The 230,686-nt window shown below is 68.7% G+C and carries 167 protein-coding genes, 1 tRNA gene and 1 pseudogene (1 of these 169 cut by a window edge); 69 read left to right on the forward strand and 100 right to left on the reverse strand.

Features of this window, described 5'->3' with window-relative positions:
• From AC5Y5E_RS04935 to AC5Y5E_RS04990, 12 genes are all read right to left on the reverse strand, one after another.
• Positions 1-786: PE family protein (locus tag AC5Y5E_RS04935; RefSeq protein WP_499901885.1), on the reverse strand; the 786-nt coding region annotated here is incomplete at its 3' end.
• 659 nt (positions 787-1,445) lie between these two features.
• A complete protein-coding gene (locus AC5Y5E_RS04940; RefSeq protein ID WP_499901886.1) occupies positions 1,446-1,688 on the reverse strand; it encodes a hypothetical protein in 243 nt (80 codons plus the stop codon).
• Positions 1,689-1,811: 123 nt separating this feature from the next.
• Positions 1,812-1,958, reverse strand: a complete 147-nt coding sequence (locus AC5Y5E_RS04945) for a hypothetical protein (RefSeq protein WP_499901887.1) — start codon at positions 1,956-1,958, stop codon at positions 1,812-1,814.
• Positions 1,959-2,140: 182 nt separating this feature from the next.
• Positions 2,141-3,172, reverse strand: a complete 1,032-nt coding sequence (locus AC5Y5E_RS04950) for a PE family protein (RefSeq protein ID WP_499901888.1) — start codon at positions 3,170-3,172, stop codon at positions 2,141-2,143.
• 282 nt (positions 3,173-3,454) lie between these two features.
• Positions 3,455-4,990, reverse strand: coding sequence for a PE family protein (locus AC5Y5E_RS04955; protein ID WP_499901889.1), 1,536 nt, complete (start codon positions 4,988-4,990; stop codon positions 3,455-3,457).
• A gap of 310 nt (positions 4,991-5,300) precedes the next feature.
• The gene (locus AC5Y5E_RS04960) at positions 5,301-6,818 is read right to left on the reverse strand and encodes a PE family protein (RefSeq protein ID WP_499901890.1); all 1,518 of its coding nucleotides are present in this window, start codon (positions 6,816-6,818) and stop codon (positions 5,301-5,303) included.
• A 294-nt stretch (positions 6,819-7,112) separates the two neighbouring features.
• Positions 7,113-8,504 (reverse strand): PE family protein, encoded by a 1,392-nt coding sequence (locus tag AC5Y5E_RS04965; RefSeq protein WP_499901891.1) that lies wholly within the window; start codon positions 8,502-8,504, stop codon positions 7,113-7,115.
• A gap of 136 nt (positions 8,505-8,640) precedes the next feature.
• On the reverse strand, positions 8,641-11,127 hold the full coding sequence (gene pheT, locus AC5Y5E_RS04970) for a phenylalanine--tRNA ligase subunit beta (protein WP_499901892.1): 2,487 nt from the start codon (positions 11,125-11,127) through the stop codon (positions 8,641-8,643).
• Positions 11,127-12,170 (reverse strand): phenylalanine--tRNA ligase subunit alpha, encoded by a 1,044-nt coding sequence (gene pheS, locus AC5Y5E_RS04975; protein ID WP_499901893.1) that lies wholly within the window; start codon positions 12,168-12,170, stop codon positions 11,127-11,129. Before pheS ends, pheT begins: the two co-directional genes overlap by 1 nt.
• A gap of 124 nt (positions 12,171-12,294) precedes the next feature.
• On the reverse strand, positions 12,295-13,104 hold the full coding sequence (locus AC5Y5E_RS04980; protein ID WP_499901894.1) for a rhomboid-like protein: 810 nt from the start codon (positions 13,102-13,104) through the stop codon (positions 12,295-12,297).
• 18 nt (positions 13,105-13,122) lie between these two features.
• Positions 13,123-13,974 carry an adenylate/guanylate cyclase domain-containing protein gene (locus AC5Y5E_RS04985; RefSeq protein WP_499902602.1) on the reverse strand — a complete coding sequence of 284 codons (852 nt, stop codon included), beginning with the start codon at positions 13,972-13,974 and terminating at the stop codon, positions 13,123-13,125.
• A gap of 203 nt (positions 13,975-14,177) precedes the next feature.
• Positions 14,178-15,065 (reverse strand): PE family protein, encoded by an 888-nt coding sequence (locus AC5Y5E_RS04990; RefSeq protein ID WP_499901895.1) that lies wholly within the window; start codon positions 15,063-15,065, stop codon positions 14,178-14,180.
• Positions 15,066-15,332: 267 nt separating this feature from the next.
• On the opposite strand from AC5Y5E_RS04990, the gene AC5Y5E_RS04995 reads away from it, so the two are divergent.
• Positions 15,333-16,379 (forward strand): oxygenase MpaB family protein, encoded by a 1,047-nt coding sequence (locus tag AC5Y5E_RS04995; protein WP_499901896.1) that lies wholly within the window; start codon positions 15,333-15,335, stop codon positions 16,377-16,379.
• A 4-nt stretch (positions 16,380-16,383) separates the two neighbouring features.
• On the opposite strand, the gene AC5Y5E_RS05000 is transcribed toward AC5Y5E_RS04995, so the two are convergent.
• The 5 genes from AC5Y5E_RS05000 to infC form a co-directional block, all read right to left on the reverse strand.
• Positions 16,384-17,073 (reverse strand): PE family protein, encoded by a 690-nt coding sequence (locus tag AC5Y5E_RS05000; RefSeq protein WP_499901897.1) that lies wholly within the window; start codon positions 17,071-17,073, stop codon positions 16,384-16,386.
• Between the two features lie 155 nt (positions 17,074-17,228).
• Positions 17,229-18,014: a TrmH family RNA methyltransferase gene (locus AC5Y5E_RS05005; RefSeq protein ID WP_499901898.1), complete on the reverse strand. Its 786-nt coding sequence runs from the start codon at positions 18,012-18,014 to the stop codon at positions 17,229-17,231.
• 9 nt (positions 18,015-18,023) lie between these two features.
• Positions 18,024-18,419, reverse strand: coding sequence for a 50S ribosomal protein L20 (gene rplT / locus AC5Y5E_RS05010; RefSeq protein ID WP_067012100.1), 396 nt, complete (start codon positions 18,417-18,419; stop codon positions 18,024-18,026).
• Positions 18,420-18,474: 55 nt separating this feature from the next.
• Positions 18,475-18,669: a 50S ribosomal protein L35 gene (rpmI, locus tag AC5Y5E_RS05015; protein WP_067012098.1), complete on the reverse strand. Its 195-nt coding sequence runs from the start codon at positions 18,667-18,669 to the stop codon at positions 18,475-18,477.
• Positions 18,670-18,742: 73 nt separating this feature from the next.
• Positions 18,743-19,351 carry a translation initiation factor IF-3 gene (infC, locus tag AC5Y5E_RS05020; protein ID WP_499902603.1) on the reverse strand — a complete coding sequence of 203 codons (609 nt, stop codon included), beginning with the start codon at positions 19,349-19,351 and terminating at the stop codon, positions 18,743-18,745.
• A gap of 414 nt (positions 19,352-19,765) precedes the next feature.
• Here infC and lysX point away from each other — a divergent pair, with 414 nt between their 5' ends.
• The 5 genes from lysX (at position 19,766) to AC5Y5E_RS05045 (ending at position 29,659) form a co-directional block, all read left to right on the forward strand.
• Entirely contained in the window at positions 19,766-23,104 is a 3,339-nt protein-coding gene (gene lysX, locus AC5Y5E_RS05025) for a bifunctional lysylphosphatidylglycerol synthetase/lysine--tRNA ligase LysX (RefSeq protein WP_499901899.1), read from the forward strand.
• Positions 23,105-23,246: 142 nt separating this feature from the next.
• A complete protein-coding gene (locus AC5Y5E_RS05030; protein ID WP_499902604.1) occupies positions 23,247-24,665 on the forward strand; it encodes an alpha/beta hydrolase in 1,419 nt (472 codons plus the stop codon).
• Positions 24,666-24,836: 171 nt separating this feature from the next.
• On the forward strand, positions 24,837-25,499 hold the full coding sequence (locus tag AC5Y5E_RS05035) for a TetR/AcrR family transcriptional regulator (protein ID WP_499901900.1): 663 nt from the start codon (positions 24,837-24,839) through the stop codon (positions 25,497-25,499).
• Between the two features lie 103 nt (positions 25,500-25,602).
• The gene (locus AC5Y5E_RS05040) at positions 25,603-27,729 is read left to right on the forward strand and encodes an Rv1355c family protein (protein WP_499901901.1); all 2,127 of its coding nucleotides are present in this window, start codon (positions 25,603-25,605) and stop codon (positions 27,727-27,729) included.
• A 67-nt stretch (positions 27,730-27,796) separates the two neighbouring features.
• Complete coding sequence (locus AC5Y5E_RS05045) at positions 27,797-29,659, forward strand: putative bifunctional diguanylate cyclase/phosphodiesterase (RefSeq protein WP_499901902.1); 1,863 nt, start codon at positions 27,797-27,799, stop codon at positions 29,657-29,659.
• Here the strand turns inward: AC5Y5E_RS05045 and AC5Y5E_RS05050 are convergent.
• The 3 genes from AC5Y5E_RS05050 to AC5Y5E_RS05060 form a co-directional block, all read right to left on the reverse strand.
• The gene (locus AC5Y5E_RS05050; protein ID WP_499901903.1) at positions 29,656-30,255 is read right to left on the reverse strand and encodes a class I SAM-dependent methyltransferase; all 600 of its coding nucleotides are present in this window, start codon (positions 30,253-30,255) and stop codon (positions 29,656-29,658) included. The genes AC5Y5E_RS05045 and AC5Y5E_RS05050 overlap by 4 nt on opposite strands.
• Positions 30,256-30,321: 66 nt before the next feature.
• Entirely contained in the window at positions 30,322-31,695 is a 1,374-nt protein-coding gene (locus tag AC5Y5E_RS05055) for a cytochrome P450 (RefSeq protein ID WP_499901904.1), read from the reverse strand.
• A gap of 165 nt (positions 31,696-31,860) precedes the next feature.
• Complete coding sequence (locus AC5Y5E_RS05060) at positions 31,861-32,577, reverse strand: hypothetical protein (protein ID WP_499901905.1); 717 nt, start codon at positions 32,575-32,577, stop codon at positions 31,861-31,863.
• A gap of 618 nt (positions 32,578-33,195) precedes the next feature.
• Here AC5Y5E_RS05060 and AC5Y5E_RS05065 point away from each other — a divergent pair.
• The 3 genes from AC5Y5E_RS05065 to AC5Y5E_RS05075 are packed head-to-tail and all read left to right on the forward strand — an operon-like array spanning position 33,196 to position 35,065.
• Positions 33,196-33,624, forward strand: a complete 429-nt coding sequence (locus AC5Y5E_RS05065; RefSeq protein ID WP_499901906.1) for a DUF6653 family protein — start codon at positions 33,196-33,198, stop codon at positions 33,622-33,624.
• Between the two features lie 9 nt (positions 33,625-33,633).
• On the forward strand, positions 33,634-33,873 hold the full coding sequence (locus AC5Y5E_RS05070) for a hypothetical protein (protein ID WP_499901907.1): 240 nt from the start codon (positions 33,634-33,636) through the stop codon (positions 33,871-33,873).
• A 1-nt stretch (position 33,874) separates the two neighbouring features.
• Positions 33,875-35,065, forward strand: a complete 1,191-nt coding sequence (locus AC5Y5E_RS05075; protein WP_499901908.1) for a winged helix DNA-binding domain-containing protein — start codon at positions 33,875-33,877, stop codon at positions 35,063-35,065.
• Positions 35,066-35,119: 54 nt separating this feature from the next.
• Here the strand turns inward: AC5Y5E_RS05075 and uvrA are convergent, their stop codons facing one another.
• A complete protein-coding gene (gene uvrA, locus AC5Y5E_RS05080) occupies positions 35,120-38,023 on the reverse strand; it encodes an excinuclease ABC subunit UvrA (protein WP_499901909.1) in 2,904 nt (967 codons plus the stop codon).
• Between the two features lie 120 nt (positions 38,024-38,143).
• Between uvrA and AC5Y5E_RS05085 the strand changes: the two genes are divergently transcribed.
• Entirely contained in the window at positions 38,144-38,830 is a 687-nt protein-coding gene (locus tag AC5Y5E_RS05085) for an MBL fold metallo-hydrolase (RefSeq protein ID WP_499901910.1), read from the forward strand.
• Positions 38,831-38,938: 108 nt separating this feature from the next.
• On the opposite strand, the gene AC5Y5E_RS05090 is transcribed toward AC5Y5E_RS05085, so the two are convergent.
• On the reverse strand, positions 38,939-39,379 hold the full coding sequence (locus tag AC5Y5E_RS05090; protein WP_068107190.1) for a universal stress protein: 441 nt from the start codon (positions 39,377-39,379) through the stop codon (positions 38,939-38,941).
• A 308-nt stretch (positions 39,380-39,687) separates the two neighbouring features.
• Here AC5Y5E_RS05090 and AC5Y5E_RS05095 point away from each other — a divergent pair, with 308 nt between their 5' ends.
• Together AC5Y5E_RS05095 and AC5Y5E_RS05100 are read left to right on the forward strand one after the other, a co-directional pair.
• Positions 39,688-41,271 (forward strand): mannosyltransferase, encoded by a 1,584-nt coding sequence (locus tag AC5Y5E_RS05095; protein ID WP_499901911.1) that lies wholly within the window; start codon positions 39,688-39,690, stop codon positions 41,269-41,271.
• Positions 41,272-41,310: 39 nt separating this feature from the next.
• Positions 41,311-42,030 carry an MgtC/SapB family protein gene (locus AC5Y5E_RS05100; RefSeq protein ID WP_499901912.1) on the forward strand — a complete coding sequence of 240 codons (720 nt, stop codon included), beginning with the start codon at positions 41,311-41,313 and terminating at the stop codon, positions 42,028-42,030.
• A 2-nt stretch (positions 42,031-42,032) separates the two neighbouring features.
• Here AC5Y5E_RS05100 and AC5Y5E_RS05105 read toward each other — a convergent pair whose 3' ends face one another.
• The 3 genes from AC5Y5E_RS05105 to AC5Y5E_RS05115 form a co-directional block, all read right to left on the reverse strand.
• The gene (locus AC5Y5E_RS05105; RefSeq protein ID WP_499901913.1) at positions 42,033-43,433 is read right to left on the reverse strand and encodes an MFS transporter; all 1,401 of its coding nucleotides are present in this window, start codon (positions 43,431-43,433) and stop codon (positions 42,033-42,035) included.
• Complete coding sequence (uvrB, locus tag AC5Y5E_RS05110) at positions 43,430-45,598, reverse strand: excinuclease ABC subunit UvrB (protein ID WP_499901914.1); 2,169 nt, start codon at positions 45,596-45,598, stop codon at positions 43,430-43,432. The genes AC5Y5E_RS05105 and uvrB overlap by 4 nt, the downstream gene beginning before the upstream one ends.
• 119 nt (positions 45,599-45,717) lie before the next feature.
• Positions 45,718-47,748 carry a serine/threonine-protein kinase gene (locus tag AC5Y5E_RS05115; RefSeq protein ID WP_499901915.1) on the reverse strand — a complete coding sequence of 677 codons (2,031 nt, stop codon included), beginning with the start codon at positions 47,746-47,748 and terminating at the stop codon, positions 45,718-45,720.
• A gap of 176 nt (positions 47,749-47,924) precedes the next feature.
• On the opposite strand from AC5Y5E_RS05115, the gene AC5Y5E_RS05120 reads away from it, so the two are divergent.
• Positions 47,925-50,588, forward strand: coding sequence for an ATP-binding cassette domain-containing protein (locus AC5Y5E_RS05120; RefSeq protein ID WP_499901916.1), 2,664 nt, complete (start codon positions 47,925-47,927; stop codon positions 50,586-50,588).
• 12 nt (positions 50,589-50,600) lie between these two features.
• Here AC5Y5E_RS05120 and AC5Y5E_RS05125 read toward each other — a convergent pair whose 3' ends face one another.
• A complete protein-coding gene (locus AC5Y5E_RS05125; protein ID WP_499901917.1) occupies positions 50,601-51,347 on the reverse strand; it encodes an SDR family oxidoreductase in 747 nt (248 codons plus the stop codon).
• A gap of 84 nt (positions 51,348-51,431) precedes the next feature.
• On the opposite strand from AC5Y5E_RS05125, the gene AC5Y5E_RS05130 reads away from it, so the two are divergent.
• The 6 genes and pseudogenes from AC5Y5E_RS05130 to AC5Y5E_RS05155 all read left to right on the forward strand — a co-directional run bounded on the left by AC5Y5E_RS05130 (position 51,432) and on the right by AC5Y5E_RS05155 (position 55,021).
• Positions 51,432-51,872, forward strand: a complete 441-nt coding sequence (locus AC5Y5E_RS05130; RefSeq protein ID WP_499901918.1) for a ribonuclease FAU-1 family protein — start codon at positions 51,432-51,434, stop codon at positions 51,870-51,872.
• A gap of 37 nt (positions 51,873-51,909) precedes the next feature.
• Complete coding sequence (locus AC5Y5E_RS05135) at positions 51,910-52,347, forward strand: DNA polymerase ligase N-terminal domain-containing protein (RefSeq protein WP_499901919.1); 438 nt, start codon at positions 51,910-51,912, stop codon at positions 52,345-52,347.
• Positions 52,344-53,342 (forward strand): non-homologous end-joining DNA ligase, encoded by a 999-nt coding sequence (ligD, locus tag AC5Y5E_RS05140; RefSeq protein ID WP_499901920.1) that lies wholly within the window; start codon positions 52,344-52,346, stop codon positions 53,340-53,342. Before AC5Y5E_RS05135 ends, ligD (AC5Y5E_RS05140) begins: the two co-directional genes overlap by 4 nt.
• Positions 53,342-54,232 carry a non-homologous end-joining DNA ligase gene (gene ligD, locus AC5Y5E_RS05145; protein WP_499901921.1) on the forward strand — a complete coding sequence of 297 codons (891 nt, stop codon included), beginning with the start codon at positions 53,342-53,344 and terminating at the stop codon, positions 54,230-54,232. Before ligD (AC5Y5E_RS05140) ends, ligD (AC5Y5E_RS05145) begins: the two co-directional genes overlap by 1 nt.
• A gap of 7 nt (positions 54,233-54,239) precedes the next feature.
• Positions 54,240-54,593, forward strand: a pseudogene (locus AC5Y5E_RS05150) (zinc finger domain-containing protein); the annotation flags it as partial.
• Positions 54,594-54,604: 11 nt separating this feature from the next.
• Positions 54,605-55,021, forward strand: coding sequence for a hypothetical protein (locus AC5Y5E_RS05155; protein WP_499901922.1), 417 nt, complete (start codon positions 54,605-54,607; stop codon positions 55,019-55,021).
• Here the strand turns inward: AC5Y5E_RS05155 and coaE are convergent.
• The 3 genes from coaE to polA form a co-directional block, all read right to left on the reverse strand.
• On the reverse strand, positions 55,018-56,196 hold the full coding sequence (gene coaE / locus AC5Y5E_RS05160; RefSeq protein WP_499901923.1) for a dephospho-CoA kinase: 1,179 nt from the start codon (positions 56,194-56,196) through the stop codon (positions 55,018-55,020). The two genes, AC5Y5E_RS05155 and coaE, sit on opposite strands and share 4 nt — an antisense overlap.
• 12 nt (positions 56,197-56,208) lie before the next feature.
• Positions 56,209-57,654, reverse strand: coding sequence for a 30S ribosomal protein S1 (rpsA, locus tag AC5Y5E_RS05165; RefSeq protein ID WP_499883469.1), 1,446 nt, complete (start codon positions 57,652-57,654; stop codon positions 56,209-56,211).
• A gap of 204 nt (positions 57,655-57,858) precedes the next feature.
• Entirely contained in the window at positions 57,859-60,522 is a 2,664-nt protein-coding gene (gene polA / locus AC5Y5E_RS05170) for a DNA polymerase I (protein ID WP_499902605.1), read from the reverse strand.
• 109 nt (positions 60,523-60,631) lie between these two features.
• Here polA and AC5Y5E_RS05175 point away from each other — a divergent pair, with 109 nt between their 5' ends.
• Both AC5Y5E_RS05175 and AC5Y5E_RS05180 read left to right on the forward strand, forming a co-directional pair.
• A complete protein-coding gene (locus tag AC5Y5E_RS05175; protein ID WP_499901924.1) occupies positions 60,632-61,075 on the forward strand; it encodes a Zn-ribbon domain-containing OB-fold protein in 444 nt (147 codons plus the stop codon).
• Complete coding sequence (locus AC5Y5E_RS05180; protein WP_499901925.1) at positions 61,072-62,274, forward strand: lipid-transfer protein; 1,203 nt, start codon at positions 61,072-61,074, stop codon at positions 62,272-62,274. The genes AC5Y5E_RS05175 and AC5Y5E_RS05180 overlap by 4 nt, the downstream gene beginning before the upstream one ends.
• Before the next feature lie 84 nt (positions 62,275-62,358).
• Here AC5Y5E_RS05180 and AC5Y5E_RS05185 read toward each other — a convergent pair whose 3' ends face one another.
• Positions 62,359-62,988 (reverse strand): ANTAR domain-containing response regulator, encoded by a 630-nt coding sequence (locus AC5Y5E_RS05185; protein ID WP_499901926.1) that lies wholly within the window; start codon positions 62,986-62,988, stop codon positions 62,359-62,361.
• Between the two features lie 94 nt (positions 62,989-63,082).
• Between AC5Y5E_RS05185 and AC5Y5E_RS05190 the strand changes: the two genes are divergently transcribed.
• From AC5Y5E_RS05190 to cydC, 8 genes are all read left to right on the forward strand, one after another.
• Positions 63,083-63,156, forward strand: a tRNA-Leu gene (locus AC5Y5E_RS05190).
• A 10-nt stretch (positions 63,157-63,166) separates the two neighbouring features.
• Positions 63,167-63,679 (forward strand): DUF488 domain-containing protein, encoded by a 513-nt coding sequence (locus tag AC5Y5E_RS05195; protein ID WP_499901927.1) that lies wholly within the window; start codon positions 63,167-63,169, stop codon positions 63,677-63,679.
• Positions 63,680-63,704: 25 nt separating this feature from the next.
• The gene (locus AC5Y5E_RS05200; protein WP_499901928.1) at positions 63,705-65,033 is read left to right on the forward strand and encodes an adenylate/guanylate cyclase domain-containing protein; all 1,329 of its coding nucleotides are present in this window, start codon (positions 63,705-63,707) and stop codon (positions 65,031-65,033) included.
• A 48-nt stretch (positions 65,034-65,081) separates the two neighbouring features.
• Positions 65,082-65,675, forward strand: a complete 594-nt coding sequence (locus tag AC5Y5E_RS05205; RefSeq protein ID WP_499901929.1) for an HdeD family acid-resistance protein — start codon at positions 65,082-65,084, stop codon at positions 65,673-65,675.
• A 44-nt stretch (positions 65,676-65,719) separates the two neighbouring features.
• Entirely contained in the window at positions 65,720-67,186 is a 1,467-nt protein-coding gene (locus tag AC5Y5E_RS05210) for a cytochrome ubiquinol oxidase subunit I (protein WP_499901930.1), read from the forward strand.
• An 11-nt stretch (positions 67,187-67,197) separates the two neighbouring features.
• Positions 67,198-68,238 (forward strand): cytochrome d ubiquinol oxidase subunit II, encoded by a 1,041-nt coding sequence (gene cydB / locus AC5Y5E_RS05215; protein WP_499901931.1) that lies wholly within the window; start codon positions 67,198-67,200, stop codon positions 68,236-68,238.
• 80 nt (positions 68,239-68,318) lie between these two features.
• Positions 68,319-69,908, forward strand: coding sequence for a thiol reductant ABC exporter subunit CydD (gene cydD, locus AC5Y5E_RS05220; RefSeq protein ID WP_499902606.1), 1,590 nt, complete (start codon positions 68,319-68,321; stop codon positions 69,906-69,908).
• A complete protein-coding gene (cydC, locus tag AC5Y5E_RS05225) occupies positions 69,895-71,574 on the forward strand; it encodes a thiol reductant ABC exporter subunit CydC (RefSeq protein WP_499901932.1) in 1,680 nt (559 codons plus the stop codon). Before cydD ends, cydC begins: the two co-directional genes overlap by 14 nt.
• On the opposite strand, the gene AC5Y5E_RS05230 is transcribed toward cydC, so the two are convergent.
• The 14 genes from AC5Y5E_RS05230 to AC5Y5E_RS05295 all read right to left on the reverse strand — a co-directional run bounded on the left by AC5Y5E_RS05230 (position 71,542) and on the right by AC5Y5E_RS05295 (position 87,135).
• Entirely contained in the window at positions 71,542-73,125 is a 1,584-nt protein-coding gene (locus tag AC5Y5E_RS05230; protein WP_499901933.1) for a phytoene desaturase family protein, read from the reverse strand. The genes cydC and AC5Y5E_RS05230 overlap by 33 nt on opposite strands.
• Positions 73,126-73,129: 4 nt before the next feature.
• Positions 73,130-74,203, reverse strand: coding sequence for a spirocyclase AveC family protein (locus AC5Y5E_RS05235; protein WP_499901934.1), 1,074 nt, complete (start codon positions 74,201-74,203; stop codon positions 73,130-73,132).
• A 173-nt stretch (positions 74,204-74,376) separates the two neighbouring features.
• A complete protein-coding gene (locus AC5Y5E_RS05240; protein WP_499901935.1) occupies positions 74,377-75,135 on the reverse strand; it encodes a maleylpyruvate isomerase N-terminal domain-containing protein in 759 nt (252 codons plus the stop codon).
• A gap of 66 nt (positions 75,136-75,201) precedes the next feature.
• Complete coding sequence (locus AC5Y5E_RS05245; protein ID WP_499901936.1) at positions 75,202-76,596, reverse strand: bifunctional lysylphosphatidylglycerol flippase/synthetase MprF; 1,395 nt, start codon at positions 76,594-76,596, stop codon at positions 75,202-75,204.
• 151 nt (positions 76,597-76,747) lie between these two features.
• Positions 76,748-77,629, reverse strand: coding sequence for an acyl-CoA thioesterase II (locus AC5Y5E_RS05250; protein WP_499901937.1), 882 nt, complete (start codon positions 77,627-77,629; stop codon positions 76,748-76,750).
• Positions 77,630-77,640: 11 nt separating this feature from the next.
• Entirely contained in the window at positions 77,641-79,059 is a 1,419-nt protein-coding gene (gene pyk, locus AC5Y5E_RS05255; RefSeq protein ID WP_499901938.1) for a pyruvate kinase, read from the reverse strand.
• A 63-nt stretch (positions 79,060-79,122) separates the two neighbouring features.
• Positions 79,123-79,551, reverse strand: coding sequence for a DUF2752 domain-containing protein (locus AC5Y5E_RS05260; protein ID WP_499901939.1), 429 nt, complete (start codon positions 79,549-79,551; stop codon positions 79,123-79,125).
• Positions 79,541-79,942: a TM2 domain-containing protein gene (locus AC5Y5E_RS05265; protein WP_499901940.1), complete on the reverse strand. Its 402-nt coding sequence runs from the start codon at positions 79,940-79,942 to the stop codon at positions 79,541-79,543. Before AC5Y5E_RS05265 ends, AC5Y5E_RS05260 begins: the two co-directional genes overlap by 11 nt.
• Positions 79,943-80,014: 72 nt before the next feature.
• On the reverse strand, positions 80,015-81,919 hold the full coding sequence (locus tag AC5Y5E_RS05270; RefSeq protein WP_499901941.1) for a prolipoprotein diacylglyceryl transferase: 1,905 nt from the start codon (positions 81,917-81,919) through the stop codon (positions 80,015-80,017).
• Positions 81,916-82,731: a tryptophan synthase subunit alpha gene (gene trpA, locus AC5Y5E_RS05275; RefSeq protein WP_499901942.1), complete on the reverse strand. Its 816-nt coding sequence runs from the start codon at positions 82,729-82,731 to the stop codon at positions 81,916-81,918. Before trpA ends, AC5Y5E_RS05270 begins: the two co-directional genes overlap by 4 nt.
• Positions 82,728-83,993 (reverse strand): tryptophan synthase subunit beta, encoded by a 1,266-nt coding sequence (trpB, locus tag AC5Y5E_RS05280; protein WP_499901943.1) that lies wholly within the window; start codon positions 83,991-83,993, stop codon positions 82,728-82,730. Before trpB ends, trpA begins: the two co-directional genes overlap by 4 nt.
• Positions 83,994-84,026: 33 nt before the next feature.
• Complete coding sequence (trpC, locus tag AC5Y5E_RS05285) at positions 84,027-84,845, reverse strand: indole-3-glycerol phosphate synthase TrpC (RefSeq protein WP_499882348.1); 819 nt, start codon at positions 84,843-84,845, stop codon at positions 84,027-84,029.
• Between the two features lie 99 nt (positions 84,846-84,944).
• A complete protein-coding gene (locus AC5Y5E_RS05290; RefSeq protein ID WP_499901944.1) occupies positions 84,945-85,604 on the reverse strand; it encodes a TIGR02234 family membrane protein in 660 nt (219 codons plus the stop codon).
• On the reverse strand, positions 85,597-87,135 hold the full coding sequence (locus AC5Y5E_RS05295) for an anthranilate synthase component I (RefSeq protein WP_499902607.1): 1,539 nt from the start codon (positions 87,133-87,135) through the stop codon (positions 85,597-85,599). The genes AC5Y5E_RS05290 and AC5Y5E_RS05295 overlap by 8 nt, the downstream gene beginning before the upstream one ends.
• A 53-nt stretch (positions 87,136-87,188) precedes the next feature.
• Between AC5Y5E_RS05295 and AC5Y5E_RS05300 the strand changes: the two genes are divergently transcribed.
• Entirely contained in the window at positions 87,189-87,653 is a 465-nt protein-coding gene (locus AC5Y5E_RS05300; RefSeq protein ID WP_499901945.1) for a peroxiredoxin, read from the forward strand.
• Between the two features lie 22 nt (positions 87,654-87,675).
• On the opposite strand, the gene AC5Y5E_RS05305 is transcribed toward AC5Y5E_RS05300, so the two are convergent.
• Positions 87,676-88,779 carry a calcium:cation antiporter gene (locus tag AC5Y5E_RS05305; RefSeq protein ID WP_499901946.1) on the reverse strand — a complete coding sequence of 368 codons (1,104 nt, stop codon included), beginning with the start codon at positions 88,777-88,779 and terminating at the stop codon, positions 87,676-87,678.
• Between the two features lie 122 nt (positions 88,780-88,901).
• Here AC5Y5E_RS05305 and AC5Y5E_RS05310 point away from each other — a divergent pair, with 122 nt between their 5' ends.
• On the forward strand, positions 88,902-90,437 hold the full coding sequence (locus AC5Y5E_RS05310) for a serine/threonine-protein kinase (RefSeq protein WP_499901947.1): 1,536 nt from the start codon (positions 88,902-88,904) through the stop codon (positions 90,435-90,437).
• On the opposite strand, the gene hisI is transcribed toward AC5Y5E_RS05310, so the two are convergent.
• The 8 genes from hisI to hisD form a co-directional block, all read right to left on the reverse strand.
• Entirely contained in the window at positions 90,434-90,781 is a 348-nt protein-coding gene (hisI, locus tag AC5Y5E_RS05315; protein WP_499901948.1) for a phosphoribosyl-AMP cyclohydrolase, read from the reverse strand. The genes AC5Y5E_RS05310 and hisI overlap by 4 nt on opposite strands.
• Positions 90,778-91,563, reverse strand: a complete 786-nt coding sequence (gene hisF, locus AC5Y5E_RS05320; RefSeq protein ID WP_499901949.1) for an imidazole glycerol phosphate synthase subunit HisF — start codon at positions 91,561-91,563, stop codon at positions 90,778-90,780. Before hisF ends, hisI begins: the two co-directional genes overlap by 4 nt.
• Before the next feature lies 1 nt (position 91,564).
• Positions 91,565-92,377 (reverse strand): inositol monophosphatase family protein, encoded by an 813-nt coding sequence (locus AC5Y5E_RS05325; protein WP_499901950.1) that lies wholly within the window; start codon positions 92,375-92,377, stop codon positions 91,565-91,567.
• Between the two features lie 4 nt (positions 92,378-92,381).
• Positions 92,382-93,125 carry a bifunctional 1-(5-phosphoribosyl)-5-((5-phosphoribosylamino)methylideneamino)imidazole-4-carboxamide isomerase/phosphoribosylanthranilate isomerase PriA gene (gene priA / locus AC5Y5E_RS05330; RefSeq protein WP_499901951.1) on the reverse strand — a complete coding sequence of 248 codons (744 nt, stop codon included), beginning with the start codon at positions 93,123-93,125 and terminating at the stop codon, positions 92,382-92,384.
• A gap of 82 nt (positions 93,126-93,207) precedes the next feature.
• Positions 93,208-93,825 (reverse strand): imidazole glycerol phosphate synthase subunit HisH, encoded by a 618-nt coding sequence (gene hisH, locus AC5Y5E_RS05335; protein WP_499901952.1) that lies wholly within the window; start codon positions 93,823-93,825, stop codon positions 93,208-93,210.
• On the reverse strand, positions 93,822-94,439 hold the full coding sequence (gene hisB / locus AC5Y5E_RS05340; protein ID WP_499901953.1) for an imidazoleglycerol-phosphate dehydratase HisB: 618 nt from the start codon (positions 94,437-94,439) through the stop codon (positions 93,822-93,824). The genes hisH and hisB overlap by 4 nt, the downstream gene beginning before the upstream one ends.
• A complete protein-coding gene (locus AC5Y5E_RS05345) occupies positions 94,436-95,572 on the reverse strand; it encodes a histidinol-phosphate transaminase (RefSeq protein ID WP_499901954.1) in 1,137 nt (378 codons plus the stop codon). Before AC5Y5E_RS05345 ends, hisB begins: the two co-directional genes overlap by 4 nt.
• Positions 95,569-96,894 carry a histidinol dehydrogenase gene (gene hisD, locus AC5Y5E_RS05350; RefSeq protein WP_499902608.1) on the reverse strand — a complete coding sequence of 442 codons (1,326 nt, stop codon included), beginning with the start codon at positions 96,892-96,894 and terminating at the stop codon, positions 95,569-95,571. The genes AC5Y5E_RS05345 and hisD overlap by 4 nt, the downstream gene beginning before the upstream one ends.
• Positions 96,895-97,153: 259 nt before the next feature.
• On the opposite strand from hisD, the gene AC5Y5E_RS05355 reads away from it, so the two are divergent.
• The gene (locus AC5Y5E_RS05355) at positions 97,154-99,865 is read left to right on the forward strand and encodes a winged helix-turn-helix domain-containing protein (RefSeq protein ID WP_499901955.1); all 2,712 of its coding nucleotides are present in this window, start codon (positions 97,154-97,156) and stop codon (positions 99,863-99,865) included.
• Between the two features lie 31 nt (positions 99,866-99,896).
• On the opposite strand, the gene AC5Y5E_RS05360 is transcribed toward AC5Y5E_RS05355, so the two are convergent.
• Positions 99,897-101,141 (reverse strand): sensor domain-containing phosphodiesterase, encoded by a 1,245-nt coding sequence (locus tag AC5Y5E_RS05360; protein ID WP_499901956.1) that lies wholly within the window; start codon positions 101,139-101,141, stop codon positions 99,897-99,899.
• Positions 101,142-101,369: 228 nt separating this feature from the next.
• Between AC5Y5E_RS05360 and AC5Y5E_RS05365 the strand changes: the two genes are divergently transcribed.
• Positions 101,370-101,783 carry a nitroreductase family deazaflavin-dependent oxidoreductase gene (locus tag AC5Y5E_RS05365; RefSeq protein WP_499901957.1) on the forward strand — a complete coding sequence of 138 codons (414 nt, stop codon included), beginning with the start codon at positions 101,370-101,372 and terminating at the stop codon, positions 101,781-101,783.
• Positions 101,784-101,821: 38 nt separating this feature from the next.
• On the opposite strand, the gene nadC is transcribed toward AC5Y5E_RS05365, so the two are convergent.
• From nadC to nadA, 3 genes are read right to left on the reverse strand one after another with little or no spacing between them, the layout of a single operon-like run.
• Positions 101,822-102,682 (reverse strand): carboxylating nicotinate-nucleotide diphosphorylase, encoded by an 861-nt coding sequence (gene nadC / locus AC5Y5E_RS05370; RefSeq protein ID WP_499901958.1) that lies wholly within the window; start codon positions 102,680-102,682, stop codon positions 101,822-101,824.
• Positions 102,679-104,262 carry an L-aspartate oxidase gene (locus AC5Y5E_RS05375; RefSeq protein WP_499901959.1) on the reverse strand — a complete coding sequence of 528 codons (1,584 nt, stop codon included), beginning with the start codon at positions 104,260-104,262 and terminating at the stop codon, positions 102,679-102,681. The genes nadC and AC5Y5E_RS05375 overlap by 4 nt, the downstream gene beginning before the upstream one ends.
• The gene (gene nadA / locus AC5Y5E_RS05380) at positions 104,259-105,290 is read right to left on the reverse strand and encodes a quinolinate synthase NadA (protein WP_499902609.1); all 1,032 of its coding nucleotides are present in this window, start codon (positions 105,288-105,290) and stop codon (positions 104,259-104,261) included. The genes AC5Y5E_RS05375 and nadA overlap by 4 nt, the downstream gene beginning before the upstream one ends.
• A gap of 64 nt (positions 105,291-105,354) precedes the next feature.
• Here nadA and AC5Y5E_RS05385 point away from each other — a divergent pair, with 64 nt between their 5' ends.
• Both AC5Y5E_RS05385 and AC5Y5E_RS05390 read left to right on the forward strand, forming a co-directional pair.
• Complete coding sequence (locus tag AC5Y5E_RS05385) at positions 105,355-106,065, forward strand: NUDIX hydrolase (protein WP_499901960.1); 711 nt, start codon at positions 105,355-105,357, stop codon at positions 106,063-106,065.
• Between the two features lie 155 nt (positions 106,066-106,220).
• Positions 106,221-107,561: a lipase family protein gene (locus tag AC5Y5E_RS05390; protein ID WP_499901961.1), complete on the forward strand. Its 1,341-nt coding sequence runs from the start codon at positions 106,221-106,223 to the stop codon at positions 107,559-107,561.
• Positions 107,562-107,566: 5 nt separating this feature from the next.
• On the opposite strand, the gene AC5Y5E_RS05395 is transcribed toward AC5Y5E_RS05390, so the two are convergent.
• The 3 genes from AC5Y5E_RS05395 to bioB are packed head-to-tail and all read right to left on the reverse strand — an operon-like array spanning position 107,567 to position 109,504.
• Entirely contained in the window at positions 107,567-108,199 is a 633-nt protein-coding gene (locus AC5Y5E_RS05395; RefSeq protein ID WP_499902610.1) for a DUF2567 domain-containing protein, read from the reverse strand.
• Positions 108,200-108,222: 23 nt separating this feature from the next.
• Positions 108,223-108,450: a biotin synthase auxiliary protein BsaP gene (bsaP, locus tag AC5Y5E_RS05400; RefSeq protein WP_499901962.1), complete on the reverse strand. Its 228-nt coding sequence runs from the start codon at positions 108,448-108,450 to the stop codon at positions 108,223-108,225.
• Between the two features lie 13 nt (positions 108,451-108,463).
• The gene (bioB, locus tag AC5Y5E_RS05405; RefSeq protein WP_499901963.1) at positions 108,464-109,504 is read right to left on the reverse strand and encodes a biotin synthase BioB; all 1,041 of its coding nucleotides are present in this window, start codon (positions 109,502-109,504) and stop codon (positions 108,464-108,466) included.
• A gap of 142 nt (positions 109,505-109,646) precedes the next feature.
• On the opposite strand from bioB, the gene AC5Y5E_RS05410 reads away from it, so the two are divergent.
• From AC5Y5E_RS05410 to AC5Y5E_RS05425, 4 genes are all read left to right on the forward strand, one after another.
• Positions 109,647-109,838 carry a hypothetical protein gene (locus AC5Y5E_RS05410; RefSeq protein WP_499902642.1) on the forward strand — a complete coding sequence of 64 codons (192 nt, stop codon included), beginning with the start codon at positions 109,647-109,649 and terminating at the stop codon, positions 109,836-109,838.
• Between the two features lie 78 nt (positions 109,839-109,916).
• Entirely contained in the window at positions 109,917-111,755 is a 1,839-nt protein-coding gene (locus AC5Y5E_RS05415; RefSeq protein WP_499901964.1) for a hypothetical protein, read from the forward strand.
• Positions 111,756-111,759: 4 nt separating this feature from the next.
• On the forward strand, positions 111,760-112,122 hold the full coding sequence (locus AC5Y5E_RS05420) for a hypothetical protein (RefSeq protein ID WP_499901965.1): 363 nt from the start codon (positions 111,760-111,762) through the stop codon (positions 112,120-112,122).
• On the forward strand, positions 112,119-113,483 hold the full coding sequence (locus AC5Y5E_RS05425; protein ID WP_499901966.1) for a hypothetical protein: 1,365 nt from the start codon (positions 112,119-112,121) through the stop codon (positions 113,481-113,483). Before AC5Y5E_RS05420 ends, AC5Y5E_RS05425 begins: the two co-directional genes overlap by 4 nt.
• On the opposite strand, the gene AC5Y5E_RS05430 is transcribed toward AC5Y5E_RS05425, so the two are convergent.
• The 4 genes from AC5Y5E_RS05430 to AC5Y5E_RS05445 are packed head-to-tail and all read right to left on the reverse strand — an operon-like array spanning position 113,480 to position 117,320.
• Positions 113,480-113,992 (reverse strand): 2'-5' RNA ligase family protein, encoded by a 513-nt coding sequence (locus tag AC5Y5E_RS05430; RefSeq protein ID WP_499901967.1) that lies wholly within the window; start codon positions 113,990-113,992, stop codon positions 113,480-113,482. The genes AC5Y5E_RS05425 and AC5Y5E_RS05430 overlap by 4 nt on opposite strands.
• Positions 113,992-114,666, reverse strand: a complete 675-nt coding sequence (bioD, locus tag AC5Y5E_RS05435; RefSeq protein WP_499901968.1) for a dethiobiotin synthase — start codon at positions 114,664-114,666, stop codon at positions 113,992-113,994. Before bioD ends, AC5Y5E_RS05430 begins: the two co-directional genes overlap by 1 nt.
• A 9-nt stretch (positions 114,667-114,675) precedes the next feature.
• Positions 114,676-115,833, reverse strand: coding sequence for an 8-amino-7-oxononanoate synthase (locus tag AC5Y5E_RS05440; protein WP_499901969.1), 1,158 nt, complete (start codon positions 115,831-115,833; stop codon positions 114,676-114,678).
• 38 nt (positions 115,834-115,871) lie between these two features.
• Positions 115,872-117,320 carry a PE family protein gene (locus tag AC5Y5E_RS05445; protein WP_499901970.1) on the reverse strand — a complete coding sequence of 483 codons (1,449 nt, stop codon included), beginning with the start codon at positions 117,318-117,320 and terminating at the stop codon, positions 115,872-115,874.
• A gap of 883 nt (positions 117,321-118,203) precedes the next feature.
• Between AC5Y5E_RS05445 and AC5Y5E_RS05450 the strand changes: the two genes are divergently transcribed.
• Entirely contained in the window at positions 118,204-118,485 is a 282-nt protein-coding gene (locus AC5Y5E_RS05450) for a hypothetical protein (protein WP_499901971.1), read from the forward strand.
• Positions 118,486-118,660: 175 nt separating this feature from the next.
• Positions 118,661-119,335 carry a methyltransferase family protein gene (locus AC5Y5E_RS05455; RefSeq protein WP_499901972.1) on the forward strand — a complete coding sequence of 225 codons (675 nt, stop codon included), beginning with the start codon at positions 118,661-118,663 and terminating at the stop codon, positions 119,333-119,335.
• Positions 119,336-119,347: 12 nt separating this feature from the next.
• On the opposite strand, the gene AC5Y5E_RS05460 is transcribed toward AC5Y5E_RS05455, so the two are convergent.
• Genes AC5Y5E_RS05460 through AC5Y5E_RS05470 form a run of 3 tightly spaced genes read right to left on the reverse strand, consistent with a single transcriptional unit; the run spans position 119,348 to position 136,732 of the window.
• Positions 119,348-131,953, reverse strand: a complete 12,606-nt coding sequence (locus AC5Y5E_RS05460) for a non-ribosomal peptide synthetase (RefSeq protein ID WP_499901973.1) — start codon at positions 131,951-131,953, stop codon at positions 119,348-119,350.
• On the reverse strand, positions 131,940-136,496 hold the full coding sequence (locus tag AC5Y5E_RS05465) for an amino acid adenylation domain-containing protein (protein WP_499901974.1): 4,557 nt from the start codon (positions 136,494-136,496) through the stop codon (positions 131,940-131,942). Before AC5Y5E_RS05465 ends, AC5Y5E_RS05460 begins: the two co-directional genes overlap by 14 nt.
• 5 nt (positions 136,497-136,501) lie before the next feature.
• The gene (locus tag AC5Y5E_RS05470) at positions 136,502-136,732 is read right to left on the reverse strand and encodes an MbtH family protein (protein WP_499882317.1); all 231 of its coding nucleotides are present in this window, start codon (positions 136,730-136,732) and stop codon (positions 136,502-136,504) included.
• Between the two features lie 820 nt (positions 136,733-137,552).
• Here AC5Y5E_RS05470 and AC5Y5E_RS05475 point away from each other — a divergent pair.
• The gene (locus AC5Y5E_RS05475; protein ID WP_499901975.1) at positions 137,553-138,293 is read left to right on the forward strand and encodes a class I SAM-dependent methyltransferase; all 741 of its coding nucleotides are present in this window, start codon (positions 137,553-137,555) and stop codon (positions 138,291-138,293) included.
• Positions 138,294-138,301: 8 nt separating this feature from the next.
• Here the strand turns inward: AC5Y5E_RS05475 and AC5Y5E_RS05480 are convergent, their stop codons facing one another.
• The 5 genes from AC5Y5E_RS05480 to AC5Y5E_RS05500 all read right to left on the reverse strand — a co-directional run bounded on the left by AC5Y5E_RS05480 (position 138,302) and on the right by AC5Y5E_RS05500 (position 154,342).
• A complete protein-coding gene (locus tag AC5Y5E_RS05480; RefSeq protein WP_499901976.1) occupies positions 138,302-139,264 on the reverse strand; it encodes a sulfotransferase in 963 nt (320 codons plus the stop codon).
• 112 nt (positions 139,265-139,376) lie between these two features.
• On the reverse strand, positions 139,377-150,386 hold the full coding sequence (locus tag AC5Y5E_RS05485; RefSeq protein WP_499901977.1) for a type I polyketide synthase: 11,010 nt from the start codon (positions 150,384-150,386) through the stop codon (positions 139,377-139,379).
• Between the two features lie 225 nt (positions 150,387-150,611).
• On the reverse strand, positions 150,612-151,847 hold the full coding sequence (locus AC5Y5E_RS05490) for a glycosyltransferase (RefSeq protein WP_499901978.1): 1,236 nt from the start codon (positions 151,845-151,847) through the stop codon (positions 150,612-150,614).
• Between the two features lie 88 nt (positions 151,848-151,935).
• Positions 151,936-153,204 carry a glycosyltransferase gene (locus AC5Y5E_RS05495; protein WP_499901979.1) on the reverse strand — a complete coding sequence of 423 codons (1,269 nt, stop codon included), beginning with the start codon at positions 153,202-153,204 and terminating at the stop codon, positions 151,936-151,938.
• A 16-nt stretch (positions 153,205-153,220) separates the two neighbouring features.
• Positions 153,221-154,342 carry a class I SAM-dependent methyltransferase gene (locus AC5Y5E_RS05500; protein WP_499901980.1) on the reverse strand — a complete coding sequence of 374 codons (1,122 nt, stop codon included), beginning with the start codon at positions 154,340-154,342 and terminating at the stop codon, positions 153,221-153,223.
• 239 nt (positions 154,343-154,581) lie between these two features.
• Between AC5Y5E_RS05500 and AC5Y5E_RS05505 the strand changes: the two genes are divergently transcribed.
• The 3 genes from AC5Y5E_RS05505 (at position 154,582) to AC5Y5E_RS05515 (ending at position 160,321) form a co-directional block, all read left to right on the forward strand.
• Positions 154,582-156,795, forward strand: a complete 2,214-nt coding sequence (locus AC5Y5E_RS05505) for an acyltransferase family protein (RefSeq protein ID WP_499901981.1) — start codon at positions 154,582-154,584, stop codon at positions 156,793-156,795.
• A gap of 133 nt (positions 156,796-156,928) precedes the next feature.
• Complete coding sequence (locus tag AC5Y5E_RS05510) at positions 156,929-157,978, forward strand: NAD-dependent epimerase/dehydratase family protein (protein WP_499901982.1); 1,050 nt, start codon at positions 156,929-156,931, stop codon at positions 157,976-157,978.
• A 141-nt stretch (positions 157,979-158,119) separates the two neighbouring features.
• Entirely contained in the window at positions 158,120-160,321 is a 2,202-nt protein-coding gene (locus AC5Y5E_RS05515; protein ID WP_499901983.1) for an acyltransferase family protein, read from the forward strand.
• 16 nt (positions 160,322-160,337) lie between these two features.
• Here AC5Y5E_RS05515 and AC5Y5E_RS05520 read toward each other — a convergent pair whose 3' ends face one another.
• Positions 160,338-161,606, reverse strand: coding sequence for a glycosyltransferase (locus AC5Y5E_RS05520; RefSeq protein ID WP_499901984.1), 1,269 nt, complete (start codon positions 161,604-161,606; stop codon positions 160,338-160,340).
• A gap of 150 nt (positions 161,607-161,756) precedes the next feature.
• On the opposite strand from AC5Y5E_RS05520, the gene AC5Y5E_RS05525 reads away from it, so the two are divergent.
• A complete protein-coding gene (locus AC5Y5E_RS05525; protein WP_499901985.1) occupies positions 161,757-163,988 on the forward strand; it encodes an acyltransferase family protein in 2,232 nt (743 codons plus the stop codon).
• A 13-nt stretch (positions 163,989-164,001) separates the two neighbouring features.
• Here AC5Y5E_RS05525 and AC5Y5E_RS05530 read toward each other — a convergent pair whose 3' ends face one another.
• Positions 164,002-164,997 carry an NAD-dependent epimerase/dehydratase family protein gene (locus AC5Y5E_RS05530; RefSeq protein ID WP_499901986.1) on the reverse strand — a complete coding sequence of 332 codons (996 nt, stop codon included), beginning with the start codon at positions 164,995-164,997 and terminating at the stop codon, positions 164,002-164,004.
• A gap of 48 nt (positions 164,998-165,045) precedes the next feature.
• On the reverse strand, positions 165,046-166,428 hold the full coding sequence (locus tag AC5Y5E_RS05535) for a nucleotide sugar dehydrogenase (protein ID WP_499901987.1): 1,383 nt from the start codon (positions 166,426-166,428) through the stop codon (positions 165,046-165,048).
• Positions 166,429-166,616: 188 nt separating this feature from the next.
• Here AC5Y5E_RS05535 and AC5Y5E_RS05540 point away from each other — a divergent pair, with 188 nt between their 5' ends.
• The gene (locus AC5Y5E_RS05540) at positions 166,617-167,432 is read left to right on the forward strand and encodes an alpha/beta fold hydrolase (protein WP_499901988.1); all 816 of its coding nucleotides are present in this window, start codon (positions 166,617-166,619) and stop codon (positions 167,430-167,432) included.
• 5 nt (positions 167,433-167,437) lie between these two features.
• Here the strand turns inward: AC5Y5E_RS05540 and AC5Y5E_RS05545 are convergent, their stop codons facing one another.
• Positions 167,438-168,439: a Gfo/Idh/MocA family protein gene (locus tag AC5Y5E_RS05545; RefSeq protein WP_499901989.1), complete on the reverse strand. Its 1,002-nt coding sequence runs from the start codon at positions 168,437-168,439 to the stop codon at positions 167,438-167,440.
• Positions 168,440-168,574: 135 nt separating this feature from the next.
• On the opposite strand from AC5Y5E_RS05545, the gene AC5Y5E_RS05550 reads away from it, so the two are divergent.
• Positions 168,575-170,215, forward strand: a complete 1,641-nt coding sequence (locus tag AC5Y5E_RS05550; RefSeq protein WP_499901990.1) for a GMC oxidoreductase — start codon at positions 168,575-168,577, stop codon at positions 170,213-170,215.
• Positions 170,216-170,234: 19 nt separating this feature from the next.
• Here the strand turns inward: AC5Y5E_RS05550 and AC5Y5E_RS05555 are convergent, their stop codons facing one another.
• The 8 genes from AC5Y5E_RS05555 to AC5Y5E_RS05590 form a co-directional block, all read right to left on the reverse strand.
• On the reverse strand, positions 170,235-172,394 hold the full coding sequence (locus tag AC5Y5E_RS05555; RefSeq protein ID WP_499901991.1) for an acyltransferase family protein: 2,160 nt from the start codon (positions 172,392-172,394) through the stop codon (positions 170,235-170,237).
• A 127-nt stretch (positions 172,395-172,521) separates the two neighbouring features.
• Positions 172,522-179,085, reverse strand: a complete 6,564-nt coding sequence (locus tag AC5Y5E_RS05560; protein ID WP_499901992.1) for a fatty-acid--AMP ligase — start codon at positions 179,083-179,085, stop codon at positions 172,522-172,524.
• 31 nt (positions 179,086-179,116) lie between these two features.
• Positions 179,117-180,391, reverse strand: coding sequence for a glycosyltransferase (locus tag AC5Y5E_RS05565; protein ID WP_499901993.1), 1,275 nt, complete (start codon positions 180,389-180,391; stop codon positions 179,117-179,119).
• 25 nt (positions 180,392-180,416) lie between these two features.
• On the reverse strand, positions 180,417-181,208 hold the full coding sequence (locus AC5Y5E_RS05570) for an ABC transporter permease (protein ID WP_499901994.1): 792 nt from the start codon (positions 181,206-181,208) through the stop codon (positions 180,417-180,419).
• Positions 181,205-181,966 carry an ABC transporter permease gene (locus tag AC5Y5E_RS05575; protein WP_499901995.1) on the reverse strand — a complete coding sequence of 254 codons (762 nt, stop codon included), beginning with the start codon at positions 181,964-181,966 and terminating at the stop codon, positions 181,205-181,207. The genes AC5Y5E_RS05570 and AC5Y5E_RS05575 overlap by 4 nt, the downstream gene beginning before the upstream one ends.
• Entirely contained in the window at positions 181,963-182,892 is a 930-nt protein-coding gene (locus AC5Y5E_RS05580; RefSeq protein WP_499901996.1) for an ATP-binding cassette domain-containing protein, read from the reverse strand. The genes AC5Y5E_RS05575 and AC5Y5E_RS05580 overlap by 4 nt, the downstream gene beginning before the upstream one ends.
• Positions 182,893-183,016: 124 nt before the next feature.
• Positions 183,017-186,478: a PE family protein gene (locus tag AC5Y5E_RS05585; RefSeq protein WP_499901997.1), complete on the reverse strand. Its 3,462-nt coding sequence runs from the start codon at positions 186,476-186,478 to the stop codon at positions 183,017-183,019.
• A 315-nt stretch (positions 186,479-186,793) separates the two neighbouring features.
• On the reverse strand, positions 186,794-187,789 hold the full coding sequence (locus AC5Y5E_RS05590; protein WP_499901998.1) for a Gfo/Idh/MocA family protein: 996 nt from the start codon (positions 187,787-187,789) through the stop codon (positions 186,794-186,796).
• Between the two features lie 178 nt (positions 187,790-187,967).
• On the opposite strand from AC5Y5E_RS05590, the gene AC5Y5E_RS05595 reads away from it, so the two are divergent.
• Complete coding sequence (locus AC5Y5E_RS05595; protein WP_499902611.1) at positions 187,968-189,092, forward strand: glycosyltransferase family 4 protein; 1,125 nt, start codon at positions 187,968-187,970, stop codon at positions 189,090-189,092.
• A 117-nt stretch (positions 189,093-189,209) separates the two neighbouring features.
• Positions 189,210-190,859, forward strand: a complete 1,650-nt coding sequence (locus tag AC5Y5E_RS05600; protein WP_499901999.1) for a GMC oxidoreductase — start codon at positions 189,210-189,212, stop codon at positions 190,857-190,859.
• Between the two features lie 46 nt (positions 190,860-190,905).
• On the opposite strand, the gene AC5Y5E_RS05605 is transcribed toward AC5Y5E_RS05600, so the two are convergent.
• The gene (locus tag AC5Y5E_RS05605) at positions 190,906-192,174 is read right to left on the reverse strand and encodes a glycosyltransferase (protein WP_499902000.1); all 1,269 of its coding nucleotides are present in this window, start codon (positions 192,172-192,174) and stop codon (positions 190,906-190,908) included.
• A 375-nt stretch (positions 192,175-192,549) separates the two neighbouring features.
• On the opposite strand from AC5Y5E_RS05605, the gene AC5Y5E_RS05610 reads away from it, so the two are divergent.
• The 4 genes from AC5Y5E_RS05610 (at position 192,550) to AC5Y5E_RS05625 (ending at position 200,624) form a co-directional block, all read left to right on the forward strand.
• Complete coding sequence (locus AC5Y5E_RS05610) at positions 192,550-193,962, forward strand: condensation domain-containing protein (protein WP_499902001.1); 1,413 nt, start codon at positions 192,550-192,552, stop codon at positions 193,960-193,962.
• Between the two features lie 320 nt (positions 193,963-194,282).
• Positions 194,283-194,699, forward strand: coding sequence for an MmpS family transport accessory protein (locus AC5Y5E_RS05615; RefSeq protein ID WP_499882354.1), 417 nt, complete (start codon positions 194,283-194,285; stop codon positions 194,697-194,699).
• Positions 194,696-197,566: an MMPL/RND family transporter gene (locus tag AC5Y5E_RS05620; RefSeq protein ID WP_499902002.1), complete on the forward strand. Its 2,871-nt coding sequence runs from the start codon at positions 194,696-194,698 to the stop codon at positions 197,564-197,566. Before AC5Y5E_RS05615 ends, AC5Y5E_RS05620 begins: the two co-directional genes overlap by 4 nt.
• A 142-nt stretch (positions 197,567-197,708) precedes the next feature.
• Complete coding sequence (locus tag AC5Y5E_RS05625; RefSeq protein WP_499902003.1) at positions 197,709-200,624, forward strand: MMPL/RND family transporter; 2,916 nt, start codon at positions 197,709-197,711, stop codon at positions 200,622-200,624.
• Between the two features lie 18 nt (positions 200,625-200,642).
• Here AC5Y5E_RS05625 and AC5Y5E_RS05630 read toward each other — a convergent pair whose 3' ends face one another.
• From AC5Y5E_RS05630 to AC5Y5E_RS05640, 3 genes are all read right to left on the reverse strand, one after another.
• Positions 200,643-201,200 carry a PE family protein gene (locus AC5Y5E_RS05630; protein ID WP_499902004.1) on the reverse strand — a complete coding sequence of 186 codons (558 nt, stop codon included), beginning with the start codon at positions 201,198-201,200 and terminating at the stop codon, positions 200,643-200,645.
• A gap of 336 nt (positions 201,201-201,536) precedes the next feature.
• Positions 201,537-202,004 (reverse strand): hypothetical protein, encoded by a 468-nt coding sequence (locus tag AC5Y5E_RS05635; protein WP_499902005.1) that lies wholly within the window; start codon positions 202,002-202,004, stop codon positions 201,537-201,539.
• Between the two features lie 114 nt (positions 202,005-202,118).
• The gene (locus tag AC5Y5E_RS05640) at positions 202,119-203,423 is read right to left on the reverse strand and encodes an adenosylmethionine--8-amino-7-oxononanoate transaminase (protein WP_499902006.1); all 1,305 of its coding nucleotides are present in this window, start codon (positions 203,421-203,423) and stop codon (positions 202,119-202,121) included.
• Between the two features lie 63 nt (positions 203,424-203,486).
• On the opposite strand from AC5Y5E_RS05640, the gene AC5Y5E_RS05645 reads away from it, so the two are divergent.
• On the forward strand, positions 203,487-203,933 hold the full coding sequence (locus AC5Y5E_RS05645) for a hypothetical protein (RefSeq protein ID WP_499902007.1): 447 nt from the start codon (positions 203,487-203,489) through the stop codon (positions 203,931-203,933).
• Between the two features lie 71 nt (positions 203,934-204,004).
• On the opposite strand, the gene AC5Y5E_RS05650 is transcribed toward AC5Y5E_RS05645, so the two are convergent.
• Positions 204,005-204,853, reverse strand: a complete 849-nt coding sequence (locus AC5Y5E_RS05650) for a type IV toxin-antitoxin system AbiEi family antitoxin (protein ID WP_499902008.1) — start codon at positions 204,851-204,853, stop codon at positions 204,005-204,007.
• 425 nt (positions 204,854-205,278) lie between these two features.
• On the opposite strand from AC5Y5E_RS05650, the gene ripD reads away from it, so the two are divergent.
• The 5 genes from ripD to treZ all read left to right on the forward strand — a co-directional run bounded on the left by ripD (position 205,279) and on the right by treZ (position 214,596).
• The gene (ripD, locus tag AC5Y5E_RS05655) at positions 205,279-206,052 is read left to right on the forward strand and encodes an NlpC/P60 family peptidoglycan-binding protein RipD (RefSeq protein WP_499902009.1); all 774 of its coding nucleotides are present in this window, start codon (positions 205,279-205,281) and stop codon (positions 206,050-206,052) included.
• 118 nt (positions 206,053-206,170) lie between these two features.
• Positions 206,171-208,333 (forward strand): acetyltransferase SucT, encoded by a 2,163-nt coding sequence (gene sucT / locus AC5Y5E_RS05660; RefSeq protein ID WP_499902010.1) that lies wholly within the window; start codon positions 206,171-206,173, stop codon positions 208,331-208,333.
• Between the two features lie 37 nt (positions 208,334-208,370).
• Complete coding sequence (gene glgX, locus AC5Y5E_RS05665; RefSeq protein WP_499902011.1) at positions 208,371-210,566, forward strand: glycogen debranching protein GlgX; 2,196 nt, start codon at positions 208,371-208,373, stop codon at positions 210,564-210,566.
• A 3-nt stretch (positions 210,567-210,569) separates the two neighbouring features.
• Positions 210,570-212,870, forward strand: coding sequence for a malto-oligosyltrehalose synthase (gene treY, locus AC5Y5E_RS05670; RefSeq protein WP_499902012.1), 2,301 nt, complete (start codon positions 210,570-210,572; stop codon positions 212,868-212,870).
• Positions 212,863-214,596: a malto-oligosyltrehalose trehalohydrolase gene (gene treZ / locus AC5Y5E_RS05675; RefSeq protein WP_499902013.1), complete on the forward strand. Its 1,734-nt coding sequence runs from the start codon at positions 212,863-212,865 to the stop codon at positions 214,594-214,596. The genes treY and treZ overlap by 8 nt, the downstream gene beginning before the upstream one ends.
• Before the next feature lie 6 nt (positions 214,597-214,602).
• Here treZ and vapC read toward each other — a convergent pair whose 3' ends face one another.
• The gene (gene vapC / locus AC5Y5E_RS05680; RefSeq protein WP_499902014.1) at positions 214,603-215,007 is read right to left on the reverse strand and encodes a type II toxin-antitoxin system VapC family toxin; all 405 of its coding nucleotides are present in this window, start codon (positions 215,005-215,007) and stop codon (positions 214,603-214,605) included.
• The gene (locus AC5Y5E_RS05685) at positions 215,007-215,216 is read right to left on the reverse strand and encodes a type II toxin-antitoxin system VapB family antitoxin (protein ID WP_197504313.1); all 210 of its coding nucleotides are present in this window, start codon (positions 215,214-215,216) and stop codon (positions 215,007-215,009) included. The genes vapC and AC5Y5E_RS05685 overlap by 1 nt, the downstream gene beginning before the upstream one ends.
• Before the next feature lie 124 nt (positions 215,217-215,340).
• Between AC5Y5E_RS05685 and AC5Y5E_RS05690 the strand changes: the two genes are divergently transcribed.
• The 4 genes from AC5Y5E_RS05690 to AC5Y5E_RS05705 all read left to right on the forward strand — a co-directional run bounded on the left by AC5Y5E_RS05690 (position 215,341) and on the right by AC5Y5E_RS05705 (position 217,945).
• A complete protein-coding gene (locus tag AC5Y5E_RS05690) occupies positions 215,341-215,586 on the forward strand; it encodes an AbrB/MazE/SpoVT family DNA-binding domain-containing protein (protein WP_499882277.1) in 246 nt (81 codons plus the stop codon).
• Positions 215,570-215,992 (forward strand): PIN domain-containing protein, encoded by a 423-nt coding sequence (locus tag AC5Y5E_RS05695; protein ID WP_499902015.1) that lies wholly within the window; start codon positions 215,570-215,572, stop codon positions 215,990-215,992. The genes AC5Y5E_RS05690 and AC5Y5E_RS05695 overlap by 17 nt, the downstream gene beginning before the upstream one ends.
• A gap of 66 nt (positions 215,993-216,058) precedes the next feature.
• A complete protein-coding gene (locus tag AC5Y5E_RS05700) occupies positions 216,059-217,354 on the forward strand; it encodes a DUF2786 domain-containing protein (RefSeq protein ID WP_499902016.1) in 1,296 nt (431 codons plus the stop codon).
• On the forward strand, positions 217,355-217,945 hold the full coding sequence (locus AC5Y5E_RS05705; RefSeq protein ID WP_499902017.1) for a mismatch-specific DNA-glycosylase: 591 nt from the start codon (positions 217,355-217,357) through the stop codon (positions 217,943-217,945).
• Here the strand turns inward: AC5Y5E_RS05705 and AC5Y5E_RS05710 are convergent.
• Positions 217,923-219,236: an aminotransferase class I/II-fold pyridoxal phosphate-dependent enzyme gene (locus AC5Y5E_RS05710; RefSeq protein WP_499902018.1), complete on the reverse strand. Its 1,314-nt coding sequence runs from the start codon at positions 219,234-219,236 to the stop codon at positions 217,923-217,925. The two genes, AC5Y5E_RS05705 and AC5Y5E_RS05710, sit on opposite strands and share 23 nt — an antisense overlap.
• A gap of 40 nt (positions 219,237-219,276) precedes the next feature.
• Between AC5Y5E_RS05710 and AC5Y5E_RS05715 the strand changes: the two genes are divergently transcribed.
• A complete protein-coding gene (locus AC5Y5E_RS05715; protein ID WP_499902019.1) occupies positions 219,277-219,936 on the forward strand; it encodes a pyridoxamine 5'-phosphate oxidase family protein in 660 nt (219 codons plus the stop codon).
• A 70-nt stretch (positions 219,937-220,006) separates the two neighbouring features.
• On the opposite strand, the gene ilvA is transcribed toward AC5Y5E_RS05715, so the two are convergent.
• Genes ilvA through AC5Y5E_RS05730 form a run of 3 tightly spaced genes read right to left on the reverse strand, consistent with a single transcriptional unit; the run spans position 220,007 to position 222,336 of the window.
• On the reverse strand, positions 220,007-221,290 hold the full coding sequence (gene ilvA / locus AC5Y5E_RS05720) for a threonine ammonia-lyase (protein ID WP_499902020.1): 1,284 nt from the start codon (positions 221,288-221,290) through the stop codon (positions 220,007-220,009).
• A 23-nt stretch (positions 221,291-221,313) separates the two neighbouring features.
• Entirely contained in the window at positions 221,314-221,751 is a 438-nt protein-coding gene (locus AC5Y5E_RS05725) for a nitroreductase family deazaflavin-dependent oxidoreductase (RefSeq protein ID WP_499902021.1), read from the reverse strand.
• Positions 221,752-221,778: 27 nt separating this feature from the next.
• Entirely contained in the window at positions 221,779-222,336 is a 558-nt protein-coding gene (locus tag AC5Y5E_RS05730; RefSeq protein WP_499902022.1) for a TetR/AcrR family transcriptional regulator, read from the reverse strand.
• A 92-nt stretch (positions 222,337-222,428) separates the two neighbouring features.
• Here AC5Y5E_RS05730 and AC5Y5E_RS05735 point away from each other — a divergent pair, with 92 nt between their 5' ends.
• Positions 222,429-222,836, forward strand: a complete 408-nt coding sequence (locus AC5Y5E_RS05735; RefSeq protein ID WP_499902023.1) for a hypothetical protein — start codon at positions 222,429-222,431, stop codon at positions 222,834-222,836.
• Entirely contained in the window at positions 222,833-224,302 is a 1,470-nt protein-coding gene (locus AC5Y5E_RS05740) for an FAD-dependent oxidoreductase (protein WP_499902024.1), read from the forward strand. Before AC5Y5E_RS05735 ends, AC5Y5E_RS05740 begins: the two co-directional genes overlap by 4 nt.
• Before the next feature lie 19 nt (positions 224,303-224,321).
• Here AC5Y5E_RS05740 and AC5Y5E_RS05745 read toward each other — a convergent pair whose 3' ends face one another.
• The 4 genes from AC5Y5E_RS05745 to AC5Y5E_RS05760 are packed head-to-tail and all read right to left on the reverse strand — an operon-like array spanning position 224,322 to position 228,984.
• The gene (locus AC5Y5E_RS05745) at positions 224,322-226,211 is read right to left on the reverse strand and encodes a lysophospholipid acyltransferase (RefSeq protein WP_499902612.1); all 1,890 of its coding nucleotides are present in this window, start codon (positions 226,209-226,211) and stop codon (positions 224,322-224,324) included.
• Positions 226,212-226,225: 14 nt separating this feature from the next.
• The gene (gene fadD11, locus AC5Y5E_RS05750; protein ID WP_499902025.1) at positions 226,226-228,052 is read right to left on the reverse strand and encodes a fatty acid--CoA ligase FadD11; all 1,827 of its coding nucleotides are present in this window, start codon (positions 228,050-228,052) and stop codon (positions 226,226-226,228) included.
• Between the two features lie 39 nt (positions 228,053-228,091).
• On the reverse strand, positions 228,092-228,565 hold the full coding sequence (locus AC5Y5E_RS05755) for a VOC family protein (RefSeq protein WP_499902026.1): 474 nt from the start codon (positions 228,563-228,565) through the stop codon (positions 228,092-228,094).
• A gap of 17 nt (positions 228,566-228,582) precedes the next feature.
• Positions 228,583-228,984, reverse strand: a complete 402-nt coding sequence (locus tag AC5Y5E_RS05760; protein ID WP_499902027.1) for a helix-turn-helix domain-containing protein — start codon at positions 228,982-228,984, stop codon at positions 228,583-228,585.
• A gap of 61 nt (positions 228,985-229,045) precedes the next feature.
• Here AC5Y5E_RS05760 and AC5Y5E_RS05765 point away from each other — a divergent pair, with 61 nt between their 5' ends.
• Both AC5Y5E_RS05765 and AC5Y5E_RS05770 read left to right on the forward strand, forming a co-directional pair.
• On the forward strand, positions 229,046-229,492 hold the full coding sequence (locus tag AC5Y5E_RS05765) for a PPOX class F420-dependent oxidoreductase (protein WP_499902028.1): 447 nt from the start codon (positions 229,046-229,048) through the stop codon (positions 229,490-229,492).
• On the forward strand, positions 229,489-230,436 hold the full coding sequence (locus AC5Y5E_RS05770; protein WP_499902029.1) for an MBL fold metallo-hydrolase: 948 nt from the start codon (positions 229,489-229,491) through the stop codon (positions 230,434-230,436). The genes AC5Y5E_RS05765 and AC5Y5E_RS05770 overlap by 4 nt, the downstream gene beginning before the upstream one ends.
• A gap of 43 nt (positions 230,437-230,479) precedes the next feature.
• Here the strand turns inward: AC5Y5E_RS05770 and AC5Y5E_RS05775 are convergent, their stop codons facing one another.
• On the reverse strand, positions 230,480-230,686 hold the final stretch of the coding sequence (locus AC5Y5E_RS05775) for an SMODS domain-containing nucleotidyltransferase (RefSeq protein ID WP_499902030.1). 1,182 nt of this gene lie beyond the right edge of the window; only the last 207 of its 1,389 coding nucleotides appear in the window; its start codon lies beyond the right edge, outside the window; its stop codon occupies positions 230,480-230,482.

The following is a 230,686-nucleotide window of genomic DNA, read 5'->3' on the forward strand; positions in this document are numbered from 1 at the left end:
GAGTGTCTCACCCGTCTGCAGCGCCGTGTTGAGGCCGGCCCCAAGGTTTCCGGCCAAGTTACCCAAGCCGCTCAGCCCCGCCTGGAGATTGGCCGCCAACCCACTCAGGCTGCCGCTCAGGCTCGCCGACAGCGCCGCGCTCAGGTCAAGACCGAAGTTGGCGTTAAGCAGCGCCTGGAGGGCAGCGTTGGCCTGAGCGATCAGCTGGGCACCCGTTGCCGACATTGCTGCGCCGGCATTTTCTAGGGCGAGCCCGGCCTGGACGATGGCGTTGCCTGTCTGGACCAGCCCATTGCCAAGGCCCGACAGGACAAATCCGCCGGTCTGGAAAGCGATTCCGCTGAGGCCGGCGCCGAAGAGCGTTTGCACCGTGCCGGCAAGCCCGGCCCCCAGGCTGCTGCTCAAGCCGCCGCCCAGGGAGCCGCTGAGCGCGGCGCCGAACCCGGAAATCGCGCCGCCGATTTCGGCCGCCAGGTTTCCCCCGCCCGAGAGCATCGCGGCGCTGTTGGCAACCTCGGTCGCCGCGTAGGCCGTGGCGCCGCCGCTCAATGTGTTGACGAAAGCATTGTGGAAGGCGGCCGCTTCAGCGCTGATCGCTTGGTACTCCTGGCCGAAGCTGCCGAAGAGCGCTGCGATCGCGGTCGATACCTCGTCGCCCGCCGCGGGCGCCAGCGTTGTGGTGGGGGCGATTATCGCCTGAGTGACCTCGTCCAGTGCCGAGCGAATGGCAGCAAGGTCTTGGGCTGCCACCTCGACGAGGTCGGGAACTGCGACGACGAAAGACATGTTCATCTCCCCACGCGAATGAACGACATATACGTTTATGAGCCCGAATGATCGAGGCAAGTTGAGCGTAATTGCGTGCCGCATAGGCACATTCGGAAATGATTGTTTTCAGGAGGGCAGGGCGCGTCTACTTTGGATTCCCGCAGGCCAAAGGTCTTCAGCGAGTGCACAGGAGTGACTTAGCTCACCAGGGCTCCTGGCCCCGATACCTAAGGAACAAAGTGGTTGCTATTGAACAACATTCAGTTCGCGGCCTCCTCGTCGTGGTAGGTTCCGCTGCGGACAGTCACATTTGGCATGTGCGCAACAGCGTATTTCCGCCGACGCGCGCTTTAAACATCCGGCCAGAGGAAATTATCCAGCGACGAAATTGGTATGACTGTACCGGAAATTTGGAAATGACAAGGCGTTTCCACGGGCCGCCATGGCGACAACCCAGGCCGATGTTTAGAAGGTCAGAAGGGGGGTATCGAATCAACGGCCGGGGTGATGCGGGCGCGCCGATCGCATGGGCGAGCTGTTGGGGCGCGCAGTTCACCAGGGACGGCAGCGGGCGGCTGAAGGGCGTCCCTCCGACACCCACGTTGATGACGAGCGGTAAGTACTCCATCCAGGGGAATGTTTCTCGACCACACTGACATTCACCAAACTCCCTAGGCTCACGCCGCGGGCGCGGGCAGGACAAGCTGAGCGCGTAGGGGTAAGTCGCTGGCCGTTGAGGAAGCCGTCGGCGATGACAGCTGGAGCACCGATGAAGCGAAGGCCGCTGTGCTGGAACCGGGCGCCTGCACTGTGTTGAGGATCGGCCCCATCAAGCTCGCGCTCGCCATCATCGGCAAGCCCACCATGTTGTCCAGCGTCAAGGTGGTGAGCAAGAGCGACGGGTCCCACACCCGGGTCATGCTCGTGTTAATAAGCGTTGCAATCAGATTGGAGGCATTGCGCGCGATATCGCCGGGTATGACCGAGATCGGCTGCAGGTCCCCGGTTTGCAGCGCCGTCGCAATGATCTGTCCGTAGCCGATCTAGTTGGCGGCAAATTGGCGCAGGAACGGGAAGGGGGCCGCCAACCCACCGGCCCCGAGGCGTTGCAGGTTGTTCCCCGTGTTGTAGACGAGCGCGTCGTATGGCCCAGCGATACCCGTGCAGGCGGGGCCCGCCAGCTTGCACATTGACTAAGGCCGCGAGCAGCGAGTTGCCTACACCCGTCAAGGAATTCTCGAGTCCCGCCAAGATGCCGGGTAGGCCCGGAAGGGTCCCTGACACAATTGAATTCAGCTCACTGCCAAGCGAACCCAGCCCGCCAAGGAGCCCCCCAGCCTCAGCCCCGACACCCCCTCAAGCCAGGGCCCAATTAGCCGCCGAATGCTGACGCAAGCAGTTGGGGCGTGTATTCCAGCAACGCCGGAATGATTCCCCCGACGGGCGGGCCGGTGATCGTGACCGGATTCCCGAACAGCGACGCCGTCGTCACGAAGGGTTGCGCGGGAACGAGAAGTCCGGAGAAGGGAATGTTCGCCGTCAGGCCCGGTACCGGCAGGGGCACGGATAACGTCTGCTGGCCGTTGAGGAAGGCGTTCGCGATGTTGGCGGGGGCGTCGACAAACGCGGTGAACGCCGCCACGGGGTCGCCCGTCCCCACGGCCTCGAGAAACGCTGCGCCACTTAATGATGCGGCGAGGCCCGCATTGACCGGTGCGCCCAGAGCATCGAAGGCCAGGAGCTCGGGCAGCCCGACGCCGACGGCAAACGACGGCGGGTTGACCGACGTTACGGACAACGTGGCCGGGACGGCCAGATCCTCGAATAGGTTGAAGGAGCCCAGGGCGAACTTTCCGCCCATGGACAGGATCGGCAGCGGGTTACCGGTCTGTAGCGCCGCCAGCACAAGTTGCGGGTTGGTGTACGTGGTGAACGCCTGGAGCGTGGCGGGTACCGTGACGCCGGCCCACGCATTGCGCATGGATTGCAGGTTGCCGACGGTGTTGGTCACCAGACCTTCGTAGGGTCCGGCGATTCCGGCGGTGCTGGTCGTCGCGGCGGCGGCTCCCCCGAGCAACCCCTGCATCGGAGCGTTCAGCGCGCTCGCCAGGGCCTGCTCCGCGTTGGCCGCCTCGGCGCTGAGGTAGGCACCCGAGCCGGCGTTCATCAGATTGACGAATTGCGCATGAAACGCTTGCGCTTGCGCGTTGATGGCTTGGTACTCCTGGCCGAAGTTGCCGAACAGCGCCGCGACCGCGGCCGACACCTCATCCCCGGCCGCCGCCACCACCCCGGTCGTCGGTCCGGCGGCAGCCGCGCTCGCCTCGCTCAGCACCGCGCGAATGCCCGCGAGGTTTTGGGCCGCCGCCTGCACCATTTCCGGCGCCACGAAGAGAAACGACACCGCCCATCTCCCATCGACTAAACGCGGAGGTCACCGGTGGTGGCCATGGTGAATATGAGGTTAATGGGACGGGTGTGTCGGTGGGGAAAATTGTGCGTTTCGTGACAAGAGTGTAGTCGCGAGGCGATCTCTAACGCGCCCCGCGATTCGCATTGATCGAGAACTCGGGTCACGGCGCCCCTTGACGCCGTGGTCCGACGACTACCCCGGTCGGAGCGATCGCCAGCGCGAGTTGGCGTGGCGTATTGACGGTGTGGACGGGCGGGCGGGCCCAGGGACTGCCTACGTCGGCGGCGTGATCGCCGCCGCGAGCTCAGACCCGAAGCTCAGCAAGCCCGGGATGAAGCCACCGATTTGCGTGCCCGGGAGTGGCCCCCCGCCCCCGCCAAGAACAATCGGGCTGAGCGGAGTGAGAAGTCCACCCAGGGGAATCTCGGCCACCGAGTTGAGGGTCAACAGCGGCTGGCCGGCCACCGTCACGGTCACCGGCAGCGTCGGCAGGCTGATAAACGTTTGGCCATTGAGGAAGCCGTTCGCGATGGCGGCTGGAGCATCGATGAGCGCCGCCGCGGCCCCCAACGGATCCCCAGTCTGCACCGCGGTGACAAACGCGAGCGCGCTGGAGTTCAGTGCGCTCAGTCCGTTGGCCGGCGCACCGATCGCGTCCAACAGGAACTGCAGAGGCAGGCCGAAGGTGATGCCGAGGTTCCCGGGATTAAAGGTCGCCCCGAAGTTGGTGAGCGTTTCGACGACGTTGGTGAAGTTCTGCGCCATCTGCGCGGGGATGGAGCCCGCCGGCAACAGGTTGGTGAAGTTCTGCGCCATCTGTCCCGGAATCGCGAGGATCGGCGCCAGGTCTCCCAGTGGGCCGAGCGGCGTGATGGGCAGCAGCGTCGCCGTGGGCGACCCCAGTTGGCTGATGTCAAAGCTGAGCGGCGCGAATCCGGGAAGAACGACATTTTCCAGGCCCTGCGCGATGGCGTTCACCGCGCCCTGGACGTCGCCCGCCGCGAGGGCCTGACCGGCCGCCTGGAAGCTGGCGGGCAATCCGCTCAACCCCGTGACGAGGTCGTTGCCGGCATTCTGCAGGCTCGTGACGACGGTCTGGGCGTATCCGACCTGGTTGTTGACGAACTGCTGCAGCAACGCGCCCGGGTTGAGCGTCGAAAGACCTTGCAGCCCAGCCTGAATGGTCGCGGGCAAGCTGGCGAGCTCGGCAGGCAGGTTCTGGGCGCCGGTCGCGATCGAAGAAGCGATGGTCTGCGCGTAACCGATCTGGTTGTTGGCTAGTTGGTGCAGGAAAGGGAACGGGTTAGCGCTGAAAGTGCCCCCGATGGCCTGCAGGTTGGTGACGGTGTTCGAGACCAGCGCCTGATACGGCGCGGCCACGGCGGCGCCGAACGAGTTCAGGCCGGTGATCGCCGCGGACGCGCCGCCCGTCGGGAGCGAACCCAGCGCGATGGGCGAGCTGGCGATCGCAGTCGACATCGCTTGCGCGCCGGACTGAATCTCACCACCGAGGACGGCCTGCGCGGCGTTGGCGGCCTCCGCACTCGCATAGGCGCCGGCCCCCGCGTTCATCAAGGAGACGAACTGCTGATGAAACGCCTGCGCCTGCGCGGTGACAGCCTGGAACTCCTGGCCGAAGTTGCCGAACAGCGACGCAATCGCGATCGACACCTCGTCCTGGGCCGCCGTCGCCAGCCCGGTCGTGGGACCGGCTGCGGAGGCTGTGGCCTCCGCCAGCGACGACCGGATACCCGCCAGGTCCTGGGCCGCACTCTCGACCAGGTCCGGCGTTGCGATCACAAACGACATCTGAGTCTCTCCTTGGCTCATCAAGCAGTGACCGGTGGTCACTCGTTATCCAGCAAGAAACCGACGGGGACCCCGTGCACACGCGTGCGTCGAGGCCCCCCGGCTCTTTCGCTACCGGTTACCGACCGGGAACTTACCCGGCGGTAACCAAGACAGACACGAGCCTAATAAGCCGCCTGGCCCAAAGAAAATGACAATTTGCGTTTTCACAGCCGTTCTTCAGCGGAAGGAACCCGCCGCCAAACCCACAGCTAGGGAGGACGCCGGCCAGCGCCGACGCCCTCCCCTCACGGACTGAGTAGCAGGCCGACTACGTAGCCGCGATGTCCGCCGCCAACTGAGCGGGGAAGCTAAGCAGCCCGGAAATCAGCCCACCGATCGGGGTTCCACCCGTGAGTTGGAGCTGCAACTGGAATCCATCCAGATCAACGAAGACCTCGGGGGTAGTGAGCGGAGCGAGAACCCCGCCGAGGGTCAAGTAGGTCGTTGACGGCAGAGAAAGGCCGAGCAGCGAGACGGTCGCCGGGGGCAACGTCACGACGGTCGTCCCGTTCAGGAAGGCGTCGGCGACGACGGCGGGGGCATCCAGGAAGGTGGCGGCAAACGCCGACGCGTTACCCGCCTGCGCCGCGCTGACCAGCGCCGCGCCGGTCGAGTTGAGCGCGCTGAGCGCATTCGCCGGCCCGCCGATCCCGTCCAAGATCAGCTGCAGCGGGATCCCGAAACTCAGCTCGGCCGTATTCGAGATGGTCAGCGTCGTCCCCAGGTTGGTGAAGGCGCTGATCAGATTCGTCGCGTGCTGTGCGATCTGCGCCGGGACCGTGCCGGCCGGGAACAGGTTCGCGACGTTCTGCGCCATCTGTCCGGGGATGGCCACGATGGGCGCCAGGTCCCCCAGCGGACCTATCGGCACGATATCGGTAACGAGCGTCGATCCGTCCGACGGCGCCTGAACGCCATTGAAGCCAGGGAGGAAAGCATTGATCAGCGTCCGGTTGATGGCGCCGTATGCGGCACCGTTGTCGCCCGCCAAGAGATCCTGGGCCGCCTCCAGGAAGCCTCCCGGCAGGGTCTGAACTCCGGTGACGAGGTCATGGGCGGCGTTTTGCAGCGCGGTGGCGGCCACCTGGGCGTCGGCGATCTGGCTGGTGATCAACTGCTGCAGCGCGGCGCCCGGGTTGACGCCGGCCAGGCCCTGAATGCCGGCCTGAATGGTCGCCGGCAGACCGGCCAATTCGGCGGGCAGGTTCTGGATGCCGGTCGCGATCGTCTGCCCGTAGAAGATCTGGTTGTTGACGAGCTGGTGCAGGAGCGGGAACGGGTTGGCGCTGAACGTTCCTCCAATGGCCTGCAGGTTGGTGGCGGTGTTCGAGACCAGCGCCTGGTAGGGCGCGGCCACCGTGGCGCCGAACGAGTTGATCCCGCTGAACAGCCCGGCCGCCCCGCCCGTCGGAAGCGACCCGAGCCCAATGGGCGAGCTGGCGATCGCGTTCGACATCGCTTGCGCGCCAGCCTGAATCTCGCCACCGAGCACCGCCTGCGCGGCGTTGGCGGCCTCCGCACTCGCGTAGGCGCCGGCGCCCGCGTTCAGCATGGAGACGAACTGCTGGTGAAACGCCTGCGCCTGCGCGGTGACAGCCTGGAACTGCTGGCCGAAGTTGCCGAACATCGATGCGATCGCGATCGATACCTCGTCGGACGCCGCTGTGGCGACCCCGGTCGTGGGGGCCGCCGCGGACGCCGCCGCCTCGGCCAGTGACGAACGAATGCCCGCCAAATCCGTAGCCGCGCTCTCGACCAGGTCCGGCGTTGCGATCACAAACGACATATCCAACCTCTCCTCGGGCCACGATGACCGGTGGTCACCCACATGGACGCAGTCGAACAAGGCCCCGCGCACAGGCGTGCGCGAGGCCCCCCTCGACTCTTCTTGCGGCTGCTTACCGCGCGGTAATCTTACCGGTCGGTAACCAAGACAGACGTGAGTCTAATAAGGCCGCGCCCATTGTCAACACGGAAATGTCGGTTTTCAGAAAATTCCTTACGGTTGCGAACAGTTTCGCCCCCCGGGCGGCTAACGCCGCAGGTCAAAGGTCGCCCAGCCCGCGAACTGCCGCAACGACTAGGCGATCGGCGGTGCGCCGATCGCCTGCGCGAGGGTCTCGGGCAGGAAGATCAGCAGGCTGGGCAGGATGCCTCCGAACGTCGTGCCGCTGAGCGTAAGCGACCCCGGCCCGAGCGCCGGGATGCTCAGCGACGCGAACTGCAGAGGAGTCAGCAGCCCGCCGACCGGGATGCCGGTGAACGTTTCGATACCGTCGGGGCCGCCGAGCAACGCCGGCAGCGATAGTGTCGCTTGGCCGTTGAGGAAGCCGTTGGCGATGACGGCGGGCGCGTCGATCAGTGCGGCAACCGCCCCAAGCCCGTCGCCCGCTTGCAGCGCGCCGATGAATGCGCTCGCGCTGGATCCGGCCGCTTGCACGGTGGTGATCGGCGGCCCCAGCGCGTCGAGCGCGAGCACCAGGGGTAACCCGATGTGCAGGTTGCCGGTGTTCAGATCCAACGTCTGGGACAGATCCGTCAGCGTCGCGAATACGTTGGTCGCGTGCTGGACCACCGTTGCCGGAATCGACCCGGCCGGAAGGAGATTCGTGAAGTTCTGCGCCATCTGCGCGGGGATACCGAGGATCGGTAACAGGTCGCCCAAGGCGCCGCCGGGCACAATATCGAGCAGCCCGGTGACGGGGTCCACGGTCACGTTGAGGTTGGTGAAGATCGGGGCCAAGAAGGCGCCGCCGACTTGCAACAGCCCGCCGGTCACGTCCCCGGACATGATGGTTTGCAGCCCGGTTTGCAGGTTCGCCGGGAAGGCGGTCAAACCAGCCAGGAAATCGCTGCCGGCGTTCTGCAGCGAGGTGGCGATCAGCTGCTCGTAGCCGATTTGTTGGTCGACGACCAGCTGCGCGGTGGACACCGGGTTGAACGCCGAGAATCCCGAGATGCTCGCCGGCAGGTTGGCGAGCTCGGCGGGCAGGTTGGCCACCGCGTTCTGAAATCCCGTCGCGACGGCCTGACCGTACCCGAGTTGGTTGCTGAGGAACCGATTGAAGAGCGGCGCGGGGTTCGCGCCGATGGCGCCGCCCAGGCTTTGGAGGTTGCTCACGGTGTTGGAGACCAACGCCTGATATGGGGCGGCGACGGTGGCGCCGAAGTCCAGCAATACTTGCCCGACATTGGACGCCTCGGCGCTCACGTAGGCGCCCGCACCGGCGTCCATCAGCGAGACGAACTCCGAGTGAAATACCTGTGCTTGGGCGCTAATTGCCTGAAATTGCTGCCCGACGTTGCCGAACATCGCGGCGATCGCGATCGATACCTCGTCCTCGGCGGCGGCCACGGTCCCGGTCGTGGGACCCGATGCGGTCGCGGCGGCTTCGGCCAGCGACGAACCAATACCCGCCAACTGCTGTGCGGCACCCTGGAGCAGCTCCGGCGCCACGCTCACAAACGACATCCCGATCTCCTCGACTGTTTGCCCGGTGGCCAGTTCTTACTTGCAAGTAAGATCTTTTCCGCGGCGTCGCCGAAGACCATCGGTCAAATGGCGTAGAAAACCGTTCGAGGGGGTCGTAGATCGGCGGGCGCCGGTCTCAGGCGCGCAGTTCGGCGCCGACCACCTCGGCGGCGCGCCGCACGGCGGCGTCGCGGGCCGCGCTGGCGTCGTCCTCGGTCAGCGTGCGATCGGGCGCCCGGAAGCGCAGGGCGAACGTCAGGGATTTGCGGTCCTCGCCGATTTGGGGGCCGGTGAACACGTCGAACAGCTGCAGATCTTCCAGCAGTTCCCCGGCTCCTTCGCGAACGGCGTCCGCCACGGCCTGGGCCGGCACGTCCGCGGCGACCACGAGGCTGAGGTCCTGGAACACGGCCGGAAACGGCGACACCCGCGGCGCCGGCAGCACGTCGACGATCGGGATCGCATCGAGGTTGAGCTCCATCGCGCAGGTGCCTTTGGGCAGCCCGGAGCGCTCGACAACTGCGGGATGCAGCTGCCCCGCATAACCGACGCAGGTCTGGCCCACGAGCACCTCGGCGCACCGGCCCGGGTGCCAGGGCAGGTGCTGGGCCGCCCGCAGACGAACGTCAATTCCGCTGGCGCGTGCCACGATTCGCACCGCCTCGAACGCGTCGGCGGCTTCGACGCGGCGGCCGGGACCCCATGGGCCGCGCGGTTCGCGCAGGCCGGTCAGCACCGCGGCGACGTGCTGCGGCTGTCGCGGCAGGGACGCGTCCAGCATCGCGATCTCGGTGTCGGTGGGCCGGCGGTGGACCGGGATGAGCTCGACGGCGCGGGTCTCCTCGGTCGGCTGAACCACCTGCGCCAGGGCGAATAGCGCGGCGTCGACGAGGCCGCGGGATACGTTGCGCCCCAACGCTTCCAGCAGTGCCGGCAGCAGCGTGGTGGCCAGCGCAGGGCGGTCGGCCTCCAGCGGGTTGAGCACATGCGTCGCCGTGCGCCGCGGGTCGTCGGCCGGCAGCCCCCAGAGGTCGAAGACACCGGGGGGCAGGAAGGGCGTCGGCAGGATCTCGACGTAGCCCGACTGGGCCAGCGACCTGCCGATCGCACGGCGCCGCTTCTGCGGCGCGGTGAGACCGCGGCCGGCGGGGGCCGCCGGCAGCACGGACGGGATCACCTCCAGCCCCTCCAGCCGCATGACCTCCTCGACGAGGTCGGCGGGCTGCAACAGATCGGGGCGCCAACTCGGCGGCGTGACGATCAGGATGTCGTCGTTTTCGGCTACCGCCGCGCCGATTTGGGTGAGCCGCCGGGCCGTCGTGCCCGGGCCGTACGCCACGCCGGCGACGCGGTCCGGCAGGTCGACGCTGATCCGGATCGGGGGCTGCGACCAGTCCTCGCGCGGCGGATCGCCCCGCCAATCGGTCAGGGTCGGCGACACCGCTCCCCCGGCGATCTCGGCGAGCAGGGCGGCACACCGGTCCAGCGCGGCCACCGAGATGGCCGGGTCGACGGAGCGCTCGTAGCGGCGGGCCGCCTCGCTGGGCAGGTGCAGCCGTCGCTGGGTGCGCGACACCCCGGCCGGGTCCCACACCGCCGCCTCCAGCAGCACGTCGGTGGAGTCGTCGCGCACCTCGGTGGTGGCCGCACCCATGACGCCGCCGATTGCCGCGGTCGCCTCGTCATCGACGATGAGGACGTCGGCCGGATCGAGCCGGCGCTCGATGTCGTCCAGTGTGACAACGGTTTCGCCGGGCCGGGCGAATCGCACGGCGAGGCCCCCGGTGATGCGATTGCGGTCGTGCGCGTGCATGGGGTGGCCGAGCTCGAGCATCACGTAGTTGGTGACGTCGACCGCGGGAGAGGTCGCGCGGATCCCGGCCAGCAGCAGCCGGCGCTGCAGCCACCACGGCGACACGGCGGCGGGGTCGATCCCGGTGACCGGGCGCAGCGCGAAGCGGCGCACGCCCGTCTCGGCGTCCACCGTCAGCGGCCACGCCTCCCCCTCAACCGGCAGCGGCTTGATGTCGGCCGGGTCGACGAAGTTGAGGTCGTAGGCGCAGGCGATCTCGCGGGCCAGGCCCCGCACCGACATGCAGTAGCCGCGGTCCGGGGTGATCGCCAGGTGGAAGACGACGTCGTCGAGACCGAGCACGTCGGCACCCGAGGCTCCCGGTTCTGCGGTTTCGGGCGGCAGCACCAGGATCCCGGAATGGTCTGCACCCAAACCGAGTTCGGCGGCGGAGCAGATCATGCCGTCGGAGCTGCGGCCGTAGGTCTTGCGGGCCGTGATGGCAAAGCCGCCGGGCAGCGTGGTGCCCGGCAACGCCACCACGACCAGGTCGCCGACCACGAAGTTGGTTGCCCCGCAGACGATCTCGCGCGGCTTCTCCTCGCCGACGTCCACCAGGCAGGCGCGGATGGGCTTCTTGAATTCGGTGAGCTCTTCGATGGAGGTGACGCGCCCGACCGTCAGGGGGCCGTCGACCGGGCCGAGGGTGACGACCTCTTCGACCTCGTGACCGATGCGCACCAGCGTCTGCTCGATGTCGCCGGGCGCCGCATCCCAGCCCGGGGCGCCGGCCGTGACGACCTCGCGCAGCCAGCTGTAGGGAATGCGCATCAGGCACCCACCCCGAACGGCAGCGAGAACCGGATGTCGCCCTCGACCATGTCACGCATGTCCGGGATCCCGTTGCGGAATTGCAGCGTGCGTTCCAGGCCCATGCCGAACGCGAAGCCGGAGTAGATTTCGGGGTCAATTCCCGCGGCGCGCAATACGTTTGGATGCACCATCCCGCAGCCACCCCATTCGACCCAGTCGGCGCCGCCCTTCTTGTTGGCGAACCACACGTCGACCTCGGCGGACGGTTCGGTGAACGGAAAGAAGTGGGGCCGGATCCGGGTGCGCGCGGTCGGCCCGAACTCGGCGCGCGCGAACGCGTCCAGCGTCCCGCGCAGGTGCGCCATCGACAGGCCACGGTCGACGGCCAGCCCCTCGACCTGGTGGAAGACGGGCGTGTGGGTGGCGTCCAGTTCGTCGGTGCGGAACGTGCGGCCAATCGAGATGATGTAGACCGGCAGCTCGCGCTCCAGGAGCGTGCGGACCTGCACCGGGGAGGTGTGGGTGCGTAGCAGCTGACGGGAATCCTCGGGCGCGATGTAGAAGGTGTCCTGCTCGCTGCGGGCGGGGTGGTCGGCCGGAAAGTTCAGGGCATCGAAATTGAACTGCTCGGTTTCGACCTCGGGTCCCTCCGCCAGCTCCCATCCCATCGAGATGAAGGTATCGGCGATGTGCTCCGCCAGAATCGTGATCGGGTGCCGGGCGCCGGGCGGCTGTCGGGTCGACGGCAACGTGACGTCGATGCCCTCGGCGACCAGGACCGCGGCGTCGCGCTCGGCGCGCAGCGCCGCCAGCCGTTCGTCGTAGCTGCGCTGGGCCTCGCCGCGGGCGATGTTGACGCGCTTGCCGGCGTCGGCGCGCTCGTCCTTCGGAACACTGCCCAGCGCCTGACGCGCCAGAGCCAGCGGCGAGCGGTCACCGAGGTACTCGGTCTTGACCCGCGCCAGCGCGTCCAGGTCGTCGGCGCCCTCGATGGCCCGGCGGGCGGCCGAGACCGCCTCGGCCAACGCTTCCGGCGACAGGTCGACGGGTTGATCGCCCACGCGGCGGCACTCTCCTTGCTGACGAGGCTGTTGGACGCGCCGGGATGTGCCCAGCGCAAATGCCGATCATAGGTGATTCGGCCCCCGGCGCTCGGCGCGTGCCGTGGTGTCGGCCGGCGAGTGACTAGCCGGCCGCGACCGGCTGCGGAGCGGCGTCCACCACCGGCAAAACCGGCACCGCACGGCGGGCCGTGATGAATCGATAGCTCTTGTGGGCCACCAGCGCGCCCAGGAGGCCGAACGCCGGCGCGGCGGCCATCGTCCCCCAGTGGTGCGCCAGCATGAGGAAACCGAACCCGGACGAAGCCGCCAGCATCAGGAAACGCAGCGGCGTCCAGTGAATCGGCTGCCGGAAGCGCGCGGACACCAGCACGCCCAGGACCACGGCGACGGTGTGACCCGCGTCGGTGAAATCGCCCCCGATGATCGCGGAGGCCAGCCCCGCGGCGACCCACCAGCCGACCCACGCGGCCCGCCAGCGCGCGGGAATCACCGCCGTCATCGCCCCCAGCACCGCCAGGGCGCCGTAGCTCATCCCCACATCGCTGGCCCGGGTGATCGACATCGGCATCCAGCCGAACTCGACCGCGGCGGCCAGGGCCGCGGCCACCACCAGCGTCGCGCCAATGTGGCCCACCAGGAACGCCACCAACAGCCGGATGGTGCGCAGGTGGAGCTCCGCGAGCGCGAGCAGGCAGGTCAGGAACGGCAACCAGAAGTACAGCGGTCCGGCGTCGACGACCAGCGCGCTTCCCAAGAGGGTGCCCACGTGGCCGTGCGCCAGGTTGTGCAGGTTGGTGCTGGCCCGCTGGACGAGGACATCATGCGCGTGCGGACCCAGCGCCAGGAGGGCGCAACTGATGGCAAGCAGCGCCGCCACGTATCCCACGGTGAATCGGACCCGGGCAAGCCGGGAGAAGATGCCCCCAATCATTGCCATCCATTATGTGGGCTAATTTGTTTCGGAAGTGTGATCAAAAGCTGTTAACTCCTTAAGAGTCTTTAGGCGATATATCCCCAGGTCAGCGGGGACGCCGGCGGGCTTACCCGCAAATACGGGCCTACGTGCACGCTTGGCGACGATGCCCAACGCGTCCAGCTCGGTTTGCGGTATTTGATCCAACGTCGAGCTCGACACCATGATTCCACCTTTGGTGGCGCGTTCCATAACTCGAGCGGCGACATTCACGTCGACGCCCAGCCAGTCCGCGGCCATTCGCTGCGGCCGACCGGTGTGGATCCCGACCCGCATCCGCGGCGTATAGCCCGCCACCTCGACCGACTTCAGCGCCTCGTTGGCGGCCAGCACTGCGCGCAGGGCGACCGTCGGATCGCGGAAGACGGCCATCAGCCCGTCACCCATGCGCTTGACGATGTGCCCGCCCGCGTCCAGCAGCGGCGGCTCGACGGCCCGCGCCACCCGTCGCAGCAGGGTGAGCGACGCGTCATCGCCCGCGTGCAGCGACCACGTCGAGAAGCCGACCAGGTCGGTGAATACCAGCGTGACCTCCGGGTTCGCCGGCCGACGGGAAACCGTTTCGGTCAGCGCCTGCCACACCTGCAACACACCGAGGCTGAGCTCCCGCGACGCCGCGTCCCGGTCCCCCAGCAGCCGGTCGGCGGCTCGCGCCGCCGCGCGCGGACCGCCGTCGCCCGCGGTGGACAGCGGATCGCCGAACTCGGGATCTCCCGGCAACAGCCGTCGCGCCCGCCGCAGAAACGACACCACACCGGGGCTGTGATTCGTGGAGTGCAGCCACCGCGCCGGCGAGCGGCGTTCCGAGGCCGGGGGCGCGGTCGCCAACGCTTCGTGGTTGGACTTCGGGTCCGTCTCCGGGGTCTCGCCCGGGTCCGGATCGCGCGGCGCGAGTTCCACTTGGCCAGGTTATGCGGTCGGCGAAGAAGCGAGCAATGACAGTCACACGTATGTGTCACATCTCGCAAGAAACGCGCTGCTACGTGGTCGTCCGCGAATCCACAACCGCCGGCGCGATGTGAAACTGACCGTTAGACGGCGCTCATGATGCCGGCGAGGAAGCCACCGAACTCAGTGCCGCTCAACGGGAAGGAAGTCACCGTCCCGTCACTCGAGGTGAGGCTGAACGTGACGGGCTGGAGAGGCGCTAAAAGCCCCCCGAAGGGAATGGTCATCGACCCCGTCGAGTACCCCGAACCCGACGGCGCCGCCTCGGTGATCGTCACGGATTGCTGGCCGTAGAGGAAGCCGCTGCCGACGTTCGAGGGAGCAGTGACGAGTGCGGTAAGGGCCGCCACCGGGTTCCCCGTCTGGACCGCGCCGACAAATGCCGCACCACTGGCGTTGAGCGCGGCCAGCCCGTTGATGGGCGCCCCTATCGCGTCAACGGCCAGCGCGAGGGGCGTGCCCACTTGGAGGGATCCTGACGTGATGGTGACCCCGAATATCGAGTCGTTGCCGTACAGCGTCAGCACCACAGGACCGAGCGGAGTGAGTGTGTTGATGAGGGGAATGGCGACCGCTGGATCGAGCAAACCGTTGAGCAGGCCCGTGCCGCTGGATTCCAGGGCACTGGTCAGGGCGCCCATGCCGCCGCCGGCGGACAAAGCCTCGATGGGTCCATCCACTGCGTTGAGCAAGTTCTGCTGAGCATTCGCGGCCTCGGCTTCGACATACATGCCCGCGGTCGTGGTTAACGCGCCCACGAACTGGTTATAAAATGCCCGCGATTCCGCGCTGAGCGCCTGAAATTCCTGGCCAACGTCGCCGAACAGTCCCGCGATCGCGATCGACAGCTCGTCCTGAGCCGCGGGCGCGATCACGGTAGTGGGGCCTGCGGCCACCGCGGTGGCGGATTTCAGCACGGAGCCAATGCCCTCCAGATCCCCGGCCGCCGCCGCGACGACATCCGGTACCACGCTGACAAAAGACATAGTCGGTCCCCCTTGGACTCGCGACTGCGATCACGAAATCGAGCACTGAGTGTATTGGCGGGGGGCCGGCGCTGGCCTCACCTCCGGTCGACGTGCGCCCAGTACCCGCGAGCGCACCCCGGCAAACGTCCTATCACGACGCTGCCACGCCGACGCGGAAACTGCATAACAACCGCGCCGCCGGCGTGCCGAATCGTAGACAACGCGCGTTGTCAAAGTTATCGTGAGCGGAGTTAGGAGCAGGAGGCCGAGATGACTGCCATACCAACGACATCCGCGGATCCCCTCGGACCCGACTCCCTCACCTGGAAGTACTTCGGCGACCTCCGCACCGGAATGATGGGCGTCTGGATCGGCGCGATCCAGAACATGTATCCGGAGTTGGGCGCGGGCGTCGAGGAGCACTCCATTCTGCTGCGCGAGCCGCTGCAGCGGGTTGCCCGCTCGGTGTATCCGATCATGGGCGTGGTCTACGACGGCGACCGCGCGGCCCAGACCGGTCAGCAGATCACGAGCTACCACCGGACAATCAAGGGCGTGGACGGCGCGGGCCGCCGTTACCACGCGCTTAACCCCGAGACGTTCTATTGGGCGCACGCCACGTTCTTCATGCTCATCATCAAGGTGGCCGAGTACTTCTGCGGAGGCCTGACCGAGGCGGAGAAGCGGCAGCTGTTCGACGAGCACGTGCAGTGGTACCGCATGTACGGCATGAGCATGCGCCCGGTGCCCCGGTCGTGGGAGGAGTTCCAGGAGTACTGGGATCGGGTGTGCCGCGACGAGCTGGAAATCAACCAGGCGACGCTGGACATCTTCAAGATCCGGATTCCCAAACCCAAGTTCGTGCTGATGCCGACGCCGGTCTGGGACCAGTTGTTCAGGCCGCTGGTGGCCGGTCAACGCTGGATCGCGGCGGGACTGTTCGAGCCGGCGGTGCGCGAAAAGGCGGGCATGCACTGGACGCCGGGCGACGAGGTGCTGCTGCGCGTCTTCGGCAAACTCGTCGAGTTGGCCTTCCTGGCCGTTCCCGACGAGATCCGGCTGCACCCGCGCGCGCTGGCCGCCTATCGCCGCGCCGAAGGCCGGCTGCCCAGCGACGCGCCGCTGGTGGAGGCGCCGGCGTTCGTGGCGCCCCCACGCGACCGCCGCGGGCTGCCGATGCATTACTTTCCGCCGCGTCCGCGAACCCCGCTCGACCCCGCCAAGTTCCTGATGGAGCGCGCGGGATCGTTGGTGCACGGCACGCTTTCGCTCACCGGTCTGCGGCCCGCTCGGGGCCGCAGACCCAGGGCGGCGTGAGCAGCTACTGGACCGAAACGTTGGGAAGCGAGCCGCCGAGGTAGGTCCCGGGGAACGACAGCTGTAGATGGCTGATATCGACGGTCACTCCGGTGATCGCGATCGCGGGGAGCAGGGACCCGGTCACCAATGTCCGGTAGGAGAAATACGGAAGGCTTTGGCCCAGCGACAAGAAGAACTCCCCGTTGGGAGCGATGCCTTCGGTCCCCGTGGCCGACAGCAACGGCAGGACGCCGAACGGCGTGTTCAGGGCGACGCTGCCATTCCCGAGTCCCAACGCCCCGCCGGTGCCGAAGGAAAGGGCCGTCCCGCTCAGCGATATCTCGAAGGGGCCGACGTTGAAAGTGTGGGCGATGACCGGGGTGGTGGTGGCGGCCGGGGCGTTCACGACGTTCGCCAAGGTTTGCTGAGCGTTATTCAGCTCAGTGCTCGCATACTGAATGGCGGCGCCACTCAAACCGCTGACGAAGTCCTCGCGAAAGGCCGTCGCCTGCGCATTGATCGCCTGAAATTCCTGAGCGTGCGAACCAAGCAGCGCCGTGATCGCCGCCGACACCTCGTCGGCGGCGGGTGCGGCGACCGAGGTCGTCTGGCTCGCCGCCGCGGCGGTCGCTTCACGCAGCGCAGAGCCCAAATTCTGTAAGTTTCCGCTTGCCTCCGACACGATGTCGGGCGCCACGCTCAGCAATGACATTGTCGCGCCTCCTTGTCATCGAACCGCTCACGACGAAGACCGCCGGAGTAGCGACGAGACGCAAAGCCTAACAGCCTGCGAGCACAGGAAAGTGGTATTGGCAAACTTTTCGCGACGAATCCCCCGCGTGCACTATCGCAGTTTGCTGGGAGACCCTAAACGCGGCCGAGCGCCCACGCGCTCTGGTACAGGCAGATCGCCGCCGCGGCGGCCACGTTGAGGCTTTCGGCACCGCCGGACATCGGGATGCGCACGCGCCGGTCCGCCGCGGCCGCGAGCTCGGCCGACAAGCCGTGTGATTCGGCCCCGAACAGCCAGGCCGTCGGCGCGGCGAGGTCCGCTTCGTCGAGGCGCGTCTCCCCGTCCACCGTCGTGGCCAGCACCTGCAACCCGGCGGCGCGCAGCGCGTCGACGGTCCCGGCGGCGTCGGGCGCGGCGACGACCGGGATCGAGAAGATGCTGCCGGCCGACGCGCGCAGGCACTTGCCGTTGTACGGGTCGACGCTGTGCCCAGCGAGCACCACCGCCCCCGCGCCCATCGCGTCGGCGATGCGAATCAGCGTGCCCGCGTTTCCCGGCTCGCTGATCTCAACGGGAACGGCGACCAGCCGGGGCGAGCCCGCCAACGCGTCCTCGAGCGCGGTCGCCGGCATGTCGCAGACCGCCACCAGTCCCGTCGGTGTGACCGTGTCCGAGAGCGCTTTTGCGGCGCGCTCCGTGACCAGGTGGACCGGACACCGCTGGGTGGCGAGCAATGCCGCGTGCCGCTGCGCCGCCGGTTCGGTGACGAACACGTCGCGGATCAACCCGCGGGCGGCCGCGGCGCCGACCAGGTTGGGGCCCTCGACCAGGAACCGTCCCGCCCGGCGGCGCCCGACGTGCCGGTGCAATTTGACCGCCGCGGCCACCCTGGCCGAGCGTTCGGTGAGCGGCGCCGGCATCGCCGGCAGTTAGGCGGCCTCTCCGGAATCCGACGGGGCGTTGACGTCCTCGGGCAGTGCCGCCCGGGCGACGTCGACCAGCGCGGTGAACGCCGCCGGATCGGTGATCGCGATGTCGGCGAGGTTCTTGCGGTCCACCTCGACGCCGGCGGCCTTCAGGCCCTGGATCAGCCGGTTGTAGGTGATGTCGTTGGCGCGTGCGGCCGCGTTGATCCGCGAGATCCACAACTTGCGGAACTCGCCCTTACGGGCACGACGGTCGCGGTAGGCGTAGTTCAGCGAATGCAGCTGCTGCTCTTTGGCTTTGCGGTAGAGCCGGGACCGCTGGCCGCGATAGCCCTTCGAGGCCTTTAAGACGCTGCGCCTCTTCTTGTGGGCATTGACCGCCCGCTTCACGCGTGCCATGGATGTTCCTACTCTCGTTCTGGCAGTAAATGGTTCTAGGTCTAGTGCCGGCCGATTAGCCGTTCAGCAGCTTGTTGACGCGCTTGGTGTCGTTGGCCGACACCGTGGTGCGGCCGTCCAACCGCCGCGTCCGGGTCGACGGTTTGTGCTCCAGCAGGTGTCGGCGGTTGGCTTTCTGGCGCAGGATCTTCCCGGTGCCGGTGCGCCGGAACCGCTTCGACGACCCGCTGTGGGTCTTGGCCTTGGGCATGTTTCCTCTACTTTCAGTACTTCTCAGTACTTTTCAGTACCTTCGGTACTGGCTGGTACTCGTTCGTGTCAGGTCAGTTAGGCGAAGGGCTGGCGTCGGCCTCCGCATCAGAGTCCGGTGCCGGGCCTCCCCCGGGTCCTTCTGGGTGCCGCGCCCGGGCGCGGGTCTTCGCGCCGCGGTGCGGTGCCAGCACCATCGTCATGTTGCGGCCGTCCTGCTTGGCGGACGTTTCGACGAATCCGTAGTCGGCGACGTCCGCGCCCAGGCGCTGCAGCAATCGGTAGCCCAGCTCGGGCCGCGACTGCTCGCGTCCGCGAAACATGATGGTGACCTTGACCTTCGATCCCGCCTCCAGGAAGCGGATTACGTGGCCCTTCTTGGTCTCGTAATCGTGATCGTCGATTTTTGGTCGCAGCTTCTGTTCTTTGACGACGGTCTGCTGCTGGTTCCGGCGGGATTCGCGCGCCTTTTGCGCCGCCTCGTATTTGAACTTGCCGTAATCCATGATCTTGCAGACCGGAGGTCTGGCGTTCGGGGCAACTTCGACGAGGTCGAGATCGGCGTCCGCGGCGACGCGCAGTGCGTCCTCGATGCGCACTATGCCTACCTGCTCTCCCCCTGGGCCGATCAATCGGACTTCAGGTACGCGGATGCGCTCGTTGACGCGGGTCTCAGTGCTGATGGGGCCTCCCTTGTTGGGCTTCTTTGTCGAGTGGCGGCCGCAGCGGTGGAAAACCACACCATCAGCAAAAAAGCCCTGCACAAGCAGGGCCCAATGCCGACCGATCACGGCTGGAACTCCAGCCGCCCGCGCTGCACGCGAAACAGGCATTCACGATGCCTGTGACCGGACCGCTGCGCCTTGAAAAACCTCGTGGCGAGCGGTGGGAGTGGGACTCCACTTAACTGTTCCCGGCGTTCACCGGGATGGTCGCAGTCGATAGTTTAGCAGCCATGACGCGTCTTCCTGCACGTCTGCGGCCGGACGGGCGTCCGGCGTGCGTCGCACCCGCTCGACAACGCCGGCCAACTGCTCCCCGCCTCTCCTGGCGCTTCGCCAGGATTTTCACGGCTTGACGGCATATCCTCGCGGTCTGTGACACTCGCTACGTCCCGCTTCGGCCCGCGTTCGGGCAGCCAGCCGAACTCCCGGTATCGCTGGGTACCGGCGGCGGCGGGCTGGACTGTCGGCGTCATCGCCACGCTGTCACTGATCGCGAGCGTGTCGCCGCTGATCCGGTGGCTGATCAAGGTCCCGCGCGAATTCATCAACGACTACCTGTTCAACTTCCCCGACACCAGCATCGCGTGGTCGTTCGTGCTGGCCTTGCTGGCCGCGGCGCTCACGGCGCGCAAACGCATCGCCTGGGTGCTGCTGCTCGGGAACATGGTCCTGGCCGCCGCGCTGAACGCCGCCGACATCGCCGCGGGCGACAACACCGCGGCCGAGTCGTTCGGGGAGAACCTCGGCTTCGCCGTACACATCGTCGCGATCGTCCTGCTGGTCCTGTCCTATCGGCAGTTCTGGGCCAAGGTGCGCAAGGCCGCGCTGTTCAAGGCCGCCGCGGTCCTGGTCACCGGGCTCGTGATCGGAATCCTGGCGTCCTGGGGGCTGGTCGAGATGTGGCCGGGCACGCTGGCGCCCGATTCCCGCTTCTGGTACGTGGTCAACCGGGTGGTCGGGTTCTCCATCGTCGATCCCGATGCGTTCACCGGCCGGCCGCACGTCCTGCTCAACGCGATCTTCGGGCTGTTCGGCGCGCTCGCGCTGATCGCGGCGACGATCGTTTTGTTCCAGTCCCAGCGCGCCGACAACGCGCTGACGGGTGAGGACGAATCCGCGATCCGCGGGCTGCTCGAGCTGTACGGCAAACAGGATTCCCTGGGGTATTTCGCGACCCGTCGCGACAAGTCGGTGGTGTTCGCCCCGAGCGGACGCGCGGCCATCACCTACCGCGTCGAGATCGGGGTCTGCCTGGCCAGCGGCGACCCGATCGGCGACCCGAGGGCGTGGCCGCAGGCCGTCGACGCCTGGTTGGGGCTGTGCCAGACCTACGGCTGGGCGCCCGGCGTCATGGGCGCCAGTTCGCAAGGCGCCCAGGCGTTCCGGGAGGCCGGGCTCAACGCCCTCGAGCTGGGCGACGAGGCGATCCTGCGGACCTCCGACTACAAGCTGTCCGGCCCCGACATGCGCGGGGTACGCCAGGCGGTGACGCGGGCCCGCAGGGCCGGGCTGACCGTGCGCATCCGGCGGCACCGCGATATCTCCGCCGACGAGATGGCCGAAACGATTTCGCGCGCCGACGCCTGGCGCGACACCCAGACCGAGCGCGGCTTTTCGATGGCGCTGGGCCGGCTCGGCGATCCGGCCGACGGCGACTGCCTGCTGGTCGAAGCCATCGACCGTGAGGGTCACGTGGTCGCGATGCTGTCGCTGGTCCCGTGGGGAAGCACCGGGGTTTCCCTCGACCTCATGCGTCGTTCCCCGCAATCTCCCAACGGCACCATCGAGCTCATGGTCAGCGAGCTCGCGCTGAACGCCGAAGCCCTTGGCATCATTCGCATTTCGCTGAACTTCGCGATGTTCCGCTCCGCGTTCGAACAAGGGGCCCAGCTCGGCGCCGGGCCGGTCGCCCGGCTGTGGCGCGGATTCCTGCTGTTCTTCTCGCGGTGGTGGCAGCTCGAGACGCTGTACCGCTCGAACATGAAATACCAGCCCGAGTGGGTTCCCCGGTACGCGTGCTACGAAGACGCCCGGCTGATTCCGCGCGTCGGCGTCGCCTCGGTGATCGCCGAGGGGTTCCTGGTCCTGCCGTTCAGCCGACGCGAGAAGGTGCACACCGGGCATCATCCCGCGGTGCCGGCCCGGCTGGTGGAGTCCGGGCTGCTGCACCACGACGGATCGACGCCCGACGTCAGCGACCTGCGGCGCGGGGTCAAGGCGGCCGAGGCCGAGGAGTCGCGATCGCGCCTGCCCGAGCAGGTGCGGGTGCGCCTGGCCAAGCTGAAGATCTTGCAGCGCAACGGCGTTGACGCGTACCCGGTAGGGTGCCCGCCCAGCCACTCGGTCGCCGCCGCGCTGGAGGCCGATGACCAGGAAGACGTGTCGGTGGCCGGGCGCATCCTGCGGATCCGCGACTATGGCGGCGTACTGTTCGCCCAGCTGCGTGACTGGTCGGGCGAAATGCAAGTGCTGCTGGACAATTCGCATCTCGGGCAGGGCCGCACCGCCGATTTCACCGCGGCCATCGACCTTGGCGACCTGGTCGAGATGACCGGCCAAATGGGCTTTTCCAAAAAGGGCGCCCGCTCATTGATCGTGCGCGACTGGCGGATGATCGGTAAGTGCCTGCGGCCCTTGCCGAATAAGTGGAAGGGGCTGACCGACCCCGAGGCGCGGGTGCGGACCCGCTACGTCGACCTGGCGGTCAACCCCGATTCCCGCGAGCTGATCCGGGCCCGCAGCAACGTGTTGCGATCGGTCCGGGAAACGCTTTTCGCCAAGGGGTTCATCGAGGTCGAGACGCCGATCCTGCAGCAGATCCACGGTGGGGCCAGCGCGCGGCCGTTCGTCACCCACATCAACACCTACGACATGGACCTGTTCCTGCGCATCGCGCCGGAGCTCTATCTGAAGCGGTTGTGCGTCGGCGGCGTGGAGCGGGTGTTCGAGCTGGGGCGGGCCTTCCGCAACGAGGGCGTCGACTTCAGCCACAACCCGGAGTTCACCTTGCTGGAGGCCTACCAGGCGCACGCGGACTACAAGGTGTGGATCGACGGCTGCCGGGAGCTCATCCAGAACGCGGCGCAGGCCGCCAACGGCGAGCAGACGGTGCTGCGCCCCCGCGGCGACGGCACGGACGGCCGCCTCGAGCCGGTCGACATCTCGGGCGCCTGGCCGGTGAAGACCGTGTACGACGCGGTATCGGAAGCGCTGGGCGAGCACGTCGACCCCGACACCTCCCTCGCCGCGCTGCGCAGGATGTCCGACGCGGTGCACATTCCGTATCGGGCGCATTGGGACTCCGGCGCGGTGGTGCTGGAGCTCTACGAGCACCTGGTGGAGGACAGGACCGAGCAACCGACGTTCTACATCGACTTCCCCACGTCCGTGTCGCCGCTGACCCGGCCGCACCGCAGTCAGCGCGGCGTGGCCGAGCGGTGGGACCTGGTGGCGTGGGGCGTGGAGCTGGGGACCGCCTACAGCGAGTTGACCGACCCGGTGGAGCAGCGCCGCCGGCTGCAGGAGCAGTCGCTGCTGGCCGCCGGCGGCGATCCCGAGGCGATGGAGCTCGACGAGGACTTCCTGCAAGCCATGGAGTACGCGATGCCGCCCACCGGCGGACTCGGTATGGGTATCGATCGGCTCGTCATGCTCATAACCGGCCGAAGCATCCGCGAAACCCTGCCATTCCCGCTGGCCAAGCCGCATTAGACCGGCCCGTCACTCCATTCGAGCGCGCGGCGAACATCCGGTGAAAATGTTCCGGAGGTGTTAACGATGGCTCACACTGAAGCACGTGACCGCCCCGACGCCCCTCGCCACGGCGCAGCTGGCCGGTGATTTCACCTCCCTGATGCACGGCTGGATACCCGCGACGATCCAGATCGGCACCACCGTCGTGCTCACGCTGGCGGTGGGCTGGCGATCGCGTCGCTGGCGGGCGGTGTGGCTGCCAGTGGCGGGCGCGGTCGGCGGTGCCGCAGCGTATCTGACGCACTGGTACATCGTCGACCGAGGCCTATCCGACGAGCCGGCGCCGTCGGCGCTGTGGGTCTGGATCGCGTTGGCCGGCGCGGCTACGGCGGTGCTGGTTGTGGGCTGGCGCAGCGCGCGGCCGTGGCGGCGTGGGGCGACGCTACTTGCCGTGCCGTCGTGCCTGCTCTGCGCGGCGCTGGTGCTCAACGCGTGGGTTGGCTACTTCCCGACCGTGCAGGCGGCGTGGAGCCAGCTCACCGCCGGTCCGCTGCCCGACCAGACCGATCCGGCCACCGTCACCGCGATGGCCGCCAAACGGACCCGTCCACCGCACGGCAGCGTGGTGCCGGTGGTGATCCCTTCGGACGCCTCGCATTTCAAGCACCGCGGCGAACTCGTGTACCTGCCGCCCGAGTGGTTTACCAGTAGCCCGCCGCCCGCGCTGCCGACGGTGATGATGATCGGCGGACAGTTCAACACGCCCGCGGACTGGACGCGCGCGGGCAACGCGGTCAGGACGATCGACGACTTCGCGGCCGCCCACGGCGGGAAGGCTCCGGTGTTGGTGTTCGTCGACTCCGGAGGGGCCTTCAACAACGACACCGAATGCGTCAACGGAGCCCGCGGCAACGCCGCCGATCACCTGACCAAAGACGTTGTCCCATATATTATTTCGAAGTTCGGCGTGAGTCCCGACCGGTCCAACTGGGGCATCACCGGCTGGTCGATGGGCGGGACGTGCGCGGTGGACCTGGCCGTGATGCATCCCGAGATGTTCAGCGTGTTCGTCGACGTCGCGGGTGATTTCTTCCCGAACGCCGGCAACAAGGCGCAGAGCATCGCGCGGCTGTTCGGCGGAAATGCCCAGGCCTGGGCGGCTTTCGACCCGAGCACCGTGATCAGCCGCCACGGCCGCTACCGTGACGTGGCCGGCTGGTTCGTGATCTCCTCGGACGGGCCGCCGGCGCCACGCCAGGACGTGACCGTAAGTGACTCCGGCGCAATGCGTCTCGTGAGTCGCGACGCCGCGGCCAATCCTGGTAATCAGACGGCGGCCGCCTACTCGCTGTGCGCGCTCGGCCGCGCCAACGGCATCGACTGCGCGGTCCTCCCCCAGCCGGGCAGGCACGACTGGCCGTTCGCGGGCCGGGCCTTCGCCGCCGCGCTGCCGTGGCTGGCCGGCCGGCTGGGCGCCCCGAGGGCCCCACTCACGGCCCTGCCCCCCGCGTCCCCGCCGTCGTCATTGCCCGCTCAGGTGGTGGTTCCGGCTCAGCGTTCCAGCGGCGTAGGCAAATAGCCCCCGGGCGCTCCACGCGAGGTGTTCGTTGAAGAACAACACGATTCGCCGCCGGGCGTTCGTCCAGCCGTCGCGCCACCCCGGTCGGGCCGCGCATACGCATGCGGCGATATGCAGAAAGGCAATCCGATAACGCCGTATCGCCGTGCCATATCGGTATATTGTCCGGCCGTGGGACCTCCCCGACTGTTTTCCGTTGACCCGCCCCATCCGTCCGAGCCATCGACCAAGGAGCGGATTCGCGACGCCGCGCTGAGCTGTTTTGCGGTTCGCGGGATCGCCGCCACGTCGCTGCGCGCCGTCGCCGAGACCGCGGAGGTCTCGATCGGGCTGGTGCAGCACCACTTCCACACCAAGGCCGCGTTGACCGCTGCCGTCGATCAGTACGTGCTACAGGTGCTCAATCAGGCACTGGAGTCGACAGCTCTACCCGACTCGCCCGACGCGCTGCATGAAGCCGGGCGCCGACTCACCGCGTTCATGGCCGAACGCCCCGATGTGATGACCTACCTCGGACGCGCGCTCGCCGAGGGCGGCGCGTTCGGGTCGGTCATCTTCGCCGGTCTTCTCGGTATCAGTGAGGCCCAGCGCGAACATTTCATGGCGCAGGGCAACACACAACCAGACCTCGACCCGGATTGGGCGGCGATCAACGTCGTTATCCTGCGCGTCGGCGCCGTCATTCTGCATCCGTACATCGAGCTCTACCTAGGCAGATCGTTCTTCGGTGAGACCGAGCTGCGACGCTGGGACGCCTCGGTGACCAGCCTGATCCGGCACGGCCTGTTCGTCGAGGAACCCGACCCCCCAGACGGGAACATCGTCGCTTGGTAGCGAGCGCCGGTCCTGAATCGGCCCTATCGGGGACGTCACATTTTCGCGTTAGCGCAACGTCTGGGCGGCCGAGCCGTCGGCCAGGTGCTATACACGAAACACCATGGATGAGCTCGACGTAACCGCTTATACCGCGCAGATTCTCGATCCCGAGGACCCCGACGACAGTTTGGTGTTACAGCGGCTCAGGGCAGACGCCACCGTGGAGTTCATCGACCAGCGCGACACCCAGCTGGCCAACCTGCGCGCGCTTCGGCCGCCCCCGCCTGCCGAGCTCCTGTCCGAACGAGTCCGATGGGCCTACTACCCCTGGCGGCGCGCGGTCGTGGCGGTGCTCGGCCCGCGCGGGTACCGCGCCGTACGCCTGGACCGCAACCGCAACAACATCACCCCAACCGAACAGGAAAAGCTCGGTCGGCTGCGGATCGGCGTGGCCGGCCTCAGCGTCGGCCACGTGATCGCGCACACCCTGGCCGCCCAGGGGTTGTGCGGCGGCCTGCGGCTGGCCGACTTCGACCACCTGGAACTGTCGAACCTGAACCGGGTGCCCGCCACCGTGTTCGACATCGGCGTCCACAAAGCGTGTGTGGCCGCGCGCAGGATCGCCGAGCTCGACCCCTACCTGCCGTTAGAGGTCGTTAGCGCCGGACTCACGTTCGATACCGTCGACGCCTTCGTGGAGGGTCTCGACATTGTGGTCGAAGAATGCGATTCGCTCGACATGAAGGCCGTTCTGCGTGAAGGCGCCCGCGCCCGCCGCATCCCGGTGTTGATGGCTACCAGTGATCGCGGCCTGGTCGATGTGGAGCGTTTCGATCGAGAGCCCGAGCGCCCGATTCTGCACGGTCTGCTCGGGGACCTCGACATCGCGTTGCTGCCCGGCATGAGCAGCCGCGAAAAGGTTCCGCATATCTTGCGTCACCTTGAGGCAGAACAGCTTTCGCCTCGGACTGCCGCCTCGCTGGTCGAGATCGACCGCACGGTGTCGACGTGGCCGCAACTGGCGTCGGATGTCGTGCTGGGTGCGTCGGCGTTGGCGGAGGCCGTGCGCAGAATCGGGCTCGACGAGGAACTTCGCTCGGGTCGCACTCGCATCGATATCAGCTGGGCGCTCAATCAACTCGACGAGCCCGACATGGCCCGGAACCGACCCGCACCGGCGGAACATCACGACGTGCCGGAACTGCCCGGCGTACCCGGCGTCGTCGCCGCCGCCGCGATCCGCGCGCCCTCCGGGGGAAACGTGCAGCCCTGGCTTGTCCAAGCCGGACCCGCCGAAGTCACGATCGACATTGCCGTCCAACACACTTCGACCATGGACGTTGGATTTCGCGGCAGCGCCGTCGCGCTCGGCGCCGCCCTCTTCAACGCCAGAATCGCCGCGGCGGCACACCATGCCCTTGGTCCGGTCACCCTCACCGAAGACGTTGACGGATCGCCGTTGCGCGCCACCCTGACGTTGACCGATGGAAGCGATCCCCGCCTGGCCGCCCTCTACCAACCCATGCTGGAACGCTCCACCAATCGACACCATGGCAGCCCCCAGCCGTTGGGCACCGCCACCATCGAAGCGCTCACCGCCGCGGCGGGCAGCGAAGGCTCGCGGCTGACCCTCATCACCGACAGGGGCGACATCACCGATGCGGCAAGGATTCTCGCGGCGTCCGACCGCACCCGCTACCTGACCCCGCACCTGCACCGGGAGATGATCTCCGAACTGCGCTGGCCCGGCGACCCCGACCCGGACACCGGCATCGAGGTACGCAGCCTCGAACTCGATGCCGGCGACCTGGCGGTCCTCGAGATCCTGCGCCGCCCGGATGTCATGGCGCACCTGGCGCAATGGGACGCGGGCAGCGCGCTGGGCGACGACACCCGCGACCGGATAATGGCGAGTTCGGCACTGGCCGTCGTCAGTGTGCCCGGACACGCCCTTCGCGACTACGCCAAGGGCGGCGCGGCCGTCGAGCTGATCTGGATCACCGCCCAGCGGCACGGGCTGTGCGTGCAGCCGGTGTCGCCGGTGTTCCTGTACGCCCACGGCAGGGCCGATTTCGAGGAGCTGTCACCCCGGTTCGCCGACGAGCTAACCGAGTTGCAGCGCGAGTTCCGAAGCCTGGTCGAAATAGCCGCCGACGAGTCCATCGTGCTGGTGCTTCGGCTTGGGGCCGCGCCCCCGGCATCGGTGCCGAGCCGCCGCAGGGTTGACCGGGCTCGGGTGCTGAGTTGAGCGAATCATTGATAGACACGCTATGCAATGCCGTCCCCGCCGCCTAGATGCAGCTACGGTAAGGGCAATGTCGGGCGCATTGGACCACCTCGTTACTGCTGCGGCCGCCGAGTTGATGGCGGCCACCGCGGGCGACTCCGCCGCGATCAGTCAACGGGTGCTCAAAAATTTGGTCAGCGACCTGGGCGTGGACTTCAGCTTCCTGCGCCACAACGATCACACGATCCGTGCCACGGTCCTCGTCGCCGAGTGGCCGGCACGCAACGCCGACCCGGACCCGATCGGCGTGGTGTATTTCGCCGATGCCGATTCGGTCTTCACCAGGGCCGAAAACCTCAAGGTTCCCGAGGTGGTGCGTCCCGAGGCTGCAAACCAGGACTACCAGCGCAACATCGACGAGGGCACCGGGTGGGGTGCTGTCTCCCTAGCCGCCGTGCCGCTGCTGTCCGGCGATGTCACGACGGGCACCCTCGCCTTCGGCAAGGTGGGCGACCGCGAGTGGCTGCCGGAAGAGCTCAACGCGCTGCAGGCGATCGCCGCGCTTTTCGCTCAGCTGCAGGCCCGCATCGTCGCCGAAGTGCAAATCCATTACCTTGCCGAGCACGACGACCTCACCGGACTGCTGAACCGCAGGGCGCTGATCGCGTACCTCGACAAGCGGCTGGCCGAGAAAAACGGCGGCGCGGTCTCGGTGATCTTCCTCGCCCTGGACCGCTTCAAGGTCATCAACGAACGTCTCGGTCAACAGGCCGGCGACCGGTTCATCGTGGCCTTCGCCGAGCTACTGCGCGAGGCCGCCGACGTTCCCTCGGTCATCGCCCGCTTCGGCGGTGACGAGTTCGTCGTCGTGCCGACCGCATCGATGGACGTCGAAGCGGCCGAAGCGTTCGCTCAAGCGCTGCACACTCGACTTCATCAGCGCGTCGTTATCGACGGCGAGTTGCTCAGTCGCACCGCGAGTATCGGCGTCGCCGCGGGCGTGCCCGGATCCGAAACCACTTCCGATCTGCTCCGCCGAGTCGATCAGGCCACCCGGTCGGCCAAGAGTTCCGGCGGCAACAAGGTGGCAACCTTCAATCCGGACATGTCCAGGACGGACACGATCCGCAACGACATCGAGCTGCACCTGGAAGGGATGATCGACAGCGACACCGATCCCCTGGTGCTCCATTACCTGCCGGAGTTCGACATGCGCACCGGCGAGATCCTCGGGACCGAGGCGCTAATCCGTTGGCAACACCCAACTCTTGGACTGTTGATGCCCGATTCGTTCATCCAGGTGGTGGAATCGATCAACCTCGGCGCAAAACTCGGCCGGCTCGTGATCCGTTCGGCGTGCAGGCAGTTTGGGCTCTGGCAATCCCGCGGCGTCGGGCACGGCGCGGTGCTCCGGATCAACGTGTCGCCAGTGCAGCTCGTCACGGACGGCATCGTGCACACGGTCGCGACGACACTCGAGGAGTTCGGCCTCGATCCCAGCATGGTGTGCCTGGAGATCACCGAAAGCGTCGTGGTCGAGGACATCGACGCCACCCGCAAGACCCTGTTCGGGTTGAAGGACATCGGCGTACAGATCGCCATCGACGACTTCGGCACCGGTTACAGCGTGCTGACCTATCTGAAATCCCTTCCCGTCGACGCGCTCAAGATCGACAAGGGGTTCGTCCGCAATGTCGATACCAACGCCGGTGATTTGGCCATCGTGCGGTCGACGCTGGCGCTAGCCGACGCGTTCGGGCTCGAGGTTGTGGCCGAAGGGGTAGAGACAGTCGCTGCGGCCAGGACGTTGCTCGACCTGGGTTGCTATCGGGCGCAAGGCTTTCTGCTGTCCCGCCCGCTCGACGGCGCGGCAATGGAGTCACTCCTCGCCAGGCGGGTCATTCCGATGGACTTCTCCGACGCCGGCCGCGGGAAGCTGGCCGGCGCCTAGGGGCGCCGTTGAAACAGGTAGTAGTACGTCGGGGTCTTGTCGTCGAGCTCCCGCTCCTCACCGGTGGATAACAGCGTCCAGCCGGCGGCGAATCGTCGTTCCATCTCGGCGTGATCGATGCCGGGCACGCCGAACCTCCCGCCGGGCGGGAACGCGACGATGTACAGCCGCGCATCGGGTGCCGCCACGGCACTGACCTCTCGGACGTATGCCTCACGATCGGCGCCACTCATGTTGTGGATGCAACCGTTGTCGACGATCAACCGGAAACCCGCGCCGATCCCGGACTGGCTCAACTGGGTGACATCGGCGCGGGCGAAGTCGACCGAGACGTCCGCGGCTCCGGCCTTGGCGCGCGCCTTTTCGAGCGGCTTTTCGACATAGTCGACCCCGGTGACCTTCCAGCCGTGTTGAGCGAGGTAGATCGCGCAATCCCCGGTGCCGCATCCGAGGTCAACGGCCGATCCCGGGGGCAGCCCGGGGGTGTCAGGGGTGCCCTCGATCAGGTCTCGCAGACCTTGCCCGATCGCATGTCCCTCCCACGGCGTGAAGCCGACCCGGTAGAAGAACCGAAATCGCGTGTGTCGAGAAGCCATAGCCGCAATGATTCCATTCGCCGGGAAGCGGCGGCACCCGACCCCGGCCGGCATCCTCGGGGCGGGTCACTGACGGCGTCTTATCCTGGCCATGATCGGCGCCGCCGCAACCATGGTGAAGGGCACGGCCAGCGGGAAATCATCTGCCAGAGACTCGATTTCGACCCGGCGAACGATGGTGGCCAGCGCGAGTGTGGCCTCCAGCATCGCGAAGTGATCCCCGATGCATGAGCGCGGCCCGCCGCCGAACGGCAGGTATTGCCAACGGTCCCGGCCCTTGTCGCGGTCGGGACTGAATCGGTCTGGATCGAATCGCAGCGGGTCGTCCCACAGGTTCGGATCGGTCTGTACCGCCATTCTTCCGAACGCCAGCATGGTGCCCGCTCTTACGCGGTAACCCGCGACTTCGACATCGCGTGTCGCCATCCGGGTTCCGGTCGGGCCGGGCGGGCACAACCGCAACGCTTCCTGCAGAACCCGGACCGTGAAACCAAGCCGCGCAACGTCATCGGGGGTGAGCTGGCGGTCTGGAAGCGCGGCGACTTCCGCCGCGACGCGCCCCTGCAGGTCGGGATGGCGGCCCAGCGCCCACAGCGCGTACGTCAGCGTCGTCGCCGTCGTGTCGTGGCCGGCGAACAGGAAGATGATCATTTCGTCGCGGATCTCGGTGTCCGACAACGACTGACCCGTTTCCGGATCGGTGGCGGCGATAAGCGCATGCACCAGCGGCGCCTCCCTGCCGGCGTCGGCGCGGCACTGTTGCAGGATCTCGTCTGCAAGCTCCCGAATCGCACGGGCCGCCGCCCGGGCGCGGCGGCGCGCCGGTGTGGGCATCCACTCCGGTGCGCGCAGCGGTCGCAGGGCGCGCCGCACGGCGTAGCTCGTCGCCACCCGCAGTGGCTCGGCGATCGCGTCGGATCGCTCGTCGAGATCGAGACCCAGAACCGAGCGGCCCAGCGCCCGCAAGGTCAGGGTGCGGCACTGCGCGTCCAGGTCGATCTCGGCGCCCTCCCGCCACGTGGCACACACCGTCTCCGCGGCCTCGGCCATGTGTCCGCCGAACTGGCGGACACGCTGACGGGTGAACACCGGCTGCAGGGTGCGTCGGCGCGGCAACCATTCGCTGTGGGGCAACACGAACAGGTTCCCGCCGAGCAGCCTGCGAAGCTCGGTGGCCACCGTGCTGGTCTTGTCGATGGAACCGTCTCGCACGCTGACGATGTCGCGGATGCCTTGCGGGGACGTCGCCAACACGATCGGCGGGATCAGCCAACTCGGTCCCAGAGTGACGCGGGTCACGGGTCCGCCGGCATCACGAAGCCTGTTCGTGCCGACATGAAATTCCCTGATGGCCCTGAGGCGTTCGCGATACGGAAGCGGGTTTTTGGGGGCCAACGGCAACGCGGCGACGTCACGCACGGGACGCTCAGTGGTAGACACGGCTCGACCCTAATCGGCCGGCCCGCGAGGGGCCGTTCAAAGGTGCGCTCGCGATTTCCGTGTCATCGCGGGGGAGCCGATGTTATGCAAACGGTAATTGCCGCCAATGGGATCGCCGTCGGCGGTGACGGTTCGCATGAGTCCTCCGGATCGACCCGATTTGTCCTAAGCCGAGATACGACCGAGAATTTCGGAGTTTTCGGCGCACATCAGCTTGAATTGTTCGGGTTCGGCGTGCGTCGCGATGGTGCGGCGGTCCCACCACATCACTTTGGTGCGGTAGTCCTCGGTGGGATAGGCGGCCGCCGGTATCCGGGAGGCCACGACGCCCCCGGAGGATCGCCACTGCTCCAGCACGTGAGCCGCCGCGGTTGCCATGACGAACTGGACGCCCAGCAGTGTCATCATCGGCAACGCGGTGCGCGCCAGCACCCGGGACAGTGCCCGACCGCCGTAATCGCGGGAGTCCGTCCAGGCGCTTTTGACCTCCACCACGCCGAAGGGGATCCGGTTGGCGATCATATGGCGCAGCACGGGTCGCCCCGGGCTGCCGCTCCACTCCTCAAGCGCGTGGGAGTCCTCGGGTTCACGCAGGGGTCCCACGACGCGCGTACCGCCGACCACCCGGCCCGCCGGATCTACCGCGGCGAAGAACAGCGCCGTGTCGGCGCCGTCGCGTACCGCGTCCAGATCAAGCACCCATTCCAGCCCATGCCGGCGATAGCTGCGAAGCGCACCGTCGAGGTATTGGTCCCAGAGTTCGGGCTCCGCCTCCGGTGTGGATGCGGCGATCCAACAGCCGGTCGCCTCATCGCGCCAGCCCGCCCCACTTTCCAACCACGAGCCGTCAGTCGCCTCACTGGTGAGCTGAGCCGCTTCCATTGGTATCCCTTCGCTTCTTAACCATGACAACCGGCATATTTCGTCGGCGCGCCTCGAATTATTTCCTAAAAATTGCGGACAACAAATAACCAGCGGTATTTCTTCTCTTGAGCATCGTTTGTCGTGGCCAAACCGTTAGCGTTACCGCTCAGTAATCGGCAACGAGCCGAGAGTTTGCGCTCGAACACGCGGTATGGCCTCGTTGGTGGGCGGCCCGGTGATCGGTGCGCCAGCCCACGGCGGGCCAATCGTGGCCCCACCCTCCGGCCCGGGCCGCTTCCCAAGCGGCGATGACCTTTGCTTAATGCGTCCCGGCCCCTCCACACGCAGATGATTCAACCGGACGGCCGTGAGCGCTTCTACCTGTGGATTCCCTGCGCGGCCCCGGCCGCGAGGCCGCGGGTTTGCTGCCGCCATCCGTGGGAATCGCCTGCGCCTTGCGCCGGCTTTCGTGGGATTCCCTGATTTGGGCTCTGCGCACGGCGGCACCGTAGACACCGAATTTCAGAGCCGAGACGATTTCCTTCGGCAACCGATTTTTCGGTAACTGACCGCATTCAGGCAAGCAACTGCGGGTGGTGCGTCGCGGAAACCGGGCCGTGCGGCAAACTCGACGTCGTGACCGGCCGGCCGACCGTGGCGCGGGTGCGGCGCGCCATTTTCGCGCGACACTGCAACCCGTGGAGCGCCTGGACGCGCTGGGCAACCACCCCGCTGACGCTCCTACCCGTCTGGACGCGGCGCTGGAGCCACGCGGCGTGGGTGGCGCTGTGGTTCGCCGTCAACCCGGTCGCCTTCGCCAAGCCGGCGGACGAAAGCGCCTGGTCGACCCGGGCGATGCTGGGCGAGGAACTGTGGATCAGCCGTCGGCCCCGGGACGCGGCCATGCTCGTCAGCGCCGTGACGTCCGTGTTCGCAGTGGGCGCCGTCGTCGCGGCCCGCCGCCGTCGGGCGAGACCGGCCGCGATCGCCACCGCGGTGCAGATGGCCCTGACGCTGGTGTATTGGGAGCAGATGGTGCGCTATTTGGACCGCCAGGCGCAGTAGCGTTGCGGCATGCCCGACGAACCGACAGTCCCCGAACCCGACGCCGGGTACGACAGCGCCGGCGTGCCGACTTTCGAATCCGTTCGCGAAAAGATCGAATCCCGGTACGCGACGGCAGAAGGTGCGGCGGAACTCGACGCCGACACGGCTGAGGGCCGCTCCGTCGAGGAGCAATACGACGAGCGCCAGCGCGCCGCCGCCGAGCGGCTGGCGCAGATCCGGGAGTCGATGCGCTCCGACGAGCGTTGAGGTGCGTGCGTTCACTGTCGACGAGCGGCGTAACCGCCTGGCGCGCAGGCATTTCCTTGCGGCGGACGACACACCGCCGATAACCCGGGTGATCGGTGGGCTGGTCGGCTTGCACGCGACCGATCCCGCCACGCCCTACCTGTCGCTGTGGGCGCGCTCGTCGGGTTTCGCGACCGCCGACCTCGAGGCGCAGCTGTACGAGAAGCGCTCCGCTGTCAGGCATCTCGCGATGCGCCGCACGCTGTGGCTGGTGATGAGCGAGGACCTCACGACGATTCAGGCGGCCGCCAGCGACCGGGTCGCCGACAACGAACGTCGTAGGCTGGCCGCCGATGTGCACAAGGCCGGGGTGGCCGCCGACGGCGACCGCTGGCTCGACGCCGCATGCACCGCGGTGGTGCGCCACCTCGGTGACCACGGCCCGGCCACCAGCACCGAATTGCGCGCCGCGCTACCCGAGCTGGCCGGAACATACGACCCGGCGCCCGGAAAACGTTGGGGCGGCGAGGTTCCGCTGGGTCCGCGCGTGCTGACGGTGCTGTCGGCGGGCGGCGAGATCGTGCGCGGGCCGAACGACGGCGGCTGGACCACGTCGCGGCCGCGCTGGGCCACCGTCGCGCACTGGCTCGGCGACCTGGGCGACCCGACACCGGACCGGCAATCCCGGGCGGAGCTGACCCGCCGCTGGCTGGCGACCTTCGGGCCGGCGAGCGTCGCCGACATCAAGTGGTGGTTCGGCACCACGCTGACCGCGGCGCGACAGGCCCTGGCCGACGTCGGTGCGGTGGAAGTCGACCTGCACGGCGGCGGCGCGGGCTGGGTGCTGCCCGACGACCTGGATCCGGAGCCCGACGCGCCGCCGTGGGGTGCGCTGCTGCCCGGCCTGGACGTCACCACAATGGGCTGGTTTCAGCGCGATTGGTACCTCGGCGAGCACCGCGCCCGGGTTTTCGACCGCAGCGGCAACGCCGGCCCCACGGCGTGGTGGAACGGGCGGGTGGTGGGCGGGTGGTATCAGGACGACGGCGCCCGCGTGCGGCTCCAGCTCCTCGAGGACCCCGGCCGCGACGGGCGGCGTGCCCTGCAGCGCCGCGCCGACGCGCTGACCGCGTGGCTGGACGGCGTGCGGATCAGCCCCCGCTTCCCGTCGCCGCTGTCGAAGGCCGGTGCCGCCGGTCTCCGCGAAACTTAAACGGCAGCGACGATTTTCGGCGTGTCGTGTGCGACGTTTAAGTGTCGCGACGGCTCAGGCGGTGACCTTGCGGCGCCCGCTCGACCGCCGCGGCGGGGCGGGGCTGCCGACGACGTCGGCCAGGAACTTGCCCGTGTAGCTTTCGGGCACCGCGGCGATGTCCTCCGGGGCGCCTTCGGCGACAACGGTTCCGCCCTCGGCGCCGCCCTCGGGGCCCATGTCGACGATCCAGTCCGACGTCTTGATGACGTCCAGGTTGTGTTCGATGACGATGACCGTATTGCCCTTGTCCACAAGGCCGTTGATGACGCTCAGCAGCTTGCGGATGTCGTCGAAATGCAGCCCGGTGGTGGGCTCGTCGAGGATGTAGATGGTCCGGCCGGTCGAGCGCTTCTGCAATTCCGCGGCCAGCTTGACGCGCTGCGCCTCGCCACCGGACAGCGTCGGCGCGGGCTGGCCGAGCCGGACATAGCCCAGCCCGACGTCGACGAGCGTGCGCAGATACCGGTGGATGCCGCTGATCGGCTCGAAGAACTCGGCGGCCTCCTCGATCGACATGTCCAGCACTTCGGAGATGGTCTTGCCCTTGTAGTGCACTTCCAGGGTTTCCCGGTTGTAGCGGGCGCCGTGGCAGACCTCGCACGGCACGTACACGTCGGGGAGGAAGTTCATCTCGATCTTGATGGTGCCGTCGCCGGTGCACGCCTCGCAGCGACCGCCCTTGACGTTGAACGAGAATCGGCCGGGCTGGTAGCCACGGACCTTGGCCTCGGTGGTGGCCGCGAACAGGGTGCGGATCTTGTCGAACACCCCGGTGTAGGTGGCCGGGTTGGACCGCGGCGTGCGCCCGATCGGCGACTGGTCCACCCGCACCAGCTTGTCCAGGTGGTCCAGCCCGGTGACCCGGGTGTGACGACCCGGGACCTGCCGGGCGCCGTTGAGCCGGTTGGCCAGCACCGCGGCCAGGATGTCGTTCACCAAGGTCGACTTGCCCGAGCCCGACACGCCCGTCACCGCGGTCAGCACGCCGAGCGGGAAGGACACGTCGATGCCGCGCAGGTTGTGTTCGCGCGCGCCGACGACGGTGAGCTGGCGCTTGTGGTTGACGGGCCGCCGGATGGCGGGGATCTCGATCTTTTCCTTGCCGGACAGGTAGGCGCCGGTGATCGAGTCCTTGTTGGCCAGGAGCTCGGCGTAGGTGCCGCTGTGCACGATCTGGCCGCCGTGTTCGCCGGCCCTCGGGCCGATGTCGACGATCCAGTCGGCGTGCGCGATGGTGTCCTCGTCGTGCTCGACGACGATCAACGTGTTGCCCAAATCCCTTAGGCGGGTGAGGGTTTCGATGAGCCGGCGGTTGTCGCGCTGGTGCAGCCCGATGGACGGCTCGTCGAGCACGTAGAGCACACCCACCAGGCCGGACCCGATCTGGGTGGCCAGCCGGATGCGCTGGGCCTCACCGCCGGACAGCGTCGCCGCCGCGCGCGACAGCGACAGGTAGTCCAGCCCGACGTCGAGCAAAAACCCAAGTCGCGACTGGATTTCCTTGAGCACCTGCCCGGCGATCGCCTGTTCGCGCGCCCCGAGGGTGAGTGCATTCAGGAAGTCCGAGCAATCCGAGATCGACAGCTCCGACACCTCGGCGATCGACTTCTTGCCGTGCCGCCCGGCGGCCAGCGTGACGGCCAGGATCTCCGGCTTGAGCCGGGTGCCCTCGCAGACCGGGCAGGGCACGTCGCGCATAAAGCCCTCGTATCGCTCCTTCATCTGCTCGGATTCGGTCTGCGCCATCTTGCGCTGCAGGAACGCCAGCACGCCCTCGAAATCGGCGTAGTAGGACCGGGTGCGCCCGTACCGGTTGCGGTACCGCACGTGCACCTGGTGGTCGGATCCTTCGAGGATGGCCTTGCGGGCCTTGGCCGGCAGCTTGCGCCACGGCGTGTCGACGTCGAAGCCCAGCTCCTCGCCGAGACCGGCCATCATCCGGGTGAAGTACTCCGCCGTGTGGCCCGTCGACCAGGGCGCCACCGCGCCCTCGGCCAGCGTGCGTTCGGGGTCGGGAACCACCAGGTCGGGATCGACCTCCTTGCGGATTCCCAGGCCGGTGCACTCGGGGCAGGCGCCGTAGGGCGAGTTGAACGAGAACGACCGCGGTTCCAGGTCGTCGACGGCCAGCGCGTGCCCGTTGGGACAGGCCAGCTTCTCGGAGAACCGCTGTTCGCGGTTGTGCGCGTCGTGCTCGTGGTCGACGAATTCCAGCACCACGATGCCGTCGGCCAGATTCAGCGCGGTTTCCACCGAGTCGGTGAGCCGCTGCTTGGCGCTGGCCTTGACCGTCAGCCGGTCGACCACCACCTCGATGTCGTGCTTTTCCTGCTTCTTCAGCTTCGGCGGATCGGTCAGCGAATGCACCACGCCGTCGACCCGAACCCGGCTGTACCCCTGCGCGTTGAGCTTCTCGAACAGGTCGGCGAACTCGCCCTTGCGGGTGCGCACCACGGGCGCGAGCACCTGGAACCGGGTGCCCTCCGGCATCACCAGCACCTGGTCGACGATTTGCTGGGGCGTCTGCCGGGCGATGCGTTCACCGCAGACCGGGCAGTGCGGCGTGCCCGCGCGGGCGTAGAGCAGCCGCAGGTAGTCGTAGACCTCGGTGATGGTTCCGACGGTCGACCGCGGGTTGCGGTTGGTCGACTTCTGGTCGATCGACACCGCCGGGGACAGACCCTCGATGAAGTCGACGTCCGGCTTGTCCATCTGCCCCAGGAACTGGCGGGCGTAGGCCGACAGCGACTCGACGTAGCGGCGCTGGCCCTCGGCGAAGATGGTGTCGAACGCCAGCGACGACTTGCCCGACCCGGACAGCCCGGTGAACACGATCAACGAGTCGCGCGGCAGGTCGAGGTCGACGCCACGCAGGTTGTGCTCGCGGGCGCCCTTGACGATCAGTCGGTCAGCCACGCTGCCTTCTTTCAGGAACTATCAACGAATCTTTACGTGCTGTAGCCGTTGATGCGCACGGCGCATTCCATGCTATGTGCCGGTACCGACAAGCAACGTATGACCAGTAACGTGGCCGCTATGACCGTCTCGGTTGAGCCAAGCGACAACTACACCGGACACGTCGACCCTGGTACCGCGGCCCGCCGGACCCTACCCGGCGCCACGATTCTAAAGGCGTCGGTGGGCCCGATGGACAACAACGCGTATCTGGTGACGTGTTCCGCGACCGGCGAAACCCTGCTGATCGACGCGGCCAACGACGCCGACGTCCTGATCGACCTGATCCGCCGGTACGCGCCGAAGGTGTCGCTGATCGTGACCAGCCATCAGCACTTCGATCACTGGCAGGCGCTCAAGGCCGTCGCGAAGGCCACCGGCGCCCCGACCGCCGCCAACGAGATCGACGCCGAGCCGCTACCGGTCAAGCCCGACCGTTTGCTGGCCGGCGGCGACACCGTGCGGATCGGCGAGCTGAGCTTCGACGTCATCCACCTGCGCGGGCACACCCCCGGCTCGATCGCGCTGGCCCTCGACGGGCCCGCGACCGGCGGGGTGACGCAGTTGTTCACCGGCGACTGCCTCTTCCCGGGCGGTGTCGGCAAGACGTGGCAAGCGGGCGATTTCACCCAGTTGCTCGACGACGTCACCACCCGGGTCTTCGACGTCTACGACGACTCGACCGTCATTTACCCGGGCCACGGGGACGACACCGTGTTGGGGGCGGAGCGTCCGCACCTGGCCGAATGGCGCGAGCGCGGCTGGTAGGCCTTGCGGCGGTGAGCGTGTGCTGACGGCTTCGTGTGTGCACTGGCGGCGGGATTCCGGCGACTTTTCCGCCCTGGGCTCGCGCGCAACGCCCTAAATGCACGCGACCTACGTCGTGTGCACGATCAGCACGTCGACCTTGGCGCGACGCGAGACGTTGGCCGGCACCGATCCCAGCAGGCGTCCCGCGATCGTGCTCAGGCCGACGTTCCCGACGACCAGCAGGTCGGCTTTTTCGTCCTCGGCCAGCTTGACCAGCGCGTCGACCGGCGCGCCGACGATCGATCGGTCTTCCACGTTCTTGGCGCCGGCGTTGTGCGCCCGCTCCTTGGCGTCCTGCAGGATCGCGTAAATCGGCGCGGTCCCGGACACCTTGTAGCTCTCGTCCCGCAGTGCGTCGGCGGCCCGGGTGTCCTCGTGTTGGGGCAGGTACGCCGACGCGATGATCAGCTTTGCGTCGTCCCCCGCGATCTGCGCTGCCCGGTCCACCGCGCGAAACGACGAATCCGAGCCGTCGGTCCCGACCACCACGGTTCGATAGGCGCTCATTTACCCTCCCAGTTTCGGTTGGTCAGCCAACCCAAGACAGTATCGCGTTTGCCGGATGGAAAGGAGAAAAGATTTCCGACTCAGCGTGGCGTGGCGTTAGCCGCATTTGCCGAGGCCGGGTGGCGGCGACGACCCATTTGCCCGACCATCAAAAGTCCGATTGAGCGGGACTGACGCCGAAAGCGTTGGCTGGCCCCGCTTTTGGCGGATTGCGTGCGCGCGCAGCAACTTCGGGTGAACACCCTACCCGCACCCGTAAGGCTGGCCGCGAGCCAGTTCACTTGGCGCCCCTTACAGTGACAATCATCATGGCCATATCCGCCGCTGAGCAGCACGCCTCCGACGCGTCAGACGTCGCTGAGGAGGGCCTGCCGGCGCGCCCGCGCGGCCGGTTGCTCGACCCGTGGGCGATCGCCGCGTTCGCCGCGGTCGTCAGCGCGTCCTGGGCCAGCAGGCCGTCGTTGTGGTTCGACGAGGGGGCCACCATTTCGGCCTCGGCGAGCAGGACCTTGCCCGAGCTGTGGAAGCTGCTGGGCCACATCGACACTGTTCACGGGCTGTATTACCTGCTCATGCACGGTTGGTTCGCGATATTTCCGCCAACGGAGTTCTGGTCGCGGGCGCCAAGCGCCCTGGCGGTCGGGGCGGCCGCGGCCGGCGTCACGGTGTTCGCCAGGCAGTTCGTCCCCGGGCGCGCGACGGCGCTGTGCGCGGGTGTGGTCTTTGCCATCTTGCCGCGCACCACCTGGGCGGGGATGGAAGCGCGCTCGTACGCCTTCGCGGCCGCCGCGGCCATCTGGCTGACGGTGTTGCTGGTCGCCGTCGTGCGGCGCAACCGGCCGCGATTGTGGGTTGGCTACGCGCTGGCGCTGATGCTCTCGATCCTGCTCAGCCTCAACCTGATCCTGTTGGTGCTGGTGTACGCGGTGATGGTGCCGCTGCTGGCGCCGCGGAAGTCCCGCAGGTCCCCGGTCATGTGGTGGGCGGCCGCCACGGCCGTCGCCGTCGGCGCCATGACGCCGTTCCTCGTTTTCGCCCACGGCCAGGTGTACCAGGTGAACTGGATTTTTCCCGTCAGCTGGCACTACGCGTTCGACATCTTCCTGCGGCAGTACTTCGACCACAGCGTTCCGTTCGCGATTCTCACGGCGGTGCTGGTCGTCGCGGCGGTGGTCGCGTGGCTGAAGGGCGCGCGGGGTCCGGCCGGCGACCTGCGCGCCCTGCTGGTCGTATGTGCGGCGTGGATCGTCCTGCCCACCGCGCTCGTCGTCGTCTACTCGGCCGTCGTCGAACCGATCTATTTCCCGCGCTACCTGATCCTCACCACGCCGGCGGTGGCCGTCGTCCTGGCCGTCTGCATCGTCACGCTCGCCCGCAAACCGTGGCCCATCGCCGCGGTGGTCCTGGCGTTCGCCGCGGCCGCGGTGCCGAATTACCTGTTCATCCAACGATGGCCCTACGCGAAGGAGGGCTGGGACTACAGCCAGGTGGCCGACCTGATCAGCTCGCACGCCGCGCCCGGGGACTGCCTGATGGTGGACAACACCGTGCCCTGGCGGCCCGGGCCGATCCGCGCCCTGCTGGCCACCCGGCCGGCGGCCTACCGCTCGCTGATCGACGTCGAACGCGGCGCGTACGGGCCCAAGGTCGGCTGGCTGTGGGACGGCCACGTCGCCGTGTGGCTCACGACGGCCAAGATCAACAAGTGCCCGGCCATCTGGACGATCACCAACAAGGACGGCTCGCTGCCGGATCACCAAGCCGGACAGTCGCTGTCGCCGGGAAACGCCTTCGGGCGCTCCCCCGCGTACCGATTCCCGAGCTACCTCGGGTTCCACATCATCGAACGTTGGCAGTTCCATTACTCGCAGGTCGTGAAGTCAACCCGGTGACGAGCGCGTAGAAGCGCCGTCCGTGGGTAGTTGACGGGCATGCAGATTCTGCTGGGCGGCCCACTGCTCGGCGGTGACGCGCAGGGCGCGCGTCACATCATCGAGCTGTTGGCGGCGTTCGGGTTGACCGCGTTCATCGGCCTGGAAAGGACCATCCAGGGCAAAAGCGCGGGGCTGCGGACGCAGACCATAGTGGGCACGTCGGCGGCGTTGATCATGTTGGTCAGCAAGTACGGCTTCGGCGACGTGCTGTCCCCGGGAAGAGTCGAGCTGGACCCATCCCGCGTGGCGGCCCAAATCGTCTCGGGCGTCGGCTTTTTGGGTGCCGGCATCATCATCACCCGGCGCGGCGCGGTGCACGGGCTCACCACCGCCGCGGCGGTCTGGGAATCGGCCGGCGTCGGGATGGCCGCGGGCGCCGGGCTGGTGCTGCTCGCCGTCGCCGTCGTGGTGCTGCACTTCGTCAGCGCGCTCGCCTTCAACGCGGTGGAACGTCAGCTCGCCGCCCGGCTGCGTGGCACCACCCGGCTGCACATCATCTACGAGAATGGGCGCGGCGTGCTGCGCGAGGTGCTGCGCATCTCCGGGCAACAGAACTGGCAGCTCACCGAACTCGACGCGGACGCCCACGACATCGACGACGGCGAGGTCAGGGTGACGATGACGCTGTCCGGCTCCAAGATGGGCAACGCCCGCGACGTGTTCGGCGGACTCGACGGGGTGGTCGCCGTCATCCGCGCCGACGACGAACCTGACTGAGCTCAGCGACCGGCGCGGACCGCGCGGTACGAGGCCACGACACCAGCGCCCGTCAGCGCGGTGAACACGGCGAACAACCAGCGGGCCGCCGTCGCGTCGCCGCCGCCCTGGGCCATGTTGACCACGACGCCGGCCACCCCGGCGCCGAACGCCCCCGAGATCAGCTGCACGGTGTTGATCGCCGCGGCCGCCGCGACGCCTTCGGCCGGGTCGTCGACGGAATCCATTGCGCGCACGGACAAATGGGGCCAGGCCATTCCGATCCCGATCCCCGCGACGAGCAACGCCAGGGTCCAGCCGGCGACGGTCCCGGCCGACGCATTGTCGCGCTGGGTGAGCGCACCCAGCGCCAGGCCCGACGCCACCACCACGGGCGCGGCCGCGATCACCCGTCCGATCGCTCGCGGGCTCTCGAGCGACGCGCTGACGATCTCCGAGACCGTCCAGCCGACCGCCAGCGCCGCCCCCAGGAATCCGGCCGCCAGCGGCGTCATATGGGCCAACCGCTGACCGAACAAGGGTACGTAGGTGTCCACCATCGCCCCGACCATCAGCAGGCCCATGGCCAGGTAGATCCACTTCAGGGGTCCGCGCCCGAACACGCTGGCCGGCAACACCGCCGCGTTCATCCGCCGGTCGACGACCGCGAACAGCGCCATCAGCACGACGGCGGCGGCGAGCAGCCCAACCGTCGCGACGACGTTGTGCGGGATCTGCGCGACGCTGACCGCCAGGGCCGCCGCCCCGATCAGCACCAGCGACCACACCGGCACCCGCAGCGACGGTGTCTCGGCGCTCGCGCCGGCGCGGCCGGCGGGCAGCGCGATCGGCACCAGTGTGGCCATCAGCGCCGTCAGGATGGCCATCGCGACGAACGCCCACCGCCACAACCCGAACTGGGCGAACAGGCCGCCCGTCGCGGGCCCGACCACCGTCGCAACCCCCCACATCGCCGACACCAGCGCCGAGGCCCGGGTCCACAGCGAGCGGGGCAGCGCCGCGTTGATGACCGCATAGCCGAGGCCGGCCAGCAGGCCCCCGGCCACGCCCTGCAGGGTCCGCGCCGCGATCAGGACCTCCATGTTGGGCGCCGCGCCGCACGCCAGACTGGAGACGCCGAACACGGCCAGCCCCAACAGGAATGACGGGCGCGCCCCAATGCGCACCAGCATCGGATTGACCGTGGTCGCCGCGACCACCGACCCGACCAGGTACAGGGTGGTGACCCACGCATACAGGCGGCTGCCGCCGATCTCGGCGACGGTGTTCGGCAGCAGGCTGATGGTCAGGAACTCGTTGGTGGCGTACAGCGCGACGCCACCGGCCAGCACCACCGAGGTTCCCAGGTACTTGGCGCCCAGCAGTTCGCGCCAGCTGCCGGTGATGGTGTCGGGGTGCGTCACTTCAGGCCGGCGGCGTCCATCCCGCGCAGTTCCTTTTTGAGGTCGGCGATTTCGTCGCGGAACCGGGCCGCCAGCTCGAACTGCAGATCGCGGGCGGCGGCCATCATCTGCGCGGTGAGGTCCTTGATCAGGTCGGCCAGTTCGGCGCGCGGCATGTTCGACGTGTCGCGGCCCTCGAAAACACCGGCGCTGACCGCGCGACCCGGCTCGCCCTGGGCGCGCCGGCCGCGGGACATGCTGCGCCCGGAACCGATTTCGACGGTCTCGCTGTCGTCGGCTTCGGCGTAGACCCGGTCGAGGATGTCGGCGATCTTCTTGCGCAGCGGCTGGGGATCGATGCCGTTCGCCTCGTTGTAGGCGGTCTGCTTGGCCCGCCGCCGTTCGGTCTCGTCGATGGCTTCCTTCATCGAGTCGGTCATGGTGTCGGCGTACAGGTGCACCTCGCCGGACACGTTGCGGGCGGCGCGGCCGATGGTCTGGATCAGGCTGCGCGTCGAGCGCAGAAAGCCTTCCTTGTCGGCGTCGAGGATCGCCACCAGCGACACCTCGGGCAGGTCGAGGCCCTCGCGCAGCAGGTTGATGCCGACCAGGACGTCGTAGTCGCCGAGGCGAAGCTGGCGCAAGAGCTCCACCCGGCGCAGGGTGTCGACCTCGGAGTGCAGGTAGCGCACCCGGATGCCCATTTCCAGCAGGTAGTCGGTGAGATCCTCGGCCATCTTCTTGGTCAGCGTCGTGACCAGCACCCGCTCGTCGGCCGCGGCGCGCTTGCGGATTTCCCCGATCAGGTCATCGATCTGGCCCTTGGTCGGCTTGACCAGGACCTTGGGATCCACCAGTCCGGTCGGCCGGATCACCTGCTCGACGAACTCGCCGCCGGTCTGGCTCAGCTCGTACGGCCCGGGTGTGGCCGACAAATACACCGTCTGCCCGATCCGGTCGGCGAACTCCTCCCAGGTCAGCGGCCGGTTGTCGCAGGCCGACGGCAGCCGGAACCCGTACTCCACCAGGTTGCGCTTGCGGGACATGTCGCCCTCGTACATCCCGCCGATCTGCGGCACGGTGACGTGCGACTCGTCGATGACGAGCAGGAAGTCCTCGGGGAAGTAGTCGAGCAGCGTCGCCGGCGGCGAGCCCGGCCCCCGGCCGTCGATGTGGCGGGAGTAGTTCTCGATTCCCGAGCAGAACCCGACCTGCCGCATCATCTCGATGTCGTAGTTGGTGCGCATCCGCAGCCGCTGGGCCTCCAGCAGCTTGCCCTGGGCCTCGAACTCGGCGAGCCGCTCGGCGAGTTCCTCCTCGATGGTGGAGATCGCGTGGGCCATCCGCTCCGGGCCGGCCACGTAGTGGGTGGCGGGGAAGATCCGCAGCGAGTCGACCTGGCGGACCACCTCGCCGGTCAGCGGGTGCAGGTAGTACAGCGCCTCGACCTCGTCGCCGAAGAACTCGATGCGGATCGCCAGCTCCTCGTAGGACGGGATGATCTCCACGGTGTCACCGCGCACCCGGAACGATCCGCGGGTGAAGGACAGGTCGTTGCGGGTGTACTGGACGTCGACCAGCAGCCGCAGCAGCCCGTCGCGGGGCACCTCGGTCCCGACCTGCAGTTCGACGGAGCGGTCCAGGTAGGACTGCGGCGTGCCCAGGCCGTAGATGCACGACACCGACGCCACCACCACCACGTCGCGCCGCGACAGCAGCGCCGACGTCGCGGAGTGCCGCAGCCGCTCCACGTCGTCGTTGATGGAGCTGTCCTTCTCGATGTAGGTGTCGGTCTGCGCGATGTACGCCTCCGGCTGGTAATAGTCGTAGTACGACACGAAGTACTCGACGGCGTTGTGGGGCAACATCTCTCGCAGCTCGTTGGCTAGCTGGGCGGCCAGCGTCTTGTTCGGCGCCATCACCAAGGTGGGGCGTTGCAGCCGTTCGATGAGCCAGGCGGTGGTGGCCGACTTTCCGGTGCCGGTGGCGCCGAGCAGGACCACGTCGCGCTCCCCCGCCCGGATGCGACGCTCCAGGTCGTCGATGGCCGCGGGCTGGTCGCCGGCCGGTGCGTGCGGGCTGACCACCTCGAAGCGGCCGCCGGCGCGCACCAGCCCTTCGACCTCCTCGGCGGCGGGGCGGTATTCCGAGTGCGCGACGACAGGGTGTTCGGTGGCAAAGGCCATGGCACCAGGGTAGAGCGGCGTACCGACAAGTGGGCCGGTGCTTCTCCCGCGAGCGTGCGCAGAATGACACCCTGCGCGGCGTGTGGGCGTACAGACAGGCACGCTCGCGGCCAGAAAAATTACGCCCCCGGGCGCGTCCACGTGCGGGTGACCGGATCGCACTGCAGCAGGTAGCCGTCGCTCGAGGTGGACATGGCGAACACCGAGGTGTTCGGGCGGTTGCACGAGCTGCCGGTGGCGTGCACCCCCATCGTGATGGGCGCCTTGGCCCACGTGTTGCCCTCGCACACGACCTGCTCGCTGTTGGTCGGGTCGTAGGCGAGCTTGTCGACGTCGCTGCACGACCCACCCAGGACCGGCGCCCCCGGGTGGGCCGGCGTGGTCGAGGCGCTGATCACCTGGGCGGGATCGGCCACGGGCACGGATGCCGGGGCGTCGCCGACGCGGGTGGCCACCACCGGCACCCGCACCACCGCCCCCTGCGCACCGCATTCGTCCGACAGCGCCGTTTGCGTCACGGTGCCGCGCAGCGTGCCGTCGGCCTGCGGCGCCAACGACCCGGCGACACTTTCCTGCTGGGTGGCCGTGACCTGCCCATTCGGCTGCGTGCAGCCCGACCGCTCCTGCTGGAAGCCGCCCTGCCAATAGCCACCGATGAAGCGCAGCGAGTACGTGTGGCCGCCATCAACCGTGCTGGCCACCTGATGATTGGTGTCGTCGAGTTGGGTCCCGGTCGCCGCGCACCCGTTGGCGGTGCACACCGAGCGGAACGCCCACCAGCTGGCGGCCGGGCCGTCGTGACGGATCGGGATGCCGTTGGTGGTCTGCTTGCTGCGGTCATAGGTCAACTTGTAGGTGCCGTTGAGCACCGGCCCGCCGGATCTCGCGGGCGCCGGGACGGATGGTTTCGACGCCAACGCCGGGACGTTCGCCGGCGGGCTCTCCGGCTGGAATGAGTACAGCGTCGACCAGGTCGCCGCGATGGCGATGAGCACCGCGCACAGCAACGCGGTCGCCCACCGGGCCCGGGACGAGAACCGGTGATACAGCCGCCGCGGCGCCGAAGCGGCATCGGCCCGGTCGTCGTCCCCCTCCTCGGAGACCAGCTCGCTGACCGCGGCGGCGAACGCACGGCACCGCTCGAAGCGCTCCTCGGGGCGCTTGGCGAGGGCCGTGAAGAACACGTCGTCGAGGTGGGCCAGGTCGGGGCGGTACTCGCTGAGCCGGGGCGGATCCTCGTGCAGGTGCTGGCTGATCACCGCGATCGGGTTAGAGTGCTGGAACGGCGGGGCGCCGGTGAGCAGATGAAATGCCGTGGCGGCCAACGCGTATTGGTCCGCGCGGCCGTCGATGTTGGAGCCGGTCAGCTGTTCGGGGGCGGCGTAAGCCACCGTGCCGACCGCGACGTTGGTCTCGGTGATGCCGCTGATGTTGGCGAGGTGGCGCGCTACACCGAAGTCCGCCAACAGGATTCGGCGTTCCCCGTCGTCGGGATGGGTGAGCAGGATGTTGGCGGGTTTGACGTCGCGGTGCAGCAGGCCGCGATCGTGTGCGTAGTCCAGCGCCCCGGCGACCGCCTGCAGGATCGCGCACACCTCGTCGATGGGCATCCCGTCCGGGTAGCGCTCCTTGACCAGCCGGGCGGCGTCGGTGCCCTCGACGTAGTCCATGGAAATCCAGAGCTGACCGTCGAATTCGCCGCGGTCGTGGACGCCGACGATGTGCGGGTGCCAGAGCGTCGCCGCCAGGTCGGCCTCCCGGTTGAACCGCTCGCGGAACTCCGGATCGGCGGTGACCGCCTCGGCGAGCACCTTGATCACGTCGCGCCGCGGCAGCCGGGGATGCAGCGCCAGGTAGACCTCCGCCATGCCGCCGGCGCCGAGCTGCCGCAGGATCGTGTAGCCGGCGAACGCCGCACCGCTGCTCAGCGCGAGGCGCGATCCGCCGGCCTCGGGGTGGGACTCCACGACGGGCGGCTCGGCGTTGGGGGTCGAGTTGACGGGCGGGATGCGGCGAAACAGGTGCGCGACGGTGGCCGAGGGAACCGAATGCAAGCCCGCCCGCAGGGCCTCACGGGCCGAACGCGGGTTGCTCAGCAGCCGTCTGCCGGCGTCGATGCGCCGGGTGGTGCCCTTGTGTTCGTCCGTCAATCGTCGCCCCCTCGTTGCTCTGCTTTCACTCCCCGCACGTCCGAATGATGCCGGATCTCGGTGGGCGCGAAGTCTCAGCAAGCTATGAGGCAGCTATGAGTGACCGAATCGAAACAAAGCCAAATCACAGGCGAGTCCCATGGAGACCACTCGAACCGCCGACCGATACTTGAGGAGTGACCCGACCCGCCCCGCCTGTCCTGACAATCCGGCACGACGGGTCTCAACGCTCGTTCGCGGCCGGCCACGAGGTCGTCGTCGGGCGTGACGCGAACGCGGACTTGCGGATTCCCGATCCCCGAATCTCCCGCGCGCACCTGATCGTGCGGTTCGACCAGGGCCGCTGGCTGGCGATCGACAACGGCTCGCTGAACGGCACCTACGTCAACGGCTACCGGATGCCGGTCATCGACATCCACGACGGCCAGAGCATCAACGTCGGCAACCCGCAGGGACCGCGGCTGACGTTCGCGGTCGGGCCGCAGCAGGGCCACGCCAGCGGGCCGCCCCCGGCCAGGCCGGCGCGGGACTCCGGCCCGCCCACCCTGGCATGGTCCGCGCTGCCGGAGCGGACGAACCCCACCGCGCCGCCCGCCCCCCGGCGCGGCCAGACCGGAAGCCAGCCCCGGCAGCCGGCGCCGCCGCGACCGATGCCACCCAAGGCGCCGCCGCGGCAGCCGCCCCCGCCGGCGCGGATCCAGACGTCGGGCATGGCGCCGGCGCCGCGGCCGCTGCGCGCGCCGCCACCCGACCAGGTGACAACCGTCAACGCCGAGCCGGCGGTCCGGCCGGACGCGCCGCCGCCCGCCGAGTCCACGGTGGTCGACGCCAGGACGGCCGACGTCTCCAACCTCGCGACGAGGTTTGTGAAGTTGCTGTCGCCGCGCATGTCGGCGGCCGCGGGCACGGCGGGCGCCAAGACGATCGGGCGCGCGGCGGAGAGCGACATCGTCGTCTACGACGTTCTCGCCTCGCGGCATCACGCCACGCTGCTGCAGACCCCGCTCGGCACCGAGATCCGCGACAACAGCATCAACGGCACCTTCGTCAACGGCACCCGGGTCGGGTCGGCGATCCTGACCGACGGCGACGTCGTCACCATCGGCAACGTCGACCTGGTGTACCGGGACGGCACCCTGGTCGAGGGCGGCGCCGCCGCGGCCCGCACCGGCGGCCTGGAGGTGCGCAACGTCAAGTACGTCGTCGACAACGGCAAGCAACTGCTCGACGACATCTCGCTGACCGCGCGCCCGGGGACGCTGACCGCCGTGATCGGAGGCTCGGGCGCCGGCAAGAGCACGCTGGCCCGGCTGGTCGCCGGCTACACCAGCCCCACCTCGGGTTCGGTGACCTTCGAGGGCCACGACATCCACGCCGAGTACGCGTCCCTGCGCAGCAGGATCGGCATGGTCCCGCAGGACGACGTGGTGCACCGCCAGCTGACGGTCAACCAGGCGCTGGGCTATGCCGCCGAACTGCGGCTGCCGCCCGACACCAGCAAGGCCGACCGCGCCAAGGTGGTCGCCCAGGTGCTCGAGGAGCTGGACCTGACCAAGCACGCCGACACCCGGGTGGACAAGCTGTCGGGCGGCCAGCGCAAACGCGCCTCGGTGGCGCTCGAGCTGCTGACCGGACCGTCGCTGCTGATCCTCGACGAGCCGACCTCGGGCCTCGACCCGGCGCTGGACCACCAGGTCATGACGATGCTGCGCCAGCTGGCCGACGCCGGTCGCGTCGTGATCGTGGTGACGCACATGCTGTCCTACCTGGACATCTGCGACCAGCTGCTGTTGGTGGCCCCGGGCGGCAAGACGGCCTACTTCGGCCCGCCCGACCAGATCGGCGACGCGATGGGCACCACCAACTGGGCCAAGATCTTCACCAAGGTGGGCGCCGACCCCGAGGAGGCCAACCGCCGGTTCCTGGCCCAGGCCGAGGCCCAGAAGCGCCCCCAGAAACAGCTGCCCACCGGAACCGAGCCCGGCGATCTGGGCGAGCCCGTGCACACCAGCGTGCGGCGCCAGATTTCCACGGTCGCGCGCCGGCAGGTCCGGCTGGTCGTCGCCGACCGCGCCTATTTCGTCTTCCTGGCGCTGTTGCCGTTCATCCTGGGTTCCCTGTCGCTGACGGTGCCGGGCAACCACGGGTTCCACGTGCCGGGCCCGGGCGCCGGGACCCCCGACGAAGCCGCGCAGATCCTGGCTCTGCTGCTGCCGGCCGCGGCGTTCATGGGCACCGCGCTGACGATCCGCGACCTGGTCGGCGAGCGCGCCATCTTCCAGCGCGAGCAGGCGGTCGGGTTGTCGACGACGGCCTACCTGCTCGCGAAGACGGCGGTCTTCTGCGGGTTCGCGATCCTGCAGTCGGCGATCGTCACCGCGATCGTGGTGATCGGCAAGAGCGCACCCACCCGTGGCGCCGTTCTGCTCGGCCACTCGACCGCCGGGGCCACCATCGAGCTGTTCCTGACCGTGGCGGGGACCTGCGTCGCCTCGGCCATCCTCGGGCTGGCCATTTCGTCGCTGGTCCGCTCCAGCGAGCAGATCATGCCGCTGTTCGTGGTCACGGTGATGGCGCAGCTGGTGCTCTGCGGTGGGATGGTCCCGGTGACCGGCCGGCTCGGTCTTGACCAGCTGTCCTTCGGGATGCCCGCGCGCTGGGGCTACGCGGCGGCGGCCTCGACGGTCGACCTGCGGCACCTGGTGCCCGATTCGCTGCTCTCCCAGGACCGGTTCTGGGAGCACAGCTCGAAGGTCTGGCTGATCGACATGGGCATGCTGGCCGCGCTGTCGGTTTTCTACGGCACCTTCGTGCGCTGGAAAATCCGGTTACGGCGTTAGGCCGGGGCGAACCTAGATCTGCTCCGCACCGCCATCGACGAACAACTCGCTGCCGGTCATGAAACTGCTCTCGTCCGACGCGAGGAAAAGCACCGCCGCGGCGACCTCCTCGGGCCTGCCCAGGCGGCCCATCGGGACCTTGGACGCCTCGCCTTCGCGCAGCTCGTGCTCTCGTCCGGCCGGCGCCAGTCCCAGCAGCCCTGGGGTCTCGACCGGTCCGGGAACGATAGTGTTGACCCGAATCCCGCGGCGTATGAGTTCGGCCGCCCAGGTCCGCCCGAACGAGCGGATCGCCGCCTTGGTCGCCGCGTACACGCTGAACGCCGGGGTGCCGTTGTAGGCGGCGGTCGAGCCTGTCAGCACGATCGACGCGCCACGGTTGAGCAGCGGCAGCATGGCTTGCACGGTGAACAAGGTGCCACCCACGTTGGTCATGAACGTGGATGTGAAGTGTTCGACCGAAATGTCGCCCAGTGCCGCGAATTCTCCGCCGCCCGCGTTGGCGAAGAGCACGTCGAGTCCGTCCCCGCGGGATGCGATGGCGTCGGCGATCGCCGCCACGTCGTCGAGGTTGGCCACGTCGGCGCGGATGCCCGTCGCCCGGTCACCGATCGAGGCCACCGCGGCGTCGATGGTTTCCTGATTGCGACCGGTCAGGAAGACGTAGGCGCCCGCGTCGGCCAGCCGCTGCGCGGACGCCAACCCGATGCCCGAATTCCCGCCGGTGACGAGAGCTGTCTTTCCGCTGAGGTCGCTCACCGTGACTAGAGTAGGGCCATCCATCCGCCGAAGCACGAGACGTTCGACCTGGTCGCCCGCACCAACACCGATCCGAAGGGCATCGTGCGGGCCGTCGACGAGTACGTCGCGCACCCGTGGGGGCTCTACATCGCCCGTCCCACCCCGGGTCGAGCGCAGTTCCACTACCTCGAATCGTGGCTGCTGCCGTCGTTGGGCGTGCGCGCCACCGTCTTTCACTTCAACCCCGGGCACGAACGCGACCAGGATTACTACCTCGATGTCGGCGAATACACGCCGGGCCCGAAGGTGTGGCATTCGGAAGACCACTACCTCGACATCGTCGTCCGGACCAGCGCCGGGGCGGAGCTGGCCGACGTCGACGAGCTGCTGGACGCCGTGCGGCACGGCCTGCTGACCCCGGAGGTCGCCGAACGAGCCGTGCGGCGCGCCGTGGTCGCCATCGACGGCCTGGCCCGCAACGACTACGACCTTTCCCGGTGGATGGCCACCCACGGCATGGAGCTGACCTGGCGTGAGGCATAACTCGTTTCCTCACGTGACCCACGGGTATCACTTCGTGATGCGTTTGATCGACAACCGACGCAAACGCCGGCCCGGCCGGGACCCGCGTTTCGTCATCCAGCGGCGGGGACCCGACAGCGACCACTACGAGCTTGGCCTCGAGATCGACGGCGTGCTGGTCTCCTGGGCGATACCCAACGACAGCCGGATAGCCCGCCGCGTCGCCGACCTGCCCCTCGACGACCTCGACGGCGACGTCGACGGCGACCGCGGCACCTATGTCAACGCAACCCCCTACGACATGGCCGATTGCCTTGACCGCGGCCACCTTTCGTTCTTTCTGTGCGGCGAGTGGCTGCGCGGCTGGTACACGCTGACCCGGATCCGGGACGGCGATCAGGAGACGTGGCTGCTGATCAGGCGCAAAGACGACGAGGACGCCGACACGCTGCGCCAGCCGGCGCTGACCGGCCGCTCGCTGGACGACGTGTCATGACCGACTTCGCCGCCCTGCCGGAATCGGTGCGCGCGGCGCTGCACGACGAGCCGGTGCCCGACTGGCGGGCGCCGACGCTGGCCACCCTGACCGACCGGCGATTCTCCGATCCGCAGTGGATCTTCGAACGCAAATTCGACGGGATGCGCTGCCTCGGCTTCCGCGACGGCGACCGGGTGCGACTGCTGTCGCGGAATCGGCAGCCCCTCAACGGAACCTATCCGGAGATCGTCGACGCACTCGGCGCCCAGCGCACCACGCGGTTCGTCGTCGACGGCGAGGTGGTGGCGTTCGTGGGCCGGCGCACCAGCTTCGCGAGGCTGCAGGGCCGGCTGGGCATCACCGACCCGGAGGTGGCCCGTGCGTCACCCGTCCGCGTCTTCTACTACGTGTTCGACCTGCTGCACCTCGACGGCGAGTCGACCACCGATGTGCCGCAGCTGTGGCGAAAGAAGCTGCTGCGCAAGGCCATTGAGTTCGTTGACCCGCTGCGTTTCACGGTCCACCGGGTCCAGGACGGGATCGGCGCCTATGAGGCGGCGTGTCGGCGCGGTGACGAGGGGGTGATCGCCAAGCGGGCCGACGCCACGTACGAAGGCGGTCGGTCGAAGAACTGGTTGAAGTTCAAATGCGTCCGCGACCAGGAGTTCGTCGTCGGCGGCTACACCAGCCCCAAAGGCAGCCGCATCGAGCTGGGCGCGCTGCTGCTGGGTTATAACGACGGCCGCGACCTGGTCTACGCCGGCAAGGTGGGGACCGGGTTCGACGAACCCACGCTGCGCAGCCTGCACGAGCGGCTGTCGCCCCTGGAGCAGGACAAACCACCGTTCACCCGGGGCCTGGTGCGCGAGAACGGCGCCCACTGGGTGCGCCCGGAGTTGGTCGCCCAGATCGGGTTCACCGAGTGGACCCGTGACGGCAAGCTGCGCCACCCGCGTTACCAGGGGCTGCGCACCGACAAGGACCCGGGCGATGTCGTGCGGGAGACCCGCTGATGCCGCGCGTCGAGGTGGAGGTCACCCACCCGGACCGGGTGATGTTCCCCAAGGACGGGATCACCAAGGGCGAGCTGGTCGCCTACTACGGCGAGGTGGCCGACACGATGCTGCCGCACCTGCGGGACCGGGCGCTCACCGTGCAGCGGTTCCCGCGCGGCATCGGCGAACAGGGTTGGGTGCAGCAGGATTTCGCCGATTCGCTGCCCGACTGGATGGGCCGCGTCGAAGTCGCCAAAGAGGGTGGCACCGTGGTCCATCCCGTGGCGGAACGCCCCGATGCGCTGCGCTGGCTGGCCAACCAGAACTGCGTGACGCTGCACGTGTGGCAGTCGCGGCGGGACCGGCTGCACAAGCCCGACCGGCTGGTGTTCGACCTCGACCCCTCCGACACCGACTTCGCCGTGGTGCAGGCGACGGCCCACGCGGTGGCCGGCGTTTTGGACGACCTCGGGCTGGCCCGCTATGTGCAGACCACCGGGTCTCGCGGACTGCACGTCGTGGTGCCGCTGCGCGCCGACACCGATTTCGACACCGCCCGCCAATTCGCCCGCGAGGTCGCCGAGGTGGCGGTGGCCGACGACGAAGCCCACCGCACCGTCGAAGCCCGCAAGGACAAACGCGGCAACCGGGTGTATCTGGACATCATGCGAAATGCCTATGCGCAGACCGCGGTTGCGCCGTATTCGGTGCGGGCCCGGACGGGCGCGCCGGTGGCGACCCCGCTGGAGTGGGACGAGCTGGATACCCGCGGCCTGCGGGCGGACCGATTCACCATTCGTGACGTTCCCAAACGGCTTGCCGGGCAGGGCGATCCGTGGGCCGGCATGCACCGGCACGCCCGCTCGCTGACGGGGCCGGCGCAGCGGGTGGCAAAGCTCCGTGCCTGAACTGCCCGACGTGGAGGGCTTTCGCCGCGAGTTGGCGCGGCTGAAGCCGACGCTGATGGACCAGTCGGTGATCGCCGGTCTCGGCAACCTGCTCACCGACGAGATCTGCTGGCGGGCCCGGATCGCGCCGTCGCACCCGGTCCCGGAACTGCGACCCGACGAGCTCAAGGGCCTGCACACGGCGATGACGCGGGTGCTGCGCACGGCGGTGCCACGCGGTCGGGTGCCCGGCCTATCGCGGTGGCTCACGCGGGCGCGCGACGAACCCGACCCGTCGTGTCCGCGCTGCGGCACCCGCCTCGCGCGGGCCCGCGTGGCCGGGCGCACGTCTTTGTGGTGCCCGCGCTGCCAAGCCAGGTAATCTCGGCAGCTATGAGCCCCAGCAACCAGAAATGGATGGCGATCACCGCATTGACCGTCATCGCGGCCGGGTCCCAGCTAAGCCCGGCAACCGCGAGGGCGGACCTGCACAACATCACCTACCGCGCCCGGATCGATGCGCTGACCACCGGCAGCCAGGCCATCTTCGTGATGAACGGGGGCCAGACGAACACGGCCAACCTCCCGTCGATGCCAGGCAACGCGTTCGAGGCCAACACGGTGCTGCCGGATCCCCAGCAGGCCGGCCTGCGGGTCGTGCTGCACTTCCCGTATTCGGCGAATGTGCACTGCGAGATCGACGTGGACGACAACGTTTTCACGCAGCTCGATCAGTTCGTCAGACCGACGCCCGGCAATTCCGATCCCAAGAACGGCATGCTGCAGTGCGGCGCGCCCTTGCCCGGCTAGGGCTGCCATCCGGTTGAGTCGGCCCACTTCCAGGCCCGCTGGTAGGCGTCGGCAAACCATGGTTCCTTGGCGTCGGCGTAGGTGGAGATGTCACCGCGCGCTGCCTGTTCGGCCTTCAGCTTGACGGCCAGGTACTCGGCGCGCGCGCCGACGTCGGCCCGCAGCCAGGCTACGAACAGCAGCGCGAATTGCTGGTTGGGCCAGCCGTTCACCCGGAGGTGCACGTTCGTCGGCCGGCCCGGGTCGGCGGAGGCGTGAATACGCTTGTGCCACAGGGTCGTGTCGCCGGTGTGGGCTACGTCCTCGGTAATGGCCTCGATGCGCGGGTAGCCGGCCGACAGTAACGGCTCGGCGAGCTCGTCGGCGACGGCGAGCGATTCGACGGTGATCTGGATGTCGATGACGTCCTTGGCGTCCAAGGCGGGCAGCGCGGTGGAGCCGATGTGGTCGATGCGCAGCGCCCGGTGGCCGCAGGCCGTCTGCAACCGATTGACGATCCGCCGCGCCTGCTCGGGCCAACTCGGGTCGGCCGGCACGAGACGCGCGGGCGCGTGCGCGATCTGGCGCGCGCTCAGATTGTGGGCGAACGGCACGATCCGGTCGTTCCACACGTCGCGCGCACGTTGGGCCAACTCCTCCGGGCTGCCGGAATTGTCCAGCCAGACGTCGGCGACGGCTCGGCGCTGTTCGTCGTCGGCCTGTGCGGCGATCCGGGCGCGGGCGTCCTCCTCGGGCATGCCGCGTAGGTCGACCAGCCGCCGCACCCGCACCTCGACGTCGGCGTGCACCACCACGACGAGCGGGAACAGCGGCGCCATGCCGGACTCCACCAGCAGCGGAATGTCTTCGACGACCACGGAATCCTCGGGCACCGAGGCGATGATCTCGGATCGGCGCTTGCCGACCAGCGGGTGCACGATCCCGTTCAGCTTCTGGCGCGCCTCGTCATCGCGAAAAGCCTTGGCGGCCAACGCGGGACGATCCAGCGATCCGTCGGGCAGCAGGATGTCCTCGCCGAACGCCTCGACGAGCGCCTTCAGCCCCTCGGTGCCCGGCTCGACCACCTCGCGCGCGATGACGTCGCCGTCGACGATGACGGCACCGCACTTCGCGAAGGTGGACGAGACCGCCGACTTGCCGGCGCCGATGCCACCGGTCAACCCGATGCGCAGCATCCCAGAACGCTATTAGGCGTTGCCGGCGAGCTTTTCCCGCAGGGCCGCCAACTGGGCGTCGCTGGCCAGCGATCCACCCGCCGCCTTCTCCGACGACGCGCCGTTGCCCGGCGCCTGGTCGCCGGCGGCGTGGGCGGCCGACTCGGCGGCGGCGAACTTCTCCATCTGCGCGGTGTGCATCTTGTGCCGGCGCTCGGCCTCGGCGTAGCGGGCCTCCCACTCGTTGCGCTGGGCGTCGAATCCCTCGAGCCATTCGTTGGTCTCGGAGTCGAAGCCCTCGGGGAAGATGTAGTTGCCCTGCTCGTCGTAGCTGTCGGCCATGCCGTACTTCGCCGGGTCGAATTCCTCGGTGTAGTCCTCGTTGGCCTGCTTGAGCGACAACGAGATTCGGCGGCGCTCCAGGTCGATGTCGATGACCTTGACCATCGCGTCGTCGCCGACGGCGACCACCTGGTCGGGCACCTCGACGTGCCGCTCGGCCAGCTCGGAGATGTGCACCAGGCCCTCGATGCCCTCCTCGACGCGGACGAACGCGCCGAACGGAACGAGCTTGGTGACCTTGCCGGGGACGATCTGGCCGATGGCGTGCGTGCGAGCGAAGTGGCGCCACGGGTCTTCCTGGGTCGCCTTGAGCGACAACGAAACCCGCTCGCGGTCCATGTCGACGTCGAGCACCTCGACGGTGACCTCGTCGCCGACCTGGACCACCTCGGACGGGTGGTCGATGTGCTTCCAGGACAGCTCGGAGACGTGCACCAGGCCGTCCACCCCGCCGAGGTCGACGAACGCGCCGAAGTTGACGATGGAGGAGACCACACCCTTGCGGATGCTGCCCTTCTGTAGCTGGTTGAGGAACTCGCTGCGCACCTCGGACTGGGTCTGCTCCAGCCAGGCCCGCCGCGACAGCACCACGTTGTTGCGGTTCTTGTCCAGCTCGATGATCTTGGCCTCGATCTCCTTGCCGATGTACGGCTGCAGGTCGCGGACGCGCCGCATCTCGACGAGCGAGGCGGGCAGGAAGCCGCGCAACCCGATGTCGAGGATCAGGCCACCCTTGACCACCTCGATGACGGTGCCCTTGACGGCCTCGTCCTTCTCCTTGAGCGCCTCGATGGTGCCCCAGGCGCGCTCGTACTGCGCGCGCTTCTTGGACAGGATCAGCCGGCCTTCTTTGTCCTCCTTGGTGAGAACCAGGGCCTCGACCTCATCGCCGACGGAAACGACCTCGTTGGGGTCGACGTCGTGCTTGATGGAGAGCTCGCGGGCGGGGATGACCCCTTCGGTCTTGTAGCCGATGTCGAGGAGCACCTCGTCCCGGTCAACTTTGACGATGGTGCCTTCGACGATGTCGCCATCGTTGAAGTACTTGATCGTTTTGTCTATTGCGGCGAGAAAATCCTCGCTCGAGCCAATGTCGTTGACGGCTACTTGCGGCGAGGTGACGGTGGGACTCGGCATGTTGTTGGGTTGCTCCGGACAGGTTGGGTCGTAGGGACAAAAAAGGATTTACCTGTCGAGGCTACTCGACAGGGCACTAGCTGGACAAACTCGGCCGCCACCGAGGCGACGCAAATGTAACGCCACGGCGAATTTCCGGCCGAATTTTCGCCCTCACGTTACACCGGTGGGCGCTCAGTGGGCGGCCACGACCCGATCGCCGCGCTAGTGCGCGGCGGTGTCCCATGAGCGGCCGTAGCCGACCGAGACCTCGAGCGGGACGTCCAGCGGGTAGGCGGCGCCCATTTTCTCGCGCGCCAGCGCCTCGACCCGCTCCCGCTCACCGGGTGCGATCTCGAACAACAGTTCGTCGTGCACCTGCAGCAGCATCCGGGACGCCAGTCCGGCCTGCTTGATGGCCTTGTCGACCTCGATCATCGCCACCTTGATGATGTCGGCCGCGCTGCCCTGAATCGGCGCGTTGAGCGCCGCCCGCTCGGCGGCCTCGCGGACGTTGCGGTTGCTGCTGTCCAGCTCGGGCAGGTAGCGGCGGCGGCCCAGCACGGTGGAGGTGTAGCCGTCCTTGCGGGCCTGCTCCACGACGTCGTGCAAGTAGTCGCGGATACCGCCGAATCGAGCGAAGTAGGCGTCCATCTGTTCCTTCGCCTCCTCGGTGGAGATCTTGAGCTGGGCGGACAGGCCGTAGGCGCTCAACCCGTAGGCCAGCCCGTACGACATCGCCTTGACCCGGCGGCGCAGCTCGGCCGTCACCTCTTCGATCGGCACCCCGAACGCTCGCGACGCGACGAACGAATGCAGGTCCTCCCCGGTGTTGAAGGCTTCGATCAGGCCTTCGTCCCGTGACAGGTGGGCCATGATGCGCATCTCGATCTGGCTGTAGTCCGCCGTCATCAGCTCTTCGTAGCCCTTGCCGACGACGAAGCCGTCCCGGATCTGGCGGCCGGCGTCGGTGCGGATCGGGATGTTCTGCAGGTTGGGTTCGGTCGACGACAGCCTGCCGGTGGCCGCGATGGTCTGGTTGAACGTGGTGTGGATGCGGCCGTCGGCGGCCACCGAGTTCAGCAGCCCGTCGACGGTGACCTTCAGCCGGGTGACGTCGCGGTGGGCCAGCAGGTGCTGCAGGAACGGATGCCCGGTCTTGTCGAACAGCGACTGCAGGGCGTCGGCGTCGGTGGTGTAGCCGGTCTTCGTCCGCTTTGTCTTCGGCATGCCGAGCTCGTCGAACAGCACCACCTGCAACTGCTTGGGCGAGCCCAGGTTGATCTGTTTGCCGATCACGCCGTAGGCGGCCTCGGCGGCGTCGCGGATCTCGTCGGCGAACTGGCTTTGCAGCTCGCCCAGCAGCTGTAGATCGACGGCGATGCCGGCGCTTTCCATGCCGGCCAGCACCTGCTGAACCGGCAGCTCCATCTCGCCCAGCAGCGCGGTGGAGTCGATGCGGTCCAGCTCGGCGTCCAGCGCGTCGGCCAGGTCGACCACCGCCCGGGCGCGCAGGATCAGGGTGGCGACGGCCTGCTCGTCCACGCCCTCCATGTCGTCGAGCAGCGAAAGCTGTTGCTGCTCAGGCGTTTCCGCGCGCAGCTCGCGACGCAGGTAGCGCAGCGAGAGGTCGTCGAGGGTGAAGCTGCGCTGCCCGGGACGCACCAGGTAGGCCGCCAGCGCGGTGTCGGAGGTGACGCCGTCCAGCGTCCAGCCGCGGCCCGCCAGATCGTGGATGGCGAGCTTGGCCTCGTGCAGCGCCTTGGGTTTCGCCGGGTCGGCCAGCCAGGCCGCCAGCGCGGCGTCGTCGTCGGGGGTCAGCGTGGCGGTGTCGATGTAGGCGCCGTCGCCGTCGGCGGCGGCGATGCCCAGCCCGGTGGCGTCCCCGCCGTGCGGCAGGTGGGTGCCGGCGACGGCCAGCCCGGCCCGGCGCCCGTCGCCGGCGTGCGCGGCCAGCCACTGCCCGACGGCGCCGGGCTCGAGCGCGCCGCCGCGGACGTCGAAGCCCTCGTCGACCTCGGGTTCGACGGCGACCAGGGTCTCGAACAAGCGGTCGCGCAACACCCGGAACTCCAGGTCGTCGAAGAGGCGGTGGATCTGGTCGCGGTCCCAGGGCTGCAGGCGCAGCGTGTCCGGGGTTTGAGCCAGCGGCACGTCTTTGACCAATTCGGTGAGGTCGCGGTTGAGGATGACGCCGGCCAGGTTGGCCCGCAGCGCGTCGCCCACCTTGCCGCGCACCGAGTCGACGTTGTCCACCAGCGCTTGCAGCGAGCCGTATTCGGCGATCCACTTCGAGGCGGTCTTCTCCCCCACCCCCGGGATGCCGGGAAGGTTGTCGCTGGGATCGCCACGCAGGGCGGCGAAGTCGGGATACTGCTTGGGGGTCAGGCCGTACTTCTCGACGACGGCCTCGGGGGTGAAACGGGTCAGCTCGCTGACGCCCTTGCGGGGGTAGAGCACCGTGACGTCCTCGCTGACCAGCTGCAGCGAGTCGCGGTCCCCGGAGACCACTAACACGCGGTAGCCCTCGTTCTCGGCCTCGGTGGCCAGCGTCGCGATCAGGTCGTCGGCCTCGAACCCCTGCTCCGAGAGCACGGTGATGCCCAGCGCGTTGAGCACTTCCTTGGTGATGTCGATCTGGCCGTGGAACTCGTCCGGCGTCGACGACCGGTTGGCCTTGTATTCGGGGTACCGCTCGGAGCGGAAGGTCTGCCTCGACACGTCGAAGGCCGCGGCGATGTGCGTCGGCGCCTCGTCGCGCAGCAGGTTGATCAGCATGGCGGTGAAGCCGTACACCGCGTTGGTGGTCAGCCCGCCGCGGGTCTTGAAGTTCTCGGCGGGCAGCGCATAGAACGCCCGGAACGCCAGCGAATTGCCGTCCAGCAACATGAGTGTCGGTTTGGTTTGTTCCTCGGTGGCGGCGGGCACGGCATTCACTCTAGGCACTCGGTCCGACGAGAGCTGGCGTGCCCAAACAAGCGCTTGGTAGTGTGGGCGGGTGCCCGAGCTAACCAGCCAAGAACCCGCGATCGACGGATGGTTCGCCACCGACGACGCCGGTAGCGCCCATTTGATCGGCAGCAAGTGCCCCGAGTGCGGCACCTACGTTTTCCCACCCCGCGAGAACAACTGCCCCAACCCGGCCTGCGCCAGCGACACGCTGGAGGCCGTCGCGTTGTCGACCCGCGGGACGCTGTGGAGCTACACCGAAAACCGTTACGCGCCACCGCCGCCGTACCCCTCACCCGACCCGTTCGAGCCGTTCGCCGTCGCCGCGGTGCAGCTGGCTGATGAGGGCCTGATCGTGCTGGGCAAGGTGGTCGAGGGCACGCTGGCGGCCGACCTGAAGGTGGGCATGGAGATGGAGCTGACGACGATGCCGCTGTTCACCGACGACGACGGGGTGCAACGCGTCGTCTATGCGTGGAAGGTGGCGTCATGAGCGCGCCCGAACCGCTGTACATCCTCGGCGCCGGCATGCACCCCTGGGGCAAGTGGGGCCGGGACTTCACCGAATACGGGGTCGTCGCCGCGCGCGCCGCGCTGACCGAGGCCGGCCTGGACTGGAATCAGATCCAGTTGGTCGCCGGCGCGGACACCATCCGCAACGGCTACCCGGGTTTCGTCGCCGGTGCGACGTTCGCGCAGAAGCTGGGCTGGAACGGGATTCCGGTCAGCTCGAGCTACGCCGCGTGCGCGAGCGGCTCGCAGGCGCTGCAGAGCGCGCGGGCCCAGATCCTGGCCGGGTTCTGCGACGTCGCACTCGTGATCGGTGCCGACACCACGCCGAAGGGTTTCTTCGCGCCCGTCGGCGGCGAGCGCAAAAACGATCCGGACTGGCAGCGCTTCCACCTGATCGGCGCGACCAACACGGTGTACTTCGCGCTGCTGGCGCGGCGGCGGATGGACCTCTACGGCGCCACCCTTGAGGACTTCGCGCAGGTGAAGGTCAAGAACTCCAAGCACGGGCTCAACAACCCGAATGCCCGCTACCGCAAGGAGAACTCGATCGACGACGTGCTGGCCAGCCCGGTGGTCTCGGACCCGCTGCGGCTGCTGGACATCTGCGCCACCTCCGACGGGGCGGCGGCGCTGATCGTGGCGAGCAAGTCGTTCACCGAGAAGCACCTCGGTTCGGTCACCGGCGTGCCGTCGGTGCGCGCGGTCAGCACCGTGACGCCGCGCTACCCCCAGCACCTGCCCGAATTGCCCGACATCGCAACGGATTCCACCGCCGTCGTCGCCGCGCCCGAGCGGGTGTTCAAGGACCAGATCCTCGACGCGGCCTACGCCGAGGCGGGCATCGGGCCCGAGGACGTCAGCCTGGCCGAGGTCTACGACCTGTCCACCGCGCTGGAGCTCGACTGGTACGAGCACCTGGGGCTGTGCGCCAAGGGCGAGGCCGAGGCGCTGCTGCGCAGCGGCGCCACCACGATCGGCGGCAGGGTCCCGGTCAATCCGTCGGGCGGGCTGGCCTGCTTCGGCGAGGCCATCCCCGCACAGGCCATCGCCCAGGTCTGCGAGCTGACCTGGCAGCTGCGCGGGCAGGCGACGGGGCGTCAGGTCGAGAACGCGACCGTCGGCGTCACCGCCAATCAGGGCCTGTTCGGCCACGGCTCGTCGGTGATCGTCGCGCGCTAGTCGGTCTGGCCTTTCGCCGAGACTGCGACCAGAGCGTCGAATCGCCGGAATTCGCGATCTGAGCGCAGACTCGGCGCGCTCGCGTTACTCGGAAGCGGCGTCTTTCGGCGCGTCGCCGAGGGTTTCCAAGACCACCTCGGCCACCCGTTTCATGGTGGTCCGACGGTCCATGGCCGCGCGCTGGATCCACTTGAACGCCTCGGGCTCGGTCATGCCCTGCTTGGTCTGCAACAGGCCCTTGGCGCGCTCGACGACCTTGCGGGTCTCCAGCCGGTCGGACAGCGTCGCCACTTCGCGTTCCAGCTCCCTGATCTCGCTGAAGCGGCTCACTGCCAATTCGATGGCCGGGATCAGATCGCTGATAGTGAACGGCTTCACCAGGTAGGCCATCGCGCCGGCGTCACGGGCGCGCTCGACCAGGTCGCGCTGGCTGAACGCGGTCAGCACCACGATCGGCGCGATGCGCTTGCTGGCGATCTCCGAGGCCGCGTCGATGCCGTCGCGGCGCGGCATCTTCACGTCCATGATCACCAGGTCGGGCTGATGGCGCTCGGCCAGTTCGACGGCTTCCTGGCCGTCGCCGGCCTCGCCGACGATGTCGTACCCCTCCTCTCGGAGCATCTCGGCCAGGTCAAGCCGGATGAGCGCTTCGTCTTCCGCGATCAGGACCCGGCGCGGCACAGCGGCGTCGGTGTCGGTCGTGGGGCCTGTCATGACGGATATTGTGTCCTGCACGTCCGCGACCAGCGAACTCGGGGGCGGTGAGAATCGATCGGCGCGGCGATCCTCTATGGTGGGAGGCTGCCCAGCCCTCGTATCCCAACTGGCAGAGGAAACGGACTCAAAACCCGTCCAGTGTGGGTTCGAATCCCACCGAGGGCACTCCTCTCAAATGCTGTACACCATCGGACACGGCGCGAAAACCGCCGACGAACTCACCGCCGCGCTTCGCCGGCACGGCATCACGCTGCTGGTCGACGTCCGCAGTTTCCCCGGCTCGCGCCGCAACCCCGCCGTGTCCAAGGACGCGATGCCGGGCTGGCTGAACGCCGCCGGGATCGCCTACCGCCACGAACCGGATCTCGGTGGACGACGCAAGCCGCCGGCCACCCGACTACCTCGCGACCAGTGGTGGGAGAACGCGGCATTCGCCAACTACGCGGCCCACACCCACACTCCCGGCTTCCAGGCTGCCTACCGGCGGCTGCTGCAGGACGCCGAGGCCGGCGACGTGGCCATCATGTGCGGCGAACCGACCTGGTGGCGCTGCCACCGGCGAATGATCGCCGACCTGGCCAACCGCGACGGCCACGCGGTGCGGCACATCATGCCCAACGGCTCGCTGGCCGAGCACCCGCCGTCAGACTGGCTCACCCACGATGTTGACCAGGCACCCGACAATTGACGAGGTCAACGGTTACGCTTTGAACGTGGGCGCGAAGAAATGCGGAGCCCCACCCCGGTCAGAAGGCTCGCCGAACCGCCCGGACTGCGTCGCCGCGGTGCGGGCGCAGACCCACGACCGCAACCAGCACTACGCCGCCAGCGCCGCGCGCCGCGGCCGGGTGCTCAACATCGCGGCCGGGCTGGCCGTAATCATCCTCGCCACCTTCGTGTGCGTGCAGGTCGCCGCCGGATCGTGGTCCTGGCGGATCAACTCGATCAACATCTGCGCCGCCGTGGTCTTTTCGATCATTCCTTGGCTGCGGCGCTTCGGAGAATTGGTTGCGCCGGTGACGTTTATCTGCGCGGCCTACGTCTCGATTGTCGCCAGCTGCCTCGCGGTGGGTACCGGTTCCGGAGGTCAGTTCTTCTTCCTGGTCGGCGCGTGTCTGGTGGTGTTGCTGGTCGGGATCGAACACATCGTTTTGGCGGCGGTCCTGGCGGCGATGGCCGCCGGCCTGACCGTCGCGGTGGAGTTCCTGATTCCGCGCGAGACGGGGGTCCAGCCGGCCTGGGTTACGTCGATGGGCTTTGTCGTCACAACCGTGTCCGCCGTCGTGATGGTCGTCGTGACGATGTGGTACGCCCTGCGTGACACCGCGCGCGCCGAGGCCGCGATGGAGGCCCAGTACGCGCGCTCGGAGACGCTGCTGGAGAACATGTTGCCCGCCAGCATCGCCGAGCGCCTCAAGGAGCCCGGCCGCAACATCATCGCCGACAAGTACGACGACGCCTCGGTGTTGTTCGCCGACATCGTCGGATTCACCGAGCGCGCCAGTAGCACCCCGCCCGCCGACCTGGTGCGCTTCCTCGACCGCCTGTACGGCGCGTTCGACACCCTCGTCGACAAGCACGGCCTGGAGAAAATCAAAGTCAGCGGCGACTCGTACATGGTGGTCAGCGGAGTTCCGCGGTCACGGCCCGACCATTCCCGCGCGCTGGCGGATTTCGCGCTTGACATTGCCAATGTCGCAGCGGCGCTGAGGGATCCGCACGGTCAGCCGATCCAGCTGCGGGTGGGCATGGCCTGCGGGCCGGTGGTCGCGGGTGTCGTCGGCGCGCGCAGGTTCTTCTACGACGTGTGGGGCGACGCGGTCAACGTCGCCTCCCGGATGGAATCCACCGACTCGGTGGGCCGGATCCAGGTGCCCGAGGCGATGTACGAGCGCCTCAAGGACGAGTTCGTGCTGCAGGAGCGGGGCAGCATCGAGATCAAGGGCAAGGGCCTCATGCGAACGTGGTACCTGATCGGGCGCAAGGCAACCGAGGAACCCGCCGACCTGCCCGCCGAGGAACCGCGCACCGCGCGCGTCTGAGCCGAAAGTCCCTATCCCCCGGTCCGTGATTTGTGCCAGACTTCGGCCATGCAAACCACGCCTGGAACCGCCCCTGTCCCAAGCTTGTTGCCGCACTTGTGGAAATCCGCGCTGGTATCGGGATTTCTGTCGATCGTCGTCGGCGCCGTGATCCTGGCGTGGCCGGGGATTTCCATCCTGGCCGCCGCCGTCGCGTTCGGCATCTATCTGTTGATCACCGGGGCCGCGCAGGTGGTCTTCGCGTTCAGCCTGCATGTTTCGGCGGGAAGCCGGATCCTGTTGTTCGTCAGCGGCGCGGCGTCACTCATCCTGGCGGTGTTGGCATTTCGTCACTTCGGCCAGGGCTACGCGGTCTTGTTGCTGGCCATCTGGATTGGCATCGGGTTCATCTTCCGCGGGGTCGCGACGACGGTTTCGGCCATCAGCGATCCCGTCCTGCCGGGGCGGGGCTGGTCGATTTTCATCGGCGTGATCAGCCTGCTTGCCGGCATCGTCGTTTTGGCGTCGCCGTTCTCCTCGATCGTCACTCTGGCGATCGTGGTCGGCGTCTGGTTCGTGGTAATCGGCGTTTTCGAGATCGTGTCCTCGTTCGGCATCCGCAAGGCGTCCAGGGAATTGGCTCGTGGCGTCAGCGCCGACTAACTACTACACTGCGTCGTAGATAGCCCGCAGTAGGGAGATGACAGATGAGTGTCGTCGATATTTCGCGGTGGCAGTTCGGTATCACCACCGTCTACCACTTCATCTTCGTGCCGCTCACCATCGGCTTGGCCCCGCTGCTGGCCGTCATGCAGACGGTGTGGGTGGCCACGGGCAACGCGGCCTGGTATCGGCTGACCAAGTTCTTCGGCAAGCTGTTCCTGATCAACTTCGCCATCGGCGTGGCGACGGGCATCGTCCAGGAATTTCAGTTCGGGATGAACTGGAGCGAGTATTCGCGGTTCGTCGGCGACATCTTCGGCGCCCCGCTTGCGATGGAGGGCCTGTTCGCCTTCTTCTTCGAGTCCACCTTCATCGGGTTGTGGATCTTCGGCTGGAGCCGGCTGCCGCGGCTGCTACACCTGGCCTGCATCTGGATCGTCGCGATCAGTGTCAACGTGTCCGCGTTCTTCATCATCGTGGCGAATTCGTTCATGCAACACCCGGTCGGCGCGCACTACAACCCGACGACGCACCGCGCCGAGCTGAACAGCATCTTGGCGCTGCTGTCCAATAACACTGCGCTGGCAGCGTTTACGCACACGGTGGCAGGGGCGCTACTAACCGCCGGAACTTTCGTCGCCGCCGTCAGCGCGTGGTGGCTGATCCGTTCGCGCAATCCGGCATCCGCCCTCTCCGAAGCCGACGCCCGCAACGTGTTTCGCCCCGCGGCCATCCTGGGCTGCTGGGTGGTGCTGCTCGCCGCAGTCGGGCTGTTCTTCACCGGCGACCGCCAGGGCAAGCTGATGTTCGTTCAGCAGCCGATGAAGATGGCGTCGGCGGAATCGTTGTGCAGCACCGAATCCGATCCGAACTTCTCGATCCTGACCGTCGGCACGCACAACAACTGCGACAGCATCACCCGCGTGATCGAGGTGCCGTACGTGTTGCCGTTCCTGGCCGAGGGCAAGACCAGCGGTGTCACGTTGGAAGGTGTGCGCAACATCCAGCAGGACTTCGAGCACCGATTCGGGCCTAACGACTACCGGCCCAATCTTTTCGTCACCTACTGGTCCTTCCGCGCCATGATCGGATTCCTCGCCATTCCGGTGCTGTTCGCGCTCGCGACGTTGTGGTTCACCCGCGGCGACCGGGTGCCCAACCAGCGCTGGTTCTCGTGGTTTGCGCTGCTGACCATTCCAACGCCATTCCTGGCCAACATCTCCGGGTGGGTCTTCACCGAAATGGGCCGCCAGCCCTGGATCGTCGTTCCGAACCCGACCGGCGATCAGCAGGTGAGGTTTACCGTTCACGAAGCCGTCTCCCACCTCACCCCCGGAATGGTGGTCACGTCCCTGGTGACCTTCACCCTCGTCTACGCGGTGCTCGCGGTCATCTGGTTCTACCTGCTCAGGCGCTACGTCGCTGCGGGCCCACAGGAACACGACGCCGAACCGGCGCCGCCCCGAGCGCCCAGCGAGGACGACGTGGCGCCACTTTCGTTCGCGTATTAAGGAGCTGACCGGTGGCATTGCAACAGTTGTGGTTCGGCATCATCGCGATGCTGTTCCTCGGTTTCTTCATCCTCGAGGGCTTCGACTTCGGCGTGGGCATGCTGATGGAACCGTTCGCCCGCTTCGGCGTGGGCGATCCGGAGCTGCATCGCCGCACGGCGCTCAACACCATCGGCCCGGTGTGGGACGGCAACGAGGTCTGGCTGATCACGGGCGGCGCGGCGATGTTCGCCGCGTTTCCCGGCTGGTACGCCACGGTGTTCTCGACGCTGTATCTGCCGCTGCTGGCGATCCTGTTCGGCATGATCGTGCGCTCCGTCGCGATCGAATGGCGCGGCAAGGTCGATGACACGAAGTGGCGCGGCTGGGCCGATTTCGGGATCGCCGCCGGGTCGTGGCTGCCCGCCATCCTGTGGGGCGTCGCGTTCGCCATCCTGGTCCGCGGGCTGCCGGTGGACGCCGCCGGTCACGTCAACCTGTCGATCACCGACGTGCTCAACGCCTACACGCTGCTGGGCGGCCTGGCCACCGCCGGGCTGTTCCTGCTGTACGGCGCGGTGTTCGTCGGCCTGAAGACGTCGGGCACGATCCGCGATGACGCGCATCGATTCGCGGTGTGGCTGTCGCTGCCGGTGACCGTACTGGTTGCGGCCTTTGGGCTTTGGACGCAGCTGGCGCACGGCAAGGGCTGGACGTGGGTGGTGCTGGGGGTCGCGGTCGTCGCGCAGCTGGCGGCGGTGCTGCTGGTGTGGCGGCGCGTGTCGGACGGCTGGGCTTTCACCTGCACGGCGCTGGTGGTCGCGGCCGTCGTGATCCTGCTGTTCGGCTCGCTGTACCCGAACCTGGTGCCCTCGACGCTGAACAGTCAGTGGAGCGTGACGATCTACAACGCCTCGTCGACCCCCTACACCCTGAAGATCATGACCTGGGTGACGGCGTTCATGGCCCCGCTGACGGTCGTCTACCAGGCGTGGACGTATTGGGTGTTCCGGCAACGGATCTCGTCCGAGCGGATACCGCCGTCCATCGGCCTGGCGAGGCGTGCGTCCTGAGCGCAAGGGCATCGCGAGCGCCGCTGGACCCGCGGCTGTGGCGGGTGTCGGGCGCGCTGCGGCGCTATCTGGTCGCCGCGGTGGGCTGTGGGGTGGTGATCTCCGGCTGTGCGATCGGCTCAGCGATCGTGCTGGCGAACGTCGTGGCGCGCATCGTCGGCGATCCGTCGGCACGCAGCGTGCGCGCCTGGCTCGTGCCGCTGTCGATCCTGTTGGTGCTGTGGGTGATTCGCACGGTGGCGCACTGGCTGCAGGCGCGCCTAGGTCAGCGAGGTGCCGGCGCCGTCATCGCCGACCTCAACGGTGAGGTGCTGGCCGCCGTGACGGCCCGGCAGCCGGCCGAACTCGCCGCGCAGCGCGATGCCGCCGCGGTCGTGGTGACGCGCGGCCTGGACGGGTTGCGGCCCTACTTCACCGGATACCTGCCCACCTTGCTGCTTGCCGCGATCCTGACCCCGGCGACCGTCGCCGTTATTGCGCTCTACGACCCGAAATCGATGGTGATCGTGCTGATCACGCTGCCGCTGATCCCGGTTTTCATGGTGCTGATCGGGATGGCGACGGCCGACCGATCCGCGGCGGCGCTGGAGGCCATGACGACGCTACAGGCCCGGCTGCTGGACCTGATCGCCGGCATACCGACGCTGCGCGCGCTGGGCCGTGGCCGCGGTCCCGAACACCGGATCGCCGAACTGGCTGCGGCCCACCGACGCTCGGCGATGGCGACCCTGCGGATCGCGTTCCTCTCGGCGCTGGTGCTCGAATTGCTGGCCACGCTCGGCGTGGCACTGATCGCGGTCGGTATCGGCCTGCGCCTGCTGTTCGGCGAGATGACCCTGGCCACCGGCCTGACGGTGCTGCTGCTGGCGCCCGACGTTTACTGGCCGCTTCGCCGCATTGGCGTGGAATTCCATGCCGCCCAGGAGGGTAGGACCGCGGCCGACAAGGCGTTCGCCCTCATCGGCGAGCCCGCGGCCCCGACGGTGCGGAACCGGTGGGTGACCGCGCGCGGTGAACAGATCCGCATCGAGGACCTCAGCGTGCTGGGCCGAGACGGCCACGCGCCCCGAGAGCTCACCGCGGTTCTGGAACCCGGCCGGGTCACGGTGTTGACCGGGCACAACGGCGCGGGCAAGAGCACCACGCTGCAGGTCATCGCCGGGCTGACCGCGCCGTCCTCCGGCCGGATCACCGTGGCCGGAACCGACGTCGCCGACCTGGACCGTGACGCGTGGTGGCGGCAGCTGTCCTGGCTGCCGCAGCGCCCCGTCCTCGTCCCGGGCACCGTGCGCGACAACCTGACCCTGTTCGGAAAGCTCGACGACGTCGATGGGGCCTGCGCCGCATCGGGTTTCGATACCGTGCTGCCCGAGCTGCCCGACGGGATGGAAACCGTGCTCGGGCGCGGCGGCGTCGGGTTGTCGCTGGGCCAGCGCCAGCGGCTGGGCCTCGCCCGGGCGCTCGGCTCGCGGGCCCCGGTGCTGCTGCTCGACGAGCCCACCGCGCACCTTGACGCACGCACCGAACAGCGGGTGCTGCGGGCCATCGTCGAGCGCGCACGCTCGGGCGCGACGGTGGTGGTCGTCGGGCACCGCGAGCCCGTCCTCGCGATCGGTGACCGGGTGATCGAAGTGGCCGCCGACGCGGGGGTGCGCCATGCCGCGGTCTGATCTCCTCCTGGCCACCACCAGCCTGCTGCGCCCGCGCGTCCCGCGGATCCTCGCGGCCGTCGCGCTGGGCGTGCTGTCGCTGGGCAGCGCGCTGGCCCTGGCCGGGGTTTCGGCTTGGCTGATCACGCGGGCCTGGCAGATGCCGCCCGTGGTGGACCTGTCCGTCGCGGTCGTCGCCGTGCGCGCCTTCGCGATTTCGCGTGGCGTGCTGCACTACTGCGAGCGGCTGGCCACCCACGACACCGCGCTGCGGGCGGCCGGCACGGCCCGGGCGCAGATCTACCGCCGGCTGGCCCGGGGGCCCGCGGCGGCGGCCGTCCGCCTACACAGCGGTGAGCTGGTGGCCAGGGTGGGCGCCGACGTCGACGAGCTGGCCAACGTGCTGGTGCGCGCCGTGGTGCCGATCGCCGTCGCCGGGGTGCTCGCGGTGGCGGCGGTAGGGGTCGTCGCGGCCATTTCGTTGCCGGCCGCCGCGGTGCTGGCGGCCTGCCTGCTGATCGCCGGCTATGTCGCCCCGAGGCTCGCCGGCAGGGCCGCCGCCACCCAGGAAGAGGTTGCCCGCCAATACCATTCCGATCGCGACACGTCGGCGATGATCGCCCTCGAACACGCCCCGGAGTTGCGCGTCGCGGGCGCACTGCCCGGCGTAATCGCCGATGCGCAAGGCCGCCACCGCGCCTGGGCCGGGGCCCTCGACGCCGCGGCGAGACCGGCCGCGATCGCCGAGGCGATGCCGACCGCGGCAATCGGGGCGAGCGTGCTGGGCGCGGTGGTGGCCGGGATCGCGTTGGCGCACACCGTCGCGCCCACCACGCTCGCGGTCCTGATGTTGTTGCCGCTGTCCGCGTTCGAGGCGACCACGCCGTTGCCGGCCGCCGCCGTGCAGCTGACGCGGTCACGGATCGCCGCGCGTCGCCTGCTCGACGTGGCTGCCCCGGAGCGCCCGAAGGAGCCCGGCCAACCGGTGCCCGACGGCACCGGCGCGCTCGGAGTCGATGTCTGCTACGGCCACCCGAACGCGGTCCGGCTCACCCGCGTGGAGTTCGTTCTACCACCGGGCGCCAGACTGGCCGTCACGGGCGCGAGCGGTTCGGGTAAGACGACGCTGCTGATGACGCTCGCGGGGCTGGTCCCCCCGCTGGACGGGCGGGTGACGCTGGACGGCACCGACATCGGCCGCTTCGACCAAGACGAATTACACCGGACGGTAAGCTTTTTCGCCGAGGACGCGCACGTCTTTGCCACCACGGTCCGGGACAACCTACTGGTCGCCCGCGGGGACTGCGACGACGACGAGCTGACGGCGGCGCTGGGCGCGGTCGGCCTCGGCGGCTGGCTCGCCGGCCTGCCCGAAGGCCTGTCCACGGTGTTGATCGGTGGCGCGCAGGCGCTTTCGGCGGGCCAGCGCCGACGGCTGCTGTTGGCCCGCGCCGTGATCTCGCCTGCCCGGATCGTGCTGCTCGACGAGCCGACCGAGCACCTCGACGCGTCCGACGCCGAGCGGGTCCTGCGCGATCTGTTAAGCCCGCGGGCCGGGCTGATGTCCGCGGAGCGGACCGTGGTGGTGGCAACTCATCACTTGCCCAACGGGATTGGCTGCCGCGAACTGTGCGTTAGTCCTGTATCGGCCGCTTCAGTGGCGTCCGAGGGCGGTCTCGGCGGCTAGCCGCCCCGGCCACCCGCTCACGCCTCCGCCGGGGTGCGAGCCCGCACCCGCGTGGTAGTAGCCGTCGATCGGCGACCGATAGCCCCCAAGGCCGCGTGCCGGACGGTTCATCAACAGCCGCAACGGCGTCATGTCGACATGGAAGTAGGAACCGTTGGGGGTTGCGTACTGTTCGCCGAAATCCGCCGGGCTGGTTTCGATCCGGCCGATCTCGGTCTCAAATCCAGCCAGGTGCGTGGTGACCGATTTCATGATGGCCTCACAGAACCACGGTTTGACTTTGTCCCAGCCGTCGCGGGGTTGGGCCGGAACGTTCGACGCCAGGTAGGCGACTTCCTGCCCCTCCGGGGCCAGGCCGGCGTCGTTGGCGGTCAGCACCGCCATGTACACCGGCGGATTGTCCAACGACTCGCCCGCGCGGATCGCGGCGAGTTGGCGGATCTGGTCATCGAACGTCCCGGTCATCAGCGACGTCTTGCGGATATCGAAACCGTCGATGCCGCTTCGCTTTTGCGCCCCCTTCGGGTAGCGGAGCCTGCCCGAGAGCGCCATGTCGATCTTAAAGGTGGCCGAGTTGTTGCCGCTGGCGGGCAGGATCGCCACCTTGGCCCGGGTGCCCGAGTCCAGCACCCCGTCGGCCAGCAGCGGGCCGTACGCGCTCTGCGGCGGGACCGCCGCCAGGACACCGCGGCGCGCGCCGATCTCGGAATCGTCGGCCAGCCGCACCCCGGTGGCGCGGTTACCCGAGACCAGCACCTGAGCCACCGGTGCGCCGGTTCGGATCGTTGCGCCGCGATCGGTGGCATACGCGGCCATCGCCGCCATGATGCCGTTCATGCCGCCGCGCGGGCGGATCACTCCCGGCTTGCGGTGCACGGCGGCCAGGCCCACACAATAGAAGCCGCCCCCGTCGTGGTCGATGGGCCCGATCATGCTGCCCCAGTAGGTGCCGAGCGAACGCATCTGGTCGCTTTCGAACACCTCGGCCATCAAGTCGATGAGGTTGCTGCTCATGATCTGGCCCAGCCTGCGCCGGACCGCGCGACTGGGAGCGAGTTTGAGCAACAGCTTGCCCAAGTCCTTCTTCGGCAGGTCCGCGGGGTGGTGCGGCATCACCGCCGTCAACGCCTCGAAAATCCAGGACAGGGCGGGCTGCAGTTCGGCGTATGCGCGTGCGTCGCGCGGCGAGTAGCGGTGCACCTCGGCCAGGGTGCGTTCCAGGTCGTGAAACAGCAGCAGCGTGGAGCCGTCGTCGCCGATCCAGCCGTACGGCGCCTCGACCGGGGTGCCGGCGTAGCCATATCGCTGCAGGCCGAGATCGGAGATGAATGGCGTGCAGGACATGAACACGTCGTCCATCGCGCCCAGGCTCAGAATGTGGTCGGGGGCCTCGGCCAGGAATGCGCCGCTGTTGGCCAGCCCGCCCAAGTGATTGCGTGACTCCAGCACCGCGACGCTGGCGCCCGACGCCGACAAGGTGCAGGCGGCGCTCAGGCCGTTGTGTCCGCCTCCGATCACCACGAAATCGAACAGGTCGCGTTCTGCGCTCACCTGATCAACCCGCTGCGCCGGGCACGAAGGTGTTCTTGACCGGCATCCGGAAGCCAGGACTACCGGGGCACGGGCCATAGGCGGTGGGCTGCGTCGAGTGCGGGTTACCGGGGATGTTGCACAGCCCGTTGATCAGGTGGGCCGGGTATCCGGTTGGGTATGGCGACGAGTGCAGCCCGGCGGGGATCTGCACGAGCAACAACGCCCACATCGACATCGCGAAGATCGCGACGGTGGCAAAGACCGAGACCGCCGACCGCGCAACCGGTTTCAATCCTTCGAGACCGCGCTCGGTGATCGCCTTACCCTTGTCGTCGCGGAAGAATCGCACCGCGGCGAAAGTGGTGAACACGATCCCCGTGGTCAGGTACTCCGCCCAGGCAAAGCGGTGAGCGTCGGAGAAGAACGACAGCCCGGCGGGCGCTCCCGGCAGCCCCCACAGGTTGGACAGGAACATCGGCGCCTCCAGGCACACCCCCAGGAACCACCCGAACGCGTAGGTGCACGCAAGCAACTCGAGGGTGCTGATTCGCGGGAAACGCCGCCGCAGCCCCGCCATCGCGTAGTTCAGGATCATCGCGAAGCCCAGCAGCCCGAACGGGTAGATGAGCATGATGAACACCGGTTGCGGCATCAGGTTGCCGGTCGGGTTGACCACCCCGGGGGCATTGGCGACCCACGTGTTCAGGTTCAGCCACTGGCAGCTGTACATGAAGTTGGGCTGCATCCAGTTGACCATCGGATCCCAAAACAGCGTGAAGAATCCGGCGATCACCATGATGGCGTCGAAGACGAGTCGACGCTCCCGAAGGCACTCACGAACCACACGAACCGCGATCGCCACGGCGACCACCACCATGATCAACTCGTATCCGCGGGCGACCCAGCGCGAAGCCGACTCGGGATCGCGGTTCGCGGTGATCGGTTTTGGACCATCGGCGAGCCATCCCGCCCACGTCCACAGCGCATATCCCGCCACCAGCGCTCCGATGACGGCCAGGACCATCGCCGGCGCTACGCGCCGCGGGGGCAGCGGTTCCGTAGTGGTGTCCCTGGCGTGAGCTGCGAGCGTTGTCATGATGCCTCCGTTCTAAAGGAAGGCCTCGCCGAACGGATGCGGCAGGTCACCCTCACTGGCACACCGAACCCCCAACGTCTAGAAAGTGCCACTTGCATTATGAGTAAGCCAAGCTCAAATTTGCAAGCGCCACTCGCGCGCGGTTCCGGCATCGTACGCCCGACGGCAATTCGCTAAGAATTCCCTGTTATGCGGCCAGATTCGCGGGCCGTGGAACCCGACCTCACCCACCGCGCTGACGAACGAGGCGCTGGAGGACGTCGTCCAGTCTCGGCGTTGGCGTTCGGGTCGCGCAGGCGTGACGGACACCGCCCCCACAGGAATAGCGGAAGGTGGTGGGGCCACAGCTCTATTACGAGGCGGCGTCCGCTCACGGTCACCGACAGGCCCTCCGCCGGCGTCACAACCAGGTCGGACCCGCGCCAGCGCCCGGCCTCGGCCAACGCGGGCAGCGCGTCGAACACCGCGAGCGCGTGGCTAACCATCGCCGGATCGGACAGCAATCGGATGCTGGTGTCGTCGTCGCCTACCAGATCCCAACGGTGCAGTACCGCCTCGCTGTGGCTGTGCATGCGCAGCCGCTCGGCGGTCATCGCCCAGCCCGTGTACATGATGGTGTCGCCCTCCGCGAGTGCCGCCACGCTGGACTCGAAGCGAATCGCGTGTTCCACCAAGCGTTCTCGAAGCTCGGCGTCGGGCATTGTGCGAAACGGCGGCTCGCGCACCTCCCAGGACCGCGTCGGCCTCGCCGGCCTGCCCGCGAGGTGATCCTCGATGAGATTGGCCCACTCATCGGCGGCGGCCGTCACATGCGCGGTGAGCTCGTGGGCGCTCCAGTCCGCACACCACGTTGGCGCGCTCGGCTGCACGTCCGACAAACTCGAAATCAGTTCGCGCATGGCGTCATCGCGCAGGCTCGCAATTTGGGTCATAACCCCAGCCAACCGGCCACCAGGGCTACGAGCTAGCGGTTATCCGACCTCACGGGTGCCGGGAATCTACAGGTGTCGCCGGCGCGGCGTGAACTCCAGCGTCAGCAACACCACCACCAACTGGACCAGCTGGGTCATCGAGATCACCGCGTAACGCCGGGCGTCCAGCGCGTGGAACTTGCGCACATAGCGGTACAGCGACTCGAGCGCGATCAGCGGGTCGAGCACATGGATCAACCGGTAGAAGACGCGCTGTATCCGGCCGCGGTCCTTGTCCTCGAAGATCTCCGGGAACGCCGCGAACGAGAGCGATACCCGTTGCGCGCCGGCTTCTTTCGCGGCCATGATCATGTCGACGCTGAGCCGCTCGTCGATGCCGTTGGGCGCCCCGCGGCGACGCCACGGTACGTCGAGGCTGATGTCGCTGCCCCCGCCGGCGGTCGCGTACCGATGAAAACCCTGCACCTGCCCCGAGGCGTCCCTGGCGACGATCAGCCGGATTCCCGGGAACCGGCCCTCCAGCACGCCGTCGAGGTTCATGTAGAAGCCGCGATCGTGGTGGGCGCCGCTGGGCGAGGCCCGCACCACGTCGGTCAGCTCGGCAAGCAGTTTCTCGTCGAGTTGCTGCTCGTCCACGATCTCGGTGGTGACGCCGAAGTTGTGGGTGCGTTTCACCGCCTGCCGCAGGTTGCGGAACTTGCGTCCCACCATCTCGAAGCTCGCCACGTCGACGACGACGTCGCGCCCGATCGGTATCGCGCGCAACCTCTGCCCGATCACCGCCGGCTCGCGCCACAACCCGAGTCGGCGCTCGCTGCACCCCACCACCGCGATGCGCCACCCGTGGGTGTGGCACATGGCGGCGAAGTCGGCGACCAACTCGGGGAACTTCGCTTCCTCGCCGATGGGGTCCCCACCCACCGCGGCGTATCCCAGCCGGGTCCGATACGCCAGCGCGGCGGTGCCGTCCGGCGCGAAGTGGTAGCACTTGCCGGTCTGCATGGCGAACGGGGCCAGCGGGTCGTCGGCGCTGGCATCGATCAACTTCCAGACGCGGGGCAGGTCCTCGGGCCGTGGATGCGCGGTGGCCGGCCACATCAGCACCATCCCGGAGCCGGCGATCAGCAAGTCCCCGAGCAGGTCGAAGGACAGCACGTGCGCACCCAGCCCCGCCACCACGAAAAGCGCTGCGGCGACGGCGTGCATGGCCGTCACCGGACGGCCCAGGAAGATGCCGCGCGCGATGAACGCCACCGCGCCCAGGATGGTCAGCGACCAGCCCAGCCGGTCGGAGTAGTGCCAGTAGGGCTGCTGGTGGTGGCGGGCCAAGATGAGGATCAACCACCCGGCCGCGCACAGCAGGGCCAGTGCCCCGACCCAGCGGGCGGCCCGTGAATCGACGTGGACGACAACGCGTTCCCCCGCGCGGGTTTTGACTGCGACGTCAACCGGCCCGTTCACTCTCACCTCCCGATGCGATAAGTCCAGCTCGGCGGCCTGATCACCGCCCTTCGCACCGAATACCCTGCTGATTGGAACTTACGCCCGATCGCGGCCCCAGTGGGCGCCAAATCAGGCGGTTTTCCTGCGGGTATGTCGTACTGTGACCTGTCTATCGTCCGGAAGCCGGGAAATATAACAGCACGCCTTCCTGCGCCACCGTGGCGATCACCCGCCCGGAGCGGTCGAAGAAGTGACCGGTGCCAAGCCCACGCGAATCCGCGGCCACCGGCGACGACGTCGAGTACAGGACCCAGTCGTCGAATTTGACCTGCCGGTGAAACCACACGGAATGGTTGGCGGACGCCGCGAAGATGCGGTCGAAGCCCCACGACAGCCCGTGGGTGGTGATGGCCGAGTCCAGCACCGTGGTGTCCGAGGAGAACAACATGGTGGCGGTGTGCAGCACGGGGTCGTCGGGCAGCGCACCCAGCGCCTTCATCCAGACCCTGTTGTGCGGCAGCCGCTCGCCCTTGTCGCGCATGACCCAGGAGGGATCGTTGGTGAAGCGCCATTCGATGGGCTGCAGGGCGTTGACGAAGTGCGGGACGATCTTTTCGTAGCCGCGCAACAGCTCGCCGAGCGACGGCTGCGCGTGGGGCGGCGCCACCTGAGGCGGGTCGACGCCGTGCTCGAGGCCGGGGCCGCCCGACATGTACGAGATCAGGGCCGTGGACAGCAGAATCCCGTCCTGCACGGCGTCGATGCGCCGGTTGGCGAAGCGGCGCTCGTCGCGCAGCCGGGTGACGTGGAATTCGATGTCCTTGGTGATGTCGCCGCCGTTGATGAAGTGCACCGACAGCGCGCTGGGCGGCAGGTCGTCCTGGGCCAGCGTGCGGCTGCTGGCGACGAACGACTGCGCCATAAGCTGGCCGCCGAACGTGCGCATCGGGTTCTTGCTGGGGTGGGAGCCGGTGAATTGATTGTCGGAAACGCGGTTCAGGTCGAGTAGCGCCAGCAGTTCCTCGAAATCGTTGCCAGCCGGCACGGGCACTCCTCAGCTCCTTAGACGTCGTCCTCCCCGATCCGGTGCACATGGATCAGGTTGGTCGAGCCTACTGTGCCCGGCGGCGCGCCCGCGACGATGACCACCAGGTCGCCGCGCTTGTAGCGACCGAGGTCGAGCAGCGACTTGTCGACCTGGCGAATCATGCCGTCGGTCGACGTCATCATCGGGACGATGAACGTCTCGGTGCCCCAGGTCATAGCGAGTTGGCTGCGCACCTCGGGCCAGGCGGTGAAGGCCAGCAGCGGCAACGGGGTGTGCAGGCGCGCCAGCCGCTTCACCGTGTCGCCGGATTGGGTGAACGCGACCAGCGCCTTGGCGTCGAGGCGCTCGCCGATGTCGCGGGCGGCATAGGAGATCACCCCGCGCTTGGTGCGCGGCACGTGCGCCAACGGCGGGGCGGCAGTGGAATTGTCCTCGACGGCGCAGATGATCCGCGACATGGTGCGTACCGCCGCCAGCGGATACTTGCCCACCGACGTCTCCCCGGACAGCATCACCGCGTCGGCGCCGTCGAGCACGGCGTTGGCGACGTCGGACGCCTCGGCCCGTGTCGGGCGGGAGCTTTCGATCATCGACTCGAGCATCTGGGTCGCCACGATGACGGGTTTGGCGTTCTCCCGGGCCATTTGGATGGCCCGCTTCTGCACCAGCGGGACCTCTTCCAGAGGTAGCTCTACGCCCAGGTCGCCGCGCGCCACCATGATGGCGTCGAAGGCCAGGACGACCGCTTCCAGGTTGTCGACGGCCTCCGGCTTCTCCAGCTTGGCGATCACCGGTACCCGCCGCCCGATCCGGTCCATCACCTCGTGCACCAGCTCGACGTCGGACGGCGAGCGCACGAACGACAGCGCGACGAGGTCGACCCCCAGGTGCAGGGCGAAGGTCAGGTCCTCGACGTCCTTCTCCGACAAGGCGGGGGCTGACACGTTCATGCCGGGCAGCGACATGCCCTTGTTGTTGCTGACCGGACCGCCCTCGCTGACGGTGCAGACGACGTCGTCGCCGTCGATGGCATCGACCACTAGACCGACGTTGCCGTCGTCGACGAGCACGCGGTCACCGACCGTGGCGTCCTTGGCCAACGTCTTGTAAGTGGTCGAGACGCGGTCGTGAGTGCCCTCGCAGTCGGCGACGGTGATGCGGACGGTTTCTCCGTCGGCCCAGAACGTCGATCCCGTCGCGAAGCGCCCCAGCCGGATCTTCGGGCCCTGCAGGTCGGCGAGGATGCCGACCGCGCGACCGGTGGTGTCGGAGGCGGCCCGCACGCGGTCGTAGGCGGCCTTGTGATCGGCGTAATCGCCGTGGCTGAAGTTCATTCGGGCGACGTCCATTCCGGCCTCCACCAGCGCCAGAATCAGCTCGTCAGAGTTGGTTGCAGGGCCAAGGGTGCAGACGATCTTCCCGCGTCTACTCACGACGAACCAGCATAGTCGTGCGGGGCGATGGCAGCCCGACTTAACCGCCCCGTCGTGCGGCGGCTACCCGCTGAGGACGGTCGGCACCAACGGGAAACCCGGAAGGTTGCGCAGTACCGTCCAGTCGATGGCGGCGACGAGGACGGTCACCACCGCCGGGATCGGCAGGACCGACTGGCCGTTGCGGCGGCGGACCAGGATCCATCCGGCCAGCATCGGGATACCGACCAGTAGGAAGACGTTGTCGTTGATGGTGGCCATCAGGTCACCGTGCAGCAGGTCGTGCGTCATCCGAAGGCCACCGCACAGCGGGCAATTCCAGCCGGTGAGCAACTTGAACGGGCACAGCGGATACACCGAATTCACGTTGTGCGGGTCGACGAGTCCGACGTAACCGAGCGCGCCGGCCAGCAGCGCCCCGCCGCCGGCCGCGATGGCCGAGCGATGGCGGTGCGTGCTCCCCGGCGCGCGCGGTGACGGGTCAGGTGCCATCGCGCAGCGGGCGTCCCTGCGAGTCCGGAACGTTGCCGGTCAACATCAGAATCGCGTCGACGATCGGCCAGATCAGCCCGATCCCACAGGTAAGCCAGCCCACGAGCAGCTGTGCGACACCGATCCCGATGTCACCGATGTAGAAGCGGCCGATCCCGCCGACGCCGATCAGGCTGAGCAGCTGCAGCAGGCCCGCGATGGTTTTCGATTTGTCCGAAAACGGTTGCCCGGTCACGGGATGCCGGCCATACGGCGCGGAAGGGTCGTAGTAGGGGCCGGCCGGGGGATATTGCGGCGGGTATTGTGGCGGATACCCCGGCTGCTGCGGCGGCGGGGCCGGCTGTGCGGGGTCGATCCACGGCTGGTCAGTCACGATTTCAGCATGCCCCATTACCGCGCCGAACGTCGACTAGTTGCGGGCAAAACCGCCCATTTCACGCAACAACCCGACGTTCGACGAGCCTTAACGACCCCGGCGGCTTCTCAGCCGGAAACTCAATCGGCGCCGCGTCGAGCCGGTGTCATCGGCTTCCGCCTGCTCGCCGCCGGCGTCCTGTACCGACCCTTCCGGCTGCGGAGACTCCGAATCAGCTTCTGGCTCTTCAGTTTTGGACTCGGCGGCCGCGGGCTCAGGTTCGGGCTCCTCGGCCTCGGGCTCCGCGACTTCGGCGTCGGCGGCCTCGGTCGCTGCGGACTCACTTTCGACGGCTTCCGCCACCGCGTCCGCAACTTCGGGTTCGTCGGTGTCTTCGGCTTCGGTCTCGTCGGCTTCGGGCTGCGCGGCCTCGGTTGCCTCGGCCTCGGATTCGAGTTCTTCGGCCTCGGGCTCCGCGACTTCGGCGTCCGCGGCCTCCGTCGCGACGGCCTCCGCCTCCGCGGCCTCGGGCTCCGCGGATTCACTTTCGACGGCCTCCGCCACGGCCGCCTCCGCGTCCACGACTTCGGGTTCCTCGGCCTCGGACTCGTCGGACTCTTCAGCTTCGGATTCTTCGGCTTCGGGCTCTTCAGCTTCAGCTTCTTTAGCCTCAGGCTCTTCGGCTTCGGGCTCTTCAGCCTCGGGCTCTTCAGCTTCGGGCTCTTCAGCCTCGACCTCTACGGCTTCGTCGTCCGAGACCTCGATTTCGGCGGCTTCGGCTTCGGCCTCTTCTGCCTCGGGCTCTTCGGCTTCGGGCTCTTCGGCTTCCGGTTCTTCGGCTTCGGGCTCCGCGACCGCGGCCTCGGCGGTTTCGGGCGCTTCGGCCGCCGCCTCTTCGGCCTCCGACTTCGGGGCCGCCGCTTCGACCGTGTCGGCATCGACGGCTTCGGCCTCAGCGGCCTCCACCGGGCTCGACCGCCTCCCCGGTATCAGCTTCTTCGTCGCCCTCCCCGCCCCGATAAGCGCGGCAACGCCGGCGGCCCCCAAGACCCGAACGCCGGTTACCGGCTCGAGCTCTGGCTCGGCTTCCGGCTTGGGCTCCGGCTTCGCTTCCGGCTTGGGTTTCGGCGCTTCCTCGGCCTCGTAGTCATTGCCGCGCAGGCTCGCGGGGTCCTCGCGGCCCTTCGGCGCCAGGATGATGTAGACCACGGCCCCGATGAACACGAAAGTCGAAGTGAAGACGTTGATCCGGATCCCGGCGAGCTGGGTGGCCGTGTCGTTGCGCAGCAGCTCGACACCGAAGCGCCCGACGCAGTAAGCGGCGACATAGAGCGCGAACAGTCGCCCGTGGCCGAAGTTGAATCGCCGGTCGATGTAGATCAACGCGACGAAAACCAGGAGGTTCCAGATCAATTCGTAAAGGAATGTCGGCTGCACGACGAGCGCGACCTGACCCGTCGAGACCCCGTCGAGCGAATGCGGGTCGATGTATCCGGAGGGGTCGCGCCGGTAGAAGATCTCCAAACCCCACGGCAGCGTGGTGTCCCGGCCGTAGAGCTCCTGGTTGAAATAGTTTCCCAGCCGACCGATCGCCTGCGCCAAAATGATTCCCGGCGCAATCGCGTCGCCGAAGGCCGGCAACGGAATTCCGCGCCGCCGGCAGCCGATCCACGCACCGACGGCGCCCAGGGCGACCGCACCCCAGATGCCCAGCCCGCCGTCCCAGATTCGCAGCGCCGCCATCGACCCGGCACCGGCCGGGCCCCAATAGGTGCGCCAATCGGTGGCCAGGTGATAGAGCCTGCCGCCCACCAAGCCGAACGGCACGGCCCACAGCGCGATGTCGTAGATCACGCCGCGCTGCCCGCCGCGCGCCTCCCAGCGCCGGTCGCCGATCATCAGGGCCGCCACGATGCCGGCGATGATGAACAGGGCATAGGCGCGAATGGGCAACGGCCCCAGGTGCCACACGCCCTGCGGCGGGCTGGGGATATAGGCGAGCAGCTGCGTCACGACGCGGCCGCCCTCAGCCGCACGCCCTCGGCCAGTTCCGCGGTGAGCGCGCGCAGCGCGGGCAATCCCCCGTCGCCCAGCGCCGACACCAGCGCGGACCCGACGATGACGCCGTCGGCGTAGCTGCCGATCTGCGCGGCCTGCTCCCGCGAGCGCACTCCGAGGCCGACGCCGACGGGTATGTCGGACACCGCCTTCACCCTGCTCACCAACTCGGGCGCGGCCCGCGACACCGCGTCGCGCGCGCCGGTCACCCCCATCGTCGAGGCGGCGTAGACGAACCCGCGCGACGCCTCGACGGTGGTGACCAACCGCTGCGGGGTCGAGGACGGCGCCACCAGGAAGATGCGATCCAACCGATGCTCCTCGGACGCCGCCAGCCACTGCCCGGCCTCGTCGGGAATGAGGTCGGGCGTGATCAGGCCGTGCCCGCCCGCCGCGGCCAGGTCGCGTGAGAACGCGTCAACGCCGTAGTGCAGCACCGGGTTCCAATACGTCATCACCACCGCGCGCCCGCCGGCCGCGCTGATCGCCTCGACGGCGGCCAGTGTGTCGCGAACCCGCACTCCCCCGTGCAGGGCGGCCTCGGTGGCGCGGGCGATGGTCGGGCCGTCCATGCCCGGATCCGAATACGGCACGCCGACTTCGATGATGTCGCAACCGCATTCGACGAGGGCGATCATCGCTTCCACCGACGTGGGCACGTCGGGATAACCGGTCGGCAGGTACCCGATCAGCGCCGCGCGATTGTCCATGCGGCACGCATCGAACGTCGGCCCCAGCCGGCTCGCTTGGCTCTGTTCGACGGTCACTTGTCCCCGGACCCCAACAGGCCGAACCACTTCGCGGCCGTCTCGACGTCCTTGTCGCCGCGCCCCGACAGGTTCACGACGATGACGGCGCCCTTGCCCAACTCGGCGCCGAGCTTGACGGCGCCGGCCACCGCGTGCGCGGATTCGATCGCCGGGATGATGCCCTCCGTGCGGCACAGCAGCCGGAACGCGTCCATCGCTTCGGCGTCGGTGATAGGCCGGTATTCGGCGCGTCCGGTCTCCCGCAGCCACGCGTGCTCGGGGCCCACGCCCGGGTAGTCCAGACCGGCCGAGATGGAATGGGATTCGATGGTCTGCCCGTCTTCGTCCTGCAGCAGGTAGGAGAACGATCCCTGGAACGCGCCCGGCGAACCGCCGGTGAACGTGGCCGCGTGCCGGCCGGTCTCGACGCCGTCACCGGCCGCCTCGAATCCGATCAGCCGCACGCCGGGATCGTCGATGAAGGCGTGGAAGATCCCGATCGCGTTGGATCCGCCGCCGATGCACGCCGTGACCGCGTCAGGCAACCTGCCGGCCTGCGCCTGGATCTGGGCGCGGGTCTCCAGCCCGATGACACGCTGGAAGTCGCGCACCATCGTCGGGAACGGGTGTGGGCCCGCCGCGGTGCCGAAGCAGTAGTAGGTGTTGTCGGCGTTGGTCACCCAATCCCGGAACGCCTCGTTGATGGCGTCCTTGAGCGTTTGCGAACCGCTGTCGACGGAGACCACCTCGGTGCCCAGCAGGCGCATCCGGGCCACGTTGAGCGCCTGGCGCGCGGTGTCGACGGCGCCCATGTAGACCACGCAGTCCAACCCGAGCAGTGCGCACGCGGTGGCCGTGGCCACGCCATGCTGACCGGCCCCGGTCTCGGCGATCACCCGGGTCTTGCCCATCCGCTTGGCCAGCAGAGCCTGGCCCAGCACGTTGTTGATCTTGTGAGAACCGGTGTGGTTCAAGTCTTCTCGCTTGAGGAAGATCCGCGCCGAGCCGGCGTGCTCGGACAGGCGGGCGGCCTCGTACAGCGGCGACGGCCGGCCCGCGTAGTTGACCTGCAGGTCGTCGAGGGTGTCAAGGAAGTCCGGGTTGACGCGTTCCTTTTCGTAGGCTGCGGTCACCTCCTCGATGACCGCCATCAGCGCCTCGGCGACGTAGCGACCGCCGTACACGCCGAAATGACCACCCTGATCGGGGTCATGTCGGGTGGGTTCGGCGATGGCCGCACTCGCGAGCGGAAGCTCCGGGCGGGACAGGTCTACCATCACCAATTCTCGACGCGGGGACGGCTCATCGGCGTCCTAGCGAGACGGTTTCGGGCAGGACGGGTGGGTGCCCGCGGTGACCAGATCGGCAACCGCCGCGCGGGGGTCACCGCTCTTGACCAGACCTTCACCGACCAGCACGGCGTCAGCGCCGGCGCCGGCGTAGGCCAGCAGGTCCCCGGTGCCGCGGACGCCGGATTCGGCGATCCTGATCACCTTGCTCGGCAGCCCCGGGGCGATGCGGGCGAAGCAATCCCGGTCCACGTTCAGCGTCGTGAGATCGCGCGCGTTGACGCCGATCACGTTGGCCCCCGCCTTCAGCGCCCGGTCGGCCTCTTCCTCGGTGTGCACCTCGACCAGCGCCGTCATCCCGAGCGATTCGGTGCGGTCGAGCATCGACACCAGCGCCGACTGCTCCAGCGCGGCGACGATCAGCAACAGCATGTCGGCCCCGTGCGCACGCGCCTCGTGGATCTGATACGGCTGCACCACAAAGTCTTTGCGCAACACCGGAATTGAGACCGCGGCCCGCACCGCGTCGAGGTCGTCGAGCGAGCCGTTGAAACGTCGCTCCTCGGTCAGCACGCTGATGATGCGGGCGCCACCGTCCTCGTAGGCCCGGGCCAGCTTCGCCGGATCGGCTATGGGCGCTAGTGAACCCGCCGACGGGCTGGCGCGCTTGACCTCGGCGATGACGCCGATCCCGGGCTCACGCAACGCGGCCATGACGTCCAACGGCGGGGGCGCCGCCGCGGCGGCCGCTTTGATCTCGCTCAGGCTGACAACGGCTTCGCGCGCGGCAACGTCGGCTCGGACTCCCTCAAGGATGGAGTCAAGCACGGATGCCGGACTCATGCCTGTCGTTCCCTTCCCACTGCCATCCCACTGTCGCTCGGGTACTCAGCCGATTTCGATGACGTCAATGAAGGGTAGCGACCGTCACCCCGCGGCTCGTCACCGACCCTCGCTGTCTGACCCCCGGGCCCGATCGGTCGGGTCGTGTCCCTCGTCAAGCGCATCCCAAATCATCCGCTCCGACATCTCCGACTGCTGCTGCCCCTCCAGCATCTCCCCGCGATCGCTTTCGCGTAGCGCATTGGATCGGCGGGTCGCGGGCGCAGCGTATTTCGTCGCGCTCTCGCGCGGCAGGCCGCCCGAGCGCATCAACAGGACGGCCGCGATCAGCGTGCACACGGCGGCGGCCACGGCGACCCCGGCGCCGAAGTACCGCCGTTCGCTTCCGACCAGGAACATCAGCGGGACATGGGCCAGTTCGGCGCCGCGCGCCGCCACCTCCGGAAGCACCCACAGGCTGATCCCCAGATATCCGACCGCCAGGCTGGCCGCGGCCAGCAGCACGGCCAGCGCCCGCAGCGGCCAGCCGCGCACCGCGAGGGCCGCGACGGCGGTGGCCAGCATGAGCAGCGCCAACGGCAGCAGCGCCGTCGACCACGAGCCGCCGGACAACGTCACCTGCTTGGGCTGGCCCAGCCCGTCGAAGGAGCGGATCACCACCCACGGCAGCCGCGACGCCACCCACAGGGCCCCCGCGGCCACCACCAGCAGCAGTTGGGCGATGACGATCGTGAGCCGGGCCCGACGGGATTCAGCCATCGTCGCTCGAGGGCGGCGCGGTCAGCGTCTCGGCGGCCGCGATCGCGTTGAGCACCGCCCGCGCCTTGTTGGAGGCCTCGGTGTATTCGTAAGGGCCGTTGGAATCGGCCACCACGCCGCCGCCGGCCTGAACATAGGCGATGCCGTCGCGCATCAACGCGGTGCGGATGGCGATGGCGAAGTCGGCGTTGCCGGCGAAGTCGAGGTAACCGACCACGCCGCCGTACAGGCCGCGGCGCGTCTTCTCCACCTCCTCGATGAGCTCCATCGCGCGCACCTTGGGTGCGCCCGACAGCGTGCCGGCCGGGAAGCAGGCCGTCACGGCGTCCAGTGCGGTGCGGCCCTCGCCGAGCATCCCGGTCACCGTCGACACCAGGTGCATGACGTGGCTGTAGCGCTCGATGTGGCTGTAGTCGTCGACGCGAACCGTGCCGGGCGTGCAGACCCGGCCGAGGTCGTTGCGGCCCAGGTCGACGAGCATCAGGTGCTCGGCGCGTTCCTTCTCGTCGGCCAGCAGCTCCTTTTCCAGCAGCTGATCCTCTTCGTCGGTCTCGCCGCGCCAGCGGGTCCCGGCGATCGGGTGCGTGGTGGCCCAGCCGTCGGCGACGGTGACCAGCGCCTCCGGGCTGGACCCGACGATCGAAAAGTCCGTCTCCCCAGCGCTATTCGGCACGTGCAACAGGTACATGTAGGGGCTCGGATTGGTGGCCCGCAGCATCCGGTACACGTCGATGGGATCGACGTCGGTGTCCATCTCGAAGCGCTGCGACGGCACCACCTGGAACGCCTCGCCCGCCGCGATCTGCTCGACGAGGTAGTCGACGATCTTGCTGTATTCCTCGACGGTGCGCTGCGAGCGGTGCCGGGGTTCGGGCCGGCCGAACGTGGCGACGGTCGACGGCAACGGCTGGCCCAAGGCCGCGGTCATCACGTCGAGGCGGGCCACCGCGTCGTCGTAGGCCTCGTCGACACGCTCGTCGGTGCCGTTCCAGTTCACCGCGTTGGCGATCAGGGTGATGGTGCCCTCGTGGTGGTCCACGGCCGCCAGGTCGGTGGCCAGCAGCAGCAACATGTCGGGCAGGTACAGGTCGTCGACCGCCAGCTCGGGCAGGCGTTCCAGCCGTCGCACCAGGTCGTAGGCGAAGAAGCCGACCATGCCGCCCGACAGCGGCGGCAGCCCGGGCATGGCGGCGGTGGCCAGCAGCTCGAGGCTGTCGCGCAGCACGCGCAGCGGGTCGCCGCCCGTGGGCGCGTCCTTCGGCACCGTGCCCAGCCACGCCGCTTCGCCGTCGCGCACGGTCAGCGCCGACGGCGCCCCCGCGCCGATGAAGGACCACCGCGACCAGGATCGGCCGTTTTCGGCGGACTCCAGCAGGAACGTACCGGGCCGGTTGGCGGCGAGCTTGCGGTAGGCGGACAGCGGAGTCTCGCTGTCGGCCAAGACCTTGCGAGTCACCGGGACCACACGGTGCTCCGCGGCGAGCTGGCGGAACTCCTCCCGTGAGGTGCCGGAGGCGAGGTGGGCGTGCACCGACCCATCTTCCCAGATGGGCCGACGAGGCATTCGGGCGTAGCGTGACGCGCATGAAACCTGGTGACACCGTGGCCGACTTCGAGCTCCCCGACCAGACGGGAGCGCCGCGCAAGCTCAGCGCTCTGCTCGCCGACGGCCCCGTGGTGCTGTTCTTCTACCCCGCCGCGATGACGCCCGGCTGCACCAAGGAGGCCTGTCACTTCCGCGACCTGGCCTCCGAATTCGCCGCCGTCGGCGCCAACCGGGTCGGCATCAGCGTCGATCCTGTGCAAAAGCAAGCCAAGTTCGCCGAGACGCAGAAGTTCGACTACCCGCTGCTGTCGGACACCGAGGGCGCCGTCGCCGCGCAGTTCGGCGTCAAGCGCGGGCTGCTCGGCAGGCTGATCCCCGTCAAGCGCACGACGTTCGTCATCGACACCGACCGCACGGTGCTCGACGTCATCTCCAGCGAGCTGAGCATGGACACCCACGCCGACAAGGCGCTGGAGACGCTGCGGGCGCGGTCCTCGGCCTAGCCCCTAACCCGCGCGAGACCTGTCAGGGGATGATCGCCAGGAACACGTAGGCGGCGAGCAACACCAGGTGCACCTCGCCCTGCAGCCGGGTGGCCCGGCCGGGCACCACCGTCAGCATGCTGATCACCACGGTCAGGGCCAGCAGCACCAGCTGGGTGGGCGCCAGGCCGAGCACCAACGGCCCCTTCAGCCAGATGCTCGCCAGCGCGATGGCGGGGATCGTCAGCCCGATGCTGGCCATCGCGGAGCCGTAGGCGAGGTTGAGGCTGGTCTGGATGCGGCCGCGCCGGGCCGCGCGCACCGCCGCGAGCGTCTCGGGCAGCAGCACCAGCATCGCGATCACCACGCCGACGAACGACTGGGGAAAGCCGGCCGCGGTCACCAGGCGTTCGACCGCCGGCGATTCCTGTTCGGCCAGGCCCACCACCGCCACCAGCGCGACGAGCAGCAGCACCAGGCTGACCAGCGCCGCACGGGCGCTGGGCGGGTCGGCATGGTTTTCATCCTCTTCGAAAAGCCGCTTCTGGCCCTTCTGCGCGACGGGCAGGAAGAAGTCGCGATGCCGGACGGTCTGCGTGAACACGAACAGCAGGTACAGCAGGAGCGAGGCGACCGCGGCGAAGATGAGCTGGCCCGGTGAGAACTCCTTACCGGGGTGGCTGATGGTGAAGGCGGGCAGCGCGAGGCTCAGCGTTGCCAACGTCGTGAGGGTGGCCAGCGCGGCTCCGCTGCCCTCGGCGTTGAACAGCGTCACGCCGTAGCGCCGCGAACCCCACGACAGCGACAAGCCCGCGATCCCGTTGGTGGTGATCATGAACGCGGCGAACGCGGTGTCCCGGGCGAGCGTGGCCGCCTCGTTGCCGCCCGATGCCATCAGCTCGACGATGAGGGCCACCTCGATGATCGTCACCGCGCCCGCGAGCACCAGCGACCCGAACGGCTCACCGACGCGGGCCGCGACCACCTCGGCGTGCTGAACGGCCGCCAGCACGGCCCCGATCAACAGCACGGCCTGCAGCGCGATCAGTACCGGCCCGAGGTGCTCGCCCCAGGTGGCCGTCAGCACGACGACGGCGATCACCGGCACCGCTGTGGTCCAGGAGGCCCACGACAGCCGTTTGCGCATCGCCCGCCATTCTCGCCGATGACGCGCGTCCGCGCCCGACGGGTGCACCCGGGCGAGGCAGTCATCTTCCGGCCTGGGCCGAATACGGCTTTGTGCGGCAGCGGCCTCAGTACCATGCTCACATGCCAGAAAGCGGCGGGCGCCACGAAGACCTGACCGAGGGGCAGGTCTTCGCCGGATACACGATCATCCGCCGCCTCGGCACCGGCGGCATGGGCCAGGTGTACTTGGCGCAGCACCCGCGGCTGCCGCGCCGCGATGCCCTCAAGATCCTGCCCGGCGAGCTGACCGCGAACGACGAATTTCGCCAACGCTTCAACCGCGAGGCCGACCTGGCGGCGAGCCTGTACAACGAACACATCGTCGGCATCCACGACCGCGGCGAATACAACGGGCAGCTGTGGATCTCGATGGACTACGTGCAGGGCACCGACGCCGCCAAACTGCTGCGCAGCCAGTACCCGTCGGGGATGCCGAAAGCCGATGTGGTGGAGATCATTTCGGCCGTCGCCGACGCGCTCGACTACGCCCATTCGCGCGGACTGCTGCATCGCGACGTCAAACCGGCCAACATCCTGCTGACCGACGCCAGCCCCAAACGACGGATCCTGCTCGCCGACTTCGGCATCGCCCGCGAATTGGGCGAGATCAGCGGTTTGACCGCGACCAACATGTTGGTGGGCACCACCGCCTACTGCGCGCCCGAACAGCTGCAGGGGCTCGATGTGGACGGGCGGGCCGACCAATACGCGCTGGGCTGCACCGCATTCGACCTGCTGGCCGGGTCCGCGCCGTTTCGCCACTCCAACCCGGCGGTGGTCATCACCCAGCACCTGTCCGCGCCGCCGCCGAACATCAGCGAGCGCCGGCCCGAGCTGGCCGACCTGGACGGCGCCATCGCCAAGGCGCTGGCCAAGAAGCCCGACGACCGCTTCGGCACGTGCGCCGAATTCGCCGCCGCGCTGGGCAGCGGGCTCGACACCGCGGCGTCGGAGGTGACGGCCGGCCCCACCTCGGTCATCCCCGCGCCAACGACGGTGATCCCGAAGCGCAAGAGCGCGACGCCCGCCCCGGCCGCGGAACGTTCCGGCGGGCGGGGACCGGTGGTGGCGATCGCCGCGCTCGTCGCGATCGCGGTGGTCGCCGTGGGCGCCTACTTCGGGGTCCGCGCCCTCGGTGCCCGAAACCACCAGCACAAAGCCGGCGCACCATCGGCGTCGGCGACGGCGCTGTCGCCCGGCAACCCAGCTCCGACTCCGGCACCCGCCGCGATCCAGCTGTCCGGCCAGATCACCGATCAGTCGGGCGTGCTCGGGCCGCTCGAGTACGACGCCGTCAACCGCGCGCTCACCAACCTCTACAACGGGCGCGGCACCAGGTTGTGGGTGGTGTACGTCCCGAACTTCGGCGGCCTAAAACCATTCAAGTGGGCCGAAAACGTCATGGTCGCAAACCATTTCACCGACAGCGACGCCATCCTGGCGGTGGCCACCGGCGAGCCCGCCTTTTCCTTCCGGGTGCCCAACGCGGCGCTCACCGGAAAGGCGATCGATTTGGAGATCATCCGCCGCGACCGCATCGCGCCGGCGGTGTTCCGCCACGAATGGGCGCGCGCGGCGATCGCGGCGGCCACCGGGTTGGACGTCGCGCCGAGCTAGCCTTCGGGCGCCAGCAACTGGTCGGCGTCGAAGCAGCTGTGATCGCCGGTGTGGCAGGCGCCGCCGACCTGGTCGACGGTCAGCAGCACGGTGTCGCCGTCGCAGTCCAGGCGCACCGAGTGGACGTGCTGGGTGTGCCCGGACGTCGCCCCCTTGATCCACTGTTCGCCGCGGGACCGCGAAAAGTACGTTGCCTCACGGGTTTCCAGCGTGCGGGCCAGCGCGTTGTCGTCCATCCAGGCGACCATGAGAACGTCGCCGCTGCCGCGCTCCTGCACGACGGCGGTGACGAGGCCTTCGGCGTTGCGCTTCAGCCGCGCGGCGATCTTCGGGTCGAGCGTCATCGGACCGTGATCTTTTCCGCCGCCATGGCTGCCTTGACCTGCCCGATGGTCAGTTCGCGGAAGTGAAAGACGCTGGCCGCCAACACCGCATCGGCCCCGGCGGCGACCGCGGGCGCGAAGTGTTCGACCGCGCCGGCGCCGCCGCTGGCGATCACCGGCACCGTGACCGCCGCACGCACCGCGCGCAGCATCGGCAGGTCGAACCCCGCCTTGGTGCCGTCGGCGTCCATCGAGTTGAGCAGGATCTCCCCCACCCCCAACTCGGCGCCGCGGACCGCCCATTCGACGGCGTCGATGCCGGTGCCGCGGCGCCCCCCGTGGGTGGTCACCTCCCAGCCCGACGGCGTCGGCGCCGACCCGGCTGGCACCGTGCGGGCGTCGACGGACAACACGATGCACTGCGAACCGAATTGGGTTGCCATTTCGGCGAGCAGGTCCGGCCGGGCGATCGCGGCGGTGTTGACCGACACCTTGTCGGCCCCCGCCCGCAGCAGGGTGTCGACGTCGGCCACGGTGCGCACCCCGCCACCGACCGTGAGCGGGATGAACACCTGCTCGGCGGTGCGGCGCACCACGTCCAGCATGGTCGCCCTGCCCGACGACGACGCCGTCACGTCCAGGAAGGTCAGCTCGTCGGCGCCCTCGGCGTCATACGCCGCCGCCAGCTCCACCGGATCGCCGGCGTCGCGGAGGTTTTCGAAGTTGACGCCCTTGACCACCCGCCCGGCGTCGACGTCCAGGCAGGGGATCACGCGCACGGCAAGGCCGGTACCGGAGTACATCTCAGTAGTCCTCCCGATCGCCGACGGCGCGCAGGATCTCGAGGACTTCCTCGTGCGCGCCGGGCGCGGCGGCCAGCACCGAGTCCGACGCGGGGGTCCACGGTTTGCCGGCCAGGTCGGTGACGATGCCGCCCGCGGACCGCACCTGCGCCACGCCGGCGGCGTGGTCCCAAACGTGGCCGCCGAAACTTATTGCCGCACCGACGATCCCGTCCGCGACGTAGACCAGGTCGATGCCGGTGGAGCCGTGCATGCGCAGCCGCGACGAGACCCGGCTCAGGTTCTCCAGCAGGGCGAGCCGGTAACGGCCCGGGAACCGGCCGCGCGAGTCGGCGCTGAACGTTCCGACCGCGAGGAGGCTGTCGGCCAGCTGCGTGGTTTCCAGCGACGGTTGCGGCGCACCGTTTTTGAGCAGCGGGCCGCCCGCGATGGCGGTGTAACGGTCGCCGATGAACGGCAGCCAGGTCAGGCCCGCGACGGGCTCGCCGTCGTGCAGCAGGGCCAGCAGGATCGCGGCCATCGGCGACCCGGCCGCGTAGTTGAACGTGCCGTCGACGGGATCCACCACCCACACCCACGGCGAGTTCACGTCGGTGCCGCCGAATTCCTCGCCGTGCACCCCGATCCCGGTGGTGGCTTGCAACGCGGTGACGACCTGCCGCTCGATGGCGAGGTCGATCTCGGTGGCGAAGTCGTTGCCCTTCTTGGCAACCGCGGAATCGGCGCGGTGGCCCTCCAGGAAGCGCGGCACCGCGGCGTCGAGGATGACGGACGCCTTGTCGACGAGGGGCGACACCATTGCGTTGAGGTCCATGCGGCTACGCCCTCATCGCGGCCAGGGCCTGCGGCAGGGTGAACCGCCCGGCGTAGAGCGCCTTGCCCACGATGGCTCCCTCGACCCCGCGGTCGGTGAGCGTCGCGATGGCGCGCAGGTCGTCCAGGCTCGACACGCCGCCCGACGCGATCACCGGGGCCTCGGTGCGGTCGGCCACCGCGCCCAGCAGCTCGAGGTTGGGGCCACCCAACGTCCCGTCCTTGGTGACGTCGGTGACGACGTACCGCGAACACCCTTGCCCGTCAAGGCGTTCCAGCACCTCCCACAGGTCGCCGCCGTCGGTCTCCCAGCCGCGGCCACGCAGCCGGTGCTGGCCTTCTGGATGGGTGGGGTCGATCTGGACGTCGAGGCCGACGGCGACCTTGTCCCCGTGTTCGTCGATGGCCCGCGCGCACCATTGGGGGTTCTCCAGGGCCGCGGTGCCGAGGTTGACCCGCGCGCAGCCGGTGGCCAACGCCGCGGCCAGCGAGTCGTCGTCGCGGATGCCGCCGGACAGCTCCACCAACACGTCGAGCTTGCCCACCACCGCGGCGAGCAGCTCGCGGTTGGAGCCGCGGCCGAACGCGGCGTCCAGGTCGACCAGATGGATCCATTCGGCCCCGTCGCGCTGCCAGCCCAGCGCGGCGTCCAGCGCCGAGCCGTACTCGGTCTCGCTGCCGGCCTTGCCCTGCACCAGGCGCACCGCGCGGCCGTCGACCACGTCGACGGCCGGTAACAGAATCAGCACAGTCCCTCCCGCGGGCCGAAAGTGCAACTGGCGACGCCCCTTCTCGGCGTTTGCGTCGCCAGTGGCGCTCTCGCGAAGTTGTTCACAGTCCCTCAACCCAATTGCTCAGCACCGCTGCGCCGGCGTCGCCACTCTTCTCGGGGTGGAATTGGGTGGCGGCCAGCGGCCCGTCCTCGACCGCGGCCAGGAACGGCACCTGGTGGGTCGCCCACGTCAGCATGGCCTCCGGCGAACCCTCCCACCGCTGCGCGGCATAGGAGTGCACGAAGTAGAACCGCGCGCCGGGGGCCAGCCCCCTGAACAGCGCGCTGCCGGGCGCGGGATCCACCACGTTCCAGCCCATGTGCGGGATCACCGGGGCGTCCAGCCGGGTGACCGCCCCCGGCCACTGCCCGCAGCCCTTGGTCTCCACCCCGAATTCCACGCCGCGGGCGAACAGGATCTGCATGCCCACACAGACGCCCAGCACCGGGCGCCCGGCGGCCACCCGCTCGGCGATGATGCGGTCTCCCCCGACTTTCCGCAGGCCCGTCATGCACGCCTCGAACGCGCCGACCCCCGGCACCACCAGCCCGTCGGCGGCCGCCGCGGCCGCCGGGTCCGCGGTCACCTCGACCGACGCACCGACCCGCTGCAGCGCGCGTTGCGCCGACCGCAGGTTGCCCGAGCCGTAGTCGAGCACCACAACAGATCTGGTCACAGAACACCTTTGGTGGACGGCACACCCGACACCCGGGGATCGCGTTCGACCGCCTGACGCAGCGCGCGGGCCACCGCCTTGTATTCGGCCTCGGTGATGTGGTGCGGGTCGCGGCCGTGCAGGACGCGCACGTGCAGCGCGATGCGGGCGTTGGAGGCCAGCGTTTCGAACACGTGCCGGTTGACGACGGTGTGATACGGCACCGAGCTGCCGGTGATCGTGGTGTGCTGCAGGTGATCCGGCTCGCCGGTGTGCACGCAGTACGGCCGCCCGGAGACGTCGACCGCGGCGTGGGCCAGCGCCTCGTCCATCGGGATGAAGGCGTCCCCGAAGCGGCGGATGCCCTTCTTGTCGCCCAGCGCCTGCCCGAGCGCCTGGCCCAGCGCGATGGCGGTGTCCTCGATGGTGTGGTGGCCCTCGATCTCGACGTCGCCCTTGGTGCGCACGGTCAGGTCGAAGCTGGCGTGGCTGCCCAGCGCTGTCAGCATGTGGTCGTAGAACGGCACGCCGGTGTCGACGTCGACCTGTCCGGTGCCGTCGAGGTCGAGCTCGACGACGATGTCGGATTCCTTGGTGCGCCGTTCAATCCGGGCGCGGCGTGTTTCGGTGCTCACGGGGCTCCTACTGAGGTGGCTGGGGCCAGTTCGGTGGCCGCGATCTGGGCGCTGGCCCGCAGGAAGGCGTCGTTCTCCTCGGCCAGGCCCGTTGTGGCGCGCAGGTAGCCGGGGATCCCGACGTCGCGAATCAGGACGCCGGCTTCCAGGTAGCGCTGCCAGGCGGCCGGCGCGTCGGCGAATTCGCCGAACAGCACGAAGTTCGCGTCGCTCGGGACCACCCGAAAACCCATGCCGCTCAACGCCGTTGTGACGCGCTCCCGCTCGGCGATCAGGGTGGCCACGCTGCCCAGGGTGTCGTCGGCGTGCCGCAGCGCGGCGCGGGCCGCGGCCTGGGTGACCGACGAAAGGTGATACGGCAGCCGCACCAGCAGCATCGCGTCGATCATCGCCGGCGTGGCGATCAGGTACCCGAGCCGCCCGCCGGCGAACGCGAATGCCTTGCTCATGGTGCGGGTGACGACGAGCTTGGTCGGATACTCCTCGACCAGCGCCACCGCGCTGGGCTGCGACGAGAACTCGCCATAGGCCTCGTCGACGATCAGGATGCCCGGCACGACGTCGAGCAGCCGCCGCAGGTCGGCCAGTGAAACGCTTTGCCCGGTCGGGTTGTTGGGGCTGGCGACGAACACCACGTCGGGCCGGCGTTCGACGACGGCGGCGACGGCGGCATCCACATCGAGGCCGAAGTCGTCGGCGCGCGCCGCCTCGAGCCACTCGGTGCGGGTGCCGCCGGCGATGATCGGGTGCATCGAGTAGGACGGGACGAACCCGATCGCACTGCGCCCCGGCCCGCCGAACGCCTGCAGCAGCTGCTGCAGGATCTCGTTGGAACCGTTGGCGGCCCAGAGGTTTTCGACATCGAGCGGGGTCCCGGTCTGGGCACTTAGGTACGCGGCCAGGTCGCGGCGCAGCGCGAGCGCGTCGCGGTCGGGGTAGCGGTGCAGGTCGGCGGCGGCCTCGCGCACCGACCGCACCACGTCGTCGACCAGCGCCTGGGTGGGCGGGTGCGGGTTCTCGTTGGTGTTCAGCCGCACCGGAACCGCCAATTGCGGCGCCCCGTACGGCGATTTGCCGCGCAGGTCGTCGCGCAGCGGCAGGTCGTCCAGCGTGGGCTTGTCGCGTTCGGTCATCGCTCGAACCTTCGCCGGACCGCCTCGCCGTGCGACGGCAGGTCCTCGGCCTCGGCCAGCACGACCACGTGTCCGGACACGTCTTTCAGCGCCGCCTCGGTGTAGTCGACGACGTGGATGCCGCGCAGGAACGTCTGTACCGACAGGCCGCTGGAATGCCGCGCGCTGCCCCCGGTGGGCAGCACGTGGTTGGACCCGGCGCAGTAGTCGCCGAGGCTCACCGGCGCGTACGGGCCGACGAAAATTGCTCCGGCCGAACGTATTCGGCCCGCGACCGCTGCCGCGTCGGCGGTCTGAATCTCCAGGTGCTCGGCGGCGTAGGCGTTGACCACCTTGACGCCGGCGTCCAGGTCGTCGACCAGGATGATCGCCGACTGGGGCCCGCCGAGCGCGGCCGTCACCCGTTCGCGGTGCACGGTGGTTTGCAGCTGGGCGGCCAGCTCGACGTCGGTGGCGGCGGCCAGGCTTTCGCTGGGGGTCACCAACACGCTGCCCGCCATCTCGTCGTGCTCGGCCTGGCTGATCAGGTCGGCGGCCACGTGCGCGGGGTCGGCCGTGTGGTCGGCGAGGATGGCGATCTCCGTCGGCCCCGCCTCGGCGTCGATGCCCACCCGGGACCGGCACAGCCGCTTGGCGGCGGTGACGTAGATGTTGCCGGGCCCGGTGATCATGTCGACCGGCGCGAGGTCCGAGCCGTCGGTGTCGGTGCCGCCGTAGGCCAGCAGCGCGACCGCCTGCGCGCCGCCGACGGCCCACACCTCGTCGACGCCGAGCAGCCGGGCCGCGGCCAGGATCGTCGGGTGCGGCAGGCCATGGAACTGGCCTTGCGACGCCGCCTGCGGCGGGCTGGCCACCACCAGCGAGCCGACCCCGGCGGCCTGCGCCGGCACCACGTTCATCACCACGCTGGACGGATACACCGCGTTGCCGCCGGGCACGTACAGGCCCACCCGCTCGACGGGCACCCACCGCTCGGTGACCGTCGCGCCGGGGCCGAGCGTCGTGGTGACGTCGGCGCGGCGCTGGTCGGCGTGCACGGCGCGGGTGCGCTCGATCATGACCCGCAGCGCCTCGGCTACCGCCGGTACGAGATCCGCCAGCGCCTTGTCGAGTGCCGCGCCCGGCACCCGGACGGCCGGGGGCCGCACCCCGTCGAAGGACGCGCCGTATTCCAGCGCCGCCTCGGCCCCGCGCTCCGCGACGGCCTCCACGATGGGGCGCACCGTGGGCAGCACGCTGTCCACGTCGGCCCCGCCGCGCGGCAGCGCCGCCCGCAGCCGGGCGGCCGTCAGCTCCGCGCCGCGCAGGTCAATGCGGGCGATCGTGTTCACGTAGACCATTGTCCCTGATGGGAGCAACCGGATTAGCTCTCGGGGGTTCGCGGCCATCCGTCGAGGCCGGATGCCGGATTGTGTCAATGGCCACCCAACGCGGTTTCTCCTGGCATTAAATAACCACTTCGATTAAACATTTGGTGACTGAAACGCTCGTTCGCAGCGCTGACGTGGGCGAAGCGGCCGGGCATGGCCCCCCCGAAGGCAGTGCGAATTGGATGCAACCGAGCACGCAAGGCTGCGCATCGTGTCCACGAGGGTTCAGCCACCGACCAATTTTGGGAGGCTGGTCACCCGGAGCCGGCTCATCGACCTGATGCGGGCCGGCCGCGCCAAGCGGCTGACGTTGATCCACGCACCGGCCGGGTACGGCAAAACCACCCTCGCGATGCAATGGCAACAGGAGTTGAGTTCGGAGGGCGTGCCCGCGGCATGGGTGAGCCTGGACGGCGACGACAGGGACGTCGTCTGCTTTCTCGGGCACCTTGTCGAGGCCGTGCGGCGGGTAGAACCTAGTGTCGGCGCGGATCTGGGAAATCTGCTGGAGCAGCAGTCCGACAATGCGCGGCGCTACGTGCTGGCCGAGCTCGTCAATCAACTCGCCGAATGCCCGCGCCCAGTCGCGATCGTGCTCGATGACTGGCACCTGGTCGATGGCTCCGACGCGATGGGAGCGCTGGAATTCCTGTTCAACTCCGGCCCGGACAACCTGCAGTTGATCGTCACCAGCCGAACCCGCGCACCGGCGATCGGCAAACTCCAAGTGCGTAACCAGGTCGTCGAAATTGACGCAGCACAGCTGCGTTTCGACGAGAGGGAATCCGCCGAATTCCTTCTGGACCTCAATGCGCTCGAGCTCAGCGATGACGATGTGCACCGCCTGTGGTGCAACACCGACGGCTGGATCGCGGCCCTACAGCTGGCCAGCCTGTCATTGCGCAACGCCTCGGACGCGTCTGCGCTGGTCGGCGGCTTCTCCGGGCGCCACCACTCCATCGGCGATTACCTGGCCGAAAACGTGCTCGACGCGTTGCCCGACGAACTGCTGAGATTTTTGCTGACCACCTCGATCTGTGACCGCCTGTGCGGTGGCCTGGCCGCCGCAGTCAGCGGCCAGCTTCGGGGGCAAGCCATCCTCGAAGAACTCGAACGCCGGGACATGTTTTTGCTACCGCTCGATGACGACCGTGAGTGGTTTCGCTATCACCACCTATTCGGTGGATACCTGCGACAGCGGCTGGAACGCGACCACGCCGACCAAATCAAGGGCCTACACAGGGCGGCCTCGGCGTGGTTTGCCGATCACGGGCTGCTGAGCGAGGCAGTGACTCACGCGCTGGCCGCCGGTGATGACGCCGATGCGGTAGATCTGGTGGAACGGCAGGCCATGTATCTGGTCGAACACAGCCGCATGGGCAGCCTGCTCGGGTTGGTGGACAAATTACCCGGCAACTTGGTGTTTGGACGGCCAGGCCTGCAGATCGCCATCGCGTGGGCCAACTGCCTGCTGCAGCGGGCCGAGGAGGCCGAGATCGCACTCGACCACGTGCGCACAGCCCTGCTTGCGAGTACCGATGCAACCAGCGCCGAAATCCTCGGTGAGGCCGACGTTGTGCAGGCCTGCACCGACGTTTACCGCGACCGCATCGACCGAGCCGTCGCCCTGGTCACTCCGTGCATCGCGAATCATCAACGCTGCCGGCCCTTTCTGGTAGCGGTGTCGGCGAACATCCACACGTTCGTCGACATTCACACGTTCGGTCACGAGAACGCGTTGTCACTCCAACGCTGGGCGAAGGGCTTTCACGACACGGCCAGCGGACCCTTTGTCGGCGTCTACGGGCGATGCTTTGCCGGCCTGGCCGCCGGATCTCAGCTCGATATGCGCGCCGCCGAAGACCACTACGCCGGGGGCCTGGCTCTGGCGCAGCGCGTGGCCGGCCGCCATTCTCACGCGGCCCGATTGGCGGGGTCGCTGCTGGGCACCGTCTGTTACGAACGCGGCGAAATCGAAACAGCCGAACGGCTATTGACAGAATGCCATGAACTCGGGGCCGAAAGCGGCGTAGCGGAATTCATGATCGCGACCTACACCAGGCTGGCCCGCATCAAAGTGCTAAAAGGGGACGTCGATGGCGCCCTTTCCTTGCTCGATGAAGGCGATCAGGCGGCGCAACGCCTTTCGCTACCCCGGTTGTCCGCGGCCCTCGACTACGAACGCGTGCGTCTGTACCTGGGGGTCGGCGACACGGACCGCGCCCAAGACACTCTGAGGCCCCATCTGGCGGATATCGCGTCGGGCATGGACGGCATCGCAATGGCAACGCGTCACTACCAACTCGGAATGCACGCACGGATCCTGGGCGCCCAGCGCGACTACGGCGCCGCCCACGAACTGATTTCCACGATCAAGCGCGAAAGCAGTTCCAGCGGATGGCGTTACGCCGAGATCAACAGCACCATCGAGCTCGCCAGGGTGCTTTCCCTTAGCGGGGACACCCATGCCGCGATTGAAACACTTGTGCCCGGATTAGTGGTGGGCGCGCAGTCCGGCATCATGCGCACCGTCATCGACGCCGGTCCGGAGGTGTTGGACGTTGTGGTCGGCCTCCGCGAAGCCGGCCGAACCGGTCGCTGGCCGGCCGGCTTACCCGAAGTTCCGTTCGACTACCTGTCGCGGTTGCTCAGCACCGCCCAAGCCGACGTCTCAAGAGCAGCGATTCCAGTGATCGGCCGCGCCACCGGTCGCGGTCCTCTGCCGGAGGAACCGCTCAACGCCCGCGAAGTGGAAATCCTGCGCCTGGTGGAGGCCGGACTTGCGAACAAACAGATCGCCCGCAGTGTCGGAGTGACCATCAACACCGTCAAGTGGTATCTCAAGAGCATCTACGTCAAGCTCGGTGTGACCACACGCGGCGAATCGATATCCGAGGCGCGACGGCGCGAGATCCTGCCTTGAACCGCCGAAAGTCATGACTGACGTTCGAAACTCAGATCAGGCGGCTCAGCAGATCCCGCGCCGCCGCCGTCACGTGTGCGCGGTCGAAGGTGATTGCCATGTCGAAACGACGGACTTCACTCTCATCGGAATATCCTGAATCACAGCGTTTTTCACGCGCGATTACCGCCGCCGCGGTGTCGGGGCCGAGCGCCAGGATGGTGGACTCACCCGACAATGGATCAGCGTGATCGAGCGTCACCCGCCTTACCCGCGGCCCCAGATCGGCGGGTGGGTTCTCGGCGAAAACCGCTACCAGCGCCGACCTTTCGGCAATAGCCGAAAGCCGTCGTTTCGTTGCCTCACTCAGGTCATCACTCGATTGCATCGTCCTCAAGACGATCGGAGGGCTTTCCGCGCTGACCGCGACGTGTTCGACATGCCCGAACAGCTCGACCAAAATCTGCTCACGAACGGTCCGAGTATTCCGCACCGTCGTCGCCAGGTCGAACGTTGAGGCATGGGCACCCGCCGGCGGGTACGTCGTCGGCATCTGGTTGGAGAACGCCGACGGGGCCACCGATAGCTCCCCGGGCACGCCGAACCGGATCCCCTGCCCCAGCGTGGCGCCATATGCCAACGCCCGTTCCAGATGGGCGTCGGTCTCGATACCCTCCGCGCAGATGACCGCGCCCGTCCGCTCATGGTGCGCGGTGATCGCCGCGACCGTGCGGGCCTGCATCCGATCGGGTTGGCGTTGCACAACTCCCATGTCCAGCTTCAAGATCTCCGGCGCCACCACGTCGAGCAAAGCCAACGAGTCCGGATGCGCCCCGATGTCGTCGAGCGCGATCGCGAATCCCAGCGAGCGCAGGGCCGCGACCTTGCGAAGAAGTGCCCGAGGATTGGTCAACAGACCCCGTTCGGTGAGCTCGAACGTCAGACGAAACCAGGCGGCGGCGCGCATGAAATCAAGGTCGTCAGCCGGATTGACATGCGTGGTTACCGGTTCGGTGTTGACCAGCAACAGCATTCCGGGGGTGGACCGGCCTTTCAGTGCCCCCTGCACCGCGGCACGGACACACGCATGGTCCAGATGATCTAAGCGGCCCGTTCTGGCCGCGTGAGCGAATAGGTCAACCGGCGCTGCGTCGGGCAGAGCCGGCCAGCGGGCCAACGCTTCGTAGCCGACGACCGTCTCGCTGGGCAACGCCACCACACGCTGGTATGCCGCGACCAGCCCCCGACCCAGGACGGCTTCATCAAGCGCGTTGCTCTGCGGTTCGTCCGCAAACACCGCCCTACCCCTGCGCACCACCACTGACCATGGACTGGACGCTAAACCCGCAAGCACGCAGTTCGGTGCGTAGCCACCCGTTTTCATCGTTGCTGCTACCCGAAAAGGGCTTGTGCCGGGCCTCGGTCCGAATGGCGGGTGAAGCGGGTTTCCCGGCGGGCGTCGCCGGCCGCTACAGTGCGCATGAAAGGCGATACGAGACCCGCAGAGTTTCGGCAAGGAGCCGCAATGTCCACGAAGGATCACCCGAACAACGCCCCGGGCGTCCCGATGGTATTCCCGGTCTGGTTCGAGCGCTTCCAGATCAAATACTTCAACCCGGCGGTCAAGCCGATCGCGCGTTTTCTGCCAGGGACCGCGACCATCAAGCACCGCGGTCGCACCTCCGGCAAGGAGTACGAGACGATCATCACCCCCTACCGCAAGGGCAACGTGCTGGCGATCGCGTTGGCCCATGGCAAGACGAACTGGGTCAAGAACGTGCTGGCCGCCGGCGAGGCGGACGTGCAGTACAGCCGCAACCGCGTCGTGCACATCACCAACCCCCGGATCCTGCCCGCCGGTTCCGACGGCGAGGGTCTGCCGCGGATGGTCCGCGCGCAGCTGGGTCGGGTCGGGGTGTTCGTCGGCGACATCGCCTGAGCGCGCAACTGGCACTTTCGCGGCCGGATGAAGCGGCCCTACATGTCCAGGCCGATGTCGAGCACGCGCACCGAGTGGGTCAGCGCGCCGACGGCCAGGTAGTCCACGCCGGTCGCGGCGTAGGTCGCCGCGTTCTCCAGGCTTAGGCCGCCGGAGGATTCGAGCAGCACGGCGGGCGCCCGGGTGTCGCGGCGCTGCACGGCGATCTGCGTCTGCCACACCGGGAAGTTGTCCAGCAGGATCAGCTCGGGCTTCTCGGGCAGCACCTCGTCCAGCTGCTCGAGCGAATCCACCTCGACTTCGCACGGCAGGTTGGGGGCGGCTTCGCGCACCGCGCGCAGCGCCTCGACCACGGACCCGGCGGCCGCGACGTGGTTGTCCTTGATCAGCGCCGCGTCGCCCAGCCCCAGCCGGTGGTTGACGCCGCCGCCGACGCGCACCGCGTATTTTTGCAGGGCACGCAGGCCCGGCAGGGTCTTTCGGGTGTCGCGGACCTTGGCCTTGGTGCCGTGCACCGCGTCGACCCAGGCCGAAGTCGCGGTGGCGATTCCCGACAGGTGGCAGATGAGGTTCAACGCGGTCCGCTCCGCGGTCAACAGGCCGCGGGTCTCCGCCTTGACCGTCAACAGCGGATCGCCCGGGCGCAGCCGCGCGCCGTCCTCGACGCGATCGAGCACTTGATAGCCGCCGGCGCCGAGCACCTCGTCGAGGACCAGCAACGCGACGTCCACGCCGGCGATCACGCCCGGCTCGCGGGGCACCATCGAAGCAGTGACCACCGCGCCGGCGGGGACCGTGGCCTGGGTGGTGACGTCGGGGCCGTAGCGCAGATCCTCGTCCAGCGCTCGCCGGATCAGGTCGCGGGCGGTGTCGAGTTCGCCGTCAGACAGCATCGTCATCCCACCGCCGCCAGCGCCTCCACCAGCACCGAGTTCTGGTCGTCGGCCAGCCGGAGCACGCTGCTGCGGGCTTGTTCGGGCGCGGCGTCCGGGTACTCCGCGCGGTGGTGGCAGCCGCGGCTTTCGTTGCGCGCCAAGGCCCCCGCGGTCACCGCCCGGGCGGTCAGCGTCAGCGCGACGTCCTCGAAATCGCGTCGTCCGGCGATGTCGCGGACCGGCGCCCCGGACAGCTTGTCGGACAACCGGTTCAGCCCGGCGGCGTCGCGCACCACCGAGGCGTCCCGGCTCATTGCCCGGTGCAGGTCGCCGCGCGGGGTGGCGGTGTGCTCGACGGGCTCGGGCGCGAGCGCGCGGATGCGCCCGCTGGCCGCCGCGTGCGCGGCCGCGGCCTTCCCGGCGCGCCCGCCCACCACCAGCCCCTCGAGCAGGCTGTTGGACGCCAGGCGGTTCGCGCCGTGCATCCCGGTGCGGCCCACCTCGCCCGCGGCGAAGAGCCCGGGCAACTCCGTCCGCCCGTGCACGTCGGTGACCACGCCGCCGCAGCTGTAGTGCGCGCCGGGGACGACCGGGATGGCTTGACGGACGGGGTCGATCCCGGCCTCCCGGCACGCCGCGGTGACCGTCGGGAACCGCGCCTCGAAGCCCGCGATGCCGCGCGCGTCGAGGAAGACGCACGGGTCGCCGGTCTCCCGCAGCCGCGCGTCGATGGCCGCCGCGACGACGTCGCGGGGGGCCAGGTCGCCCAGCGGGTGGACGCCGGCCGTGACCGAATTGCCTTGCGAATCAAGCAGTATCGCGCCCTCGCCCCGGATCGCCTCGGTGACCAGCGGGCGCCGTCCGCCGCCGCCGCCGTAAAGCATCGTCGGGTGGAACTGGATGAACTCGAGGTCGCTGACCGGCACGCCGGCCCACAGCGCCAGCGCGATGCCGTCGCCGGTGGAGCCGTCGGGATTGGTGGTCGCCCCGTAGAGGTGCCCGAGGCCGCCGGACGCGAGAATCACCGAGGGCGCGTTGATGATTCCGTAGCCGTCCACGCCGCCCAGCAGGACCCCGGTGACGGTGTCGTCGTTGCGCAACACCCGCAGGGCCACATGGCCGGCGCGGATGTCCAGCCTGGCCGCGGCGTGGTCGAGCGCGCGCTGCACCTCGGCGCCGGTGGCGTCGCCACCGGCGTGCACGATGCGCCGCCGGGAGTGCCCGCCCTCGCGCGTCACGTCCCAGCGGCCGGGGACGGCTTCGTCGAATCGCGCTCCGTCACCGACCAATTCGGACACCGCCCGGTACCCGTCGGCGACAATGGAGTACACCGCGTCGGGATCGCACAGGCCGGCGCCGGCGGCCAGGGTATCGGCGACGTGGGCCTCGGCGGAGTCTGGGTTTTCCGGGTTGTCCGGCAGGACCACCGCGATGCCGCCCTGCGCGTAGTGCGTCGCGGTACCGCCCTTCGCCCGGTCGGCCTTGCTCAGCACGACGACGCTGCGGCCGGCGCGATGGGCCGCCAGCGCCGCGGCCAAACCACCGACGCCGGTGCCGATTACGACGACGTCGGCGGAGTGGGTCCAGTCCGGGCGGGTGATCATTCGCCGCCGCCCGGCTGCCCGATCTCGATCATGCGCTGCACGCTGCGCCGGCCCGCCGCCGCGATGTCGGGGTCGACGTGGACTTCGTCGGCCCCTTCGACCAGGCAGCGCAGCAGCGCGGCGGGGGTGATCATCTTCATGTATTTGCAGGAGGCTCGGTCGTTGACCGCGCGGAAGTCGACTTGCGGTGCGGCCCGACGCAATTGGTGCAGCATGCCGACCTCGGTGGCGACCAGGACCTTGCGGGCGTGGGTCTCGTGGGCGGCCTCGAGCATGCCGCCGGTGGACAGGATCTTCACCCGCTCGGCCGGGAAGGCGCCCTCGCCGGCGAGGTACAAAGCCGAAGTGGCGCAGCCGCATTCGGGGTGCACGTACAGCTCGGCGTCGGGGTTCGCCCGCGCCTGCTCGGAGAGCTCGTCGCCGTTGATGCCGGCGTGCACGTGGCATTCCCCGGCCCACACGTGCAGGTTCTTACGGCCCGTCACGCGCCGGACGTGGGCGCCGAGGAACTGGTCCGGGCAGAACAGCACCTCGCGGTCGGGGTCGATGGACTCGACGACCTCGACCGCGTTGGACGACGTGCAGCAGATGTCGGTTAGGGCCTTCACCGCGGCGGTGGTGTTGACGTAGGAGACGACGACGGCGCCGGGGTGCTCGTCCTTCCACGCGCGCAGCTCGTCAGGGGTGATGGAATCGGCCAGCGAGCAGCCGGCCCGCTGGTCCGGGATGAGCACGGTCTTGTCCGGGCTGAGGATCTTGGCGGTCTCGGCCATGAAGTGCACCCCGCAGAACACGATGGTGTCCTCGGGCGCGTCGGCCGCGATCCGCGACAGCGCCAGTGAGTCGCCCACATGGTCGGCGACGTCCTGGATGGCGGGCAGCTGGTAGTTGTGCGCAAGCAGCGTGGCGCCGCGAAGCGTGGCCAGCCGGCGAACCTCGGCGGCCCACTGCTCGTCCCCGTCCAGGCCGGCGTACCCGGCGGCGGTATCGGTGATGCGGGCACTCATGTCGTCCGCGAGCGTGTCCATGCCAATCGAAACCGTCACAGCGGTTCCTTTCGTCCCGGGAGGTTTTCGACTTAGAATCGAAAACATGCGCCATACTAGCACTGAACACGAGGTGCTCGCCGTCGTGTTTCAGGTTCGTCAGGTAACGGGCGCTACGCGCAGAGAAAAACCGCAGTTGAACGTGCTGTTATGGCAGCGTGCCAGGGATCCGCAGAAAGGTGCCTGGTCGCTGCCGGGCGGACGGCTGCGCAACGACGAGGACCTGACCACCTCCGTTCGCCGCCAGCTGGCCGAAAAGGTCGACCTACGAGAGCTGGCTCACTTGGAGCAGCTCGCTGTGTTTTCCGACCCACTCCGGGTGCCCGGTGCGCGGGTGATCGCGTCGACGTTCCTGGGCCTGGTGCCCTCCCCCGCCACCCCCGAGCTGCCGCCGGACACTCGCTGGCACCCGGTGAATTCGCTGCCGCCGATGGCGTTCGATCACGGCCCGATGGTGGCCCACGCCCAGACCAGGCTGGTCGCCAAGATGTCCTACACCAACATCGGGTTCGCCTTGGCACCAAGGGAATTCGCGCTTTCCACGCTGCGCGACATCTACGGCGCCGCGCTGGGCTACCAGGTCGACGCGACGAACCTGCAGCGGGTGCTGGCCAGGCGCGGGGTCATCAGCCAGACCGGCACCATCGCGCAGTCAGGCCGCAGCGGGGGGCGCCCGGCGGCGCTGTACCACTTCACCGACTCCCAGCTGCGGGTCACCGACGAATTCGCCGCGTTTCGGCCGCCCGGCCAGCTGTAGCCAGCGGCCGCCCCCGACACGCCGGTACATTGGGCGGAACACCCTCGCCCGTGAGCTGGGGGGACCACGAGAACTGGCTCACAACGCGGCGATTACGTTTTGGCCACCGCCCGTTCATGCGCGAGAATGCCGGTTGGCCAAGGAGGGATCTGCGAATGGTTGAGCTCGGCAATCTCGCGGGGACGCAGGGCGCTCAGTGGATCGGGCGGCCACAGCACGAGGAGCTGCAGCGCAAGGTCCGGCCGCTGCTGCCCTCGGACGACCCGTTCTACCAGCCCCCGCCCGGCTACCAGCACGCCGAGCCGGGGACGGTGCTGCGCTCGCGCGACGTCGAGCTGGCGTTTCTCGGTCTGATCCCGCAGCCCGTCAAGGCCGTGCAGCTGCTCTACCGCACGATGAACATGAACGGCGAGGCCGAGGCGACGGCGACCACCGTGATCGTCCCCGCCGAGCTGGCTCCCGGGCAGACCTGCCCGGTGTTGTCCTACCAGTGCGCGATCGACGCGATGACCTCCCGCTGCTTTCCGTCCTATGCGCTGAGGCGCCGCGCGAAGGCCCTCGGATCGATCAGCCAGTTCGAGTTCCTGCTGATCACCGCCGCCGTCGCCGAGGGCTGGGCCGTGTCGGTGCCCGACCACGAAGGCCTCCACGGCTCGTGGGGCGCGCCGTACGAGCCCGGTTACCGCGTGCTGGACGGCATCCGTGCCGCCCTGAGCTCCGACCGGCTCGGGCTGGCGCCGTCGGCGCCGATCGGCCTGTGGGGCTACTCCGGCGGCGGCCTGGCCAGCGCGTGGGCCGCGGAAATGTGCGGCGAGTACGCCCCCGACCTGGACATCGTCGGCGCGGTGCTGGGCTCGCCCGTCGGCGACCTCGGCCACACGTTCCGCAGGCTCAACGGGAGCTTCCTGGCCGGCCTGCCCGCGCTGGTGGTGGCCGCGCTCGCCAAGGTCTATCCCGACCTGGACCGGGTGATCAAGGAGCACACCAACGAGGAGGGCCGCGCCCTGCTCGACTCCTTGCAGGAGATGACGACCGTGGAAGCGGTCCTGAGGATGGCCGGCAAGAACATGGGCGACTACCTCGACGAGCCGCTCGAAGACATCCTGTCCACCCCGGAGATCACGTACGTCTTCGACAGCATCAAGCTGGGCGCGGCAGTGCCGACGCCGCCGGTGCTGATCGTGCAGGCGGTGCACGACTACCTGATCGATGTGCACGACATCGACAATCTCGCCGACGCCTATTCGGCCGGCGGCGCCCGGGTCACCTACCACCGGGACGCGTTCAACGAACACATGTGCCTGCACCCGCTGTCCGCGCCGATGACGCTGCGCTGGCTCACCGACCGGTTCGCCGGCCGGCCGCTGACTGAGCATCTGATCCGGACGACGTGGCCGACGATGTTCAACCCGATGACCTACGTGGGCATGGCGCGGCTGGTCAAGATCGCGGCCAAGGTCATCACCGGCCGCAAGATCCCGCACCGTCCCCTGTAAGGCCGCTACGAGACGGCGGCCTCCGGGGCCTCGGGCTCCATCGGCACCCCGCCTGCAGGCCTACCGGTCACCGGAAGGCCGCCCAGGTCGTCGCGGGCGTCGGCGGCCGCGAGCAGGGCGTACACCAGCGCGGCGACTCCGGCGGGCCACATCAGGGTGACCGCCACCTGCGGCACATCGAGGGCGAAGAACACCGGCGGCGCCTGGGTCACGTAAGCGACCGAGGGGCTGCCCGACAGCGGGACGGCGTCGAAGTTCAGTGCGCCGTAGCGCAGCCGAACCAGCAGCGCGCCCGCCCCCGCGGCCACCGCGGCGGCGACCACCATGCCGACCGACAGCCCGACGACCATCGCGGGTCCGCGGTGCTCGCGCCGCTGCCACACCAGCACCGCTCCCACCACCGCCAGCGCCGTCAACAGGCCCAGCAACAGGGCCGGCGCGATGAAGAAGTGCTCCGATTCGGTGCCGAGGTAGTCGTGGACCCGCTCGCCGGCCCGCGTGATCGCCACCACCGCGCGAATCGGCGGAGCGATCCAGGCCCACAGCCCACCAATCACCAGCCCGGTCGCGGCCAACCCAAGCGCCACGGCGACGACCGCGCGCACCCGCGCGCGGCGGGGAACGCCGACGGGCTGCATGGGCGCCGGCTCGGCGTACTCGGTCACCGCTGGGCCTCCATGTCCGCCGAGTCCACCTCTCCATGCCGCGCGCACTGCGCTCGCCACCCGTCGGGCCGAACCTGGACCACCATCCGGCGTCCGCACTGCGCGCAGAACCGGGGCGGCTCGAGCCCCAGCTGGGCGGCCGTCGGCACGGCCGTGCCCGCCAATTCCCCGGTGTAGACGTTGTAGACGCCGGCGCCGACCGGGGCGCCTAGATCCCGAACCACGTCTTCAAGTTTCTTACAGGCTGGCGTTCAGCGCCTTGATCGGCATCTGCAGATCCTCGAGCAGTTCCAGGTCCGCTTCGGCGGGGCGCCCGAGCGTGGTCAGGTAGTTCCCGACGATGACCGCGTTGATGCCGCCCAGGATGCCCTGCTTGGCGCCGAGGTCACCGAGGGTGATCTCGCGGCCGCCGGCAAAACGCAGCATCGTGCGCGGCAACGCCAGCCGGAACGCGGCGACCGACTTCAACGCCTCGCTGACCGGCAGCACCTCCAGGTCGCCGAACGGCGTGCCCGGCCGCGGGTTGAGGAAGTTCAACGGCACCTCGTCGGGGCCGAGTTCGGCCAGGTCGGCCGCGAATTCCGCCCGCTGCTCCAGGGTTTCGCCCATGCCGAGGATGCCGCCGCAGCACACTTCCATGCCGGCGTCGCGCACCATCGACAGCGTCTCCCAGCGCTCTTCCCAGGTGTGGGTCGTCACGACGTTGGGGAAGAACGAGCGAGCGGTCTCCAGGTTGTGGTTGTAGCGGTGCACGCCCATCGCGGAGAGCTGCTCCACCTGCCCGGCGCTCAGCATCCCCAGCGAGCAGGCGATGTTGATCTCCACCTCGTCGCGGATCGCCTCGATGCCGGCCGCCACCTGCGTCATCAACCGCTCGTCGGGGCCGCGCACCGCGGCGACGATGCAGAACTCGGTGGCGCCGGACTTGGCGGTCTGCTTGGCCGCCTCGACCAGGCTGGGGATGTCGAGGCGCGCGCTGCGCACCGGGGACGAGAACAGCCCGGACTGGGAGCAGAAGTGGCAATCCTCCGGGCACCCGCCGGTCTTGAGGCTGATGATGCCCTCGACCTCGACCTCGGGGCCGCACCAGCGCATCCGCACCTCATGGGCCAGGGCCAACAGCTCCTCGAGGCGGTCGTCAGGCAGCTGCAGCACCCACAGCACCTGGTCCCGGGTCAGGCCCTGGCCGCCCTGAAGCACCTGCCGGCGGGCCACCGCGAGGATGTCGTCGTTCGAGTCGTCGGCGTCGGTCGTCGGCCGAGTTGCCGCTTGAGTCACCAGGTACTCCCCTGCATCTTTTGCGTGCGCGCACCCGCACCTGCCACGTCGTCGCGGCAGCCTGAATAAATCGGTGTTCAAAGTAGGGTAACGGCCCCCGAAAAAACGAGGCACATGGGCACCGCCGGGGTATGTCTGAACGGTGACCTATCCGCAGACCGATCCGCAGGTCGTTTACGTCGCCCACCACATGCTGCTGCTGGCGATCCCGGCGTTCCTGCCGGCGATCGTCGTCGTCGCGGTGATCCTGTACGTCGCGCTGAAAGACCGCCGCCGCGGTGCCGGCTCGGACGCGAACCAGCAAAGCGACGCCGCCGACCCAAAGCGTGATTGACGAGCCTTCGATCGGGGCATTCCGGATCCTGCGAGTTGCATCACAGCTCGCCAGGCCGGGGTGCAGGAGGGTTTGACGATGAAATCGGCGGAACTCACTTTTGTGGCCGAGGCGCCGGCGCGCGGCGCCGGCCTCAACCAGGTGATCGGGCTGTCGATCGCCGCCGTGGTGATCGGCGCGGCCATGCTGTGGATCGGATATGCGCACCGCACCCACCGCATCGAATGGTTGACCCGGATCGCCGACAAGATGGGCGAAAAGTTCCACCGCCCCAACTGGGTCGCCCTACCGGTGCTGGTCTTCACCACGTTCATCATTTGCGCCCTCTTCGGCTTCATCTGGGATGTCAGCTGGCACATCGGCAATGGCCGCGACCCCGGCCCGCTGGCGAACCCTGCGCACTACTTCATCATCATCGGGCTGTTCGGGATCTTTGTCGCGGGCATGCTGGCGGTCGTGCTGCCGTTCGACAAGCCCGGCCCCGCGGCACTGCGCATCACGCGTAACTGGTACGCGCCGGTGGGTGGCGTGCTGATGGCGGGCTGCGGGCTGTACGCGATGATCGGGTTTCCACTCGACGACATCTGGCACCGCATCTTCGGGCAGGACGTGACACTTTGGGGCCCAACGCATTTGATGATGATCGGCGGCGCCTGCTTCTCCCTTTTCGCGGTGCTGATGCTGGAGCGTGAGGGCGAGGCCCAAGAGGGCGCCGAGGTCTTCCACGGCCCGTTCATCACGTTCCTGCGCTACCTGTCCTTCGGCGGCCTGTTCATCGGCCTGTCCGTCTATCAGATCGAGTTCGACTTCGGCGTCCCACAATTCCGGCTGGTGTTCCAGCCGATGCTGATCGCCGCGGCGTCCGCGCTGGCGGCGGTGGCCGCCCGCCTGACCATGGGGCGCGGCGGCGCGGTCATCGGGGCCTTGTTCGCCATCGCGCTGCGGGGCCTGGTCGCGTTGGTGGTCGGCCCCATTCTGGGCGCGCCGATCAACTGGTTCCCGCTGTACCTGGGTCCGGCGCTGGTCGTCGAGCTGGTGGCCCTGACCCCGCTCCTCAAGCGCCCCATCGCTTTTGGTGCCGTCTGCGGCCTCGGCGTGGCGACCGTCGGGCTGTGGTTGGAGTCGCTGTGGATCGGCGCGGTGTACCACTACCCCTGGCCGACGAGGATGTGGGGCGAGGCGCTGGCGATGTCGGTGCCGGTGGCCGTGCTGACCGGGGTGTGCGGGGCGATGTTCGGGATGGTGCTCATCGGACAGCGGCTCCCGGGCCGCGGGATAGGCATCGCCGCGGTGGTGTTGACCGTGTTGGTGATCGGCGGTGCGGTGGCGAACGGCCTGCACATCTTGGTGCCGAGCCAAAACACCGCCACCGTCACGCTGACCGATCAGCCCAGCCAGCCGGGGCGGCGGATGGTGTCGGCGGATGTGCAGCTCACGCCGCCGTTCGTCAGCGACCATCCGGACTGGCTGACGATCCTGTCCTGGCAGGGGCGAATGGAGAACAACCGCGGCCTGATGATCGACCGCCTGGAGAAGGTCGGTCCGGGGCACTATCGGTCCACCCAGCCGGTTCCCGTATGGGGAGAGTGGAAGACGCTGCTGCGGGTGCAGGACGGCCGCACGATGACGGCCGTGCCGATCTGGGAGCCGGCGGACGACGCCATTCCAGCACCCGAGGTACCGGCGCTGGCGCAAAGCGAGCGGCCGTTCGTCCTGGAGGTCACGATCCTGCAGCGCGAACGCGACCAGAGCGCACCGGCCTGGCTGTTCACCGCCGGCGGGATCGTGGTGCTGATCCTGACCCTGATGGTGATCAGCGCGCTGACGTGGGGTGCCGGCCGGCTGAACAACGCGCAGGAATCGCCGGAGCCGGTCGAGGAAAGGCACCCCGTGCCAGGGGCTCCCAGGGCTGCGTAGCGTGATGACGGTTCGCAGCGCCCTCGTCGTAGCGTGGGCGGCCGCGCTGGCGTGCGCACTGGTCGCCTGCGGCGGTTCGCACACCCAGTCCCCCGCCACGGCCCCGGTCATCGACGTCACCATCGCCAAGGGCCAGGTCACTCCGACCAACGCCACCGTGGCGGCCAAGGTCCACCAGCAGATCACCCTGCGGGTCAACAGCGACGCCATCGACGAGCTGCACGTGCACTCGACGCCCGATCACAAGTTCCCGGTCGCGGCGGCGCCCGGCCAAACCTTTCAGTTCAGCGTCGACGTCCCCGGCAGCGTCGAGGTCGAGCTGCACCACCTGGACCGCACGATCGCGACCATCCAAGTCCAGCCGTGAGTGCCAGCGTCGCGACCGCGGTGCTCGCGCACGGTCTGGGCGGGTCGGGCGACCTTCCGGTGCCGTACCTGTACGCGATGGTAGGGGCCGCGTGGGCGCTGACCTTCACCTTCGCGCTGGTGGCGTTCGCGTGGCGGCGGCCGCGATTTGATCCGGGGAAGCCCGGCCGACCGCTGCCGTCGGCGCTGACCTCCTTCGTCGACGCCCGGGCCACCCGCTGGACGGCCGCCGGGCTGGCGCTGGCGTTCGCGGTGTGGGTGGTGCTAGCCGGGGTGTGGGGCCCGCAGTCGGAGTCCAACGCCCTGCTCGGGGCGTTCTACGTGCTGCTGTGGGTCGGGCTGGTGGCGCTGTCGTTGCTCGTCGGGCCGGTCTGGCGGGTGATCTCACCGATGCGCACGTTGTATGTGCTGCTGCGGCGCGTGACGCCGGCGCGACTCGGTCGGCCGCGGCGGTCCTATCCCGACGGTTGGGGCTATCGCCCCGCGGCGCTGGGCCTGTTCGCCTTCGTGTGGGTGGAGCTGGCCAGCCCCAACTCGGCGTCGCTGCCGCTGGTGCGGGCCTGGCTGGCGATCTATGCCGCGCTGATGCTCGGCGGGGCGTGGCTGTGCGGGCAGCGCTGGCTGGCCCGGGCCGACCCGTTCGGCGTGTACAGCATGGCGGTTTCCCGCCTCTGCCCGTTTCGCCGCAACCCGGCCACCGGCAAGATCGTCGTCGGAAATCCGCTCGACCACCTGCCGTCGCTGCCCGTCCGCCCCGGCGTGGTGGTGCTGCTGGCGGTGCTGCTCGGGTCGACGGCGTTCGACAGTTTCTCGTCGTCGCCGACGTGGCGCGGGTTCGCCGACGGAATCTCCCGGAGCTTCGGCCTGCCGCCGACGCTGTCGTCGTCGGTGCTGCGCACCGTGGGGCTAATCGCGTTCATTTCCGTTGTGGCGGTGACGTTTTCGCTCGCGGCGCGGGCCGCCGGCGGCATCGACCGCGAGCAGCGCCGCGCGCTGCCGGGCCGGATGGCGCATTCGCTGATCCCGATCGTGGTGGGCTACATCTTCGCGCACTACCTGTCCTACCTCGTCGAGCGCGGCCAGCAGGCCGTGATCGCGCTGGCCGATCCGCTCGGCCGCGGCTGGAACCTGTTGGGGCTGGCCCATTTTCACGTCGTCTACGTGCTGTCGGCGCATCCCCCGGTGCTCGCCGGGATCAAGGTGGCGTCCGTGGTGACCGGCCACATCGTGGCGGTGGTCGCCGCGCACGACAGGGCGCTTCGGCTGCTGCCGGCCGGCCATCAGCTCACCGGGCAGCTCACCATGATGCTGGTCATGGTCGGCTACACGTTCACCGGCCTATATCTGCTATTCGGCGGTTAGCCGACGATCGGGTGTTCGGCCTTCTTGCCGCCGTCCCAGCGGCGCAGGCCGGCGAAGCGGCCGTCGACCTGGGACGGGCGGCCCGCGATGCGCAGCGCCCGCCCCAACTGGTGCCCGCCGACGCGGCGGGCCAGCGTGACGTGCGCGGTCCACTGACCGGGCAGGCTGTTGGACATCGGCGCCGGCTCCAGGTGCGGACCGCACAGCCGGTGCACCTCGGCGTGCAGGGCCAGCAGTTCGCGCGTGGGCACGATCAGCCGCGCGAAGACGACGTTCGCCCGCCCGAACAGCACCGGTGCGCCGATCGCGGCATCCAGCGGAAGCCGGTGGGCGACCGGACTTAGCAGCGCGTCGACCCCGGGGTCGATGCGTTCGGCGACGGCCAGCGTCACGTGCGGCCGGCTGGCCGGCGCCTGGCTGGGGATCCCGGCGGCGGCCAACGCCCGCCAGATGCCGCGAACGGCCTCCTCGGTGTCGGGGTCGAAGACCAGCTCGATGGAATGGACCATCAGCGCACCAGCGGGCTCACCCAGTCGCGGTCGAATGCCCCGGCACTCATAGCCGCGAAGTCGGGAGCGGATGCCGCGCCGGCGGGCAGCGCGGCCCGCACCGGGGCCAGCTTCTCCAGCGCCGACCGGTTCGACTCCTCCGCCAGGCCGGGCCGAGCCGGCCAGCTCCCGATGGCCAGGCCCGCGCACGGAACTCGTTGGGCAGCAAGGGATTCCAGTGTCAGCGCGGTGTGGTTGAGGGTGCCCAGCTCCGCGCTGACGACGACCAGCGCCGCGGCGTCCAGCCCGACGGCGAGGTCGCGCAGCGTGACGCCGGGCTCGGCGAGTTCGACCAGCAGGCCGCCCGCGCCCTCGACCAGCGTCAGCCGCCCCGGGCGGTCCAAGTCGCGGATGAGCCGCAACACCTCCTCGCCGGCGGGCAGCGACATTCCCGCCTGCTCGGCCGCGGCGGCGGGGGCCAGAGGCAGCGGATACCGCGCCAGGCCGGCGAGTTCGGTCACCCCCGACAGCCGGCCCACCTCGGCGAGATCGTCGTCGCCGGCGTCGGTGCCGGTCTGGACCGGTTTGCATACCGCCACGTCGATGCCCGCCTGACGGGCGTGGCAGGCCAGCGCCGCGGTGACGACCGTCTTGCCCACCCCGGTGCCGGTGCCGGTGACGACCAGAACGGTCAACGGCGCGCCTTAAACACGTCCCGCGAGCACGTCCGTCAGCACCCGCCGCGCGGTCTCGAGGTCGTCGGCGTCCAGCGACGCCCTCGCGGACAGCCGCAGCCGCGACGTCCCGGCGGGCACGGTGGGCGGCCGGAAGCAGCCGACCTTGACGCCGGCGTCGAGGCAGGCGGTGGCGGCGGCCAGCGCCACCCCCGGGTCACCCAGGATCACCGAAACCACCGCCGACTGCGGTTCTTCCGGCACGTCGCAGGTTTCGGCCAGGTAGCGGGCGTGGCGCAGCACCGCGTCCGGCCGCCACGCCTCGGCCCGCAGCACGCGCAGCGCGGCCCGCGCGGCGCCTACCGCCGCCGGCGCCAGGCCGGTGTCGAAGATGAACGGCCGGGCCGCGTCGATCAGGTGGGCGCGCACCGGCGCCGGCCCGAGCACCACGCCGCCCTGACTGCCCAGCGCCTTGGACAGCGTCGTGGTCACGACGACGTCGGGGGCGCCCGCGAGCCCGAGCTCGTGCAGCAGCCCGCGCCCGCCGCCGCGCACCCCGAGGCCGTGCGCCTCGTCGACGATGAGTAGCGCGCGATGACGGCGGCACACCTCGTGCAGTTCGCGCACCGGGGCCAGCGAGCCGTCGGCGCTGAACACGGAGTCGGTGATTACGACGGCGCGCTCCTCGTCGCGGGAGCCCAGGGCCGCGTCCACGGCGGCCACGTCGCGGTGCGGAGTCACCAGCACCCGGGCGCGTGACAGCCGGCAGGCGTCCACCAGCGAGGCGTGCGACAGGGCGTCGGACACCAGCAGCGAACCGGGGCCGGACAGGCCGACGACCGCTCCCAGGTTGGCGGTGTAGCCGGAGGAGAACAGCAGGCCCGAGGCGGCGCCCACGAACTCGGCGAGCTCGGTCTCGAATTCCTGGTGCAGCTCGGTGTCGCCGGTGACCAGGCGAGAGCCGGTGGCTCCGGCGCCCCACATGCGCAGCGCCGCGACGCCGCCCTCGATGACGTCGGGGTGCTGGGACAGGCCGAGATAGTCGTTGGACGCCAGGTCCAGCTCGGTCGTGACGGCGGGACGCGGGCGGAGCGAGCGACGCAGCCCGGCCTCGCGGCGCCGCTCCTCCACCGCGTCCAGCCAGGCCAGCGGCGACGTCTCGATCGGTGCCCGCGGGAAGGCGTTCATGGGCCTTCAGCCTACGGGGCGGGCGGCATCGGCCGTCGCTACGGTGTGATGACCTGCCCGGGGTTGCCGGGGGTCCCGCCGAACCCGCCGGCCGCGCCGCCGGTTCCGACGGTGGTGTTGCCCGCGGTGATCGAGTAGGCGTTGCCGCCGTTGCCACCGTTGCCGCCGATGGCGCCGCCGCCGCCGGTCCCGCCGGTGCCGCCGATGGAATGCCCCGTCGCCAAATAGTTTTGGGCGGTGCCGCCCTGGCCGCCGGTGCCGCCGACGGTGACCCCGAAGCCGCCGGTGCCGCCGAGCCCGCCGGTGGCGGTGCCCCACTCGGGCGGGTAGATCGCCAGGCCGTTGAAAGTGTCGACGGTGAAGTTGTAGGGCCCCATGATCGCGCCGCCGCCGTGACCGCCGTTCCCCCCGGCGCCGACCGTGCCGATGCCACCCGCGCCGCCGGTCCCGCCGGTCGCGGTTCCCCACCCCAGGTTGAACGCGACACCGCCCGAGCCGCCGTTGCCGCCGGTGGCGCCCTGGCCGCCCGCCCCACCGGTGCCGCCCAACGCGAAGCCGGCTCCGCCGGCCCCACCGTCGCCGCCCTGGCCGGTGAGGCTCAGGCCGCCGGCCCCGCCGGTACCGCCCTGCGGAACGCCCACGCCCAGTTCGGCGCCCCCGAGGAAGCCCGTGTTGCCGCCTGCTCCGCCGGTGCCGCCGGTCGCGTCGGTTGCGTTCCCGCCGGCGCCGCCGACGCCACCGACACCCGACAGGAATCCACCGGGCCCGCCGGCCCCGCCGTTACCACCGTTGATGCCGGAGGTGATGGAGGCGCCGCCGGCCCCGCCGGCCCCACCATTGCCGCCCCAAATGGCGGCCCCGCCGTTGCCCCCGGCCGCGCCAGCGCCGCCCAGCCCGCCGGCACCCCCGTTGCCGAAGATCCCGGCCTGCCCGCCGTTGCCGCCGGCCACGCCGGCGAGGGTGGAGTCCCAGCCCTTGCCGCCGTTGCCGAGCAACAAGCCGCCGTTCTGGCCGTTCGGGCTGGTCTGCGTGCCGTCGGCCCCGTCGAAGAACAGCGGGGCCCCGACCAGCTGCTGGCTGGTCTGGTTCAACTCGTACATCACGGTCCCGAGGACGTCCGTCCTGGGCGGCGGGGACGGCCCGGAGGCGTCCGCCACCGCGTTCCAAATCGGCGCGAAAATCGAGTAAGGCGAAATGCTGGCCGCATTGGTCGCCTCGGCGGCGGCATACGCCCCGCCCGATCCGGTCAGGGCCTGCACGAACTGGGATTGAAAAGTCGCTGCCTGAGCGCTTAATGCCTGAAACTGCTTCGCGGCGTCGGAGAACACCGACGCGACCGCCGCCGAAACCTCGTCGCCAGCTGCGGCGATCACACCGGTGGTGGGGGCGGCCGCGGCCGCGTTAGCGGCGCTGACCGACGAGCCGATACTCGCCACCTTCGCCGCCGCCGCCGCGAGCGCACCCGGCGCCGCGATCAGATACGACATGGCTGACCTCCGAAGACCGCCTCGGGCTCGTAGGCCTCCATACGACGACGATCACAATCCACTGACCAAAGTGAAAACCTATCCCGTTGTACACGTGCCTTACAACGTTTCACGAGATTTGGTCCAACGTGTTTCGCACCCGCGGCGGCAGGCCGGGAAGAGCCATTATCCGACGTCCCAGCGCCCGCGTCGCCACACACCGCGGTCGCTGATGCCAACACCGGTCACGATCGGCACACATAACGTCATTCATCTGATTCCGCCTCAATCCATCCTAAGTCACGATTAGACGCGGCATTCCCAACTTTGCGTATCTTCAGGCGCGTCCACGGGAAAGGTCGTTATTACGCGCCGCGGCGGACGCCCGCGCCGCGGCATGCCTCGGGTGGCCGGCCGCGTGGGCGTGGCGCGCCGCCGGGCCCGGATTCGCGCCGGGTCGCCGGCGCCGCGGAAAGACACGCGTCCGCAATTGCCGCGGCTCCCCCGCGCCCGCCGCTTCGCCCCCGGTTAGGGCTGGTGAGGCCGAATTGCCCCCGCCCGCCGGCGTCCCGGTCGGCAAACAAAGTGAAAATCGGAATTTGCGTCATGGGCAATTTGGCAGCCTCCAAAAGGAATTTGCCCTCGCGGAGCCCAAGGACTCGTACCATCCACCCTTCCGTCCGGCGGCGCCGGTACCAGTTGCCATGTTATGCAGGGCGATCAGTTCGAAACGTCCGGACCCGCCGTCATTTTCGGTCGATAGTTGTCAGCGTGAAAATGTTTACTGGATCCATTCTCACTAGACGGATGTTTAATAGCGAAATGCCGGGTACAAGAATTGCTAAAACCCGCTCTCAGATGGAGAATTAGCGATACTGGATGCGTGACGCGCGATCGGGGGAGCATGGACGAGGACGACTTTTTGGTAGCCGTCGGGGAAGCCGCGCAGGACGCGGTTTGGAAGACCCAGCATCCGCTCACCCACCACTTGACGGAGGATGACCCGCGCCGCGTGCAGTACCTGCGTGAGTATCAGATGTCGGTAGGTCGCCAGGTGCTCGGGGCGATCGAGAAGCTGCGGCGCGGCGGTTCCTGCCAAGACGCGCCCCGGGAATGCGCGCCCGTGCTGCCGCCGAAGACGGATTTTGCGTTGCTGCGGGTCGCGCAGCAGCACCTGCGCCCTTAATCCCATAAGCCTTCGACGTCACTTCGGCACGCTCGCCGGACTTCGTGCGGGGCAATGACACATTCGCCCACATCCGCCGGGTAGGCGACGGTAGTTTCAGTCTGTGCCGCCGGCGTGCTCGCCGGCGCGAAGGCCGCGCTATTGGCGTGCCGTACGGACGGACGAAGGAGGATGGGTGAAAACCATTCCTAAGATGCTGGTCTTCGCGGTTGTTGAGTTTGTCGTGTTCGGCGCGATGCTGTTTTTTCCGGCGGGCACATTCAATTACTGGCAGGCATGGGTTTTTCTGGTGGTGGTCGGCGTCTCGGCCTGGATCCCCGCCGTGTATTTGCTGCGCATGAACCCTGCCGCGCTCGAGGCCCGGATGCGCGGCGGGCCGGCGGCCGAGGGCCGGATGGCGCAGCGGGTCATCATCGCCGGCTTGTACGCGTCGCTGGCGGCGATGGTCGTGGTCAGCGCGCTTGACCATCGCTTCGGCTGGTCGCCGGTGCCGACGGCGATCTGCGTGGTCGGAGACGTTCTGGTCGCGATTGGCCTGGGTGTGGTGGCGATGGTGATCATTCAGAACAGCTACGCCTCGGCGACCGTCCAGGTGCAGGCGGACCAAAAGGTCGTCTCCAGCGGCCTCTACGGGCTGGTGCGCCACCCGATGTACACCGGCAACGTGATCATGATGGTCGGCATCCCCCTGGCGCTCGGTTCTTACTGGGGACTGGTTTTCGTCGTTCCCGGCCTGCTCGTGCTGGCCTCACGCATCCGCGACGAGGAGAAGCTGCTCCAAAAGGAGCTGGACGGCTACCGCGAATACACGCAGAAGGTTCGCTATCGCCTCGTGCCGTCCATGTGGTAGCCGCGGGCGGTTCTACAGATCCGGGATGACGGGAACTTCTTCCACCGAGCGGGCATGTCCGCCCAACCGCTGACTCAAGCGCCGGACGGACGGTGCCTCGAATAGGGCGGTCACCTCGAGGTTGGCGTCGAGGGCCGTGTTGATCGTGGCGGTGGCCCGCATCGCGGCGAGCGAGTCCCCGCCGAGGTCGAAGAACGACTCGTCGACTCCGACCCGGTCCACGCCGAGCACCTGCGCGTAGATGCCGGTCAAGATCTGCTCGACGAGGCTGGTCGGGGCGTGGGGACCGTCGCCGTTGTGGTGGTGGTGTCGGGGTCCTGACACCGCCGGCTGGGCCGCCGGCGCGTGGTTGTTCGACCTGTCCGCGCGCGCGTGCTTCCCCTCGTCCTGCACATCGACCGACGACAACGGTCGCGCCGGGTCGGTGGTCATGGCGACCAACGTCTCCTTGAACCGCTCGATCAGTGCCTCGATGTCGGCCGGGTCGAAGACGTCCGCGCGGAATTGGACGTGCAGTTCCAATTCGCGGCCCGGCACCGCTTGGACCGTCAGCGGGTAGTGGTAGTAGTCGCGGTTGCGGATCTCGGTGACGGCCAACCCGTCGGTCCCCGACAAGGCGGCGGCGTCGGCCGGGTAATTCTCGTAGACGAAAACGGTGTCGAAGAGCCTTCCGTGGCCGGTGACGCGGTGCACCTCGCTCAGCGCCAGGTGCTGGTGGTCCAGCGTGCGGTTGTGGTCGGCTTGCAGTTGATCGAGCAGGTCGGTGGCGGTGGTCTCCCGCGTGATGGTCGCCCGCACCGGCACCGTGTTGATGAACAGGCCCACCATCGAGTCCGCGCCCGGCACCTCGGCCGGCCGCCCCGAGACGACGGCGCCGAAGGCGACATCGCGCTGGCCGGTCAGCCACGTCAGCAGCTGCGCCCAGGCGGCCTGCAGCACCGTGCTGACGGTGGTGTAGCGCGAGCGCGCCAACTCGCCCAGCGCCCGCGTGGTCTCCTCGGGCACCCGGAACGTTGCGACGCCGCGCCGGCCCAGCCCGAACCAATCCGGCGGCCCGACCAGGGTGGGGGCTTCAAAGCCGGCGAACGTCTCCCGCCACACCGCGCGGGCGGCATCCAGGTCGCGACCGGCCAGCCAGGACACGAACCTGCGATAAGAACCCGCCGCGGGCAGCCGTTGCCCGTAGTAGCTGGCGAACAATTCGCCGAGCAGGATCGGCAGCGACCACCCGTCCAGCACGATGTGGTGATTCGTCAGCACAAACCGGTGCCGGTCTTCCGCGATGCGGATCAGGGCGACCCGCAGGGCCGGGTGATCGGCCAGGTCGTAGACCGCGGCGCGTTCGGCGGCGCAGACCTGCTGGATTTGCTCGTCGAGGTCCGCATCTCCCCCGCTCAGGTCGACATAGCGCCAGGGCACCACGGGATCGGCCGGGATGACCTGCACCGGCTGCTCGAACCGCGCGCTGAAGCGGGCCGCCAGGTTGGGGTGGCGCGCGACGACGGTGTGCACGGCGTCGCGCAGGCGGTGCTGGTCGAGCCGGCCGCTGAGCGCGACGTCGAGTTGCACCGCGTACACGTCGTCGCCGCCCTGGGCGGTGCTGGCGTGAAACAGCAGCCCCTGCTGCAGCGGGGTCAACGGCAGCACGTCGGCGATGCGGTACTGGCGCGCGAGCTCGTCGATCTGCAGCTGGCTCAGCCGCGCGGGCGCGATGTCCGACGGCGTCAACCCGCCGCCGCCGCCCCGCACGTGCGCGCAGATGCCGGCCAGCGCGTCGAACCACAGCCGGCTCAGCCGGCCGACCTGCGCCTGATCCAGGGCCGACGGGGCCCACGTCCAGCCCGCCCGCAGGCGCGGACCCGTCTCGGCGTCCAGGGTGCCGGCGTTGAGCTCCACGGTGTGCATCAGCGGCATCGGAGTCGCCGCGGCAACACCGGTCACCGACCAGCCGTCCTGGCGGATCTCCCAGATGTCGCCGGAGACCTCGGTCGCCGCGGCGCCCAGGCGCCCCAGGTAGTTGAACCCGATCGTGGGGTCGGCGCCGTCCAGGTCGACGTCGCTGTTCAGGTAGCGCAGCACCCCGTAGGTCAAACCGTCCGGCAGCGCCCGAAGCTGCTCTTTGGCGTCTTTGATGACCGCCCCGAGCCCCGCGTCGCCGGCCAGCACCTGCGCCCAGTCCAGCCCGCCCACCGCGAGCGCCACCGGATACTTGGTGGTGAACCATCCCACCGTGCGCGACAGGTCGACATGGGGGTCCAGCTCCTCCTGGCGCCCGTGCCCCTCCGCGTCGATCACGACCGGCGCGCCGGTCCCCAAGAACTCGGCGCACGCCAAAGCGAATGCGATGAGCAAGATTTCGTGGATCCCGGCGTGGAACGCCGCCGGCACCTCACCGAGCAGCATCCGGGTGGTCTCGGCGTCCAGCTCCACCGACAGGTTGCCGGCGGTCGCGTAGGTGTCCACCGCCGGTTGCACCGGCGGCAGCTGCGCGGGCAACGCGGCGATCTGCCGCCACGCGGGCGCGAGCTGCACCACCTCGGGGCGGTGGGCGTATTCGGCCAGCAGCGCGGCCCACCGGGCGAACGACGTCCTCGGCGCCGGTAACACCACCTGCTGCCCGCCGCGGTGCTGGGCCCACGCCAGGTTGAGGTCCTCGAGCAAGATCCGCCACGACACCCCGTCGACCGCCAGGTGGTGAACGATCAGCAGCAACTGGCCGGTCGGGGGCGCCCACAGCGCGCTGAGCATCACCCCGGCGGCCGGGTCCAGCCGCGAGCGCGCCGTCAAAACCGCGTCGTCGGAGAGCACATCCACCGTCTGCAGGCAGCCGCGCGCGTCCACCGAACCGGGTTCGGGCACCGTCACCGACCACCCGTCGGCGCCGTCTGTGTCGTCGCTGTCGACGCGCAGCCGCAACATCGCGTGCCGGTCGAGCAGGGCCTGCAGCACCGCAACCACGTCGGACGAGGTCACCCCCACCGGCGCCTGCACCAGCACCGTCTGGTTGAACTCGCCCACCGGGCCGTCGACGCTTCGCAACCAGCGCATGATCGGGGTGGCCACCACCGGGCCGACGCCCTCGTCGATCACCTCGGCGTCGTCGGCGACCACCCCGGCCACCCGGGCCAGCTTCGCCACGGTCTGCTCGACGAAGATGTCGCGCGGCCGGCACACCACGCCGGCGGCGCGCGCCCGCGCCACCACCTGCATCGACAGGATGCTGTCCCCGCCGAGCTCGAAGAATGACTCCTCGACCCCGACCCGCTCGAGCCCCAGCACCTGGGCGTAGATGCCGGCCAGGATCTCCTCGACCGCGTCAGCCGGGGCGCGGTAGTGGTCGACGTCCTGATACTCCGGGGCCGGCAGGGCGCGGGTGTCGAGCTTGCCGTTGACCGTCAGCGGCAGCGCGTCCAACGCCACCACGGCGGCCGGAACCATATATGCCGGGAGGCGGTCGGCTAGCGCGGCACGCACCTCGGCCAGGTCCACCGCCCCGGTCACGTACCCCACCAGGCGCTTGTCGCCGGGGCGGTCCTCGCGGGCGATCACCACCGCCTGCTCGACGCCGTCCAGGCCGTTCAACGTCGCCTGGACCTCACCCAGCTCGATGCGGTAGCCGCGGATCTTGACCTGCTCGTCGGCGCGGCCCATGTACCGCAGCTGCCCGTCGGCGCCCCAGCACATCAGGTCCCCGGTGCGGTACATGCGCGCGCCCGGACCGCCGAACGGACAGGCGACGAACCGTGTCCCGGTCAAACCCGCGCGGCCGATGTAGCCGTGCGCCAACCCGGCGCCGGCGACGTACAACTCCCCGACCACGCCGGGCGGCACCGGCTGCAACGACCCGTCGAGCACGAAGAAACCGAGGTGCGCCAGCGGCACCCCGATCGGGCTCACGGCGACGTCGACATCGTCGGCGACGATCTCGCGGAACGAGGCATGCACGGTCGTCTCGGTGATGCCGTACATGTTGATCAACCGGGGCCGGGCCGGGTGAGCGTCCAGCCACGCGCGCAGGCGCTGCGGTTCGAGCGCCTCGCCGCCGAACACCACGGCCTCCAGCTCCAACTGAGACCCCAGCTCGGGCTGCAACGCGTCGGCGGCCTGCAAGGCATAAAACGCCGACGGCGTCTGGCTCAAGACGCTGACCCGTTCGGTCACCAGCAGCGCGTGCAGGTCTTCGGGCGAGCGCACCACCGAGTCGGGCACCACCACCACGCGGCCGCCGTAGAGCAGCGCGCCCCAGATCTCCCACACCGAGAAGTCGAACGCCAGCGAGTGGCACTGCGTCCACACCCGGCCGCCGAGCTCCATGTCGCCGGCCAGCGTCGCAAGCAGCCGGGTCACGTTGCGATGCGGGACCGCCACGCCCTTCGGGGTTCCGGTCGTCCCCGAGGTGTAGATGATGTAGGCGACGTCGTCCGGGCAGGCCACCGACGGTGCGGCGCCGAGGCGGGCGTCGACGTCGGGGTCACCGGCGGAATCCGCGGCGTCTTGGACGTCGACGATCAGCAGGTCGCGTCCGGCCAGCCGCGGGCGGTACTCCGCGGTGGTGATCGCGGCGATCGGCGCGGCATCGCCGAGCACGAACTGCATCCGGGCCTCCGGCACCGCCGGGTCGATCGGCACGTACGCCGCCCCGGTCTTCACCACCGCCAGGATCGCCACGATCGCCTCGGCCGAGCGGGGCACCAGCAGCGCCACGCGCCGGCCCGGCCCCACGCCCCCGCCCGCCAACCGGTGCGCCAACCGGTTTGACGCGTCGTCGAGCTCGCGGTAGGTCAGCGAGCGGCCCTCGCAGGTCACCGCCGCCGCGTCGGGCACCAGGGCCACCTGCGCGGCGAACAGCTGCGGAATCGACACCGGCGGGCCCACCGGCTCGGTCAGCGCCGCCCGGTTGCCCCAGTCCGCCAGCCGGGTGCGCTCGACGTCGGCGAGCACGCCGATCGACGACACTTGCCGGGTCGGGTCGGCGGTCATCTCGACCAGCACGCGCTGGAAACGCTCGACCAGGGTTTGGATGCTGGCCGCGTCGAACACGTCGGTGCGAAATTCCACCACCCCGCCGATGCCGGCCGGCTCGCCGTCCGCGTCCAAGTGCTCTTCCAGCGCAAACGCCAAGTCCATGCGCGCGGTGCCGGTGTCCACCGGCATCTGGGTGAGCTCCAGCTCCCCCGACGCGAACCGGGCGGTGGGGTCGCCGGTGGTGTCGTGCAGGGTCCGCCACGCCAGCATCACCTGCACGAGCGGATGGTGCGTCAGCGATCGGGTGGGGTTCAGCCGCTCGACGACCACTTCGAAGGGCACGTCTTGGTGCTCGTAGGCGGCCAGGCTGCGCGCCCGCACCTGCGCGAGCAGGTCGGCGACGCTGGGGTCGCCGGTCAGGTCCACACGCAACACCAACGTGTTGACGAAGAAGCCGACCAACTCGTCCAGCGCGGGGTCGCGGCGCCCGCCGATCGGGAACCCCACCGCCACATCGGAACTCGCGCTGAGCTTGGCCAGCAGCACCGCCAGCGCCGCCTGCATCACCATGAAATTGGTCGCGTTGTGTTCGCGGGCCACCCGCACGACCTGCCGCTGCAACTCGACGGGCAGATGCACCGCCACGCTGGCGCCCCGTTGGTCGGCCACCGGGGGGTAGGGCCGGTCGGTGGGCAGGCCGAGGCGCTCGGGCATGCCCGCCAGGGCTTGTTGCCAGTACTCCAGCTGCGCGGCGATCGGGCTGTCGGGATCGGTGAGATCGCCGAACTGCGCGCGCTGCCACAGCGTGTAGTCGATGTACTGCACCGGCAACGGCGTCCAACCGGGGGCTTGCCCCTCACAGCGGCTGGCGTAGGCCACGGCGATGTCACGCACCAGCGGGGGGATCGACAGGCCGTCGGCGGCGATGTGATGCACCACGGCGACCAGCACGTGTTCGTCATCGGCGATGCGGAAAAGCTTTGCGCGCAAAGGGATCTCGGCGGCGAGATCAAAGCTGTGCCGCGCCGTCTCCTCGATGGCCTCCTGCAGCCGGCCCGGCGACCACGCGGTCGCGTCGACCACGTCCCAGCCGAAGTCGGCCCGCTCGGCGGGCAGCACCAGCTGTTGCGGTATTCCGTCGGGCGCGGTGAACAACGTGCGCAGACTTTCGTGGCGGCCCACCACATCGGCCAGCGCCGCGCAGAACGCGTCGGCGTCCAGCGGCCCACGCAGCCGCAACGCGACCGCCAGGTTGTACACCGGCGACGGGCCCTGCAACTGGTCGATGAACCACAACCGGTTCTGCGCGAAGGACAGGGGAACCACCGCGGGCCGCGGGGCGGCCACCAACGGCTCCAGCACGCCCTCGCCGCCGTGGATGCGCGTCGCCAGCTGGGCCACCGCGGGCGCCTCGAACACGGCGCGCACGGCGACGGCGGCGCCCAGGCCGCTGTTGATCGCAGCGACCAGACGCATCGCCGACAGCGAATCCCCGCCCAGGTCGAAGAATGAGTCGTCCACCCCGACCCGCTCCACGCCCAGCACCTGGGCATAGATGCCGGCCAGGATCTCCTCGGTCGGGGTGGTCGGTGCGCGGTAACGGTCGGTGGCCTCGTAGTCCGGTGCCGGCAGGGCCCGGGTGTCGAGCTTGCCGTTGACCGTCAACGGCAGCGCCGCCAACGCCACCACCGCGGCGGGGACCAGGTAGGCCGGCAGCCGCTCGGCCAGTGCGGATCGCACCGCGGCCGGGTCCGCGGTCCCGGTGATGTATCCGACCAGGCGCTTGTCGCCGGGACGGTCCTCGCGGGCGACCACCACCGCCTGCTCGACGCCGTCGCACGCGGCCAGCGCGGCCCGGACTTCGCCCGGTTCGACGCGATATCCGCGGATCTTGACCTGCTCATCGGCGCGGCCCAGGTATTGCAGCTGCCCGTCGGCGCGCCAGCGCACCAGGTCGCCGGTGCGGTACATGCGGGTCCCGGGCGCGTCCGCGCCGGCGAACGGGCAGGCCACAAAGCGCGATGCGGTCAGCCCGGTCCGGCCGACGTACCCGACGCCCACGCCCCGGCCGGCCACATACAGTTCGCCGACCACACCGGCCGGCACCCGACGCAACGACTCGTCCAGGACGAACAGCGCCGCCGTCGACACCGGGCCGCCGATCGGGGCCGCCCCGGTCCCCGCCCGCAACGGCGAACTCATCGAGGCGTAGACCGTGGCCTCGGTGGGACCGTAGGCGTTGATCACCACCCGCCCGGGCGCCCACTGGTCCACCACCTCGGCCGAGCACGCCTCGCCGCCGAGCAGCAACGCCTCCGCCTCCAACCGCTGCGGGGACAGGGCGGCCACCGCCGACGGGGTTTGGGTGAGCACGTTGACGCGTTCACGGGCCAGCAGGTCGTGGAAATCGTCCGGCGAGACGACGACCGACTGCGGCACCACCACCAGCCGCCCACCGCCGAGCAGCGCGGCCCAGATCTCCCACACCGAGAAGTCGAAGGCATACGAGTGGCATTGCGTCCACACCTGTGTCGCCGGCAGGGATGTGGGCGTCGACGGCGCCAGGTGCGCCAGGTTGCGGTGGGCGATGGCCACGCCCTTGGGCGTTCCGGTGGTTCCCGACGTATAGATCAGGTAGGCGATGTCGTCGGCCGACGGCGCCGGCGGCGCGGTGGCGGGCTGGTTTTCGACGGCGGGGTCGTCCATGTCGATGACCGTCAGATCCCGCCCGGACAGCCGGTCGGCCAGCCCGGCGGTAGTGACCGCGGCGACGGGCGCGGCGTCGCCCAGCATGAAGTCGACCCGGGCCGCCGGCAGCGCCGGGTCGATCGCCAGGTAGGCCGCCCCGGCCTTCAGCACCGCCAGCATGGCCATCACGGCCTGGGCCGACCGCTCCACCAGCAACGCCACACAGGCACCGGGGCCGACACCATGGCCGGACAGCAGGTGCGCGAACCGGTTGGCGGCGTCGTCGAGTTCCCGATAGGTCATCGACCGGTCCCCGAAGGTCACCGCCGGCGCCTCCGGGGCGCGGGCCACCCGCGCGGCGAACAGCGCGGGTATCGACACCGCCGGGTCCCGCCGCGTCAGCACCGCGCGGTTGCCCACCTCGTCGAGGCGGGCGTGCTCGGCCTCGTCGAGCAGGTCCAACGACGACAGCCGGCGCGCCGGATCCGCCGTCATGGCGACCAACACCCGCTTGAGCCGCTCGATGAGCGTCTCGATGCTGGCGGCGTCGAACACGTCGGTCCGGAATTCCACCGCCCCGGCGATCCCGGCGGGCTCACCGGCGTCGGTCCACGTCTCGCCCAGGGAAAACGCCAGGTCGGTGCGCGCCGTCCGGGTGTCCAGCGGCAGCGGCGTGGCCTGCAACCCACCCAGGGCCAAGCCGGTCGGGCTCTGTCCCTGCCCGCTCTGCCAGGCCAGCATCACCTGGACCAGCGGGTGGTGCGTCAGACTGCGGGTCGGGTTGAGCCTTTCCACCAGCACCTCGAACGGCACGTCCTGGTGCTCGTATGCGGATAGGCTGCGCGCCCGCACCTGAGCGAGCAGTTCGGCGACGCTGGGATCACCGGCCAGATCAACCCGCAACACCAGGGTGTTGACGAAGAAGCCCACCAGTTCGTCCAGCGCGGGGTCCCCGCGCCCGGCGATCGGAAAACCCACGGACACATCGGAACTCGCGCCGAGCTTGGCCAGCAACACGGCCATGGCGGCCTGCATCACCATGAAACTGGTGGCGTTGTGTTCCCGGGCCACCCGGGCGACCTCCCGCTGCAGCTCGGCGGGCCAGTCCACCGACACGCTCGCGCCGCGGTAGTCCGCGACCGGCGGGTACGGCCGGTCGGTGGGCAGCTGCAGGTGCTCCGGCATCCCTGCCAGGGCCTCTTGCCAGTAGGTCAGCTGCGCGGCGATGCGGCTGTCGCTGTCGGCGAGATCGCCGAGCTGCGCGCGCTGCCACAGCGTGTAGTCCGCGTACTGCACCGCCAGGTCGGCCCAGTCGGGGGGTTGCCCCACCCGGCGGCTGGCGTAGGCCACCCCGAGATCCCGCACCAGCGGGGCGATCGACGCGCCGTCGGCGGCGATGTGGTGCACCACGGCCACCAGCACGTGTTCGTCGTCGGCGACCCGGAAAAGCCTTGCCCGCATGGGGATCTCGGCCGCCAGGTCGAACGGGTGATGGGCCACCTCGTCGAGGGCCTCGGCCAGCCGGCTTTCCGGCCAGCCGGTGGCGTCGACGACGGCCCAACCGAAGTCGGCCCGCTCGGGAGGCACGATCAGCTGCCGCGGGACGCCGTCGTGCGCGGCGAACAGCGTGCGCAGGCTCTCCTGCCGGACGACCACGTCGGCCAGCGCCGCGCCCAACGCGTCCTCTTCGAAGGCATCCATCCGCCCACGCAGCCGCAGGGCGACCGCCATGTTGTAGATCGTCGAGGGGCCCTGGAACTGGTCGATGAACCACAGCCGGCTCTGGGCGAACGACAGCGGAATCACCGCGGGCCGCTCCACGGCGGTCAACGGCTCCAACCGGGCGTCATCCCCACCGATCCGCGTCGCCAACTGGGCGACCGTGGGCGCCTCGAACAGCGTGCGCACCGAAAGACCGGCGTCCAGGCCGCTGTTGACCGCGGCGATCAGGCGCACGGCCGACAGCGAATCCCCGCCGAGGTCGAAGAACGATTCGTCGACCCCGACCAGTCGCGGCGGCTGCACGCCCAGCACCTGCGCGTAGATGCCGGCCAGCAGCTCCTCGACCGCGTTGGTCGGGGCGCGATAGGGGCCGCCGTCCTGGTATTCGGGCGCCGGCAGGGCCCGGGTGTCGAGTTTGCCGTTGACCGTCAGCGGCAGCGCGTCGACCACCATCACCGCGGCCGGCACCATGTACGCCGGGAGCCGCTCGGCCAGCGCCGCACGCGCCGACGCCGCGAACGACGCCGGATCCGTGGGTCCGGTGACGTAGCCCACCAGCCGCTTGTCCCCGGGGCGATCCTCGCGGGCGATCACGGCCGCCTGCTTGACGCCGTCCAGCGCGCCCAGCGCCGCCTGGATTTCGCCGAGTTCGATCCGATACCCGCGGATCTTGACCTGCTTGTCGGCCCGCCCCACGTACCGCAGCTGCCCGTCGGCGCCCCACCACACCAGGTCCCCGGTGCGGTACATCCGCTGTCCCGGCTCTCCGAACGGACAGGCCACGAACCGCGTCGAGCTCAGCGCCGGCCGGCCCACGTAGCCGTCCGCCACCCCTGCCCCGGCCACGTACAACTCCCCCACCACGCCCGCCGGGAGCGGCCGCAGCCACCCGTCGAGCACGAAAAATCCGAGATGGGCCAGCGGCACGCCGATGGGGCTGGCGACGCCGTCGACGTCGCCGGCGACGATCTCCCGGAACGACGCGTGCACCGTCGTCTCGGTGATGCCGTACATGTTGATCAGCCGCGGCAAACCCGGGTGGTTGTCCAGCCAGGCCCGCAGCCGCTGCGGTTCGAGCGCCTCGCCGCCGAACACCACGGCCTCGAGCTTGAGGCGGGGTTCCGGCTCGGGCTGCGCCGCGTCGGCGCTCTGCAGCGCATAGAACGCCGACGGGGTCTGGCTCAACACGGTGACCTGTTCGGCCACCAACAAGGCGTGCAGGTCTTGCGGCGAGCGCACCACCGAATCGGGCACGATCACCAGCCGGCCGCCGTAGAGCAGCGCCCCCCAGATCTCCCACACCGAAAAGTCGAAGGCCAGCGAGTGGCACTGCGACCACACCTGCCCCGCCAGCTCCAGGTCGACGTCCAGCGTCTCCAGCAGCCGGGTCACGTTGCGATGCGGGATCGCCACGCCCTTGGGGGTTCCGGTCGTGCCCGACGTGTAGATGAGGTAGGCGATGTCGTCCGGGGCCGGCGCCGGCAGCGGGGTGCTGGGCTGGCCGTCGATGGCGGGGTCGTTGATGTCGATGATCGCCACGTCGCGCCCGGCCAGCCGATCGGCCAACCCGGCGGTCGTGATCACCGCGATCGGCGCGGCGTCGTCAAGCACAAACCCCATCCGGGCCGGCGGCACCGTCGGGTCGATCGGCACGTACGCCGCGCCGGTCTTCAGCACGGCCAACATCGCGACGACCGCGTCGGCCGACCGCGGCAACAACAGCGCCACGCGCTGCCCCGGACCCACACCCTGGCCGGCCAGCAGGTGCGCCAGCCGGTTGGCCGCCTGCTTCACCTCGCGATAGGTCCACAAACGGTCCCCCGCGCTGATCGCCACCGCCTCGGGCGTGCGTGCCACCTGCGCGCCGAACAGCACCGGAATCGACACCGGTACGCCGACCGGCTGGCTCAAGCCCGCGCGATTCCCCCACCTCTGAAGCTGCGCGTGCTCGGCGGCGTCGAGCACGTCCATCGATGACAACCGCCGGCCCGGGTCGGCGGCCATCGCCGCCAGCACCCGCTTGAACCGCTCGATCAGCGTCTCGATGTCGGCCGCGTCGAACACGCCCGTGTCGAATTCGACCCGCAGACCCATTTCGGTGCCCGGCATGGCCTGGACCGCGAGCGGGTAATGGTTGTACTCGCGGTGGGTGAAATCGGTGATGGCCAGCCCTTGGTCACCTTGGCCGCCCGACAGCGCGGCCGCGTCGAGCGGGTAGTTCTCGTACACGAAAATGGTGTCGAACAGGTGGTCCTGGCCGGTGACGCGGTGCATCTCGCTGAGCGCCAGGTGCTGGTGGTCGATCGTGTGGCTGTAGGCGTTCTGCAGCTGATCGAGCAGGTCGGCGGTGCTGGTGGTCGCCGTGATGCTGGCCCGCACCGGCACCGTGTTGATGAACAGGCCCACCATCGACTCCGCCCCGGGCACCTCGGGCGGCCGTCCCGAGACCGTCGTGCCGAAGGCGACGTCGTGCCGGCCGGTCAGCCACATCAGCAGCTGGGCCCAGGCGGCCTGCACCACGGTACTGACCGTGGTGTGGCTCGAGCGCGCCAGCTCGCCGAGCGCCCGCGTGGTCTGCTCGGGCACCCGGAACGACGCGACGCCTCGCGGCCCCCGGCCCAACCGGCTCGCCGGGGCCACCAGCGTGGGGGTGTCGAATCCGGCCAGCACCTCGCGCCACGCGTCGCGGGCGGCATCCAGGTCGCGACCGGCCAGCCACGTCACGTAGCTGCGATACTTCGCCGCCGCGGGCAGCCACTGCCCGTGATAGCTGGCGAATATCTCCCCCACCAGGATCGGCAGCGACCAGCCGTCCAGCACGATGTGGTGATTGGTCAGCACCAACCGGTGCTGGTCCTCGGCGGTGCCGATGAGCGCGGCGCGGAAGGCCGGCTGGTTGGTGAGATTGCAGACCGCGGCGCGTTCGGCCGCGCAAACCTGCCGGATCTGCTCGTCGAGGTCCGGGCGGCCCCCACGCAGGTCGACGAAGCGCCAGGGCGCCACGGGATCGGCCGGGATGATCTGCACCGGCTGGTCGAACTTGTCGGAGAACCGGGCCGCCAGGTTGGGGTGGCGGGCGACCACGGCCTGCACCGCGTCGCGCAGGCGGTCCTGGTCGACCGGACCGCTCAGTGCGATCTCCAGCTGCACCGAATAAACGTCGTCGCCGCCCTCGGCGGTGATTGCATGGAACCACAACCCCTGCTGCAAAGGGGTCAGTGGCAGTACGTCAGCTATCCGCATATTGCCGCTGCAGGTCGTCGATTTGCTGCTGGCTGAGACCGGCGGCGATGTCGGAGGGCGTCAACCCGCCCCCGCCGCCGCGCACGTGCGCGCAGATGCCGGCCAACGCGTCGAACCACAACCGGCTCAGCCGGGTGATCTGCGCGTGGTTCAGCGTGGAGGGCGCCCAGGTCCAGCGGGCGTGCAGCTGTGGTCCGGTGTCGGTGTCGACCGTACTGGCGTTTAGCTCCACGGTGTGCATCAGCGGCATGGGGATGGCCGCGGCGACGTCGGTCACCGACCAGCCGCCCTGACCGAGCCGCCACACATCGCCGGACACCTCGCCCGCCGCGCCGAGCCGCCCCAGGTAGTTGAACCCGATCGGCGGGTCGGACGGGGCCAGGTCGACGTCGGCGTTCAAGTAGCGCAACGCCCCGTAGGTCAAGCCGTCCGGCAGCGCGCGAAGTTGCTCTTTGGCGTCCTTGACGACCGCACCCAGCCTGGCGTCGCCGGCCACCACCCGCGCCCAGTCCAGGTCGCCGACCGCGACCGACACCGGATACTTGCTGGTGAACCAGCCGACCGTGCGGGACAGGTCGACATGGGGAGCCAGTTCCTCCTGGCGCCCGTGACCCTCCACATCGATGACGATCGGGGCGCCGCCGCTGCCCACGAATTCCGCCATCGCCAGGGCGAAGGCGATCAACAGGATCTCGTGCACCCCGGCATGGAACGCCGCCGGCACCTCGTCCAGCAGCGCGCGGGTGGTCTCGCCATCCAGCTGCGCCGACAGGTTGCCCGCGCTCGCATAGGTGTCCGCCTCGGGACGCACCGGCGGCAGCGCCGCGGGTGCCGCCGCGATCTGGCGCCAGACGTCGGCCTGCGCCACGACCTCCGGGCGGTGCGCGTGCTCGGCCAACAGCGACGCCCACTGGGCGAACGACGTGCTCGGCGCCGGCAACACCAACTCCTGCCCACCGCGATGCTGGGCCCAGGCGATGTTGAGGTCCTCGAGCAGGATCCGCCACGACACCCCGTCGACGGCCAGGTGGTGAACGATCAGCACCAACTGCCCGGTGTCACCGACCCACAGCGCGCTGAGCATCAGCCCGGCCGCCGGATCCAACCGCGACCGCGCCTCGACCACCGTCTCGTCGGACAACGCCGGCACCGCGCGAAGGCACCGGCGGGCATCCACCGAGCCGGCCTCCGGAACCGTCAGCGACCAGCCGCCGGCGCCGTCGTCCTCGACCCGCAGCCGCAGCATGGCGTGCCGATCGAGCACGGCCTGCAGCACCGCCACCACGTCGTCCTCCGTCGCCCCCGCCGGGGCCTGCACCGACACCGCCTGGTTGAACTGATCGACCGGGCCCTCGACGCCACGCAGCCAGCGCATGATCGGTGTCGCGTCCACCGGACCGACGCCGTCGTCGCCGAAATCGGCGTCGGCCGTGGCCACTTCGGCCACCCGGGCCAGCTGGGCGACGGTCTGCTCGACGAAAATGTCCCGCGGCCGGCACACCACCCCGGCGGCCCGCGCGCGCGCCACCACCTGCATCGACAGGATGCTGTCCCCGCCGAGCTCGAAGAACGACTCGTCCACCCCGACGCGCTCCAGCCCGAGGACCTGCGCGTAGATGTCGGCCAGGATCTCCTCGACCGCGTTGCCCGGGGCCCGGTAGCGATCGACGTCCTGATACTCCGGCGCCGGCAGGGCGCGCTTGTCGAGTTTGCCGTTGACCGTCAGCGGCACCGCGTCGATCACCACGACCGCGGCCGGCACCATGTACGCCGGCAACCGCTCGGCCAGCGCGGCGCGCGCGGCGGCCGGCTCGGCGGACCCGGTCACGTACCCCACCAGGCGCTTGTCGCCGGGGCGGTCCTCCCGCGCCAGCACCACGGCCTGCTCGACGCCGTCCAGGGCGGCGAGGGCGGCTTGGACTTCACCCAGCTCGATGCGGAACCCGCGGATCTTGACCTGCTCGTCGGCGCGCCCCACATACCGCAGCTGCCCGTCGGCGCCCCACCACGCCAGGTCCCCGGTGCGGTACATGCGCGCCCCGGGCTCGCCGAACGGGCACGCCACGAACCGCGTCGACGTCAAACCCGGTCGCCGCCAATAGCCGCACCCGGCGCCGCCGCCGGCCACGTACAACTCCCCGACCACCCCGGCCGGCACCTGCCGCATCCACCCGTCGAGCACGAAGAACGCGTACTGGCCCAACGGCACGCCAATGGGACTGGCGGAACTGTCCACATCCTCGGGGAAGATCTCCCGGAACGAGGCATGCACCGTCGTCTCGGTCGTGCCGTACAAGTTGAGCAGCCGTGGTGCTTCCGGATGGTCGTCCAGCCAGCTGCGCAACCGCTGCGGTTCCAGCGCTTCGCCGGCGAAGATCACCGCACGAAGTTGGAGCTGACGTGCCAGCTCGGGCGCAAGCGCGTCCGCGGTTTGCAGCGCGTAAAACGCCGACGGGGTCTGGCTCAAGACTTCGACCTGTTCCTTGGCCAGCAACGCGTGGAAATCTTCGGGCGAACGCGCCACCGACTCGGGCACGACCACGAGGCGCCCGCCGGACAGCAGTGCGCCCCAAATCTCGCACACCGAGACGTCGAAGGCCAAGGAGTGCCACTGCGACCACACCTGCCCCGGCGACAGCTCGACGTCCAAGGACTCCAGCAGCCGGGTCACGTTGTGGTGGGTGATGGCCACGCCCTTGGGCACACCCGTCGTACCCGAGGTGTAGATGAGGTAGGCGACGTTGTCCGGCTCCGGCACCGGCAGCGCCGTGCCGGATTCGGGGCCGACGGCGGGGTTTGCCAGCTCGGCGACATCGATGACGATCAGATCGCGCCCGTCCAGCCGGTCGGCCAAGCCGGCGGCGGTGATCGCCGCGACCGGCGCGGCATCGTCGAGCATGAACTCGATGCGGGCCGCCGGCACCGCCGGGTCGATCGGCACGTACGCCGCCCCGGTCTTGAGCACCGCGAGGATCGCCACGATCGCCTCGGCCGATCGCGGCAGCAACAGCGCCACCCGCTGACCCGGGCCCACCCCGTGGCCGGCCAGTAGCCGAGCCAACCGGTCGGCGCCCTCCTCGACCTGGCGGTAGGTCCACGACGATTGCCCGAACGTGATCGCCACCGCCTCCGGCGCGCGGGCGGCCTGGGTGGCGAACATCGCCGGGATCGACTGCGAAGCGGTTGCCGGCCGGCTCAACACCGCGCGGTTACCCCATCCGTCGAGCCCGTCGAGCTCGGCGTCCTCGAACAGGCCCATCGACGAGAGCCGCCGCCCCGGGTCGGCGGTCATCGCCACCAGCACGCGGCCCAGCCGCTTCGCCAATTCGGCGACCTCGAATTTCGCGAGCGGGCTCCCGGCGCCGGCGGTGCTGAGGAAAAGCTGGTCGCCGCCGCCGGAGAACATCAACGCAAAGGCACCCACCTGAACGGGATTCGTGAACGACGCCGACGCCGCGACACCGGCGAAGTCCATCGTCATTTTCGACGGCATGAAATTGACGCTCACCCGATCGGGTCGCGCCCCGCGCGGGTCGGCCTTGCGTTCGAGGGCGTGCACCGGGAACCGCTGATGGTCCAGCGCCTCGCGGATGCGCGCGTCGACATACTCACAAAAACCGGCGACCGTGGATCGCGGCGAAACGCTCAGCACCAGCGGCACCACGCCGGAAACCATTCCCGGGAGCGTCTTTGACTCCGGGCGCACGCGCCGGCTGACCGGAAACTCGAGCACCACCTCTGAGCTGTCGGCGCACCACCCGCGCACCAAAAGGGCGCAGGCCGCGGTGATGACCGACGACCGCGGCACCTTCCACGCGTCGGAGAGTTCTTGAACTCGGCGCAGCACGACGGGGTCCAGTCGAACGGGCGCGGACGGCTGGGACCGTTCCCCCTCCTCCGCGGTCGGGAGAAACCCGTTCTGTGGCCCGCTCTCCGGCGGCAGATTCCTGGTCCAGTAGTCCTGATCTTCGGCGTAATCGGTGGACGTTTCGTATTCCGACTCGACGCGAACCAAGTCCTCCAACGAGCCGAAGAAAGCGGGGGGAATGGGTTCGTGCGAAACAATTGCGGCGTACACGGTCGCAATCCGATTTGCGATAAGCGTAATTCCGGTGCCGTCCACGATCATATGATGGAAGCATCCGAACAAATAGAATTCATCGGACCATGTCTGGAATAAAGCAAAATTGAACAGCGGACCGGCGGCGGGCATTGGCGTGCGCTGGATCGATAATGCCATCCGACGGGCTTCCTGCACCGGATGGCGTGTGTCGCTGAGATCGTGGAAGGCGACCTCGAAGTCCGGGTGATCGATCGCCCTCTGGACGACCTGGCCATCCACCTCGAAGACGGCGGCCCTGGCCGGTTCGGCCTCCTGCATCACGTGACGGATCGCCCGCTGAAGCAACTCGCGGTCCACCGTGCCGTCGAATCGGACAAGCACGCCAAGCTGCCACTCCGTACCGGAGTGGCCCGTTTCCTGCGCGAGCCAAATGTCCAGCTGTCCCCGCGTCAGCGGGAGAGCCCGGTCATCAAGTTCCATCCGGATTACCTATCAAACCCCTGTCCCGCCGCTAACCTTTCGCGCAGAGTTCTCGGCCGTATATCGGTCCAGTTCTGTTCGATGTAGTCCAGGCACGCTGCGCGGTCCGCTTCGCCGTACACCACCCGCCAGCCGGCCGGAACGTCGGCGAACGCCGGCCACAGGCTGTGTTGTTCCTCGTCGTTGACCAAGACGAAAAAACTGCCGTCGTCGTCGTCGAACGGATTAGTGCTCACCGCGTCTCCAGACCGTCTAACTGGACATGGGTATAACAAGTTCTAAACCATACTGGAGCCCCACAGAGCTTGTCTAAGCCTTCGGGCAATTTGAGGTAGGCGGGGATCTACTGGCGCCACCGCATCCGGAATGTTGCCTAGGCGAACTATTGGTACGGTTTAGCCGCCGTCTGCCCTACCCGCGGTCTGTGGACCGGCGCCTACCGGCCTCGACATCGCCCTCACCCCGGCGGCGCGGGCAGAACATGCAGGAAAACGGGCCGTCGGCCCGGACCGACCGGTTGCGCGTGGGGCCGTGCCGTCCCCCGCGCACATATATATAGGTAGGAGAAATTGCCGAGCCGGCCTCGGGAGGCTCGCGCGGTCCCCGGAAACTACTGCCTCTCGTCGGGCACGCGCATTCAGCGGTGCGGGCGCCAAACCACCGCCTCGAGACGGCACACATCGACGCGGCTTCCGCCTCGTCGGCCGCCTCGCCGTACTAAATTGCGCCTCCCTGACGGCCTCTCGACCACATGAATTTACGACGCCTAACGCTCGAAGGTTGAGCCCCTAGCGGGCGCCGGACGGTCGTGTAGCATGCAACCTGATTGGGCGGCACGTTGAACCGGGTGTATTCCGAATCAAAATATCCACAATAAAGACACCATGTGACCGATCATGGGTCAACGCAGATCTGGTTGGGGCGACATAAATGGACAGCCATAACGAACCTTCGGCGCAGGTTGAAACGAAGGATAATTCACCCGTTGCAATGTCGGAGCACCTCGCTGACGACCTACTTTCTACGACCGCCGGCGGGTGGAAAAGCTTTTACAATTTGCTCAGCCGCCGCTTGGAGGACGCCGGGGTCGCCGATTCATCGTTCTTCCTCAATTACGGGTACGCGTCTCTGGGTTCGAACGACGAATCGGCATTCACCATTCGCCCGGGAACCTTCAACGCCAACTCGGTCCGGTTGGTGTTCGAAGTCATCGGACCGGTCGACCTCGACGACCGCACGGTCGTCGAAATCGGATGCGGCCGCGGTGGCAACGCCGCGCTCGTCGCGGAGAAGTTCAGCGCCAAGGTGATCGGCATCGACATGTCCTCGGAGGCGATCGCTTTCTGCAGCAAGACGCACGTAAAGCGCCCGATCGACTTCCGGGTCGGCGATGCGTTGAACATCCCGCTGCCCGACGCGTCGTGCGACGCCGTCGTCAACGTGGAGTCCTCACACTCGTACGGCAACCTGCCGAAATTCCTGAGTGAGGTGCGCAGGATCTGCCGACCCGGAGCATGGTTCCTGCACACCGACTTCCTGAGCCCCGAGGACTGGGACCAGGTGAGGATGCGTCTGAAGCGCTCGGGCTTCGTCACCGAAAGCGACCGGGACATTACCGCGAACGTGCTGGCCTCGCGCGATCAAGCGAGCGATACCTGGGCCGAGGTATACGGCGACCGCAATGCCCGCGTCGCGAACTTCCTCTCCCTGCCCGGCTCGGCGATCTACGAACAGATGCGGGCCGGCCTATTGGAATACCGGATACTGAGGTCTCAACTGCGGACCGAAGCCGCATAGCGTCGACATCACCACTCGAGGTCGGAGTAGAACAGCCTCGATACGTCGCTCGTCAGCTCTTTGATGGTGAGAATTTCGCGGTCACTGAGCCGATTCTTCCAGTTTGAGACGTTCACCTTGCTATTTCGTCTGATGCTGAATTCATCGCCCCGCGGCGGTACGGAAGGGTTCTGCTCGCCCGAGCTGGCCTCGATGGCGGTTTGGACGCCGGTCGTGAATTCCAGGCCGAGCGCCGTATAGATCTTTTGGAAACTGCCCACGGGATCCATGGACAATTCTTCGTGCTTGAGGAACAGCCACCCCGGATAGCGCGTGCGGTACTCGTTGACCACCGCGTAGATGCAATTCCACAGGAGGGCCCCCACCGGGATGGTTTCCTGTTCATGCTCGGCGAAGTAGCGGATCTCCGATTCAAAATCCGCCAATCTGGTTTCGCGCATGAGTTGCGGTTGCCGCAGGAAGTGGTTGAAGTCGAATTTCCAATTCAAAATCTTCAGACTGGAACACAGCGCGGCGGGATGCCGGATCATGACGACGACGTTCATATCGAATCGCCGAGCCAACCAGGGGGCGGAAAACACGGCGATCGGGTCTTTCATGACCGCCGTATCTTTTCTCAATCTGTGCGTGGAAAGATTCGCAAAAGCCAATAGACACCGCGCCGCTTCCCGCGAGCTCCTGGCATGCAGAAGATTTGTCCGCAAGGGGTATTTGAAATCGACCAGACCCTCGAGGTAGTTGTCGAATTGGTGAGAATTCTCATCGGTTATGTACTGAAAATTCACTTTTATGGGGTTGGCGAAGCCGCATAAGTCGCCGTTTTCCGGGGTGAAGGGCTCATGGATGTAGCCCATACCGGGCGCGTGGGAGATCATCCGGCCGGTCCAGGTGGTGCCGGACCGCGGTGCGCCGGTAACGAGAATCCGCCGTCTGCCCTCCAAGGCGCTGACGAGTTCGCGTCCCACGGCCACGTCGCATGCTCCCGTCTAGTTCGCGACTGTCCGGCGAGGCTCGATGCAGGCGTCCGTGGTCGACCGACACGCGCGCGAACGCTGCCCTGGCCCGGCCATTTGGTCGCGTCGATTACGTGGGCTCGACCAGGCCGACCGAATCCGCCCTATCCGACTCCGGCACCTGACCGGCCAGGTACTCGGCGAGCGACCCGATCGTCGGATAGTCGAATACCGCGGTGGCGCTGATCGTGAACGCGCCACCGAACTGCGGGAGCAACCGGTTGCTGAATTCGACCGCCATCAGTGAATCGGTGCCCAGCTCCAGGAACCGGCTGGTGGCGGCCGGCGGCTGCGCGAGGCGCAGGAAATTCTGGACCTCGTAGCGCAGGTATTCCGTGAGGAAGCTGCCGCGCTCCGCCTCCGGCACCTCGTGCAGTTGCCGCAACAACTCGCTGTCGCCGCGGGTTGCCGTGACAGCGCTCGGCAGCACATGGTCGAGCATCGCCGGGCGAGAGGCGCCCAACCCCTTCGCGGCGCGCTGCCAGTTGGCTTTGATGACGGTCGCCTGCCCGGTTCCGTGGGCGAGGATCTCGTCGAGCGCGTTGAGGGCGGCCGAGGGCTCCAGCGGGATCAGGCCCTGCGCACTGAGGTTGGCGCGCGCGGCGTGCGAAGTGGCCATGCCGCCCTTGGCCCACGGGCCCCAGTTGATCGCGGTCGCGGGCAGGCCCTGGGCCCTGCGGTCCGCGACGAGCCCGTCGAGCAGCGCGTTGGCGGTCGCGTAGTTGGCCTGGCCGGGCGAACCGATCACGCTGGACGCCGACGAGTAGACGACGAAGAAGTCGAGATCGTCGTCCTTCGTCAGCTGATGCAGGTGGCAGCCGCCGAAGGCCTTCGGCGCCAACGCCTTGCGGAAACCCTCGAGGGTCTGCTGTGGCAGCAGCGCGTCGTCGAGGACGCCCGCCAGATGCGCCACCCCCGCGAGCGGTGGGAAGTCCGCCCGGATCCGCTCCAGCAGACCTTCGACTTCTGACCGCTCGCCGACGTCGGCCGTGATGACGTGGATGCGGCTTCGGTAGCGCTCGGTGATGCCGTCGATGGCCAGCTGCGCGTCCGCATCGGGTGCGCGCCGGCTGGTCAACACGATGTCACCGGCGCCGAGTTGGGCCAGATGGGCCGCCGTGTGCAGGCCGAGCGCACCGACGCCACCGGTGATCAGATAGCTCCGATCCCCGCGCGGCTGCAGCGGTTTCGGCATCTGCAGCACGATCTTGCCGATGTGCCGCGCCTGCTGCATGCGGCGGAACGCCGTCTTGGCCTCCGTCACCGGGTAGACCTCGGCCGCCAGCGGCGCCAGTTCGCCGCGGGCCATGCTGTCCGCCAGCTCGGCCAGCAACCTCCCGACCCGCTCGGGTTCCTGCTCGATGGTCACGTCCAGCGCGACGATCTCGTAGGCGATGTCGGGACGGGCCGCCGCCATCTGCTCCGGGGTCCAGATGTCGCGCTTGGCGATCTCGGCGAACCGGCCGCCCTGTGCGGTGGCCCGCACCGTCGCCTCGACAAACCCCTCGTTGGTCAGGCTGTTGAGCACCACGTCGACACCCGCGCCGCCGGTGTCCGCCAGTATCTGGTCGGCGAAATCCGTACTGCGCGAGTCGTAGACGTGTTCCACGCCCAGCTTGCGCAACGTCGCGCGCTTGTAGGCGCTGGCGGTGGCGAACACGGTCGCACCGCGCTGCTGCGCCAGCTGGATCGCGGCCAGGCCGACGCCGCCACTGGCGGCGTGGATCAGCACCCGATCGCCGGGCCCGACCTGCGCCCAGTCGAACGCGAGCCGGGTCGTCAGCGCACCCGCGGGAATGGTCGCCGCTCCCACGGCGCTCACCCCGTTCGGCACCGCCGCCAGGAACTCCTGCGGCACGTTGACGCGGGTGGTGAACGACCCCGGCATGAAGCCGAAGACGCGCTGGCCGACCTCGAATCCCGTTACCCCGGCACCCAGTTCGGTGACGACGCCGGAGAGGTCACCGCCGCCGATTCGGCCCGGATCGCCCGGATAGAGGCCGAGCACGTTGAGCACGTCGCGGAAGTTCAGGCCCGCCGCCTCCACCCGGATCTGGACCTGACCCGCCGCCGGCGGCGGCACCTTCATCTCGATCAGGCGGAGGTTGTCGATCGCACCGCGTTCCGTCACGTCCAGGATGTAGTCGGTCGTGCGCGGCACCTCGAGGTGGCCGTCGCGCGCCCACGGCAGCAGCCGCGGCACGAAGTACTTCCCTTGCCGCAACGCGACTTCGGGTTCGTCCGCGGGCGTGCCGAGCAGGCCGGCCAGCGAGCGCACGGCATCGTCGGCCCCGTCCGAGTCGACCAGCCGGCAGCGCAGGCTCGGCTGCTCGGTGATGACGGTCCGCCCGAAGCCCCACAGCGCCGACTGCGCCGCGTCCACCGGCTCGCCGGCCTCGGTCGCCACCGCGCGTTCGGTGACGATCCACAGGCCGCCGGTGAGTTTCAGGTCCTGCTGCGCCAGCAGCGCGCGCACGGCCGTGAGCAGCTCATCGATCTCGGTCTCGAGCCGCCCGGCGAATTCGGCGCCCGACTCTCCAGCGTCGGGCCGCCCGGGGCTGCGCCAGACGACGCCGGCCACGGGGGCGCCGCGCTCCTGAGCCTCCGCGAACAGCCGCGTCCAGCGCTCCGAGTCCAGCGATGCGCGGTCCACCGAGACACAACCCGGCACGTCGGCCGCCAGCTCCTCAAACCCGGCTATCAGCCAGGTGCCGTCGCCGTTTCCGGCGGCGCCGCCCGATGCCGGGGCCGGCACTTCCTCCCAGCCCAGGGTGTACAGGTTGCGGGTGGCGTCGCCGCCGAGCCCGCGCAGCAGCGCCTCCCGGGGCGCGCGTTTGACCGTGAAGTCGCGGATCTCGCCGAGCTGGCGGCCGTCGCGATCCACGAAGTCGAGATCGAAGGCCTGCGTTTCGCTGTCGAGACCGCCACTCTGCCAACGCGCGCGGCAGTAGAACCGCTTGGGCATCTTGTCGTGCAGCACCACCCGCCCGTAGCGCAGCGGCAGGAACAGATCGCTCAGTCCCCCGCCGTCTTCCGTCGCTGCGAGCGCCGCCTCCAAGGCCGGGAACGCGATCCCGGTGCACAGGTCGAGCAGCACCGGGTGGATCGGCTCCGTACCCAGCTGTTCGGCGAGCTCGTCGCCGATGGCGATATCGCCGACCGCCTCGCCCTCACCGGCCCACAGCGATTTGAGCGACGTGGCCCAGGTGGGACCCCAGGCCAGCTCCATGTCGGCGAAGGTGTCGAACAGCTGCTGCGGACGCGTGCGGCCCAGCCGCTCGCAGGCCGCGTCGATGGATTCCGACGGCTCCAGCGCGGGCTCTTCGTCATCCCCGCTGACGATCCGGCCGTCGGCGTTCAGCGACCACTCGGCGTCGCGGTCACCGTACGGCCGGCTGTGCACATGGAAGGTCCAACCTCCCCCGTCCTCGAGGGGATGCACGGTCAGCTGCACCTCCCGGGAGTTCTTGTCGGGCAGGATGATCGGCTCGTAGAAGAAGACGTCGCGCACCTGGGCCGGGGCCCCGACCGCGGCGATGGCCATCGCCGCGTACGTGGCGCCGGGAACGACGACGGTGCCGTAGATGACGTGATCGGAAAGCCACGGCTGCGACTTGACGGACCACCTGCTGGTGTAGACGGAGTCACCGGAGGCGAGATCCTTTGCGCTACCCAGGATTCCGGAGGCGGCGGCGCCGTCGACCGCGACGTCGGCGGTTTTGGGCCAGAACCGGCGGCGCTGGAAGGGGTAGGTAGGCAATTCGACCGTGTGGTGCGGCCGGTGGTACAGCGCGGCGAAGTCGGGCCGGTGCCCGGCCACGTAGACCGCGGCCAGCGCTTCGGCGATCTGCCCCCGGGCGTCGACGCCCTTGCGCAGGGACACGATGGAACGCGGCGTGGCCGAGGACTCGGGCCAGGCCTGCACCGCGGCCCCGGTCAGCACCGGTTGCGGGCCGATCTCCATCAACACCGAGCAGCCCAGCCCCGCCACGGTCTGCACGCTTTCGGCGAACTGCACCGGCTGGCGGGAATGCCGCCGCCAGTACTGCGCGTCCAGCGGGGTCTCCGCGGTGATCACCGCTCCGGTGCGGTTGCACACCAGGGGCAGGGTCGGCACGGCGAATTCGAATCCCTTTGCGAACGACTCGAATTCGTCGAGCGCCGGCTCCAGCAACTCCGAATGGAAGGCATGGCTGGTTTCCAGCCAGGTGCAGCGGGTGCCGTCGCCGCTGAGCCTGGCGACGATCTGTTCCAGGTCGCCGGCCGGACCCGACAGCACCGTGTTCGGGCCGTTGTAGGCGGCGACCGAAATGTGCGGGAACTCGTCGGCGATGCGCTCCACCTGCTGGGGGTCGGCGAACACCGCCACCATCCGGCCGCCCTCGGGCAGGTTCCCGAACAGCCGGCCGCGTTCGGCCATCAGCCGCGCCCCGTCCTCGAGGCTGAACACCCCGGCCACGCACGCCGCGGCGTACTGGCCCACGCTGTGGCCCAGCACCACGTCGGGCTCGACGCCCCACGACTGCCACAACCTCGCCAGGCCCATCTCGATGGCGAACAGCGCCGGCTGGGCAAACGAGGTGTGCCGCAGGGTTTCTGCGGCCTCCTCGTCGAACAGCACCTCCAGCAGCGGGCGCGGCAGCATCCCGTCGATGGCTTCCGCGCACTGCTTCACGGTGTCGGCGAAAACCGGCTCCGTGTCGAACAACTCGCGCGCCATTCCCGAGTATTGGCTGCCCTGCCCGGTGAACAACCACGCCGTCTTCGGCGGGTCACCGCACTCGCCGCGCACCGCGCCCGGCCCCAGCCGGTTCTCGGCCAACCCGGCCAGCAGCTCGCGGGCGCCCTGAACCGAGTCCACGACCAGCGCCGCCCGGTGTTCGAAATGCGAACGCCCCACCGCCGCCGTGTAGCACACGTCGGTGATGTCGGCGTCCGGGTGCTCCTCCAGCCAGGCGCCGTACCGTTGCGCCAACGACACCAGCGCCTGCGGCGAGCGCGCCGACAGCGGCAGCACGCTGACGGGTCCGTGCCCGGGCTCGGTGGCCGCGGTGACGTCGGGGGCGACGTCGTCCGCGGAAGAGCCCTCGGCGACTTCGGATTTCGCCGGCGCCTCCTCGATGAGGACGTGCGCGTTGGTGCCGGAGAACCCGAAGGAACTCGTCCCGGCGCGGCGCGGCCTGCCGTTGGCGTGCCAGGCAAGCGGCTTGTCCACCACCCGAACCAGCAGCGAGTCCCATGGGATGTTCGGCGACGGGTTCTCGAAGTGCAGGTTCTGCGGCAGGGCCTCGTGCTGCAAGGACAACACGACCTTGATCAGGCCGGCGATCCCGGCCGCCGATTCGAGGTGCCCGATGTTGGTCTTCGCCGACCCGATCAGCAGCGGCCGGTTCGGGTCACGGCCGACGCCATAGGCGGCCGCGGCGGCCTGAACCTCGATCGGGTCGCCCAGCGAGGTGCCCGTGCCGTGCGCCTCGAGGTAATCGACGTCCCCGCCGGCGAGACCGGCGCGAGCCAGCGCCGCAGCGATAAGCCGTTGCTGCGCACCACCGTTCGGCACCGTCAGACCGCTGGACGCGCCGTCCTGGTTGACCGCGCTGCCGCGGATGACGGCGCAAATGTGGTCGCCGTCGCGCTCGGCATCGCTGAGCCGTTTGAGCACCAGGATCCCGCAGCCCTCGCTGCGCGCGTAGCCGTTCGCGGCCGCGTCGAAGGTCTTGCAACGGCCGTCGGCGGCAAGCATTCTGGCGCGCGCGGTGGCGACGATGGACGCGGGGCTCACCAACACGTTCACCCCACCGGCCAGCGCCATGTCGCAGTCACCGGAATGCAGGGCCTGACAGGCCTGGTGGACGGCCACCAGCGAGGCGCTGCACGCGGTGTCCACCGCCATCGCCGGCCCTTCCAGCCCGAGCGCGAACGCCACCCGGCCCGCGATGACATTCAGCGCGTTGCCGGTGATGAAGTGGGCCTCGATGGTGTCGACCGAGTTCGCGTTCAGCAGCTGCGAATACTCGTTTGCCGCCACACCCACGAACACGCCGGTTCGACTGCCGCGCAACCCCGCGGGCGCGTACCCGGCACGTTCCAGGCCCTCCCACGCGATCTCCAGCATCAACCGCTGCTGGGGATCCATCCACACGGCCTCGCGCGGGGAGATACCGAAGAACTCCGGATCGAATCCGTCGATGCTTTCCAGGTATCCGCCGTAGCGGGTGTAGATCTTGCCCGCCGCCTCGGGGTCGGGGTCGTAGTACTCGTCGACGTTGAAGCGGTCGTCCGGGATCTCCCGGATCGCGTCGACGCCGCCGGACAGCAGCTCCCAGTAGGCGTCGGGGTCGGGTGCGCCCGGAAAGCGGCAGGCCACCGCGACGATCGCGATCGGCTCGTCCGTGCGCGCCGTGACCGCGGCCACCGCGGGCGCCGGCTGCGCCGCCGCGGCGACGGGCGCCGGTGCGTCGAGGCTCAGGACGTCGTTGACGAGGAAGTTCGCCACGTCGGTGATGCGCGGGTAGTCCATCGCCAGGGTCGACGGCAGCTCCGCGCCGACCGCTCGCTCGAGCCGGCGCCGCAGTTCGACCGCCATCAGCGAGTCCATTCCGAGGTCGAAAAGCCCGGCCTCCTCGCGGATTTCGGCAGGGTCGATCCGGGTCACGTCCGCGACGGCGTCGCGCAGGTAGTCGATGACGAGTTTCTTGCGCTGCTGCACCGGGGCCGCGGTGAGCCGGTCGACCAGCTGGGTGGTCCCGGACGCGGCCGCCTGCTCCGCCCCCGCCGCCTCGGCGGGCACCTCGCGCTGCAACTGCGTGAAGAAAGCGCGCTTCCCCGCCATCTGGTAAAGCGGCAGGAACTTGGCCCAGTCGATGCGGGCCACCACGCCGTGGGACGCGCCCTTGCCCGACGACGCCACCAGCTCGGCCATGCCCGCCAAGGCATCGGCGGGCGACAGGGGCCGGACCCCACGCTTGTCCAGTTCCGCGCGGGCCGCCTCGTCGGCCATGCCCGCGTTCGCCCACGGACCGAAGTTGACGCTGACCCCGGGCACACCCTGCTCACGCAGCCGCCAGGCCAACCCGTCCAGGAAGGCGTTGGCCGCGCTGTAAGCGGTCTGGCCGCCGGCGCCCCACACCCCGGCGATCGAGGAGGTGCTGAGGAAGAAGTCCAGCTTCAGGTCCGCGGTGGCTTCGCTCAAATTCCAAGCGCCCCAGACCTTTCCGGCGAACACCCGATCCACTTCGGCGTCGTCCAGGGACTGCAGCGGGGTGGTGCTGATCTCGCCCGCGGCGTGCACGATCCCGGCCAGCGGCGGCAGGTCGGCCCGCAGGGTGGCCAGGACGTGGGCGACGTCGTGCGGGTTGGCCACGTCGGCCGTGATGACCCGGACTTCGGCGCCGGTCTGTTCGGCTATCGCGGCGATGCGTTGTTGCGCGGCCTCGCCGGGTGCGCGCCGGCTGGTCAGCACCAGGTGCCGCGCGCCGTGCGCGGCCAGGTATTCGGCGACCTCCAGTCCGATCGCACCCAGCCCGCCGGTCACCAGATACGTTGCCTCGTCACGCAGCGCCAGCGGCGTCGCGACCGGCTGACCCGAGCGCCGGGTCAGCCGGGGAACGTAGACCGTGCCCTCGCGAAGCGCGAATTGGTCTTCACCCGCCGGCGCCGACACCAGCTGGTCGATCAGCGCGGACCACTGGTCGCCACCGCTGCCGGCCAGATCCGCCAGTCCGCCCCACAGTCGGGGGTGCTCCAAGGCGGCGGCGCGACCGAAGCCCCACAGGCAGGACTGCGCCGGTGACACCTTGTCCGCGTCGGTGGCCCGCTGCGCGCCACGGGTTATCAGCCAGATCGGTGCGCGCAGGTCAGCGCCGGCCGCGGCGCAGAAGAGCCGCCGGGTTCCGCTCAGGACCTGGTGTTGCATCCGCAACAGCGATTGCGTCGACGGTGACGGGTCCAACCCGACGGCCGCGAGATGCAGGATGCGCAGCGCCGGTTCGTCCGCTACCGCGTCGCGCAACACACCCTGGAGCCGCTCGGCGTCGGCGTCGGACACCGGCAGCCCCACGATTCGGGCCCGGTGCCCGCGCGCCGTCAGCGCGTCGACCAACGGCTGAACCCCCTGCGCGTCGTCGCTGACGAGGAGCCACGCCGAGCCCTCGCCGGCCGCCGCAGCGGCCTTGGCGGCGGATTTCTCCCAGCGGATCTCGTAGCGGGAGTCCGTGATGGACTGGGCGTTGCGCTGTTGGTTGTGTTCTGCCGCAAGCTGTTTCAGCACATCGATGGTCTGCGGATTGCTGGTGCCACCGCCCAGCAGCGCGGCGAGTTCCTCGATCCGGCCGTCCTCCAGCAGCCCGACGGCCTGGGTTCGCATGGCCGACGGCTGGCTGGCGCTGTGGGTGGCCGCGGCCCGCTGCTCACGAAACCAGTACTGGCGGTGCTGGAACGGATAGGTGGGCAGGTCGAGCTTGCGCGCGGTCACCGGCGCCAGCGCGGCGAAGTCGGGCCGGTGCCCGACGATGTAGGCGTTGGCGAGGGCTTCGGTGATCTGGCGGTGATCCGCGATGTTCCTGCGCATCGACGCGATGGCCCGCGGCGCGGTGGCCGGGTCCGGCCACGCCCGCATGGCCGCGGCGGTCAGGATCGGTTGCGGGCCGATCTCCAGCAGCATCGTGCAGTGCAGTTCGGCCAGGGTGCGCACGCTCTTGGCGAACTCGACCGGCTGCCGGGCGTGGCGACGCCAGTAGGCGCCGTCCAGCTTGGCGCTTCGGCCCAGGGCCGCGCCGGTGCGGTTGCACACCAATGTCTTTTGCGGCGCGCCGAAATCGAACCGGTTCGCGTATGCCTCGAATTCGTCGAGGACCGGATCCAGCAGCGCCGAGTGGAAGGCGTGGCTGGTGTCGAGCCAGTCGCAGCGCACACCGTCGGCTTCCAGGCCGGCCACCGCCTGGTCGAGGTCCTGCACGGGTCCCGACAGCACGGTGTTGGCGCCGTTGTAGGCGGCGACGGACAGGCTGGGGAACTCGTCGGTGATGCTTTCCACCCGCTCGGGAGCGGCGAAGACCGCGACCATCCGCCCGCCGTCGGGCAGGCTGCCGAACAGGCGGCCGCGCTCGGCCATCAGCAGCATGCCGTCCTCGAGGCTGAAAACGCCCGCGATGCAGGCGGCCGTGTATTGGCCGACGCTGTGGCCGATCACCACGTCCGCCTCGAAGCCCCACGACTGCCAGAGGCGGGCCAGGCCCATCTCGACCGCGAACAGGGCGGGCTGGGCGTAGCTGGTCTGCCGCAGGGTGTCGTCACCCTCGGGGTCGAAAATCACGTCCAGCAGCGGCTTTTCGAGCACGTCGGCGACCGCCGCCGCGCACCGGGTCATCGTCTCGGCGAACACCGGTTCGGTCTCGAACAGCTCCCGCGCCATGCCGGCATACTGGCTGCCCTGGCCCGTGAACAACCACGCCGTCTTCGGCCGGTCGGTGCAGTCACCGCGCAGCAAACCCGGTGCGGGGCGATCGTCGGCCAGCGCGGCGAGTTGCTCGCGTGCGGAGTCCGTCGAATTCACCACCAGGGCGGCCCGGTGCTCGAAGTGTGAGCGCCCGGCGCCGGCGGTGAGGCAGACGTCGGCCAACGAGGCGTCCGGGTGGGCTTCCAGCCAACTGCCGTATGCCTTGGCGAGCGCCGCCAGGGCTGCCGGGTTGCGCGCCGAGAGGGGCAACAGGCTGAACCGCCGGTCGTCCGTCGGCACCGGTGCCGCGGCGACCTGGGCCACCTCGGGCGCTTCCTCGAGGATGATGTGCGAGTTGGTCCCGGAGAACCCGAACGAGCTCACCCCGGCGATCCGGGGCCGTCCGTCGCGTGGCCAGGGCAGGGCCTCGTCCACCACCCGCACCGGAAGCCGGTCCCAGGGAATGTGCGGCGACGGCTTGCTGAAGTTCAGGTGCTTCGGCAGCACCTCGTGCTCGAGCGACAGGATCACCTTGATCAGACCCGCGATTCCCGCGGCCGCTTCCAGGTGCCCGATGTTCGTCTTCACCGACCCGATCAGCAACGGCCGGTCGGTGTCGCGCCCCTTGCCCAGTGCCGCACCGGCCGCCTGGACCTCGATCGGGTCACCCAGCGAGGTGCCGGTGCCGTGCGCCTCCAGGTATCCCACGTCGCCGGGCGCGACGCCCGCGCACTGCAGCGCCTCGGCGATCACGCGCTGCTGGGCGACCCCGTTGGGCACCGTCAATCCGCCCGACGCGCCGTCCTGGTTGACCGCGCTGCCGCGGATGACGGCCCGGATCCGGTCGCCGTCCCGGATGGCGTCCTCGAGCCGCTTGACGACGACGACACCGCAGCCCTCACCGCGCACATAACCGTCGGCGGCGGCGTCGAAGGTCTTGCACTTCCCGTCCGGGGCCAGCATGTGCGCGTGCGAGAAGGTCATCGCGGTCTTCGCGCTGAGCAGGACGTTCACCCCGCCGGCCAGCGCGAGGTCACATTCCCCGAAGCGCAGCGCCTGGCACGCCTGATGGACGGCCACCAGCGACGAGCTGCATGCCGTGTCAACGGACACGGCCGGGCCCTGCAAGCCCAGCCCGTAGCTGATCCGGCCGGCGCCCGCGGCGGACGACGTGCCGATCGCGACGTATGCCTCGATCTCCTCGTAGCTCAGCTGTTCGGAGATCAATCCCAGGTAGTCGTGGGTGCCCAGACCCATGAACACACCGGTCTTCGAGTTCGCCAGGGCCGATGGGGCGGTACCGGAATGCTCCACCGCCTGCCACGCCGTCTCCAGCAATATCCGGTGCTGCGGGTCGATCAGCATGGTCTCCCGGTTCGACAGCCCGAAGAACGGCGCGTCGAACCCGGTCACGTCCTCGATGAACCCGGCCCGGCGGCTGACGATCTTTCCGGGCGCATCGGGATCCGGGTCGTAGAATTCGTCGACGTCCCAGCGGTCCGGGGGCACCTCCGAGAGCGCGTCCCGGCCTTCGCTCAGCACATCCCAGAACGCGTTCGCATCGGCGGCACCGGGGAGGCGCACCGCGTAGCCGACGATCGCGAAGCTCTCGCCCGTGCCCTCTGATCCACGTAGATCGGTCATTTCCGACCGCCGATCATCTGCTGTTGCTTCTCGTCGTTAACCAAGACGAAAAAGCAGCCCCCGCCGTCTTCGAAGGGATTGATGCTCAACCGCGTCTCCAGACCATCTACTCGACATGGGTATAACAAGTTCTAGACCATACTTGCTGGGTGAGACGCCTGTCACGCGAATAGGTAACTGAGACAGCCGTCACGCAGCTTGCCGATCGGTTCGCCGATCAGCCGGTCAGCCGGCCACCCGCGCGCGGGCGAAATTTTCGACCAGGTCGCCGGCGGCCACGGTGCCTTTGGACGCGTCGCTCATTTGCGACGCGACTTCACGCGCCCGGGCGGCGTATTCCGGGGTGAGGATGGTGCGGAGGTCCTTCAGGAGCGTTTCCGTGGTGGCCGTCGAAAGCCGCCGGGCGGTGCCCACCTTCAGTCGTTTGATTTGGTTTCCCCAGAAGAACTGGTCGGGCAACTTCCAGAGGATCAACGCGGGCACGCCCGAGCGCAGGGCGGCGTTCGTCGTGCCCGAACCTCCGCGGTGCACGATCGCGCGAACGGTGGGAAAGATCCGCGCGTAGTTCATCGTGTCCACCACCTTGACGTGGTCGAAATGCGGGCCGTTGCTGTAGTCGCTGCCCGCGGATACCACCAGCCCCCGCACCCCTAGTTCGGCGGTGGCCGCGCCGATCATGGTCATGATCGCGGTCGGGTCGTCCACCGGGATGCTGCCGAAGCCGAAGGAAATCGGCGGTTCGCCTTCGGCGATCCAGGCCGCGATCTCGTCGTCGGCGTCGGTTTGCCACTCCAGCGTCAACGTGCCGACATTGGGGCGCTCCTTGGTGTATTCCGCCCATTGGGCCGGCAACCAGGGAAACAGCGCCGCGTCGTAGGCCTGCAGCTCCAGCGAACCGCGTTCGACGATCCGCTGCGGCGCGGGCTTCGTGGCCTTCGGCAGGCCGAGCTCACGACGCTGCGCGCCTTCGACCTTCTTGCTCAGCAGCCAATAACCCCATTCGTACGCCCGCACCTGTCGGGCGGCGGTGGCCCGGATCGGGTTGTAATGCAGCGTGGCCAACGGGATGTTGTAGTGCTCCGCCACGCTGCTCGCCTGCTCCTCCCAGCTCTGGCCGGTCAACAGCAGGTCGGCGCCCTCCGCCGCCGCGACGAGCGTCCTGCTCATGTCGGCCCAGCACGTGGTGAAGACGTCCCATCTGTCGCGCCAGAAACTGATCAGGCCCCGGATTTTCCAGGGTTGGCGGAAAAACAAACTCATGAAGCTGCGCAACGGTTTCATGCTCTCCGACCAGTCGACTCCGTAGGCGACCGCCGAAAGCCCGAGCTTTTCGACGAAGGCGATCTGGTCGGGCGGGACGGCCATGCACACTTCGTGCCCGCGGCGCGCCAGCTCGCGGCCAACGACCGCGACGGGCTCGATATCGCCACGGCTTCCCCAGCACGCCAGCACAAACTTCATGGAGCTCCTCGCTCTTCTACTTGGGTCTAACAAGTGCTAAACCATACTTCCTGGCCTTGGCCCCTGCCTGAAAAATCGCCTTGGCCGATCAGCAAGCCCGTTTGAGGCGGGCGAAATTCTCCAGCAGGTCGGCGGCGGCCGCGGCACTTTTGGCCGGTTCGGTCATTTGGCCGGCCAGTTCGCGGGCCCGGGCGACGTACTGCGGGGCGAGGACGGTTCGCAAATCCGCGATCAACGACCTCTCGCTGGCCGTCGAAAAGCGCCGGGCGGTGCCGACTTTGAGCCGTTTGACCGCGGCTCCGTAAACCGCGTGCACAAGGTCCCAATAGAGGATCACCTGTGGGACCCCCGCGCGCATGGCAACAGGAGTGGTGCCCGAGCCGCCGTGGTGGACGACGGCGCGGCAGCCGGGGAACACGGTCGCATAATTCATCGCGCCCACCACCTTGACGTGGTCGAAGTGCGGGACGTCGCTGTAATCGGTCCCGCCGGCGACCACCAATGCCCGCTCGCCCAACCGCGCGCTGGCCGCGGCGATCATGGCGATCGTGTCCGCCGGAGATTCGACCGGGATGCTGCCGAACCCGAAAACGATCGGCGGTGTCCCCGCCGCGATCCAGGACGCGACATCTCGATCGGCATCCGTCGGCAATTCCAGCGTCAGCGTGCCCACAAACGGACGTTGACGATCCCATTGCGCCCATTCCGCCGCCAGCCCGGGAAAACACGCCTCGTCGTAGGCCTGGATTTCCAGCGATCCGCGTTCGGTGATCCGTCGCGGTGCGGAACCGGTTGCCTTCGGCAGGCCGAGTTCACGGCGCTGGGCGTCTTCCACCTTCTTCATCCCGCGCCACGACACCCACCAGAACGCCGCCACCGCCGGACGCCGCAGCCGCGCCGGCAGGAACCGGAGGGTCTGGCGGTTGGGCCGCAGCGGGAAGTAGTGCAAGGTGGCCAGGGGAATGCCGTAGTACTCCGCGACGTTGGCGGCGGCATCCTCGAAGTTGATGCCGGTGAAAATCAGGTCGGCCCCGTCGGCCAGGGATTTCAGGGTCGTGCTCATGTCCTGCCAACCCTGGAGTAAAGGCCCGCCGATCGCGAGCCGCGCCGTCGTCAGATCCCTGATCCGCCAGGGGTGGCTGAAGAAACAGGTCCAGAATTCGCGGTGCGCGTCGAGGATGGACTTCGACTCCGGTCCGAAGCCGACCGCCGCCACCCCGGCCGCCTCCGCGAAGCCGACCAGATCGGGAGGGACGGCCATGCACACGTCGTGCCCTCGCAGCGTCAGCTCGCGCCCGACGGCGAGGTTGGGCTCGATATCACCGCGACTTCCCCAGCTTGCCAACACAAACTTCATCGCGGCCTGGTCCTCGTCACGCTGGGCGGTTCGGGTCCAGCTTGCCGAGACCGGTGATTTCGAGGCTGACCGACTTCCGTTGTCCGGCAGCGCCAAGCATGAAGAAGATGTCGCCGACCGGTGCGCCCAACCAGAACCGCCAAAACCGCTTGCGGAAGAACTTCCAGACGTAGCTGCCGTCGCCCACCAACCAATAGCCCAGAATCCAGGGCAGGTAGTAGGTCGCCCGCTTCCACCGCGAAACGACCATCTCGAGATTCATCTCCATGATCTCGAGGCCCCAGGCCCGGTATCGCCATTCCAGCTCGTACTTGCTGACGAACTCGAAGAACGCCAGCATTTCGGCGTTGGTGACGAGGTATTCGTCGAAGACCAGAATGGATCCCTCGACGAAGCGGTCCTTGCACGTTTCCAGCGCATGCAGGCAACTCTCGTAGGTGTCCAGATCCATGTGGAACAACGCGATCGGGGCGCCAGGGCGGTCGGCCAGGAAGGGGGCCAACGTGTCGTACGTACTGCCCTTGACGAACTGCACCTTGCGGCCCAGCGCGTCGGGGACGCCGTCGTGCAGGATCACACCGGTGTCCTGCATGGAACGTTGCGCGAGCGGTTCCGACAGCGAGAAGGTGCCCTGCTTGATGAGGGCCTGGTCGTCGATCTGCCAGTCTTCGACGAGGCCCTCGAAGGTGTCGAAGCCGTACACCTGGCGCCCAGAGGCATCCGACATCAGCCTCGTCGACCAGCCGAGCCAGACGCCCAGGTCGAGCAGCAGTTCGTCGGAGCCCTGGGCGCCGGGTCTCGGCAGTCGCGACGCCTCCCATAACAGCGTGTGGCCCCGAATCTTGCACCGCCGCATGTCCTCGAGCGTGCGGGCGATGAACGCGCGGTACGCGTCGTTGTACACCCTGGTGTCCCGGGCATACAGGTTCGGTATGTAGCGGTCGCGATCCCGGAAAACGAGGCGCGCGATCAGCAGTAACAGCACAAGCGCGCCGAACACGACGAGCAGTACCGGCTGGAAATAGCATGCCGCCGCCAGCACGAGCGCGGTGCCGACGAGAACCGCTTTCCACACCTTGTGCAGGTTCGTTCGATCGACTTCCGGACTTTCCACCGTCGGGCTGTCGACTACGCTCACCGGTTCACCTCCAGGGTCTCGGCCCGACTCGGCGCTACCGGGTCGGCTTGGCGTCCCAACCAGGTCATGGGCGAACTCCGCCTTCCGTCAGCCCTCGGACAGCCCACGGAGCCAGAGCTCCCGAGCCGAAGACGATGAACAATGATTCGCAAACATACCCAATGGGTTCAACACGTGTGTGATACTTCCCCCGACCGGGGGGACACGCCCTCATTCTTCTTCTTTTCTAGGTTGCTTCCTTGCTCCACGCCGACAGCGTCAGCCCTATCGACGGCCGGGGCGGTCAGCGCTCAGTAGGGTCGGGCTTTCGCGCCGACATCGAAGGCCTGCGCGCCGTCGCGGTCGTGGCCGTCGTCCTCTTTCACGCCGGCCTGCCCGGCGTGGGCGGGGGGTTCGTCGGCGTGGACGTGTTCTTCGTCATCTCGGGCTTCCTGATCACCGGGCTGCTGTGGCGCGAGGTGAGCTCCGCCGGCACCGTGAAGTTGAGCCGCTTCTACGGAGCCCGTGCCCGCCGGCTGCTGCCGGCGTCGGCCGTGGTCGGCGTGGTCACCGCGATCGGCTCGGCCGCCCTGCTGCCCCCGCTGCAGGCCCACGACGTGCTCGTGGACGGTGTCTACAGCGCGCTGTATGTCAGCAACAACCACTTCGCTCACGAAGGCCTGAGCTACTTCTCCCCGGCACAGCCACCCTCGCCGTTTCAGCACTACTGGTCGCTGGGCGTAGAGGAGCAGTTCTACCTGGTGTGGCCGGCGTTGATCATCGGCACGACGTGGCTCGTCCGGCTGGTGCGTCGACGCGCCAAGGCCGGCCTCCCGTCCAAGCAGACCCCGTATCTGGTGGTCCTCGCCCTGGTCGCGGCGCTGTCTTTCGCGCTGTCGCTGGCCGCCACTTTCGTCGCGCCCTCCGTGGCGTTCTTTTCCCTGCCCACCCGGGCGTGGCAGTTGGCGGCGGGCGGCCTGGTGGCGCTGGCGGCCGGCCAGTTGAGCCGACTCCCGGCGCGCGCCGCCGCCATCCTGGGATGGGCGGGCCTGGCGGTGATCCTGCTGGCCTGCGGCCTGCTAGGCCCGGGCACGCTGTATCCGGGCACGGCCGCGCTCTTGCCGGTGCTGGGTGCGGTGCTGGTGATCGGCGCCGGCTGCGCCACACCCGCCCGGGGATGCGGCCGCGTGCTGGCGGCGGCGCCGATGCGCGCGATCGGCCGGATCTCCTACTCCTTGTACTTGTGGCACTGGCCGGTGCTGCTGCTCGCACCGGCATTGCTGGGCCATCCCCTGGGGCTGGCCGGCAGGCTGGTGACCGTCCTCGTCGCCGGCGCGCTGGCCGCGCTCACGTTGCGTTTCATCGAGGACCCCTTCCGATTCGCCGCCCCGATACGCCGGTCCGCCCTGGCCAGCCTCGCGCTGGGCGGTGTCGCCACCGCGGCCGCGGTCTGCGTCGGCGTGGTGCTGATCGGCATGTTGCCCGACCCGGTCGGCGGGGGCGCGCCCGCTGCGCGGCTGACCATCACGGCGTCGACTCCCCCGCCGGGCTCCAGCATCGACGCCTACGACGCGGCGGTGCACGACACGTTCGCCCAGGTGCAGGCCGCGGTCGCGGCGGCCGCCAACCTGAGGGCCGTACCGTCGAACCTCGAGCCGCCGCTGGCTCACGCCGCCGCCGAATACCGGGCGGAGTTCTTCAACGGCTGCCAGCGCAACCTCTTGGCGGTCGGACAGCCCGGGTGCGTGCTGGGCGACCCGGCGTCGACGACGACGGTGGCGTTGCTGGGGGACTCGCACGCCACGATGTGGGCCCCGGCGTTCCAGCAGGTCGCCGAGCAGCAGCACTGGCGGCTGGAGACGCTGACCAAGGGGGCGTGCCCGCCGATGAGCTTGCCCGTCAACGGCTTCGTCGGCCGCCTGGTCGACTACGTTCAGCGCTGCGAGCAGTGGCGCACCGCGATGCTGGCGCGGTTGCGCGCAGAGCACCCCAAGCTCGTCGTGGTGAGCATGTCGCGCGGGTACGGCGGCCTGGACTACCTGCCCAAGCCCTACAACCGGGCATGGTCCGACGGCCTGACCCGTCTCGTGCGCCAGCTGCGCAGTATCGGTGCGCAGGTGCTGGTCCTCGGGCCGGTTCCAAATCCATACGAATCGGTGCCGATCTGCCTGTCCGACCACCTCGACGATGCGATGGCCTGCTCGTCGCCGCGGTCGAAGGCGTTGAACCGGGCCGGGATCGCGGACGAGGCCGCAGCCACCAACGCCGGCGGCGGACACTACGAAAACCTCACCCCGCTGTTCTGCACCGCCGACCGCTGTCCGGTCGTCGTGGGCAACAGCATGGTGTATTTCGATGATCACCTCACGAGCGAATACGCGCGGGCGCTCGCACCCGCGATGGGGGCGCTGGCCGAACGCGCGCTCGCCAGCGCACCTGGGGGGCCGGCCAACCGCACGCCCGCCGGCGGCTGACCCTTACCGCCGATACGGGCGATCGAGCTACGGGTTCCCGTTATGATCACCCGGACCGCGCCCACGGCAACGCGTGCCGGTCACCAAATTCTCTGCATAGAGGAACCGGAGGCGTCGGCAGTTGTCTACATCGGTGCTCATCACTGGCGGAGCGGGATTCATCGGGTCCGCGCTTGCTCGCCGCCTCGTCGAAGCCGGCTACGACGTCGCCGTCATGGACGTCTTTCACCCACAGGTCCATGCCGAAGGTGCCGCGATCAACCTGCCGCCATCGGTGCGGTTGTTCACCGGCGACGTCACCCACGCCCCGGACTGCGACGCGGTGCTTCGGTTGTTCCGTCCTTCCCAGATCGTCCATTTGGCGGCCGAGACGGGAACGGCGCAGTCGCTTTCCGAGGCGACGCGCCATGGTTCGGTGAACGTGGTGGGAACGACTCAACTTCTCGACGCCCTGGGCCGCTCGGGACACGTGCCCGACCAGCTCGTCTTGGCGTCGTCGAGGGCCGTCTACGGTGAGGGGGCTTGGCAATGCGGCGCGCAGGTCTTCTACCCGCAGCCTCGCAGCCACGCTCAGCTCCTGGCCGGCATCTGGGACCCGCAGGGGCCGACGGACGATCTCGCGATACCGCTGCCGAGCTGTGCCGGCCGAACGGAGCCGCGACCCACGAACATCTACGCCGCGACCAAGCTCGCTCAGGAGCACATCCTGGCCGCCTGGACCGCGGCTCATGACACCAACGTGAGCATGCTGCGGCTGCAGAACGTCTTCGGGCCGGGCCAGTCGCTGACCAACTCCTACACCGGAATAGTCGCCCTTTTCGCCCGATTGGCGCGCGAGCGGCAGGCGTTGGAGGTCTACGAAGACGGACGCATCGTGCGCGATTTTGTCTATATAGACGATGTCGTGCAGGCCCTGTTCGCCGCGATCGAAAAGCCTGCGACGGTGGCCCGCTGCGTCGACATCGGCTCCGGAATCCCGACCACCATCCACGAGCTGGCGCAGAGGATCGCTGCCATCTGTGCGGCCCCCGAACCGGTCGTCGTCGCGAAATTCCGCGACGGCGACGTGCGCGCGGCGAGATGCGACATCGAGCCGGCCGGCGTCGAGCTCGGCTGGAGTCCGAAGTGGGCGCTCGAGGACGGGCTGCGTGCTCTGCTCGACTGGATCGGCGAGCAGGCCTAACCACCCACTTCAAACCGCCGCCGTCGCCGATCGGCCACCACGGCTGGTGCGGGTCGGACAGTGCGCGCTGGAATCGGTCGAGCCTGTTGAACGGGTGTGTGATAATTCCTCGATTCGAGAACGTGTCTTCTTTTCAGGTAGGTGACCTTGCGCCAGTCCGACAGCGTTCGCCCTACCGAAGAAGCGCAGGGTCGGCGCTCGGCACAGTCGCGGTTCCGCCCGGACATCGAGGGCTTGCGCGCGGTCGCGGTGCTTGCGGTCGTCCTGTTTCACGCCGACGTGCCCGGGGTGGACGGCGGGTTCATCGGGGTGGACGTTTTCTTCGTCATCTCGGGCTTCCTGATCACCGGACTGCTGTGGCGAGAGGTGAGCAGCACCGGCACCGTCGGGCTGGGCAAGTTCTACGGCGCCCGGGCCCGCCGGCTGCTGCCGGCATCGGCCACCGTCGGCGTCGTCACCCTGATCGGCTCGGCTGTGCTGCTCCCCCCGTTACAGGCCCGGGGCGTCATCTTCGACGGCATCGCCAGCGCGCTGTATGTCAGCAACTACTGGTTCATCCAGCAGGGCGTCGACTACTTCGGCGGGATGACGCCGACTTCGCCGTTCCAGCACTACTGGTCACTCGGGGTGGAGGAACAGTTCTACCTGGTCTGGCCGGCCCTGATCATCGGGACGGCGTGGCTTGTCCGGCGTGCGCGCCGGCGCGCCAAGACCGACACCGACTCCTCGCCGCCCGCGTCTCAGCGCCCGTATCTAGTGGTCCTCGCGTTCGTCGCGGCCGCGTCGTTCGCGCTGTCGTTTGTGATCACCGAGGCGGCACCTGCGATCGCGTTCTTTTCGCTGCCCACCCGGGCCTGGCAGTTGGCCGCCGGCGGGCTGATAGCCCTCACGGCCGACCGGTGGCGCCGCCTGCCGGCACGAGCTGCCGCGCTGGCGGGATGGGCCGGACTGGCACTCATCGTGGTCGGCTGCAATCAGTTCAACTCGGCCACGCTGTATCCGGGTACCGCCGCGCTGTTGCCCACTCTCGGGGCGATGCTGGTGATCGGCGCCGGCTGTGCCACACCGTCGCAGGGATGCGGCCGCGCGTTGGGATCCTCGCCGATGCGCGCGATCGGCCGGATCTCCTACTCGTGGTATCTGTGGCACTGGCCGGTGCTGCTGCTCACGCCGGCATTACTTGGCCACCCGTTGGGGCTGGCCGGCAGGTTGACAACGGCCATCGCGTCCGGCGCGCTGGCCGTACTCACGTTGCGATTCATCGAAAACCCGCTGCGGTTCGCCGATCCCGTGCGCCGCTCGGCGCGGGCCAGCCTCCTGCTCGGCGGTGTTTCCACAACGGTGGCGGTCTGTGTGGGCGTGGCGCTGCTGGTGTGGGTGCCCACCCCGGTCGGGCGCGGCGCACCGGCCGCGCCGCTGTCCATCACCGCGGCGCCTCCCCCCGCGGGCTCCGCCATGGCCGCCTACGACGCGGCGGTACAGCAGGCGTTCGCGCAAGCGCACGCCGCGGTGGCGGCGGCGGCCGACCTCCGATCCGTGCCGTCGAACCTCGATCCCCCGCTGGCCGACGCCGCGGCCGAACACCAGGTCTTCTTCCGCGACGGCTGCATGCGCAACTTTTCCCAGGACGGACAGCCGGAGTGCGCGACGGGCGACACCTCGTCGACGACGACGGTGGCGCTGGTCGGCGACTCCACCGCGGTGATGTGGAACCCGGCGTTACAGCAGATCGCCACCCAGCGGCACTGGCGGCTGGAGATGATGGCCAAGGCCGGGTGCCCACTGCTGGACCTGCACATCATCAGCCCAAATCTGCACCGGGAATACACCGAGTGCACGCGGTGGCGCGGTCAGATCGTCGCCCGGTTGGGCACCGAGCACCCGCGGCTGATCGTGCTCAGCGTGATGCGCCAATACGGCGCCCGCTACGGTTTGCCGTCAGGCTTCACGTCCTACGACTCGGCGTGGAACAACAGCTTCTTCCGTCTGATACAGGAGCTGCGTGGCACCGGGGCTCAGGTGCTGGTGCTGGGGCCAGTCCCGGACCCGCAGTCGTACGTGCCGATCTGCCTATCGGGTCACCTCGATGACGCGAACGCCTGCTCGCCGTCCAGAGCGGCGGCAGTGAACGAAGCCGGCATCACGGCCGAATCCGCGGCCACCACATCCGCCGGCGGACAATATGCCGATATCACCGATCTGTTCTGCACCACCAACCGCTGCCCGGTGATCGTCGGCAACACGCTGGTTTACCTCGACCGGGGTCATCTGACATTCGAGTACTCCCGGCTGCTGGCACCGGCGGTCGCGGCGCTGGCCGACCGCACGCTCGCCCACGGTTGAATGCCGCGGTCGCCGGTCAGCCGACCCGCTTGAGGCGCGCGAAGTTCTCCACCAGATCGGCGGTGACCGCAACGCTCTCGGCGGGCTTGGTCATCCGGGCGGCGAGTTCGCGGGCATGGGTGAGGCATTGCGGATCGAGGATGGTGCGCAGGTCCGCGACCAACGATTTCTCGGTGGTGGCCGAAAAGCGCCGCCCGGTACCGACTTTCAGTCGTTTGACCCGAGCTCCCCAGAGCCCCTGATCGGGCAACGTCCAGAGGATCAACGTGGGCAGCCCGGCGCGCAGGCCCGCGTTCGTGGTGCCGCAGCCACCGTGGTGCACGAACGCGCGGCAGGAGGGCAAGGCCGCCGCGTAGTTCATCACGCCCACGACCTTGACGTGCTCGGAGTGCGGGACGTTGCTGTAGTCCGACCCGGCCGCGCACACCAGGGCCCGCTCGCCCAGCTGCGCGCACGCCGAGCCGATCATCGCGAGGGTGTCGGCAGCGGATTCGACGCCCACGCTGCCGAATCCGAAGCAGATCGGCGGTTTTCCCGCGGCGATCCACGACGCGACTTCCTCGTCGGCGTCGGTCGGCAACTCCATCGTCAGCGCGCCGACGAACGGCCGTCGGCCGCCGAAGTCCGCCCATTCGGCCGCCAGCCCGGGGTAACACACCTCGTCGTAGGCCTGGATTTCCAGCGAGCCGCGTTCGGCGATCCGGCGCGGCCACGGGCGGGTCGCCGTCGGCAAACCGAGGTCACGGCGCTGCGCATCCTCGACCGTCTTGCCCCCGCGCCAGGCCAGCCAGTCCAGCGTCCGGGACGCGGAGCGGGCCAGCGGCGCCGGCAGGAACGGCAGGAGCCGGCCGTTGGCCCGCAGCGGGAAGATGTGCAGGGTGGCAAACGGGATGTCGCGATACTCCGCGGCGTTGAGCGCGTCATCCTCGAAATTCATGCCGGTCAGCAGCAGGTCGGCGCCGTCGGCCAGCGACGTCAGCGTCGCACTGACCTCGGGCCGGCACTGGGAAAGGGGCGCCGAATATTCGCCCGACAACCTGCCCAGCTCCCGGACCTTCCAGGGGGTGGTGAACAGGCCCGCCCAGAAATCGCGGTGCGGGTCCAGGATGGCCTTCAGTTCCGGTCCGTAGGCGACCGCCGACGGCCCGGCCGCCTCGGTGAAGCTGACCATCTCGGGCGCGACGGCCATGTGGACGTCGTGCCCGCGGCGCACCAGCTCGCGGCCGACAGTGACGTAGGGCTCGACCTCGCCGCGAGTTCCCCAGTTTGCCAGCACGAATTTCATCGGCGAGATCCTAGCCTTTCACTTCCCTTGCGCGGGTGGGGAATGGACGCGGTCGCTCGCGTCCCCGGCCCAGCCGCCCAGCAGCATAACCGGGCAGTGGCTGATTCGGTCGAGGGGCATTGAACGTGTGTGTGATAATGCCTCGATTCGATGAACGCCTCCTCAGACAGGTGGGTGACCGTGGTCCAGGCCGAAAGCGTTAGCCCCGCCGGGGTGGCGCAGGATCGGGGCTCGGCGCACAAGGAATTCCGCCCGGACATCGAGGGCCTGCGCGCGCTGACGCTGGTGGCCATCCTGCTCTTCCACGCCGACGTGCCCGGCGCGAGCGGTGGGTTCGTCGGCCCGGACATCTTCTTCATCATTTCCGGTTTCGTCATCACCGGGCAGCTTTGGCGCGAGGTGAACAACACCGGCACGCTCGGGCTGCGCAAGTTCTACGCCGCACGGGTCCGCCGCCTGCTGCCGGTCGCGGCCCTGATCGGCAGCGTCACCGTGATCGCCTCGGCGGTCCTGTTGCCGCCCTTGCAGGCCAAGGGCGTGGTGGAGGACGGCATCGCGTGCGCGTTGTACGTCGGCAACTACTGGTTCATTCACGAAAACGTCGACTACTTCGGCGGCCATCAGCCGCCGTCGCCGTTCCAGCACTACTGGACCCTGGGCGTGGAGGAGCAGTTCTACCTGGTGTGGCCGGTGCTGATCATCGGCACCTGGTGGCTGATCCGGCATGCCCGCCGGCGACGCACCGGCGCCACTGCTAATACGTCGCCGAACTCACCGAAGCGCGCCTTCCTGATGGTTTTCGCTTTGGTCGCGATCCTGTCCTTCGCGCTGTCGCTGCTGACCACCTATCTGGTGCCCCCGGCGGCCTACTTCTCGCTGCCCACGCGGGCCTGGGACCTGGCCGTGGGCGGCATGTTGGCCCTGACCGCCAACCAGTGGCGCCGGCTGCCGGCGCGGGCGGCCGCGATCACCGGATGGGCGGGGCTGGCCCTGATCGTGGTGGTCTGCAACCGACTCACCCCGGCGACGCAGTATCCGGGCACCGCCGCGATTTGGCCGCTGCTCGGCACGGTCCTTGTGATCGGCGCCGGCTGCGCCACACCCACGCTGGGAGCGGGCCGCATCCTGGCGTTCAAGCCGATGCGGGACATGGGTCGGCTGTCCTACTCGTGGTATCTGTGGCACTGGCCCGTGCTGGTCCTCGCGGTGCCGCTGCTGGGCCATCAGCTGGGGCTGGCCGGCCGGTTGGTTGCCGTCCTGCTCTCGGGCGGCTTGGGGATGCTCACGCTGCGCTTCGTCGAGACCCCGCTGCGCTACGCCGCCCCGCTGCGCAAGTCCCCGCTGGCCAGTTTCGCGGTGGGCGCCACCGCCACCGCGGTGGCCGTGGGGGTGGGCGTTGCGATGCTGGCGTGGATTCCGGTCCCGGTCGGCCGCGGTGCCCCCGGCATTCCGTTGACCATCACCGCGGCACCCGTCGCCGCGGGCGACGGCATGGACGCCTACGACGCTGCGGTGCAGCAGGCGTTCGCACAGGCGCAGGCCGCGGTCGCGGCGTCGGCCGAGCTGAGGGCCGTGCCGTCGAACCTGCAGCCGCCGGTCGCCGAGGCGACGGCCGGACAGAACGCGATGTGGTCCAGCGGCTGCTTCCGCGGCGCCAACCAGAGCGGGCAGCCCGAGTGCGCGGCGGGCGATACCGCGTCGAGCACGACGGTGGCGCTGGTCGGCGACTCGCACGCCGCGATGTGGGATCCGGCCTTTCAGCCGATCGCCGAACAACGGCACTGGCGGCTGGAGATGATGGCCAAGGCCGGCTGCCCGTTGATCGACGTGCCCATCGCCAAGCATCTCGACGGCCTCATCGAACGCTTCATGCACTGCGACGAGTGGCGGGCGCTGATCCTGGCCCGGTTACGCGCTGAGCATCCGCGCCTGGTCGTGGTGAGCATGTCGCGGGAGCACAGTGAGGGCAGTTGGCAGGCGGGCTACACGCCGTACGACCCGGCGTGGATCGACAGCCTGACCCGCCTGGTGCAGCAGCTGCGCGGCACCGGTGCCAAGGTGTTGGTGCTGGGCCCGGTCCCGGACCCGGGCACACCGGTGCCGGAGTGCCTGTCCGGCCACCTCGATGACGCCACGGCCTGCTCCCCGCCCCGGTCGGCCGCGGTGAACGACGCCGGGATCGCGGCCGAGACCGCCGCCACCAAAGCCAGCGGCGGCCAATACGCCGACCTCACCGAGCTGTTCTGCACCACGAGCCGCTGCCCCGTCATCGTCGGCAACGCCATGGTTTACCTCGACTGGAACCACATCACGGCCGACTACTCCCGGGAGCTGGCGCCGGCGATGGGGGCGCTCGCCGACCGCGCGCTCGCCCACGGCTAACGCGGCCTTACGACTAATCCCCCGCGGGTCCCTCGAGGTACCAGGGGTTGGCCCGCGCCCAATCGATGGTGCGGCGGATGCCCTCCTCGACGTCGACCTTGAGGCGCCAACCGAGCTCCCGCTGCGCCTTCGTGGAGTCCGGGATACGACGGGGGATGTCCTCGTAGCGACCGCCGTAGCGCGCCGCCGTGTCGACGACTTCGGCGTCGGAGACTCCGTCGACGTTGGCGATCTTGATCGCCAGTTCGACGGCGTCACGCATGGTGGTCTCGGTCATGCTCCCGATGTTGAAGGCTTCGCCGATCGCCTTGTCGCTGTCGGCCGCGAGCAGGGTGCCGGCGATCGCGTCGTCGACGTAGGTGAAGCACCGCGTCTGGTCACCCGAGTCGTAGAGCAACGGCTGGCGGCCGTTGAGGATGCGGTGAACGGACTGCGAGATCACGAATATCGGGTTCTGCCGCGGGCCGAACACGTTGAAGTAGCGAACGACCGTCACCGGCAGCCCCAGGGCGGTGTGCATCGCGAAGACGAGATGCTCGGCCATGGCCTTGCTGGTGCTGTAGCTCCACCGCGCCGTCCTGGTGGAACCGAGGACGCGGTCGTCGTCCTCGGCCCACGGCGGGTTGGGGTTCTTGCCGAACACCTCGGACGTGCTGGCGAACACCACGCGGGTGCCGTGCCGCTGGCTCAGCTCCAGGACGTTGCGCGTGCCGGTCACGTTGACGTCGAGAACGCGCAGCGGATCCTTCATGTAGTTCTTGACGCCGACGACCGCGGCCAGGTGGAAGATTTTGTCGACGCCGGGCGTCAGGGCTTGCTCGAGCGCGCTCAGATCGGTGACGTCGCCTTGCACGAACCGGAAGTTGGGGCGCCGGTCGAAGTCGATGCTGGTGTCGCGGGTGTTCTTTGCCTGGTCGAACACCGTGACCGTGTCGCCGCGGTCCAGCAGGGTGGACACCAGGTGCGATCCGATCAAACCGTAGCCGCCCGTTACGACGACATGAGACATAGTCGCTCTTTCATTCTGGGTACAGGGTTTACTTCGCCTGCAGTATGCCTATCGGCCGATCCCCTTGTAGAGGAATCCGGCGGCGCGCACGGCCGCCGGATCGAAGCTGTTGCGCCCATCGAGGAACACGCAGCCGGGAGCCGTCAGGTCCGCAAGCCGGGCCAGCGGGATCTGGTGGAATTCCCGGTGGCCCGCGAGAATCACCAGGGCGTCGGCATCCTTGACCGCCGACTCGATGTCCGGGGTCAACGCAATCTTGGTCACCGTGGGAGCCTCCTCGTCGGGCACCCAGGGGTCATGGATCGAAAGCTCGCAACCGGACGCCTCGAGTAGCTCGACGACGTACTTGGTGGGCGTCAGCCGGCAGTCGCCGGTGTTGTTCTTGAACGCGATGCCCAAAACGGCGATCTTGCTGGCCTCGATCGTCTTGTCCTGCTCGGCGAGCAGTTGCGTGAGCAGCCCGTAGGTGTAGGCGGGCATGGTGTCGTTGACGGTCCGCGACGTCCGCGGGATGCCCAGCTCCAGCCCGAGCGACTCGCCCAGATGGTTGACGAACCATGGATCCTTCGTCAGGCAATAGCCGCCGACACCCATGCTCGGCCGCAGGATGTTCACGTTGTGGGTGCCCTTGGGCATCGAATTGGCCGCCTCGATGACCTGCAGCCCGTCCATGTTCAGCCGGTCGCACACCTTGGCCAGTTCGTTGGCCATCGCGATGTTGAGATCGATCCAGAGGTTGTCCGCGAGCTTGACCATCTCGGCCGTGCGCGGATCGTCGACGACGATGGATTCCACTCCCAGGGCGTGTCGCCACAGCGTCGAGCAGGCGCGTGCGGTGACCTCATCGACCGCACCGACCACCACGGGGATCGACGTCAGCTCGTGGATGGCCTGGCCTTCGGCGAGCCGTTCCGGGCAGAACGCCAACCCGAAGTCGACGCCGGCCCGCAGCCCCGAGGCCTCCTCGAGGATCGGCAGCACCAGGTTCTCGGTGGTGTTGGGTGGCACGGTGCTCTTGAGGATGACGAGGTGGCCGCGGTGCAGGTGCTGCCCCACCGCCCGCGCCGCCGCCTTGATGTCATCGACGATGGGCTCGTAATCCGGACCAAGCGGCGTCCCGACGGTCACGATGACGAAGTCATTGTGGGCCAGCGCGCCGAAATCGGTGGTGGCACGAAGGCGGCCGACGCGCACGTTGGTGGCCACCATCTCGCCGAGCCCCGGCTCGGGGACGCTGGTCTTGCCCGAGTTGATCTCGTCGACGACGTTCTGTCGCACGTCGATCCCGGTCACCGGCCAGCCGCGATCGGCCAGCACGGCACCGATCACCGTGCCGATGTAGCCAAAGCCCACCACCGCGATCCCCGACCGCATGCCGCGGACGAGTAGATCGGTCTCAGCATCGCTGCGCCCGAACACGCCTTCAGCCATCGCGGAACCCAACCCTTCGGTCCCCCGTGCGCGTAGTCGAATGGAAGGGGCCTCCCGCCCCTGGCCAACCGTCCGGCAGTCTAATCCAACACCGGTACAATAGACCAGAAGTTTGGGTATGCACCCAGAGTTAGGCTTCGGGTACCACCTGGGTGGACGACCGCGATCGACCGGAAAGATCCCCGTGTATGGCTGATAAGGTCGCCCGCATGGGCCTGTTCGTCCGCGAATCCGGTCCGGTCGGGGCACCCACAATCGTCTTCCTGCACGGCGCGTACACCAGCGGCTGGTACTGGGAGCCGGTGGTCGAACGCATGCCGCAATACCGCTGCCTGGTCCCCGATCTGCCCCACTACGGCAAGAGCTTCGAGCACGGGCCGTTCGAGATGGGCCGGGCGGCCGCGGCGGTCGCGGAACTGATCCGCTCCCGGGTGGACACCGGCCGGGCGCACGTGGTGGGCCTGTCGCTCGGGGCTCAAGTGGGGGTGCAGTTGCTGGCGACCGAGCCAAAACTCGTCGATCGCGCGGTGCTGTGCGGGACGATCATCAACAGGGTGCCGTTCGTGGAGTTGACGCGGCGCGTGCTGTCACTGCCCGCCCGGAATCCGGCATACCGCTGGATGGTGCGCCGCTACCGGAACGCTTGGCAGGCAAGGGTTCCCGCGGCCCACATCGATGAGTATCGCGAGGACGTGCGCCTGATCACCAGCGGTCAGCTGGCCGACGTGACCATGGCGTCCTCGGGTTTCAGGCTTCCCGAGGAACTCGGGCAATCCGATTCGCCCACCATGTTCGTGACCGGCGCCAAGGAGTTGCCGCTTGTCCGCCGGTGGGCCGCCGCGCTCGCTCGGCAAATGCCCAACGGGGTCGACAGGGTCGCACTCGGCATGCCCCATGACTGGCCCACGCGCTATCCGGACCTGTTCGCGCGCACCCTCGACGCATGGTTCACCGATGGCGCCCTGCCGCCCGAAATCGCAGTGCCGAAGGCGCGTCGTCGCTGAGCGGCTCAGCCCGGCTGGCGGAGCGGAAGGCCGGCGGCGCGATAGATCCCGTCGATGACGGTCATGTTCTCGATCGCGCCTTCGGCCGTCGTCTTCACCGGCTCCCCGCGCAGCACCGCCCCGGCGAAAGCGTCGAGCTGATACGCGTAAGTGGTGCGCCGCGGGAACCGCTCCACGCGCTTCCCGTCGGCCGAGCGGATCGAGAGCCGGGGCAACAGGTGCGGGGCCGCCGGGCTGAAATAGCTCAGCTGGCCGCGATCGCCGATGATCTTGGCGTTCGCCCAAAACAGATTCGACGACCACAACGCGCAGTGCAGCCGGCCCGTGTGCCCCTCGGCGAACCGCATCTCCGCGGTCATCACCCGGTCCACCTGGGGACCGTCGAGTTTCGCCTTCGCCGAGACGACTTCGGGAGTCGAGCCGCCGAACGTGCGAAGCATGTCGACCGTGTACACGCCGGCGTCCATCACCGCGCCCCCGGCCAGGCCGTAGTCGTACACGTTGGCGTTGGAGCGCTTCGGCAGCAGCACGCAGACGGCGACCTCCACCCGCTCCAGCTTGCCCAGCTCCCCCGAACCGATGATCTGCTCCACGCGCAAGGTCAGCGGATGGAAGCGGTATTGCAGCGCCTCCATCACGACCCGGTCGGACTTGGCGGCCAGTTCGGCGATCTCGCGGGCCTCGGCGGCATTGGCGGTGAACGGCTTTTCGCACAGCACGTGCTTGCCCGCGTCGAGCGTGGCCCGGGTCCACCTGCCGTGCACGCTGGTCGGCAGCAGGTTGTAGACCGCGTCGAGGTCCGGGTCGGCGACCAACTCCTCGTAGCTGTCGTGCGCCCGGGGGATGCCGTGTTTGGCGGCAAAGTCCCGGGCGCGGGACGCATCCCGCGAGGCCACCGCGGCGACGACGACCTCGGTGTTCTCCTTGGCCGGGGTGAGGAACGTCGTGGGCGCCCAACGCGAAGCACCCAAGATTCCGATCCGTACCGGGCCGCCGCCTGCAGACATGGGGGCGATGCTAACAGCCGATCCGGCTGGCCACCGCAACAATTTTGAACGGATCGGATGACGGCAACGCGGTGCTAGGATCGCGATTCGCCCGGAGCGGGCAAAGCGTTGGACACCATCCGCAGAGGAGCTCGATTGGCTGACGGCGACCTGAGTGCGCGCGAGGCCGAGCGCGTTGTGTGGGACGTGATCGTCGTCGGCACGGGCATGGGCGGCGGAATGCTGGGTTATTCGCTGGCCCGCGCGGGCCGGCGGGTGCTGTTCGTCGAAAAGGGCCGCTCGACCCTGCCCGGGACACCGGGAACGATTCGCGCGGCCATGCCCGAACTAGCCGAACCGGGTGCGGTGCGTTCGGCGGAGGCCTACTACGACGCGTTGGCCCGGGCCGGGCGTTCCAACGACGAGATCGAAGACATCAGCGGGCGGCGCCCGAAGCGGTTCGTGCCGTTCATCGGCAGCGGCACCGGTGGGTCCTCGGCCCTCTACGGCATGGTCTGCGAACGATTCTTCGCCCAAGACTTCACCCCCCGGCAAAACTTCCGCGACCCCGGCGAATCCACCGTCCCCGAGGCCTGGCCGATCACCTACGACCAGCTGAGCCCGTGGTACGCCGAGGCCGAAAAACTGCTGGGGGTGCGCGGCGCGCCGGATCCGCTGCGCCCGGAGGCCGCCCACGTGGGTTTGCCTGCCGCGCCACCGTTTTCACCCGACAACCAGCCGCTGGTCAACTACCTGAGCGGGCGCGGACTGCACCCCTACCACCTGCCGATGGCCTGCGACTACACCGACGGCTGCACCACCTGCCAGACCTATCTCTGCGAGCGGTCGTGCAAGAACGACGCCGCCCGCAACGGCGTGCTCCCCGCGATCACCGAACACGGCGCGCACCTCCTGGACCAGTGCCGGGTCGTGCGCCTGGAGGCCGACCGCACCCGGGTGCAGCGGGTGATCGCCCAGCACCACTCCGACATGCTGGCCTTGCAAGGCAAAGTCGTGGTGCTGGCCGCCGGCGCGCTGGCCACCCCCGTCTTGTTGCTCAACTCCCGGTCCGGCGACTGGCCGCGCGGGCTGGCCAACGCCTCAGACCTAGTGGGGCGCAACCTGATGCGCCACCTGCTCGAGCCGATCGAGATTTGGCCCAACCCCAAACGCACCATCACGGCGCCGAACAAGGAAATCGGGCTCAACGACTTCTATTTCTGTGACGGGCAGAAGTACGGCACCGTGCAGTCGTTCGGCGAGATACCGCCCATGGAGTGGCTGAGCAACCGCCCCGGCCGGCGGGGAAAGGCACTGCGTGCGACGGGCCCGGCGGGGCGCCGGTTGTATCAGCGGTTCGTCACCGGCGGCCTGGTGCTGGCCGGGATCATGGAGGACCTGCCGTATTTGGACAACCGCGTGCTGCCGAGCGACCGGCCCGGCGCCGACGATCGCCAGCGGCTGCGGCTTCGGTACCGGTTACACCCCAGCGAGGTCGAGCGCCGCGCGGCGTTCGTGCGGCGGCTGAAGGAGGTGTTGCAGCCGTTTCGCAACCTCACCCTGGGCACCGGCAAAGACAACGCCAACCTCGGCCACGTCTGCGGCACCTGTCGCTTCGGGACCGATCCGAAAACCAGCGTGCTGGACCCCCAAAATCGGGCGCACGAGGTGGACAACCTTTACGTGGTGGACACCTCGTTCTTCCCGTCCAGCGCCGGGTTGAACCCGAGTCTGACCGTCGCGGCCAACGCCCTACGGGTGGCCGCGCACGTGAGCCACGCGCATTTCGCCACCTGACGCGCTTGCCGTCCGAGGGTCAGCCATCGGCGAGCGCGCGGTCGGCAAGCGCCCCGATCGCCGGCGCCAACAGCCGCGAGTACTCCAGCGTGATGTGGCGCCAGTCCCGGTAGACGAGGGTGCTGCCGACGATGACCGGACAGCGGGCCTTGGTGCAGAACAACTCGGTGAGGTCGGCGTATTGTCCGCCGCCGGCCTTGGCGGCGGCGGACTCGGCCGCGATGCCTGGCGGGTTGACCGCCGACGACGTGGGCGGCGAGCAGGCCGTCGCGTCGTCGAGGTGCCCGGACAGGCAGATCGGCACCTCGGACTGCGGATCCGGGATAGGCCCGAGCACCAGCACCTTGGCGCCGATGCCGCGCAGCTGCACCACGAGACGGGTCAGGCTCTGGACCCAGGCCGGGCCGTATGCGTCGACACCCAGCAGCCGCTCGCTTTCGGCGGTGTAACCCCGCCACATGCTCAGCACCACCAGCCGCGGGCGCTCGGCGCGCAACCGGGCCATGATCTGCACGCGCCACTGCTGGCAGTGTGAATATCGTTCGGCCAGGTGGTGCAGGGGCACGCTGCTGGGCAAGTCCATCAGGGGACAGGCCCCCTTGGCCAGGGTCTCCAGCCGCCAGTGCCGCTGGGCGGCGATCTGCTGGAACGCGGGATTCCACATCGCGGCGTTCGAGTCGCCGGCCAGCGCGACCGTCGTCGTCGATGCCGTGTCGCCGCTCGCGCACTCGGGCTGTCCGACTTCGGCGATGTTGCGCAGGCAGCCGTTGAACAACAAGTCTCCGGACGTCGCCAGGGGCGGGCTCAGGTTCGACGGGACGGCCTGGAGGCCGGCCGACGCCGCGACCGCGGCCTGCACCTGCGCGAACGCCTGCCGCACGGCCGCGTCGTAGGCGTCGACGCTGGAGCCGGCGGGGACAGGGGCCGCGGCGATGGACAGCGGCGCCGCCGCCGGGCCGCGCCCGACGGGAGTCGGCACGTGCTCCAGCAGCACCAGGCCCACCGACACCGCGACCGCGGTGGCCGCACCACCCAGCGCGAGGCTGGCCAGGGCGGATCGGCGTATCGGCGAGGCGAATCGCAGCGGGTTCTCGATGAAACGCAGGGTGAGCACCGCCAACCCGCCGGAGATCAGAGCCGCTGCCAACCTGGCGGCCAGACCCAGAGGGTGGCCCAGCAACGCGGGCGCGAGCACCAGCACCGGCCAGTGCCACAGGTACCACGAGTAGGAGATCCGGCCGATCGCCCGCATCGGCGACACCGCCAGGACGCGGCCGCACCCCTGCGACGCCACGGCGCAGCCGGCGCCGATCACCAGCGCCGCGCCCAGCGCGGGCAACAGCGCGGCGATTCCGGGATAGGGGGTGGTCGGGCCCAGCCAGACGCAGGCCAGCAGGATCAGGGCCAGCCCTGCCCAGCCGGCCGGCACGGCAGCCCGGGGCGCCAGCCGGCGCCATTGGTCGGCGGTGAGGGCGACGATGCCGCCGACCGCCAACTGCCAGGCCCGGGTCGGCAGCGAGTAGAAGGCCACGGACGGCAACCAAAGGGTGTCCACCAGCGACAGCGCGAACGACGCGACCGCGACCAGCGCGAGGACCGCCAGATAGGGGCGTTTCGACGCGGTGGCCTGGGTCCTGGTGCGCCGGCGCACGCGCCGGATGACGAACGCCGTACCGATGATCAGCGCCGGCCACACCAGGTAGAACTGCTCCTCGACCCCCAACGACCAGTAGTGCTGGAACGGCGACGGCGGCAGGTGGCCGCCGAAGTAGTTGACGCTTCCGTTGATGAACCAGTAGTTGCTGACGTACAGCGCGCTGGCGATGCCGTCCCGAAGAACGCTGCCGACCTGCAACGGCGGCAGGAGGAGAAATGCCGCGATGGCGGTGACGACGCCGACGGTGGCCGACGCCGGCAGCAGCCGGCGGGCCCGCGCCCCGTAGAAGCCGCCCAGCCGGACCTTGCCGCTGGCGTTCGCCTCGCGCCACAGCAGCCCGGTGATGAGGAAGCCCGAAATGACGAAGAAGACGTCCACGCCGACGAACCCACCGCTGATACCCGGCATCCCGGCGTGGAACAGGACCACGGCCAGCACGGCGACGGCACGCAAGCCCTCGATGTCGGGGCGGAACCGCGATTGTGCGGAGGGCCGACTCTGCGTCTCTTCGGTTGGGCTCACGCTGTCGGACTGTTGAGAGGTCACCAAGGGAGGATTATCACACGCGTGTTCAACAGATTGCTGGGTTGGCGAAATCACCGGATCGGCACCATCACGGGGGTCGGGTGCCCGACACCGCGAGTGCTGGTTAGTCATCGATCTCGGCGGTCAAATCGAATTCGGCGAAGGTCCGCGAAATGGTCTCCCGCAGCTCATTTTTGGTATTTTCCCGGCCGAGAACATATGCGGAGATCCTGATGAAGATCTTCCCGTTGCCCCGCCCCGAGCCCACGAACAGTTGTCCACCGATGTGTTCGAGCGTGCTCTTCTTGATGTCGGGTTCGTGGGACCTCATGTACGCATAGTCGGCGTCGCTGCCGTCGGGCCGGTTCACCGCCGCGGACAGGTCACCGAAATTGGAGACGGTTACCGGAAGGCTGGCACCGCCCGCCGCCATCCCCGCCAGCCTCCTGTTCAGCCGCTTCGGAACCATCGCCGCCAGTGGGAAGGTCGCCAAGAACTCTTCGTCGGGGTTCTCCATCCCCGCGAGGATCGCGCGGGTGATCTTCGCCTGCGTGTCCCTGAGGTCCGCTGCGGCGTGCGTGGGGTCGACCGCGACGTCGACCACCGTGAGCGCATTGCCACGGGTATCGCCCTCGGTCCGAAGCGATATCGGAAATCGCAGCGTAACTATTCCGTCGTCACGAACGCGCCCCACCCGCACCGCCAGCCGGCACGCGACCCCTGCCACAAGCGAGTTACTGCTCGCACCAAGGCTTTTCGCGCGGACATCCCACTGCGCCGGGTCGATGTACGCGGTCAGGGCGGGCACCTCGACCGCCTGATCGGCGCCGGCCGTCCTCGGGGAGGGCGGCGCCGCCTTGATCGAGGATGCGAATTGCTTGCGGTCGGGCCAGGCTCGTCGAGCCGTCGCGGCCAAGGCCCGCGCGATGTCGGGCAGTTCTTTGACCGTCTGGCCGAAATCCTCGCGCAAGGCGCGCCCGGCGGTGCGCGATCCCGCCGGCGGGTAACCCAGATCGCGTGTCCTGCCCTCGGCGGCATCGGCGATCGCCTGGACCAACCCGATCCCGTCGACGATCGTGTGCGAAACCACCAGGCTTATCGCGGCCCCGCCGCCCTCGAGCGGAAGCACTCCCAGATGCCAGCCGGGTCCCCACTCCGGATCGATGGGCAGGCGCACCCGCTCGTCGGCCCAGGCGCTCACCTCGGAGCGCCGCCGCGGCGTTGCGGCGACATCGATTTCGTCCGGGGCCGGAGCCGCGACCCAGTGATCGCGCGCGAACGGTATCGGGGAACGTTCGACCCTGCGTCCCAACAGCCCGCGGCCCAGGTTGCGCTGGAAACGCCGCAGCCCATCGAGATTGACACCCCGGTCGTAGACCCAGATGAACTGGACCTGCGTGCCGTGGACCGCTCGCATGGTGAGAAACACCGCTTGATCCACGTGCGCGAGCCTGTTGTCCGCCGGCTTGTCGCTACGCAAGCCGACCTGAGCCGCGGGGGCCTCGGGCAGGTCGGTGTCGTTCAGTAGGTCGGCCAGGTGGCCAGCGAGCTGCGCCGGGGTGGGATGGTCGAAGGCCAGCGTCGCCGGCAGCGCCAGGCCGGTGTGCCGGTTGAGGCTGTTGCGCAACTCCATTGCCGTCAGCGAGTCGATGCCGAGGTCTTTCAGGGGCCCGTCGGGATCGAGCGCCGCGGGATCGGGGTGCGCCAACACGGCGGCGGCCGTCTCGGTGACCAGCGCGGTGAGCGTGTCGAGCCGTTGCTCGCGGGTCTGGGCTGCCAACGTGGCGGCCAACGTTCGGGGGCTTGCCGGCATGACCCGGTCTTCGTCGGCCAGTGCGGCGACCGGGCCGGGCCGGGTGGGGGCGAGCCAGTAGCGGCGGTGGTCGAAGGGGTAGGTGGGCAGCGCGACGGTGTGGGCGCGCGGGTACAGGGCCTGCCAGGAGGGGCTGTGGCCGTGAATGTGCAGCTGCGCCAACGCCATTGCCAGGCTGTCGTGATCCGCACGCTCCCGGTGCAGCGTGACCACGACCGCCGACTGGGCCCGCCCCGGGATCTGGGCCAGCGTGTCGCTCAACGCCGGGGCCAACACCGGATGCGGGGACAGCTCGACAAACGTGCACTCCCCCGCGGCCAGCCGCTCGGCCACCCGATCATAAAAACGCACCGGCTCACGCAGATTCCGATACCAGTACTCGGCGTCCATCGTGGTGGTGTCCAACGGATCACCCGAAACCGCCTGTCCCACCGTGGAATACAACGGGATGCGGGCCAGGGCCGGGTTCAGCTCACCCAGCTCGGACAGCAGCCGCTCGCGTACCGCCTCGACCTGCGCGCAGTGCGAGGCGTAATCCACCGCGATCTGACGGATCTGGATGCCGTCACGCTCAGCCGCCGTGGTGAATTCCTCCATCGCGGCGGGCTCGCCGCTGATGATGGTGTGGCTGGGCCCGTTGATCGCCGACACACTCAACGCCCCGCTCCACGGCCGCAGCAAGGGCTCGAGTGCCTCGGCACCCAACAACACCGACGCCATCGCCCCCGCCCCACACAGGTCACCCAACGCCTGGCTGCGCCGCGCCACAATCTGGGCCGCCTCGGGCAACGAAAACACCCCGGCCAGATACGCCGCGGCGATCTCACCCTGCGAGTGCCCGATCACCGCCTCCGGGGTGATGCCGTAAGAACCGAGCACCTCGGCCAGCGAGACCATCATCGTGAACAGCACCGGCTGCACCACATCCACCCGATCCAGCGACGGCGCCCCCGACTCCTGCAACAACACCTCACGCACCGACCAGCCGGTGAACGGGCGCAACGCCTCATCGCAGTCATCAACCATCGCCGCGAACACCGGATGGCGTTCATACAACTCGCGGCCCATGCCCGGGTACTGCCCACCCTGACCCGGCAGCACGAACACCGTCTTGCCGCGCAGATGGGTCAGGAAATGATGCTGTATCAGCCGCGGGTGCGGGTGCCCTTCGCGCAGCGCATCCAACGCGGCCAACAGATCCTCGCGCGCGTCAACACCCTCCGGCGCGGCCGTGATCACCGCCCGATACGGGTGATGGGCACGGGTGGTGGCCAGACTGTAGGCCACGTCGGCGAGATCCAGCTCCGGGTGACCGAGCAGGTGCTGGTGCAGCCGGTCGGCCTGCGCGCGCACCGCCGCCGGCGTGCGCGCCGACACCGGCCACACCCGCAACCCGAACTCCACACCCTCAGCGGGTTCTTCGGCCTGCTCAACCGGCGCGACGGGGGCCTGTTGCAGGATCACGTGGGCGTTGGTGCCGCTGATCCCGAACGACGACACCGCCGCCGTGCGGGGATGATCGGTGACCGGCCACGGCACCGGTTCGGTGAGCAGCCGCACCGTACCCGCCGACCAATCCACATGCGGGCTGGGCCGATCCACGTTCAACGTCGGCGGCAAACTGTCGTGATTGAGCGCCTCGATCATCTTGATCAACCCCGCCACCCCCGCCGCCGCCTGGGTATGACCGATGTTCGACTTGATCGACCCCAACCACAACGGACGCTCCGCGCTGCGCGCCGCCCCATAGGTGGCCAGCAGCGCACCCGCCTCGATCGGATCCCCCAACGTCGTGCCGGTACCGTGCGCCTCGACCACATCGACCTGATCCAGCCCCACCCCCGCATTGGCCGCGGCCTGAGCGATCACCCGTTGCTGAGAAGGCCCATTCGGCGCCGTCAACCCGTTCGACGCACCGTCCTGGTTGATCGCCGAACCCGCGATCACCGCCAACACCGGATGGCCGTGGCGCCGGGCATCACTGAGCCGCTCCAACACCAACACCGCCGCACCCTCACCCCACCCAGTGCCATCGGCGTTGGCGGCAAACGCTTTACAACGCCCATCAGCGGCCAACCCACGCTGGCGGGCGAACTCGGTGAACACCGACGGCGTCGCCATCACCGTCACACCCCCGGCCAACGCAAGAGACGACTCCCCACTGCGCAGCGACTGACACGCCAAATGCGTGGCCACCAACGACGACGAACACGCGGTATCCACGGTGATCGCCGGGCCCTGCAACCCCAACGCATACGCCACCCGCCCCGAGGCCACGCTGGGGGACAGACCCGTCAGCGCATAGCCCTCCACGCCCTCCGAGCCGCCCCCGCCGTAGGACTGTGACCACGCCCCGACGAACACCCCGGTCTCCGAGCGCAGCAAGCCCGCCGGATCAATCCGCGCGGCTTCCAACGCTTCCCAACACACCTCCAGCAGCAACCGCTGCTGAGGATCCATGCTCAGCGCCTCGCGCCCCGAGATCCCGAAGAACTCCGCATCGAACTCGGCCGCGTCCACCAAGAACCCCCCGGCGCGGGCATACGTCTTGCCCACCGCATCCGGGTCGGGGTCGAACAACTCCCCCAAATTCCAGCCCCGGTCGCCGGGAAACGCCCCGACGGCGTCGGTGCCGCTGGCCACCAAATCCCACAACGCCTCCGGCGAATCCACCCCACCGGGGAACCGACACGCCATGCCCACCACCGCAATCGGCTCGTCCACCGCCAGTCGCGATTCCACCGGCGAGGCCGCCGCGACCGACCCGTCCAACAGGCCGCCCAGGTGGGCGGCCAACTCGTCGGGGGTCGGATAGTCGAACGCCAGCGTCGCCGGCAACGGCAACTCGGTCTCGGTCCTGAGCCGATCCAGCAACTCCGTGGCCTTCACCGAATCGAAACCCAGATCGCCAAAGGCGGATTCGGGGTCGACGTCCTCGGCGCTGGGACGCCCCAATACCGCCGCCGCCTGCGCGCACACCACCTGCACCAGCAGGTCATGCTCCTGGCGGCGGAGGGTCTGCTGCTGGCGGCGGAGCGTGCGCAGGCGCCGCGTCCATCCCGAGTCGGTGCCGGCGTCCGTGTCGGCATCTTCGACCGCGTGCGGCGCCGGCCGGCGGATCTGCCCGTCCAACCGGGTGAACTCGTCGCGCAGATACAGCTGGACGCAGTCCCTTCGCCGGACCTTGCCGCTCGTGGTGATGGGAATCGAACCAGGCGGCACCAGAACCAGATCCGCCACACTCAGACCGTGCCGCTTCGATACGGCCGTGGTGATTTCGCGTCGGACGGCGCCCATCCGCTGCATCGCGGCCTCTTCGGGTTCGTCCCGATTCTTGAGCTCGGCGATGGCGACCAGGCTCTCCAGGCCGCCGTCATCCGGAACCCCTATCGCCACGCAGCGGCCGCGGGTGACCTCCTGGATCGTCGCCTCGATATCGTCGGGAGAATGGTTGCGCCCGTAGACGATCAAGAGATCCTTGATGCGGCCGAGGATGAACAGCTCGCCGTCGGAGAAGAAGCCCAAATCTCCGGACCGCAGCCAAGGGCCCTCGGATGCACCGGCCGACGCCCCGACAAGGGTGGCACCGAACATGCCCTCGGTGCCTGGCGGGTTGCCCCAATAGCCCAGCGCGACATTGCCACCCTGCACCCAGATCTCACCGACGGTTCCCGCCGGACACTCGGTGGTGGTATCGGGGTCGACGATGCGCACCGCCGGCGACCTCGGCACGCCGTAACTCACCAGCGGTGTGCCCCCGTCCCCGCAGCGTTTCGCGTGCCCGGCGGTCAGCTTCTCCGATTCGAAGTGAACGATTTCGGGCGAATGGCCCGGTTCGCGCGTCGCGATGTACACGGTCGCTTCCGCCATGCCATAAGCGGGCCGCAACATCCGGTCGTGAAAGTTGAAGCGGGCGAACCGCTCGGCAAAGCGTTGCAGCGTCACGGGTTGCACTCGCTCGCTGCCGTTGAGGATGCCGAGGACGTTGCCTAGGTCGAGCCCGGCCATGTCGTCGTCGGACGTTTTGCGCGCCGCCAATTCGAAAGCGAAGTTCGGCGCCGCGGAGAATGCGTGGCTGTTGCTCGCCAGCGCTTGCACCCATCGGGCGGGTCGCTGCAGGAACGACGCCGGGCTGGTGATCTGGGTGGGAAATCCCGCCAGGATGGGAAAGATGATGGCCAGATACAAACCCATGTCGTGATAGAACGGCAGCCAGGACACCATCGTGGTGTCGGGCGGGGCGGCCCCGCCGAAGATGTCCACATTGATCTGGTCGAAGTTCGCCACGATGTTGTGGTGCGAGATCTCCACGCCCTTCGGAGTGCGGGTCGACCCGGAGGTGTATTGCAAATAGGCGATTTCCGGCCGGATCTCGGTCTCGGCGGCCGGACCGTTCTCGGCGTCGAGGTCGAGCAGATCAACCTCGATGACCGACGGCGCGGATGCGCCGGGCTTCGGCTCGACGTTCGCGGCGATGTTGGCCGCGACAGAAGACGTCGTGAGAATCGCCGACGGCGACGCGTCACTCAGGACGGAAATGAACCGCTCATCGGTGACTCCGCCGAGTGGAACCGATAGCGGAACGGCGATCCGGCCGGCTTGCAACGCGCCCAAAAATGCGGCGACGTAACCGAGTCCCTGGGGCGCCGCGATCACCACGCGATCGCCCACCAACCCGCAGGCGTCGAGTTCGCGCGCGACGTTCAGCGTGCGGCGATACAGCTGCGACCACGTCAGGGTTTCCGGAACGCCCGCCCAGTCCTGTTCGTAATCGACAAAGGTGAACGCCGGCTCGCTGGGGTGCGAGCCGGCGCGTTCCCGCAGCAGAGAGGGGACGGAAGACCCGTGTCCTTGCGGAGCGTCAGCACGAATCATCGGGGAGTTCCTAGCGCGAGAGGGTTTTCGATCAGCCGACCCGTTGCAGGCGGGCGAAGTTTTCAACGAGATCGGAAGCGGCGGCGACGCTTTCAGTGGGTTTGGTCATCCGTGGGGCTAGCTCGCGGGCCCGGCCGAGGTATTCCGGGGCGAGGATCCGGCGAAGATCCTTGACCAGCGTGTCCTCGGTGGTGGTCGAAAGCCGCCGGGCGGTGCCCACCCCCAAGCGTTTGAGCGCCGCCCCCTCCAGCGGCTGGTCATAGAACGTCCAAAGCACCACCTGCGGGACTCCGGAGCGCAGGCACGTGGCCGTGGTGGCTGCGCCGCCGTGATGCACCACCGCACGGCAGGCCGGAAAAATCGCCTCGTAGTTCACCGCACCCACCACCTTGACGTGCTCGAACTGGTGGATGTCGCTGAAGTCGCTGACGCCGGCGCATACCAGCGCCCGCTCGCCCAGCCGCGCGCAGGCCGCGGCGATCATGGCCAGCACGGTGCCGGCGGATTCGACCGCGAGACTGCCGAATGCGAAGCAAATCGGCGGCGTCCCCGCCGCGATCCAGGACAGGACCTCGTCGTCGGCATCCTGCGGGAACCCCAGCGTCAGCGTCCCGACGAGCGGGCGCCTGCCGTTCCATTTCGCCCATTCGGCTTCCAGCCCCGGAACGAAAAGGCGGTCGTAGCCCTGGATTTCAAGGGATCCCCGCTCTTCAATCCGGCGCGGCCAGGGTTGCGTCGCATCGGGCAGACCCAGTAGCCGGCGTTGCGCGTCCTCGGCCTTCTTCGCCGGGCCGCCCCACGTCAGCCGCTCGTATCCCCGCATCGCGGCGCGGCCCAACGGGGCCGGCAACAACGGCATGACTTTGCCGTTGGCCCGGATCGGGAACCAATGCAGCATGGCGAACGGAATGTCGTAGTACTCAGCGACATTGAAGGGGAACTGCTCGAATCCGTAGCCGGAGATGATCAGGTCGGCGCCGTCCGCCAGCGACTTCAGCGTGTCGAAGGCTTCCTCGGTCCAGCATTGCATCACGATCTCCGCGATCTCGCGCCCCAACCGGTCCAGCTCCTGCATCCGCCACGGGCTGCGGAACAAAAGCGTCCAGTAGTCGCGCTGCACGTCCATGATGATCCGCGAATCGAGACCGTAGCCGACGGCCGCAACCCCCGCCGCCTCGGCGAAGCCGACGAGGTTGGGCGGCACCGCCATGCACACGTCATGCCCCCGGCGCGTCAGCTCACGGCCCACCACGACGGAGGGCTCGACGTCGCCGCGCGCTCCGTAGCACGCCAGCGCGAATTTCATTGCGAGTCTTGACCTTTCAGTTGTGTCAGTGCCCCGATTCGGCGGCGGCACGGTAACCGCGGACGGCCAGCGGCCCGAGCACCGCGGCAAGACCGAGGGCCCACGCAACCGTCACCAGGAGCGGAAACAACACGGGACCGCCTTGCGCAAGCCCCCGCATCGACTCGATCGTCGCCCACATCGGTTGCAGGCGAATTTCCAAGCGCACCCACGAAGGCAGCGTTTGAGTGGGAACAACACCCGAGCTGGCGAACACCGCACCGGTGGACGGCACCCCCAGCCACATGAGTGCGGAGCCGGTCCGGGCCCGTACCGCTATCGCGATCACCGCCATCGAGAAGACGACCACCACCAGCGCCGGCACCAGCACGAACGGGATGACGTTGAGCAGGCCTCCTTTGAAGCGAAGCCCGAGCCCGACACCGACCGCCGTGATCAGCGAGGCACTTACCAGCGTGCGTGCGGCCTCGGCGAGCAGCCTGCCGGTCAGCGCGCTGGCGCGGTGTACCGGAAACACCCACAGCCGGCCGATGAGGCCGCTGTCGCGGTCGATCCACATGCGGCGGCCGGTCGCGAGCGCCCCGAACATCGCACCGGCGACGGCGCACATCGGCACCAGACCGTAGAGACTTTCCGTGCCGGTGATCCTGATTATCGACTTGCCTACCAACAGTTTGTAGGCAATGAGCAGAAAGGTCGGGAACACCAGAGCCTGGATCAGCACCATCGGCTGGCGGCGCCACCGGGTCAGGAGATGGCTTGCGAACAGCAGAGTTTCGCTGGCCAGGGAACTCCGCGGCGGTGCCTGCGCGGTCATTGTGGGCGCCCCTGCACCCGAACCGCGATTGCGCCGAACACCACCAGCAGCCCGAGACACCACGCGAGGCTGGTCGCCAAATTGCTCACCGTGACATGGCCGGTGGTGAATCCACGCAGGGTTTGCGTCACCTGCGACACGGGCTGGTAGCGCACAAACGGATGCAGCCAGTCGGGAAATGAGTCGGCCGGCGCCATCCCCGTGGAGAGCATGACCAGCAGCATCTGGGGAACCAGGAGCAGCTGATCCAACACCCCGCTGCTCGCGAACCGGCCTTGCGAGGCGACGGAAAGGACCCCGGCCGCATCGGCGGCGAGCGACAGCGCCAGCGTCAACGCGAGGGCGAGGACGGCGAAGGCGACCGCATAGATCAACCCGCCGAACATTCGGAAGCCGAACGCGTACCCGATCGCGATCGCCGCAAGCAAGCCGAGGGTCCCGCGGAACAGGCAATACGACATGCGGGCCATCAGCGGCGTGACCGCGGATATGGGAAGGGTGCGGAGTCGATCCGCGAAGTCGCTCCGCTCGTCCTGGGCGGCACGGTCGATGGTCGTCAGCGCGCCGAGAAAGATCACCTGGATGACGACGACCGGCAGGACGTACTGCGGGTAGCTCATGCCACCGGTGTCGATCACATTGCCCAGCATGAAATTGAAGACGACGAAGTTCAGTGCAGGCGACACCACCGCGAATATCAGATCGTTGCGCATCGCGTTCTGCACCGCACGCTCGGTGAGCGCGGCGAGCGCGGTCACGTGGTGACTTTCGCGGTGAGGTGTAGAAACGCTTCGTCCAAAGACGGCTTGCGCAGCGCGATATCGAGGAGCTCGACGCCGAGCCGGTCGACCCGGCGAAACACCTCGCCGAGCGTCGCGACACCGTCGGGCGAGAGCACCGAGACGGTGTTCGCCTCGTAGTCGGCTTCGGCGCCCTCGAGGTCGGCGACCGCTTCCAGGATCTTGGCGAGGTCGGCCGGATTTACCGGACTCACCGTGCAATAGCCCAATCCCACGCGCCGCTTGAGCTCTTCGGCGGTGCCTTCGGCGACGACGCGACCTTTGTTCAGAACGACGATCGAATCGCTGAGGACGTCGGCTTCCTCGAGATACTGGGTCGTGAGCAGGATTGTCACGCCCTGGGATGACAAGGACGAAACCAAGTTCCACACATCGCGGCGACTACGCGGGTCCAGCCCGGTGGTCGGCTCGTCGAGGAAAAGCACTTCCGGCGGCACCATCAGCCCGGCCGCGATGTCGATGCGGCGCACCATTCCACCGGAATAGGTGTGCACCGGCCGGTCTGCGGCGTGCGACATGTCGAACTCATTGATCAATGCGTCGGCTCGCAGCCGCGCGTCTTTGCGACGCATTCCCCGCAGCCGGCCGAACAACACCAGGTTCTCCCGGCCGGTGAGCTCGAAATCGAGCGCGGCCAGCTGCCCGATGCTCCCGATGCTCGCCCGCACCTGGGCCGCCTCCCGGACGACGTCGTGCCCCGCCACGACCGCTCGGCCGGAGGTGGGCCGCAGCAATGTCGAGAGGATCTTGATCGCGGTCGACTTACCGGCGCCGTTGTGACCGAGCAGGGCGCACACCGACCCCGTCGGAACGAAAAAGCTCACGTCTTGCAGCGCGTGTATTTTTCCGTCGAAAGCCTTTGCTACGCGGTCTAGCTCGATCACGAAGACAGACCATACCCGTCGGTAGACGCGTGTTGAATAGAAGCCGGCCGCTGCGGTTGTAAAGATGCCCCGGTCGCGAGCGCCGGCCGGGCGGCGGGACGGCCTTTCAGGCCTGCCGATTCCGTCATCCGTGGCTGCCAGGAGCGCCGGGTTGCGGGGTTCCGATTCCTTGGGTGGTGGCCGCCCCACCGGCCCCGCCGGCGCCGCCGGGCGTGCCCGTCCCGCCGTCGCCGCCGTTCCCGCCGGTGGGGGTGGCCGCGGAGAAGGTGGAAGCGATTGCCGCAAGCCCACCGGCCCCACCGCCGCCACCGACTCCGCTGGTGGCGGCGCCGCCATCGCCGCCCCGGCCGCCGTTGACGTTTCCGAATCCGTTCGTTACGGCCTGACCCCCGGTACCGCCGGTCCCACCGGACGCGCCCGCCCCGCCCGCGCCGGCGGCGCCGCCCGTGCCGACGGCCGAAGAGGTGCTGGTCTGGATGGTCACGTCCCCGCCGTCCCCGCCGCCCCCACCGACGCCGACCGTGCCGGTGCCACCGGCGCCGCCGTGCCCGCCGCCGACGTTTCCGAAGCCGTTCGTCAGGACGCCGCCACCGGCCCCGCCGGCGCCACCGGAAGTGCCGTTCCCGCCGGCGCCACCGTCACCCCCGGTGCCGACGGCCGCCGAGGCGGAGGTCTGGATGGTCACGCCGCCGCCGGCGCCGCCCACTCCGCCGACGCCCAGGCTGCCATTGCCGCCGGCCCCGCCGTGGCCGCCGTTGGTCACTCCCGTTCCGTTCGTGACGACCGCCCCGCCGGTCCCGCCCTTGCCGCCGGAGCTGCCGTCCCCGCCCTTGCCGGCGTCGCCGCCGGTGCCGGTGGCCGCGGAAGTGCTTTGGATGGCAACGCCACCACCGTTCCCGCCGGCCCCGCCGATACCGGCGCTGCCGGTGCCACCGGCGCCCCCATGGCCACCGGTGGCGTTGCCCGTTCCGTTCGTTTGGACCGCCCCACCTGTGCCGCCGGCACCACCGGATCCGCCGTTCCCGCCGTTGCCGGCATCGCCGCCCGTGGCGGTAGCCGAAGAGGAAGAACTCTGGATGGCCACGCCACCGCCGTTGCCACCGGCCCCACCGACACCGCTGCTGCCGGTACCGCCCGCGCCGCCATGGCCACCGGTAGTGGCGCCGGTTCCGTTCGTTTGGACCGCTCCACCGGCGCCGCCCGCACCACCGGAGGCGCCGTTGCCGCCCTTGCCACCGTCGCCGCCGGTGACGGCGACCGAAGAGGAAGAACTCTGGATGGCCACGCCGCCGCCGTTCCCGCCGGCGCCGCCCACACCGGTGGTGCCGGCGCCACCGGCGCCGCCCGCACCGGGTTTGACGGTTCCCGTGCCGTTGGTGAGGACCTGCCCACCCGCTCCACCGGCGCCACCGGATGCGCCGTCCCCGCCCGTGCCGCCGTCGCCGCCCGTGACGGTGGCCGACGAGGAAGCATTCTGGATGGCCACGCCACCGCCGGCCCCGCCGGCGCCACCCACACCGCTGCCGCCGGTGCCACCGGCACCGCCATGGCCGCCGACGGTGACGCCGGTGCCGTTCGTGACCACCACCCCACCGGCCCCGCCGGCACCACCGGAGACGCCGCTCCCGCCGGTGCCGCCGTCGCCGCCGCCGACGGCGGCCGAAGAGGTGGCGCTCTGGAACTGCACGCTGCCGCCGGCCCCGCCGACCCCACCGACGCCACCGGTGCCGGTGCCGCCGTCCCCGCCATGGCCACCAACGGTGGCTCCCGCTCCGTTGGTGACGACAACACCACCGGCCCCACCGGCACCGCCGGCAAAGCCCTGCCCGCCATGGCCACCCGCGCCGCCGGTGACGACTGCCGAAGAGGTTCCGTTCTGGAATTGCACGCTACCGCCGGCGCCGCCGACCCCACCGAGGCCGAGGCTGGCGGTGCCACCGTCGCCGCCGTGGCCGCCGGTCGTGGCGCCGGACCCGGCGGTGATGACCTGTCCACCGGCCCCACCGGCCCCACCGAAGGCGCCGCTCCCGCCAGTGCCGCCGGCGCCGCCGGCGACGGGGACGGCATTAGAGGCATTCGTGATAAGCACGGCGCCCCCGGCCCCGCCGGCCCCACCGACACCGCCGATGCTGCTACCGCCGTTGCCGCCCGTGCCGGGTGTGACGGCGCCCGTGCCGGCCGTGGAGACCGTGGCCCCGTTGCCGCCGGCGCCGCCGTTACCGCTGCCCGGGGCGTTGCCACCCTTACCGCCGTTGCCTGCCTGCGAAGCGGCAGCGCCGCCGTTACCGCCGTTACCGCCGTTGCCGTTGCCGGCGCCATCGCCGCCGGCGCCCCCGGTGCCGCCAGTGCCGGTCTGCGAAACGGCAGCGCCGCCGGCGCCGCCGTTACCGCCGTGACCATTGACTGCGCCCGTGCCGCCCGCGCCGCCGTCGCCGCCGCTGCTCCCGCTGCCGCCGTTGCCGCCGTTGCCGCCGTCGGGATGGAAAAAGTTGCCCGCCGCGCCTTGACCCCCGGCGCCGCCCGCGCCGGAGGTACCGGTGGTGCCGCCGTTACCGCTGGCGCCCGGGGTGCCGAAAATACCGGCGGAACCGCCGGCACCGCCGGCTCCTGCGGCGCCGCCTACACCGCCCGCGCCGCCGGCCCCCCCGGTCCCGTTGTTGATGCTGAAGTCGCCAACCCCGCCGGTACCGCCGGCACCGCCGTTGCCTCCGGATCCGCCCTGACCACCGTGCCCGCCGGCGCTCAAGAGCCCGACGGCGCTGCCGCCAGCGCCACCGGCGCCGCCGGTACCGCCGGCGAAACTCGAGCCCGGCTGGCCGGGGGCGCCGGTGGCGCCCGCGGTGCTGTACCCGCCCTGGCCTCCGGCACCGCCGTTACCGCCGGATCCGCCCAACAGCGACTCGCTCGCCCCGCCGGCCCCGCCGTTGCCCCCGGCACCACCCTGCTGGCCCGCGAGCGTGGCGGAACCGCCGGCCCCGCCATTGCCGCCGTTGCCGGCGGCGCCCCCGCCGAACAGTCCATTCCTGCCCCCGGCCCCGCCGTTACCCCCGTTCACCCCGGCCGTAGTAGCGGATGCGCCGGCCCCGCCGTTGCCGCCGTGCCCGAAAAAGCCCGCCGACCCGCCGTTACCTCCGCTTTGCCCGGTCCCTGCCGCCCCGGCCGCGCCGTTGCCGCCGTTGCCCCACAAGATCCCGCCGTCGCCGCCGTTGCCGCCCGGGGTGGTGGCGTCGGCGCCGTCGCCGATCAGCGGACGCCCCGTTAGCGCCTGGACCTGCCCGTTGATCGCCGAAAGCGCCTGGTCCAACGGTGAAGCATTGGCCGCCTCGGCGGCCGCGTAGGCGCCCGCCGCGCCGTTCAGTGCCCGCACGAACTGTGTATGAAACGCCTCCGCCTGCGCGCTCAGCGCCTGTTGCTCCTGCGCAACGGCACCGAACAACTTCGCGATCGCCGCGGACACCTCGTCCTGGGCCGCAGCCGCCACGGACGTCGTCGAAGGCGCCGCCGCCGCGTAGGCAGCACCGATCGTCCGCCCGATCCCGGCCAAATCCGCCGACGCGGTGGCCAAAGCTCCCGATGTTGCGATCACATAGGAAGACAAATGAGCTCCCCCTCGTGGGGACGGGACGGTCTATTGGACGCGAGTATTTTAGGGCGTAGGTTACGCGTGTCTAATACGGTTTGGAATCCGATTCCGAAAGTTTGAATCGCGTGTGATTTGCATACCCTGGACCGCCGCAGCAGCGCACCGCCTGCGCTGTGTGACTGATGCGACACGAGTGACTAGGGGTCAGGTCTGTTGCAAATGAGCGTTATCGGAGCGGCAACCGTGGCGAACGGGCCGGCTCGACCGGGCCGGGCGAGCGTGCAGCTCCAGTTCAGCCAGCCGTCGCGGCGCTGAAGTTCACGCGGCGGGCTCACGGAGCGGAAGGCCGGCGGCGCGGTACATCGCGTCGATGACGGTCATGTTCTCGATCGCTTCCTCCGGTGTCGTCTTCACCGGCTCACCCCGCAGCACCGCCGCGGCGAAGGCGTCGAGCTGATGCCCGTAGGTAGAGCGCCCCGCCGTGAAGTTCTCCACCCGCTTCCCGGCGGCCGTCCGGACCGAGAACCGCTGGAACGGGATCAGCGGGTTGAGCCGCAACTCGCCGCGGTCGCCAACCACCTTCACCGTCAAGCGCGGTAAGGCCATCGACCACATCGAGCAGTGGATCCGGCCGGTGTGCCCGCCGGCGAACCGCAGCTCGGCCGTCATGGCCCGGTCCACGTTAGGGCCGCGCAGTTTCGCATGCGCCGCAACGACTTCCGGGGTCGAACCGCCGAACCTGCGCACCATGTCGACCGCATAGCAGCCGAGGTCCATCAGCGCGCCGCCGGCCAGCGCGTAGTTGTAGCGATTGTGCGAGAGCTTCGGCATCCAGAAGCACCACTGGGCGTCGACGCGCTCCAGCGTGCCGAGCTCTTCCGAGGCGATGATCTCCTCCACCCGCGCCGCGCACGGGTGGTAGCGGTAGTGAAATGCCTCCATCACAACCCGCTCCGACCGGGCGGCAACCTCGGCGACCTCGCGGGCCTCGGCGGCATTGGCCGTGAACGGCTTTTCGCACAGCACGTGCTTGCCCGCGTCGAGCGCGGCCCGAGTCCACCTGCCGTGCAACCCAATTGGCAGCGGGTTGTAGATGGCGTCGAGATCTGGGTCGGCGATCAGCGCCTCGTAGCTGTCATGCACGCGGGCGATGCCGTATTTGGCGGCAAAGGCCTGAGCGCGGGACACATCGCGGGCGGCCACCGCGGCCACCACGACCTCGTCGTTGTCCCGAGCGGGCTTGATGAGCGCCGTCGGCGTGATGCGCGCCGCCCCCAGGATGCCGATCCGCACCGGTGCGCCGCCTGCAAACACGGTCGGGATGCTAGCAGTCGGCCCATATTCGGGCCGGGCGCCGTTGCGGGCGAGATGCGGCTACGAAGCCCGGCCGACATACACTCTGGCAATGCTCGCCGCTGATGCCTTGCGCCGCGTGGGAAATCGGCTCCGCGCGATCACGGCGTCGCGGGGGGCCGGCCCTGTCCCCCGGGTGATGGTGATCTCCAACGTAGGCAGCTTCGGCGGAGGGGGCGCGCTCGACTTCCGCGACATGGTCCTCGCCATCCACGAAAAGCGGCCCGACATAGACGTCGTCGCCGTCTGCCCGTGGAGGGGAAGCCTGGTCACGGAATGCGCCCGGCACGATATCTCGACCAAAATCACCTGGATACCGGGCTGGGCTTTCCTCGCGCGGTCGCGCGCGCCGCGCGTCGAGGCGCTCGTCGGCACGGTCCCGTACCTCGCGATGCTGCTCGTCGGCATAGTGCCCGCGCTGTTCCTCCTTATTCGGCAGCGGCCGACGATGGTGCTCACCAACACGATGGTCATCCCCGCGCACGCGATCGCCGCCAAGCTGCTCGGGATCCCGCATTACTGGCTGGTCCGCGAGTTCGGCAAAGACGACCATCGGCTTTGGTTCCTGTTTGGCTATCGCAGCACCATTCGCCTCATCGGCCGGCTGTCGGAGGCGGTGATCTGCAACTCGCGTGCGGTTGAGGACGCTTTGCTCGCAGTAGACCCGAAGATGACGACGCACGTGGTCTACCCGGTCGTCGACACCCCGCTCGGCACACCGCCGGAGCGGCAGCCGGGAGAGCGCATGCGAGCCGTGTTGATCGGCTACTTCTCCGAAGCCAAGGGACAGCGCGTTGCGGTCGAGGCCGTGGCCATCGCCCGGGCGGCCGGGGTCGACATCGAGTTGGACTTGGTCGGCGCCGGCAACCAGAAACCACTTCGCGAACTCGCCCGGCGCCTGGGCGTCGAGGACCTGGTGAACATCCATGGGCGCACCCGCGACGTCGGCCGCTACTGGTCCGCCGCCCACGTCGGCCTCATGTGCAGCCAATGCGAGGCATTCGGCCGCGTAACCGTGGAGGCGATGCGGGCCGGCCTGCCGGTGTGCGGGACGGACGCGGGTGGCACGCCGGAGATCATCGATCCGGGTGTCAATGGATTGCTAGGCCCCGCCGGCGACGCGAAAGCACTCGCGGCCAACCTGATGACGCTGGAATCGGACGAAGACCTCCGTCGCAAGCTCGCCGTTCGCGCGGTGGAAACGCCGCGCTTCCAACGCGACCGTCACGACGATGAATTCATCAGCATTCTCGGCCTGCCTTGAACCCGGCCCGAAGAACGGGCAATACAAAGCCCTTCCACCCGCAGCGTGCGATGCTACGATCTCGCTTCGCCGAGACCGGGCCAAACGTTGAGCCAGGATCGGCTGAGGAGTTGAACTTTGGCTGTCGGCGAGTTGAGTCCGCGCGAGGCCGAACGCGTTGTGTGGGACGTGATCGTCGTCGGGACCGGCATGGGCGGCGGCACGCTGGGTTATTCGCTTGCCCGCGCGGGCCGGCGGGTGCTGTTCGTCGAAAAGGGCCGCTCGACCCTGCCCGGAACGCCGGGAACGATTCGCGCGGCCATGCCCGAACTCGCCGAACCGCGTGCCGCCCGTTCGGCGGAGACCTACTACGACGCCCTGGCCCGGGCCGGGCGCTCCAATGACGAGATCGAAGACATCACCGGGCGACGCTCGAAGCGGTTCGTGCCGTTCATCGGCAGCGGCACCGGCGGCTCCTCGGCCCTCTACGGCATGGTCTGCGAGCGATTCTTCGCCCAAGACTTCACCCCCCGGCAAAACTTCCGCGACCCCGGCGAATCCACCGTGCCCGAGGCCTGGCCGATCACCTACGACCAGCTGAGCCCGTGGTACGCCGAGGCGGAAAAGCTCCTCAATGTGCGCGGCCAACCCGACCCGCTGCGACCCGAGTCCGCCGACGTGGGTTTGCCTGCGGCGCCGCCCTTTTCATCCGACAACCAGCCGCTGGTCAACTATCTGAGCGGCCGCGGCCTGCACCCCTACCACCTGCCGATGGCCTGCGACTACACCGAGGGCTGTCCCACCTGCCAGGCCCATCTCTGCGAGCGGTCGTGCAAGAACGACGCCGCCCGCAACGGCGTGCTCCCCGCGATCACCGAACACGGGGCGCAGCTGCTGGACCAGTGCCGGGTCGTGCGCCTGGAGGCCGACCGCACCCGGGTGCAGCGGGTGATCGCCCAGCACCACTCCGACATGCTGACGTTGCAAGGCAAAGTCGTGGTGCTGGCCGCCGGCGCGCTGGCCACCCCCGTCTTGTTGCTCAACTCGCGATCCGGCGACTGGCCGCGCGGGCTGGCCAACGGCTCAGATATGGTGGGGCGCAACCTGATGCGCCATCTGATGGATTGGATCGAGGTCTGGCCGCAGCCCGGCTGCAAGATCACGGCCGAGAACAAGGAAATCGGTTTCAACGATTTCTATTTCGCCGACGGCCAGAAATACGGCACGGTACAGTCGGCGGGCGCGATGGCCAATCTGGCATCCATGGATATGTTCACCAACCAGCCCGGTTGGCAGCCCAAGGCACTGCGCCTGGTGAGCCCGGCGGTGCGGCCGATCTACGATCGCTTCTTCAATGGTGGGCTGGTGCTGGCCCCGATCATGGAGGACCTGCCGTATCTGGACAACCGGGTCCTGCCAAGCGACCGGCCCGACGAGGATGGGCGCCAGCGGCTACGACTTCAATACCGTTTGCACCCAAGCGAGGTCGACCGCCGCGCAGTGTTTATCCGGCAGATAAAAGAGGTGTTGAAGCCGTATCGCACCCTCACCCTGCGAACCGGCGCAAACAACTCGACCCTCGGCCACGTCTGCGGCACCTGCCGATTCGGCACCGATCCCAAGACCAGCGTGCTCGACCCGCAGAACCGGGCGCACGAAGTGGACAACCTCTACGTGGCGGACGCGTCGTTCTTCCCGTCCAGCGCCGGGTTGAACCCAAGTTTGACGGTCGCGGCCAACGCCTTGCGGGTGGCCGCCCACGTGAACCAGGCGCATTTCGCCAGCTGACGCCCCTTGGATTCGCCTGTGCGCGAACCGATCCCCCGTCCGTCGATCAGCCGGCGCGCTTGCGGCGGGCGAAGTCTTCCGCGAAATCGGCGGCGGCCGCGACGCTTTCGGTGGGTTTGGTCATTCGCGCCGCGACCTCGCGGGCCCGGGCGGCATATTGCGGGGCGAGGATGGTCCGCAGGTCCGCGACCAATGTTTTCTCGGTCGCGGTCGAAAAGCGCCGGGCGGTACCCACCTTCAGCCGTTTCACCGCGGCACCCCAGATCAGCTGAACGTCGGCCATCCAGAGGATCAAAGTCGGGACTCCCGCGCGCAGCCCCGCGGCGGTGGTGCCCGCCCCACCGTGGTGCACGAGCGCGCGGCAGGCCGGAAAGATCGCCGCGTAATTCATTGCGCCCACCACTTTGACGTGCTCGAAACCGGGGGCGTCGCCGAAATCGGTCGCAGCGGCGCAAACCAGAGCCCGTTCGCCCAACTGCGCACAAGCCCTGCCGATCATGGCGATCGTGCTGGCGGCGGATTCGACCGGAATGCTGCCGAACCCGAAGAAGATCGGCGGTGTTCCCTGGGCGATCCACGCGGCGACCTCGTCGTCGGCATCCGTCGGTGACTCCAGCGTCAGGGTGCCGACGAAGGGCCGCTGGCCATCGAATTTCGCCCATTCGGCCGCCAACCCTGGAAAGCACACTTCGTCATAGGCCTGGATTTCCAGCGATCCTCGTTCGGCAATCCGCCGCGGCGCGGGGCCAGTGACCTTCGGAAGGCCCAGTTCGTGGCGCTGCGCATCCTCGACTTTCTTCACCCCGCGCCACACCAGCCAGTCGTAGACCCGCATCGCCGAGCGGATGAGCGACGGCGGCAGCGTCGGAACGAGGCGGCCGTTGACGCGTATCGGGAACCACAGCAGCGTGGCCAACGGAATGTCGCGGTACTCAGCGACGTTGGTGGCCAGCTCCTGGTAACTCATGCCAGTCAACAGCAGGTCGGCCCCCTCCGTCAGCGACGTCAGCATCCTGCTCATCTCCGCCCACCGCTGCGTGCCGGGCTCCCGAGACTCACGCAAAAACGCGCGCACGTCCCGAATCCTCCAGAAGTTCCGGAAGAAATAGGCCCAGAAGTTGCGCGTCGATTCCAGCCACGTCTGAATATCCGGCCCGTAGGCGGTCGCGGCGAGCCCTGCCGCCTCGGCGAACCCGACCAGGTCCGGCGGGACGGCCATGCACACGTCGTGCCCGCGGCGCCGCAACTCACGGCCGACGGCGACGCCGGGCTCGACATCGCCGCGAGTCCCATAGAACGCCAGCACAAACTTCATCGCGTGATCCTGGTCCTTCACTTCCCGTGCGCGTTGAAGCGAAATGAAAGCGGCAGACCCGGTGCCCAGCTCAGCCGCCCAGCAGCATAACCCCAATGCCGGCGCCATCAACCGGCTATCTGGAACTTTTGGCAGCTCCGCCGGCGGCGTCGTCAATACGGCGATTTAGCCTCGCGCAGACCGCATTTCAGGCATGGGGCGGCAACTCGAGTTTCTGCCCCGCGGCAGCGAACACGGAAAAGTCTTTGCCAATGCTCGGCCGCGAGGATGCGCCCGAGGCTAATCTGCTGTGATGAATCGGCTCGCCCGCATGAACGCCGCCGCCGTGATGCGCGGCCGGTGCCCGGCGAATCGTCTGTCATAGGAGGCTAATCAGTGCCAATCCGGATACGCCGCGCGCGCGCATCCTCTGACGACCGCGCGTCCAACGGCGAGTCGCCGCCGGACAATCTGCTGACGTTGGTGGACCAAGGCTTCGTTGCCGGACAGCGCGCCATCGGTCAGACGGAAGTCATGCAGGTCGTGTGGGTTTATGAGCACCCGATCGATTTCGACGGCCTGAAACGTTTTCACCACAACCTCGGCTACGGGTTGTCCGGCCGGCTCATCGAGCGGTCGCCGCTGCCGTTCGGCCGGCACCGGTGGGTGGTCGACCGGGGGCCGTCGGAAATTCACTTCGCCGACCGCGCCCGTCCCCGCGCCGACCTCAGCGCATGGGCCGATGAACGCTCACAAGTTCCCGTCGATCCGGAAGCCGGGCCCGGCTGGCATCTCAGCGTCCTTCCCCTGACGAACGGCTCGACGGCGGTCACCTGGGTGATTTCGCACTACATAATCGACGGCGTCGGGGGTCTCGTCGCGGTGGCCGAGGCGATCATGGGCACCAACCGCGACCTCGGCTACCCGCCGCCGCGCTCGAGGACCCGACTGCGCGCGGCGGCCCAGGATCTGCGCCAAACCGCTCGGGACGCGCCCGACGTTGCCCGGGCGTTCGCCGCGTTGGCACAGCTGACCCGCCGTCAGCGCCGCGACGCCGACCGGTCGACGCCGGCGTCACGACCCGTCGCGCGCCGCGACGACGGCGGCGCCGACCCCGTCATCGTTCCGGGCATCGCAATCCTCGTCGACCTGGATCAGTGGGATGCGCGTGCGGAGGCCCTCGGCGGAACGAGCACGACGCTGGCCGCCGTGATGGCCGCAAAACTCGCACAGCACCTGGGCCGCCGACGGGCCTCCGACGGCGCCGTGACCCTGCAAATCGTCATGACCGACCGCGGCGAGGAAGATACGCGTGCGCTCGCGGTGTCCTTCGCCCGTGTCAGCCTCGACCCGACCGGGTTGACGGCCGATCTGCGCGACACCCGGGCCGCCATCAAGCAGGCGCTGAAGTCTCTGCAGAGCGCGCCGGATGAATCCTCGCAACTGGCCGCACTGTCCCCCTTCACCCCGAAGCGGATCTGGAAACGGGGGGTCGAGGCGCAGCTCAACGACCCCGACATGCCGGTCATCTATTCCAACCTCGGCGACGCCGGTTCGGTGGTGAGCCGCGCCGACGGCACCCAGTGCGAGTACGCCTGGGCGCGCGGGACGAGGCAGCACGCGACACGGCAGCAGCTCGAGCGGACGGGCGGCCACATGCAGGTGGTGTCGTGCCGCACACCGGGGATCGGCAAGATCTACCTCACCGTCGTGGCCTACCACCCGGGCGCGGAGAACACCAAGCCCGCCCTGCGCGAACTGGCCGCGCGCACGCTGGCCGAGTTCGGCCTGACCGGCGACATCGAGTAAGAATTCGTTGCCTGCGCCCGCTTCGGGACGCCATGCTGAGAAGTTCCTTAAATCCTGGTCAGGCGCTGTTGTACTCCATTATGGTTTGCATCCGTAATTAAACTCGTGTCAGTTAGGGTGGTGCGGTGGTCTGGGGCAGTGTGCGCGATGTTGAGCCGACGCGGTCCGATATCGCCGTCGAGACCGGCCAGGATGCCGGCCCGCCGCCCGGACCCCGACGGGCCCTCTTCCGAGGCTCCCGCCAACCGTCGTCGGCCCCCCGGGCACAAGGTGGATCTGGAGCCGGTCGTCGGCGTGCGGGGCCCGCGATCTTCCGTGGCCTGCGGCGGCTTTGGATACCGCTGGTCGTACTGGTCGTGATCGCGGTTGGCGGATTCACCGTGTCTCGACTGCACGGCCTGTTCGGCTCCGAGAAGCGCCTCTCGTACGCCGACACCAGGGTCGACAACAAGCCGTACAACCCCCAGCACCTGAGGTACGAGGTCTTCGGACCACCCGGGACCGTGGCGTTGATCAGCTATTACGACGAAACCGGTTCGCCGCAGCATGTCGACGCGGCGAGTCTGCCATGGTCCGTGGAATTCCCGGTTACCGCGGCGACGGGCATCGGAAGCGTCGCGGCGCAGGGTGACACCGACAGCATCGGTTGCCGCATCCTGCTCGACGGCGTGGTCAAGTCCGAGAAGGTCACCAACGAGGTGAGCGCCTTTACGTCCTGCATGCTCAAGGGCTCATGACCAACCACCAGCTACAGCACAGTCGGCTATTCGTAGCGCGGACGATCCGTCGGTTTTCGGTCGCCATCATCCTGGGGTGGTTGGCGATCATCGCGGTCTTGAATTTCTTCGTTCCCCCCCTGGAGCAGGTCGAGAACCAGCATTCGGTCTCCCCGACGCTCACCAATGCGCCGTCCGCCACCGCGTCACAGCGGCTCAACGAAGACTTCAAGGCGGCTGACCAATCCGGTCAATCGGGGTCCACAAGTGTGGCGACGATTGTTTTGGAGGGCCAGCAACCCCTCGGCGACGACGCCCACAGGTTTTACGATCGGTTGATTTCTCAGCTGAAAGACGATCCGAAGCATGTGATACATGTCAACGATTTCTGGGGTGATGAATTAACCCGGCAGGCCGCGCAAAGCGCCGATGGTAAGGCCGCGTATGTGCTGGTGATTATCGCCGCGGGCAACGACTCGATCGAGGCCGTTCAGCATATCGTCGCGCGGACGCCGGCGCCGCCGGGAGTCAAGGCGTTTGTCACCGGGCCGGCGGCCATCATTTCGGATATGAGCCACAGTGGTGACAGAACGGTTGCCACAATTACTTTGGTAAGCCTTGCGGTAATCTTCATTACGCTGCTCATCGTCTACCGCTCGATCGTAACCGTAATTCTGTTGTTGCTGGTGGTCGGCATCGAATTAATGGTTGCCCGAGGAATTGTCGCATTTATCGGCTATCACGGGATCATCGGTCTGAGCACCCTCGCAGTCAATCTGCTGGTATCCCTCGTGATCGCGGCCGGAACCGACTACGGGATATTTTTCATTGGGCGGTATCAGGAGGCGCGTCAGGCCGGAGCGGACCGGGAAACGGCCTACTACACCACCTACCACGGGGTCACCAAGGTCGTCGTGGCCTCGGGTTTGACGATCGCCGGAGCGCTTTACTGCCTCGTCTTCACGCGACTGCCCTCGTTCTACGTGCTGGCCGTCCCCTGCGCGGTGGCCGTGGTGGTCGCCGTCGCGGTCGCGATCACGCTGATCCCGGCAGTCCTGACGGTCGGAAGCCGCTTCGGCCTGTTCGAACCCAAGCGGAAAATCAGCTTTCGCGTCTGGCGGCGGGTGGGCACGGCGATCGTTCGCTGGCCCGCACCCATTCTCGCCGCGGCGTTGGCGGTAACCCTGGTCGGATTGTTGACGCTGCCGGGCTACAACCCCAGCTACAACGACCAGAAATTCATCCCCAAAGATATCCCCGGCAATTTGGGGTACGAGGCCGCGGCGCGCCATTTCCCCCCGTCGGCGATGATGGCACCCGAAATCCTGTTGGTCGAGGCCAACCACGATTTGCGCGATTCGGCCGATTTCCTGGTACTGGACAAACTGGCCAAAGCCGTCCTGGCCGTGCCGGGCATTTCGACCGTCCAGGCCGTAACACGGCCCGAGGGAACCCCGATCAAGCACACGACGATCCCGTATCTGCTCAGCATGCAAGCCGCCGGCCAGCAGCAATTCATCACTTTCCAGCGGGCGCGCATGAACGACCTGCTCAAGCAGGCCGACCTGATTTCGGAAGCGATCAGCATCACGCAGCGCATGTATGACGTGATGAAGCAATTGGTCGCCACGACGCATGATGTCGTCGCCAACACGCACGAAATGCAGGCCCTCACCAGCGAGCTGCGAGACCACATCGCCGATTTCGAGGATTTCTTCAGGCCCATCCGCAGCTACTTCTATTGGGAAAAGCACTGCTACGACATTCCGGTCTGCAACGCGATCAGAAGCATCTTCGATTCCCTCGACGGCGTTGACGCGGTCAGCGACAAGCTGATCCTGCTGGTGGCGGACCTCGATCAGGTTGACGCGCTGCTGCCGCAGATCCTCGCCCAGCTGCCGGCGACGATCGAGATCATGCAGCAATCGCGGACCATGCTGCTCACCATGCACAGCACCATGTCGGGCGTCCTCGGCAACATGGGCGACAACAGCAACAACGCGACTGCAATGGGCAGGGCGTTCGACACCGCCCGGAACGACGATTCTTTCTACCTGCCGCCGGAAACGTTGAAGAACAAAGACTTCCAGCGAATCATGAACATCTTCGTGTCGCCGGACGGCAAGGACGTCCGCATGCTCATCCTGCAGAAGGGCGACCCGTCGTCGTCCGAGGGCCTGTCGCGGGTCGACGCGATCAAGAGCGCGGCCGAGGAGGCGCTCAAGGGAACGCCTCTGGAAGACGCGAAGATCTACCTCTCCGGCACCGCGGCGTCGGTGCGCGACCAGGTGCGGGCTTCGACAATCGACCTCATGATCGCGGGAATCGCCGCGCTCTGCCTAATTTTCATCGTCATGCTGATCATGACGCGAAGCTTTATTGCCGCCCTCGTTATCGTCGGCACGGTATTGCTGTCGCTCGGCGCCTCTTTCGGGCTCTCCGTATTTGCCTGGCAGGATTTGCTGGGCATACAAATACACTGGTCGGTGCTCGTGATGTCGGTGATCGTCCTTTTGGCGGTGGGCTCTGACTATAATTTGCTGCTCGTCGCCCGCATGAAAGAGGAAATCGGCGCCGGTATAAATACCGGCATCATCCGCGCGATGGGCGGCACCGGAAAAGTCGTGACGAACGCGGGACTGGTCTTCGCGTTCACCATGGGGTCCATGCTGGTCAGCGATCTGCGCACCATTGGTCAGGTCGGCACGACGATCGGTCTGGGTTTGCTGTTCGACACGCTGGTCGTGCGCGCGTTCATGACGCCGTCTATCGCCGCGCTGCTCGGGCGGTGGTTCTGGTGGCCGCAACAGGTTCGCCCCCGTCCCGCGAGCTCCCTGCTCCGGCCCACGGGACCCCGTCCGCTGGTACGCGCCTTGTTGCTGAGATAGCGGCAGCCATGGCGCATTTCCAGTTCAGAACGAGACCGGCAACCGTGGGGAGCATCGTGGCACAGGGCGACAGCGGGAGCAGTGGCTGCCGCTTCGACGTGCGCGGCGCGGCCGCCTTCGCCGTCTGCCCGGTGCAGGCCCCATGAGCAACGAACCGCCTTGGCGACCCTTCTTTGCGCGGATCATCCGCAGGCTTTCGCTCGTCGTCATTCTGGCGTGGGTGGCGTTGACGCTCCTTGTGACGTTCGGGGTTCCGCCTTTGGAGCGGGTCGGCGAAGAACACTCCGTGCCGCTGGCTCCTCAAGACGCCCCGTCGGTGCGCGCCATGACGAGCATGGGCAAGGCCTTCAAAGAGTCCGATTCGGACAGTTTCGCGATGATCGTGCTGGAGGGGCAGCAACCGCTCGGCGAAGACGCTCGCACGTACTACCGAGGATTGGTCCGTGAGTTAAGAAACGACCCGCGGCACGTCGAACACGTGCAGGACCTGTGGGGCGACCGGCTCACGGCGACGGGCGTGGAAAGCCCCGACGGCAAGGCCGCATACGTGCAGCTGAATCTGGCCGGCAACCAAGGGACCACCCTGGCGCAGGAATCCGTGACGGCGGTCCGGCACATCATCAAACAGACGCCACCGCCGCCCGGTGTCGAAGTCCATCTCACCGGCCCGGCGGCGCTCATCCCGGACATGGTGCGCAGCGGCAACGACTCGCTGCTGAAGATGACTCTGATAGCCGGGGCGATCATCTTCGTGGTGCTGCTACTCGTCTACCGTTCGGTCACCACCGTGATCCTGGTGGTGATTGGGGTCGGGGTCGAAGTCGGTACGGCCCGAGGGATTATCGCGTTTCTCGCCGATCACAACGTCGTCGTGCTCTCGACGTTCGCGATCAATCTGCTGGTGGCGCTGGCCATGGCGGCCGGGACCGACTACGGGATCTTCTTCTTCGGCCGATATCAGGAGGCCAGGCAGGCCGGCGAGGACCCCGAATCGGCCTACTACATCACCTACCGCGGCGTCGCTCCCGTCGTCCTGGGTTCCGGTCTGACGATCGCCGGGGCGATGTTGTGCCTGAGCTTCACCCGGATGCCCATTTTCCAGACCATCGGCGTGCCCTGCGCCGTGGGCATGCTCGTCGCGGTCGCGGTGGCGGTCACGCTGGTTCCCGCGGTCCTGACGGCGGGAAGCCGCTTCGGGCTGTGCGACCCCAAGCGCCGGATCGCGCAAAAGCGATGGCGAGGCATCGGGACGGCGATCGTCCGCTGGCCCGCGCCCATTCTGGTCGCGACACTGGCGGTCGCCCTGGTCGGCCTGGTGACCTTGCCGGGCTACAAAACCAGCTACGACGACCGGTCTTACCTGCCCAAAGACCTGCCGGCCAACTTGGGGTACGCGGCCGCCGATCGCCATTTCTCGCAATCGCGGATGTTGCCCGACATTCTGATGATCCAGGCCGACCACGACATGCGTAATCCGGCCGACTTTCTCGTGCTGCATAAAATAGCCAAGGCCATTTTCCGCGTTCCGGGAATTTCTCGGGTGCAGGGCATAACCCGGCCTGAAGGAACGCCGATCGAGCACACCTCGATACCTTTCCTGATCAGCCTGCAAAACGCATCCATGCTGCAGAACATGTCATTCATGAAGGCCCGCATGAATGACATGCTCACGGAGGCCGACGCGCTGGCCAAACAGATCGCGATATTGAAGCACCTGTACGAGTTGCAGAAGCAGCTCACCGCCGTCGCTCACGAGACGGTCGGCGTGGCGAAAGAGATGGAAACCATCGTGGACGAGCTCGAGGACCACGTGGCGGATTTCGACGACTTCTTCAGGCCAATTCGAAGTTACTTCTACTGGGAAAAGCATTGCTTCGATATCCCGATATGTTTTGCGATCAGGTCGATATTCCAGCTATTCGACAGTGTCGACGCTCTTCGCGACAGATTGCACATGGTCGTCAAAGACGCGGTGCAGGCGGACGAGCTGGCGGCTCAGCTACTGCAGCTCACTCCCCCCCTGATCGCGATCGCGGAGGCCACGCGCGTGACGCTGTTGACGAACCACAGCACCACGTCCGGGCTTTTCGGCCAGCTTGATGACGCGAGCCGTAGCGCAACCGAAATGGGGCAGGCGTTCGACTCGGCCAAGAACGACGACTCTTTCTATCTGCCGCCCGATGTCTTCCAGAACCAGGACTTCCAGCGCGCGATGGCTTCCTTCGTGTCTCCGGACGGGAAGGCGGCGCGATTCATCATTTCGCACCGGGGCGACGCCGCGACACCCGAAGGCATATCGCGGATCAACCCGATCAGGGCGGCGGCCGAAGAGGCGCTGAAAACGACTCCGCTGGAGAGCGCCAAGATTTCCATTGCCGGTGCCGCGGCCACCTATAAAGACTTCGATGACGGCTCGAAATACGACCTGTGGATCGCGCTCGTCGGCGCGCTTTGCCTCATTTTCGTCATCATGCTCGCCCTTACCCGAAGCTTCGTGGCCGCCCTGGTTATCGTTGGGACGGTGGTGCTTTCGCTGGGAGCATCGTTCGGGCTGTCGGTTTTGGTGTGGCAGTACGTTCTGGGCGTCAAATTGCACTGGATGGTACTGCCGATGTCGGTCATCGTCCTATTAGCGGTGGGATCCGACTACAACCTGCTCCTGGTGGCCCGCATGAAAGAGGAGATCGCGGCCGGCATAAATACCGGCATCATCCGCGCCATGGGCGGCACCGGGAAGGTCGTGACGAACGCCGGCCTGGTGTTCGCCTTCACCATGGCGTCGATGATCTTCAGTGACCTGCGGATCATCGGCCAGCTGGGCACCACCATCGGCCTGGGGCTGTTGTTCGACACGCTGGTGGTGCGCTCGTTCATGACCCCGTCCATCGCCGCGCTGCTCGGGCGCTGGTTCTGGTGGCCACAGACGGTCCGCCCGCGCCCGGCCAGCTTCATGCTTCGCTCCGAGGCGCCGCGCGCGGTGGTGCGGTCCTTGCTGCTGCACGAGGAGCGCCGCGACGACGACGCGGCCACGCTTGAACTCCCCCGGCTAACCGTGTAGGTCGCGCCGGCCCGAAAATTACGGAATCGGAATCGTTGACCCAGTTAGCAACTTGGCCAAGAATTGCTCTAATTCGATCAATCCGGCCAGTGTCAAATATGTCAATACGAGTGTCTCGTATGCGATATAGACAGGTAGCTCGAAGAAGCTCAAGAAGAACTTCAAAACGCCCGTCGTGCTGTTATAGAGACTGTTAAACGCTGCGAGGAACCCGGCCGGCGCGTCGATGAGCTCTTGAATAATCGAATTCGAATCGGCGGCCACCGACGCGGCGTTGACGGCCTCCGCGGCCGCATAGGCGCCTCCACCCGCGGTCAACTGCTGTGCGAACTGTGCGCCATACGTCGACGCCTTGCCGACCAGCCCCTGGAAGCTCTGCGCGGCCTGGGAGAACACCTGTGCGATGGCCGCCGACACCTCGTCGGCGGCCGCGGGTATCACCCCGACGGTGGGGGCCGCCGCCGCCAGGTGTGCCGCGCTGAGCGTCGAACCAATAGCAGCCAAATCCCTCGCCGCGGCCGCCATCAACTCCGGCGTCGCCATCACATACGACATATCTATCCTCCAGCCGGTCACCGACACGACCCAGCGGCAAAGCAAGAATCACGGCTGGATCACGCCCGTCACGGAGATTACACACAAGTACAACGGCGCGCTGCAGCTTCGGCTGATCCCTAAGAACAAAACTCGGCGGCACCTCAAACTGGCTGCTAGTGCTGCTTCAGACCTAATGGCGTAGGCCCCAAAACCATGCGGTCCCCCGGGTCGTTGCGCCGCCACCGGGACGCGCGGACGAAGTCACTCCCGAAACCGTCCCGGTCGGCTTCGATGAGCCGCTACTCCATCGTCGACGGTCGGGCTCCCCGGCCCGCCATGGCCGACGGGATTGCGGGGGCCCGGCGCGTCAAAATCTCAGCTCGCGTCCCGCAGCATCGGCTGCGCGGTCGAGGGCAGCTCGACGGCCACCGTCGCCTCAGCAAACAAATCGACCGACGCCGCGATGGTGCGGTCAACGAAAGCGGCGAACTCCTCGAAGGAGATGTCGTCCTGGATCCAGCGGGACCTGCGGGCCACAAGACCGACGCGCTGTGGGTCGGCGCAACCGTGCACGATCGCGGTGACTTTGCGGTTCTGCTTGTTCCATTTGTCAGCTAACCGGGTCAGCCAGGGGCGGTCGGCTGCGCGGAACGAGCACGCGGGAGCGACCCCGATGACCAGCATGTCGCCGAACGACGGCGAGACCTCGAGGTGGATGTGCAGCCGCCCGGCATCGGCGTTGGCGACACAGAAGTATTCGCCGTCGTGCTCGCCCTTGAGGAACTGCAGCCCGCAGGTGCGTACGTAGCGTTCGATCAACTTGGCGCAGAGCGACTCACTCATCATGGGATTGATCATGGGCCCGGCGGCTTTGGGGATCCTTTGAGCCGAGCTAGCCGCGGCCGAAGAATCTGCTGAGAATTTGCTGAGCCGCTGTGCCGGAAGCGGACCGCGGGCTCAGCCCACCCGCCGCGCGACCTCCACCATCGCCAACGTGATCTGCGCGATCTCCGCGTCCGTGCAGATGTAGGGCGGCATCGCGTAGACCAGGTTGCGGAACGGGCGCAGCCAGACGCCGTGGTCCAGCGCGGCCGGGGTGGCGACGGCGAGGTCGACGTGCCGGTCGCACTCGATGACCCCGATGGCCCCGCACACCCGGACATCGGCCACGCCGGGCAGCGCCCGGGCCGGCCCCAGCCCTTCCGCCAGTCCCGCGGCGATCTCCCCGACCCTGGATCGCCAGTCCTGGCCGAGCAGCAGCTCGACGCTGGCCACCGACACCGCGCAGGCCAGCGGGTTGGCCATGAATGTGGGCCCGTGCATCAGTGCGCCGGCCTCCCCCGAGCTGATGCTGTGCGCAATCTCGGTGGTGCACAGGGTGGCGGCCAGGCTGAGGTATCCGCCGGTCAGCGCCTTTCCGACGCACATGATGTCCGGGCTCACCCCGGCGTGGTCGGCGGCGAATAGCTCACCGGTGCGACCGAACCCGGTCGCGATCTCGTCGAAGATCAGCAGCACGTCGTGCCGGCTGCACGCCTCGCGCAGGTCCCGCAGGTAGGCCGGGTCGTGGAAGCGCATCCCGCCCGCACCCTGCACGACGGGCTCGACGACCACGGCCGCCAGCTCGGGGGCGTGTTGCGCCAATTGCGCCTCGAACGCCGCCCCATAGGCGGGGTCGTAGTCGCGCGGCACCTGCGGGGCGAACACCTGCGGGACCAGCACATCGGACCACAGCGAGTGCATGCCGCCGTCGGGGTCACAGACGCTCATCGGGGTGAAGGTGTCGCCGTGGTAGCCGCCCCGCCACGTCATCAGCCGGTGCTTGGCGGGCCGGCCACGGCTGCGCCAGTACTGCAGCGCCATCTTCACCGCGACCTCCACCGACACCGATCCCGAGTCGCTGAAGAACACCGTCTCCAAGCCCGCCGGCGTGATCTCCACCAGCAGCTGCGCCAGCCGGGCCGCGGGCTCGTGGGTCAGCCCGCCGAACATGACGTGGTTCATCGTGGCCAGCTGCGCGCCGAGCGCGGCGTCCAGGTCGGGGTGGCCGTGCCCGTGGATCGCGGTCCACCAGGAGCTCATCGCGTCGAGCGCCTCGATGGGTTCGCCGTCGCGGATCAGCGTCAGCCGGGCGCCGCGGGCGGCGACGGCCACGACGGGCGCCACCGATTCCCTGCCGATGGTGCTGTAGGGATGCCACACGTGCGCCGCGTCGATCGCGCTGATCTCCGCGGGCGTCAACCCGGCCCTCGTCGCAGGCATAGAGATCGAGCGTAGAGGCAGCCGGTTCGCACAATTCGCGGCCATCGGGGACCATCTATGGCCATGGCTTCGCCGCACCAGCCCGAGGGCCCCCACCCGGGCGACCACATCGCCGCCCCGCCGGCGCCCGAGCAATCCGACCAGCAGGCACCCCGGGTGCTTCGCCTGCGGCTAGCGGCATGGGACGTCATCTGCACGGTCACGCTGCTGGTGCTGCTCTTGGTCCTCGCCACGGCGACGGACTGGCCGGCGCGGCTCTTCGGCTACCTCGGGAAGGTGTGCCAAGGCGAGGACTGTGGACCGGTCCCGTTCGGGATCGACTACTACATTCATCCGGTGGTGTGGGGCGGCATCGGCGCGGCGATCACCGCGGCCGGAATCGGCCCGTTCGTTTCCCTCCTGAAGGGCTGGTACATGTCCTTCTGGCCGGTGCTGGCGCTCATCCTGCTCCTGGTCGCGTCCGCGGCCGGCTTCATCCTGACCACCTTCAGCGAGCGCTATTGGCTGTGACGGCCCCGGCCCGCGGTGTGCGCCGAGATCGACGGCAGCGCGGAAAAGTTCGAGTACGCATGACGATAACGTCAATCTCGGCGATATCCGCGGCGGACGAGGGCCTCGCGCACACGGCGGACGATCTCGTCGGGTCGATGCTCGGCGACGACCCGGATCACGATCCAGCCCAACTCGGCGAACTTGTCCAGTCGCGAAATGTCCTTCACGTATTGCCTTCGGTCGGCGCGATGTTGGTCGCCGTCGTATTCGCCGGCGACCATGTAGTCCTCCCAGCCCATGTCCAGCACGCCGACTAATCGCCAGCCGTCGGCGACCGGTATCTGCGTTGTCGGTTTCGGCAGTCCGGCATCGATGAGAAGCAGCCGCAACCAGCTTTCCTTCGGCGAGGCCGCGCCTCCGTCGACCAGAGGCAGCACCTCCGCGAGACGTCGCAGACCGCGAGCGCCGCGATACCGCTTAGCCACGACGCAGACATCCTCGAATGAGAAGGACGTGGCACGCATGACGGCGTCGAGCCGAGCCAGCGCCTGACCACGTGCCGGGTGGCGGCCGAGGTCGAACGCGGTGCGGGCGACCGATGTCACCGGCAGCCGCTTGACGGCGGTCACTTCGTCGGCGCCGAGCATTTCGTTGCGGACGATCAACCCGCGCTGCGGCCGGGCGTTTTTCCCCACGAGCTCGATCGGCGTGTCCGCGTCGACCCACCGCGCCCCGTGCAGCGCAGACGCCGCCGCCCCCGCGATGACGGCCCGCCGGCCCGACCACAGCCACGCGCCAAGCGTGCGATCAGCCAGCGACGGCTCGTGCCGCTTCGGGATGTAGACGTCACGAAAGATCGTCCGGTACCACCGGCGCAGCTGATACTCGGTCAACGCGGCGGCCCCGACCGCTTCGCTGCCCAAGAACACCTCCCCCATGGGGAGATGATGGGCGGGACCACCGACATGCTCACCGAAATCGACGCCAGCGCGGAAAAGTGCGAGTGGAGACCGCGCTAACGTCGATTTCGGCGCATAGACGGCGCGCTTGCGTCGCTGAGCCCGGCGCGACCGCCGACTGAGACCCAAATCACAACTGCGGGCACGGAATTAGGCCCGCCAGTCACCGTCCGGTCACGTTACGACAAAAAATCATTCGTGGAGCTCAGCAGCCATTTTCCGCGTGCAACTTCTGTTGTAAAAGTGTCTGTAGTGACTGGTGTGAATTCGGGCAAGCCGGCCGGGTTCCTCCAAGCGTCATGCAGCGGCGTAGGCCCCGACGGGGAGGCCAAGCCTCCTGCAGTAGCGGCCGACGCGCGAAGTCACCGCGACGGAGGCCCAGGACCCAAGAAGGTGGGAACCCCATGAAACGCATCTCGGCTTTCGCGATCGGTCTCGCGATGCTGGTGGCCCCGTTGGCCACCGCCGGTATCGCGGCCGCCGACCCCGGCACCCGGTCGATGGACTACCAGCAGGCCACCGACGTCGTCGTCATGCGCGGCCTTTCGCAGCGTGGCGTGCCGTTCTCCTGGGCCGGCGGCGGCATCACCGGCCCCTCGCGCGGCAAGGGCACCGGCGCCATGACCGTCGGTTTCGACGCGTCCGGCCTGATGCAGTACGCATACGCCGGCGCGGGGATCAAGCTGCCGCGTTCCTCCGGCGAGATGTACCGGCTCGGGCAGAAGGTGCTGCCGCAGCAAGCCCAACGCGGCGACCTGATCTTCTACGGCCCCGCGGGCACGGAAAGCGTCGCGATGTACCTCGGCAACAACCAGATGCTCGAGGTGGGTGACGTGGTCCAGGTATCGCCGGTGCGCGCCAATGGCATGACGCCCTACCTGGTCCGGGTTCTCGGGGCCCAGCAGACGCCGTTCCAGCAGGCGCCGCTGCAGCAAGTGCCGGTCCAGCAGGTCCCGACGCAACAGGCACCGCCGCAGCAAGCGCCGGTGCAGCAGGTCCCGACGCAACAGGCACCACTGCAACAAGCGCCGGCCCAGCAGGCACCGCTGCAACAGGCTCCGGCCCAGCAGGCGCCGCTCCAGCAGCAGGTGCAGCAGGCGCCGGTGCAGCAGCTGCCGCTGCTGCAGCAGCCGACGCAGGCACCGGTGCAGCAGGCGCCCTACGGCATCACCCGGTAGCCCTAGACGGGGCCGCTTCTCCCCACCCAACAGCCGCCACTTGCTCCCCTGAGCTGGCTCGCCGCACGGCCGGCCGGCAGGAGCGGGTGGCGGTTTTCGGATAAGTTGGCGGTTGACCATGCAGACCCTGTCGCCGCCTCGCCCACCGGTTGCCGCCAAACCGGCGGCGGCGCGCGCGGCCGGGTTCTATCGCTACGACCTCGACGGCCTGCGCGGCATCGCGATCGCGCTCGTCGCCGTCTTCCACGTCTGGTTCGGCCGGGTTTCCGGCGGCGTGGACGTGTTTCTCGCGTTGTCCGGGTTCTTCTTCGGCGGCAAGATCCTGCGCGCCGCCCTCAACCCGGACCGTCCGCTGTCCCCGGTGGCCGAGGTGACCCGGCTGGTCCGCCGCCTGCTTCCCGCGCTGGTGGTGGTCCTGGCCGGCTGTGGGCTGCTGACCGTCCTGGTGCAGCCGGAAACCCGCTGGGAGACGTTCGCCGACCAGAGCCTGGCGAGCCTCGGCTACTACCAGAACTGGGAGCTGGCCAACTCCGCGGCGGACTACCTGCGGGCGGGTGAGGCCGTCACCCCGCTGCAGCACATCTGGTCCATGTCGGTGCAGGGCCAGTTCTACGTCGCCTTCCTGCTGCTGGTCGCCGGGTGCGCCTACCCGTTGCGGGGCCGGCTGAGGGCCCACCTGCGCACCGTCTTTTTGGTGGTGCTCGTCGCGCTGACGGTGGCCTCGTTCGTCTACGCCGCCGTCGCCCATCAGGACGACCAGGCGATCGCCTACTACAACAGCTTCGCGCGGGCCTGGGAGCTGCTGCTGGGCGCGCTGGCCGGCGCCGTCGTGCCCTACATCCGCTGGCCGATGTGGCTGCGCACCGCCCTCGCCACCGCCGCGCTGGCGGCGATCGTGTCATGCGGGGCCCTGATCGACGGCGTCAAGGAATTCCCGGGCCCCTGGGCGCTGGTCCCGGTCGGGGCCACCATGCTGATGGTCCTGGCCGGGGCCAACCTACCGGCCGGCGGGGACAACCGGTTGCCGCTGCCGAACCGGATGCTGGCGACGGGGCCGCTGGTGGCGCTGGGCGCGATGGCCTACTCGCTGTACCTGTGGCACTGGCCGCTGCTCATCTTCTGGCTGTCCTACAGCGGCCACCGCCACGCCGGTTTCGTCGACGGCGCGGCGGTGCTGCTGGTTTCCGGCGCCCTGGCCTACCTGACCACCCGGCTGGTCGAGGACCCGCTGCGGTACCGGGCATCCGCCGGCGCCGCCTCGCCCGCGCCCATGCCGGATTTCCCCTCGGTCCCCTGGTCGCTGCGCCTGCGCAGGCCCACGATGGCGCTGGGGTCGATGGTGGTGCTGCTCGCCGTCACGCTCACGGCAACGTCGTTCACCTGGCGTCAGCACGTCACGGTGCTGCGCGCCGCGGGCAAGGAGCTCAGCGTCCTCAACCCGCAGGACTACCCGGGCGCGCGCGCCCTCACCGAACACGTCCGGGTCCCGGCGCTGCCGATGCGGCCCGGCGTCCTGGAGGTCAAGGACGACCTGCCGATCTCGACCCGGGACGGCTGCATCAGCGACTTCGTCAACCCCGCGCTGGTCAACTGCACTTACGGCGACGTCGCGGCCACCCGCAGCATCGCCCTGGCCGGCGGATCGCATGCGGAGCACTGGCTGCCCGCGCTGGACCTGCTCGGCCAACTGCACCACTTCAAGGTCGTGACATACCTCAAGATGGGCTGCCCGCTGTCCACCGAGGAAGTCCCGCTGATCATGGGCAACAACGCCCCATACATGCAGTGCCGCGAGTGGGTGCAGCGGACCATGACCAAGCTCGTCACCGACCGGCCCGACTACGTGTTCACGACGACGACCCGGCCATGGAACATCAAGAGCGGTGACGTGATGCCGGCGACCTATATCGGCATCTGGCAAACGTTGTCGGACAACAACATTCCCATCCTCGGCATGCGGGACACCCCGTGGCTGGTCAAGAACGGCAAGCCGTTCGACCCCGCGGACTGCCTGGCCAAGAAGGGCGGCAACCCCGAGTCCTGCTCGGTCAAGCGCTCCGACGTGCTGTCCGATCGCAACCAGACGCTCGATTTCGTCACACAGTTCCCGTTGCTGAAGGTCCTCGACATGTCCGACGCGATCTGCCGCGCCGACGTCTGCCGCCCCGTCGAAGGAAACGTGCTGATCTACCACGGCGCGCACCACCTGTCGCCCACCTACGTGCGAACGATGACGGCCGAGCTGGGCCGGCAGATCGGGGCCGGCACCGGTTGGTGGTAACAAGCCGCGGCCCTGTGGGCGCGGATAAGGTCATGTGATGCCGACCGACAGACCCGCTTCGGAAACAGGCGCTGGTAACCGACGGCCCACGCTGGCCACCGTTTGGCCGGGAAATCCCTATCCGCTCGGTGCCTCGTATGATGGGGCGGGCACCAACTTTTCGCTGTTCTCCGAGATCGCCGACAAGGTCGACTTGTGTCTGATCGACGACGACGGCCGCGAGTCGCGCGTCCCGCTGGACGAAGTCGACGGGTTCGTCTGGCACGCCTACCTGCCGAACATCGTCCCGGGTCAGCGCTACGGCTATCGCGTCCACGGCCCCTTCGACCCGGCGGCGGGGCACCGGTGTGACCCCAGCAAGCTGCTGTTGGACCCGTACGGCAAGGCCTTCCACGGCGACTTCGACTTCGGCCAGGCGTTGTACTCCTACGACCTCGCGGCCGTCACCCCGGACGGCCCGAACGCCGACGGGCTCGACCCCGGGACTCCTCCCATGGTGGACTCGCTCGGCCACACCATGACCAGCGTGGTGAGCAACCCATTCTTCGACTGGGGCTCCGACCGCGCCCCGCTCACCCCGTACCACGAGACCGTCATCTACGAGGCCCACGTCAAGGGCATGACGCAGACCCATCCCGGCGTCCCCGAGCAGCTTCGAGGCACCTACGCCGGGCTGGCCCATCCGGTGGTCATCGAACACCTCAAGTCGCTCAACGTCACCGCCATCGAGCTGATGCCCGTTCACCAGTTCATGCATGACCAGCGACTTCTGGACTTGGGGCTGCGAAATTACTGGGGCTACAACACCTTTGGCTTTTTCGCTCCGCACAACCAATACGCGGCCAACCGCACGGCCAGCGTCGCCGAGTTCAAATCCATGGTGCGCAGCTTCCACGACGCCGGCATCGAGGTGATCCTCGACGTGGTGTACAACCACACCGCCGAGGGCAATCACCTCGGCCCGACGATCAACTTCCGCGGCATCGACAACGCCGCCTATTACCGGCTCGTCGACACGGACCTGCGGCTGTACAAGGACTACACGGGCACCGGCAACAGCCTGAACCCCCGCCACCCGCATGTGCTGCAACTGATCATGGACTCGCTGCGCTACTGGGTGCTCGAGATGCACGTCGACGGGTTCCGCTTCGACCTGGCCGCCACCCTGGCCCGCGAGCTGCACGACGTCGACCGATTGAGCGCGTTCTTCGACCTGGTCCAGCAGGATCCGATCGTCAGCCAGGTCAAATTGATCGCCGAACCGTGGGACGTCGGCGAGGGCGGCTATCAGGTGGGAAATTTCCCGGGTTTGTGGACCGAGTGGAACGGGAAGTATCGCGATACTGTGCGCGACTACTGGCGGGGCGAACCCGCGACCCTGGGCGAGTTCGCCTCCCGGCTGACCGGGTCGTCGGACCTCTATGAGGCGACCGGCCGGCGCCCCAGCGCCAGCATCAACTTCGTCATCGCCCACGACGGGTTCACACTCAACGACCTGGTCTCCTACAACGACAAGCACAACATGGCCAACGGCGAGGACAACCGCGACGGCGAAAGCCACAACCGGTCGTGGAACTGCGGCGTCGAGGGCCCCACCGACGACCCCGACATCCTGGAGCTGCGCTGCCGGCAAATGCGCAACTTCTGGGCGACGCTGCTGGTCAGCCAGGGCACGCCGATGATCGCGCACGGCGACGAGTTCGGCCGCACCCAGAGCGGCAACAACAACGTCTACTGCCAGGACTCCGAATTGTCCTGGATGGACTGGTCATTGGTCGAAAAGAACTCGGACCTGCTGGCTTTCGCGCGCAAGGTGACCACCCTGCGCAAGAACCATCCGGTGTTCCGCCGGCGCCGGTTCTTCGAGGGTGAGCCGATCCGCAGCGGCGACGAGGTCCGCGATATCGCCTGGCTCAATCCGAGCAGCCGCGAGATGACCCACGAGGACTGGGGCGAGAGCATTCACAAGTGTGTGGCGGTGTTTCTCAACGGCGACGCCATCACCGCACCGAACGCCCGCGGCGAGCGGGTGGTCGACGACTCGTTCCTGTTGTGCTTCAACGCCGGCGAGGACCCGGTGGAGTTCGTGATGCCGCCCGACGACTACGCCCAGGAGTGGACGGTGGAGCTGGACACGAACCATCCCGCCGGCGAGGCGGACCAGGTGGTCAACGCCGAGGAGAAGGTCTCGCTGCCCTCACGTTCGCTGCTGATACTTCGTAAGACCTTGTGACGCATGGCTTTACCCGTCCTGTCCACCTACCGGCTGCAGCTGCGTGGTGAATCCAGCGGGTTCGCCTTTACCTTCGAAGACGCCGAGGGCCTGCTGGATTACCTCGACGACCTCGGGGTGACACATCTCTACCTCTCCCCCGTGCTGACCGCGGCCCGCGGATCCAACCACGGCTACGACGTCACCGATCCCACCACGGTCGCGGCGGAGCTGGGCGGCGCCGACGGCCTGGCGCGGCTGTCCGCCGCGGCCCGGGCGCGCGGCATGGGCCTGGTCGTCGACATCGTCCCCAACCACGTCGGCGTCGACGACCCCGAGCAGAACGCGTGGTGGTGGGACGTGCTGCGGCACGGCCGGGGCTCGCAGTACGCGGCGTTCTTCGACATCGACTGGGATCTCGATGAGGACGGCCGAATTGTGTTGCCAATACTGGGTTCCGACGACGACGCGGCCGACCTGAAGGTCGACGGCGACCGGCTGCGGCTCGGCGATCTGGCGCTGCCCATCGCCCCGGGCACCGGGGAAGGAAGCGGCCCGCAGGTCCATGACCGCCAGCACTACCGGTTGGTGGGCTGGCGCAACGGGGTCACCGGCTACCGGCGCTTCTTCTCGATCACCTCGCTGGCCGGGCTGCGGCAGGAAGACCGCGAGGTGTTCGACGCCAGCCACGCCGAAATCGCCCGCTGGTTCGACGAGGGACTCGTCGACGGCGTGCGCATCGACCACCCCGACGGATTGTCCGATCCCTGCGGATATTTGGCGCGGCTGCGCGGGCTTGTCGGGCCCGACGCGTGGATCGTGATCGAGAAGATCCTCGCGGTCGACGAGGCCCTCGAGCCGACGCTGCCGGTCGCCGGCACCACCGGCTACGACGTGCTCCGTCAGGTGGGCGGCGTCTTCGTCGACCCGGCCGGCGAAGAGGCGCTCACCGCGCTGGTCAACTCGGCGGGGCTGGATTACGACGCCATGCCGGGCCTGCTCGCCAAGCTCAAGATCCGCGCCGCCACCGAGACACTGGCCAGCGAGCTGGCCCGACTGCGGCGGGTGGTCGCGGCGACGGCGGGCACCGATCACCCGCTGCTGCCCGATGCGGTCGCCGCCCTGCTCACCCACGTCGGCGTCTACCGCAGCGACTACCCCGGCCTGGCCGCGCTGCTGCCCACCGCGCTGGCCGAAACCCAGGCGCAGTCACCGCAATTGGGGCCCGCACTGCAGGTGCTGGCCGCGGCGCTGGCCGAGGGCGGCGAGCCGGCCACCCGGCTGCAGCAGCTCTGCGGCGCGGTGACCGCCAAGGCCGTCGAGGACTGCTTGTTCTACCGCGACGCCCGGCTGGTCTCGCTCAACGAGGTGGGCGGCGAACCGCACCGCTTCGGTGTCGGCCTCGCGGAGTTCCACCACGGCGCCGCGACCCGCGCGCGGTTGTGGCCGCACACGATGACGACGCTGACCACCCATGACACCAAGCGCGGCGAGGACGTGCGGGCCCGCATCGGCGTGCTGTCTCAGGTGCCGTCGCTGTGGACCGAGTTCCTGGCCCGCTGGGAGATCCGGGCCCCCTCGCCCGATCCCGCGACCGGACGGTTCCTGTGGCAGAACATCTTCGGGGTGTGGCCAGTGAACGGTCAGGTGACCGGGGAACTGCGCGCCCGGCTGCACGCCTACGCCGAGAAGGCCGTCCGGGAAGCGGCCTGGCACACCTCGTGGAACGATCCAAACGCCGCCTTCGAGGACGCGGTGCACCGCTGGCTGGACAACATCCTCGACGGCCCGGTGGCCGGCCAGCTGACCGAGCTTGTGGCCCAACTCAATCCGCACGCCGCGAGCGACGCGCTGGGCCAGAAGCTGCTGGCCCTAACCGTGCCCGGCACCCCCGACATCTATCAGGGCACCGAGCTGTGGGACGACAGCCTGGTGGACCCCGACAACCGGCGCGCCGTCGACTACGGCGCCCGCCGGACCGCCCTGAAGGACTTGCAACACCCGAAGATTCGCGTCGTCGCCACGGCGCTCCGGGTGCGGCGCGCCCGCCCGGACACGTTCCTGCAAGGCGGCTACCGGCCGGTGCTCGCCGACGGCGAGGCCAGCGACCACGTCGTGGCGTTTCGTCGCGGGGACGACGTGCTGGTCGCGGTGACCCGCTGGACCGTGCGGCTGGCGGAAACGGGATGGGGCAACACCGTGCTGCCGCTGCCCGAGGGCACCTGGACCGACGCCCTGTCCGGCGCCGTGGCCAGCGGCGCGACCTCGGCGGCCCAGTTGTTCTCGGACCTGCCGGTCGTGCTGTTGGAGCGCCGGCATGACTGAGTTCCGGGTCTGGGCGCCCAAACCCGCGCTGGTGCGGCTCGACCTGGACGGCACGGTGCACCCGATGAGGCGCTCCGACGACGGCTGGTGGCACGCGGACGTCGACGCGCCTCCGGGCGCCCGGTACGGATACCTGCTCGACGACGACCCCACCGTCCTGCCCGACCCCCGTTCGCCCCGCCAGCCCGACGGCGTGCACGCCCGGTCGCAGCGCTGGGACCCCGCCGACGCGGCCTGGACCGACGGCGACTGGCCGGGCCGATCGGTCGAAGGGGCGGTGATCTACGAGTTGCACATCGGCACGTTCACCGCCGCCGGCACCTTCTATTCGGCCGTCGAAAAGCTGGACCACTTGGTCGATCTCGGCGTCGACTTCGTCGAGCTGATGCCGGTGAACTCCTTCGCCGGCACCCACGGCTGGGGGTACGACGGCGTGCTGTGGTACAGCGTGCACGAACCCTACGGTGGCCCCGACGGCCTGGTCCGGTTCGTCGACGCCTGCCACGCCCGCGGCCTGGGCGTGCTGATCGACGCGGTGTTCAACCATCTCGGCCCGTCGGGGAACTACCTGCCGCGCTTCGGCCCCTACCTGTCGTCGGCGAGCAACCCGTGGGGCGAAGGCATCAACATCGCCGACGCCGAGTCCGACGAGGTGCGCCGCTACATCATCGGCTGCGCGCTGCGCTGGATGCGCGACTTCCACGCCGACGGGCTGCGGCTCGACGCCGTGCACGCGCTGGTGGACACCACCGCCATCCACATTCTCGAGGAGCTCGCCGCCGAAACCGCCCTGCTGTCAAGCCAACTGGGCCGCCCACTGTCGCTGATCGCCGAAAGCGACCTCAACGACCCGCGGTTGATCACCCCGCGCGAGCGCAACGGCTACGGGCTGACGGCGCAGTGGGCCGACGACATCCACCACGCCATCCACACCGCCGTGTCCGGCGAACGCCAGGGCTATTACGCCGACTTCGGTTCGCTGGCCACGCTGGCGGAAACGTTGCGGCGCGGCTACTTCCACGCCGGCACCTACTCTTCGTTCCGGCACCGCCGCCACGGGCGCCCGCTGGACACCACGGCGATCCCCGCCACCCGGCTGGTCGCCTATACCTGTACCCACGACCAGGTCGGCAACCGGGCGCTCGGGGATCGGCCCTCGCAGAACCTGACCGTCGGCCAGCTGGCGGTCAAGGCCGCCCTCGTCCTCGGATCACCCTACACCGCAATGCTTTTCATGGGCGAGGAATGGGCTGCGTCGACGCCGTTTCAATTCTTCAGCTCGCATCCCGAACCGGAGCTGGCGCGGGCCACGGCCGAGGGCCGCAAGGCCGAATTCGCCGATCACGGCTGGAACGCCGACGACATCCCCGACCCCCAGGATCCCCAGACATTCCAGCGCTCCAAACTTCGCTGGGACGAGGTCGGCGCCGGCGAGCACGCCCGCCTGCTCGACACCTACCGCGAGCTGATCGCGCTGCGCCGCCGCGACGCCGATCTGGCCGACCCGTGGCTGGAGCACCTGATCGTCGAATACGACGAGGCCGAGCGCTGGATCACGATGCACCGCGGCCGGTTTCGCATCGCCTGCAACCTGGGCGCCGAGCCGGTCACGGTGCCGGTGACGGGCGAGCTGGTCCTCGCCTGGGGCGAACCGACGCTCGACGCCGGGTCCACCAAGCTGCCCGCGCATTCGTTCGCCATCCTGTCGGTGCGCGAGCAGACCTGAGCGCCCTCAGCGCACCGACGTGGCGCCGAGGCTGGTCATTTGCGCGATGACATCGAAGTCTGCATCGCGGTGGACGATGCGGGCACCGTGGCGGATCGCGACCGACGCGATGAGGCAGTCGTTAATGCTCCGAATCGTTTTCCCCGCGCGCCGGGCCGCCCGATAGATGTCGGCGGCGGCCCGGAAGTCGATCGCGTTGTCCAGGCCCAACGAGGGCAACCCGTTCACGAGCCGCTCGAGCATCACGTAGGCGTTGTCGTTGGTCGCACCGCTCAGGATTTCCATCGCGATGGGTTCGCACATCGCGATTTGACGCTCCTCCTCGGAGATCAGTCGGCGCACTTCGGCGGCGGCGGCCGAGCCGGTAGCGCGGAAGTATTCGACCCAGGCCGATGTGTCAACGAGGATCATCAGAACGTGGCGGGCCGTTCACTCCGCACGTCATCGAGGTCGCCGTCCCAGCCGACCCCTTCCAACCCCAGCAGGAATTCGCGGGTCAACGGCTGACCAACCAACCGTCGCAGGGCGAGGTCAACGGCCGCTTTTTTGGTGGAGAGGCCGAACCTTCGCATTACCTCGGCGGCGAGTTCGTCGTCGATGTCGATGTTGGTGCGCGACATACACCAAGCATACACATCGGACCGCGGACGGCCGATCACACCGCAGGCCGGTCCCTCGTGCCCGCGGCGCCAAGAGAGCTGCCTGTCAACGACTGTTTTGCCAATCGCATGGTAATGTAGTGCCATGAACGTGACCGTGGACCGACTGGGGCGGTTGGTCATTCCGAAGGCATTACGGGTCGCGCTGGGGATCACGCCCGACACACAGCTCGAATTGATTCCCGACGGATCTGGACTGCGGATCGAGCCCGTCCAGCAGCGCGTCCGCCCGATCGAGACGCAAGACGGCCTTCCAGTCCTCGGCCATGTGGAGGGTGCGGTGCTGACGGACGACGACGTGCGCCGGCTTCGCGATGACATCCAACGGTGACCTTTGGGCGTGCGACACCAGCGTCGCCGTCGCCGCTCTCGATTCGACCCACGAGGCGCACTCGGCGTGCCGTCGAGTGCTCGTTCGACGTCGCCCCGCGCTCGCGGGTCATGCGATGTTCGAGACGTATTCGGTGCTCACCCGACTTCCACTTCCGCTACGTCTGAATGCGGCCCAAGCGTCCTCGGTACTGGCGAGAGCGTTTCCAGCAGCGTGCTGGCTCGAGGCGAGTGCTACCAGCGATCTTTTCGAGCGACTTGCCCACTTCGGCATCGTCGGCGGATCGGTCTATGACGCTCTCGTCGGCCATGCCGCGTCGAAGAACCGACGCACACTGCTCACCCGCGATCGTCGGGCAGAGCGCACCTACCGCTCACTCAACGTGCAATACGAGTTCGTTGACTGACCGTTTCGCCGCACGGCCCGGCGTGCCTGCCCCAGGGTGTCGGACCCGTTCGGAAGACTGCGGAACATGAGCAGACGCAACCGTGAGAAGCGCACGGCCAAGCACAAGAACCGGCGCCGGGCGGCGCCCGCGCAAGAGCGCGTCGGCCCCAATCCGGGACCCGACCGCGCGCTGCTTCTCGAAAGCCTTGTCGTCGCGTTGAGCACGGCCGCGTCGTGCGCTCCCGAGCAGGCGCCGCGTCACGCCGGCGAGCTGTTACGCGAGTTCGCGGCCTTCGCACGTGAGCTCGACGTTGCGGCTGACCTCGCCATTAACGAGGCCATCAGCGCAGCATGGGAGCACGGATGGCAACCATCCGACTTGCATGAAATCGCACGGCGCAAACTCAAGCCGGCCGACGTCCGCTACCTCGATGAGGCCATCGTCGGTGAATGCCGGCGCTACGCCGCAGCGACATTGCACCCGGCCTGGCGCGCCGATCTCGCCCGCCTCGCACCCACAGCCGATTCAAGCGCACAACCGCCCCTTATGCGGCGGTGGGTCGCGTCGCACACGGTCGACCGCCGCGCGGCCGTCGCGGTCGTCCTCAAACTCCTGAATCTTCTCGGCAGACTCCCAGTGCTGGAAGTGCTCGTGCCGCCGCCAGGTACGCACCGGCACGTGACAACCGCGGTGAGTGATGCTGACGAAAGGGCTCTCGGCAAGGTGCGTGCACTATTGGCCAAAGCCGAAGCCACCGGGTTCGCGGACGAGGCGGAGGCACTTTCGGCCAAGGCCCAAGATCTCATGAGCAGGTACGCGCTGAGCGAAGCGCTGGCCCGTCACGACCGCGGCCGGAAGCCGGCCGCGACCGCGCGACGGATCTGGATCGACAACCCGTACGCCGCCGCCAAGGCGGCCTTGGTGCAAGTGGTGAGTAGGTCCAATCGTTGCCGCGCGGTGTGGGCCGAGTGCCTCGGATTCGTCACTGTCATCGGCTGCGAAACCGATCTCAACCTGGTCGAGCTGCTCAGCACGTCGCTGCTCGTACAAGCCAACCGAGCCATGCTCGGCGCGGGGCGCAACGCAAGTGCGCAAACACGTTCCAGGACATTTCGCCATTCGTTTCTTGTGGCCTACGCCCAACGCATTGGCGAACGGCTCGAGGGCGCGAGCGCATCGGTTGCCGCGGAGGCCAAAGGGGACGGTCGACTGCTTCCGGTGCTGGCGGCCGATAGCCTGGCGGCCGACGAACTCCTTTGTCGACTGTTCCCGTCGACGCTTCCTCGCGCGGTGTCAGTCTCCGACGGTGCCGGCTGGGGCGCAGGCCGCGCCGCGGCGAACATGGCCGTGTTCGACACGCGCGGTTCGATCGCGGGTTAGGTGGACGACGCCCGGTTCACCCGCGACCAGCTGAAGCGGTTCGCCGGTGCAACCCTGCCGGACCTGATTTCCGATCGGGTCCGGCTGCTGTTCGTCGGGATCAACCCCGGCCTGAGAAGCGTTGCCGTGCAAGCCCATTTCGCTCCCCGAGGCAATCGGTTCTGGCCGGCGCTGTTCCGGGCCGGCATCACCGATCATCTGATCGACGCCTCGTCCGGGTTCACGCCCGCCGACCGAGAATATTTGCTGGAACTCGGGATCGGCATCACCAGCTTCGTCGAGCGGGCCACCGCGGGCGCGGACGAGCTCACGGTCGCCGAATTCGTCGAGGGCAGAAGCAGACTGGACAACACGGTTCACGAGTACTCCCCGCGGGTCGTCGCGGTCCTGGGGGTCACCGCCTACCGCGACGCCTTCGGCGACCGCCTGGCGAAGCAGGGCAAGCAGGTGTCGCCCTACCCCGGAACCGAGCTGTGGGTGCTGCCGAATCCGAGCGGGCGCAACGCCCACGCGTCGTTGCCCAGCCTCGCGGCCGCCTACGGCGAGGTAGCCCGGGCCGCCGGCATCCCTACACGCTCGGCCGACCGGTAGCCAGTACCGCCTCGGCGATCGCGTCGGCCAGCGGATCGATCTCGCGCGCGCCCAAATCGGCGACGGTGACGCGGATTCCGGGTGCGGTGCGGATCCGGAACCGCGCCCCCGGCGCCGCGGCCCAACCCGCGCCGAGCAGCCGGGTGATCGCCACCGTCTCGTCGGGCACCGGGACCCATACGTTGAGCCCGGAGCGCCCGTGAGCGGCGACGTCGCGCCGGGCCAGCGCGGCGCGCAGTCGCGTCCGGTTGTCGGCGTATTGCCTCTCGGCCCGGCCGACGAGGCGCGCTGCGGCCTCGTCGGACCACAGGCCCACGGCGAGATCCTGCAGCAGGTGGCTCACCCAGCCCGGGCCGAGGCGCAGCCGGCCGTGCACGCGCTCGACGGTGCGGCGGTCCCCGGCGAGGACGGCGACGCGCAGGTCCGGGCCGTAGGCCTTGGACGCCGAGCGCACGAACGCCCAGTGGCCGGTCGATCCGGCCAGCGTGTGCAGCGGCGCCCCGGCGATGCCCGCGCAGTGGTCGTCCTCGACGAGCAGCACGTCGTCGGTGCGGGCGGCCAGCAATTCGCGCAACGCGTCCGCGCGATCCGCCGACAGCGCCGCACCGGTCGGGTTGTGCGCGCGGGTGGTGACGACCACGGCCCGCGCGCCGCGTCCGAGCGCCCGGGACAGGTCGGCAACCAGCGGGCCGTCGTCGTCGACGCGCACCGGCTCCGCCGAAAGGCCAAGGGCAGCAAGCAAATCCAGCAGGTTGGCCCAACCCGGGTCTTCCACGGCCACCCGGTCGCCGGGCCGCAGGTGCACGCTCAGCGCCCGCTCGATGCCATCGAGCGCGCCGCTGGTCACCGCCAGGCGATCGGCCGGGACGCCGTCCGCGGCGAGCGCCGCGCGGGCGTGGTCGACCAACGCGGGCGACATCGCCGGCTCGCCGTACAGCAGCGGCCTGGGGCGCGGGACCCGGGCGGAGGCGATCGGGAGCAGCGCCGGGTCGGGGTTGCCGGTCGACAGGTCGCGCACGCCCGCGGGAACGTCGAGACCCAACAGCGAGCGGGGCGTCGTCGCCGGGCGGTGCCGCACCCGGGTGCCGCGCCGTCCCGCGGTCTCGACGGCCCCGCGATCGCGCAGCAGGCGGTAGGCCGCGGCCACGGTGTTGGCGTTCACGCCGAGCCGGCCCGCCAGGTCGCGGATCGGCGGCAACGCCTCACCCGGCGCCAGGGAGCCGTGCGAGATGGCCTCCTCGACGTTGGCGGCTATGGATTCCGCGCCCGTCCCCGTATATTGTACTGGCACGAGAATAATTATGTACTAGGACAAACTAAAGGGCAATCCGTTGGAAACCGCATACCGCCCCACGCCCCGAACGACGCCCACCCGCTACCGCGAGCGCGCGCACTACGACCGCCCCACGGTCCACGCGATCCTGGACGAGGCCCTGATCTGTCACCTGGGCTACCCGGGCGCCGGCGGGCCGGTGGTGTTGCCGACGACGCACGCCCGCCTCGACGAGACCCTCTACCTGCACGGTTCGACGGGCGGCGGCCCCGTGCTGGCCGCCCGGGCGGCCGCGGCATCGGGGTCGGGCCTGCCGGTGTGCGTCACCGTCACCCTCGTCGACGGGCTGGTGCTGGCGCGCTCGGCCATGCACCATTCGGTGAACTTCCGCTCAGTGGTCGTGCTGGGCAACGCGCGGGTGGTCGACGATCCCGCGGAGAAGTTGCGTGCGCTGCGCGGCCTGCTCGACCACATCCGGCCCGGGCGTGCCGACGACTGCCGCAATCCCAACGCGCGCGAACTCGCCGCGACCGGCGTGCTCGCGCTGGACCTGGCCGAGGTCTCGGCCAAGGTCCGCGCCGACGGCCCGGCCGACGATCCGGAGGACCGCGCGTTGCCGCACTGGGCCGGCGTCGTTCCGCTGACACTGACCGCCGGAACCCCGGTGCCCGCCGCCGACCTCGACCCCGCTATCCCCGTGCCGTCGTACCTGACATAACCACCCGCCGAGCGTGCGTGTTTGTGCGGCGGCACGCCGCGTAACGCGTGCAACTGCGCACGTTCGCGGCCTACAGGAGGTAGCGGTAGGCGGGCGAGCCGGGCTCGAGGGCCTCGACGTGAATTTCCGTCGCCCGCATCCGCGCCATCAGCCCGTCCAGGCCCGCGGCCGATCCCAGTTCGATCCCGACCAGCGCCTCACCGGTCTCCCGGTTGTTGCGCTTGACGTACTCGAACAGGGTGATGTCGTCGTTGGGCCCTAGCACCTCGTCGAGGAACCGGCGCAGGGCGCCCGGCTCCTGCGGGAAGTCCACCAGGAAGTAGTGCTTGAGGCCGAGGTGCACCAGCGAGCGCTCCAGCACCTCGCCGTAGCGCGACACGTCGTTGTTGCCGCCCGAGATGAGGCACACCACCGTGGACCCCGGTTCGACGTTGGCTTCCAGCAGGCCCGCGACCGACAGCGCGCCCGCCGGTTCGGCGATGATGCCCTCGTTCTGGTAGAGGTCCAGCATGGCCGTGCACACCGCGCCCTCGTCGACCGCGGTGATCGACACCATGTCACCGGCGGCGGCCAGCGCGGCGTAGGTCAGCGTGCCCGCCCGCTTCACCGCGGCCCCGTCGACGAACTGGTCGACGTGGTCCAGCGTCACCGGCTCGCCGGCGGCCAGCGCGGCCATCATCGCCGCGGCCCCGGCGGGCTCGATACCGAGCACCGCGGTGTTCGTGGTCCGTTCGGCCAGGTAGGTGGTGATGCCCGAGATGCAGCCGCCGCCGCCCACCGGGACCACGACCAGGTCGGGCTCGGCGTCGAGTTGGTCGAGCAGCTCCAGGGCGATGGTGCCCTGCCCGGCCATCGTGCGCGGGTCGTCGTAGGGCGGCACCAGCGTGGCGCCGGTGCGCTGGACGTCGTCGAGCGCCGCCTCGGCGGCCAGGTCGTAGGTCGACCCGCCCACGATCAGCTCGATGAACTCCCCGCCGTGGTAGCGGATCCGATCGCGCTTTTGCTTGGGCGTCTTGGCCGGCACGTAGACGCGGCCGTGCACCCCGAGCGCGCGGCAGGCGTAGGCGAAGCCCTGCGCGTGGTTGCCCGCCGACGAGCACACGACGCCCGCGGCCAGCTCCTCTTCGGACAGCTGCACCAGCAGGTTGTAGGCGCCGCGCAGCTTGTAGGAGCGCACCACCTGCAGGTCCTCGCGCTTGAGGTAGACCTGCGCGCCGGTGATCGCCGACAGCCGGTCGCTCGGCTGCAACGGGGTCGGCGTGACCACCGGGGCGATTCGCTGGGCCGCCGCGTCGATGTCGGCCGCTGAAATTACAGGCAGCGGTGACCTACTCTGGCTCAGTTCAGCGGACACCGATCAATGGTCCCATGCCGCCTTCAGCTGACCGGGCTGAGCACGAACACCGGGATCTGGCGGTCGGTCTTTTTCTGGTATTCGGCGTAGTCCGGAAAGGCCTCCACCGCTCGCTCCCACCAGGTGGCCTTCTCGTCGCCGGACACCTCGCGGGCGTCGTAGTCACGGGTGACGGCGCCGTCCTGCAGCTCGACGCGCGGGTTCTTCTTGATGTTGTGGTACCAGACCGGATTCTTCGGGGCCCCGCCGAGCGAGGCGACGACGGCGTACTCGCCATCGTGCTCGACGCGCATGAGCGGGGTTTTGCGGATCTTGCCGGTCTTGGCCCCGACCGTGGTCAGCAGGATGACGGGTTTCCCCTTCATGTCCGCGGCCTCCGTTCCACCCGACGCGGCGTATTTGTCGGCCTGCTCGCGCGACCAATCCCAGGGCGACGGTGCGTATTCACCTGTAAGCGGCATGTCACCAACTCTAGGCGGCGTTCCCGGCTAGGGCGCCGGGCCCGTGAGATAGCGCGCGAGCACCGGGCGCACCCATTCGGTCAGCGTCGCGTCGTCCATATCCGCCAGCGCCGGCACCCCAACGACGTTGCGGGCCATCGCAATTCCCAGCACCTGGGAGCCCACCAGCGCGGCCCGCTCGGCGGCGCGGTCGGGGGTGACGACCGCCAGCGCCGGAGCCACCTGCTCGACGAACACCTCGAGCAGCGCGTCGGCGGCAGCCCGGTTCGTCGCGGCCGCGCGCAGCAGCGGCAGGAAAGACCCGTGCGGGTCCCACACCCTGACGAACAGCGGCACCAGGACATCGGCCATCCGCTCGGGCGCGACGCCGGAGAGGTCGGGAAAGGTGACCTCGAGCCGGGAAACGGCGGCGAACAGGTCCGCCTTGCTGCCGAAGTAGTGCATGACCAGCGCGGGATCGACGCCGGCCTCCGACGCGATCGAGCGGATGGTGGTCCGCTCGAAGCCGTGGGCGGAGAACTGGGCGCGCGCGACGCGCTGGATCGTCGCGCGGGTGACCTTCCCATCACGCGTCTTAGCCGGCATGGGCGAATTATATTCAACAACTGTTGACACCGCCAGCACCGAGGCCTACCGTCGAGTTCAACAACTGTTGAAGTCACCGAGGAGGCCCCGCCATGACCGTGACCGTCATCCAGATCGGACTCGATCCCGAGGTGATCGACTACTCGTCACCGGACTTCGCCCAATTCCCGGGGCTGTCCAGGGAGACGCTGCGGGCGGCCAACGACGACAACGTCGCGGGACTGCGGGCCGCCGGCTACGACGTGGACAACTGCCTGATCGACTTCGGTGCGGCGGGCGCCGACAAGGCCCGACATTGGCTGGAGGCCAAGCCCTACGACGCCGTGCTGATCGGAGCCGGGATTCGCCTCGTCCCCGGCAACACCCTGCTGTTCGAGTCGATCGTCAACGCCGCGCACGCGACGCAGCCCGGCTGCCGCTTCGTCTTCAACCGCGCGGCGGTGTCCACGCCCGGCGACATTCGCCGCTGGTTTCCCGAGCCGGAAGGAGCGGCCCGATGACCACCATGCACACCGTCGACGTCCTGGTGGTTGGCGCGGGCCCGACGGGCCTGACCGCGGCCGGCGACCTGGCCCGCGCCGGGCGATCGGTGGCGGTGCTGGAGCGCTGGCCCACCGCAAACCCGTCGAGCCGCGCGTTCGCCACCATGGCCCGCACCCTCGAGGTCCTCGACGCCCGGGGGCTCGCCGACGACCTGTTGGCGCTCGGGCACCGCGCGCCGGGCGTGAAACTGTTCGCCGGGGCCCGCATCGACCTGACCCATCTCGACTCGCCGTACCCGTTCGTCTTGGTGACCCCGCAGACCAACGTCGACGCGGCGCTGCACCGCTACGCGGCGGGCGAGGGCGCCGACATCCGTCGCGGCATCGAGGTGATCGCGCTCGACCAGGACGCCGACGGCGTCACCGTCACCGCCCGGCCCAAAGACGACGGCGATCCGGCGCATCGGCAGACCTGGCGGTCGCGGTACGTGATCGGTGCCGACGGCGCCCACAGCACCGTTAGAGCGTTGCTGGGCGCGGATTTTCCCGGCAAGACCGTGCTGACGTCGATCGTGCTGGCCGACGTCAAGCTCGCCGACGGCCCCACCGGCGGCGGCTTGACGGCGGGAGCCACCGGCGACGTCCTGGGGTTCCTGGCGCCCTACGACCGCCATGACGCGGACGGCTCGTGGTATCGGGCCATGGTGTGGGACCGCGACCACCAGGTGCCCGACGGTGAGCCCGTCGACAACAGTGAGATCGTCGACGTCCTTACCCGGGCCATGCGCACCGATTTCGGCGTGATCGATGTCAGCTGGAGGTCCCGATTCCATTGCGACGAAAGACAAGTCGACCAATACCGGCACGGCCGGGTGTTCCTGGCCGGCGATGCCGCGCACGTGCACTCCCCGATGGGCGGCCAGGGCATGAACACCGGCATCCAGGACGCCGCCAACTTGGCCTGGAAGTTGGATGCCGTGCTGGGCGGCGCCGACGACCGATTGCTGGACTCCTACCACGACGAGCGGCACCCGATCGGCAAACGCGTGCTGTTCCAGTCCGGACTGATGGCCCGCGCCGCCACGCTGCACCCGCGACCGGCGCGGCTGCTGCGTAACCTGTTGGCTCCCAGTCTGCTTCGGATCCCTGCGGTGCGAGACCGGGTGGCGGGCAGTTTCGCGGGCACGACGCTGCGTTACGCCCGCCGCGGGCTGGTCGGCACCCGCGCCACTCAGATACCCCTGGTCGAGGGACGGTTGACCGAGCTGCAACGCACGGGGGGATTTGTCTTGGTGCGCGAACACGGTGCCGCGCTCCTCGAGGCACCCGGGATGCTGCAGGCAGAGCGGGCCGACCGGGGTCCGGCGGTGCTGGTGCGCCCCGACGGGTACATCGCGTGGGCGGGGCCGTCGGCCGAAACGCATCGGCTCCCTCGGGTGCCGGTCAAACGACACAGCGCCTCTACTGGGGCACCTGTGGCGTAATCTCCCGCAGCCACCGCTGCTAGGTCGCCGCCGTGCGGGCCAGCTCCGCGATGGTGTTGACGCGCCGGATGGCGGTGGCGATCTCGTCGGCGAACTCGCGCCGTCGCTGGGCGAGTTGCGGGTCCTCGAACGCGTCCACCAGCTCGCGGTGCCGGGCCAGCCGCAGCGCGGTCTTGAACAGCTCCATCGACCGCGACTCGGCGTTGGCGATCCTGCGCTGCAACTCCCACTGCTTGCCCACCTCGAGGCATTCGGTGAGAAAGACGTCCTCGTCGAACGATTCGTCGTCGTAGGCGGCCAGCCGGTCGGCGACGATGTGGTAGGCGTCCAGGAACGGACGTAACACCAGGTGCGCCAGCAGCAGGTCGGCCTTTTCCAGCAGCCCGCGCACATCGGCCGCGGGGGCGGCCTTGCTGGTGTCCTCCACCCGCCCGATCAGGCGCACCTCGTCGGCCAGTTCCTTCTCGAACTGCGCCCGCGCGGAGAACAGGAACTCGAACTTCAGCAATTCGCGCAGGGCCAAGGCCTCGTCGCGAACGGCCGCCGGTGACACCAGCCGGTCGACCGAGTTCTCGGCGGTTTCGATGGCGGCCAGCAACGCGGTCTCGGCGATGGCGCGATCGACCATGATGTGGATGGCGGTGTTGCGGTAAAACGCCGCCACCAGGTGCTGGTCGGCGCCGATGCCCCAGACCGGTTCCGTGCCGGCGTCGTAGACGCTGACCACGCCCGAGGTGACGAGCTGGTGCAGGGTCCAGCGGATCGTCGAGCGGTTCGTCAGGTCGGCGGCGCCGGCGACCGTCCAATTCCGCGCCGCGATGTAGCTCGCCAGCGGGCGCACGGTGGCCAGGACCTCGCTGATGGACAACGACCGGTCCGCGCCGAGCAGCGCGAGGCTGACCACCGCGGTGGGGGTGACGGGGGTCGCGCGGTTGATCCGGTGCTCGACGTCCAGTGCGATGCGCTCGATCTCGGTGCCGGTCCCGGGCGCGGAGGTATCCAGGGCGCGCAACTCCTCGAGCCGCTTACGCAGCGGCAGCGGTTCGCCGAAGTCCAGGTAGGCGCGCCCGAGTCGCTCGCCCTGCTGGCGCGCCAGCCGGACCAGGAACCGGAAATCCTCCGGCCGTTTGGCCGCACCATAGGCCTCGGTGGTCATCGCCTCCACCTCGTGCAGCTGGTCGTACACGATGGAGGTCGGCACCAAATAGACCTCGGGCCCGTCGATTTCGTCGACGGCGTCGCTGATGTAGCGCAGGATGCCGTACACCGGAGGCCGCAGCTTGCCGGTCCGGGTGCGGCCCCCTTCGATCGACCACGTGAGGTTGGCGTGGTTCTGCACCAGCTGGGCGGCGTAGGCGCGCAACACGAACCGGTACACCGGAATGTCCTTGGTCTGACGTCGGATGAAGATCGTGCCGGTGCGCTTGGCCCAGGCGCCCATCGGGAAGAAGTTCAGGTTCGCGCCGCCGAAGGTGAGCGCGGGCGAGAGCCGGTTGGCCTGGATCGACTCGGGCAGCAGCAGGCCGTCCAGGTAGGAGCGGTGCGAAAAGGCAAACGCCAGAGTCGCTTTGCGGTCCAGCCTACGCAGTTGGGCGATCTGATCCTCGTCGACCAGGATGTCGTAGGCCCGCGTCAGCCAGCAACTGAAGCTGCGCCAGGCCCTGACGGCCCGCTCGTCCAGCGAGGGAGCCATCTCGCGCAGGTAGCCGGCGGCCTCCGCGCGCACGTCGTCGCGGTCGCGTCCGAGTTCCTCCGCCAACTTGGCCAGCCGCTCGTCGTACCACGGCGCCGCCAACAGCTCGACCACCTCGTCGGGGTCGGTCGGCAGCGGCATCGTCGACTCGTCCACCATGCCGGTGCGCTGCAGCAGCTTTCGCACCCCCGTGCGCCCGATTTCGCGCGCTGACACCACCGGTCCCCCGCTCACGCCGGCTGCGCCGTCGCGGCTTCGGCCGGCTCGTGGACGTCGGGGTGCAGATCAGCAGAATAGAGTTCCTCGATCTCGCCCGCGTACTTCGCCATGATCGGCTTGCGCTTGAGCTTCATCGTGAGCGTGATCTCGTCCCCGCCCGGCTCCCACACGGTGGGCAGCACCCGGAAGCGCTTGATCTGTTCCACCCGGGACAGTTTGGCGTTGCCCTCGGCCACACCCGCGGCGATCTGCGCGATGACCTCCGGATGGGTGGCCAGCGCCGCCGGCGAGGCGTCCGAGAGGCCGCACTGGTCCGCGTACGGTCCGACCGAGTCGGCGTCGAAGACCATCAGGGCGGCGTTGTACGGTCGGCCGTCCCCGATCGTGATCATCACGCCGACCATCGGGCAGGCGGCCAGCACGGTGTTCTCAATGTTGGCCGGTGACATGTTCTTTCCGGCCGCGTTGATGATCAACTCCTTCTTGCGGTCGACCACCCGCAGATACCCCTCGGCGTCGACCTCGAAGATGTCACCGGTGTGCAGCCAGCCGTCCTCGTCGATCGCCTCGGCGGTCTTGGCGGGTTCCTTGCGGTAGCCCCTCATCACCAGCGGACCGCGGACCAGAAACTCGCCGTCGTCGGCGATCTTACCCTCCAGCCCGGGCAGCAACTTGCCGACGGTGCCCAGGCGCGCGTCAACCGGATTGCTCACGGTCGCCACGCAACTCAGCTCCGACATCCCCCAGACCTCGGCGATCGGAATGCCGATGCCGAGGAAGAAGGCCAGCGTCTCGATGGGAATCGGCGCCGCACCGGACACCGCCCAGCGCAGTTCCCCGAAGCCGAGCCGCTCCCGCAGCTTCGACAACACCAGCTCGTCGGCCTTGGCCCACTCGGCGGCCAGCTCGTCAGACATCTCCTCGCCGGCCACCAGCGCCGCGGCCCGCCGGGCAGCCACCGACATCGCCCACTGCAACGCCTGCCGCTTGACTTCGTCCGTCTCGTGGCTCACCGCGAATTCGATTGCGGCCTTGAGCTTTTCCCACACCCTCGGCACCGCCCCCCACACCGTGGGCCGCACGTCGGGCAGCGCGGCGGCGATGGCGCGCGCGTCCGAGACCACCGTGACCTGGGTGCCGAACACCTCCAGGCCGTACAGCGCCATCACCCGGTCGGCGATGTGCGCCGTCGGGAGGAACGACGTGCCCCGGTCGCCGAACCGGGCCGGCAGGACCGAGTTGAGGGCGACCATCTCGAACAGCAGATTGGCGTGCGTCATCTCCACGCCCTTGGGGTTCCCGGTCGTCCCGGACGTGTAGATGAGCGTGACGACGTCGTCGGGTTGCACCGCCCGCCAGGTGGATTCGAAGTCGAAATCGTCGCGTGCGGCGGCATAGAGGTCCTCGACCGAGATGGTGTCCGGCGGCGAGCCGTCGATGCAGATGATGTGCTCGACGGGCGCGCCGCTGGCGCGGATGCGGTCGACGTACTGCTCCTCGCAGATCGCGACCTTGGTGCCGGCGTTGTCGAACAGGTAGGTCAGCTGCTCGGCGGGCAGCGTGTTGTAGACCGAAAACGAAACGGCGCCAAGGTGTTGGGCGCCGATCTCGAACGGGTAGAACTCGATCCGGTTGGCCATCATCAGCGACACCGTGTCGCCCGGCCCCACCCCCAGGCCCGCCAGGCCGGCGGCGACCTTGCGCACCTGCTCCGCGAGTTCGCGCCACGTCAGCGTCTGGGTGCCGCCGGGCGTCCGGAGCGCTACGGCATCGGGGTCGATGGACGCGGTGCGCTGGAAGGCCTCACAGAGGGTGGCCGGACCGTCGGTTGTCGTCATTCCGTGAGCGTACGTCCGTGGCCAGTGGCGCGGAACACATCACCGGGCATCGGGTCGCCAGAGCTGCACGGTGCTCGACGCGCCGCCGGGCAATTCGAGCAGTTCGATGGGGGTGCCGTCGGGATCGTGAATGAAGAACATCCGCACGCCGCCGATGTCGACGGGCGGCTCGGCCCGGACGTCGGGGTGGTGGCCGCGAACGGTCTCGTAGGCCGCGTCGAGATCGTCGACCCGGAACGACATGTTCGTGTAGCCCAGGTGCGGGCCGCTCGGGGACTCCGGCACCACGCCCAACGACAGCAGCTCGACCATGGCGGCGCCGATCAGCCCGCCCACCATGCGGCCCTGTTGCGCAGCCCCGCCGGTCACCGAGTCCAACCCCGCCCCGGCCAGCTCGACGTCGAACACCACGTCCATGCCCAGCACCGCGGTGTAGAACGCCACGGACGCCTCGATGTCGGAGACGCCGATGCAGATGTGCGAGAAGTTCTGGACGGCGATCGGGTGGGTCATTGCTGCTCCTTAAGTTGCTAGACGGCGTACGGCACCGACGGCGCGGTGTGAATCCCGCAGGTGCAGGCGTCAATCGACGGACACGTGCAGCGCATCCCCCACTCGATGACGGCCCGCGCCCGGGCCAGCGACTCCAGCTGCGCGTCGATCTCGGCCAGCTTGGCCTCGGCCAGGGCCCGGCTGGTGGGCCGTCCGGGCGCATCGTCGGCGAACAGCAGCTGGATCTCTTCCAGGGCGAAGCCGGCGGACTTGCACAGGCGGATCACCTCGAGCCGGGTGAGCACCGAATCGTCGTAGCGGCGCTGGCCGCCCAGCCGAGCCGGCGCCGAAACCAGGCCGATCTGCTCGTAGTAGCGCAGCGTCGTGGCCGCGACCCCGGCCCGGCGCGCCACCTCCCCGATCGTCAGGCTTGGGGCCATCGTCGCCTCCCGAAAACTCGATGCTTGACTTAGAGCTAACTCTAAGTCGTTGACTGGGAGCATGCACCCCCCAGCGCTCGACGAACTGAGCCACGCCCGCTACGCCCTGCTCCGGTCCTTCCGCCGCGACGGAACCCCGGTCAACACCCCGATCTGGTTCGGGCTGGACGGCGACGGGCTGGTGTTCCGGACCAAGGTGGGGCCGAAGACCCGGCGCCTGGCCGCGCGCCGCGACGTCGAACTCGCCGCCTGCGACTACCGGGGCCGGGTGCGCCCGGGCGCGACGACGCTCGCCGGCCGGGCGACGATCCTGTCGGGCGCCGACGCCGAGCGGGCCAACCGCGTGCTGCACCGGCGCTACGGCTGGCAGTGGAACGTCGTCCCGCTGATCAAGGTTCCGGGCGTGACCAACGTCCACCAGGACCTGTGCGTCCGCGAAAAGCTGCGCCGCGCCCGCGACCGCCGCGTCTGGACCGACAGCGCCATCGTGCGGGTGGAGCTGCCATGACCGCCACGAAGGCCGCACTGCCCGACCCCGTCCGCTCCCCCACCGTCCTCGAATGCTGCAGTGCCGCAGCCGGACTCGTTCGGGGCCTGGTGCGGCCCAGGCGCTTCGACCGGCGGCTCGTCCGCAGCATCGCCGACGCGGGGCTGCCCGATCCCCTCGGCACCGTCGAGGTGACCGCGCTGCCCCAGGTGCCCCGCTCAGTGCCGACCGCCGCGATCGTCGAGGGCACGTTCCGCCCTGCGCGCGTGGAGAACTCGCTGACGTCGTTCATCGTCACGCACCCGAAAGCCACGTTCATCGTCGACCCCGCCGTGTGCACCGACGTCGAGCAGCGGGCGATCGTACAACTGCCCGCGGTGCTGCGCGTCGCGGTCCGCCCGCCCGCGGACACCATCCCCACCGTCACCGCGCTGGCGCAGCTTCCCGAAACACCGCGCCTGGATTTCGCATTGCCCACCCACGCGCATTGGGATCACGTGTCGGGGCTGCTGGACCTGCCCCAGCTTCCAGTGCTGTTGCACCGCAGGGAAAGCGAGTGGATCGGTGGCGGACCGGTCGCGCCCGTGGGCGGTGTGCGCGATGCCCTGCGCGATCGGCCCCGCACCGAATACGAGCTGGACGGCCCGCCGGTGCTGACCTTCGCCCGAAGCCACGACCTCTTCGGCGACAACTCCGTCCTGCTGGTGGACCTGGCCGGGCACACCCCGGGCAGCGTCGGGGTGCTCGCGCACACCGGCCGGGGGTGGATCCTGATCGCCGGCGACGCCGCCTGGCACCAGCTGCAGGTCGAGAAGGTCCGCCAAAAGTCAAGCTACCCGGGGGCTTTGGTCGATGTGGATCGCGACGAGACCTTCCGGACGCTGCACCGCCTGCACCTGGCGCGGCACGCGGTGACGATCATCCCGACCCACGACCATCAGGCGGCGCAGCAGCTGCCGGTCTAGAGACCCAGGCAGCCCGGGCCCAGCAGCTCCTTGAGGTCGCCCATCAAATAATCTGGACCTCATGGTGGTCGCTCGCGACGACGACACCGCCTTGCACAACGTAGGCTTCGACGTAGTGCTTTCCCCGATAGAGCGTTTCTTCTGTCTGCACGTTCCGACTTTTGTTGCCGCCCTTGCGGATTTGTCCGCGGAGCCCGCCAGGTACCCGTGCGGCTTCAATGCCGCGATTTCGTACCTTCCAGAACACCTC

Source organism: Mycobacterium sp. NGS54 (assembly GCF_059812465.1).

Coding starts and splice junctions, on each gene's coding strand:
- AC5Y5E_RS04940 (WP_499901886.1), bottom strand. CDS start 1,688: ATGACCCGGGTGTGGGACCCGTCGCTCTTGCTCACCACCTTGACGCTG.
- AC5Y5E_RS04945 (WP_499901887.1), bottom strand. CDS start 1,958: ATGTGCAAGCTGGCGGGCCCCGCCTGCACGGGTATCGCTGGGCCATAC.
- AC5Y5E_RS04955 (WP_499901889.1), bottom strand. CDS start 4,990: ATGTCGTTTGTGATCGCAACGCCGGACCTGGTCGAGAGTGCGGCCCAG.
- AC5Y5E_RS04960 (WP_499901890.1), bottom strand. CDS start 6,818: ATGTCGTTTGTGATCGCAACGCCGGACCTGGTCGAGAGCGCGGCTACG.
- AC5Y5E_RS04965 (WP_499901891.1), bottom strand. CDS start 8,504: ATGTCGTTTGTGAGCGTGGCGCCGGAGCTGCTCCAGGGTGCCGCACAG.
- pheT (WP_499901892.1), bottom strand. CDS start 11,127: ATGCGCATTCCCTACAGCTGGCTGCGCGAGGTCGTCACGGCCGGCGCC.
- AC5Y5E_RS04980 (WP_499901894.1), bottom strand. CDS start 13,104: ATGATTGGGGGCATCTTCTCCCGGCTTGCCCGGGTCCGATTCACCGTG.
- AC5Y5E_RS04995 (WP_499901896.1), top strand. CDS start 15,333: ATGACTGCCATACCAACGACATCCGCGGATCCCCTCGGACCCGACTCC.
- AC5Y5E_RS05000 (WP_499901897.1), bottom strand. CDS start 17,073: ATGTCATTGCTGAGCGTGGCGCCCGACATCGTGTCGGAGGCAAGCGGA.
- AC5Y5E_RS05005 (WP_499901898.1), bottom strand. CDS start 18,014: ATGCCGGCGCCGCTCACCGAACGCTCGGCCAGGGTGGCCGCGGCGGTC.
- rplT (WP_067012100.1), bottom strand. CDS start 18,419: ATGGCACGCGTGAAGCGGGCGGTCAATGCCCACAAGAAGAGGCGCAGC.
- rpmI (WP_067012098.1), bottom strand. CDS start 18,669: ATGCCCAAGGCCAAGACCCACAGCGGGTCGTCGAAGCGGTTCCGGCGC.
- AC5Y5E_RS05030 (WP_499902604.1), top strand. CDS start 23,247: ATGCACGGCTGGATACCCGCGACGATCCAGATCGGCACCACCGTCGTG.
- AC5Y5E_RS05040 (WP_499901901.1), top strand. CDS start 25,603: ATGGATGAGCTCGACGTAACCGCTTATACCGCGCAGATTCTCGATCCC.
- AC5Y5E_RS05045 (WP_499901902.1), top strand. CDS start 27,797: ATGTCGGGCGCATTGGACCACCTCGTTACTGCTGCGGCCGCCGAGTTG.
- AC5Y5E_RS05050 (WP_499901903.1), bottom strand. CDS start 30,255: ATGGCTTCTCGACACACGCGATTTCGGTTCTTCTACCGGGTCGGCTTC.
- AC5Y5E_RS05060 (WP_499901905.1), bottom strand. CDS start 32,577: ATGGAAGCGGCTCAGCTCACCAGTGAGGCGACTGACGGCTCGTGGTTG.
- AC5Y5E_RS05070 (WP_499901907.1), top strand. CDS start 33,634: ATGCCCGACGAACCGACAGTCCCCGAACCCGACGCCGGGTACGACAGC.
- AC5Y5E_RS05085 (WP_499901910.1), top strand. CDS start 38,144: ATGACCGTCTCGGTTGAGCCAAGCGACAACTACACCGGACACGTCGAC.
- AC5Y5E_RS05090 (WP_068107190.1), bottom strand. CDS start 39,379: ATGAGCGCCTATCGAACCGTGGTGGTCGGGACCGACGGCTCGGATTCG.
- AC5Y5E_RS05095 (WP_499901911.1), top strand. CDS start 39,688: ATGGCCATATCCGCCGCTGAGCAGCACGCCTCCGACGCGTCAGACGTC.
- AC5Y5E_RS05100 (WP_499901912.1), top strand. CDS start 41,311: ATGCAGATTCTGCTGGGCGGCCCACTGCTCGGCGGTGACGCGCAGGGC.
- uvrB (WP_499901914.1), bottom strand. CDS start 45,598: ATGGCCTTTGCCACCGAACACCCTGTCGTCGCGCACTCGGAATACCGC.
- AC5Y5E_RS05135 (WP_499901919.1), top strand. CDS start 51,910: ATGCGTTTGATCGACAACCGACGCAAACGCCGGCCCGGCCGGGACCCG.
- ligD (WP_499901920.1), top strand. CDS start 52,344: ATGACCGACTTCGCCGCCCTGCCGGAATCGGTGCGCGCGGCGCTGCAC.
- ligD (WP_499901921.1), top strand. CDS start 53,342: ATGCCGCGCGTCGAGGTGGAGGTCACCCACCCGGACCGGGTGATGTTC.
- AC5Y5E_RS05155 (WP_499901922.1), top strand. CDS start 54,605: ATGAGCCCCAGCAACCAGAAATGGATGGCGATCACCGCATTGACCGTC.
- coaE (WP_499901923.1), bottom strand. CDS start 56,196: ATGCTGCGCATCGGGTTGACCGGTGGCATCGGCGCCGGCAAGTCGGCG.
- rpsA (WP_499883469.1), bottom strand. CDS start 57,654: ATGCCGAGTCCCACCGTCACCTCGCCGCAAGTAGCCGTCAACGACATT.
- polA (WP_499902605.1), bottom strand. CDS start 60,522: ATGTTGCTGGACGGCAATTCGCTGGCGTTCCGGGCGTTCTATGCGCTG.
- AC5Y5E_RS05180 (WP_499901925.1), top strand. CDS start 61,072: ATGAGCGCGCCCGAACCGCTGTACATCCTCGGCGCCGGCATGCACCCC.
- AC5Y5E_RS05185 (WP_499901926.1), bottom strand. CDS start 62,988: ATGACAGGCCCCACGACCGACACCGACGCCGCTGTGCCGCGCCGGGTC.
- AC5Y5E_RS05195 (WP_499901927.1), top strand. CDS start 63,167: ATGCTGTACACCATCGGACACGGCGCGAAAACCGCCGACGAACTCACC.
- AC5Y5E_RS05205 (WP_499901929.1), top strand. CDS start 65,082: ATGCAAACCACGCCTGGAACCGCCCCTGTCCCAAGCTTGTTGCCGCAC.
- AC5Y5E_RS05210 (WP_499901930.1), top strand. CDS start 65,720: ATGAGTGTCGTCGATATTTCGCGGTGGCAGTTCGGTATCACCACCGTC.
- cydC (WP_499901932.1), top strand. CDS start 69,895: ATGCCGCGGTCTGATCTCCTCCTGGCCACCACCAGCCTGCTGCGCCCG.
- AC5Y5E_RS05235 (WP_499901934.1), bottom strand. CDS start 74,203: ATGACAACGCTCGCAGCTCACGCCAGGGACACCACTACGGAACCGCTG.
- AC5Y5E_RS05240 (WP_499901935.1), bottom strand. CDS start 75,135: ATGACCCAAATTGCGAGCCTGCGCGATGACGCCATGCGCGAACTGATT.
- AC5Y5E_RS05260 (WP_499901939.1), bottom strand. CDS start 79,551: ATGGCACCTGACCCGTCACCGCGCGCGCCGGGGAGCACGCACCGCCAT.
- AC5Y5E_RS05265 (WP_499901940.1), bottom strand. CDS start 79,942: ATGGGGCATGCTGAAATCGTGACTGACCAGCCGTGGATCGACCCCGCA.
- trpC (WP_499882348.1), bottom strand. CDS start 84,845: ATGAGTCCGGCATCCGTGCTTGACTCCATCCTTGAGGGAGTCCGAGCC.
- AC5Y5E_RS05290 (WP_499901944.1), bottom strand. CDS start 85,604: ATGGCTGAATCCCGTCGGGCCCGGCTCACGATCGTCATCGCCCAACTG.
- AC5Y5E_RS05300 (WP_499901945.1), top strand. CDS start 87,189: ATGAAACCTGGTGACACCGTGGCCGACTTCGAGCTCCCCGACCAGACG.
- AC5Y5E_RS05305 (WP_499901946.1), bottom strand. CDS start 88,779: ATGCGCAAACGGCTGTCGTGGGCCTCCTGGACCACAGCGGTGCCGGTG.
- AC5Y5E_RS05310 (WP_499901947.1), top strand. CDS start 88,902: ATGCCAGAAAGCGGCGGGCGCCACGAAGACCTGACCGAGGGGCAGGTC.
- hisI (WP_499901948.1), bottom strand. CDS start 90,781: ATGACGCTCGACCCGAAGATCGCCGCGCGGCTGAAGCGCAACGCCGAA.
- hisF (WP_499901949.1), bottom strand. CDS start 91,563: ATGTACTCCGGTACCGGCCTTGCCGTGCGCGTGATCCCCTGCCTGGAC.
- AC5Y5E_RS05325 (WP_499901950.1), bottom strand. CDS start 92,377: ATGGACCTCAACGCAATGGTGTCGCCCCTCGTCGACAAGGCGTCCGTC.
- AC5Y5E_RS05345 (WP_499901954.1), bottom strand. CDS start 95,572: ATGACCGAACGCGACAAGCCCACGCTGGACGACCTGCCGCTGCGCGAC.
- AC5Y5E_RS05365 (WP_499901957.1), top strand. CDS start 101,370: ATGTCCACGAAGGATCACCCGAACAACGCCCCGGGCGTCCCGATGGTA.
- nadC (WP_499901958.1), bottom strand. CDS start 102,682: ATGACGATGCTGTCTGACGGCGAACTCGACACCGCCCGCGACCTGATC.
- AC5Y5E_RS05375 (WP_499901959.1), bottom strand. CDS start 104,262: ATGATCACCCGCCCGGACTGGACCCACTCCGCCGACGTCGTCGTAATC.
- nadA (WP_499902609.1), bottom strand. CDS start 105,290: ATGGACACGCTCGCGGACGACATGAGTGCCCGCATCACCGATACCGCC.
- AC5Y5E_RS05385 (WP_499901960.1), top strand. CDS start 105,355: ATGCGCCATACTAGCACTGAACACGAGGTGCTCGCCGTCGTGTTTCAG.
- AC5Y5E_RS05390 (WP_499901961.1), top strand. CDS start 106,221: ATGGTTGAGCTCGGCAATCTCGCGGGGACGCAGGGCGCTCAGTGGATC.
- AC5Y5E_RS05395 (WP_499902610.1), bottom strand. CDS start 108,199: ATGCAGCCCGTCGGCGTTCCCCGCCGCGCGCGGGTGCGCGCGGTCGTC.
- AC5Y5E_RS05415 (WP_499901964.1), top strand. CDS start 109,917: ATGAAATCGGCGGAACTCACTTTTGTGGCCGAGGCGCCGGCGCGCGGC.
- AC5Y5E_RS05420 (WP_499901965.1), top strand. CDS start 111,760: ATGACGGTTCGCAGCGCCCTCGTCGTAGCGTGGGCGGCCGCGCTGGCG.
- AC5Y5E_RS05430 (WP_499901967.1), bottom strand. CDS start 113,992: ATGGTCCATTCCATCGAGCTGGTCTTCGACCCCGACACCGAGGAGGCC.
- AC5Y5E_RS05440 (WP_499901969.1), bottom strand. CDS start 115,833: ATGAACGCCTTCCCGCGGGCACCGATCGAGACGTCGCCGCTGGCCTGG.
- AC5Y5E_RS05445 (WP_499901970.1), bottom strand. CDS start 117,320: ATGTCGTATCTGATCGCGGCGCCGGGTGCGCTCGCGGCGGCGGCGGCG.
- AC5Y5E_RS05450 (WP_499901971.1), top strand. CDS start 118,204: ATGGACGAGGACGACTTTTTGGTAGCCGTCGGGGAAGCCGCGCAGGAC.
- AC5Y5E_RS05460 (WP_499901973.1), bottom strand. CDS start 131,953: ATGCGGATAGCTGACGTACTGCCACTGACCCCTTTGCAGCAGGGGTTG.
- AC5Y5E_RS05465 (WP_499901974.1), bottom strand. CDS start 136,496: ATGGAACTTGATGACCGGGCTCTCCCGCTGACGCGGGGACAGCTGGAC.
- AC5Y5E_RS05485 (WP_499901977.1), bottom strand. CDS start 150,386: ATGACCGATCTACGTGGATCAGAGGGCACGGGCGAGAGCTTCGCGATC.
- AC5Y5E_RS05490 (WP_499901978.1), bottom strand. CDS start 151,847: ATGAAGTTTGTGCTGGCGTGCTGGGGAAGCCGTGGCGATATCGAGCCC.
- AC5Y5E_RS05495 (WP_499901979.1), bottom strand. CDS start 153,204: ATGAAGTTTGTGTTGGCAAGCTGGGGAAGTCGCGGTGATATCGAGCCC.
- AC5Y5E_RS05520 (WP_499901984.1), bottom strand. CDS start 161,606: ATGAAATTCGTGCTGGCAAACTGGGGAACTCGCGGCGAGGTCGAGCCC.
- AC5Y5E_RS05525 (WP_499901985.1), top strand. CDS start 161,757: ATGAACGCCTCCTCAGACAGGTGGGTGACCGTGGTCCAGGCCGAAAGC.
- AC5Y5E_RS05530 (WP_499901986.1), bottom strand. CDS start 164,997: ATGTCTCATGTCGTCGTAACGGGCGGCTACGGTTTGATCGGATCGCAC.
- AC5Y5E_RS05535 (WP_499901987.1), bottom strand. CDS start 166,428: ATGGCTGAAGGCGTGTTCGGGCGCAGCGATGCTGAGACCGATCTACTC.
- AC5Y5E_RS05540 (WP_499901988.1), top strand. CDS start 166,617: ATGGCTGATAAGGTCGCCCGCATGGGCCTGTTCGTCCGCGAATCCGGT.
- AC5Y5E_RS05545 (WP_499901989.1), bottom strand. CDS start 168,439: ATGTCTGCAGGCGGCGGCCCGGTACGGATCGGAATCTTGGGTGCTTCG.
- AC5Y5E_RS05560 (WP_499901992.1), bottom strand. CDS start 179,085: ATGATTCGTGCTGACGCTCCGCAAGGACACGGGTCTTCCGTCCCCTCT.
- AC5Y5E_RS05565 (WP_499901993.1), bottom strand. CDS start 180,391: ATGAAATTCGCGCTGGCGTGCTACGGAGCGCGCGGCGACGTCGAGCCC.
- AC5Y5E_RS05570 (WP_499901994.1), bottom strand. CDS start 181,208: ATGACCGCGCAGGCACCGCCGCGGAGTTCCCTGGCCAGCGAAACTCTG.
- AC5Y5E_RS05595 (WP_499902611.1), top strand. CDS start 187,968: ATGGTGATCTCCAACGTAGGCAGCTTCGGCGGAGGGGGCGCGCTCGAC.
- AC5Y5E_RS05605 (WP_499902000.1), bottom strand. CDS start 192,174: ATGAAGTTTGTGCTGGCGTTCTATGGGACTCGCGGCGATGTCGAGCCC.
- AC5Y5E_RS05620 (WP_499902002.1), top strand. CDS start 194,696: ATGACCAACCACCAGCTACAGCACAGTCGGCTATTCGTAGCGCGGACG.
- AC5Y5E_RS05625 (WP_499902003.1), top strand. CDS start 197,709: ATGAGCAACGAACCGCCTTGGCGACCCTTCTTTGCGCGGATCATCCGC.
- AC5Y5E_RS05635 (WP_499902005.1), bottom strand. CDS start 202,004: ATGAGTGAGTCGCTCTGCGCCAAGTTGATCGAACGCTACGTACGCACC.
- AC5Y5E_RS05640 (WP_499902006.1), bottom strand. CDS start 203,423: ATGCCTGCGACGAGGGCCGGGTTGACGCCCGCGGAGATCAGCGCGATC.
- AC5Y5E_RS05645 (WP_499902007.1), top strand. CDS start 203,487: ATGGCTTCGCCGCACCAGCCCGAGGGCCCCCACCCGGGCGACCACATC.
- AC5Y5E_RS05650 (WP_499902008.1), bottom strand. CDS start 204,853: ATGGGGGAGGTGTTCTTGGGCAGCGAAGCGGTCGGGGCCGCCGCGTTG.
- ripD (WP_499902009.1), top strand. CDS start 205,279: ATGAAACGCATCTCGGCTTTCGCGATCGGTCTCGCGATGCTGGTGGCC.
- sucT (WP_499902010.1), top strand. CDS start 206,171: ATGCAGACCCTGTCGCCGCCTCGCCCACCGGTTGCCGCCAAACCGGCG.
- glgX (WP_499902011.1), top strand. CDS start 208,371: ATGCCGACCGACAGACCCGCTTCGGAAACAGGCGCTGGTAACCGACGG.
- treY (WP_499902012.1), top strand. CDS start 210,570: ATGGCTTTACCCGTCCTGTCCACCTACCGGCTGCAGCTGCGTGGTGAA.
- treZ (WP_499902013.1), top strand. CDS start 212,863: ATGACTGAGTTCCGGGTCTGGGCGCCCAAACCCGCGCTGGTGCGGCTC.
- vapC (WP_499902014.1), bottom strand. CDS start 215,007: ATGATCCTCGTTGACACATCGGCCTGGGTCGAATACTTCCGCGCTACC.
- AC5Y5E_RS05685 (WP_197504313.1), bottom strand. CDS start 215,216: ATGTCGCGCACCAACATCGACATCGACGACGAACTCGCCGCCGAGGTA.
- AC5Y5E_RS05690 (WP_499882277.1), top strand. CDS start 215,341: ATGAACGTGACCGTGGACCGACTGGGGCGGTTGGTCATTCCGAAGGCA.
- AC5Y5E_RS05695 (WP_499902015.1), top strand. CDS start 215,570: ATGACATCCAACGGTGACCTTTGGGCGTGCGACACCAGCGTCGCCGTC.
- AC5Y5E_RS05700 (WP_499902016.1), top strand. CDS start 216,059: ATGAGCAGACGCAACCGTGAGAAGCGCACGGCCAAGCACAAGAACCGG.
- AC5Y5E_RS05725 (WP_499902021.1), bottom strand. CDS start 221,751: ATGCCGCTTACAGGTGAATACGCACCGTCGCCCTGGGATTGGTCGCGC.
- AC5Y5E_RS05730 (WP_499902022.1), bottom strand. CDS start 222,336: ATGCCGGCTAAGACGCGTGATGGGAAGGTCACCCGCGCGACGATCCAG.
- AC5Y5E_RS05735 (WP_499902023.1), top strand. CDS start 222,429: ATGACCGTGACCGTCATCCAGATCGGACTCGATCCCGAGGTGATCGAC.
- AC5Y5E_RS05740 (WP_499902024.1), top strand. CDS start 222,833: ATGACCACCATGCACACCGTCGACGTCCTGGTGGTTGGCGCGGGCCCG.
- fadD11 (WP_499902025.1), bottom strand. CDS start 228,052: ATGACGACAACCGACGGTCCGGCCACCCTCTGTGAGGCCTTCCAGCGC.
- AC5Y5E_RS05755 (WP_499902026.1), bottom strand. CDS start 228,565: ATGACCCACCCGATCGCCGTCCAGAACTTCTCGCACATCTGCATCGGC.
- AC5Y5E_RS05760 (WP_499902027.1), bottom strand. CDS start 228,984: ATGGCCCCAAGCCTGACGATCGGGGAGGTGGCGCGCCGGGCCGGGGTC.
- AC5Y5E_RS05765 (WP_499902028.1), top strand. CDS start 229,046: ATGCACCCCCCAGCGCTCGACGAACTGAGCCACGCCCGCTACGCCCTG.
- AC5Y5E_RS05770 (WP_499902029.1), top strand. CDS start 229,489: ATGACCGCCACGAAGGCCGCACTGCCCGACCCCGTCCGCTCCCCCACC.